Below are 230,686 nucleotides of genomic sequence, written 5' to 3'. Positions count from 1 at the left end.
ACGATACCCCTTTGCGGCCAGCGCGGGGGCCACTTCTGCATAACTGTGAATGTCGTACGGCCAGCCATGCAGCAGGATCACCGGTTGCCCCTCTTTTGGCCCGATATCGACGTAACCGACGTTCAAATCGCCAGCGTTAATCTGTTTAACCTGATTAAAGGCCGACGCGTAATCCTTACCTGTCGCTTCTGCCTGACAGGACATCACGGTGCCAAGTGAAACGGTCAGGGCGACGGCTGAGTATGCGAGTTTATTAAACATGATGTTATCTCCGGGTGAGTTCAGTTGGCGGAGATATATCACCATGCGTTTGTATAAAGGATGTGTGCGGATGCGGCTTTATTGCATACCTGTGTATGTATCACAGACGCAGATACAGTGTGATACAAACCCGGTTAAGGGGTGATTCGGTACCGGACGTAATCGTCGGCTTCACCATAGTGGTCATACAGCTTACGCGCCGGATTGTGCATGCGGGTTACCCAGTAGAGTTTTGACCACCCTTCCCGCTTACCCTCATCGATCAGGGCGTCGATAAGCGCTTTACCCGCCCCTGCGCCACGTTCGGCAGCGTCAACAAATAGATCTTCCAGATAGGGGTAAGTTTGGATATCGAAAATTATGTACGTTAAGGTTAATTTTTTGCCATCACGTCATTAGTATATTCACAAACAGACTCGCCATTATTGACTGTATGCTGGAGATTCAGCTCCGTTAAGTAGCCGTCTGCCAGATACAAAACCCGGTCTGCAGAGGCTATGGTTTCCGGGCGATGGGCTATCAGCAGAACAGGAAGCCCCAGTTGACGTAAGGTCTGGCTTATCCGGATTTCACTCTCAACATCAAGGTGGCTGGTCGCTTCATCCAGTAACAGGAATCCCGGTTTCTTGTACAACGCCCTTGCCAGCAGAATGCGTTGTTTTTGTCCTCCGGAAAGCCCTCCGCCGGTTTCACCAATCAGCGTCTGATACCCCATCGGCATTGCCATAACATCGCTGTCGATAAGTGCCAGTCTTGCGCACTGGATCATTCGTTCATAATTTCGGTCATCACTGAAAAAAATAATGTTATCTGCTACAGAACCTTTGAAAAGATGGTCATCCTGCAGTACGGTACCGATACGCTGACGAACCTGAAAATAATCCGGATGCGTATGCAATATGCCAAATGCCCTGATCCTGCCCTCATCAGGGATGTGGATCCCAAGGATAAGCTTCACCAGTGTCGTTTTCCCGCATCCGGATTTACCTGTAATGGCAACGACTTCTCCGGGATTGAGTGTCAGCGACACCCCGCCGATTATCGGATTTTCCCCTCCCTTGTGGCTGAAGATGATGTGCTCAAGTACTAGAGGAGCATGAGCATATTCATCCATCTCCCTGCGGGATACAGAAGGAATGTGCGAAGCGTTGTTATGCTCACGAAAAGGCTGTTGCTGAAGGCCTTCTGTCGGGGTCAGTACAATATCAGCCAGTCGTTCGTTGTAAACATCGAGCATACGCCAGGAAAAAAACTTATCAGTCAGGCTACTGATACTGGAAGAAAAACGCGTCTGATAGGATAAATAAGCAACCAGCATGCCGACGGTGAAGGTTCCATTCAATACCTCCCCGGCGCCTTTCCACAAAATGATTGCTGATACCACGCTGCCGGTAAGAGTGTGAGCAATGTCATAGCACATCAGCAGACGGCTCTGACGCAACTGCGTATTTCTGCGGGCAACGTTGAGATTCAGCCAGGCGGCCTCACGATGTGCCGTCACACCGTTAATTCTCAGGCTGAGGATCCCGTTGAGTGTTTCAAGAAAATGCCCGGACTCCTTGGCACCTGCATCCCAGGCATCTTCTGCCGACTGTCGAAGGGACGGATACCACAGTGCCCTCAACACACCATAGAAAATGGCTGCAAGTACGGCGATCAATGTCATTTCAGGACTGTACAGCAGCATCATGCAAAGCGCAGTCACCACGAGCAACACATCCAGAATACCTTCCAGCACTTGCGTAGTCAGCGCCTGCTGGATGGTATCTACCGCCTCAAAACGAGCATTAATACTCCCCTTACTGCGTGCATCAAACCAGGCCAGAGGAAGATGGACCAGATGATGGAAAACCCGTGCTGTCCACTGCATGTTAAAATTGACGGACAGTGTAATACTCGCCCACTGGCGGGCCAGTGACAGCAGCATCTGGGTCAGTGACATCAGCAGAAGCGCAATAATAATGACGGTCAACAAACTCTGGTCGGCAGCCACCAGGACTTCATCAATCACCAGCTGGTTGAGAAGCGGGCTTCCCAGTGTCAGGATTTCGAGTGCCACGGCAAAAACGATAATTCGCGACATTGCCGACAACAGACCCGGTGTTTTACCTGTCAGTTGGCGCAGATGGATTTTTTTCCTTTCATCCCGAGCGGTAAAATCACTGGCTGGCATCAGCTCCAGCGCGACGCCGGTGAAATGTTTTCCAGCATCCTGTAGGGAGAGCGTTACTTTTCCCTTTTCCGGATCATGAATAACCAGCCTGCTTCCGCGAACTTTATGTAGCACAACAAAATGATTCATGTTCCAGTGGAGAATACACGGGAGAGAAAGGGATCTTAGGTCCTCAAGCTCCAGCCGAACTGCCCGGCTGGATAATCCGATACCGGCCGCACATTCAGTCAGTCTCTGCAGGGTCATCCCTTGTGAGCTGATACTGAAACGTTCGCGCAGTGTGGGTAAGTCTGTTTGCAGACCATGCCAGCAGGCCATCATGACCAGGCATGCCAGACCACATTCCGCTGACTCTGTCTGTCGGGTGAGAGGAAGCTGTTTTCTCCCGGTCCATTTAAGTGTATCCATCACAGCTTTCCTTTCAGGCTCCAGAGCGGCTCAGTCAGCCACTCCCACAAATTGCGGGTATCCAGGCTGACATCCCCCTCAAGAACCATGCCGGGGCGCAGGGCTTCCTGTTTCCCATAAGCCAGAATAAAAGTATTTTCAGGTTCAACGATGACGCGGTAATGACCTTCATTCTCCTTCCAGGTCACAGGAGATACGGAGAGTAAATCAGAAGATGTCAGCGTTGTATGGCTTATTTCACGGATAGTCCCGTACTGCACACCAAACTTCTGATAGGGGAAGGCAGAGAACCGCAGGGCAACACGCTGCCCCGCCTGAATAAAGCCAGCATTCTGACTGGTAGCATAGAGTTCTATCTGCAAACGGGCATTGTCGGGAATGAGGGTCATGACAGGTTCAGATGCCCTGACAGACTGTCCCTGTCTGACCAGCACGGCAGCAACGGTTCCGGATACCGGTGAAGTCAGCGTGAAATTTTCCTTACCTGCCAGTTCGTCCTGCTGTTGCCTGATCACCTGCAACTGCCTGTCCATTTCAGCCTTCCGGCTTTCACCCTGAACGATGAGATGGTCAAGGTCGTCTTTAGCAGCCTCCATCGCGGTGTGCAGTTGCAGAAGCCCCTGACGCTGATCCTCAACGTTTTGCTGTGACGTTGAAACGTCAATCTGCTTCTGCTGGTATTCGATATCTGATACGTAATGCGTATCAGCAAGTTTCTTATAGCGCTCCATAACAGACACGGCCAGCGCAGCCTGATGCACGGCAAGTGACAGACGCTTTTCTGCACTTTTAACCTGAGGTTTCAGGGAAACTATTCGCTGTTGTATGGCATGCTGCTGCTGACTGTTGTCACGCAATTCCAGGGTCTGTTGAGAAGTCAGCATTGTAAACTGAGTTTGTAGGGAAAGTCTTATAGCAGCGAGTGTACCTGCCCCCTGTTCGTTGAAATGTTCACCGCTGATATGATAAAGAGTCTCACCGGCAATAATGTGTTGACCTTCTGAGGCGGTCAATTTGGTTACGTAGCCAGCATATTGAGGAGTGATTTTTACCAGCCCGGATGAGGGCATAACGATTCCGGAAAGGTGAGCCTTACGTGTATAGCTACCATAAAGAATAAAGAGTATCAGGCACAGAAATATGAATAACGTTGTGAGTGCGCTTACTGATAAACCGAATGACGCAGGTAAAACAATCTCACCATAATCAGAATCTGTTTGATGATTTAAAGCCTCTTCCCTGAAGATATTCATATCCCAAATACCCTTCAAAAATTTAACGACAAAACAAAAGCATTCATGCACGAATGAATTATAATAGGATAAAAAAGCCCTCTGCTTCTTATTCTAACTATTAATAGCAATATTGACACCAAAAAAAGAATGGATTGATCTAAAATGTTATAATACTGTCCATGCATCAGACAAAAAGACAATGAAGTCAATATACATGGGATAATATACTTTTTATTAAAAATTGAGTGGAAAACACCGAAGATACAGCCCCTGTATATAATCTCCTCATAATATGGGACTACGAAGGTGGCTATTATAAATGCTATAAAACTAATATGGGAAGGTCCATAATGATATAAATTATCCCTGTAAAGATAAACATTATACTGAACCAGCAAAATGACAAACAACACAACAATAGAAAATTTTATTGAAGCTAAATCTCTACTTGGGCGTAATTTAAAACCATCCAACTTCCTTAAGTAAAAAATATACAAGAAAAATGCAATTGAAAATTCCGCAATAAACAATAAGAAAAATGACACATCGAGAGTAAGATAGCGGAGGGTTATGGATGGCGATAACGTAATTATTATTGAGATAACAGACGCAATAAAAAGAACAATTACGTTTTTCTTACTATAAATGAATGGATAGACATGCCTAAAGATTATCATGTTCAACCTATTATTAATTCATATTTTATATAAGAATCAACAAATATGGCTATGATATCGTAATCATTTTTTGATATCATGCACTTTAACTTCAGTGAACATTTGTAATGATTCCATTCTGCAACACAACAATTTTTATCGGAGTGTACTTTATTTACTTTTAAACCTATTCATCAAGTTAACGCCCCATCGAGTTACTGCTATTAATACAATCAACGCAATAAGAAACCTTGATATAATCCCTGGCCGTGATACTTCGTCAAACTCAAGAACTTCAGCGTATTTCAAAAGGGTAAATGCGATAATGAAAAAAAATAAGTAAATTAGGAAATTTAAAAATTGTTTCATGCTTAACCCGATACTTGTGATTACATTAACTTTATCAAAAACAATAGCTCATCATGACTACTTCGAATAATCATTAAATATCGAAACACCTAGAATAACATTCAGTTATAATGAGCTTTTAAATTACTATCACACACAACTCAAATTACTTACCAACGGCATTGTCCGGGGCCGTTGTAATTATTACTTTTATCTTTACTACCACGATCTGAAAAACTATCTTTTGTGCACTGGCCAGCTATAGCTCCACCAATTACCCCAGCGGTCATACCCACTGGCCCCCAAGGAGAGCCGGCGATTAGACCACCGATGATTCCTGCGCCGCATGAGTCAACGCCCTTGTAAATAGAGCCATTGTTTCCTTTTGAATTACCAGGTTTAGAGCTGGTGTTACGACTACCGGCACCTTCATAATTACCGCTTCCATTGCCGCCACTTACTAATGCTATCTCATTAAGGCTTAATGCTCTTATATTCGACATAAATCATCTCCATTTAATTTAGTTTTGCATTTTGTGCTAAAAAAATATCTTACATTACTTAATGTAAAGAAAGTGTATTTATGTAAGCAAATGTAAATAAGCTATTGAACTTCGTAAACCGTAGCTCCATTTGGGAGCAGTTCAGCTCCTGCATGGGCAGGCCTATAACACGAAATCGACCTGGAGGTACGGTAATGTTCAGGCATCTTTTCTGACGTCCAGCGCGCAATCACTTCTGCGTCGTAACAGATTTTACAGCCATGGCGCATCGCTTCGTTACGGACGTGCCAGAGTGTTTCGGCTTCTTCGGGCCTGGCTTTTCTTGGCATTACATACTCCTTTATGGATAAATCTGAATAACAAAAGCACGACCAACTGGAATGTGATATTGATGAAATATCAGAACCCAAACAAATGATAACGCTCAAATATGGAGATCACCGGATGACGATACCCACGCTTACGACAGAACGCTTATTACTTAAACCCCTTGTTGCCGCCGATGCCGTCCAGATCCAGCAACGCTATCCGCGCTGGGAGATTGTCCGCTATATGGTGGCTTCAGTCCCCTGGCCCTACCCGGAAAACGGTGCAGAAAATTATGTCAACAACGTTGCACTGCCAGATATGGCCAAAGGGATTGCGTGGTTCTGGACGATTCGCCGTCGCGAAGCGCCTGACGAACTGATGGGGTTGATTTGCCTGTATGACGTGGAGGACAACAATCGGGGCTTCTGGCTCGCGCCGGAATTTCAGGGCCAGGGATATATGCGCGAGGCGAGTATTGCGGCCACGGATTACTGGTTCAATACGCTCAATAAATCGGTGTTGCGCGCGCCGAAAGCGGCGGCCAACAGCCGCTCCCGACGTATTTCAGACAGCAGCGGCATGCGGCTCATCAGGACGGAGAAGAAAGCCTATGTCAGCGGCCTGCTGGATTCGGAGCTGTGGGAAATCACCCGCGACGAGTGGAATGCCCGTCAGGTCAGCTGATAATGCTTATCCGGCATCAGTCTTTCAGGGATGTTCTCTTCATCGTTCATCTGCAACAGATCGCGCTCCATCATGTTGCAGATGGCGTCCAGCGGCAGATCGTTATCTTCCGTCCCAAAAGGATCTTCCAGCTCTTCCGCCAGCGTATCCAGCGAGATAAAAGTGTAGGAAATCAGCGCAGAGACAAAGGGCGTCATGTAATGCAGATCAACTACCAGCGCAAACGGCAGCATGATGCAGAACAGATACACCGTCCGGTGCAGGATCAGCGTATAGGCAAACGGGACTGGCGTATTGGCGATACGCTCACAGCCAGCCAGCACGATGGACATATCATTCAGGCGGTTGTTGAGGCTGTGAAACAGAATGTCTGAAAGGTGCCCGCTACGCCGCCGTACGGCCAGCCACTCCCCCATGATCAGCAGGATACGGTTCGCCGGCGAGTTGGCGTCCATCACTTTGCGTAAATCGTCAGGAGCCAGATAGCGGGACAGCTGATCGGCATTGGTTTCTCTGCGCAGGGTCATACGCAGACAGTTAGCAAACGCGATTTGCAGGCGGACAAACTCTCCAAGATGTTTATCATCCGGCAAGGTGTTTTTTACCTCGCGAAACAGCGAGCGCGCCGCTATCATCAACTGCCCCCAAAGCAGACGCGCCTCAACGTAGCGCGAATAACAGGCGTTATTGCGAAATCCCAGGAAGATGGCGATAGCCACGCCCAGAATGCTGAACGGCGCGACGGTAAACCGGATACCCAGCGAGGTGTACCACGGCAGCATGACAATCACGGCGATGGAAAGCAGGAAGTTAAGCAGCAGTCGGGTATAAATTTTGGGAAGTACCGAACCATGCCAGACAAAAATCAGTTGCAGCCAGTGCTGTTGAGGACGAACAATCATAATCAGCTTCAGAAAAGTAAAGAGCGCGGCTATTAAACGTGATCCCCCTCACGGTTGCAAGCATGTTAATAGTTCATTGCATTTTCTGACCTGTTAAGCCTCAACCGCACGGTGCTGCATGTGCTTTTTAAAAAAAGAACGTATAGTATGTTGTAACTAAACAGGGTCTTTAAAAAACCCGGCCAACGCCGGGCATTATGATTAGCAGAGCGGTTTTACCGCATCGCGCATGCCTTTGCTTAAAATTGCATCCAGATCCAGCGCAACCTGATCTACCAGTCCGTTCACCAGAGTGAGATCCTGTTCCCAGTGCTCGCTCACGCTTAACACTGACGATACCAGTTCACGGGTAGTGACCTGTTTGTCGTGATGTTGCGTCCACAACTGCTGGTAACGTTCAAGCCAGTGCGCATCGTCCTGCACCGGATAGCGCTCACCGTTGCGCTCGGCACGGTAAAATGCAATCAGCGTCGCCAGAGCAAAGGTCAGACGTGCTGGCAGTTTGCCGGTCGCCTTCTGCCCTGCCAGCAGTTGCGGCAGAATGCGGGTGCGGTACTTGGTCATCCCGTTCAGGGCAATCGACAGCAGCTGATGCTTAATGTACGGATTTCGGAAACGCCCCGTTACGGCACTGGCGAAGGAGTGCAGCTCGTCGCGCGGCAGATCCAGGACCGGAATAATCTCCTCATAAATAGCCTTCTCTACGAACGCGCAAATTTCCGCGTCGTTCATGGCTTCCCCTACCGTATCCAGGCCGGCCTGAAAAGCGACCGGAACCAGCGCCGTGTGCGCGCCGTTGAGGATCGCCACCTTACGCTCTTTATACGGTTTGATATCGTCAACAATCAGGACGTTGAGTGGGTATTTATCCAGGCGCAGTTCAGCTGCAAGTGATTTCGGCCCCTGAATAACAAACAGATAGAAATGTTCCGCCGTGTCGAGGAAGCTGTCGTGATAGCCCAGCCCGGCTTCCAGCTCTGCCACCTCATCACGCGGATAGCCGGTAACAATGCGGTCAACCAGCGTCGAACAGAAAGTGTTAGCATCATTCAGCCACGCAATGAATGCCGCCGGCAGCGCCCACTCCTGTGCATAGCGCAGCACCAGTTCACGCAGGGCATCGCCGTTGTAGTCGATGAGTTCGCAAGGAATGATAATCCAGCCTTTATCCGCTGCCCCGTTAAAGTGGGTAAAACGCTCGAACAGCAGACGCGTCAGTTTGGCCGGATAGCTGACAGCTGGCGCATCGTCAAACTTATCCCCCGCGTGATAGCTGATCCCCGCCTCCGTGGTATTGGAGAAGACAAACCGCATGTCCGGGTTATGGGCGAGCTTCAGAAATTCATCGTACTGGCTGTAGACGCTGATTTCACGATTCACGGAACGAATAAGACGCGCATCGCTTACCGCTTCCCCCTGCTCATTCAGACCGCGAATAATCGTGGTATACAGACCATCCTGGGTGCTCAGGGACGGCGGAAAATCGCTCTGGATCGGCCGCACAATCACCACACCGGCATTGAGATTGGTATGCTCGTTTAAGAGGTCGATTTGCCAGTCAACGAACGCGCGCAGGAAGTTACCTTCGCCAAACTGGATGATACGTTCAGGATAGCGCGCACCGGGGAAATCACGACGGTTGAGTGTGTTCACAATGGAGGTCCTTTATGATTAGTCATACAGCCTGATAAGATTGGTGTGATAACTTATCAAAACTTCAGGACCATAACCCCTGTCTGGATCAACTCAGGATGCGATGGTGAAAAATAATCACAGAAATTTATAGAACACCGAGGTCGCCGTCATGTCCCCGTTCGGCATCAGGGCGTAGCGTGGGATCTCCCCCGCCTTTTGCCAGCCTGCTCTCTGGTAAAACGTCTCCGCGCCGCTGCCGGTTGAGGTATCAAGCACCAGTACCGTAAGCGCTTTTTCACGTGCAACCGCCTCCAGGGCTTCCATCAGCGCCATTGCCGCCCCTTTACGGCGCGCCTTCTCATGAACCAGCAGTTTCGCGACATCTGCGCGGTGCGGCTGGTTTTCAGGCTGATCGGTAATCAGCTGGACCGTGCCAACCAGCCCCTGCTCCGCATCAAAACAGCCCAGAACGGTACGCTCGTCGCGCCCGACGCTCTCTGCGACGCCGAGCCAGAAGGTATGGGCTTTCCCGGCAGAAAAAGGCTGTATAAAGCTGACGGAGGCGCCGCCGTTGACACAGTTGACCAGGATATCGTTGAGGGCATCGATGTGGGTGAGGATGTCCTGCCGGGAGAGAGGTTTAATCAGCATGGGAGAGTTCATTTCGCGTCCTTAGGTTGAATCTCTCCACTTTGCTATTAACATTTTTGTAACGCAATAAGCGATGACATAGGATTTCGTTATGTCATTTTTCGCCGTGGTGTTGCCGCTTCATGGCGTACATTTGCGCATCCGCGTGTTTTAGCCATGCCTGCATATCATTGCGGTGATGATCGAACTCGCTCAGCCCCCAGGAGAACTGTAACGACCAGGGATGCAGCTGACGCGCATTATACTTTTCCGTTTGTTCGACGAGGTACTGCATAGCGATCCAGGCGCCGGGTTCATCGGTATCCGCAAACAGCACCGCGAACTCATCGCCCCCGAAACGTACCAGCAGATCGGCCTCGCGGAACGAGGAACGCATCAGGGTGGCCATCGCTTTCAGGGCCTTATCACCCTCCTGATGCCCGAAGCGATCGTTAATGGTTTTGAAATGGTCCAGATCCAGCCAGCCAAGGGTTAACGGTTCTGCCCGACGCTGCGAAACCGACAGTGCAAACTGCGCAAACTGGTTAAACCCGCGACGGTTAAACAGCCCCGTGAGTTCATCGGTTGTGGCCGCGCTAACGGCCGCAAATTCATCCTCTGCCAGCGCGCTGAGATCGGCCAGTACGGCGACATCCGCCGCCGTAAACTCACGCGGTGCGTAATCAATGAGACACAACGATCCCACGCACGCCCCGTCACGTAAACGCAGCGGGAAACCGGCATAAAAGCGCACGCCCGGATCTCCCACCACCTGCGGATTATCCGCAAAGCGTTCGTCCAGCAGCGTGTCACTCACCACCAGCGGCGCGTCACCCAGGATCGTATGACCACAAAACGAGAGATCGCGAGGCTGGGTGGCAGGTACCTGGCCGTCGGCAGACTTCACGATCGCGGCGTGGTCATCCACCAGCGTAATCATCGCCAGCGGCACCCTGAAAAAGCGTGTTGCCAGCCGCGTAAGACGATCAAACGCGGGGTAATTGTCGATCTCAAGCAGACCGGACTCGCGCAGAGCATTCATGCGCTCCGCTTCATTCACGGGAATTTGAGGTGCCTTCATAACGTCTCCTGACGCTGAGCATTAGTAAAAGCGTAGCTTAAACAGAGACATTGTCAGTTCAGGAGGCACGATTTACCTCTATGACCAGCCAATGATGGATTACGTTGACGATATACTGTTGTTGCTGCGCACTCAGCGGCACGCCCTGCGGGATAGCGTGCCACTTAGCCAGACAGCCCCGACAGCAGGTTGCCGTGGCATGCTGGGCGATAAAAACCGGATGGCCGCGCATTGGCGTCTGCTTACCGTCATTCACCGGGTGCGCAGGCGCCAGCCGCGCGGCGACAAAATCAGCAGCATGCTTATCGATAGTCTCCGCGCCCTTATCCCAGCAGTATTGCCGCTCTTTCGTCCCTAAATGAAATCGTGAACGGAACGTGGAGCGAGCCAGGCGCGCGAACAGAGGATCTAACGTGGACATCAGTATACGGACCGTCCAAGGCGTTTGGTCAGCTGTTCCAGCGCCGCCACGCCCGCCAGTGAATTTCCGGTCTCGTCCAGTTCCGGGCTCCAGACGGCAATCGCCATCTCGTGAGGGACAATCGCCACGACCCCACCGCCAACGCCGGATTTTGCCGGCAGCCCCACGCGCCAGGCAAACTCCCCGGCATTCTGATACATCCCGCTGGTTGCCATTAAGGCGTTGATCTGCCGGGCCTGCATCGGGGAGACAACGTCCTCGCCCAGATGCGGGGCATGGCCCTGATGCGCCAGAAACAGAAAAGTCTGCGCCAGTTCGACGCAGTTCATCTTCAGCGCGCAGTAATGAAAATAGTTTTGCAGCACCGTGGCGACGTCATTATGAAAGTTGCCGAAGGACTTCATCAGCCAGGCAATGGCGGCGTTACGTGCAGAGTGTTCAAACTCAGAGCGCGCTACCACCGGATCGTAGGCGATGTCCTGCACGCCGGAAAGCTGCCGCACAATCTGGAGCATCCGCTGGCGCGGCGCGCTCAGCCGGCTTTGCAGCATATCGCACACCACCAGCGCCCCGGCGTTAATAAACGGGTTACGCGGCTTACCCTGTTCGATTTCCAGCTGGAGAAGGGAGTTGAACGGCTGACCGGACGGATCTTTGCCCACCCGCTGCCAGATCTCCTGCTCGTCATACTGGCGCATGGCGGCAACGAGGCTAAGCACTTTTGAGATCGACTGAATCGAAAAGCGCTCAAGCGCGTCTCCCGCCTGAAAACGCTGACCGTCGACAGTACAAATGGCGATACCGAGCTTATTACCGCTGACCGAAGCCAGCGCGGGAATGTAATCGGCAACCTTACCCTGCCCCAGTAACGGACGAACCTGCGCCAGAATCTCGTCCAGCATCTCATTATGGATGACCGCAGCCACACTTTGCTCCTTGCCCTCAGGCTAAAACGGGCAGCGAGTATAACAGACGCTTATACGTCACGTCAGGCAGGGAGACGAAAACGCGAGACGGCCTGCAACAAAAGATCGGACTGCTGATGCAGGCGCTCAGAGGCATTTGACGCTTCGCTAACCAGCACATCTGTCCGACGCGATACCTGATTCAGCGCCTGAAGCTGACGGGTCATCTGATGAATGCTGTCCCCCTGATTCAGGGTAGCCAGCGAAATATCATTCAGCAGGCTGCTCAGATTCGCCACCAGCCCGGTGACCTGTTGCAAATTCTCTTCCAGACGGTTTACCACCTGAGAACCTTCTTCAATGCCCTGTAGCGAGTGGTTAATTAGCGCCTGAATGGTTTGCGTAGAGTGACTGCTTTTTCTGGCCAGCAGCCCCACTTCCCGGGCAACCACCGCAAATCCGCGCCCCTGCTCTCCTGCATGGGCGGCTTCAATGGCAGCATTGAGGGCCAGAATGTTGGTCTGAAACGCCACGCTGTCGATCATCGCGACGATCCCGCGCATCTCTGAGGATCGGTCGACGATCGTCTGCATCGAGCCATTCACCGCTGACATCATTTGCTCCCCCCCAGCGGCAGCCTGTCGGGCTTCATCCGCGCGCGAGCGGGCGAGTTTTGCATAACCCGTGTTCCCCTCAACGTGGGTTTCGAGATCGGCGATGTGTGCGGTCACCTCCTCCAGCTCTTTGGCCTGTCGCGTAGACTGCTGATAAAGCTTCTGATTCCCCTGCGCAAGCGATCCGATATTTTCAACCATGGAGGTAGTGGCCTCGCTGACCTGGGTCACCAGTTGCTGGAGCCCGCGCTGCATGGCGGTAATACTGCCGCTGAGCTGGCTGATTTCACGGTTAAAGCGCACAACGTCAGGCGGCGTGCCTGACAAATCCCCTGCCGCAAGCTGGTTAATATGGATAATCAGACGGCGTAGCGGGGATATCACCCACTTCGCCATTCCGAGCCAGACGGCTATGGCAATGGCCAGTAGCACCAGCGGCGCAAACAGGAACAGCCGTTGCAGACCTGAGAGTTGTTCCATGAGCGACTGACGCCCCTGTATCGTCTGCTTCTCACTCCGTTGCTGATAGCGTGCGAAATTGTCATTAAAATCGGTCTGAAACGCCTGGGCGGGTACGGCGAAAAAGAGGTCGATGCTGTTGGTTTTCACCAGCCCCTCCGCCTGCTCTCGGATGGCGTCGAAAAACAGCTGATAGCTGTTAACCAGCCCGTTGTCTTTCGGCGGATTAAGCGCGAGCCAGGCCTGCCATGCCTGCTGTGACGCCGCCAGGAATTTTTGCGCCTCGTCCATCAGGCTATGCCAGCTTCCTTCCGAGCCGGTCTCTTTATCCTGCATAAAGTACACGCCGGAGCGGTTGAGCAGATCGCTGGCCGCCAGCAGAGAAATACGGGCCTGATCCAGCCTGCTCTGCTGCTGCCAGGCCAGCTGATTGCGCTGTTCGTTACGCTGGGCTTCATTCAGGGAGGCGGTCAGCAGGAAGGAGGAAGAGAGTTGCAGGGCGGAGAAAAGGCCAATGATACAAAAGATGCCGGTCAGCAGGCCAAACTGACGAGGGATAAAGCGCGGCGCAAGACGACTAAAAATTTGCGTTAGGTTCATAATTTTCTTCTGTAACAATACGTTAGACGCGAGCGAGTCTACGAAACGAAAATGACAGAACCATTACGCAAAAATGACAGGAAACGTGAACTGCCGGGTAGCGGCCTGGCCTTACCCGGCAACAAGACTAGACGCGATCCTTCCACACCGTCTGCACATTACAGAACTCATGCAGACCGAAATGAGAAAGCTCTCGCCCGAAGCCGCTCTTCTTCACCCCGCCAAACGCGACGCGCGCATCGCTGGCGCTGTAGCCGTTGATAAACACCCCGCCGCACTCCAGCTCACGCGCGAAGGTTTCAGCCAGCGCATCGTTCGCGGTAAAGACCGTCGCCGATAAGCCAAAATCGCTGTCGTTAGCCAGCTGCAACGCGTGCGCCGCATCGTTCGCGATGGTAATTGCCGCCACCGGACCAAACAGCTCCTGACGAAAGGCCGTCATCTGTGGGGTGACGCCGCCGAGTACGGTTGGGGCATAATAGTTACCGGTCCCGGACATCTTCTCTCCGCCGAGCAGCAGGGTCGCCCCCTCCGCCAGCGTAGCCTGCACCTGCTGATGCAGTTCATCGCGAAGATCAAATCGCGCCATCGGGCCAATATAGTTATCTTCCTCATCCGGTGCGCCCATCTTCAGCGCCTTGACCGCGTCAACAAAGCGTTGGGTAAGGGCGTCCGCCACGCCCGCTTCCACAATAAAGCGTTTTGCCGCCGCACAAACCTGCCCGGTATTCTGATAACGTCCGGCCACCGCCGCGTTGACGGCCAGATCCAGATCGGCATCGTTCAGAACGATAAACGGATCGGAACCGCCCAGCTCCAGCACGCATTTCTTCAGCGCCGCGCCCGCCTGCGCGCCAATTGCCGCACCAGCCCGAACGCTGCCGGTTACGGTCACCGCCGCGATACGACGATCATTAATCGCCTGGCTGACGCCGTCATTCGTCGCGTTCACCCAGCCAAAGACCCCCTCCGGGAAACCGGCATCCGCGAATACCTTCCCGATCAGCTCCGCCGAGCCGAGCACATTAGGCGCATGTTTAAGCAGATAGCTGTTCCCTGCCAGCAGGATCGGCACCGCACCGCGCAGCACCTGCCAGAGCGGGAAGTTCCACGGCATCACCGCCAGAACGGGCCCAAGCGGACGGTACTCAATCACCGCATTTTCGACCTGGGTAGATTCCGGGTGCAGCATCGCCGGGCCGTGTTCAGCGTACCAGTCGCAAAGGCTGGCGGACTTAGCCACCTCCGCACGCGCCTGCATAATGGGCTTGCCCATCTCCCGGGAGATAGTCTGCGCCATCTCTTCCGCACGACTACGCAGCGCCGCACCCAGATCGCGAAGTTTTTGCGCCCGGTGCGCCACGCTTTCGCGTCGCCACTGACGAAAACCGGTATCCGCCTGCGCAATGGCACGCTCAACGTCATGGGACGTTGCCCACGGGTAAGCAGCCAGCGTTTCGCCGGAAGCCGGGTTGACAGAGTGGGCATGGGTAGCAGATGAATAGGTCATGATGTTCTCCACGTAATAACAGTTGATTGATTGTGGCCTACTCTGCTATTTCTTAAAAATGAATAATACTCACCACCTTATTCACAATACGAGAACGGTATGGACTTAACTCAGCTTGAGATGTTTAACGCCGTCGCACTGACCGGTAGCATTACCCAGGCGGCGCAGAAGGTACACCGGGTGCCGTCAAACCTCACCACCCGCATCCGACAGCTAGAAGCGGATCTCGGCGTGGAACTGTTTATTCGCGAGAATCAGCGCCTGCGGCTTTCCCCCGCCGGGCACAATTTTTTGCGCTACAGCAAGCAGATCCTGGCGCTGGTTGACGAAGCGCGAATGGTCGTCGCCGGGGATGAACCGCAGGGATTATTCTCGCTCGGCGCGCTGGAAAGTACCGCCGCCGTACGCATTCCGGAAAGTCTGGCGCGGTTTAACCAGCGCTATCCGCGCATTCAGTTTGCGTTGTCCACCGGACCTTCCGGTACGATGATTGACGGCGTGCTTGAGGGGACGCTCAGCGCCGCCTTTGTCGACGGGCCGCTCTCGCACCCGGAACTGGAAGGGATGCCGGTTTACCGGGAAGAGATGATGCTGGTCACCCCTGCGGGTCACGCGGAAGTATCAAAAGCCACGCAGGTGAGCGGCAGCGACGTGTATGCCTTTCGCGCCAACTGTTCTTACCGGCGTCATCTGGAGAGCTGGTTCCATGCCGACCGCGTCACGCCGGGAAGGATCCATGAGATGGAGTCCTATCACGGGATGCTCGCCTGCGTGATTGCCGGGGCAGGCATTGCGCTGATGCCCCGCTCCATGCTGGAGAGCATGCCGGGCCATCATCAGGTGGCGGCGTGGCCGCTGGCGGAAAACTGGCGCTGGCTCACCACCTGGCTGGTGTGGCGACGCGGGGCGATGACCCGCCAGCTTGAGGCGTTTATCGCGCTGCTGAACGAGCGTCAGCCACCAGCGCCCAGTTGTTAATGATGAACGTAGTCCTGGAGTCGAAGGAAAATTTTTCCCTTCATATACAGCGTGGCCTGCCCGCCAATCAGCACGCGGTCGCCTTTCAGCTCGCAGCGCAGATCCCCGCCGCGCAAGGAGACCTGCCGGGCCGACATCTGCGTTTTACCAAGCTTTTCACTCCAGTACGGGATCAGCATGCTGTGAGCTGATCCCGTCACCGGATCTTCCGGCACCCCTTCCCCCGGGCAGAAGAAGCGGCTGACGAAATCATACTCATCCCCCGGCGCCGTAACGCAGACCATTTTCCCCAGCGGGAGCATAGCCGCGATATCCGGCGTCAGCGCTTCCACCTGCCGCTGGCTGTCGAGCACCACCATGTAGTCACGCCCCACACGCACCTCGTCTGCTGCGTTAATGCCCAGCGCGCTGAACAGCACTGCGGGTGGAGTATCAACAACCTCGGTTGACCACGCCGGGAAATTAAGCGTCAGCCAGTCGCCGCTGCGTTGTACCGTCAGATCGCCGACAAAGCGCGTGGTGAAGGTGATTTCCGTATGCGGATAATCCAGGTATTCGAAAATAACGTGAGAAGCCGCGAGGGTTGCGTGGCCGCAGAGGTTAATTTCATCCTGCGTGGTAAACCAGCGCAGTTCAAACCCGTTATCCGTTCGGACAAAGAACGCCGTCTCTGACTGATTATGCTGCTTCGCCATCTTCAGCAGCGTCTCATCCGGCAGCCACGCTTCCAGCGGACACACCGCCGCCGCATTGCCGCCGAACGCCCTGTCGCTGAAGGCATCTACCAGATAAAAATCAATTTCCTGCATCGTTGGTTCCTCTTAGATTTGTTCAGCGCAGAAATACTGTGCCCTTCAGATACAGTGCCGCCTGCCCGCCCATCCGCACGCGGTCGCCCTTGAGTTCGCAGCGTACGTCGCCACCACGGGCAGAAACCTGGCGGGCAAACATCTGTGTTTTGCCAAGCCGTTCACTCCAGTACGGGATCAGCATGGTGTGCGCGGAGCCGGTGACAGGATCTTCCGGCACGGCCACGCCTGGCGAGAAGAAACGGCTGACAAAGTCGTATTCCCCCTCGTCCCGGGCAGTGACGGCCACTTTATGCTCGCCCGGCGTCATGGCGGAGAAATCCGGATTAAGGGCTTCAACCTGCTCGCGGCTCTCCAGTACCAGCACCCAGGCGCGGCCTTTTCGCGCCTCGACGTAGTGGCTGATACCGAGTGCGGTGAGCATCTCCGGTGGCGGCGTCTGTGCCTGCGTCGGGCAGGCCGGGAAGTCCAGCGTCATCCAGTCACCTTCACGACTGACGGTCAGGCGACCAGAGGCGGTGTCAAAATGAAGGCGTGAGTCCGGATAATCCAGTTCGTGAAAAAGTACATACGCCGCGGCAAGCGTCGCGTGACCACAGAGATTAACCTCGGTGAGCGTGGTGAACCAGCGCAACTCGATCCCCCCTTTGGTACACACAAAAAACGCGGTTTCTGACTGGTTATGCTGTTGTGCCATCCGCAGTAACGTCTCATCCGGTAGCCACGCGTCGAGCGGGCACACCACCGCCGGGTTGCCGCCAAAGGAGGATGCGCTGAACGCATCTACCAGATAAAAATCAATCTCCTGCATCGTGTTACCGCCTGTTTTTGTTGTGTTGTTCTTTATCTTCGATGAAAACAACCCCGTTCGCTACCGCTGCATGAAGGTAAATTTTGTGATTCACATCACATAACGGTTGAGTTTTCGCCGTTTAAGGCTTTAAGATCGTCTCCTCATCTTTCAGGCAACGAATCCCAGATATCCCTATGACAACACACACGGTTTCCCGCAGGGTCGCGTGGCTACGCGTGGTCACGCTCGCCATCGCAGCGTTTATTTTCAACACCACGGAATTTGTTCCGGTTGGGCTGCTGTCCGATATCGCCGCCAGCTTCCATATGGAAACGGCACAGGTTGGCATTATGTTGACCATCTATGCATGGGTGGTGGCGCTGATGTCGCTGCCGTTTATGCTGCTGACCAGCCAGATGGAACGTCGTAAGCTGCTGATTGGGCTGTTTGTGGTGTTCATTGCCAGCCATGTGCTGTCATTTATGGCATGGAACTTTACCGTGCTGGTCATCAGCCGCGTCGGCATCGCGTTTGCCCATGCCGTTTTCTGGTCGATCACCGCGTCCCTCGCCATTCGTCTGGCTCCGGCGGGAAAACGCGCCCAGGCGCTGAGCCTGATTGCCACCGGAACGGCGCTGGCGATGGTGTTAGGCCTGCCGATCGGGCGCATTGTGGGACAATACTTCGGCTGGCGCACCACCTTCTTTGCCATCGGCATGGGGGCGCTGATCACCCTGGTGTGTCTGATCAAACTGCTGCCAAAACTGCCCAGCGAACACTCCGGCTCGCTGAAAAGTCTGCCGCTGCTGATGCGTCGACCGGCGCTGATGAGCATCTATCTGCTGACCGTGATTGTGGTGACCGCCCATTACACGGCCTACAGCTATATTGAGCCGTTTGTTCAGGTTGTGGCGGGCTTTAGCGCTAACTTTGCCACCGTTCTGCTGCTGATCCTGGGCGGCGCGGGGATTATCGGCAGCATCCTGTTCGGGAAGCTGGGCAATAAGCACGCGTCTGCGCTGGTAAGCAGTGCGATTGGTCTGCTGCTGGCATGCCTGCTGTTACTGATGCCTGCGGCAGGCAGCGAGAGTCATCTGGCGATCCTCAGTCTGTTCTGGGGCGTGGCAATCATGATTATTGGTCTGGGAATGCAGGTCAAAGTGCTGGCGCTGGCCCCGGACGCCACGGACGTAGCGATGTCGCTCTTCTCCGGGATTTTTAATCTGGGGATTGGAGCCGGTGCGCTGGTGGGAAATCAGATCAGCCTGCATGTATCGATGTCGGCCATTGGTTATCTCGGGGCGATTCCGGCGCTGATCGCGCTGATCTGGTCGGTGCTTATCTTCCGTAAATGGCCGGTCGCGATGGAAGAACAGTCCAGCCACGGTTGACGTTTGTTATGCCGGGTGGCGGCTTCGCCTTACCCGGCCTACGAAGCATTAATATCCGTGTTCTTCATCACCGCCAAGATAACGGAATCTTTCATCTGTCATTTTGGTCTGACAATCATAGATACCGATTCTCGTTGCCAGAGGAGTGGTTGCAGAAGACGCATCGCTTATTTTGCCGCATTTTTTAGCTTTTTCATTGATCCACATGTTCTGCTCCTTTTTCATCGAAGCTTTGACGGAATCAGGAAGATACTTCCATAGTTCGTTTAACTGGCGATCGCTATCAGAATAATTACGCGCGGCAATATTTAATTTATTATTGAGTTCAGCCTTTTGAAGTTCATCTTTATTCATGGCGAGGGTAGCCATCGCCGCTATTGATTCAGAGATATAATCTTTATTATTATATTCATATGAAACTGAAATATCTTTCCCATTATCCGCCATCGATAACGAGTAGGTAAACTTGTCCCATTGAACGCTATTGTTAAGCACCTTTCCACCATCGTTAATTATACGTCTCAGTCTGTCAGGGTAGGATGCAATGTAACCCATGATTTCAGAAGGCACAGTGAGCGTGACAGTCGCGCTACAGCTCCGCGCCTGCGCTTCGTCATCAGACGATTTTGTTGTGACATTTGCCATTACAATTGCGATTTCATTAGCTTTTGCAATGTAGTCCTTGAGCGGTTTACCGTAGAAATCCGAGGGGTTAGCGAGATAAGCTACCTGTAACTTACTGACTGCATCATCTCTTATTTTTGACTGAGCAGCAGAGATGGCATCATCGCGACCGCATTTGAAATCTGGCGTGGAATCAAACAACCCAGCATAGGCATTTAATGAAAAAAGCAGTGTACTCACTGCGATAAATGAATATTTTGCTCGCATGTCTATAACCCGAAAAGAAATGAATGCTGAACGTTACTTTAAGCGGTAATACACAGCAAGGCAGTGGATTATATTAATGCAGAAAAAATTCGATTTTCAGAATGTATTTATATTCATAAGAATTATATCCATTGCGAGTAGGCCGGGTAAGGCGAAGCCGCCACCCGGCAACGTTCTCAATGATACGTCTTAACAATCTCCAGCACGCCGTTAATAATAAACTGCACGCCCATACAGACCAGCAGGAAGCCCATCAGACGGGAGATAGCCTCAATCCCCCCCTTGCCCACCCAGCGCATAATCGCCCCGGAGCTGCGCAATGATCCCCAGACGATAATGGCGATAAGCGCAAAAATGATGGGCGGCGCAACGGTGATAACCCAGTGCGGAAATGTCGACCCATCACGCACCGTTGAGGCGGAACTGATGATCATCGCAATCGTCCCCGGCCCCGCCGTGCTCGGCATGGCTAACGGCACAAACGCGATGTTGGCGCTCGGTTCGCTTTCAAGCTCCTCCGATTTGCTTTTGGCTTCCGGGGATTCGTGCGCTTTGTGCGCCGGGAACAGCATCCGGAAACCAATAAAGGCCACAATCAGCCCGCCAGCAATACGCAGACCGGGAATCGAAATACCAAAGGTATTCATCACCAGTTGCCCGGCGTAATAAGCCACCATCATTATGGCAAAGACATAGACAGAGGCCATCATCGACTGCTGATTGCGCTCTGCGCTGTTCATGTTCCCCGCCAGCCCCAGAAAAAGCGCCACCGTCGTTAACGGGTTCGCCAGCGGCAGCAACACCACCAGTCCAAGCCCCACTGCTTTAATCAAATCCAACATAATGCACCGCAGTCCTTATCCTTATTCAACATCGCAATTATAGGGGCAAATCCTCGTCCGGAGCCATCCGACAGCGTAACCATAATTGTCTCGCGTAATTCATAACCCCAGATTATCTGTATGATTTAAAAGCGTACAGAATAAGTTCCTGAAGCGTTTTAGCATTTCGTGGCATCGGCCGATTCATTCAGTTGACTTATACTTGCCTGAGCAATAATATCTGCCGTGACTAAACTACTTGCCAGGGCAACCATTGTGAAAAGCACCAGTGACCTCTTTAACGACATAATCCCACTGGGTCGTCTTATTCATATGGTTAACCAGAAAAAAGATCGCCTGCTCAATGACTATCTGTCACCGCTGGATATCACCGCAACACAGTTCAAAGTGCTGTGTTCCATTCGCTGCGAAGTGTGTATCACGCCGGTTGAGCTGAAAAAGGTGCTCTCTGTCGATCTGGGTGCGTTAACCCGCATGCTGGATCGTCTCGTCTGTAAAGGATGGATAGAACGAAGCCCTAACCCGAATGACAAACGTGGCGTACTGGTGAAACTGACCAGCGATGGCGCGGCCATGTGTGAGCAATGTCATCAATTAGTAGGACAAACACTGCACCAGGAACTGACAAAAAACTTATCGGCAGATGAAGTGGCAACGCTTGAGCTCTTACTCAAGAAAATCCTGCCGTAAACAGAAAAAGAGGTATGACGATGTCCAGACGCAATACTGACGCTATCACCATTCATAGCATTTTGGACTGGATCGAAGATAACCTGGAATCTCCACTCTCTCTTGAGAAAGTGTCTGAGCGTTCAGGTTACTCAAAATGGCACCTGCAACGGATGTTTAAAAAAGAGACCGGCCATTCATTAGGACAATATATTCGCAGCCGCAAGCTGACGGAGATTGCCCAAAAACTGAAAGAAAGCAATGAGCCGATCCTCTATCTGGCGGAACGCTACGGATTTGAATCGCAACAGACCCTGACGCGTACGTTCAAGAACTACTTTGACGTGCCGCCTCATAAGTACCGTATTACCAGTATGCCGGGTGAATCCCGTTATCTGTATCCGCTAAAACATTGCAGTTAATCATCGCCTGTTAAGACGTAACCGAGGAAATCATGAAATTTATCGCCTCCGCCGCCCTCACCTTGCTGGTGCTGGTTTCCGGCCAGAGCTTCGCGGAGCAAACCCCCAATGCGGGGCAGCAAAATAATCGTGACACCATGATTATGCCGTCCACGCAAAACCAGTCGCCCTGGGACTTCAATCACATGGGCGCTGGCAGCGACAAATCCGACGAATTAGGCGTGCCGTATTACAACCACGACCTGTAATTCGTTTTTGCCCCGCTAATGCGGGGCTTTTTTCTGCCTTAACCCCGCACCTGCGTTGCCCGACGCACCCGCAAGCCAAAGACGTTGATATACAGCCCGGCCATAATCAGCCCTGCGCCACACAGTTGCAGCACGCTGAGCGTTTCATCCAGCAACAGTGCGGCGCTGGCAAGCCCGACCACCGGTACCAGCAGCGATAACGGCGCCACACGCCAGGTTTCATAGCGTCCGAGCAGCGATCCCCAGATACCATAGCCAATGATTGAGGCGACTAACGCCAGGTAGATCAGCGACAAAATGGTCGTCAGGTCGATCTCCACCAGGCTTTTCAACATCGCCTGCGGACCATCCAGAATAAACGACGCGGCCATAAACGGCACGATTGGGATCAATGCGCTCCAGACCACCAGCGATAAGACCGGCGGACGCGTCTCGTGCTGCATTATCAGTTTGTTAAAGATATTGCCGCACGCCCAGCTCAGCCCCGCCGCCAGGGTGAGCATAAAGCCTAGCAGCGCGACATGCTGACCGTTGAGGCTGCCTTCAATCAGCACCAGCACGCCAAAGACCGCAAGGCTAATGCCCGCCAGCTGCTTGCCCTGCAAGCGTTCGCCGAAGACAAATGCGCCGAGAATGATGGTAAAGAACGCCTGCACCTGAAGCACCAGCGAAGCCAGGCCCGCAGGCATACCGAATTTGATGGCGCAAAAAAGAAACGCAAACTGACCAAAGCTGATGGTAAGGCCGTAGCCCAGCAGCAGCTTAAGGGGAATTTTCGGGCGGGCAACGAACAGCAGCGCCGGGAAGGCCACCAGCAGGAAGCGCAGCCCCGCCAGCATCAGTGGAGGCATGTTGTGCAACCCCATTTTGATGACCACAAAATTGAGTCCCCACACCACGACAACCAGCAACGCTAACAGCCCGTCTTTCCGCGTCATTTTCCGCCCCTGAATTATTAAAATTTTGTAAACACTTCAAGGTAACAGAAAAAATAGCCCCGCGAGAAGATCATTAATTCTGGTACTGGAGAGAAGCACCTGCGGATAAATTGGGTGCTATACAAGCTGCCGATCCCATGATAATCCTGTAATAACACAACAAAAAAAGCATAAGCATTTGTCGGGCAGGAAAATGAAACCATCAATCAGGCGCTCAACCGCAGCGCTGCTGGCATCGTCATTGTTATTAACAATTGGCCGCGGGGCAACGCTGCCCTTTATGACCATATATCTCACACGCGTGTACGATATGAGCGTGGAGAATATTGGCTATGCCCTTACCGTGGCGTTGACCATCGGCGTGGTGTTTAGCCTGGGGTTTGGCATCCTGGCGGATAAGTTCGACAAAAAACGCTATATGCTGATCGCCATCGTGGCCTTTATCGCCGGGTTTGTGGCGATTCCGCTGGTGAATAACGTGACGCTGGTGGTGCTGTTCTTTGCCCTGATTAACTGCGCCTATTCCGTCTTCTCAACGGTGCTGAAAGCATGGTTTGCCGACGTGCTGACCTCCAGCGAAAAGGCGCGCGTTTTCTCACTCAACTACAGTTTCCTGAACATTGGCTGGACGATCGGGCCGCCGATCGGCACCCTGCTGGTGATGTACAGCCTGCAACTGCCGTTCTGGCTGGCCGCCTTCTGCGCCGCACTGCCGCTCGGGTTTATCCATTTCTTTGTGCAGAAAAGCATAGCCTCAGACAGCCCTGAGGAGAAAATGCCGTGGCAGCCCTCGGTGCTGCTGAAAGACCGGGCGCTGTTCTGGTACACGCTCTCCGGCCTGCTGGCGTCGTATGTGGGTGGATCGTTCGCCACCTGCATTTCCCAGTATGTCCTCGCCGCACATGCGGACAGTGATTTCGCAGAAAAGGTGGTGGCCGTTGTGCTGCCCGTCAACGCGGCGGTGGTCGTCACCCTGCAATACGCGCTTGGACGTAAGATCACCGCCAGCAATATCCGTCCGCTAATGACCGCCGCGACGCTTTTTTTCATCCTCGGGCTGGGCGGGTTTATGCTTTCCGGCGAGAACCTGATTTACTGGGGGATCGCGGCGGCGATTTTCACCCTGGGTGAAATTATTTATGCACCGGGTGAATACATGCTGATCGACAATATCGCCCCGCCGGGCATGAAGGCGAGCTATTTCTCCGCCCAGGCGCTGGGCTGGCTCGGCGCGGCGGCGAACCCGATGATCACCGGGCTCATCCTGACCCATCTGCCGCACTGGTCATTATTTATCATTATGATGGCCGCCATCATTGCGGCCTGGCTGATGATATTGCGCGGGATGAGCGTGAAAAGTGAAGATAGCGTGTCGGGTGGCGCTGCGCTTACCCGACCGACAAAACCCTAATCGTAAGCCGGGTAAGGCGAAGCCGTCACCCGGCAAAACCAACACCCTAGTGGTGCAACATCTCCTCCACCACCTGCTCTTTGTACATCTCATTCGGGTAGTAGGTCGGCCAGTTATCCATCTCTTTCAGCAGCGCCTCGTGGGAGGTGTTGCCCATAAAGATATGGAAGTGTGAAGAGGCTTTCGGCCCGATGATATGGTCGCTGAACTGCACAAACTTAGGCGCCTGGCTCGCGTTATCCTTGCACTCAAACAGGTAGCGCACGCCTTTTTTCCCCGACGCATAGGTCAGAATTTTGTAGCCGCTGTAGTCGTAGCGGCAGCTGCTCACCGTTTTGCCGCGGTGGAATTCCATCACGTTGTTTTCAATGCCGATGGCGTCCACGTCCGTCGCGTACCCCTTACGGTAGTAGGCCTTCACCTCGGCAGCGGATTTTTCTCCCTTCTGCGCTTTCTTTTCGAAAACCGGATCCAGCGAACCATCAAGCAGGAACGGATAAACGGACTGCCAGGTCCCGTCCCAGTCAGACAGCTTCCTGTCCCTGACGTCTTTATCCTCAAAGACGCCGTTAGCCGCCTTCTGTTCCGCCTCCGTCATCTGATGACCGTGCGAATGGGCAAAAAGCGAGCCGCTTACCAGCAGCGTTCCCAGAGTAAGCGCAATTTTTGCAAGTTGTGCAGCCACAGCAAAATCCTCATTCCGTTTTATAAGAATGAGGATGTTATATTATAACATTTCAGATCGCAACCAGCCCGCGAACGCCCTCCTGCTCCATGTTCTCCCCGCGCCCCTGCTGGACGATGCTGCCGCGCGACATCACCAGATACCTGTCGGCCAGCTCTGCCGCAAAATCATAAAACTGCTCCACCAGCAGGATGGCCATATCCCCCCGGTTCGCCAGGCTGCGGATCACCTGCCCAATCTCTTTAATCACCGACGGCTGAATACCTTCCGTGGGTTCATCCAGAATCAGTAACCGTGGACGGCTCGCCAGCGCGCGACCTATCGCCAGCTGCTGCTGCTGACCACCGGAAAGATCGCCTCCGCGTCGGTGCTTCATCTCCTTCAGCACCGGGAAAAGCTGCCAAATCTCCTCCGGTACGCTCCTTGCGTTTCCCGCGGAGAAGCGTGACAGCCCCATCAGCAGGTTTTCTTCTACGGTCAGACGCGGAAAAATCTCCCGCCCCTGCGGAACATAGGCCACGCCGGACTGCACCCGCTGGTGCGGTTTACTGAGAGTGATGCTCTTTCCCTGCCAGACCACCTCCCCGCCTTTCACCGGGATCAGCCCCATCAGGCACCTCAGCAGCGTGGTTTTGCCCACCCCGTTGCGCCCCAGTAGGCAGGTAACTTCCCCGACGACCGCCTCAAAGCTCACCCCGCGCAGAATATGACTTCCGCCGTAGTACTGATTCAGTTCGCTAACCTGTAACATCACCTCTCCTTAACGTCCCAGATAGACGTCAATTACCTGTTCATTGGCCTGTACCTCGCGAAGCGAACCTTCCGCCAGTACCCGCCCCTGATGCAGCACCGTGACGTGGTCGGCGATGGTCTCGACGAAACCCATATCGTGCTCAACCACCATCAGCGAATGCTTGCCTGCCAGGGTTCGGAATAGCTCGGCAGTGTATTCCGTCTCTGCGTCGGTCATACCGGCAGCGGGTTCGTCCAGCAGTAACAGATGCGGGTCCTGCACCAGCAGCATGCCGATCTCCAGAAACTGCTTCTGTCCGTGGGAAAGCAGCCCGGCACGGCGATCGCGCTCGCTGCCAAGCCGCAGCAAAACCAGCATCTCATCAATGCGGTCGCGCTGCTCGCCGCTGAGCGTGGCCCGCAGGCTCGCCCAGACGGACCTGTCGGCTTTCATGGCGATTTCGAGGTTTTCCCCTACGGTCAGCGCTTCAAACACGGTCGGCTTCTGGAACTTACGGCCAACGCCCTGACGGGCGATGGCCGCCGGTTCCAGGGCAGTCAGATCGATGGACTGATCGTAAATAGCTTTCCCGCTTTTTGGCCGGGTTTTGCCGGTAATCACGTCCATCAGCGTGGTTTTACCGGCGCCATTAGGGCCAATGATGCAGCGCAATTCTCCGACGCCGATGTTCAGCGAGAGATCGGTCAACGCCTGAAAACCGTCGAAACTGACGTTAATGGCCTCGAGCTGCAACACCGGATCGGTCTGTTCGCGGTAACGGTCGCCCGGTAGCTGGCGGGTAAAGAGTCCTTCAGAGGGCTGCATTAATTCTCTCCCTTACGAAACAGACCGAACACGCCGCGCGGTAAAAACAGCGTCACGGCGATGAAAATCAGCCCCAGAAACAGCTGCCAGTACTCCGGCATCGCCACGGTGAAAAAGCTCTTCGCACCGTTGACCAGCGCCGCGCCAATCACCGGGCCCACCAGAGTGCCGCGTCCACCCAGCGCTACCCAGATGGCCGCTTCAATCGAGTTGGTCGGCGACATTTCACCCGGGTTGATAATGCCCACCTGCGGAACGTACAGCGCTCCCGCCAGGCCACACAGCACGGCGGAAAGCGTCCAGACCAGCAGCTTGAAACCGCGCGGATCGTAGCCGCAGAACGTGAGACGGTTTTCCGCATCGCGCACCGCCGTTAAAATGCGGCCAAATTTACTCTTCGCCAGCGCGTAGCCTGTGCCCAGGGCCAGAAGCAGCAGCACGACCGTTGCGAGAAACAGCGCGATCCGCGTGGTGGTCGCCGTGACGGAAAACCCGAGCAGCGTGGTAAAACCGGTAAAGCCGTTATTGCCGCCAAAGCCGGTTTCGTTGCGAAAGAACAGCAGCATGCCCGCGTAGGTCAGCGCCTGGGTCATGATGGAGAAATAGACCCCTTTGATCTTCGAGCGAAAAGCAAACCAGCCGAAGACCAGCGCCAGCAGGCCGGGGATCGTCACAATTAACACCAGAGCCCAGGCAAAATGCTGCGTTCCCCACCAGAACCAGGGCAGCTCGCTCCACGAGAGAAACGACATAAACGCGGGCAGCCCGTCCCCGGCCGCCTGGCGCATCAGGTACATGCCCATCGCATAGCCGCCCAGGGCGAAGAATATGCCGTGCCCCAGTGAGAGCATACCGGCATAGCCCCAGACCAGATCGAGGGCCACGGCGACAACTGCGTAGCAGAGGATCTTGCCGATGAGCGTCAACATCCACGTAGAAACGGCCAGCGGATGCGTTGCGGGCAACAGCGCGAGAAAAGGCAGCACCAGCAGCGCCGCAACCAGCAGACTGCCGAAGATTTGCGTGGAGCGCGGTGCCCTGCGCGCCAGTGTTAAGGTCAATGGCTGGCTCATCAGTCTGTCACCCTCCCTTTAAGTGCGAATAACCCCTGCGGACGTTTCTGAATAAACAGAATGATCGCCACCAGAATCAGGATTTTGCCCAGCACGGCGCCCATCTGCGGTTCAAGAATTTTATTGAAGATCCCCAGACCAAAGGCCGCCGCGACGCTACCGGCCAGCTGGCCGACGCCGCCGAGCACCACCACCAGGAACGAATCAATGATGTATCCCTGGCCCAGCTCCGGTCCCACGTTCCCCAGTTGGGACAATGCCACGCCGCCCAGCCCGGCAATGCCGGACCCGAGGCCAAACGCCAGCATATCTACCCGTCCGGTGGGGACGCCGCAGCAGGCCGCCATGCTGCGGTTTTGCGTCACCGCCCGCACGTTCAGCCCCAGACGCGTTTTATTCAGAATGAGCCAGGTGAAGAACAGCACCATCAGCACAAACCCGAGCACCACAATGCGGTTCCACGGTAGCGTCAGGTTGGCGAAAACCTGCACCCCGCCGGACAGCCAGGCCGGGTTTGCGACCTCAAGGTTCTGGGCGCCAAAGGTCATGCGCACCAGCTGGATAAGCATCAGGCTGATCCCCCAGGTAGCGAGCAGGGTTTCCAGCGGGCGGCCATACAGATGGCGGATCACCGTGCGCTCCAGCACCATCCCGATACCTGCCGTCAGGCAAAACGCCACCGGCAGCGCCACCACCGGATAAAGCGCCAGCCACTGAGGCATCCACTGCGCCATCACCTGCTGCACCATCCAGGTGGCATACGCCCCGAGCATCAGCATTTCGCCGTGGGCCATGTTAATCACCCCCAGCAGACCATAGGTGATAGCCAGCCCGAGCGCGGCCAGCAAGAGTACCGACCCCAACGACAGGCCCATGAAGGCCTGCCCCAGCAGTTCGCCCCACATCAGCCGGTGCTGAATACGGTCCAGGCTCTCAGCGGCGGCGGCACGTACCCGTGCGTCCGGCTCGGTTTGCGCCCGGGTGAACGGCGTCAGCGTGGCCTGAACGTCCGGATCGTCAGACTGTCCCAACAGTTCAACCGCGTTGAGGCGCGTTTCCGCCTGCGGACTCGCCAGCTGAAGATTTGCCAGCGCCAGCCTCAGCGACTGTCGGGTGACGTCATCCGTTTCGCGGTTAGCCCGCTGTTGCAGAAACCCGAGCATATCCGGCTGGACGTCACGCTGAAGTTGCCGCGCGGCATGACGCCTTTCGGTGACACTGTCACTGACAAGCTGATGCGTCGCCAGCGCCGTGACGGTTAACACGCGCAGCCGGTTGGTCAGCCGCACGGCTTTGGTCGTTCCTTCGGCGCTCTTTGCCGCGCCCAGGGCAACCATTTCGCCGTCGATGCGGGTAAAAGCCTTCTTCTGGCTGTCGGTGTAGAGGTTCTCCTGTTGCAGCGCTTTAAGCAGCGGCAAACGTGCAGGTTCCGGCGTGGCTGCCCAGCGGGTCAGCATGGCGGTCTGCTGGCTGCGGCTAGCGGCAACGAAATCATCGGCATCCGATGCCTGCACCATCCCTGGCAGCAGTCCGGTAAGCCACACAATCGCAATAATTATGCGCATGGCGTTCATGACGTCTCTCCCTGGTGGTGGCTTAGTTGCTGGCGGTTTTCATCGGCTGGTCAGGTTTTTTGTCATTCCCGGCGATAAACGGGCTCCACGGCTGAGCGCGTACCGGCTGTTCGGTTTGCCAGACGACGTTGAACTGGCCGTTGCCTTCGATTTCACCAATCATGACGGGCTTATGCAGGTGGTGGTTGGTGGCATCCATGGTCAGCGTAAAGCCGGATGGCGCGTTGAACGACTGGCCCGCCATTGCCGCGCGCACTTTGTCCACGTCGGTTGTCCCCGCTTTTTCAACCGCCTGCGCCCACATATGCAGGCCGACATAGGTCGCTTCCATCGGATCGTTGGTGACGACGGTATCGGCATTCGGCAGCTTATGGGCTTTCGCGTAGGCTTTGTAGGCCGCGACAAAAGTCTGGTTGGTCGGGTTATCGACGGATTCAAAGTAGTTCCACGCCGCCAGGTTACCCACCAGCGGTTTGGTATCAATGCCGCGCAGTTCTTCCTCGCCCACCGAGAACGCCACCACCGGCACGTCCGTGGCTTTCAGCCCCTGGTTCGCCAGCTCTTTATAGAAAGGCACGTTGGAATCACCGTTGATGGTGGAGACCACCGCCGTTTTACCCCCCGCAGAGAATTTCTTGATACTGGCGACGATGGTCTGGTAATCGCTATGACCAAACGGGGTGTAGACCTCTTCAATATCTTTATCTTCCACGCCTTTCGAGTGCAGGAAGGCGCGCAGGATCTTGTTCGTGGTACGCGGGTAAACGTAGTCCGTTCCCAGCAGGAAGAAGCGTTTCGCGCTGCCGCCGTCCTCGCTCATCAGGTACTCCACCGCCGGGATCGCCTGCTGGTTAGGCGCCGCACCGGTATAAAAGACGTTTGGTGACATCTCTTCACCCTCGTACTGCACCGGATAGAACAGCAAACCGTTCAGCTCTTCAAAAACGGGCAGAACTGATTTACGCGATACGGAGGTCCAGCAGCCAAACACTACGGCGACCTTATCCTGGCTCAGAAGCTGGCGGGCCTTTTCGGCAAACAGCGGCCAGTTGGAGGCCGGGTCAACCACCACCGGCTCCAGCTTTTTCCCGAGCACGCCGCCTTTGGCGTTAATTTCATCGATGGTCATCAGGGCGACATCTTTCAGGGGCGTTTCTGAAATGGCCATCGTGCCGGAGAGTGAGTGCATGATCCCGACTTTAATAGTCTCTGCGGCCTGGACGCCAAAACTGACGCCCATGGCGACCACGGAGGCGGACAAGGCGAACGCTTTTATAAAGGTACGACGGTGCATATTTTCACTCCTGAAAAAGAAAGCTGTGCGAAGACGTCCGTTACCGCCCGGACGCAGAAAAAGTAACGTCAGTTTCAGGAGAGCAAAAAGGGTGCCAGGTTGCAGAGGCAGGATTTAAACGGGTTCGAAGAGAGGATCTACGGGAAACGACTCAGAATGGTACAGCGCTGCACTGTAATAATGCAGCGCTGTGAACGATGTTACCAGACGTCGCTGGCGATTTGCGTCACCAGGCGAACTTTATCCCACTGCTGGGCTTCGCTCAGGCTGTTACCCTCTTCCGTGGAGGCAAATCCGCACTGTGGGCTGAGGCAAATCTGCTCTTTCGCCACGTAGCGCGCGGCCTCTTCCAGACGCGCTTTCACCCCTTCCGGGTTCTCCAGTTCACCGTGCTTGGTGGTGATTAGCCCCAGAACCACCTGCTGTTTACCCGGGCGCACAAAACGCAGTGGCGCAAAGTCGCCGCTACGGTCGTTGTCGTACTCCAGGAAGAACGCGTCGACGTTCACCGTACCGAACAGCACCTCCGCCACCGGCTCATAGCCGCCTTCGGAAATCCAGGTTGAGCGGAAGTTGCCGCGGCAGACGTGTAGCCCGATGGTCAGATCGTCCGGTTTGCCCTCCAGCGCCTTATTCAGCACCCGGGCATAGGTTCGGGCAAGTTCGTCTGCATCATCACCGCGCTCGCGGATCTGCCGGCGCTGGTCTTCTGAACAAAGGTAGGCCCAGACGGTATCATCCAGTTGCAGATAGCGGCAGCCTGCATCGTAAAAGGCCCGAATGGCATCGCGCCAGGTGGTCGCCAGATCGTCAAAGTAATCTTTCAGATCCGGGTATACCGTGGCATCAATATCCTTGCGGCCACCGCGGAAGTGCAGCACGCTCGGGCTCGGAATGGTCATCTTCGGCTGTGCGTTACCGCTGATGCTTTTGAGGTAGCGGAAATCTTCCAGCATAGGATGATCGCCGAAGCCCAGTTTGCCCGTTACGCGCACGCCATGGGCTTTGGTCTGCACCCCGTTGAACTGAATGCCCTGCTGCGAATCATAACGCTCTACGCCCTGTAGCCCGTCAAAGAAGTCAAAGTGCCACCAGGCGCGGCGGAATTCACCGTCCGTTACCACATGCAGACCGCAGGCGCACTGCTGCTCGACAACATGGCGAATGGCCTCGTCCTCAACCGCGCGAAGCTGACCGGCATCGATCTCACCGCTGGCAAATTGCAGACGGGCCTGTTTAACAGAATCCGGGCGTAAAAAACTGCCGACTACATCGGCGCGGTACGGGGCATGGTGTCGCTGCATGGAAATCTCCTCTGTCTGTCGGCGTTAATTGCCCACAGTGATAATTCATCTCTTGAATATTTAGACCTCTGGATGTCTAAACGTCCTGAAAAGATGTCATACCGGCTCTCCGCCGACAAACGAGAAAATTTCATCTGTGTTGAAATAAATTCATGTTCACAGGGCGGGTGATGAAGATCCTGCAAACGCGAACCGCTCATCTTCCCAGCCGGTCATGCCTCCGAGCATAACCTTGACCGGCAGACCCAGACGCGCCAGCTTCAGCGCCGCCCTGTCCGCCCCGTTGCAGTGCGGGCCTGCACAATAGACGACAAACAGCGTGCCCTCTGGCCACGCTTTCATCCGCTCGGCGGTGATCTGGCTCCAGGGTAAATGCAGCGCGCCGGGCAGATGCCGCCGGGCAAAATGTTCAGGTTTTCCGACAACGTGCAGCAGAACAAAGTCCTGCTCACCGCTGGATACCGCGTGATGGACATCGGCGCAGTCCGTCTCGACGCTCAGACGACGCAGAAAATGCCCCACGGCTTCCTGCGGCTCAGCAGCCGGAAATTCAGTAACATAGCTCATGAATCTTCCTCATTTGTGGTGTTTGTGTTAACACTACTCTATCCCTTACTTCAGCCCATGAATGCGTCCGCCTATGCCAGAAAACAGCAAAAAGATGACAAACTTAAGACATCCCTCGCCGCGCGCGGTCGTGCTGGCATATGACGGTTTATGTACCTTTGAGTTTGGCGTGGCGGTAGAGATCTTTGGCTTGCCGCGCCCGGAGATGGGCGAGGACTGGTATCAGTTCGCCGTGGCGAGCGTGGATGACGGCGAGCTCCGGGCAACGGGCGGGATCCGTATTCTGGCCGATGGCGATCTGGGTCTGCTGGAAACGGCGGATCTGGTTGTCGTACCCGGCTGGCGAGGGCTGGACGAACCCGTACCCGACGCGCTCTGTCAGGCGCTCCGTGCGGCGCATGCCCGGGGTTGTCAGCTACTCTCAATCTGCTCTGGCGTTTTCGTTCTGGCAGCCTCAGGCCTGCTTGACGGGCGGAAGGCAACCACCCACTGGCGCTACACGCAAGCTCTGAAAGCACGCTATCCCGCTATCACCGTGGTTGAGGATGTGCTGTACCAGGACGAAGGCGATATTCTCACTTCCGCAGGCAGCGCCGCGGGGATTGATCTGTGCCTGCACGTGGTGCGCCGGAATTACGGTATTGAAGCGGCAAACTGCGTGGCGTGTCGGCTGGTGATCCCGCCCCATCGGGACGGCTCGCAAACCCAGCAGCTTAGCCGACCGGTGGCTCAGTTGCGGGAGAGCCAGCGCCTGGGCCAGCTGTTTGATTATCTTCACCAGCATCTGGCCGTTTCCCATACCGTCGAATCGCTGGCCCTGCGGGTGGGTATGAGTCAGCGCACTTTTCTGCGCCGTTTCCAGGACGCAACCGGAACAACGCCCGCGCGCTGGTTATTAACTGCGCGATTGCAGCGGGCAAAAGATTATCTCGAAAACAGTCGACTCAGCATCGACAATATTGCGGAACAAACCGGATTTGGACAAAGCGCCACGCTGCGCCACCATTTCCGGCAGCAATTTGCGCTTTCGCCCGCGCAATATCGCAAACAATTTTTACAGCCGGTACGATAAACGGGCAAAAAAAAACCGCCATAATCTGGCGGTAAATGCTTGCATGGATAGATTTGTATTTTGGTATCTACGCTCCGGTATTCCATACCGGGATGTGGATCACCTGCAATCTACCACTGTGAGCCTCAACGAAGCATAAACGAATCGATTAACCCGCTTTGGTATTAATTTGCAGATAACGCATCAGCCCCTGCTCTGCACTCTGGCGGGCATCATCATTAATCGCTTCGAGATAAAACGCACGAGAGACCCCATACGGCGCCTGCTCGGATGGGTAAACGGCGAATTGGAAGGTTTTGCCCCTCGCCTTATTGGTACAGCCCAGCTCCCAGCGATCTTCACTTACCTGGGTGCTATTACATTCGACACGTCCGTAATCGCTGGTTAAATACGATCCGACACGGCTTTTTGCTGACTGAATATATTCTGGTTCTTCATTTGAATAGATGCTGGCCGCAGCACCCACCGCAACCACTACGCCCAGAAGTGATAGCACGATTATTTTTTTCATTTATTCGATCCAATCCTTAGCCAGAAAAATCTTATTGTAAATGATTTCCCAATAAATCTAGCTTCTCTTTGCATACCAGAAATGGGAGTTTACAACGGCGATATTGCTTTTAAGAATAGTCTTAAGTGAGTTTTATTGCGACCACAATTTTTGACAGTCTATTTTCTCAAATTTAAACAGTCGAATAATTACTCTATGAAATTATCCCTACGATGACCGTAGCGTATTTTCAGGGGATAAAGGATGTTCAGAAAAGAATTTTCGCTACTGCTGGTGATTAGCGCCCTGTTCTCAGGGCAGATTATGGCGGAGCACAAAGGGCATGAATTTGTGTATGTGAAAAACGCCGACCATCAGCTTCGTCATGAAGCTGACAGCGACGAGTTACGCAGCGCGGCTGAGGAGTCTGCGGAGGGGTTGCGCGAGCACCATGCCTGGCAGAAATCGCGCAAACCGGATACCCACTCTGCGGGTTAGCTGCCTTTACGCTTCGGCAGGGTCTTCATCAAATCGTCAGGGCTGACGGAGGCCACAATGCTTCCCGGAGGCGGCATTTTGAAGATGTGATTCTTCATCTTGCCGATAACGTGCATTTCACACGGACGGCAGTCAAACTTCAGCGTCAGCACTTCATCGCCATTCACCAGCTGCATCGGCGTCGCTTTCCAGCTTTTAATATTGCCTTTCGCCTGTTTCGGACAAAGGTTAAAGGCAAACCGCAGGCAGTGTTTGGTGATCATCACCGGCACATCGCCCTTCTCTTCATGCGCTTCATACGCGGCGTCAATCAGCTGCACGCCGTGACGATGGTAAAACGCACGCGCTTTGTGGTTGTAAACGTTCGCGAGGAACGAGAGATGCGTGTCCGGGTAGACCGGCGCAGGCACCGTTTCGGCCTTACGGCTGCCGCGCGGATAGTTTGCCAGCCGTGCTTCATCCAGCATCTCTGCCGTTTCACGGCGGAACTGGTTCAGCAGGCTGTTCGGCACGAACAGCGCGTCCGGCAGATTCACCTCAATATTGCGCGCGTAATAAATGGTCTGCCCCAGCTTCGCCACGCCATCCTTGAGGTTGCTAAGCGCTTTCTCCGCATTGTTCGCCACCTCGAACAGGCCGTCGAGCGTATGCGTCACGCTGATACCGTCTTCGCAGGTCATGGTCAGGATCAGCTGCTCTTCCCAGCCCCCCAGCGCGATATCCACCGCAATGCGGCGCTCGCTGGAGGTCTTGAGTAAGGCCTGCTGCCAGTTGTGATCCAGGTTACGGTTAAGCGCTGCATTAGGACGGGCTTTGTAGAGATCGGCAGGCATTTCGTTCGGCCAGACGCGATAGCGATTTTCGCCGGTTTTCTCCACCGTATTGGCGCGGAAACCCACTACTTCACGTTTGATCATCACGTTGAGACCATCGCCGTTCGCCAGCGGCTCTGTAACCTGAACGTCAAGATGATCTTTCGCCACTTTCAGCACTTCACCCACCGGTAAACCGATAAACTTCGGTGAATCGAACGCGCCAATATCCCCTTTACGGGCATTCACGAAATAGTCCGTGCTGCCGCGGTGGAAGGTCTTGTCCGTCGACGGAATAAAGAAATGCTCTGTACGACCGGCGGACGCGCGCGCCAGGTCACCGCGATCGTCGATGATGGCATCCAGCATCTGACGATAATGGGCGGTGATATTTTTCACGTAGCTCATGTCCTTGTAGCGCCCTTCAATTTTGAAGGAGCGTACACCGGCATCGATCAGCGCGCCGAGGTTGGCCGTCTGATCGTTATCTTTCATCGACAGCAGGTGTTTTTCGAATGCCACCACGCGGCCCTGATCGTCTTTCAGGGTATAAGGCAGACGGCAGGCCTGAGAGCAGTCGCCCCGGTTAGCGCTGCGCCCCGTCTGGGCGTGAGAGATATTACACTGCCCGGAATACGCCACACACAGCGCACCGTGGATAAAGAATTCAATGGTCGCGTCGGTCGCCTGGTGGATATCGCGGATCTGGTTCAGGTTCAGCTCGCGCGCCAGAACAATCTGCGTAAACCCGACGTCCGAAAGAAACTTCGCCTTCTCAACGGTGCGGATATCGCACTGGGTGCTGGCATGCAGCTCAATCGGCGGGATATCCAGTTCCAGAACGCCCATATCCTGAACGATCAGGGCGTCAACGCCGGTCTGGTAGAGATCGGTAATAAGACGCTGCGCGGGCTCAAGCTCATCATCATGAAGAATGGTGTTCAGGGTCACGAACACCTTCGCCCCGAAACGGTGGGCGAACGGGACCAGCTCGGCAATGTCGCGCAGGCTGTTGCTGGCGTTATGACGGGCACCGAAGCCAGGGCCGCCAATGTAGACGGCATCTGCTCCGTGAAGAATGGCTTCACGGGCAATGGCGGCGTCGCGGGCCGGGCTTAGCAGTTCAAGATGATGGGAGTGCAGGCGCATACTTCGTCGTTATCCGTTATGGTCAAAATGGCGGCTATTGTAGTCAGAAGTCTGTGCCAGTGAAACCGTTTTGCGACGCTTTAGCGGGGATAATGGATCAGAGAGTGAAAATGCACCGTCCGGGCGCTGCTGTTGCGGTACGCGTGCGGTTTATCGCCGGCAAAACGCACGCCGGAATCAGCGTATAGCGTGCGCCAGACACCGTCAATCTGCATGTCCAGCTCACCGCTTATCACCACCACGTGCTCGATCACCCCGGCTTCGTGCGGCGTGGACTCACTCAGCGCGCCGGGCGACAGGGTGATGGAGAAATGGTCGAACTTAAGCTGTTCATCCAAGGGGAAAAGCGGTTTCACCACCATCGCCTGCTGCTGCGGATCGAACACCGCCTGCGGTTCGCTTTCTGGAGTGATAAACGCCGAAAAAGGTACGTTCAGCCCGGTGGCGATTTTCCACAAAGTAGAGACCGTCGGGCTGGACTCATTGCGTTCGATTTGCCCAAGCATCGCTTTCGACACGCCCGTCTCTTCCGCCAGTTTCGACAGGCTCCAGCCCCGCGCCTGACGCAGCGCTTTCAGTGTGGTTGCCAGGTGTTGAGTGATATCCATAGTTCCTCCCGTTGCGGCAAAGCATACCACTTGTACGCTATAGCGCACAGTGATACCTTATCCTGGACGTTATAACGCACAACGGAGTATCCATGCGATCGACTGCCTCTCTCTTTCCTGCCGTGCTGGCCGGTTTTGTTGCCGTTCTGGTGGGCTATGCCAGCTCTGCCGCCATTATCTGGCAGGCGGCTGCTGCGGCTGGCGCCAGTACACAGCAAATTGCCGGATGGATGACCGCGCTGGGGCTCGGGATGGGGATCAGCACGCTGGCATTGTCGTGGTGGTATAAAGCCCCCGTGCTGACCGCCTGGTCGACTCCCGGCGCGGCGCTGCTCGCCACCAGCCTGCAAGGCGTGACGCTGGCGGAAACCATCGGGGTATTTATATTCGCGAATGCGCTGATTCTGCTGTGCGGCGTCACCGGCCTGTTTGCCCGGTTGATGAAACTAATCCCGCACTCGCTTGCCGCCGCTATGCTGACGGGCGTGCTGTTACAGTTTGGCCTGAAGGCATTCAGCAATCTTGAGGGACACATTTTTCTTTGCGGCAGTATGCTGGCCGCCTGGCTGGTGACCAAAGCCGTAGCGCCCCGGTACGCCATTGTCGCCACGCTGCTGGTGGGCGTGTTCGTGGCATGGGCCGGAGGTGACGTTGTCACGAACAGGATGACGTTATCAGTCATCATGCCGGAATTCATTGCCCCTGCGTTCACCTTCACCAGCCTGCTCAGTATCGGCTTACCCTTCTTCCTGGTGACCATGGCGTCGCAGAATGCGCCCGGCTTCGCCACCATGCAGGCATCGGGCTATCCGCTGGCGGTCTCACCGCTGATCGTTGCCACCGGCGGGCTGGCGCTGCTGTTATCCCCCTTCGGCGTTTATTCTATATGCATCGCCGCCATCACTGCCGCCATCTGCCAGAGCCCGGACGCCCATCCGGATGCCAGTAAACGCTGGCTGGCCGCGGCGGCGGCAGGCGGGTTTTATCTGCTGGCGGGGGTGTTCGGCGGGTCGATTTCCGGGCTGATGGCCGCCCTGCCGCTGAGCGGCATCCAGACGCTGGCCGGGCTGGCCCTGCTCGGCACTATCAGCGGGAGTTTGTATCAGGCACTGAACCATGAAGCAGAACGCGACGCGGCGATCGTTACCTTCCTGATGACCGCCAGCGGCGTCACGCTCCTGGGAATTGGCTCCGCCTTCTGGGGGCTGGTGCTGGGAGGGATCTGTTACGCCGTCTTCTCACGCCTTCGCCGCGCGTAGCTGTGACGGCGTAATGCCGGTCATGCTGCGAAAACGGTTACTGAAATGGCTGGCGGAGTTAAATCCACAGGCCAGCGCGATGTCGGTGAGCGGCGTGGTCGTGTGCTGTACCAGCGCTTTGGCCTTCTCCATGCGGCGCTGCATAACGTACTGATGTGGCGCCAGCCCCATCGACTGGCGGAACATCCGCGCAAAGTGATACTCACTGAGTGCGGCCTGGCCCGCCAGTTCCGCCAGGGTTAAGGGTTGTGCAAGGTTTTCCTCGATAAAGGCCAGCACGTTGCGCAGTACAAACGGTGATAACCCGCCGGTCACTACCGGCAGCTTCCACTGTACGCTGGAATAGTGCTGGACCAAATGCGTCAGCAATAAGGTCGACGCGGTGCTCAGGGTGAGCTGATTGGCGTTTTGCTGCCAGTCGCAGCCGAGCAAAAACTGGCGATAAAGGGCGGTGATTTTCGGATCGCTGCCGAAGATTTTTTTCCTCCAGCGTCAGCGATAGCGGTCGTTTATCCCAGATTTTCTCCCCCACGTCCCGCAGGTGTTCATCGGTGCAGTAGAGGTGCACAAACGACAGGTCGTCACGAATATCCCACGTGGATTCGCTCTCTTCCGGCATCAGACAAAAACGGTCCGGCCCGCCGCCATTTTTCCAGCCACCCGGCGTTTTTTGATAGCTTTCATAGCCATCCGCCACGTACAGGCTAAGGGTGTGATGGTTGCTTTTCACCGTGATCGTGTCGTGCTTGTTGTACCACGCCGCCAGTTGAATGCCAGTATTGAGCGCGACGGTTTCCCGCAGCACTGCATTTTGTTGGCGTAACGTTTCAAAGGTGTCGTAAACGAGAGACATGGCCGTAAACAGGTGATTAATCAGACTGTCAGTCTAAGAAGTGTTGCAGCCTGTTACCAGCCATTGTGCGAGAAAAAAGCGCAAGAATTTGCAAGTCCGGCGCAAGGCGATGAAAGCCGGCCCCCCCCCTTCTTTCGCCACACTGTCGTTTTTCGCGGTATGAGAAGAGAGACACCATGAACGCATTACTCTATGGGCTGGTCGTTGTTATCTGGGGCACGACCTGGATCGCCATTTTTTTACAACAGGGGCCGGTTGCAGCGCCGGTCTCCATTTTCTGGCGCTTCGCCGTGGCCAGCGCCACGATGATGATCGTCCTGGTCGCCCTTCGCCGTCTGCGCAGGCTGGCGCTGCGGGATCATCTCTACTGCATGCTTCAGGGCTGCTGCGTTTTCTGTTTCAACTTCTGGTGCTTTTACACCGCCGCCGCCCATATCAATACCGGCCTTGAGTCGGTGATTTTCTCGATGGCCGTGCTGTATAACGCCATCAACAGCTTTATCTTCTTAGGCCAGCGCCCACCCGCACGCTTCTGGACGGCGGCAGCGCTGGGGCTTATCGGGATCATTACCCTTTTCTGGAACGATCTGCTCGCCAGCGGCTGGAGCGCGTCGTTGCTTACGGGCATCGGGCTTTCCGCCCTCGGCACCTACGGCTTCTCGCTGGGGAATATGATCAGCATGCGTCATCAGCGAAACGGGCTGGAAACTATGACCACCAACGCCTGGGCGATGCTGTACGGCACCGTCGTGATGGGCCTTATCGCGCTCTTCAGGGGCGATAGCTTTATGCCGGAATGGACGGTGAGCTATATGGGGGCGCTGCTCTATCTTGCGCTGTTTGGCTCGGTGATTGCCTTCGGCGCCTACTTTACGCTGGTAGGCCGCATTGGTCCCGGTAAAGCCGCGTACAGCACCCTGCTGTTCCCGCTGGTGGCGCTCTCGATTTCAACGGTGTACGAGGGTTACGTGTGGCATCTCAACGGGATCGTCGGCCTGCTGTTGATACTGGGCGGGAATATGGTGATGTTTACGAAGCCAGAAACCTGGTTCCGCCGCCTGCGGACGGCATAAAAAAACGGCCTGCGAAAATGCAGGCCATTTTTTATTAATTTGCTGTCTGATGAACATCAAACATGGTGGCATCCGTCGCCATATCATCCACAACCTGCTTCAGGGTGCCGAAGCCCATTGGCGTATTCTCGTTCGCCAGCTCTTTCCCTTCACCCTTACGAACAACCTTAATCACTGGTTTGTTCGTGGCCGCATCGATTAACTCACCTTCGAAGAACAGATGCGTATCCATGGTACGATGGCCCGTTGCCATCTGCGTACCCGCAACCAGCAGCGCCACAGGCACCACTTCATAGAACTGCAAACCTTCTTTGTCTGAGCTCACACCCGTGATGGCGCCGCGGAAGATCAGGCTATGTTTGCCCGGCGTCGTCACAATCGGCTTACGCTGGCCAATCGCGGTTTTCAGTTTGGTATTGGTATAATTCAACAGCTCATCAAGCGTTTTTTGCCCAAGCTGAGTGGTCGGTTTTGGCGTCGGATAATAGGTTATCGGCGTCCAGATAATGCTGTCGTAATTCGCCTCATTATAGGACGGGTCAACCCAACGCAGGGTTGGCTTCCCGGTTGCAGATTTCATCTCCTGCAAGCCGGAGTAATCTTTTAAAAAGCCTGAATATTGATCGGGGGCTGCGACTTTTGACGCACAGCCGGAAAGGGCCAACAGACCAGAAAGCACTGCAACTTTAAAAAAAGTGTGAGTACGCATGATGGTATTCCATGTTATCTGCAAGTATGCACTTGAAGTTATAACAAAAAACCGGGCGATGTGTTGTGGCAAAAAATGACGAAGACAGCACAAATAGCGAAAAAACTGCCCGAACGAAACCGGGCAGTGAAAAATTACTCCTTAAGGTCCACTTGCCAGAACAGGTGCTTGCCGAAGGGATCGATTTCATAGCCCGTGACCTCTTTACGGACTGGCTCAAAAATCGTCGAGTGGGCAATCATTACCGCCGGCATTTGATCGTGCATCATCTGCTGCGCCTGCTTGTACAGCGCCACGCGTTTTTCGCGATCGGTTATCGATTTAGCTTCGGCAATCAGGTTATCAAACGACTTATAGCACCATTTGGCCGAGTTCGACCCGCCGTTGGCGGACGTACAGGTAAACAGCGGGCCGAAGAAGTTATCCGGATCGCCCGTCGCCGTTGTCCAGCCCATCAGTGCGGCCTGATGCTCCCCGCCCTTCACGCGCTTCAGGTATTCGCCCCATTCGTAGGTCACGATTTTGGTCTGCACGCCCACTTTCGCCCAGTCCGCCTGGATCATCTCCGCCATACGCTTCGCGTTCGGGTTATACGGCCGCTGCACAGGCATGGCCCACAGATCGATGTTTACGCCGTTGGCAAATCCCGCCTCCTTTAGCAGCGCTTTCGCTTTTTCTGGATCGTAATCGTAGTCTTTCAGCTCGCTGTCGGCACTCCAGACGCTAGGCGGCAGCAGGTTTTTCGCCGCCGTGCCGGTGCCGTGGAACACCGCCTCAATGATGGCGGGTTTGTTAATCGCCATCGCCAGCGCCTGGCGCACTTTTACGTTATCCAGCGGTGGCTTTTGCGTGTTAAACGCCAGGAAACCGGTATTCAGACCGGCCTTGCTCATCAGGTTGATGTCTTTGTTAGCCTTCATACGCGGCAGGTCCGCCGGGTTCGGGAACGGCATCACCTGGCACTCATTCTTCTCGACTTTGGCAAAACGCACCGAGGCGTCCGGCGTGATGGTGAACACCAGACGATCCAGCTTCGATTTTCCCTGCCAGTAGTCAGGGAAAGCGGTGAAGAGGATGCGGGAATCCTTCTGATATTGCGCCAGCTTAAACGGCCCGGTGCCAATCGGCTGCATATCGACCTTTTCTGGCGTGCCCGCTTTCAGCATGGCATCGGCATACTCCGCCGACAGAATGGAGGCAAAGTACCACGCCAGATCAGCGACAAACGGCGCTTCCGGATGCGCCAGGGTGAAGCGCACGGTGCGATCGTCAACTTTATCAATGGCGGTAATCAGGCTGCCGAACTCCAGACTTTCGAAGTTGGAATAACTGCCGTTGGAGACGTTATGGTAGGGATGATTCACATCTTTCTGGCGCATAAACGAGAAAATCACGTCGTCCGCGTTGAAGTCGCGCGTCGGCGTGAACAGCTTATTACTGTGGAATTTCACCCCTTTGCGCAGTTGGAATGTGTAGACCTTGCCATCGTCGCTTACCTCCCAGCTTTCCGCCAGGCTCGGCACCAGTTCGGTAGTGCCCGGTTTGAAATCGACCAGACGGTTATAAACCGGTACGGCGCTGGCGTCCACGCTGGTCCCCGACGTATAGAGCTGAGGATTGAAATTTTCCGGCGATCCTTCGGAGCAATACACCAGCGTTTTTGCCGCGACGGTGGAACTGACCGTCAGCGCAGCAAGCGCCAGCGTTATCATTGTGAATGTGCTTTTCATCATTTATTCCTGTCTTTTTAATTCGACGGCTAATTACTTCTTTTGCCATTTCATAAATAACATTAAAGTGATGGCGCAAACACATGAAAAATAAATACAGAAGGAAACACTATGGGCTCAGAACTCTCCAGACAATTAACCCAACGCTTTTTCCGCTATCTCGCCATCACCAGCCAGAGCGACCCGAAAGTCAAAACCCTGCCCTCCACCCCGGGCCAGCACGACATGGCGCGGGAGCTGGCGAAGGAGCTGGAAACGCTGGGGTTAGACGATATTGTGATAGATGAGTTCGCCACCGTTACCGCCGTGAAAAAAGGCAATGTTCCCGGCGCGCCGCGGATTGGTTTTATTACCCATATCGACACCGTCGACGTCGGTTTATCCCCGGATATTCATCCACAAATATTAACGTTTACGGGGGATGATCTCTGCCTGAATAAAGAGAAAGATATTTGGTTGCGCGTAAAAGAGCACCCGGAAATTCTGGCTTATCCTGATGAGGAGATTATTTTCAGCGACGGAACCAGCGTATTAGGCGCAGATAATAAAGCGGCCGTCACCGTGGTCATGACGGTGCTGGAAAACCTCACCGCTGAACATAAGCATGGCGATATTGTGGTGGCGTTTGTACCCGATGAAGAGATTGGCCTGTGCGGCGCGAAAGCGCTGGATTTAAAGCGCTTCGACGTCGATTTTGCCTGGACCATCGACTGCTGCGAGCTGGGGGAGATTGTTTACGAGAACTTTAACGCGGCGGCGGCTGAAATTCGCTTTACCGGCGTCACGGCTCACCCGATGTCCGCCAAAGGGGTGCTGGTCAATCCGCTGCTGATGGCAACGGATTTCATCAGCCATTTCGATCGCCGGCAAACCCCGGAATGCACCGAGGGGCGCGAAGGTTATATCTGGTTTAACGGCATCCAGGCCGGGCAGAACGAAGCGATACTGAAAGCCAATATTCGTGATTTTGACAAAGATGGTTTCGCCGCCCGCAAGCAGCACATTGCCGATGTGGCGGCGCAAATAGCCGCGCAGCATCCCACGGCAAACGTGGAATACCGCATTGAGGATACCTACAGCAATATCAGCAATGCGATTGGCGAAGACCGCCGCGCGATCGACCTGATGTTCGAGGCGATGGAATCGCTCGGCATCACCCCAAAACCGATCCCCATGCGCGGTGGCACGGACGGAGCGGCCCTGTCAGCCAAAGGCCTGCTCACCCCGAACTTCTTCACCGGCGCCCATAACTTCCACTCGAAGTTTGAGTTTTTACCGCTGTCGTCGTTCGAGGCCTCCTGTCGCACTGCCCTGCAACTCTGTCTGCTGGCGGCGCGTTAAGCGGGCTTGCGTGCGAGCATGGTGGCGAAGCGCAGCTTGATACGGTTCCCGTTGGCATCGGTACGGTGGAGTTCCCCTACCTCTTCGTTGTACTTGATCAGCTCCCAGCTTTCGTAGTAGTTGCTCAGTTCACCGGTTTTGAAGGCAAACGGGAAGCCGACTGTGCACGGATAATCCTCCGTATCCATGGCAGCAACGATCAGGTTATAGCCGCCTGGTCTGGTGCAACGCTGCATATTGGCGATAAGACCAGGGATGGTATTCGCTTCGAGGAACATCAACACGACGGTGGAAAGAATAAAGTCGTATTCGCCGTCAAAGGTCAGGTTGTTCAGATCCTTAATCGCCGTTTCCAGATTCGCGATCCCTTCCGCCGCCTTAATGCGCTCGATGTTATCGATGCTCATCGGGTTTTTATCCCACGCCGTCACCTCATAGCCGTTGGCCGCGAGGTAGAGGCTGTTGCGGCCATTTCCGCAACCCAGATCGAGCGTTTTACCGGGCTTAACAATGTCCGCGCTGAGCAGCACCTCTGAGTGCGTGCGGGTCAGCCCATATTTCTCAGTAAAGTAGTTTTCATCGACAGTCATTATTTTTCCTCAGATTGCATAAGCAGTGCCTTATCAGCGCGCACCAGAAGTTTGCCCTGCATCAGCAAGATAAAAGTACGGACCAGCAGCATCGCGATGATGACGTTGGTGAAAATAAACAGGGGAACCGCGAGGGCATGAAAGAACCCTGACGGACTGCTCTGCCCCAGATGTAAACCGGTGGTCGCCAGCGCCGACACCCCGAACGAGAAGCTCCAGAACGACGCGTTGAACGGCTGCGACAGATACCACGGCATCAGACGCAGCATAAACAGGAGTTGCAACAGGCCATAGCCGAAAAGCATTTTGGCGAAGGTGTCCGGTTCGCCGCCGTTGACGCTAAACCAGGCGCTACAGGCCACCAGGGCAGGCGCAAGCTGGATACCGAGCGAGGTACGAAGGGCAGCGGGCAGTTCGCCCGCGCTGCGCAGGCGTTGCAAAATGACCGGCTCCAGGCTCAGCCAGGAAAAGACCCCGGCACCAAGGAACACCAGCCCCGCGTCGTGGAAGCCTAGCGCACCGCAGGCCATCGCGCTGATAAAATTGTTCGCTACCGTCGGCAGATACAGTCCCGGCGTCGTGGCTTCTTCCGGATGCTTGCCGCGCCACAGCCCGGCGCTTTGCCAGGCGGCATACGCAAGCTGGATCACCACGCCCACGCTAAACAACCCCAGCGCCAGCGGGCGATACCACGGCACAAAGCCGATGGCCACCAGCAGCGTTGTGGCAGGAAACAGGCTGACAAAACTGCTCATTACCGGATGCCGCATCTCGGCCAGCACGCTATGTGGAAACCGTACCGCACGGGTAAGAAACGCCACGCTCAGAAGGAACCAGATCGCCACCGCCAGCGCCACCAGGATCTCGCCCGGCCAGCGCGTCACCGGCCAGATGGTGCCGGCGTAACGCCAGGCGAACCCCATGCCTATGGTCCCGAGGACCATACCGAAATACCCGGCGGGCAAGTTAAGAACGCGTTGGTTTTGGTTATGCATTTTTTTTAAAATTTAAAATGTATTTTAAATGCCATTTTAAGGGGTTTCCTGAGCGGACGCCAGCACTTCGAAAAACCAAAACTTTGCTACGTTTATTGAAAGGCTTTTCAGGGATAACACGATGACAAAATATCGGCTTAGCAATGAAACGCGTCTCTGGCGCTGGCAGGACGGCTCAACGCCGTGCACAACGCCTCTCAGACAAATTATTGCCGTGAAGGATTTTAACGATGTGACCAGCGGGACTAAAGGCGGTTGGGTTGAGGATGAACACGCGCTCGCCCAGGATGGGGATTGCTGGGTTTACGATGAAAACAGCGTGGTGTTTGCCGGGGCCAGGATATCCGGTAACGCTCGCCTCACCCAACCCTGCATCGTAAGCCACCGCGCACACGTTGGCGGCAACGGCTGGCTTGACGCGGCAGAGGTGAGTCACGGGGCGGTAATAAGTGACAACGTCACCATTCAGCACTCCACCGTACGCGGGGAATGCCGTATCGCGGGTGACGCGCGGGTGCTGCATAACAGCCTGGTGATTGCAGCCAAAGGGCTGACACCCGACCGTGAGCAGATCCTGCAAATCTATGACAGAGCCACGGTCAGCCAGTCGCGTATTGTGCATCAGGCGCAAATCTACGGCGATGCCATGGTGACCTGGGCCTTTGTTGAGCACCGCGCCGAGGTGTTCGATCGCGCCATTATTGAGGGCAACGCGCTGAATAACGTCTGGGTGTGCGACTGCGCCAAAGTGTACGGCAACGCCCGTCTGCTGGCCGGTCTGGAGGATGATGCCATCCCGACCGTGCGGTACAGTTCACAGGTCGCGGAAAACGCCCTCGTCGAAGGCAACTGCGTCATTAAACACCACGTATTAATAGGCGGCGAGGCGTGGTTACGCGGCGGGCCGATCCTGATTGATGACAAAGTGGTCATTCAGGGGCGGGCGCGTATCAGCGGCGATGTCCTGATTGAGCATCAGGTGGAAATAACGGACGATGCGGTTATCGAGGCGCTGGAGGGTGAAAGCATTCACGTCCGGGGAGCCAAAGTGATCAACGGCGACACGCGGATCACCCGGACGCCGCTGCTGGGGGCGCTATAGCGGGAAGATTCTGGCGTACAGGTTCACGTCATCGTAGCGACCGTTGAGCATTTCCGCTTCCCGCAAACAACCTTCCAGCGTGAAACCGTTGCGCTGCGCCACCCGGTTACTGCTCTGGTTATCCACGCGACACTTGATCACAAAACGGCGGATCTCGCCGCGCTCAACGTAATAGCGCATAAACGCCTGGAGCGCCTGAGAAAGAATACCCTGCCCCTGATGCGCTTCGTCAAGCCAGTAGCCGATATACCCGGCCTTATTCGCAGGCTCGATCGCGTTGAAGGAGAGCACGCCTATCAGCTCGTCATTCATAAAAATCAGGAACATTTTGGCGTAACCGCGCTGGTGCAACATCTGGTTGCTCTGCACGTTGCGGCGCGTGTCCTCTTCGCTGCCGACATGCTGCGCCCAGTCAAAGGCGGTTTGCAGCCAGGTTTTGTTTTTGATTACGAGGTTATGCAGATCGGTGGTATAGCGCTCTTCGACGGCGCGAAGCTCGATTTCCTGGTTAACGGGGATGATTTCTGAAGACATGGTGCCTCTTAATTGCCGGGTGGCGCTAACGCTTACCCGGCCTACAAATGCGTCCAGAGCAGGCCGGGTCGCCACCCGGCACAAACCCATTAGGACTAGCGCATGATCCGGTCGTCAACGTAGTTACGTTTGTCCGGCGCGGGCGGGAAGTACTGATACAGCCAGGTCTCGCTGATGGCATCGCCCTGACAGCGCAGGAACAGGCGCATATCCACCGGCTCGGTGGAGTCAGAGGTTGGATACCAGTCAAACAGAATGCGATACCCGTCGAACGGTTCGACATAGAGTATCTCCACCTGCTTCGCTTCACCGCTGGACAGGGTGATCACCGGCTCAATGCCCTTCGGTGCGGCGGCCTTCAGATCGCCCCCGACGAAGTCAATGGCAAAGCGACGGGCCCACACTTTCGGGTAATTTTCACCCGGCGCCCAGCCCTCCGGGAAGCCGCCCATACCGGTACGGGTGGCGTAGACGTTTGCCAGCGGGGAACGCACCGGCGGCTGCGCGCTCCAGTAGAGACGGTATTTGAAGTCCAGCTCATCACCCGCCTGCACCGGTTTCTCTGGCTGCCAGAAGCAGACCACGTTATCGAGCGTCTCGCCGGTTGTCGGGATCTCCATCAGGGCAATGGAACCTTTCCCCCAGTTGTTGCGCGGCTCGACCCACAGGCTTGGTCGCTTGTTATACCAGCCCATGACGTCCTGGTAATGAGAGAAGTCACGGTCAAGCTGCAACAAACCAAAGCCTTTCGGGTTTTTATCCAGGTAGGCGTTAAATTGCAGCTTTTGCGGGTTGTTCAGCGGCCGGCAGATCCACTCCCCGTTACCGCGCCACATCGCCAGGCGGTCTGAATCGTGGATCTGCGGATGAATGGTGTCGCACATGCGGCGTTCGTTGTTGCCGCAGCTAAACATGCTGGTCATTGGCGCGATGCCGAGCTGCTTGATGTCTTTACGCGCATAGAGATGGTTTTCGACGTCCATGATCACCTGGCTCTTCTCACAGTGGATCACAAACTTATAGGCACCGGTAATGCTCGGGCTGTCCAGCAGCGCATAGACGGTAAAGGTGGTATCACCTGGCTTCACGGTTTCAAACCAGAAGGAGGTGAAATCCGGGAACTCTTCCGGGGTATCGGTAAAGGTATCCACCGCCAGACCGCGCGCGGAGAGGCCGTACTGGTAGGTATCATCCACCGCCCGGAAGTAGCTTGCGCCCAGGAACGAAACGATATCGCGTCGCGCCAGCTCCGGCGCTTTAAAGACGCGGAATCCGGCGAAGCCGAGGTCGCTCTGCCCTTCAAGCTGGCGGGTATCCACGCCCGTATCGCCGTAGCTGAACAGCTCAGGCCGGAAGTGGATCTCACGCGCCTGAGAGGTGGTTTGATCCAGCGAGAACATGCGCACGCGGCGGCGGAATCCCATCCCCATATGGAAGAACTGGGCGTCCAGCTGACGGCCTTCAATGTTATTCCACAGCGACTGCTTCTCATCGTAACGGATGGCGTTGTACGCCTGCGGCGTCATGGTGGCCAGCGTTTCCGGCAGTGGACGCGGCGCACCGCCCCACGGGGTTTTCGCCAGATCGTGCGCCATGGATTGCAGAACAGAGAAGTCAAAGCGACGGCTCTGACCGTCGGCAATGTCGGAGTCAGCAGCATATGCCGCCTGGGAAAACAGAGAAGCAAGGCCAGAAGTGCCGCTCAGGGCAGCCATTGCCAGGGAACCTTTGAGAAAACGTCTGCGATTCATGCCTGAGAAAACGTCCTTATGGTCGTGTGAATGAGTTTCGCGCGCAGCGAAATGACGGCAAGAAAGAACGCACAGCCTAAACAAAAACGGTTAAGAATCCAATTGTTGGCGGGTGATTATCTGAACAAACCGAGAAATATTTTCTGTCGACCAGAACGGCCTGAAAAAGGGTTAAAGTTATGTATAAAAGAGTCCCGGCTGGACATCAACAGCCGGGACCAACGAGGCGGTTATTTTACGCTGACATCGATACCCGGGAAGTACTTATCAGCCAGTTTAGCGATCGTGCCATCGGCACGTACTTTATCAATTGCGGCATCAAGCTGCTTTTTGGTGGCCTCATCCCCCTTACGCAGCCCAAAGCCGATCCCACTGCCGAGGATGGTGTCGTCCGACACCGGTTTGCCGATAAAGCCAAACCCTTTACCCTGCGGCTTACTGAGGAAACCTGCCTGCCCGGCCGCTGACATGACCAGCGAGGCATCGATGCGACCATTCAGCAGATCTCCCCAGGCCATATTCTGATCTTTATAAGACACCACGGTGACACCGTGCTTTTCCCAGTGCTCTTTGGCGTAAGTTTCCTGAATTGAACCCTGAAGAACGCCGATGGTTTTGCCCTTCAGCCCTTCGGGGGTAGCCTCTACCGCAGAACCGGCTTTGCCCACCAGCTGGGAGGGAATGCGATAGATGGGCTGGGTGAAATCAATGCTTTTGCGACGCTGTTCGGTGATGTTCATCGCCGAGTTTATGGCGTCGAACTTTTTCGCCACCAGACCGGGGATCAACGCATCAAACGAGGTTTCAACCCAGCTGCACTTCAGCGCGGCGGCTTTACAGATGGCATTTCCCAGCTCTACGTCAAACCCTTCCAGCTCCCCTGACGCATTGCGGCTTTCAAACGGCGGATATTCCGCTTCCAGCCCGTATCGCAACTCGGTAGCGGCAAACGACGAGAATGAACACAACAGTCCCATGCCGACAACTAACGCGCGTAATTTCATCTCAAATTCCTTAACGTGGTGTAACCCGACAAAGGGCCTGGGCACCTGCCCGTAACGTCGCCTCATCTTTCGCAAAAGAGAGACGGATTAACTTATTGTCCGTGCCATCGGCATAAAACGCCGACAGCGGAATGGTGGCAACCCCGTACTCGACAATCAGCCTTTTCACCATCTCGCTGTCGCGCTCGTCGCTAAAGCCGCTGTAATCCGCCAGCAGGAAGAACGAACCGGCACTTGGTAGCAGCCTGAACGGTGAGTCGGCGAGCAAACTTTGCAGCAGATCGCGCTTGCGCTGATAAAACGCCGCCAGCGACAGCCAGGTTTGCGGATCGGTCATGTGTTCGGCAAACGCGTACTGCATCGGCGTATCGGCCGAGAACATTAAAAATTGATGGACTTTACATATCTCATCCATCAGCTCCGCGGGTGCCACACAATAACCCACGCGCCAGCCGGTGACGTGATAGGTTTTTCCGAAAGAAGAAATAATCACGCTGCGCTCCGCCAGCTGCGGGTGCGTCGCCATTCCGTGGTGCGGTTCGCCATCAAAAACGACGTGCTCGTACACTTCGTCAGACAAAATGATGATGTCGGTGTGGCGCGTCAGCGCTGCCAGCTGGTGCAGATCGGCGGCTGAAAACACCTGTCCGCTCGGGTTGTGCGGCGTATTGACGATGATCATCCGCGTGCGCGGGGTAATAGCCGCCCGTACTTCATCCCAGTTCACGGCAAAATCCGGTACCGTCAGCTTAATGGCGATCGGCGTCGCCCCTTGCAGACGCACAATCGGCGCATAGCTGTCAAAGGAGGGCTCGAAATAGATCACCTCATCCCCAGGATGAACCAGCCCGCTGATGGCTGAGTAAAGCCCTTCGCTGGCGCTGGCGGTCACCAGCACCTCACTCGCCGGGTCATAGCGTGTGCCATAGAGCGTGGCAATTTTGTCCGCAATGCGCTCCCTGAGCGGTTGCAGCCCGGTCATGGAGGCGTACTGGTTATGCCCTGCCTCCATGGCGCGGGTCACGCCGGTGATAAGTTTTGAGTCGCAGGAAAAATTCGGCGCACCCTGAGAAAGGTTGATGGCGTTATGCCGGGCTGAAAGCTGGCCGATAACGGTAAAAATGGTGGTTCCCACATCGGGCAATTTGGATCGTGTCTGCACCGGCGTTTTCAAAGTCATCCTCTGTCCCTTCTCGTGGTGAATGCATAACTATTCAAACAACAACTTCATTGCCGGGACAATCGAATTGTTGTCATAATAGCCATGACAAAAACGCATAGCTAAGGTGAGATATGTCGCGTCGTTCATTTCCGCTCAATGCCGTAGAGACGTTCATCGTGACCGCGCGTCACCTGAATCTTACCCATGCTGCCAGGGAGCTTTGTCTGACGCAGGGGGCGGTAAGCCGCAAAATCGCTTCGCTGGAAAGCTGGTTCGGCTTCCCGCTGTTCGAGCGCCATGCGCGCGGCCTGCGTCTCTCCTCTCAGGGAAGCGCCCTGCTGCCGGAGCTGCAATCTGCGTTTGAGCACCTGCTGAACGTTGCTGAACAGGCGCGAACGCACCAGACCGTTATTCGTCTGAAAGCGCCTACCTGCGCGATGCGCTGGCTGGTGCCGCGGCTGCTACAGGTGGAGCGCGAACAGCCGGAACTCCAGATTGCGCTGACCACCACCACCGATCATAACGTCAATTTCAAAACCGAATCCTGTGACGCGGCGATTGTGTTTGGGACACACATGAGCGCCGGCGATCTGCTGTTCGAAGAGGCCTTAACCCCGGTGATGAGCCCGGTACGGGCCGGTTCTGCGCTGGAAACTCTCACCTTCCTTCACCCCACGCGGGACAAAACGGACTGGACGCTGTGGCTGGCGAAACAGCCGGGTCCGCCGCCAGCTATGCTCAAAAATCAACACTTCGAAACCATGGATCTGGCCATTACCGCCGCCATTCAGGGGCTGGGCATCGCCATCGCGGATGAAACGCTGGTGGAGGAGGACGTGCGCGCCGGACGGCTGATGCGGCCTTTTGACACAAGCATAAAGACGGGGGCGAGCTACCGGCTGGTATTACGCGACGCACCCGGCCCGGAAAACGGGCTGGATGCGTTTCGCGCCTGTCTGCTCAGTCGAGGCTGACGTGGTGTTTCATCACCCGTTTGAAGAGGCTCATACGGGCACGCATGAAGCGGTTTTCAAGCCGAAAACCTGCATGTTTATTCACACCGATACGTAACAGCACGTCCCGCCCTTTCCGGCAGGCGGGCCAGCGCGTGGGCCCTGCCAGACTATCGCGTGCCCCCGCATCCCGGGCGAAGCTCACCCAGTAGTCCGCCACCTGAGCGGCGAAGGCCAGATCGCGTTCATTTACATACTGCCGCGAGGGTTCCACCTGTCCAAGGGTATCGAACACGTAGGGCACTTCGTTGCCGTGCCAGGCGCCGTTGATGTACGTCGCGTGCTCCGCTTCGGCCACATAATCAAACCAGTATCGCCAGCACAGGCCGCCCGCCCGCTGCTGCGCCTGCATCACCACGTATCCCATAGTGGTGAAGGCCATGTCGCGGCATACCTGCCTGCCAAGTTCCTCATCGCCCTTCACGCCAGGATAAAGCAGCTTAATCAGCCCCAGGCCAAAGCGCCGCTCGCGGCGAAGCTTCTGGATCTGCCCGGCCAGATCGACCCCGAACACCGACATCACGCTGGCTTCGTCGCTGTTTGACCCAATCATCACCGGTACAGGATGCTGGCGGGCCGCGAAGAAAACGTCGAGCATGGCCTCAGGCAAAACGCAATCCCCCACGATGGGCGCAGGGGCGATATTCAGCGGCGAGGTCAGCGGCCAGAACGCCTCAGGCGGGATCGCGCGAAGCTGTTCCGCGGTGGCATTTTGCAGGCCGAAATGGGCGGCAATCGCTTCGCCTTTATGCATGGCCTGCTCGCGTGGCGTGTCCGGCAGCGTGTACCCGCTTTGCACAATGGCTTTATGGAACAGTCCTCGCGCAAGCGGGGAGGCCATCAGCGACAGCACGCTGCGCGCGCCGGCCGACTCGCCAAATACGGTGATGTTCTCAGGATCGCCGCCGAACGCGGCGATGTTATCGCGCACCCATTCCAGGGCCTGGATCTGATCGAGCAGCGCAAAGTTATGCACCACGCGCTCTTCTTCCCCCTCCAGCGCCGGATGGGCAAAAAAGCCGAGGTGTCCGAGACGGTAATTGATCGTCACCACCACCGTGCCGCGCTTCGCCAGCGCCCTGCCGTTATACGGAGGCAGCCCGCCAGCGCCGAGGGTAAATCCTCCGCCGTGCAGCCAGACCATCACCGGAAGCGGATCGGCGCGTGCGACTGGCGACCAGACGTTAAGGTACAGGCAGTCTTCAGAGAACTGGCCGGGATCGCCGCCACCCAGCTCCTGACAGCTTTCGCTGCTCTGCCAGCTGGAGGCGGAGAACGCCGTCGCCGGACGTACGCCATCCCAGCGCGCGGGAGGACGCGGGGAGCGCCACCGCCACTGGCCTACGGGCGGTGCCGCATAGGGAATGCCGCACCACACGTGAGTATCGCCTTCAGTAAAACCAATCAGTGCGCCCTGGCGCGTTTCAACCACAGGGGCGGAGGGATTTTCCATACCAACCTTCTTTTTCCATCACACCCTTGCAGAGTAACGGTTTCAGAGCAAACCGCAACGCTGTTTGCTGCGCGCTTCCGCCTCCTCGTAAAGCGAAAACTCGTCGTACACCGCACAGCCGAGCGCGGCTTCGAAGGCATTGCGGCTGGCATTGCCGTGGCTGCGCGCCTGCGTTTCATTGCCAAGATTCGACTGGAAGATCCCCGCCGCACTGACGGGCAGAAAATCCTCGTAGGTGATGGGCTGTGCCACAACCCAGCCCCGTTCGATCAGCGGCTGCGGATCGTCGCCGGGACGAAATGCGTGGCGATGCGCCTCACCTGTCGGGGTCAGACGGTAGCGGAAATAAGCCAGCCGCTGACGGCGCAGGAACATTTCGCTGTCCGGGAAGGCGCTGAAGATCTCGCGCAGGTGAAGCTGGTGGGTCAGGTTGTCTTTGCCGGTCCCGGCCTGATTTAACAGACTGTCGTACAGCTCGCGCCCTTTCGGCGTAAGGGCCACGCCGCGCTGCTCAATCTCACCGAAACGCGCGGTATGGGTGCCCTTGTGTTCTCCCGCGAAAAGCACCGGCTCCTCCAGCGCCTTAAAGCTGGTCTGGCGCAGGAGGATCGGCACCTCGCGGCGCGGCGGGCCTTCAATCAGAATTTTCGGCTCAATGCCGTACTTCGGCATTAGCTCCTGCACCCGGTCGATATCCAGCGTGCGCGGCGTGAGATGGTTTATATGACACCCCGGGAAACAGACCACGTCGGCAATCAGGCGATGTTCGTTGCTCAGCGCCAGATAGGTTTCCTGATCGACCGTCGCATGGCGATGCCAGCGGAAGGTTTCCAGGGCTTCCTGCACAAATTCGCGCGCCTGTGCCTCAGTAAAGTGTCCCTGCGCATCATGCAGGTCGATCAGTTCCAGGCAGCGCGGCGTAAAGATGTTGCGCCGGGAGAGGATCTCCGCCGCCCTTTCGCGCAGCGCAACGTTTTCAATCAGCTCCAGGCGCAGCAACGAGGTAAAAATGCGAAACGGATTACGGCAGAGCGCTGCATCGTCTGTCGGACGAAACGCCGTCGAGTGGACGGGCACGCCCGCCTGGGAGAGATCGTAATAGCTGACCGGATACATGCCCATAATGGCGAAGATCCGGCGCAGGGTGGAAAGCTCCTGCGCGGTGCCAACGCGGATCGCACCGTGACGTTCAACATTCAGGCGCGCCAGTTCGTCTGCGTTTGCCAGTTGTTCATGTAAAAGTGGGTTATTTTCCAGAACCACCAGGTTAACGTCCGCCACCAGTTCCAGCAAGGTGCCGTACTGCGGAACTTCCTGCTGGTACATCGCCGACATAGCCTGCGAAAAGTGTTCCCGAATATCATCAGCCGTGATGGTGTTCGCCATGATGTCATGCCTCCAGTGAATACTACCTGGAGTGTAGAGAAGCCCGTTCCTTTCGTTGGGAAGAATTTACGAATTGTGATCCAGGCAGACCAGTGGTCAAAGCGTGGGCATTTTCGAAAAACGGTTGTAACTCAAATAGATCAAATGTTAAAAATATTTTGCTATCAGGTTATCAAATTCAAACATCTTAACTTGTCACCCGCGTCGCTCTGTTTTTAACATCGCCTATGGAAAAAAATGGTCTGTTCAGTCAGCGCATACGCTTGCGCCATTTGCATACTTTTGTGGCCGTCGCTCAACAGGGAACGCTGGGGCGAGCGGCTGAAACCCTTAACCTCAGTCAGCCTGCACTATCCAAAACGCTGAACGAACTGGAACAGCTTACCGGAACCCGCCTGTTCGATCGCGGCCGTCTGGGCGCTCAGCTTACTCTCGTGGGTGAACAGTTCCTGACGCATGCCGTTAAAGTTCTCGATGCCCTCAATACCGCCGGTCAGGCGCTCAACCGCAAAGAGGAGTCGGCCAGCGACATCGTGCGCGTGGGCGCGCTGCCAACGGCGGCGCTGGGTATACTGCCTGCGGCGATCGGCCAGTTCCACCGTCAGCAAAAGCACGCCACGCTTCAGGTCGCGACCATGAATAATACCATGCTGCTGGCGGGCCTGAAGTCAGGCGAGCTGGATCTGGGCATTGGGCGGATGTCCGATCCGGAACTGATGAGCGGCCTGAATTACGAGCTGCTGTTCCTGGAATCGCTGAAGCTGGTCGTGCGTCCGAATCATCCCCTGTTGCAGGACACCGTGACCCTGAGCCGCGTGATGGAGTGGCCGGTGGTAGTCTCACCAAAAGGAACCGTTCCGCGTCAGAATGCGGAGGCGTTGCTGCAAATGCAGGGCTGCACGCTGCCTTCCGGGTGTATTGAAACGCTTTCGGCGTCGCTGTCGCGCCAGCTTACGGTGGATTACGACTACGTGTGGTTTGTGCCGTCCGGCGCGGTGAAGGACGATCTGCGACGCGGCGTGCTTACGGCGCTGCCGGTAACATCGCCCGGCGCGGGAGAACCGATTGGGATCCTGACGCGGGTAGATGCCCCGCTCTCTGAAGGCGCGCAAACGCTGTTAAGCGCCATTCGTAAATCAATGCCTCTCTGACCCTAAATGCAGAACCCGCCGCGAAGGCGGGTCTGTCTTACTCAGAACGTTTCCCAGTTATCACCTGAGACGGCCGCCGCCGGGGTTAAAGGCGCGGATTTCGCTGCGGTTGCAGGGGCTGTAGTCCGTCCAGCCCCTGCCCCGATGAGACGAAACGCGCCAACAGCCTCCGTCAGACGTGCGCCCTGCTCTTCCAGCGAGGCCGCCGCCGCAGAAGCTTCTTCCACCAGCGAGGCATTCTGCTGCGTCACCTTGTCCATCTCGGAAATCGCCTGGCTCACCTGAACAATGCCGCGGCTCTGCTCATCGGACGCCGCTGCAATCTCCAGCATAATATCGGTGACGCGTTTAACCGCCTCGACGATCTCATTCATGGTATTGCCCGCCGCAACCACTTCCCCGGAACCCTGATCGATAAGCGACACAGATTCATTAATCAGGCTTTCAATCTCTTTCGCCGCATTCGCGCTGCGGCTTGCCAGGGTGCGGACTTCACTCGCCACGACCGCAAAGCCGCGTCCCTGTTCACCCGCACGCGCCGCCTCGACCGCCGCGTTGAGCGCCAGAATATTGGTCTGGAACGCGATACTGTTAATCACGGCGGTAATTTCAGAGATCTTCTTCGAGCTGGTGGAAATATTACCCATGGTTTTCACCACGCCGGAGACCATCTGCCCCCCGCGGCTGGCCTTACCGGAGGCATCTTCTGCCAGTTTACTCGCATGATGCGCGTTATCGGCGTTCTGTTTCACCGTCGCGGTGAGCTGCTCCATGCTGGCCGCCGTCTGTTCAATCGCCGCCGCCTGCTGCTCGGTACGGGAAGAGAGATCGGTGTTACCCGCGGAGATCTCGCTGGTTCCACGATAGATCTCCTCCGCCCCTTGCCGCACGGTGCCCACGGTTGTCACCAGCGCGTGCTGCATCGTTTGCAGATCGCGCGTCAGGCGGCCAATTTCGCTGCGTCCGGTCGGTTCGTCCGGCATGGTCAAATCGCCTTTTGCGATATTTTCGATACGCGTAGCGGCTCGCTGGAGCGGGTTTATCACCGTACGGCGCAGCACCACAAAGGTGATCACCGCCAGCGCCAGCGCCAGGCCAAACGCGCCGAACATAAACATCAGCCCCAGCCGGGTGCGGGTGTGAGCCTGTGCCGTCAGCGCGTTGGCGCGTTCGGTGCGGATTTTTATCGCCTTCAGCAGCACCGCGTTATAGGCATCGTCCAGCGGACGCGCGGTCTCATTTTCGTGGTTAATAATGGCTTCAAACATGCCATTTTTGGCATATTTCAGCATCGGCTGCATACCGGCGATGTAGGCGTCATAGCGGGCTTTCAGATCGCCATCCAGCGCTTCATCAGCCGGGGTGCGAACGGTGCGCTTCATATAGGCGGCAAATCCATCCTGCGACTGCCTGATGCGGGTCTCAGCCTCAGCGATGTTTTGTTTCATCGCTTCCATCTCCGCGATACGGCTCGCCGCCCCCGCGTGGATCATGTTGATACGGGCGGTACGTAAATGGTTGGAACTGTTTGACAGACCGGTGCGCACCTGGATTTCTGCCGTGACATCCTGCTGATCGTTATCGGCCTGGAGCAGGAAATAGCCTGCCAGACCCGAGCTCAATGCAAACAGGAGAATAATGCCACCGAGAATGGAGGAAAACAGCGGAACCAGCCGGATGTGATGCAAGAAACTCAGCTTAGGCTGCGCCTGCATCGATGTTGTGTTGTCCATGACCGTCGACTCTCTTATAGGTAAGATGCGTAATAACACGCCTGTAAAAGAGTCATCGGCACGCCAGGGAATTAAATTACGTCTAAAAGCGCCGGACAGGTCACACTTTAGAGAAGATCAGGGAAGAAATGCCAGCGGAAAAAACCGCTGGCAGAATAATCAGTTGTCGCCGAAATGGATAACAGTGCGAATGGATTTTCCTTCGTGCATCAGATCGAAGGCTTCGTTGATCTGCTCCAGCGGCAGGCGGTGCGTAATGAACGGATCAAGCTGAATTTTACCGACCATCGCATCTTCAACCATGCCCGGCAGCTGAGTACGGCCTTTCACGCCGCCAAATGCTGACCCGCGCCATACGCGCCCTGTCACCAGCTGGAAGGGACGGGTTTTGATCTCCTGACCCGCGCCGGCCACACCGATAATGATGCTCTCGCCCCAGCCTTTGTGGCAGCACTCCAGCGCTGAGCGCATTACGTTGACGTTGCCGATACATTCGAAGCTAAAGTCCACGCCGCCGTCGGTCAGCTCAACGATCACGTCCTGAACCGGTTTGTCGTAGTCTTTCGGGTTGATAAAGTCGGTCGCCCCCATCTCACCTGCGAGCTTAAATTTCTCCGGGTTGGTATCCACAGCAATGATACGCCCAGCTTTCGCCTGTACCGCGCCCTGGATAACCGCCAGACCGATCCCGCCCAGGCCGAACACCGCCACGGTGTCCCCCTCTTTCACTTTCGCCGTGTTATGCACCGCGCCGATACCGGTGGTGACACCGCAGCCGAGCAGACAGACTTTATCCAGCGGGGCCTGCGGATTCACTTTCGCCAGTGAGATCTCGGCGCACACCGTGTATTCGCTGAAGGTGCTGGTACCCATGTAGTGATAAATGGGCTCGCCGTTATAGGAGAAACGGGTGGTGCCGTCCGGCATAAGTCCTTTGCCCTGCGTGGCGCGCACGGCCTGGCAGAGGTTAGTTTTGCCGGATTTGCAGAACTTACACTCGCCGCACTCTGCGGTGTAGAGCGGGATCACATGGTCGCCGGGCTTCAGGCTGGTGACGCCTTCACCCACTTCCACCACCACACCGCCCCCTTCGTGGCCGAGCACCGCCGGGAATACGCCTTCCGGATCGTCACCAGACAGGGTAAACGCATCGGTATGGCAAACGCCGGTGTGGGTAATTTTGATCAGCACTTCGCCTTTCTTCGGCGGAGCAACATCAATTTCAACGATTTTCAGCGGCTGGCCTGGGCCGAACGCGACAGCTGCGCGAGATTTCATGATGTCTTTCCCTTGTTGTGAGGTGTGTGGGTTTATTTTAGATAAGAGCGCAGTAAATGGCCGACTTCCGCCATCCGCACTGCCCGCTGATCCGGGGTGGTCTCCCCCGTCACCAGCTCATCTTTGAGGTGAATTTCGACCATTTCCCCCATCAGACCATTGGCAGCGCCGCGCACGGCGGCAATTTGCTGCAAAATGGCGAGACAGGGATCGCCCGATTCCAGGGCGCGTTCAAGGGCATCAACCTGGCCCCGAATGCGGCGGACGCGGGTCAGAATACGTTTTTTATCTTCGGGTGAATGCGGCATACGCCCTCCTGATACTATAGGGGGGTATTGTATCTGTTAATACGATTTTATGTAAACATGAAGTTTAGTGTGGGTTTTAAGTAGAGCCGTAGGTAATGTGAAAAATCAGCGTCTGGAGTTAATATTGGTGACTCGTTGATATACCAGAAGTGGGCAATCAGGTGCGTCATGAGCGAAAAGTAGATTGGATAAATCCATGGCAGACATGCACTGTCCCTTTAAAATTAACGTGTTGGTTGTTCTTGTTATTAAGTGTAATGCAAGTGTGGTACAGATGAAGTCATACAACGTCATTCTCCCTTAAAAATCCTACTTTTAAAGACTTGTGCAAGCACACTACCCCCCACTAAAGAATGTAGGTGTCATAAGAATACGAAAAAGAATAGACTAATACATGTTGGATATATTTATCTTTGATAACATTTAGCCTGTAGTAAACAAAATAAGTCGGATACAGCATGTTCGGACAGAAAACATTGCTGAAACTGGTTCGGATCCGGTTTATCTAATAGAATTTCTATACACTTTGATAAATATTACTATCACAATTGGGTTTTACAAATTGAATTCGGATCACAACGCTTCATCATTAAGGAATGACTAAGTATGAAAAGAATTGTTCTCGCCTCTTTGGTTGTAGCTTTTTCGTTATCTGCTAACGCAAATCAATTAAGCATTGATGACCAAATTAATAATGCTTGCGCTAAGGCCTTAAGCGGTGACAAAGAACCTTTGGGTGACTTCCCGCCAGATAGTTATGCTGCAACAGTCAGTCCGAAAGTTAAAGATGCTTACAACGAAGTTTTAAAATCTCGGTCCTCTATTGTAAACGATCAGAGTTTACAGAATGCAACCAGTTGCGCCAACCTTGTTAGAGATAAACTGAAATCAAAAGGTGAGTACACAGAAGAAAAATAATTGCCAGGGTGGAGAAACAGCATTTTTTGTGGAACTGAACGCTTTCTCTATCAGAGTTCGTTCTTAAGAAAATATCGACAAGATAGTTCCGCAGCTGTGTTTTCCACCTCTCGCTGGTCCCTCAATACCCTAACATCCCGTTGCCTGAAGGCACCCTCCGTAATGACAGCGCCCGCCTAAACAGCACAGACGAGGCTGACGATATTTACACTTTCGTCTCGTCGTGATCAACCCTATTTAGCTCAAAATGTTAAAAATCCGCACTTATATGGCACAATGTGAACAGAAATAACATTCTCGTCACCTAACATACTCGCTACAAACAAAATGGTGGTGTTAATGATTGTACTAAAGAGCTTTTTATTCTTCGTTGGCGCAGCAGCCGCTTGCGCACTTATTGTACTGTGTCTTTGGGTTGATATGCGGTTTGTCGGCCATGATATTCCGGAATTATCACTGACCGAAATTATGCAGGAAACGGTATTAGCGACTATTGTCTTTCTCCATTTTCGTCTGGCGAAAATGGACGAATCCATGCGTTACTGTAATATTCTGGTGGGCGGATTTTTCCTGACAATGCTAATTCGTGAACTGGACGCGCTTTTTGATCTCATTTCTCATGGGAGTTGGGTGTGGTTCGCGCTGATTACCGCTCTGCTGGCGTTAATTCGCCCCGTTATGCATTTTCGCGCTACCCTGGAACAGCTGGCAAAATATACCCAATCCCCCTGGTACGGCATTCTGTTGAGCGGCCTGCTGGCTGTACTGGTCTTCTCCCGCCTCTTTGGAATGCAGGTGCTGTGGCACGACATCCTGGAGCATGGCTATATGCGTGTCGTGAAAAACGCCGTGGAGGAAGGTTCGGAATCATTCGGCTATATGCTGTGCCTGGCCGCATCCCTTGGCTATTACGTTACCTTTCACACTCACGCACGGCAGAAACAGTCTCTTCGCGCTGCGTAGAGAAAGATGGCGAGGGAAATATTTATCAACGACATTTTTTGGACGTTATGGTGGTCATGTAAGAAAGACATGTCCTAAAAAGGGGCAATCTGCCGTCGAATTCAGCGAATTCTCGCTCACTGCTGCAATCAGCGTCTATTCTTAGACTACCAACAAAAGGAGGCTGGAATGTCTGATTTCGACACTGATAAAAATGCACAGTACGCTGGCGATAAAGCCAAAAACAAACTTGATGAATTATCCGGCTCTGCGCAGCAGCAGTTTGGTGAATTCGTTGATTCCCCTAAACACCAGGTGAAAGGTGCAGCGAAAAAATATGCTGCCCAGGCCAGTGATGCCGTCTCGGATGTCACTGAAGCCGTCAGAAACAATCCCTTAACGGGCTTAATCGCTGCGGGTGCGGTAGGTATCGTTCTGGGACTTCTGCTGGGACGTAAATAATTTCAGGCCCTTCGGGGCCTTTCCTTTTCCCCTCTTTCCTGCTCTTTCCCCCCCTATTGTTGATAGTTTTCCTGACAAAAACACGATCCATGTGAAAAGTTGTACAATTTTAATGTACAGATTTGATCGAATAGTATAAATTCAATGCCACTGATGTTACAAAATTGTTTGTTAACGGTGGAAAATTATGCGTCGCAACCATGCTCCCTCTACAGCAGAAAGCGCTATCACCTTGTATTTTAACAAGGATAACGTCCCTACACAGCAGGAAACCCTTGGTGCCATCGTCAGTGAGATCATCAAAGAAAATGTACAACTGAGCAGAATGACAATCTGTACAAAGCTGTTGCGCAGAATTGAAGAGTCAACGTCTGACGTTGAGAAAGCGCACTATAACGGTCTGATAGCCCTCTTCTTCGAGCGTTAACCTGAACACTGTTTTTTTAACTTACTAAGTTAGTCATGCTGAGTGAGAATAGAGCTCCTGAATGCGATGACTAACCCCATGCTACAGCCTGCTGCGTGTAGCAGAGTGAGATTGAAGCTATGCATAGAACTAAATTTGAACGACTTAAGGATGACCTTATCGGTGAGGCCGTATTATCCATACTGAAAGAGAACGGACCTATTACCTTTGTGTCTCTTGCTAATCGCCTGCGGGCGATGGCTAACGTTGAATCAAATGATGAACGTAAAAATGCATTGATTGCCGCTGAAGATGAAGTGCGCCAGCGTGTAACCGGCGTCTCGCACGACCGGGGAAGAGTGATGGGCGATTATGAAATTGGGCGCATGCGCTCTCTCTTTACTCACAACACGCTTCTGACCCCAGACAAGAAACACTAATTTTAACCGAAACGGTGACCACCATGAGTAAATCGATTATGCAGCAGACGTATAATTTTGAAGCCCTGCACGATAAAGAACTGGCGGAACATTTTCTTAATGCTGGAAAGCATCTCAGTGGTGAGGTTGAAGTGTTGGGCTCGGCAATACGCTGTATTATGCTGACCGGTGACAATCTCTCAAATAAAGAGATTATCCTGCAACTGATTCACGCCCTCGAAATTACCGAGGAGCCCGAAGCCTGCGATGTCATTCGAAACACGCTTGAAATTGTTGTCGGTTTTACGCGCGATGATATCTGATAACAGATTATTGCCCTGGTGAGTGACTGTTTTTGCTGGTGGTCGAAGAGTTAAGTCTGTCGTACCACCAGTATAGTGAAGCCATTAACTAAATAGCCGTACCATTCGATCCAGCTCATCTTCTTTAACCGCCCGGGAAAGATAATATCCCTGGAAGCGCTTAACCCCTAATGCGACAAGTTTTTCAAATTTTTCTTCGCTATCGACGCCTTCCGCAACGCATTCCCTTCCCGTCATGTCGCTGTATATCTGTATCGCTTTAATAATGCTATTGTCATTGTCGTTAGCAACAAAGTGCTCAACTATATCACGGTCAAGCTTCAGTCCATCAACATTAATCTGTCGGATGGGTAACATAGCGTAATTTCTGGAAAAGCAATCATCCAGAAACAGCCGGCATCCCTCGGCGCGTAAACGCTGGAGAGTGACAGGAATATTTGGATCCTTTGTTACATCAATGGTTTCAGCTAATTCGAAGACAAGTTTCCCGGCCCACTGCGGTTTCAGTAACATTTCAACGGCTTTTTTCGCCATTCCCGGCAGCGCGTTCCCGGCAGCCAGTTGAGGAGGAATATTAACCGAAAAATAATATTTTCCATTGTATCTGTTGATACCTGATACGGCCGCGTGAATGACTAACGCCGTCAGCTTGAGCCAAATTTCGCCATTTTTTATCCCATCCAGAAATTGGCCTGGTTTCAGGACCTGACCGTTTTTATGCCAGCGCAGCAGAATTTCAAAGCCCACTCCTTTTTTATCGCCATCGGTAATAATTTGATAAGCCGCAAAGATTTCCCGCTTATGTAACGCCTGCAATATATTTATTTCTGCTTCCGAAAACCCCTGCGTTTTGTTCTTTACTGCACAGACCTCATCCCTTAAGACACGTGCATCGCTAAACCACACTCTGATAAGATATAATTTACCCAACCCCACTTTACGATGAGTATAGATGGTTTTATCTGACAAACCTAACCTCGCTGACTGCTCTTTTATCGAAATACCCCGATAAAAATTCAGCAATACGGTTAACTCACGTTTTGTTAAACCATGCAGGCTTTCCTTACCTTCCTTCTCAGGTCCTTCACGCAATAAACGTGACGAATCGGCATGCACATCAGAAATACTCTCTACACAATTCATTACCTCTGAAATATTCGCCACCCTGATCCTCGACAACGATTTGGTATTATTAACGAGACTTTTCAGCGTGGCATAAAGCCATCTCTCTGGTATTGCACCATACAGGGTCACGCTACAAATAACCGGCAGTGCATTCAGAACCGAGACCAACCGTTTCAGGCTTTCAAGAAAGGCAGCGACGTCGCGACCAGGAAAAACAGAAACTTCAGGCTGTTGATTTTGCATCATTTTTTGCACATCACCTGAGCAAACTTCATCCTCTTCAAAATGGAGCCGCGTGGCGTTTACGCCACGAGACTTCAGAAGCAGGCTATACCCCTCGAAGGTGAAACCGCAGGCTGAAATAACGAATCGTTGCTTGTAGCAAGTACCTTGCATAAAAGGTAAGTTTTGAGACATAACCTGCTCCTGAGAATGTAAATATCATTCCCAAATGTGATTAAAGCCAATATTCTTTGTCGCATTGAATAATTTTACCGCACCCCATTTGGTTAATAAACCGTTATCAATGTTATGCACGGGAACATCTTTGCGTTAATCAACCCACTCATCCATATGCAGCATAAATATTACTTTCTTTTCATATAACGACAGTAAATATGCACTTCACAAGGTATAATGAAAATTCCGAAAAAGAAGACCAGACACTTCATCTTATCGGCCCAGACAAAAAGAGAAAATGCTATGGATAATCACATTTCATCCAGGGCTTTGCTACATCGAAGGGATGTTATTAAAAACAACCCGCGATTTGGTGAAGCTATAACAGAGCACTACAGAATTAATGATGCCATTTATAAAAAACAACCCTTGTTCTACAAAACGATGCTTCAGGAATCACGCTTCAACATAATACTGTCAATGTGTTGTTTTGTTTTTGGTAATCAGGCTGAGTCAGTTTCAGAGATAAAGGCACTGTGTACCCGCTATAATATCGCCAGTCCTAACAGTGTTATCGCGATCATCACCATACTTAAGACCACCGGGCGAATTAAGACCTGGCGCTGTACCGAAGATCGCCGAAAAACAAAAATCGCGCCAACGGAAAAAGGACTGGATGAGCTGAAACGCTATATGTCCGGGGCGTTTACGCCTGTTAGCATTCTTTTTCCGACATTCAATATAAATGCTAACCTTCTGGACAATGATATTCTGAGGCACAATTTTTTCCGGCGCGCCGCAGAGTACCTTTTCCGCGGATTAACATTCAGGAAAGTGCTTCCGGAGGTGGGTTTATTTATTGATAAGGATGGTGGCCGAATGATTATGCTCTATCTCTATTTGCAGGCCATCAAAAACAAAACAGCACATGGTGCCATAATAGCGTATTCAGCCAGCACGCTGGCAAAAGAATTTTTCGTTTCGCGTATTCATGTTAAACGGATTATCAAATCGGCGCAGGAGGCAGGTTATCTTAAAGATCGCGGCGATGGCCGGATGTCAATTTACCCGGCCTTTATCGAGCTGGTCGAAAATTATGCCGGATTATATTTTGCGTATGTCACACATTACATCAACGTGGTACCAAAAGAACGACGCCATGCTGTCAACATGACGCCTACACTCTGATCTGACGGGCGTTCGGTTTGCTGAACGCCTTTTTTATCGCTCGCGCAGCGCCTCTTTTGCCTTATTCAATGGTTTCAGCAGATAATCAATGACGGATTTACTGCCGGTTTTGATATCAACCGTGGCTATCATGCCCGGGAACACCGGGAATTCCTTGCCCTGCCTGTTGGTCAGATGGTTACTGTCAGTACGAATATAAACGCGATAATAATAAACATCCCGTTTCACCTCGTCCTGAAGGGTATCCGGGGAAATCATCGTCACCTCCCCTTCCAGCCCGCCGTAGATCGAGTAGTCATAGGCGGTGATTTTCACCAGCGCTTTTTGCCCGGGATGGATAAACGCGACATCGCGCGGCGAGATTTTCGCTTCTATCACCATCTGGTCATCAAGCGGTACCAGGCTCATCAGTTTGCCGTTCGGCGGGATCACCCCGCCCACCGTCGTCACGTCAATGTCCTTCACGATGCCACGCACCGGTGCATTAAACGTTAAGCGGGTGAGTGAATCTTCGCGCCCTTTCATGACCGAACGCTGCGCTTCCATTTCTGCGTTCGCTTTCGCCAGTTCTTCGCGGGCGCGAACGTAGTACTGGTTTTTCATCTCGGTGATTTTGCTCTCCAGCTCATTTTTTTGACGTTCAAGGCGTAAGACTTCGACCTTACTGGCTGCCCCCTGCGTCACCAGCGGGCGCGTTAATGCCAGTTCACGCTGCACGAGATCCGCTCCCTGGCGTAAACCCGCCAGCCCTTTTTCCAGGCTTTCGCGACGTGACTGATAAAGCGCCGTTTCCTGTTTGACCAACTCAACGTCGTCATCCAGCTCTGCCGGGAATGTCAGCGCGGTGTCGTTCACCTCAGCATTCAGACGCGCGGCCGTCGCCATCGCAGCGTTTAATCGAGACTCGCTCTCCAGCACGCTGGACTCGGTTTTCGTCCGGTCCAGTTGGGCAAGCTGTTGACCACGCTCGACGATATCGCCTTCGCGCACCATCAGACTGTGGATAATCCCCCCTTCCAGGGACTGGATCACCTGCTCGTGGGAGGACGGGATCACCTTGCCGCTGCCCGTCGTGACCTCATCCAGCTGGAACAGGCTGGCCCAGGTAATAAAGACCACCAGCAGGGCAAACAGCGACCATGCCACCAGCGACGAACGCGGCAGGCGGGGCTCCTTCAGCCGGCTGTTAAAGCGGGAGAAATCATTCATGCCACGCCCTCCGTTTTCAGTTTAACCGTGCGCTGCGGCGCCTGCTGCGGGGCCATTCCGTGCTGGCGTAAAATGGCATCACGAGGGCCATCCATCACCACTTTGCCGTTTTCCAGGACGATGATGCGGTCAACCAGGTCCAGAATCGGCAGACGATGCGTCGCCACCACCAGCGTCCGGCGCTTACCGAGCCACTGGTGCAGATGCTGGATAAACTGCTTCTCGCTGACCTCATCCAGCCAGGCGGTGGGTTCATCCAGCAGCAGAATATTCGGCGAGGTGATCAGCGCGCGCGCCAGCAGCAGCGCCTGACGTTGCCCGCCGGAAAGCCCCGTTCCGCCCTCATTGATGATGGTGTTCAGCCCCATTTTCTGCTTGCGCACAAACTCCAGCGCGCCGCTGTTGACCAGCGCATGATGGATTTCCTCGTCTGTCGCCAGCGGATTACCCATCAGGATGTTGTCGCGTACGGAGCCGAAGAACAGCCGCGCCTGCTGGCTGAGCAACTGCATGTCGCGGCGCACGTCGGCCGGGTCAAGATGATTGAGAGCAATATCGTCCAGCAAAATGCTGCCCTGCTGTGGCTCCTGCATTCCCGCCAGCAGATGCAGCAAGGTGCTTTTCCCCGAACCATTCCGCCCGAGCACCGCCACGCGCTCCCCTGCGCGAATGCGCAGTTTGCTGATATTCAGCACGGTAAGCTTCTCTTCTTCATCGTAATAAAACCCGACGTCGTCCAGCCGATAATCACCGCGCAGATGGGCTTTATGCACTTTTTTGCCGTGCTGGGGATCGTCAATCGGGCGCTGCATCAGGTCATCCAGTCCCTTGCGGGCCACCTTTGCCGACTGCCAGCGGGAGAGCACGCCGGAAATCTGCGACAGGGGCGCGATGGTGCGGGACGCCAGAATCGAGGTCCCCACCAGCGCACCGGTGGTCATGTCGCCGCTGATAACCAGATAACACCCCACCAGCAGCACCACGGCGTAGACGATAGACTGCACCTCCTGGGTCCAGGTCAGCAGCAGCCCCGTCAGCCAGCGCTGCTTCATGCCGACGCTCGCGGCAACGTCATTGGTGTTATTCCACTGGTTCTGGAACCTCTGCTCGGCGCGCATTAGCTTGATGTCCTCAAGCCCCTGCACCGCTTCCACCAGCGTGGCGTTACGAATCGCCGATTCACGCATCCCTTCGCTGGAGAGTTTTCCCAGCGGGCGCTGCACCAGCAGGCCGGGAATGAGCAGCAGCGGTACGGCCAGCAGCACCACCAGCACCAGCGGGCCGCCAATCATCCACAGAATGAAGACGAACAGCAGGAAGAACGGCAGATCGGAGATAGCGGCAATGGTGGTGGAAGTGATCAGCTCCCGCACCGACTCCAGCTCGCGGATCTGGGCGATAAACGACCCGGTCGATTTCGACCGTGCGCCGTTTTTAATCCTCAGGGCGTGGGCAAACACGCGCTCGGAAATACGCAGGTCGGCGCGTTTCCCTACCACGTCCGAAATATGCACCCGCAGCATGCGCATGATGAATTCAAACACGATGGCGATCATCACACCGCCAAACAGCACCCACAGCGTGGCCTCCGACTGGGACGGCACCACCCTGTCATATACCTGCATGGAAAAGACCATGCCGGAGAGCGCCAGCACGTTGGCGACCAGCGCCACCAGCATTATGTCGCTGTAACGACGCCAGTCTTTCAGCGCCAGCTGCCAGAACCAGTTTTTCTCATAGGGTTTGATGTAATCATCCACGCGCGCATCCGGCGTGGACTCCAGGGGACGCAGCACCATCAGCCCCTTTAACCGCGAACCGAGTTCGTCGCGCGTCAGCGTCGTCTCCAGGCCCCCGTCGCCGCTAAACTGCACGCTGACGTTCCCTTCGTTGTCCATACGGTTGATGACCGCAATTTGCCCGCCGGTGAACTCCGCCAGCAGCGGTAAACGCCACGGATCGAGCGCTACGGCTCCCGCCGCCACCCAACGCATCCCCAGCCCAAGCTGGCGCGCCATCTCCTCCAGCACCAGCTGGCGTGGAGACTGGCTTTCATGGTTAATCGTGACCCGAACATGCTCCGCCGAAAAATCCAGCCGATAATATTTCGCGATGATGAGCATGCCCTGCAACCAGGGTTCGTACTGCGGATGTGTCTTCATAATGCTACGTCCTGTTCAGGGCGATGATTTCGCACTGAAATGATACCTTTCCGGGATGATTAGAAATCGAACACTGTCTAAACGAGCCCGCAAAATAATCTTGTGAAATATAGGGTTATGGCTATTCGTGTAAAGAAACGCAAAAGGCCGCGAGGAGCGCTCCCCGCGGCGTTGTTTTACGCAATTAACAGTTGATGATTGGCCAACAGCGTCGCCAGATCCGTCTGCACGCCGTTCAGCGTCACCAGCGTGGTGGGCGTGAACTGACCGCCCGTCCCGTCCAGGTCAACCTGGATCTCGGTGTTGCTGCCGTTTTGCACAACGCGGATGTAGTCGGCGATGTTGCCCGCGCTGCTGTCCAGCGTCGCCACGCCGTTCACGTAGCTCGCCGAGCCGGTGCCGGTATAGCCGCTGTCGGAAAGCAGGTCGCGCAGATCGATACGGTCCGTATCCGCCGTCCCTTCCCAGGTGCCGACGGTAAAGCCGTTCACCACATCGCTACCGTTGCCGCCCGTCGCGTCAGACGCGTTGATCAGCTTATAGAGCAACGTATCGTGACCGCCGCTGCCGATGTTGAAGGTGTCGTTCCCGCCCCGGCCTTCGAACTGGTTATCACCGCTGTTGCCGGTGATCACGTCGTCATAGTCGGAGCCGTTAATCCCTTCAATATTCAACAACCGCGTGGTACCGAATCCGGTGTCCTGCGCCGTTGAGAGGCGCAAATCAACGGTTATCCCAGAGGTGGCATTACGATAATCCACCACGTCCATGCCGCCGGTATTGCTCCAGGTGTCGTAGTCGGAATGGGTATTCCAGCCGCCGGAGCCGTTATAGGTATAGGTCCCATCCTCTGCGATAAAGGTGTCGTTATACCCGGTACCGGTGATGGTTCCGCTGTGGCCGCCGGTGGCCGCTTCGGCGGTGAGAACATAACCCTCTTTGCCGTTGCCCGCGTCCAGGCCGGTCCAGGTGACGTTATCCGAGACGCCGTTGGTGATCTTCACGATCTCCGCCGAGTAGGTTTCGTTCGGATCCAGCCCGTAGAAACTCACCAGCGCAGAGGTATCGTTCGAGCCAATGCCGGACTGAGCGTTGATGATCTGCGAGGCCACCAGCACGCCCGCAGCGTTATACAGATTGACCGTATTGCCGTAGTACGCGTTGATGCCTTCGCTATCGACAATGTGCAGATGCATCGCGGTACCGTCAGCGATCTCCGCATTGTTCTGCACCAGCACCACCTTACCGTTCTGCTGAGACACCAGCAGATCCTGCGCACCGTCCCAGTTGTAGTCCACCGCGGCGACACCGGTGACGTTGGCCAGCCCAGAAGCCAGCTGGCTTGAAGTCCAGGTTGAGCCGTAGCCGTTGTTGGTGAACAGGGTCGCCGTCTGTGAGCTGCCGTAGGTGCTGAGCTTGATGATGTCCATCTGCCCGTCACCGTTCCAGTCTACCGCCACCGACAGATAGCCCGCCGTGGCGTTAGAGGCTTCCACCGCGCTTTTGGTCGTGGAAAGCTGCCCGGTACCGTCGTTGTAGTAAATCACCCCGCCGTTGTTGTTGTAGCTGCTGCCGAGGTACAGATCCATGTAGCCATCGCCGTTAAAGTCCGCCCACGTCATGGAGGCCGCCGTGGTGGTATTCGAGGCGTTGGCCACAAACACGTTGGTCAGGTTCTGGCCAATGGAAAGCGTACCGTTCCCGTTGTTGTTAATCACGGTGAGCGAGTACGCCCCGCTGCGGTTGGTGTGCTGCACGATGTCCACGGTACCGTCGTTGTTCAGGTCGACGCCGGAGATTTCACGCCCGGAATCGAACTGGCCGTAGAATCCACCTTCCCCGCCGGTGCCGTCCGGCGACAGAACGCCGTTGGTATTCACCAGGTAGGTCAGGGAGTCCATACCGGCATCGCCGTACGCCAGATCAAGATAGCCATCGCCGGTTTTGTCGTAGGCAATTACGCCGCCGTACCAGATGGTGGTTCCCATCGCCAGCTGGCTGGCGGTGTAGCTGCTGCCATCGTAGGTCCACATCACCTGCGTAGAGCCCGCGTAGGTGTTCTCCGTCGCAAAGATATCCTGCGTGCCGTTACGGTCAAAGTCAGCTGCCGTCTGGCTCACCACATAGTAGCTACGGGTGTTAGTTAACGTATTCCCGGCATAGGTTGAATCATCGCTGCTGGAATAAGACTGTCCATTAGCGATGATATTCCACAGCCCGCTGCTGTTCATGCCGAGAGTCATGGTTGAGTTGTTGCTGTTCCCCGCAGTGGTCGCCCAGTCGGTATTCACCGAGGTGGTATCGATCACCAGGCTACCGGTTGCCGTACCGGTGGTGTTACCGTTGCCCGCGCTACTCTTCACCTGCGCGGTTACGTCGTAACTCGCCACACTCAGGGCATCGCTGTCCGGGATCTGTAGATACCAGGTATTGTGATCCGGGTCGACGACCACCGCACCGCCGGTCTGGGAGGTGTAGGTTTTCCCGTTCACCGTCACCACCAGATATTCACCGTTCACCAGGTCTGCGGAGACCGTACCGCTGACAATCGGCGTGGTATCCGAGGTGGTCTGGGCAGTAATCGCCGCGGTGGTGGTCGGGATGCTGGTATCGACGTTCAGCACAAAGCCATCCGATTCCGTGTAGTTACCGGCTTTGTCGGTGACGCGCAGAATGTAGGTGTGATTCCCGTCGAGCAGGCCGTTGTCCTGATAGGACCAGCTTGCGCTGCCGTTCATCGTGACCTGACCCAGCAAGATCCCGTCCCGGTAAAGCTGCACGATTTCGCCATCTTCCGGAGCGCGGTTAAGCGTACCGTTGATCAGCGGCGAGGTATCGTCCGTCGCGACTGATGCGCCGTACGTGCCTGTACGTTCACCTTCCCCGTCGGTATAGCTGACCACCGTTCCCACCGTGTCAGGCGGCGTGGTATCAACCGTTACCACCTGCGAAGAGGTTGAGCCGACGTTGCCCGCCTGGTCGATGATCTGCACCTGGTAGGTGTAATCCCCATCTGCCAGATCGCGGGTATCCGTATAGCTCCAGCGCTGGTTAGTGACGGTAGTGTCAATCCAGGTATTACCGCCGTCGAGGCTGATCTGTACGCGCTCGTCGCTGGCCAGCGCGCTGCCCAACGAGCCGTTGATCGTCAGCGAGGTGTCCATGGTGATGAAATCACTCCCGGACTGCCCGGTATCTTCGCTGATGCTGTCAATGGTGATGCCGTACTGCGGCGCCTGGGTATCCACCGTCACGTCCTGCGTGGTGGTGGCCCCAACGTTGCCCGCCTGATCGACAACCCGCACCTGATAGCGGTAGTCGCCGTCGGCCAGGGTGCGGGTGTCGTTATAACTCCACCGGGTGCCGCTTACCGTGGCGTAAACCCAGGTGGTGCCGCCATCCATGCTCACCTGCACATACTCACCCGCCCCGAGTTCGGCCCCGAGCGTCCCGTTGAGCGTGTACGAGGTCGAACTGGTCAGGAAGTCGTTATTGTCGAAGCCGGTATCGACGGTGATGTTATCCACGGTCACCGTAATCGCCGCATCCGGCGCGACCGTATCGACCGTCACCTGCTGATGAGCGCTGGCACCCACGTTGCCCGCCGCATCCACTACGCGAACGTAGTAGTCATAGGTCTGGTTACCCAGCGTGCGGCCGTCCACGTAGTACCAGCTGTTGCCAGTGACGATCACGTTCTGCCAGGTGACCCCGCCGTCGATGCTGATCTGGGCATATTCGCCGTCGGCCAGCGTTGCGCCGAGCGAGCCGTGCAGCGTCAGGGAGGTGTCATTGGTGATAAAGTCGCTGCTGCTCAGGCCGGTATCGTCGCTGATGCTGTCGATAGCGATCGTTTTGCTGGCGTCCGGCGCGACGGTATCAATGGTCACCACCTGGCTGGTAGTGGCGCTGATATTCCCCGCGTCGTCAATCACCCGCAGCTGATAGTTGTAGTCTCCGTCGGCCAGCGTGCGGCCGTCAACGTAGGTCCAGCTCAGGCCGCTGACGCTCACGTCAGTCCAGGTTGCGCCACCGTCGAGGCTGATCTGAGCGTGGTCACCGCTGCCCAGGGCCGCGCCGAGCGTCCCTTTCAGGCTGATCTGGTTGTCGCTGGTAATAAAGTCGCTGTCGGACAGGCCGGTATCCTGCGAGACGGAATCCACGGTAATAGTCGCCGCCGCAGGCTTCGTCAGATCGATTACCACGTCCTGGCTGTCCGTTGCCCCAACGTTGCCTGCATTGTCGATCACGCGCACCTGGTACTGGTACGTACCGTCGGTCAGGGTACGGCCATCGGTGTAGCGCCAGGTGGTGCCGGTGACGGTCAGGTCAATCCAGGTAGTACCGCCGTCAAGGCTGATCTGCGCTTTCTCGTTATTGCCGAGCTGCGCGGTCAGGGAACCATTCACCACCACCTGGCTGTCGTTGGTGATGAAGTCATTCGCGCTGAGGCCGGTATCGTTTTGCAGGGAATCAATGCTGATCCCCATCGACGGTGCGGTGAGATCCACGGTAACGGTATGGTTATCGCTGGCGCTGTTGCCGATGGCGTTGCTCACCTGCGCGTTAATCACGTACGAACCGCCGTCCGCCAGCGCGGTCACGTCTGCGCTGCCGACCGTATAGCTCCAGGTGCCGTCATTTTGAACGGTAGCCGTGTAGGTTTTACCGTTAAGCGTAATGGTCACCGTCTGGCCCGTTGGCGCATCGGTGGTGCCGCTGATAACCAGCGGCGTGCCGTGCTCGGCGGCGTTGACGATATCATCCTGCGCAAAGGTGTTAATGGCGATGGTCGGCACGTCGCCGTTCAGCGTCACGTCGTGCGTTGCGCTGCCCGGGTTACCTGCCTTATCGCTCACCGTAGCCGTAATGGTGTAATCCCCGTCGCTCAGTCCGAGGAAGTCGCGTCCCGGCACGAAGACGGACCAGGAGCCATTCGCCGCCACGGTCGCCTGATAGCTGTGGCCGTTGAAGGAGACGGTCACCGTCTGGCCCTGCTCCGCGGTGGTGGTCCCGCTGATGGTCTGTCCCGCCAGCTGCTCGGCGTTGTTGACGATATCGTCATCGGCCACGGTGCTGATGGTCACGGCTGGCGCGACGGTATCGACCGTTAAGGTATGCGTCGTCTGGCCGTTATTACCCGCCTTGTCGTTCACCGACGCGGTGACCGTCAGCGCGCCTTCGCTCAGGTTGGCAAGATCGGCGGCCGGGACGTCGAGCGTCCAGGTGCCGTCGTTTGCCACAAGCGCAGTGTAGGTTTTCCCGCCCAGCGTGACGGTCACCGTCTGGCCTGCTTCCGCGCTGGAAGAGCCGTGTACGGTGAGCGGCTGTTGGGCTTCCGCCGCATTCAGCACATCGTCGCCCGACAACGTGTTCACGCTAATCACCGGCGCGGTGGTGTCCACGCTGATGGTGTGCGTCGCCGAGGCGCTGTTCCCGGCGCTGTCCTGCGCCGAAACAGAAACCTGGTAGCTCGCGCCGTCGGCAAGGGTGCCCACGTCGGCGGCCGGTACGGTGGTTGTCCAGGAGCCATCGCTCTGGATAGTGGCCGTATAGCTCTTACCATTCAGGGTGATAGTGACCTGCGTGCCGTTAGCAAACTGCGCGCTGGAGCCGTTGATGACCAGCGACGCCCCCGCTTCTGCCGCATTGATCACGTCATCACCGCTGAGGGTGTTGACGGTCAGCGCGACCGATGCGGTATTTACCACCACGTCATGGGTCTGGGTGCTGCTGTTGCCCGCGCTGTCGGTGATTGTCGCGCTGAGGGTCACGGTGCCGTCGGTCAGGGCAGAAATGTCGCTGGCAGGAACGCCCACGCTCCATTTGCCACTGGCGTCAACGGTGGTGGTGTACTGGTTCGAACCTATCGTGATGACCAGCTTATCGCCGACGCTGGCGCCGGTTGCGGTGCCGCTGATGACCTGCGCCTGCCCGTGCTCAACGCTGTTGATGACGTCATCGCCCGCCACGACGTTAAAGCTGACGGTCGGCGGCGTAGTATCGAGCGTAATCGCTTTGCCCGCGCTGCCCGGGTTACCCGCGGCGTCACTCACGCTCACCTGCACGGTGTAGCCGTTATCCGCCAGAGTGGACAGATCGGCGGCCGGCACGTTAATGCTCCAGACGCCGCCCTGCTGAACCTGTGCGGTATAGCTGTTTCCACCGAGGTTAACGGTTACCGTCTGACCGACTTCAGCCGTGGTGGTGCCGGAAATGGCCACGCCCGCAGCCGCTTCGCTGCCGTTGATCACGTTGTCGCCGGCTACCGTGTCAATGGTCACGGTTGGCGCCGTGGCATCGACGCTGTACTCCCGGCCCGCAGACGCGCTGTTGCCGTTCACATTGGTAACGCTCACCTGCACGCTGGCGTCGCCGTCTTTCAGACCCGCAAGATCCGAGGAAGGCACGGTGGCCGTCCAGTTGCCGTCGGCATCGACTTTGGCGGTGTAAGACTTGCCGCCAAAGGTGATGGTCACGGTCTGGTTCTCTTCCACATTGGAGGTGCTGCCGGAAAGCACCAGATCCGCGCCTTTCTCCGCCGCGTTAATCACGTCGTCGGTGGCGATGGCATCAATGCTGATCGCCACGGCTGCCAGATCGACGGTGACGTCGTGGCTGATAGAGACCGGATTGCCCGCCGCGCTCTGGCCTGCAACGGTCACGGTAACCGTGCCCGCAGCCAGGGCCCCGACGTCTGCTGCCGGGATCGCCGCGCTCCAGGTACCGTCTGCCAGCACGGAGGCCGCATAGGTTTTGCCATTGACGGTCACGGTGAGCGTAGTGCCTGCCGCCAGTCCGTCGCTGGAGCCGGTGACAATCAGGTTCTGTCCATGCTCGATGCTGTTAATCACATCGTCGCCCGCGACGGTATCCACGCGCAGGCCCGGCAGGCTGGCGTCGATAGTGATATCGCGCTCGCCCGTTCCCGTATTGCCATGGTCATTAGTGACGGTTGCTGACACCGTTAAATCGCCATTGCCCAGCGCGGTCAGGACGGATTCCGGCACGTTAACGGACCAGGTCAGATCGCTCTGCACCGTCGCGGTATAGGTGTTGCCGCCGATGTTCACCGTCACGGTGTTACCGATGTCCGCGTTCGCCACCTTACCGGTAATGGTCTGGCCTGCGGCCACTTCCGCCGCGTTGATGACGTTGTCCCCCGCCACGGTGTTGATGGTGACGGTTGGCAGCGCGGTATCGACAAGCAGGTTCGCCGTAGTGCTGATGCTGTTGCCCACGCCGTTGGTGGCCGTCGCGCTCAGGGTGTAGCTGGCTTCACCGAGGCCTGACAGATCCGCAGCCGGAACCGTCAGGCTCCAGGTGCCGTCTGCCGCAGTCGTCGCCGTGTAGTTTTTACCGTTCAGGGTCACGGTGACCACGGTGCCTTCCGCCAGGTTGGCGCTGGTGCCGCTGACGCTCAGATCCTGGCCTTTTTCAACGGCGTTCAGGACGTTGTCATCGCTGATGGCGTTGAAGCTGACCGACGGCAGACCGGTATCGACGGTCACATTATGCGTGCCGCTGCCGGTATTGCCCGCCGCGTCGGTGACTGACGCAGTGACGGTCACGCTGCCGTCGCTGAGGCCTGAAATCACATTCGCCGGAACGCCCACGCTCCAGTTACCCGCCGCATCCAGCACGGTGGTGTACGACTGGCCGCCGATGGTGACGGTGACGGTGTCGCCCGCCGCCGCGCCGGTGGCGGAGCCGCTGATAATCTGCGCCTGATTGTGTTCAGCCACGTTAATCACATCGTCACCTGCAACGGTGTGGATGGTCACCGCAGGTACGGTGACGTCCACCGTCAGGGTGTGGTCAACCGACGCCGGGTTACCCGCCTTGTCGCTGACTGAGGCGGTGACCGTCACGCTGCCGTCGGTTAATCCTGCCAGATCCGCCGCCGGAACGTTCAGCGTCCAGCTGCCGTTCGCGCTGACGGTTGTGGTGTAATCTTTGCCGTTCAGCGATACGGTCAGCGTCTGGCCTGCTTCGGCGGTACTGGTGCCGGAGATTGCCAGGTCTGACTGAGCTTCCGTGGCGTTCAGGATATCGTCGGTGGCAATCGTGTTGATGGTCACGGACGGCGCGGTAGCATCCACGCTGTACTCACGGCCCGCCGAGGCGCTGTTGCCGTTCACGTTGGTGACGCTCACCTGCACGCTGGCGTCGCCATCCTTCAGGCCAGCCAGATCCGCTGACGGCACGGTGTAAGTCCAGTTGCCGCTGTCGTCCACGGTGGTGGTGTAGATCCTGCCGTTCAGACTGATGGTCACGGTCTGCCCGGCTTCCACGTTGGTGGTCACACCGGACAGCACCAGATCCGCGCCCTTCTCCGCCGCGTTAATCACGTCGTCGGTGGCAAGCGCATTGATGCTGATGGCAACGGTAGTCAGATCCACGGTCACGTCGTGGCTGATGGTGATCGGATTACCCGCCGCGCTGTCACCGGTAACGCTGATTTTCACGGTGCCTTCCGGCCACGCGCTCACGTCGGCGGACGGGATCGCCGCGCTCCAGGTGCCGTCTGCCAGTACCGTTGCCGCGTAATCTTTACCGTTGACGGTAACCGTCAGCGCCGTGCCCGGCGCCAGCCCGTCGCTGGAGCCTGAAACAATCAGGTTCTGCGCGTGCTCGATGGTGTTGACCACGTCGTCACCCGCCACGGTATTCACGCGCAGGCCCGGCAGGTTAGCGTCGATAGCGATCTCGCGTTCGCCGGTGCCGGTGTTGCCGTGGCCGTTGGTGACGGTCGCCGTCACGCTCAGGCTGCCGTTGCCGAGTGCGGTCAGCACGTCAGACGGCACGTTGACGGACCAGGACAGATTATTCTGCACCGTTGCGGTGTAGCTGTGGCCGCCGATAGTCACGGTCACGGTGTTGCCCGCTTCGGCATTCGCCACGGTGCCGCTCAGTGTCTGGCCTGCCGCCACTTCCGCCGCGTTGATGACGTTGTCCCCCGCCACGGTGTTGATGGTAACGGTTGGCAGCGCGGTGTCGACAAGCAGGTTCGCAGAACTGCTCACGCTGTTGCCAACGCCGTTGGTGGCCGTCGCGTTCAGGGTGTAACTGGCCTGACCGAGACCGGCCAGATCCGCAGCCGGAACCGTCAGGCTCCAGGTGCCGTCTGCCGCAGTTGTCGCCGTGTAGTTTTTACCGTTCAGGGTCACGGTGACCACGGTGCCTTCCGCCAGGTTGGCGCTGGTGCCGCTGACGCTCAGATCCTGGCCTTTTTCAACGGCGTTCAGGACGTTGTCATCGCTGATGGCGTTGAAGCTGACCGACGGCAGACCGGTATCGACGGTCACATTATGCGTGCCGCTGCCGGTATTGCCCGCCGCGTCGGTGACTGACGCAGTGACGGTCACGCTGCCGTCGCTGAGGCCGGAAATGACGCTGGCCGGAACGCCCACGCTCCAGTTACCCGCCGCATCCAGCACGGTGGTGTACGACTGGCCGCCGATGGTAACGGTGACCTTATCGCCCGCCGCCGCGCCGGTGGCGGAGCCGCTGATAATCTGCGCCTGATTGTGTTCAGCCACGTTAATCACGTCGTCGCCTGCCACGGTGTGGATGGTCACTGCCGGAACGGTGACGTCCACCGTCAGGTTGTGGTCCACCGACGCCGGGTTACCCGCCTTGTCGCTGACGGCCGCGGTCACGGTGACGCTGCCGTCGGTTAATCCTGCAAGGTCAGCTGCCGGCACGTTCAGCGTCCAGCTGCCGTTCGCGCTGACGGTTGTGGTGTAATCTTTGCCGTTCAGCGATACGGTCACCGTCTGGCCTGCTTCGGCGGTGCTGGTGCCAGAGATTGCCAGGTCGGACTGCGCTTCTGAGGCGTTCAGGATATCGTCGGTGGCAATCATGTTGATGGTCACGGACGGCGCGGTAGCATCCACGCTGTACTCGCGTCCCGCAGACGCGCTGTTGCCGTTCACGTTGGTGACGCTGACCTGCACGCTGGCGTCGCCGTCTTTCAGACCGGTCAGATCCGCAGACGGCACCGTGGCGGTCCATTTACCCTCAGCGTCCACCGTGGCGGTGTAGTTCTTGCCGCCGAAGGTGATGGTGACGATCTGGTTTTCTTCGACGTTCGAGGTGGTGCCGGAGAGCACCAGATCCGCACCCCTCTCGGCGGCGTTGATCACGTCATCGGAAGCGATGGCGTCAATGCTGATGGCGACGTTTGCCAGATCCACCGTCACATCATGGTTGATAGTCACCGGATTGCCCGCGCTGCTCTGGCCTTCAACGTTCACGGTGACCGTGCCTGCGGCAAGGGCACTCACGTCCGCAGAAGGGATCGCCGCGCTCCAGGTGCCGTCTGCCAGCACGGTGGCCGGATAGGTTTTACCGTTTACGGTGACGGTCAGCGCCGTACCCGCCGTCAGGCCGTCGCTTGAACCCGTGATAATCAGATTCTGCCCGTGTTCGATGCTGTTAATCACGTCATCGCCCGCTACGGTGTCCACGCGCAGGCCCGGCAGATTCGCGTCGATAGTGATATCGCGCTCGCCGCTGCCGCTGTTGCCCACGCCGTTCGTGACGCTGGCGGTCACAGTCAGATCGCCATTGCCCAGCGCGGTGAGCACAGATTCCGGTACGCTGACGGACCAGGTGAGATTGTCCTGTACCGTTGCGGTGTAGCTGTGGCCGCCAACAGACACAGTCACGGTGTTGCCCGCTTCGGCATTCACCACTGTGCCGCTAATGGTCTGGCCGGTTGCCAGCTCCGCTGCGTTGATCACGTCGTCGCCCGCCACGGTGTTGATGATGACGCCAGGCAGCACGGATTCCACGTTCACGGTGTGCGAGGTGCTGGAGCTGTTGCCGACGCTGTCCGTCGCGGAGGCCGACACGGTGTAAAGCGCTTCACCCAGTTGCCCCACCTCGCTCGCCGGAACGGTTGTGGTCCATTGGCCATTGGTGTCCACCGTGGCGCTGTACGCTTTGCCGTTGAGCATCACGGTGACCACCGCGCCCGCTGCCAGCCCGGAAGCCGTACCTGTGATGGTCAGATCCTGCGTTTTCTCGCTGCTGTTGATCACATCGTCACCGGACACGGTGTCAATGGTCAGCACCGGCGCGGTGAGGTTGACTTCAACCTCGTGCGTTGTGCTGTTGCTGTTTCCGGCTTTATCGGTCAGCGCCGCGGTGATGGTGTAATCCCCGGCGGCCAGGGCACTCACGTCCGCCGCAGGCACGCCCACGCTCCACCTGCCGGAAGTGTCCAGGGTCGCGGTGTAATCTTTGTTATTGATGGTGACGGTCACCACGTCGCCCGCCGCCGCACCGGTCACGGAACCGGTGACAATCAGCGCCTGCGCATGCTCGGCGCTGTTGATCACGTCGTCGTCGGAAACGGTGTTAATGGTCAGCTGTGGCACCGTGGTATCCACCAGCACATCGCGGTCCGCCGAGGCCGGGTTACCCGCCTTATCCGCGACGGCTGCCGTGATGGTGTAATCGCCGTCGGTAATCGCGCCGATATCCGCAGAGGGTACGGTGACGCTCCAGCTGCCGTTCGCCTGTACGGTGGTGGTGTAGTCCACGCCGTTCAGCGTCACGGTCACGGTCTGGCCCGCTTCGGCGTTGGAGACACCGTTAACGACCAGATCCTGCTGCGCTTCGGCCGCGTTGATGATGTTGTTGTCGCTGACGATCTCGATGGACACCGTCGGCGCGGTGGCGTCCACGCTGTATTCGCGGCCCGCCGAGGCGCTGTTGCCGTTCACGTTGGTGACGCTTACCTGCACGCTGGCGTCGCCGTCTTTCAGTCCGCCCAAATCGGCAGACGGTACGGTCGCCGTCCAGTTGCCGCTGGCATCCACCGTCGCGGTGTACAACTTGCCGCCGAAGGTGATGGTAACGGTCTGGTTTTCTTCCACGTTGGTGGTCGAGCCAGACAGCACCAGGTCCGCGCCTTTCTCAGCCGCGTTGATTACGTCGTCAGAAGCAATCGGATTAATGCTGATGGCGACTGCCGCCAGATCCACTTTCACGTCGTGGCTGATGGAAACCGGGTTACCCGCCGCGCTCTGGCCGTCAACGGTCACGGTGATCGTGCCTGCGCTCAGCGCGCCGACGTCCGCCGCCGGAATAGCCGCCGTCCAGGTGCCGTCCGCCAGCACGGTTGCCGCGTAGATTTTGCCGTTGACGGTGACCGTCAGCGCCGATCCGCTCGCCAGCCCGTCGCTGGAGCCGGTGATAATCAGGTTTTGACCATGTTCGATGCTGTTGATCACATCGTCGCCTGCTACGGTATCCACGCGCAGGCCCGGCAGGCTGGCATCAATCGTGATGTCGCGTTCGCCGGTGCCGGTGTTGCCGTGGCCATTGGTCACGCTCGCAGTTACGGTGAGATCGCCGTTACCGATAGCGGTTAAGACGTCAGACGCCACGTTAACCGACCAGCTCAGGTCGTCCTGAACCGTCGCGGTATAGGTGTTGCCCCCGATACCGATCGTGACAGTGTCACCGCTCGCCGCGCCGCTCACTTTCCCGCTCAGGGTTTGTCCGGAAGCCACTTCCGCCGCGTTAATCACGTCGTCGGTGGCAACCGCATTAATGGTGACCTGCGGCAGCGCGCTGTCGACCAGCACGCTATGGCTGGTATTCGCGCTATTACCCGCGGTATCGGTCACGCTGGCCGTCACGCTGTAGCTCGCTTCGCCCAGTACCGAGACGTTTGCCGCCGGAAGGGTGACGCTCCAGTTACCGCTGGCATCGGTGGTGGCGGCGTAACTGATACCGTTCAGGGTTACGGTGATGCGGGTCCCGTCCGGCTGGTTGCTGGTGCCGGAGATCAACAGGTCCTGGCCTTTTTCGGTCGCGTTGATCACGTCGTCAACCGCCAGGGTATTGATGGTAATCACTGGCGCGGTCAGGGAGACGTCAAACGCGTGCGTCGCGCTGGTGCTGTTGCCCGCTTTATCGGTGAGTGTCGCGGAGATCGTCTGATCGCCGTTAGCCAGCGCGCCCACGTCCGTCGCCGGAACGCCCACGCTCCAGTTGCCGGACGCATCCAGCATCGCGGTGTAGTCTTTGCCGTTCAGGGTCAGGGTAATCACATCGCCCGCCTGCGCGCCCGTCACCTTGCCGGTGACAATCAGCGCCTGGCCGTGCTCGGCAATATTAACAATGTCGTCGCCCGCCACAATGTTGAAGGTAATCTGCGGCACGGTAGTGTCGACCAGCACGGACGCCCCCGCGCTGGCCGGGTTGCCCGCTTTATCGGACACGGTCACCGTGACCGCCGCGCTGCCGTCGGCGATCCCCGCCAGATCCGCCGCCGGAACGTCCAGCGTCCAGCTGCCGTTCGCCTGCACCTGGGCGGTGTACTGATTGCCGTTGAAGGTCACGGTGACCGTCTGGCCTGCTTCGGCAGTAGATGTTCCGCTCAGGGTCAGATCCTGCGCCGCCTCTGCCGCATTCAGCATATTGTCGCCGCTGATGGTGTTGATGGTGACCGCTGGCGCGGCGGTATCGACGCTGAATGCCTGCGAGGAAGAGGCTGCGTTGCCGTTCACGTTGGTGACGCTGACCTGTACGCTGGCGTCGCCGTCCTTCAGGCCGCTCAGATCGGCAGCCGGTACGGTGCAGGTCCAGTCGCCGTTGGCATCGACCGTCGTGGTCCAGGTTTTACCCGCAAAGATAATGGTAACGGTCTGGCCCGCTTCAACGTTCGAGGAGGAGCCGGACAGCACCAGATCCTGGCCTTTTTCTGCCGCGTTAAGCACGTTGTCGTCCGTCACGCTGTTGATGCTTATCGCCACCGGGGCGAGATCGACATCCACAACGGTACCGATATTCACCGGGTTGCCGGAGGTATCCTGCGCGCTGGCGCTGATGGTGAGCGACCCGTCCGCCCACCGGGAGACGTCGGCGGCCGGAACCGCAGCCTGCCAGCTGCCATCCGCCAGTACCGAGGCGGAATAACTCTTGCCGTTGATGGTCACGGTGACGGTGCTACCCGCCGCCAGGTCGGTGCTGGTGCCGGCGATAACCAGGTTCTGCGCGTGTTCAATAACGTTAATGACGTCGTCACCGGCGACGGTATCAATGCGCAGGCCGGGCAGCTGGGCGTCAATGGTGACATCCAGGGAAGACGATCCGGTATTGCCGTGCGCGTTCGTCACGCTGGCCGATACGGTCAGGTCGCCGTTACCGAGCGCGGTTAACTGACTCTGGGTTAACGGCAGGCTCCAGGTGAGATCGTCCTGTACGGTGGCCGTGTATGTCTGCCCGCCGAGGATAATCGTGACGGTATCGCCCGATGCCGCGTTAGAAACCTTTCCGGTCAGGGTTTGCCCTGCGGCCACTTCCGCCGCGTTGACGATATTGTCGCCCGCGAAGTTGTTGAGGGTAACAACCGGCAGCGAGCTGTCCACCAGTACATCGTGCGTGGCAGCGGCGCTGTTGCCCACATTATCGGTGACGCTCGCCGTCACGGTGTAATTGGCTTCACCCAGCGCGCTCACCGCAGAGGCGGGGACGGTAACGCTCCAGTTGCCGCTGGCGTCGGTGGTGGCGGTGTAGTTGATACCGTTCAGATTAACGGTGATGGTGGTTCCTTCCGGCTGGTTGCTGGTGCCGGAAAGCAGCAGATCTTCGCCCTTCTCTGCCGCATTGATCACGTCATCCGCGGCCAGCGTGTTAATACCGATAACGGGCGTCACAGTATTGACCACCACATCCACTGAACTGCTGCCGGTGTTGCCGGATTGGTCGGTCACGGAGACGTTAATGGTCCAGGTGCCGTCCGTCAGCCCCTGAACGACGGACGCAGGCAGGCCGAGGCTCCAGTTGCCTGCCGCATCCACCACGGTGGTGTAGTCCACGTTATTGATGGTGATGATGACCAAATCACCCGCCGCCGCGCCGGTGACGGAGCCGCTCAGGATCTGCGCCTGAGCATGGGCCAGCTGGTTAACGGTGTTGGTGTCGGTGACGAAATCGTTGATGGTCACCTGCGGCACGGTGGCATCCACCAGCCCAACGCGGTCCGCGCTGCTGCTGTTGCCCGCCACGTCGCTGACGGTGGCCGTCACGGTGACATTGCCATCGCTCAGCGCGCTAACGTCGGCGGCAGGCACGTTCAGCTGCCAGCGACCGTCCGCCTGGACCGTGGTCTGGTAAGATTTACCATTCAGCGTCACGGTGACCGTCTGGCCCGCTTCAGCGGTTGTGCTGCCGCTGAGCATCAGATCCTGCTGCGCTTCTGCCGCATTAATGATGTTGTCGTCGGTCAGGTTATCAAGCGTAATGGCTGGCGGCTGCGTATCGACGATCACCACGCGTGAAGCGTCCGCGCTGTTGCCGTTGACGTTAGTCACGCTGACGCTCACCTGCGCCCGCCCGTCGATCAGCGTTTCCATCGCGCTCGCCGGAACGGTCAGGCGCCAGGAGCCGTCCTGCTGCACCTGTGCGGTAAAGGTTTGATCCGCGAATTTCACCACCACGGTCTGCCCGGCCTCCACGCCTTGCGTCTGACCGGAAAGCGTGACATCCGCGCCTTTTTCCGCCGCGTTCAGCATATCGTCAGTGGTTACGGTATCGATGGTGACGGCCACCGCGTTCAGGTCAAGCTCGATCGGGTGTTCAGCCGCCACGGTGTTGCCCCAGGCATCTTCCGCGCTGACGCTGACGGTCATGCCTCCCGCCGTCCATGCCTGAAGGTCCGCCGCAGGCACGCCAATCTGCCAGCTGCCGCTGGCGTTAACCGTGGTGACGTATTCGACATTATTGATGGTAACGGTGATCTGTGTGCCTTCAGCCAGATGAGTGCTGGAGCCGGTGACGGCCAGATCCTGCTGCTGCTCGATGGCGTTAATCACGTCATCGCCAGAGATCGTGTTCACGCGCAGGCCCGGCAGTTCGGCGTTGATGTTGATATCACGTTCGCCGGTGCCGGTATTGCCGTGCGCATTGGTGACAGAGGCGCTGAAGGTTAAATCGCCGTCGCCAAACGCCTGGAGGTCGGCCGATGGGATCGTCACGCTCCATTTCAGGTCGCTGCCAACCGTCGCGGTGTAGCTCTTGCCGCCCACGGTGACAGAGACGGTATCGCCCGCCGCCGCGCCGGTGACGCGTCCGCTGAGGGTTTGGTCAACCGCCGCTTCGGCGTTATTGACCAGGTTATCCCCGGCAAAGGTGTTGACGATCACCTGCGGCAGCGCGGTATCGACCAGCAGATTCGCCTCGGCGGAGCCGCTGTTACCCACGCTGTCGGTGCCGCTGACGCTGACGGTGTACAGGGTATTCGCCAGATCCAGCACGTCGGAAACCGGCACCTGAACGGACCAGCGACCGTTCTCAAGGGTGGCCTGATAGTTAACGTTGTTCAGCGTCACGGTGACGGTGCTGCCGTTCGGCAGATTACTGGTCCCGCTCAGGCTCAGGGGCTGCATGGCCTCCTGCGCATTCAGGACGTTATCCTGACTGATGGGGTCAAAGGTAAATTCCGGCGGGTTGCCGCTGAGCGTAATGCCGTGCGTCGCGCTGCCGGTGTTGCCCGCCGCATCGGTCACGGCGACCGAAATGCTGTGGCTACCTTCCCCCAGCGCGCCAATGACGGAGGCAGGCACGCCGACGCTCCAGCTGCCGTCCGCCTGGACGACACCGGTAAAGGTCTTGCCGCCAACGGTCACGGTGACAACGTCGCCCGCTGCCGCGCCGTTCGCCTGGCCGGAAATAATCTGCGCCTGCCCCTGCTCGCTGGTGTTCAGAATGTCGTCGCCCGCGACGGTGTTGATGGTGACCACCGGCGCTGCGGTATCGACCGTGAAATCGGCGGTGACGGAGGACCCGTTACCCGCTTTGTCGCTGACGTTTACCGTCAGGGTGTGCTCGCCGTTAGCCAGCGCCTGTACTTCACTGGCCGGAAGCGTAACGGACCAGGTGCCGTCGCTGCCCACGGTCGCCGTGTGATTTTTGCCGTTCAGCGTGACCGTCACAATCTGGCCCGCTTCCGCATCGGTTTTCCCGGTCAGCGTCAGCGGCTGATTATGTTCAGCCGCGTTGATGATGTTGTCCTGGGCGATCGTGTCGACAGAGATCACTGGCGAGGCGGTATCGACGCCAATCGTCTGGCTGCCGGACACGGTGTTGCCCGCCGCGTCTTTACCGCTGACGTTGACCGTCCAGGTGCCATCGCCCAGCGCCTGCGCGTCGGCAGCAGGCACCTTCACGCTCCATGCGCCGTTTGCCCCCACTTCTGCGGAATAGGTTTTGCCGTTGAGCGTGACGGTAAGCGCCGTTCCCTGCGCCAGGTTTTTGCTGGTGCCGGACAGCGTAAAGCCAGCGGACTGCTCGCTGGCGTTGATCACGTTATCGCCCGCCGTGGTGGCGAGCGTCACGCTGGCATCCGCTGTAGAAACGGTTACGGTGATACTGCCCGCAGAGGTCGTTTTACTGCCGTCGATCTGTACGACAGACCAGGTATGCTCCCCGTCGGCCTGGGTCGGGAGTGTTACCGTCCAGGTGCCGTCCTTCGCGACCATGGTGCTGGCGATAGTGCTGCCGCTGCCGTCTTTAACCTGAATGGTCGCGCCCGGCTGCCCGGTACCGCTGAAGGTGGGGGTGTTGTCATCCGTGACCGCTTTTGCACTCAGCACGCCCTGCTTGTCACCCGCGTTGTCCGTCAGCAAAAATGTCGGCGTGGCGCTTTCGACTTCTTTTGTATTATCAATAACTTTGGTTTTGGTTTCGCCATCGCCGCCGTGAGCCAGCAGTGCGCCGATCGCACCGCCCCCTAACGCCGCACCGGCAATCCAGCCCCACGGCGCATCGCTTAAGACGCTTCCCTGCTCCAGGAAAGGTTCAATGCTGCTAATGGGTGCAGCCTGGGCGGTTAATTCGGTGGCGGCAACGCCTGATGCTTCCCCGGCATCGGCAAATGAAATATGCGTCAGCTCCTGGTTATCGTTAAATACCAGTTCGGAATGATTATGGGTTTCCGTGTCTTCGACAAAATAATTATTGCAGCGGATCACGCTGCCATCTTTCATATAAATGAGGAGGTCATTCCCCTGGCGGACATAACGCACCACGTCCTGAGCTGAACCCTGAATTTCAATCACGCTCGGCGATGAAATAGAGACCGAGAGATTCCCTTCACCGGTTAATTTCGTCTTCTCTGCCGTTTTGCGAATGATGACATCAACAACTTTTGCGGTACTCATATTCTTCTCCTTGCAGGTGCGCGTATTCCTGTGGATATGTCCACCAGAGGGATGTAGCTATCCTTGGGAAAAATCACCCATTATTGTCTGACTTATTTCGCGCAGAAAGGCGCGCCTTTTTTTAACTTAAATCAGGTAATTTCGCGGCAGCGTTTTTCTCTATTCCGATAAGCGGCAAGAGATTATCCACCGCAGAGGCGTAATTAATCGCCGCACTCCAGCCATCGTATTCAGCCATTATTTTCGCTGGGGTGGCAGACCAGACATCCTGCTCCACGCTGAGCAGATCGTTAATGCTGCGCTTGCTCAGGGTATATTCATTTTTGTAGACATCGCGGGCGCGCAACGCATTTTCCAGCTGACGCTTCCCGGCTTCCATTCGTCCACGCGCCCCGGTCCAGTCGGCCTGTGCGACGGAGGCTTTTTGCAGGACATCAAAACGGGCCTGATCGACCTGGGACGATGCCATTGCCCTTGCGCCCTCGGCCTGACGGACGCGCGCCGAGACCGCGCCGCCCTGATAAAGCGGTGCGTCAATATTGAGCTGGATCTGATCATCCCAGTACGCGCGATTATCAGACTCATAGCGGGTGCGGCCCCCTTTCAGGCTTAAGGTCGGCCAGTGCTGAGACCTGGCGGTTTCTACGCCGTATTGGGCTGAACGCTCCATGTTCTGCGCGGCCATCACCGTTGGGATCAGTGAATAATCAATTCGATTGAGAGAATCCGGCTCCACGGCCAGACCTCCCGGAACCGGTGAATAGCGTTCAGCCTGTATGCCAGTTAATACCGCCAGCCGCGCGCGGGCGCTGTTCAGAGACGCATTATACTGCTCTACCGTCGCCTGCATCCCGGCGATACGGGTGCGGGTCTGAAGCTCATCAGAGGTGGAGCTTACGCCAGCATCGGCGCGGAGTTTTGCCAGTTGCTCAACGTTTTTAAGCGCCTGCACGTTCTCTTTTGCCGCCTGCAACAGATCGCTGTAGCGTTTTACTTCCACATAGCTGAGGGCCGTTTTTTCCGCGACGGCAGACATCGTGCTCATCAGCTGGTAGCGATAGCTGTCACGCTGAGCTGAAGACTGGCTGATGCTGTTATTGGTCTTGCCAAAATCGTACACCAGCTGCGTCAGGCTCAGGCCCCAGGCTGCGGAATTTCGCAACGAGCCGCTTGAATCGGTGGTCTGGCTGTGACCCGTACTCCCGTTCAGGGCTATTTGTGGCATCCAGCCACTGCGCGCTTCGTCTATTTGTGCCTGGCCGATCCCCAGTTGCGCTGCCTGCTGGCTCACCGAGGGGTCGCGATCGAGAGCGAAAAGAATACTTTCTTTCATCGTCATTGCCGCAACGGGAGATATCCCCGTCTGGCCGTTATTTGCATTAGCCGCAGTCACCACCAGCGAAATTAAGGTCAGGGAGACAGATAATCTGAGCAACCTGTTATTGCATTTCATCTTCATAATATCCCCCGACTCCAGGTGATAGCCAAATAAATACCCAGGAAGAGGTACAAATAATTCTTCAGAAATCCTCACCTCTTCTCGATTAATTTGGGTAATAGTTCCCCAAGCCCATTTCAATTGAGATGAGAGCCGTTCAATCTCTTTTTTTCTTTTAAGAATTTACTTAAATATTTATTGATTCGCAGCATAACAAAATGTGATATGAGCAACCACACCCGCAATGTTAATGCGGTGTTACAAATAAGAAAAAAGATGGGGTTTCTGGACAAAACGTTATAAAAGGCCTTTCAGATGAAACAAATAAACCCCCTGTAATATAAAGAAAATTCTAAAATGCCCCGGTGTACATTTTTGCGTTAATTTCACCCCGAATCAGACACAAAGATTTTCAAAGAAATGTCAACTTAAGTAATACACCGAATAAAATTGAATTATTTTACTTTAAAAACAAAAACTCATAGATATATGCACTAATTTATAATTACAAATTAGTTAAACATTCTGGTTAGGGCCAATAATCCGGCAGCTTAAGCCAAATTTTCAAGTAAAACATAGCGATAACAACATACCTAAAAGATACATACATGTTTTTGATGACTGATTAATGCGATATCAATAATCACTTCATTAAACTGTTTTTGGATAACATCCCGCACCTGTCGCGATTCCCTTTCCTGCAAAATGCTGTAAACTGCGATTTATTGCGACATTTTGCAGGATACTGCCCCATGCATAAAACCGCCAGACAGAAATATGTGCTTGATATCATTACTGAGCAAGGCCAGGCCAGCATTACCGAGCTGGCAGAGCGATTGCAGGTTTCGGCGGACACCATCCGTCGCGATCTGACCGACCTGGAAAAACAGGGACTGGCACAAAAAAACCATGGCGGCGCCATCGCGCTGAATCTCTCGACGATGACCCGAGTAAGCAGGAATAGCTTGCTCCCTGAAATTAAGCAGCGGCTGGGTAAACAGGTTGCGCAATGCGTGCCTGCGGGCTCGACGCTTTTTCTGGACGCCGGAAGCACACTGCTGGCCGTTGCCTCTTTCCTTCAGGGGCCGCTGACCATCATCACCCCTTCTCTTGATATCGCCCAGCAGGTTAGCGATCGGGAAGATATAGACCTGATCCTGCTCGGTGGAAAGTGGGATCAGAAACAACGCCTGTTTGCCGGAAGCGCCACCCTTTCCCTGCTCTCTCGCTACCGGGCGGATATTGCCATCCTTGGCGCATGCGCCATCCATGCCGAACTCGGATTGAGCGCCAGTCAGGAGGCGGATGCCGAAGTGAAGCGTGCCATGCTGGCCGCAAGCCAGGCGCACTGGGTAGTCGCCGACCATCTAAAACTCAACCAGTGCGAACCGTATCTGGTGTCAGGGTTATCCGAGATTCATCAACTGTTTTTAGATCGTCCCTGGGCAGAGCTCGGGGACCATAGCGCCTTGCAGGTTACCGTTGGCGCGCATTAACGTGGAGAAGGTCATGAATAAAGTGAAGACAATGAATATTGCGCTGATCGGGTATGGTTTTGTAGGTAAGACGTTCCATGCCCCGCTGATCCAGTCCGTCGAAGGCCTGAAGCTGGCGGTGGTCTCATCCCGGGATGAAGAGAAAGTGAAACGCGACCTGCCGGACGTCCTCGTTGTCGCCACGCCGGAAGAGGCCATTCAGCACCCGGATATCGACCTGGTGGTTATCGCCTCCCCTAACGCGACCCATGCGCCGCTGGCCACCCTGGCGCTCAATGCCGGCAAGCATGTGGTAGTGGATAAGCCGTTTACGCTGGATATGCAGGAAGCGCGAGATCTGATTGCGCTTGCGCAAGAAAAACAGCGCCTGCTCTCGGTCTTCCATAACCGCCGCTGGGATAGCGATTTTCTCGGCATTAAGCAGGTGATTGAGCAAGGCCGTATCGGTAAGGTGAAACATTTTGAGTCGCATATCGATCGTTTCCGTCCGGAGGTTCGCGTGCGCTGGAGAGAGCAAAACGTGCCCGGCAGCGGCCTGTGGTTCGACTTAGGCCCGCATATGATTGACCAGACGCTACAGCTTTTTGGTCTGCCGCAGTCGGTACAGGGCAACATCGCCACCCTGCGTGACGGCGCGGAGATTAACGACTGGGCGCACGTGGTGCTGAATTATCCGGAACACAAAGTGGTCCTCCATTGCAGCATGCTGGTGGCGGGTGGCGTTGCCCGCTTTACCGTCCACGGCGATAAGGCCAGCGTGGTGAAAGCACACATCGATCAGCAGGAAGCCCAGCTGCTGGCAGGCGTCGTTCCGGGTAGCGAAAGCTGGGGTGAAGACAGCGACGCTATGGTGCTGTTTAATGCCCAGGGTGAAGCCAGCGCTATCCCTGCGCCAAAAGGCGACCAGCGGCAGTACTATATAAACGTGCGCGATGCCCTGAACGGCAAGATTGACAACCCGGTCCATCCGGTGGAAGCCCTGGCGGTGATGGCGGTGCTGGAAGCGGCGGTAAAATCTTCGGAAACGGGTTCAACTCTGGAACTTGACTTAACGGCGCAGGAGCGCGCGCAACTGCAATAAGCCGCAAAAAAATGCCCTGCGGGTTAGCAGGGCATTATCGGTTACTGACGCTTTTTCGGCATCATGCGCAGCAGCGTGTTGTCCTTCCAGAAGTAGTGATGCATCAGCGCGGCAAAGGCGTGCAAACCAATCACGAAATACCCCAGATTCGCCAGCGTTACGTGCCACTCCTTTAGGGTATCCACCAGGTCAAAATTCCCCTCCGCCGCATGCGGCATCGTCAGGCCAAACGCAAACCAGTCATTTCCCCGGTTATACATCATCACCATACCGATCAGCGGCAGCGCAATGAACAGCAGGTAGATTACCAGATGCCCGAGATGGGACAGCCCGGTGATCATCGCTTTTGGTTTCGGTTGAATAGGCGGAGCCGGGAATTTGAGGCGGATAAGCAGGCGCGCCACCATCAGCACCAGGATGCTGATCCCGCAGGAAACGTGGATCATATTAATAAGCGGACGATCGGTTCTTGGGAACCACCCTCTGAACTCCATGGCGCAATAGGCCATAATGACTAACAGAAAAACCAACCAGTGAATGCTGATTTGCAGACCCGTATATTTTGTGCGCATGTTGTTTCCCGATAAAGAATCATTATCGCGCCAACATAACCACCTTTCCTGAAAATGTGAACCCCCTCGCATGGAGGGGGCTCCTGATTACGACTGCAAATAGACCACCTGCGTCTGCAAATACTCATTCAGACCGTGTTTGCCATCCGCCCCGCCGATACCGGATTTACGCCAGCCTGCATGGAAGCCCTGCATCGCTTCAAAGTTTTCACGGTTAATGTAGGTCTCGCCGAACTTAAGCCCCTTAATGGCTTTCATCGCGACGTTCAGGTCCTGCGTATAAACAGACGAGGTTAAACCGTAGTCGCTGTCGTTGGCCATGTTCAGCGCCTCTTCCAGGGTGTCGAATGCCACCACTGGCAGCACCGGGCCAAAGGTCTCTTCGTGCATGATGGCCATATCCTGACGTACGTCCAGCAGCAGCGTTGGGGGATAAAAATACCCTTTGCCTTCTGCCGCTTTACCGCCAAGGACCACTTTAGCCCCCTCCTGCACCGCGCGCGCCACCTTCTGCTCCACGCGCTCCAGCGCGGCGGCGTTGATCAGCGGCCCCATGGCAATATCCGTTCGCTCAGCCGGATTGCCAAACTGGACGGCTTTCATTGCCTCGCCCAGACGATTAACAAAGCGGTCGTAGATCCCCTTCTGGACATAGACACGTTCCGCACAGTTACACACCTGCCCGGTATTGATGACGCGTGAATCCACAATGGACTTCACGGCCAGCTCGAGGTCGGCATCGTCCATCACGATGGCCGGGGCTTTACCGCCCAGCTCCAGCCCCACTTTGGTGATGTTTTTCGCCGCCGCAGCCATGATCTTCTCGCCTGCCCCGACGCTGCCGGTCATGCTGACCATCGCCACTTTCGGGTTCCCGGCCAGCTCCTGTCCGACGGTTTCACCCCGGCCCAGCACAAGGTTAAAGACGCCTTTCGGCAGGCCAATCTCATCGACGATTTTGGCAAACGCAATGGCGTTGTTTGGGGTAAATTCGCTCGGCTTGATAACGATGGTGTTACCGGTGAGCAGCGCGGGAGCGAGCTTACGGGCAATCAGGAAGAAGGGGAAGTTCCACGGCAGAATGCCGGTGGTGACGCCCAGGGCACGCTTAAACACCAGAATATTTTCGCCCGGACGGTCACTCTGAATGATTTCCCCTTCATAGCGGCGCGCCCACTCGGCCATATAGTCGATATAGTCAGCGGTAAAGTTCACTTCCACTTCCGCCAGCTGCTGGATCTTGCCGCCTTCGGCCACAATCAGCGCGCTGATTTCACTGACGCGCTCGCGGATCCCGGCGGAAATTTTGCGTAGCCAGCTGGCGCGTTCAATAGCAGGCAGCGCCTCCCAGCCAGCCTGCGCGCGATCTGCCGCGTCAATGGCCTTGCGGGTGTCCTCGGCGCTGCCGTCGGGGATACGGGAAATGACCTCTTCGGTGGCCGGATTGATCACGTCAATCCATGCATCACCCTGCCAGGCAACAAACTGTCCATCAATATACATAGGATGTTGTACGGGTACTGTCATAACCTGCTCCTGTAATCACACTGTTTTTAACAAGTAAACTTAATGTTAAAAACTATAATTACCGGGGCAATTGCCTACTCTATGAGTCTGTTTTTGTGAGATATCTCATAAAAGAAACGGGTCAGCCCGTTTCCAAAATCACAAATCGGCAACACAGGATGCCCGTTTGCGTAAAAGATGGCGCAAACGGGCAGAGCATTACAGCAGAGAACGGCTCACCAGCGCGTCGGTGAGAATGACGTCGTTTCGCAAGATCTGCCACGCGGCGTCCACGTCGGCAGGGATATCGACATGGGCAATGAAATCACGTCCCGCCGGACCGTAGCCGTTGATGTCATCCCTGAGTCGCGGAAATTCACCCAGCACCAGCGACAAGTAGCGCTCTACCGGCCATAACCCCTCGACCGGGCCGCTAAACACCAGACCGTCGTCGCTGTTTTGCAGCACGGGCGTCAGGCCGGGATGACTCACCCATGCGGGCGATGCGGCCTCGTCGCGGCAAACGCGGGCAAACGTAGCCATTGTGCGACGCTGCATTGTCGGGTCCTGCACCACCAGCACCCGGGCGGCGTTCAGTCCGGATTGTTTCATCAACGCCCGGCTGAAGCGGGCGTTTTCGCCACAGTTGGTCGACTGATCCTCAACGTGAAGATGCTCGGCCGGAATGTTCCAGAATTCACGGGCGATGTCGGCCAGAATAGCCGCCTCAGCCCGCCCGGTGGTGGGTATCCTGTTATAGCGGGGGTGTTTCGCAATCGCGGCGTAGAGGAAGGTCGTCGAGTGACCGATCCCGCCGCTGATGATCAGAGGTATACCCTGTTCAGCCGCGATTTTACAGGCAGCATCAATCGCGGGGATCACCGCGTTACCCGCCAGAATCACCAGATCAACGGGCTGGTTGTCCTGATAGTCGTCCTGAGCAAGCCACGCCCCAACGGTATTCACGGCGTCGAGGGTTGTGCCAGGCAGACAGGGGAAAAGTGCCATTGTCATCGTTACCTCCTTACAACATACAGAGCCTTCGATTATCCCCCTTTCTGCGCGTCATGCTATGGCATGAATGCTGAAAAAACGGGCCGGAACGTTCTCAAAAAGCACTCACATTTGATTAACATGAGAAAATCGTATTCACTTAAATTATGATTTGCGTCAGCCTTAGAATCATTAGCCCGCTCACAATTCAACTTTTAGAAAGGTAAACCACGCTATGCGCCTGCCCCAACGCGACCCTTATGCTCCTCGCGAGTGGCAGCCACACGAGAAACCCGCCCTCCTGGGTTCCCCTTCCACCCCGGAGCATCCGACGTCGAAACGAATCGCCTATGGCGTGGTCGGCCTGCTGGTGTGTCTGACCGGGGCGCTGGGTAACGCGGTCGTCACCGCCAATCTGCAAAACCTGCAAGGCACCTTTGGCGCCTGGTCGACTGAAATCGCCTGGTTGCCTGCCGTCTATGTCATGACCAACGTCTCCATCAACCTGCTGCTGGTAAAGTTTCGCCAGCAGTACGGTTTGCGCGCCTTTACGGAAGGCTTCCTGGTGTTGTATGTGCTGGTCACCTTTTTCCACCTGTTTGTGAACGATCTCAGCTCGGCGCTGATGGTACGGGCGGCTCACGGGATGGTCGCCGCCGCGCTCAGCTCGCTCGGCATTTATTACCAGATACAGGCCTGGCCCGCGAAGCACCGACTGAAGGCGCTGACCATCGGCATAACCGGGTCGTCGCTGGCGATCCCGCTGGCGCGGCTGTTCTCCACCGAGCTGTTACAGCTTGATGAGTGGCGCGGGCTGTACTTCTTCGAGCTGGGTCTGGCCCTGATCTCCCTGGCCTGCGTGATGGCGCTCAAGCTGCCGCCGGGCGATCGACGCAAGGTCTTCGAGAAGAAAGATTTCATCACCTTCTTTTTGCTTGCGCCCGGCATGGCGCTGCTGTGCGCGGTTCTGTCGTTAGGGCGTCTGGACTGGTGGTTTGAAGCGCCGTGGATCGGCTGGGCGCTGGCTCTCTCGCTGGTGCTGATTGTCTCCGCGATCGTGTTTGAACATAACCGCAACAACCCGCTGCTCAATACCCGTTGGCTCTCCAGCGGCAGCATCGTACGCCTGGGGCTGATCATGCTGCTGATCCGCATCGTACTGGCGGAGCAGAACACGGGCGTCATCGGCTGGCTGCAATATGTAGGCTTACAGAATGAACAGATGACCCATCTGGCGTGGGCTATTTTCGCCGGGATCGTCTGCGGTATCGTCACCAGCTGTCTGACGATTAAGCCCACTAAACTGGCCTGGCCGATTATCACCTCGCTGGCGCTGATGATCGTTGCCTCGCTGCTGGACAGCCAGTCCAACAACCTGACCCGGCCGGATCAGCTTATATTCAGCCAGTTCCTGCTGGGCTTCGGCAGCGCGTTCTTCCTGGCGCCTGCGATGCTGGCCGCCATTGGCGGGGTGATCGCCGATCCGCGCAATCTGGTCAGCTTTTCCGTGATGTTTGGTATGAGTCAGAACCTTGGGGGCCTGCTGGGGTCCGCCATCCTCGGCACCTTCCAGACCTGGCGCGAGAAGTACCATTCCAGCCTGCTGGCTGACCAGCTCACTACCCTTAACCCGCTGGTGAACGAACGCATTCAGCTTTACACCCAGATGTACAAAAGCCTGATTGGCGATAGTTCCCTGCTGGGAACCCAGGCCATTACCCAGCTTCAGACGGTGACGGCGCTTGAGGCAAACATTCTGGCTTACAACGATACTTATCTCCTGACGGCGAGCATTGCCACTGCCACGCTGGTCTGGATTTTATGGCGCTTGCTACGCCTGCGCATCACCGCCCGTATGGCCCTTAAGAACGCCACTGGCAACAAGTAATGACTATTTTTCAGGAGAAGTTATGAGTCAGCAGGATGCCGCCAAAGAGCAGGCCAACACCCGCAAAAATGTGCGCGTCGTTTCCATTTTCACCGCCGCGGCTATCGGCATTGTCGGGGTACTGGTGATCCTTTATGCCTGGCAGCTGCCCCCGTTCACGCGTCATGCCCAGTTTACCGATAACGCCTACGTGCGCGGCCAGACCACGTTCATCAGTCCCCAGGTAAACGGCTACATTACCGAGGTCCATGTTCAGGATTTCGCGCAGGTTAAAAAAGGCGAGCTGCTGTTGCAGATAGATGACCGCATCTATCGCCAGCGCGTCCATCAGGCCGAGGCGCAGCTGGCAATGAAAATTGCAGCCCTGAATAACAACCTGCAACAGCGCAAAAGCGCGGAAGCGGTGATTGCCAAAAACGAGGCGGCGCTGAAAAACGCCCGTGCCCAAAGTCTGAAAACCCAGGCGGATTTGAAACGCGTGAAAGAGCTGACCGCGGACGGCTCCCTCTCCATTCGCGAGCGCGATTCGGCGCTGGCCAGTGCCGCCCAGGGGAGCGCCGATATCGACCAGGCGAAAGCAACGCTTGAGATGTCGCGTCAGGATTTACAAACGGTCATCGTCAATCGCGGTTCGCTGGAAGCGGACGTTGAGAATGCGAAAGCCGCGCTGGAGCTGGCGCAGATCGATCTGCAAAACACCCGGATTGTCGCGCCGCGTGACGGTCAGCTCGGGCAGATTGCGGTGCGTCTGGGGGCGTACGTCACCGCCGGGACGCACCTTACCACGCTGGTCCCGCCGCAGCACTGGGTGATCGCCAATATCAAAGAGACGCAGCTGGCGAATTTACGCGTCGGACAGCCAGTGAAATTCACCGTCGATGCCTTAAACGATAAAGCCTATCAGGGGCGCGTGGAGAGCATATCCCCGGCCACAGGGGTCGAGTTCAGCGCTATCACGCCGGATAACGCCACGGGCAACTTTGTTAAAATCGCCCAGCGCATCCCGGTACGTATTGAGGTACTCGGTGAGCCGGAGGCGTACCGGCTGCTGCGTCCTGGCATGTCGGTGCAGGTGACCATCGACACGCGGGAGGCGAAACAATGACCCTTCGCCCGATAGCCGGCCTGCTGATAATGGCTTTCCTGGCGGGATGCCAGTCGGTAGACGTTGAGCCCGCCAAATCGTCCCTGCACATACCGGCCCAGTGGCGCGCGACGTCGGGGCCAGCCAGCCCGACAGAGCAGCTCTGGTGGCGAAATTTTCACGACAGCAATCTGAATCGCTATGTGGATCAGGCGCTGAAGAATAACAGCGACGTGCTGATTGCCCGCGAGCGGATTAACGAGTACCAGGCCCGGGTGTACGCCGCCGATGGCAGCCTGTTCCCGTCGCTTGACGCGGGCATGACCGGGACGCGCGCGCGCTCGCAGTCCGCCGCCACGGGGCTTCCGGTATACGGTACGTTGTACAAAGGCAGCCTGACCGCCAGCTACGACGTGGATATCTGGGGCGTAAACCGCAGCACCTCCCGTGCCGCTGAAGCGTCGCTGGAGGCACAAAAGGCGGCGGCTGCGGCGGCTGATCTTACCGTCGCATCCTCGGTGGCCTCCGGGTACGTCACCCTGCTGTCGCTGGACGAACAGCTTCGCGTTACCCGGTCCACGCTGAAGTCGCGTGAAGAGGCGTTCAACCTCGCCAAGCGACAGTTTGAGACGGGATACAGCTCTCGCCTTGAGCTGATGCAATCGGATTCTGAGCTGCGCGCCACCCGCGCCCAGGTTCCACTGCTTCAGCACCAGATTGCGCAGCAGGAAAATGCGCTTAGCCTGCTGCTGGGCAGCAACCCGGGTGACGTTGCGCGCGGTGAAAGCTTTGATGCCCTGACGCCGCTGAAACTGCCCTCCCAGCTGCCGTCGACGCTACTGAACCGACGCCCGGATATCGTCCAGGCTGAACGTCAGCTGATTGCGGCGGACGCGACGCTGGCGGCATCGCGCGCCAGCCTGCTGCCGTCGATCAACCTCACGGCCACGGGATCGGTGCAGGATCGCACGCTGTCGGGATTGCTGGATAACCCGCTACAGCTCTGGAGCGTGGGCGGCAGTATTCTTGCGCCGCTGCTTAACCGTCAGGCGCTGAATGCGCAGGTAGATATCTCTCAGTCCCAGCGGAATCAGGCGCTGTATAGCTACGAAAAAACCGTGCGTAACGCGTTTGCTGAGGTGAATGACAGCCTTGATGCCATCACCCGCTATCAGGAACAGCTTACCGAGCTGCTGGCACAGCAGACGGTCGCGCAGGAGACGCTGAGGATTGCGCAAAACCGCTACCGCAACGGATACTCTTCTTATCTGGATGAGCTCGATGCGCAGCGCACGCTGTTCTCGGTGCAGACCAGCGTGGTACAGGTGAAAAACAACCTGCTGCTGGCGCAAATTGATTTGTATAAAGCGCTGGGCGGCGGCTGGAGCAGTGCCTGAAGACATGCCGGGTGGCGGCTACGCCTTACCCGGCCTACGTGCTCTACATGCTCTCCCGTAGGCCCGGTAAGCGCAGCGCCACCGGGCAACGGTTTTAACCGGAGAAACGATAAAAAGCCGGGTGGCGGCTACGCCTTACCCGGCCTACATGTTCTACATATTCTCCCGTAGGCCCGGTAAGCGCAGCGCCACCGGGCAACGGTTTTAGCCGGAAATCTGCTCCATCGCCTGCAAGATACGCTTATCCGAAATGGGATACGGCGTTCCCAGCTGCTGAGCGAAGAAGCTGACGCGCAGCTCCTCGATCATCCAGCGGATCTCCCGCACGTCGTCGTCATCGCGACGCGCCGGCGGCAGTTTGTTGAGCCACTGCTGCCACGCCTGCTGCACGTTTTCGACTTTCAGCATCTGCGCACGATCGCGATGCGGATCGACCGCCATTTTCTCCAGACGCTTCTCTATCGCCTGCAAATAACGCAGCGTATCGCCCAGACGCTTAAAGCCATTGCCGGTGACAAAGCCGCGATACACCAGCCCCGCCATCTGCGCCTTGACGTCCGACAGCCCCAGGGCCATGGTCATATCCACCCGCCCCTTCAGGCGCTTGTTGATATTGAACACGGCGGTAAGGATCTGCTCAACCTGTTTGGCAATCTCCACCACGGTGTCGTTCAGCTCCGCGCGCACCTTTTCATGAAGCTGAGCAAAGCCCTCTTCCGTCCAGACCGGACCGCCGGCCTCGTGGATCAGCTTATCCACACCGCAGGAGATGCAGTCGTCGATCAGGTCCAGCACCTTACCGTACGGGTTAAAGTAGAGTCCCAGCTTGGCTTTGTTCGGCAGCTTCTCGTGCAGATACTTAATCGGCGACGGGATGTTAAGCAGAAGCAGTCGACGCAGCCCGCGCCACATCATCTGCTGTTGCTCCTGCGGATTGTCAAAGAGCTTAATCGCCACGCTGTCGCGCTCATCCACCAGCGCGGGCCAGGCTTTCACCTTGTAGTTCCCGCGCTTCTGCTCGTAGCTTTCCGGGAGCTGACCAAAGCTCCAGATGTGCAGCCCGCTCTGCTCAATGCCGTCATCGGCCACCGCAGAGAGCGTCTCCTGGACTTTACCTTTCAGCGCCTCTTTCAGCTCCGTCAGAGAACGGCCTTCGAGCAGCTTTTTGTTTTTATCGTCCACCACGCGGAATGTGATTTTCAGGTGATCGGGCACCTGATCCCAGTTCCAGTCGTCGCGGTCGATGGTGGTTCCGGTCATGCGGCGGAACTCACGCTCCAGGGCGTCCAGCAGCGGCAGCTCCAGCGGTGTGACGCGGCCTAAAAACGCTTCGGCGTAGTTCGGCGCCGGCACAAAGTTACGCCGAACCGGTTTAGGCAGGGATTTGATTAACGCAATGACCAGCTCGCGGCGCAGGCCGGGGATCTGCCACTCAAACCCGCTCTCTTCCACCTGGTTTAACAGCGGCAGCGGAATGTGCACCGTCACACCATCGGCATCCGCGCCCGGCTCAAACTGATAGGTCAGACGCAGCTTGAGGTTGCCCTTATGCCAGAAGTTCGGATAATCGAGCTTGCTGACCGACTCCGCGCCCTCTTTGATCAGCATGCTCTTTTCGAAGTTGAGCAGGTCCGGGGCCTCTTTGCTGGCTTTCTTCCACCAGCTGTCGAAATGGCGCGCCGAGATCACATCGTGACTGATGCGCTGATCGTAAAACTCAAACAGCGTCTCGTCGTCCACCAGAATGTCGCGACGGCGGGACTTGTGCTCAAGCTCTTCCACCTCGGTGCGCAGCTTCAGGTTTTCGCGGAAGAACGCATGACGCGTCTGCCAGTCGCCTTCCACCAGCGCGTGGCGGATAAACAGCTCGCGACTCAACGCCGGATCGATCTGGCTGTAGTTAACCTTACGCGCGGCCACCACCGGGAGGCCGTAGACGGTGACTTTTTCCGTCGCCATCACCGCGCCCTGCCCACGCTCCCAGTGCGGCTCGCTGTATGAGCGTTTCAGCAGGTGCTGCGCCACCGGCTCAACCCACTCCGGATCGATACGCGCGGCGATACGCCCCCACAGACGGCTGGTTTCCACCAGCTCGGCGACCATGGTCCACTTCGGCGGCTTCTTAAACAAACCGGAGCCCGGGAAGATGGAGAAACGCGCGTTGCGTGCGCCGGTATATTCCTGCTTATCCGCATCCTTCATCCCGATATGAGACAGCAGGCCGGTCAACAGGGCGATATGGATTTCGCGGTACTCCGCCGGTTCACTGTTCACCGGTATACCCAGCTCTTTCACCACCTGGCGCAGCTGGGTGTAGATATCCTGCCACTCGCGTACGCGCAGATAATTGAGGAAATCCACCCGGCACTGACGGCGGAACTGGTTCGAGGAGAGCGCTTTTTGCTGCTCGCCAAGGTAGTTCCACAGGTTCACAAAGGCGAGGAAATCGGACTCTTTATCGTGGAAGCGACGGTGTTTTTCGTCCGACGCCTGCTGCTTGTCCATCGGACGCTCGCGCGGATCCTGAATGGAGAGCGCCGAGGTAATGATCATCGCCTCGCGCACGCAGCCGTGTTTTTGCGCCTCCAGCACCATGCGCGCCAGACGCGGGTCGACCGGCAACTGGCTAAGCTGGCGGCCCAATGGCGTTAGCTTGTAGGCCGTCGCCTGTTCGTCGGTGGTGATGGCCCCCAGCTCTTCCAGCAGCCGCACCCCGTCCTGAATATTGCGCTTATCCGGCGCTTCCACAAACGGGAAGGCGGCGATATCGCCCAGCCCCAGCGCGGTCATTTGCAGGATAACGGATGCCAGGTTGGTCCGCAGGATCTCCGGATCGGTAAACTCCGGGCGCGACAGGAAATCGTCTTCCGAATAGAGACGAATACAGATCCCTTCCGACACGCGGCCGCAGCGGCCCTTACGCTGATTAGCCGACGCCTGCGAAACCGGCTCAATCGGCAGGCGCTGAACTTTGGTGCGGTAGCTGTAGCGGCTGATGCGCGCCGTACCCGGGTCGATCACGTATTTAATGCCCGGTACGGTCAGCGAAGTTTCGGCCACGTTGGTCGCCAGCACGATGCGGCGCCCGCTGTGCGGCTGGAACACGCGGTTCTGCTCGCTGTTCGACAGGCGCGCGTACAGCGGCAGGATCTCAGTATGGCGCAGATCGCGCTTGCTGAGCGCATCGGCGGTATCGCGGATCTCGCGCTCGCCGCTCATGAAGATCAGAATGTCGCCAGAACTCTCGTTGCCCAGCTCGTCGACGGCATCAAAGATGGCCTGAAGCTGGTCGCGCTCGGTATCGTCCGCCTCTTCCACAATCGGGCGATAGCGCACTTCCACCGGATACGTGCGTCCTGACACCTCAATAATCGGCGCATTGTTGAAATGTTTTGAGAAGCGCTCCGGGTCGATGGTCGCGGAGGTGATGATGATTTTCAGATCCGGACGCCGGGGCAGCAGCTCTTTCAGGTAGCCGAGCAGGAAGTCGATGTTCAGGCTGCGCTCGTGCGCTTCATCGATGATGATGGTGTCGTACTGCATCAGCAGACGATCCTGCTGGATTTCCGCCAGCAGGATACCGTCGGTCATCAGCTTAACCATGGTGTTATCGCTGACGTGGTCGCTGAATCGCACCTTGTAGCCGATGCAGCCGCCCGGCTCCGTTTGCAGCTCTTCCGCAATACGGTTCGCCACGGTGCGCGCCGCCAGACGACGCGGCTGGGTGTGACCGATCAGCCCTTTCACCCCGCGGCCCAGCTCCATGCAGATTTTCGGCAGCTGAGTGGTTTTACCTGAACCGGTTTCCCCCGCGACGATCACCACCTGGTGGTCGCGTACGGCCTCAAGAATGTCCTGTTTCTTCTGGCTGACGGGCAGATTTTCCGGATAGGTAATCTCCGGACGTGCGGCTTCACGCAGCACAACTTTCCCTGCCGCCTGTTCAATCTCGTTGGCCATCTCCTGGTAAATGGCCTGTTGTGCATCAGGATTTTTAACCTTCTTAACGCCGTGCAGACGGCGCGCAAACCGCTGTTTATCGCGCAGCATCAGCGAATCAAGCTTTTGCATCAGCATCGGGAAGGTCAATTTTTGGTGTTCTGTCATAGCGTTAACGGGCAGTGCACTGCCGGATAAAATCTCTTTTTAATGATTGGTATAGAGTACCACATCAGCGCTTTTCGCGCCTTATTCAAAAAATTCGAACATAGGCTTCGATATATTGCGCTATCCCTGTGGCAGGATTGTGAATAAAGTGTCAACAAGCAACGGGGCAACCCCCTCAATCAAATACAAAACAGGAATTTCCCATGAGCAAAGTATTAGTGTTGAAATCCAGTATTCTGGCAGGGTATTCACAGTCTGGTCAGCTGTCTGACTATTTCGTTGAACAGTGGCGTGAACAGCACAGCGCGGATGAAATCACCGTGCGTGACCTGGCGGCAAACCCAATTCCTGTGCTGGACGGCGAGCTGGTTGGCGCGCTGCGTCCGAGCGATGCGCCTCTTACCCCGCGTCAGCAGGAAGCCCTGGCGCTCTCCGACGAGCTGATTGCTGAGTTGCAGGCGCACGACGTTATCGTGATCAACGCCCCAATGTACAACTTCAACATTCCTACCCAGCTGAAGAACTACTTCGACCTGGTGGCGCGCGCTGGCGTAACCTTCCGTTACACCGAGAACGGCCCGGAAGGTCTGGTGAAAGGCAAGCGTGCGGTTGTACTGACCAGCCGCGGCGGTATTCACAAAGATACCCCTACCGACCTGGTCGCACCGTACCTGACGCTGTTCCTGGGCTTCATCGGCATTACCGACGTGAACTTCGTGTTCGCTGAAGGTATCGCTTACGGCCCGGAAGTGGCCACCAAAGCGCAGACCGACGCGAAAGCCGCTATCGACAGCCTGGTCGCTGCCTAAGTTTTCCCCCTCTCACCGCCCGGTGGGAGGGTTTTTCTTTTCCCCCGTATTTCGTTATCATCCGCACCCACTCTCCAGCCCGGCGGCCTGATGTCTGTCATTATCGATACGTTTATTGCACCACCCTGTCACGACAACATTGAGATCCTCTGGCAGGACGAGCATCTGCTGCTGATCAATAAACCTTCCGGTCTGCTCAGCCTGTCGGGGAAAAATCCGCAAAACCTCGATTCCGTCCACCACCGTCTTGTTCAAACTTTTCCCGGCTGCACGCTGGTGCATCGTCTTGATTTTGGCACTTCGGGTCTGATGGTCATTGCGCGTAACAAAGCGATCAACGCCGCGCTTTGCCACCAGTTCAGTCAGCGCGCCGTGAACAAGGTTTACACCGCCCTGCTGTGCGGACATGTGGAACAGGACGAAGGGACCGTGGATGCGCCGATTGCCAAAGATCCGGCGCTGTTTCCGCTGATGACGATCTGTGCCCGCACCGGTAAGCCCGCTCGCTCCCGCTATCGGGTGGTGGAACGTATTTACCAGGATACGACAATGCCGCTGACGCGGGTTGAGCTTACCCCGGAGACCGGGCGCACCCACCAGCTGCGCATTCACTGCCAGCAGTTAGGCCACCCTATTCTGGGGTGCGATCTGTATGGTGGTCTGGAATGGCCGGGGGCGGAAGAAACGCCCCGGCTGATGCTGCATGCAAGCGCTCTGAATTTTATTCATCCGCTGAGCGGCGAGACGATGAACGCCCGTCACGCCGCGCCGTTCTGAGCGGGGATTACCACATTAAATCGTCAGGGATTTTGAAGTCTGCGTACGGATCGTCTTCGTCCTGCTCTTCCTGACTCAGGGCGCTGTTTAGCACAATGCTGTCCGCATCGCGCTGGGCAATTTTATCCGCCACTACCGCCGGGATAATCGCGTAATCACAGTCGCCATTCGCGTTAATCACCAGTCGGGCAATCGCCAGACGGCCGTTGATCAGCTGGGTTTGCGTCTGCTTATCGACCTCGATTTTTTTGATAAGGTTGCCGTCGGTAAAGTTAAAGGTAATGTTGCCCTTCGCCACGGTGATGCGGTTCATCTCAATCAGCTGCTTCACCTGCGCCCTGAACTCTTTTGCCAGCACCGCCTGTTTTTGCTGTTCGCTCAGCTGTTTATCACGCTCCAGCTGGGCTTTCTTGTTCTCTTCAACAGCCTCTCTCGCCTCGCGAGCCTGGACGCGGGATTTTTTCGCCGTGCGCTGGACCTTCGCCATCTTTTTACTGCTGACTAAGCCCGCTTTCAGCATCTGCTCTTGTAGGGTGAGTTTTGTCATGTTCGTTTAAACCGGTTGGAAATGTCGGGGGATTATACCTGAATCGCGCAGTTCATGAAGAACCCTCATGTTGCAGTGAAATTAAGTCACTTCCCCTGCGCCAGTGGCTCAGGCATAAATTATGCATTGATAACGTTCCGGCAACATGAACTTAGGATGCATAACCAAATGAGTCAGGCTTTCACATTTACCCTTAAGCGCAGTTGCTTTGATGAAAATTATAACCCGTCAGAAAACACGCGTACCACCACCAACTTCGCCAACCTGGCGCGTGGCGAGAAGCGTCAGGAGAACCTGCGCAATACGCTGGTGATGATCAACAACCGCTTTAACGCGCTGGCGAGCTGGGATAACCCGAAAGCTGACCGCTATGCCGTCGAGCTGGAGATTATTTCTGTCGATATGAATATCGGCGGCGATTTTACTTTCCCGGCCATCGAAATTCTGCAAACGACGATCGTGGATAAAAAAACCCACGAGCGCATCGAAGGCATCGTCGGAAATAACTTCTCATCGTATGTTCGTGACTATGATTTCAGCGTCCTGCTGCTGGAGCATAATAAAGACCGGGCCCGTTTCTCTCTCCCCGAGAATTTTGGCGAGCTGCACGGCAATATCTTTAAAAGCTTCGTTCATTCTGCGGAATATCAGGCGAACTTTAAAAAAGCGCCGGTGATCTGCCTGAGCGTCTCCAGCAAAGACACCTATCGTCGTACCGGTAACCACCACCCGGTGCTGGGCTATGAGTACCAGCCGGACGGCGAGTCGCTAACGGAACAGTACTTCGCGAAGATGGGCCTGAAGGTTCGCTATTTCATGCCGGAAAACAGCGTCGCGCCATTCGCCTTCTTCTTCACCGGCGATTTACTGCGTGATTACACCAATCTGGAACTGATCGGCACCATCAGCACCATGGAGACGTTCCAGAAGATCTATCGACCAGAAATTTACAATGCCAATTCCGCTGCGGGACAGTGCTATCAGCCCGACCTGAATCAGCAGGATCACTCATTAACCAAAATCGTCTATGACCGTGAAGAGCGCAGCCGGCTGGCCATTGAACAGGGTAAATATACCGAAGAGCGGTTTATCAAACCCTATAAAACCCTTCTTGAGCAGTGGTCTCAACACTTCACGCTTTAATACGGATAAAAGGTTCTTTTATGAAAACATTGCTCCCGACATCAACGGCTGGCAGCCTGCCGAAACCCACCTGGCTTGCGCAGCCGGAAACGCTCTGGTCGCCGTGGAAACTCCAGGACGAGGAATTACTGGCAGGGAAACAGGATGCGCTGCGTTTGTCTCTGGATGAACAGATTCGCGCCGGGATTGATATCGTCAGCGACGGGGAACAAACCCGCCAGCATTTTGTCACCACCTTTATTGAACATCTCAGCGGCGTGGATTTTGAGAACCGTCAGACGGTACGCATCCGTAACCGTTACGATGCGAGCGTGCCGACCGTGGTAGACGCGGTGGCGCGCCAGAAGCCGGTGTTTGTTGACGACGCGAAATACCTGCGCCAGCTGACTGACAAGCCGATCAAGTGGGCGCTGCCCGGCCCGATGACCATGATCGACACGCTATACGATGCCCACTATAAAAGCCGCGAAAAGCTGGCCTGGGAGTTCGCTAAAATTCTCAATCAGGAGGCCCGCGAGCTGGAAGCGGCCGGCGTCGACATTATTCAGTTCGACGAACCTGCCTTTAACGTCTTTTTCGACGAGGTGAATGACTGGGGTATCGCCGCGCTGGAGCGCGCCATTGAAGGGCTGAAATGCGAAACCGCGGTACATATCTGTTACGGGTACGGCATCAAAGCCAATACGGACTGGAAAAAGACGCTCGGCTCCGAGTGGCGCCAGTATGAAGAGGCATTTCCAAAGTTACAGACCTCGAAGATCGATATCATCTCGCTGGAGTGCCACAACTCGCGCGTGCCGATGGATCTGCTGGAGCTTATCCGCGGTAAAAAAGTGATGGTCGGGGCAATTGACGTCGCCACCCAGACCATCGAAACGCCGGAAGAGGTGGCCGATACGCTGCGCAAGGCGTTGCAGTTTGTTGATGCAGACAAGCTCTATCCGTCCACCAACTGCGGTATGGCCCCCCTTTCCCGCCAGGTCGCCAACGGTAAGCTGAAGGCGTTAAGCGCCGGGGCTGACATTATCCGTCGCGAGCTTGCCCGCTAACCTTCAGGTTTGCCAGTACAGTGGCGTACCGAATCGCTCAATATAGTAATCAATCACCGCCCTGACGTTCAGGGGCGGATGACGCGCGTTCGGGTAAATCGCCGCAATCGTCAGTGGCTCCGTATTAATTGAACACTCCATTTCCGGCAGCAGCGCCACCAGCTCACCGCTTTTGAGCCGTTCGCTCACCATCCAGTCCGGGAAAAGCACAACGCCCATGCCGCCCAGCGCCGCAATCAGGAGCGTTTCCGCGTTATTGGAAGTCATCAGCGGTACAATGGGATAGTGAACCCACGCCTCGCCCGGCTGCCGGATCAGCCAGCGGTTAGGCCCGGACGAACCGCGGTAAACCAGACAGTGGTGACGGCTGAGATCGTCCGGCCCCTCGGGCGCGCCATGTTTTTGCAGATAGTCCGGCGAGGCCGCCAGATGGTAGAACTGCTGCCCGAACACCCGGGCGTGAAACGAGGAGTCCGTCAGCGCGCCGATGCGGAAGATAACGTCCGCGGCGTCACGGTGCGGATCGATAAAATCGTCGGTGAGGGTCAGTTCAATGGAGAGACGAGGGTAACGCGCCAGAAGCCCCGGCAGGCCCGGCGCGATGTGCCTCTGTCCGAAAAAGACCGGGCCATTGATACGCAGCGTGCCCGACGGCTCGCGGGCGCGTTCATCCAGCTCGCGTCGCGCGTCCTCCATATTCCCGGCCATCGCCCGGGCATAGCGCACAAAAAGATGCCCGCTCTCTGTGGGCATAATCGCCCGCGTGTTGCGGTAGAAAAGCTGTTGCCCGAGGGCGTCCTCAAGCTGGTGGATCACGCGTGAGACCTGCGACGCAGAAATCCCTTCCCGCCTCGCCACCACGGAAAAATTCTGCGTTTCATAAACGTCGATGAAGATCAGCAGCGCGCGAATGCTGATATGTCCGGCATCCATCATTAATGCATTTCCTGCAAAGGTGTTTCCTGCATTATGGCATTTTTCTCAATGATGTTCAGACGTAATCTTCTCCGCCTGGAAAAAGGTGAAAAAGCGTTATGCACATTATTTTAATTTTACTGGTGATTGCCGGCGGCATGGGGCTGTCCGTGGAAGCCGGGCTGCTGGGGCCGCTGGGCGCAGAGGTGGGCGACCTGTGGGCGGCGTTCAGCATATTCAGCGTGGGAACGGGGCTGACGTTTCTGCTGATGCTGTTTTTCAGCCCCCGCAACAGTCCCTCATTTTTTGCGCAGCCTTCATGGCACCTGTTGGGCGGCGTGCTCGGCCCGGTTTACGTCATCATTCTCACCATTGCCACGCCTGCGATCGGCATTGCCATGACGATGATCGGCATTCTGGCAGGCCAGGTTTTTAAAAGCCTGATTATCGACCACTATGGCCTGCTGGGTACGCCGCACCGCAGGATCGATACAAAACGCATTATTGCGCTGGGATTTATCATCGCCGCGCTCATTCTCGTGGCGCAGGGGTAACGTTATGACAGTGATTATGATTATTCTGGCGGTGATTGGCGGCGCAACGCTGAGCATTCAGGCTGCTATTAACGGGCAATTAGGCAGCAGCGTGGGGGGATTTAAAAGCGCGTTTCTGACGTTTTCCGTCGGCGCGCTGGTGACCGCCCTGCTGATCTTCTTTTTTGAGCCGAAACAGGCGGTCAGCCTGATGGATGTGCCCAAATGGCAGCTTCTGGGGGCCCTGTGCGGCGTGCCCTATATCGTGATTATGGTGCTCGCCGTGCAGCGCATCGGGACCGCCGTTGCCACGGTAGCGGTTATCCTGGGCCAGCTGGCCATGAGCATGCTGATTGATAACTTTGGCTGGCTGAACAATGAAGCCATTCCGTTTTCAGTGAGCCGTTTCGGGGCCGTCGTCTGCCTGAGTATTGCGCTCTTCTTCATCTACTCAAGCAGTAAACCTCAGCCCGAAGAGGATTAACCGCCCTCTTTGCGGGTAAAGAACAGCGTCACCGTGGCGACGGTGACGCCAAATTTCTTCATCTCGGTTTTATTAAACAGACGGGTGCTGTCCTGCAAATACATCCAGTCATCAAAGTGCAGCAGCCAGGTTTTGCCGTCCGCCTTCACGTTCATGCTGTAGCGCCAGTTAAGGGCATTGCCCGCCGCCTGGCCTGTCGCGCCACCTTCTATGTCACCCGCCGTGCCTTCATAGCGATTCTGCCCAACGCGGCGGATATGCCAGACGCGCTGCTGCTTCTCGCCGTCATCGTAGACAAAATGTTCATTCAGGGTCAGCGTATCGCCGATAACATCCCCGGCGATCTCGACGTGAAAACGACGGATCTGCTTACCGCTGCGATCCTGCACCATCCCCCACGCCTCGGTTTTCCCCTGGAAGTAAGTAAAAATATCAAGCCGTGGCTGCTGCTGACGATACTCTGTCACCTCGGTGCTACATCCGGCCACCAGCATCGTCAGGGCAAGCGCCATTAACAGGAAACGTTTCATTGTGGTCCTCCGATTAACTGCTGACGCAGTTCAGGATACTCGCTCAGCCAGGCTTCACTCTGCGGCTCCTGCTGCAAAATGCCCTGCGCCTGCCACTGGTCGCGGGTCGCCTCAACCAGGTCGTCACCATCGATGTCCCGGGCATAGGTGATAATCAGCGCATTATCGCCGTCTAACCCTGTATAGCTGCCGTCGTGCGTCAGAAGCTGAGAGGTATAAACGGTAAACGGCCCCCAGACGCTCGCCGATCAGGTAGGCCACCGGCCCGCCCAGGGTCGCCAGTACCGTCAGCAACCAGCCCGGCAAGGTGGTCGTGCGGGTCAGTTGCGTCCAGACGGTGGCAAACATTAGCCACAGCGCCACCATCCATAGCGGCATCAGGGACGCGCCCGTGAACGCAATCAGCCCCGTCAGCGCCCAGAGCGCGTCCAGTAGAGGTCAAACCCGATGGCCAACAGAAATACCTGCCCGTAGCGCTTCATACGCGTTCCGCAGTCAGCTGCACCACGCTGATGGTGCGGGCATTAAACCCGGCTTCACAGTAGCCGAGGTAGTACAGCCACATCCGGCGGAAACGGTCATCAAACCCGAGCTTTTCAATCTCCTGCCAGGCGTGAACGAACCGCTGACGCCAGTGCGCCAGCGTGCGGGCGTAGTCCGGCCCCATATCGAAGAGGTTACGCACCACAAAATCGGTATGGCGGGTCATGAGTTCATTCATGGCGGTGATGCTGGGCAAAAAGCCGCCGGGGAAGATGTAGCGCTGAATAAAATCGACGCTTTTGCTGTAGTCGCGATAGCGTTGATCCTGAATGGTGATGGCCTGAATCGCCATCCGCCCGCCTGGACGCAGACGCGCCTGGCAGGTGCGGAAAAATGTTGGCAGGTAGCGTTGACCGACGGCCTCAATCATCTCAACCGACACCAGCTTGTCGTAGACCCCGGACAGATCGCGGTAGTCGCAGAGCAGCACCTCAACACGATCCTGCAACCCTGCCCGGGCGATGCGCGCGGTGGCCCAGTGGTACTGCTCCTGCGACAGCGTGGTGGTGGTCACCCGGCAGCCGTAATGACGGGCGGCATATTCCGCCATCGCCCCCCAGCCGGTGCCAATCTCCAGCAGATGATCGTTTGCCGTGAGCGCCAGCTGGTCACACAGCCTCGCCATTTTCGCCTGCTGAGCCGCGGTCAGATCCTGCTCGTCCCCGCTAAACAGCGCGCTGGAGTACAGGAGATGTTCATCAAGGAAATGGGCGTAAAAGGCGTTGCCCAGATCGTAATGGGCGGCAATATTTTCCCGCGCCTGCGCGCGGGAGTTGCGCCGCATCCAGTGCCGCAGCCGCTCCACCGGTTTCCCGAGCAGGCGAAACCCTTTTTCCAGCTTTCCGAGGATTTGGCTATTGCGCGCAATCAGCTCCAGCAGCGGCGTCAGGTGGGGCGTCTCCCAGTCGCCATCCATCCACGCCTGTGCCGCGGCGAGGCTGCCCCCGGTTAAAATGCGCCAGTAGACGCCCGGAGCAAGTACCTGCACCTCAGCGTGAAGCGCGGCGGAAGCGTCGCCGAACTGGAACGTCTGCGCACCTTCACGCAGCGTCAGCGAGCCACCGTGCAGGCCATTCAGCAGGCGGAAGAGCAACCATCGCGCGACGCGGACGTTGCGCGGGATATCGGGTTCAAGCGCAAAGACGGGATTGGTCATGAGCGTTCACTCCTGCTGAGGGGATGGTTATGCAGCGGTACGCGCTTCAGCCACAGCCTGAGCGCCTGCCAGTAAATGGCGAAAACGGTTTTGAGGGTCATCAACGGGATCCGCGCCAGCAGCGAACGCAGCGCCGTGCGCGTCAGCGGGACCCGGCGCAGCGTCAGGGTGGCATCAAACACCTTCGTCTCCTGATGGTTTTCGATATGCATGCGCAGCGTGCTGTCCGGGCTGTTGAAGCGCCAGTGGTAGATCATATCCATCGGATTAAAGGGCGAGACGTGAAACGCTTTCTCCGTCGGCGGGGCGTCCCGCCCCGCTACCGCGTAGTAATGTCGTTCATTCCACGGCGTGTTACGGACTTCGGCGAGAACCCAGCGCAGGGTGTCTTCCCCGTCATAGCAGTAGTAAAAATTGACCGGGTTGAAATGAAAACCGAAATAGCGCAGCTGAGTCAGAAGCATGACCCGCCCCGCCGGACGTTCGCCGGTCAGATTTTCCAGACGCTCAAGGACACGCGCTTTGAGCGGCGTGCCCAGCGGGTAATCCGCATCATAAAATGCCGCGGGCGCAACGCGGTTACGACGCACGCCGACAGAGGGCAGCGCGTCCAGCTCATCCAGATCGAGCCAGGCCATAAACACGCTGTAGGTAAAGTGGTGCGCTTTCGGCGCAAGCCGACGATGGCGCAATGTACCGTGGTAAAGGCAGCTGTTCATCTCAGTTGCCCTCCCCGGTCGCGATAGCGTTGACCACGTCCAGCGCACTGCGCACGCCATCTTCGTGGAAGCCGTTGTACCAGTACGCGCCGCAGAACCAGCTCCGCTGGCGACCGTTTATTTCGCCTCGCCGGGCCTGAGCTTGCCAGCTTTGCGGGTTAAAAAGCGGATGCTCATAGACAAAGCGGCGCAGCACAAACCGTTCCTCCACCGGCGTTTCCGGGTTGAGGGTGACGCAAAACAGCGGGCTACCCGGCGGCAGTCCCTGCAAGATATTCATGTTGTAGGTGACGCAGGCGCTGGCCTGATCCTGCTCGCTGAGGCGGTAGTTCCAGCTCGCCCACGCGCGTTCGCGCACCGGCAGCCAGCGCGGATCGCGGTGAAGCACCACCTCGTTACGCTGCCAGCCGATATCCCCCAGCACCTCGCGTTCAGCCTGCGTTGGGCTGGCGAGCATCGCCAGCGCCTGAGCGGAGTGGCAGGCGAAGATCACCTGATCAAAAGTATCTGTTACGCCCTCACGCGCAATATCAACCCCACGATCGTGGCGAATAACCTGCTGCACCGGCGCGTTAAGGTGCAGCGTCAGGCGATCGCCGAGCGTATCCAGCATCGCGCGGATATACTCCCTGGAGCCGCCTGGCACCACGTACCACTGTGGACGATGGGTAATGTCCAGCAGACCGTGGTTTTCAAAAAAGCGTAAAAAGAGCGGCAGCGGAAAGCGTTTCATCTCCTGTAGCGACGACGACCAGATAGCCGCCCCCATTGGCAGGATGTAGTGGCGCGCAAAAAAGGGCGTAAAACGGTGCTGGCGCAGGAACGTTTCCAGCGTGGCGGAACCATCGACTTCGCCCCGGAGCGTCTGTTTCGCCAGCCGGTTAAAGCGCACGATCTCCTTCAGCAGCGTCCAGAAAGCCGGGTTGAGCAGATTACGTCGCTGGGCGAACAACGACGTCAGCGTGTGCCCGTTGTACTCCAGCCCGCTCTGCGGGTTGTGCACCGAAAAGCTCATCTGCGTTTTTTGCCCGCAGATGCCCAGTTCGCTGAGCAACCCCATGAAGCGCGGATAGGTGCGGTCGTTGTAGACGATAAAACCGGTATCGATGGCAAAGCTGCCCTGCGGCGTGTCGACATCCACCGTTGCGGTATGGCCGCCCGGCGTGGCCTGCGCCTCAAACAGCGTGACCTGGTGATGTCCGGCGAGCCGCCAGGCACAGGTTAACCCGGCGATACCGCTGCCGATAATTGCGATTTTCATGGTCGCACCATCCTGCGCAGCAGTGCGCGCTGAAGTACATCGGGCAGGCCGGAAAGCAGGCGCAACGCCAGGCTGAACCCGGCGGGAAACGCGATGTGATCCTTCCCTTTTGCCAGACCGCTACGAATGGCGTGGACGGCGTCCCCCACGCTGACCCGGCCCGGCATCGGGAAATCGTTTTTGCGGGTCAGCGGCGTGTCGACAAAACCGGGTGAAACGACCGTGACGGCAATCCCTTTCGGTTCCCAGTCGAGGCGCAGTGTGTCGGCAAACCAGGTTAACGCCGCTTTAGAGGCGCCATACGCTTCGGCTCGCGGGAAGTGAAGCCAGTGCGCCATCGAACTGACCAGCACCACGCGGTTGCCGGATACCAGCTGCGGCTGCAACGCCGCAAGGCAGTTTACCGGCCCGATGAAATTGGTGGTCATGACCCGCGCCACCAGCTCGGCATCCACCTCGCCGCGGTCGAGATACTCGCAGGTTCCGGCGCAGAGAATCACCGTGTCGGCAGTACAGTCCGCCAGCACCTGGCGACAGGCGTCCCTGTCTGTCATATCGAACAGGCGCACCGTAATGTTGGGGCTGTACTGATGCACGGCTGCCAGACGTTGCGCATCGCGCCCGCAGGCAATCACCCGGTAACCATCGTCGGCAAAAGATTTCGCCAGCCCCGCCCCGATGCCCGAGCTTGCGCCGGTGATCAGAACCGTTTTCATGATTTCACTCTTCGCTTCACGCCGCGCACGGCCCAACCGAGTATCGGGAGATGTTCGTAAATCATCTCTCCGGCATCGTAGTAATCCCGCTGGCGAACAATGCGATCGTCGCGCATGTCTACCACGGAGCAGCCCGGCAGTTGGCGCATTGCCCCCCCGGCGATACGCGGGTGCGACCAGTGCATCATCCAGGTGACAACAAAGCGATCGCTCTGCTGCAACGGTGCATCGACGGTAAAGCGACAGTGTTGAACGTTAGCCAGCAGATGGGTGAAATAGCGCTGAATCGCGAACACCCCGCTGTGTTCGCCAAAGGGATCGATAAGCGTGGCATCGGCGCGATAAATCCCCGCCAGCGCCGAAGGTGGCTGGGTATCCAGCGTGGCGTAGTAATCAACGAACCGACTGATGACGGACGGCAACGTGCTCATGGGTCACATCCTGGGTGTAAACAACGTAGCGGAATCGCATAATTTAAACTTACACAATTAACTTTATTTGTCCAAGTTTGCGCAGGTATATTTTTTATTCTTATTATTTTTCAGTTACATGGAATATCACCACGCACAACCATTTTGTGAAAAATATGAATTTCGCCGCCAGGCTGCCGTTTTTTTAGGGATAACCTTAAGGCAAAGGTGCCATTTATCTTCCAGACTTATCCTTTTAATTCATAAGGATGTCACGCGATGAAACATTTACTGATGACGCTCTTTTCCAGCCCGGAATCCTTGTTGCAGGTCATGAGTCACCAGGAAATTATCGAAGCCGTAGAGGATGGCGACCGCATCATCATCGATCAGGATGGAAACGCCTCGGTTAACTACAAAAGCCACGAAGTACGGCAGGACTTTCTGCGCCATGTCAACGCGCTGAAGAGGGCCTGAAATGGGAACGGCAATATTCATGGTATTGATGGTATGCGGGTACTGGTACACCAGCCGCGACCTCTCAACACGGTTTAAAATCAAGCGATCCTTTGGCTGGGACGTCTATTTTCTTGTTGCACTGTATGGCTGTATTTTTGTTCTTCAGGGGGTGATCGCCACCGGCCTGCTGTGGCTGCTGTTGTTCGCCCTCTCCGCCGCCGATAACACGTTCCATTTCACGTCAGCAAAATATGCCGACTGGCAAATTGATTTTATGAACTGGAGCTTCCTGGGGATTCAGGCCCCGGTGGTGGTGATGCTGACCTTCGCGATCCTGTTTTGTCTCTACCGATCGAACTGGGCCGGAAGCGCGCGGCTGGACGGTGAGGGCCGGAAAAAATTGTACAAGCGGCTGGCGCAGTCGAGCGGGATTGAACAACTGCTCTATCAGTGCATGGAGGAAGGTGAACTGGCGCACGTCACGCTGAAATCGCGGCGGATCTATATTGGCATGATCCATACCGCCACGCTGGAGTATGAAAAAACGGCCAATATCGTGCTTATTCCGATGCTGAGCGGCTACCGTGACGGGAAGAACATGCAGCTCTGTATCGAACATAACTACAGCAAATGGTATGCCGAGCATGACATTACGCTCGATTCGGAGCCCAAAAGTGCCATGGATTTTCGCAAAGTGATCATGCTGGATCAGATCGAGAGTATTTCGCTGTTCGATCCGGCAAGCGCCAGCGCGCTGGCGATGCGTGAATAAAAAAAATGGCGCCTTATCGTAATAAGGCGCCAGGATTAACCAGGATGAACGCTAAACTTATGGCGTGACAATATTGAACCAGAAGTCAAATGTGTCCATGTAGCTCAGCATCTCTTCCAGCTTCGCTCTGTCTCCGCTCACCTTGACGTCACCCTTGTCCATCGCCTGCTTGAGCGTCTCTTTCTTAAGGATGATGTCGTTCAGCGTGGTGCGGTCCAGGGTGATGGTTGCGTCAGCATCCTTCGCCTGCGCGTTGGCGGTATGGTTCAGCACGCCGTTTTCCAGCTCCAGCTTGTATTTGCCGCCATCCTTACCGAGATCGATGTTAAAGACCGCTTTCGCATTACCGGCCCGCACCCCGTTGATGTGCACGCCCAGGTAGTCGAAGAACATTTCCGGGGTCATCGCCCGCACGGTATCCGGGCTGGCGGTGTTCGGCGTCGGCAGCTTCTTCACGCCATTACGCAGTTCCTGCGCGCCGGTCAGGTAGAAGTTACGCCAGGTGCCCGCTTCCGCCTGGTAACCTAACTGCTCCAGCGCGTCGGCTTCCAGATTACGTGCCGTAGCGTTCTGCGGATCGGCGAAGACAATTTTGCTGGTCACCTGCGCCACCCAGCGGTAGTTGCCCTGCTGATAGTCAGCTTTGGCTTTCTGCATGATGGCATCGGCCCCTCCCATGTATTCCACAAACTTCTTCGCAGCCTGTTCAGGCGGCAGTTCGTCGAGGGTAGCCGGGTTGCCGTCGAACCATCCGAGATAAAACACGTAGGTGGCTTTGACGTCGTGGCTGACGGAACCGTAATAGCCGCGGCTCGCCCACTGTTTTTCCAGCGATTCCGGCAGTGTAAATTCGGCGGCGATCTCGTCGCGGGTCAGCCCCTTGTTTGCCATACGCAGGGTCTGGTCGTTGATGTAGCGATACATATCGCGCTGGCCTTTCATCAGCTTGACGATATTCTCGTTGCCCCAGGTCGGCCAGTGGTGCTGCGCAATAATCACTTCCGCGTCCGCGCCCCAGCGCTCAATGGCGGCGTTGATGTACTTAGACCAGGCCAGCGGATCGCGGATTTTCGCGCCGCGCAGGGAGTAGGTGTTGTGCAGGGTATGAGTCACGTCCTCTGCGGCTTCGATCATTTTCTTCTCTTTGACATACCACAGCATTTCAGACGGGGCTTCTGAGCCCGGCGCCATCATAAAGTCGTAGGTCAGCCCGTCAATCACCTCTTGCTGACCGGTATGGGTAATGTAGTTGGTCGGCGGGATCAGGGTCACCGTACCCGCAGAGGTGGTGGTGCCAAGACCCGCCCCCACCTGGCCTTTTGCATCCGGCTTCAGCAGGTTGCCGTACATATAGCTCGCACGGCGGCTCATCGCATTCCCGGCCATAATGTTTTCGGAAACCGCTTCTTTCATAAAGCCTTCCGGGGCGTAGATCTTCACTTTGCCGGACTTCACGTCGGCTTCGTCAACCACACCGCGCAGGCCGCCGTAGTGGTCGACGTGACTGTGGGTGATCACCACAGCGACGACCGGTTTCTTGCCGCGGTTTGCATAGTAGAGATCCAGCGCTTCTTTCGCCGGTTCAGCGCTTAACAGCGGGTCGATAACGGTGATGCCCTTCTCGCCTTCAATGATGGTCATGTTGGAGAGATCGAGATTGCGGATCTGATACACGCCGTCGGTGACCTTAAACAGCCCGCCAATGTTGATCAGCTGTGACTGACGCCACAGGCTCGGGTTTACCGTATCCGGGGCTTTTTCACCCTCTTTCACGAAATCATATTTCGCCGGGTTCCAGATAACGTTCCCCTGCTCGCCTTTAATCATGTTTTGTGGCAGCGGGGCGATAAAACCTTTATGGGCGTTCTCAAAGTCGGTTTTATCGGCAAACGGTAATTTTTTATACAGGGCGTTATTTGCCTGCCGGGTTGTGGCAGTGGCATCCTGCGGCTGCACTTCCGCAAACGCGGAAAGCGACAGCGACGTCAACACACCGGCAAGCGCCAGATGTTTAGCAATTAGGGTTAATTTCATTGAATGGCCTCGTAGATTAATTGCGCCGCCTGGATATTTACTGTTGGCGGATAATTTTAATGCGAACTCATTGACGACCATTCTAATCAGAATACTTTCTCATCATAGTCCCATATGGGACTGGTTATTTATCGGTTCGTAATCCGGGGGCTATTGCTGCTATACTCGCTACCACGGCAGACGTTGCGGAGAGAGGCTTAGCGTGAATTTTCAGGATATCCATACCTATTATCAGCAACTCAATATTGGGCAATTCTTTCCGCACATGCTTTGTAAAGGCGAGGCCTTAACCGTTGCCGCAAATAAAAAATTCACCGTCGAGCCTGGCTATATCTATTTTTGCACTGAAGGGTCGCTGACAATATTAATGCCTGATGATGGCCTAAATATTGGCAATACTATCGAGTATATGCCGATAGGGTTAATGGAAAGGTATTGTCCACTGGCGAAGTATGAATATCGCAGCAGTGCGAAGGTGAAGCTGGTGAGAATAGCCTGGGCCGACTTCGACCAGCTATTTTTCGGAGGCGGGTGTGAGCGCATGCAGGCGCTGGCCACCATACTGACCTACATGTCCATTTTCACCATCGACCTGCACAATGAACGCAGGCAGGTCACCAGCTACCAGACCATCAAACCGATGCTGTACCGCTATCTCTATCGGCAGGAGACCCACACGGGAGAGAATGAGGGCCTGGCGCTGTTTATCATTAAGCGCACTAACCTGTCACGCACGCATGTCTTTCGCGTGCTGGCAGATCTCAAAGCCGGGGGCTATATCACCATGAAGCGCGGAAAGCTGGTGTCGATTGACCGGCCCCTGCCGGAAGCGTATTAAGCTCATCTTCACGCCTTGAGCAACACGCGGGAACGAACGGCCTTATTTATCCCGGCCAGCCGACTTGGGCCGTAAATTCTCATCGAAGACCAGCCGTTTGCGGCCGGGCTCTTCTTCCCGCAGCGGCTCCACCTGATGCAGCGTTTGCTTACAGCGATCCACCAGTACCTGATACTCCCGCGTGCCCTGCTTTTTCCACTCTATTTCCTGCGCGCTTAACTCACGAATCGCTTTCGCCGGACTGCCAAGAATTAAGTGATTCGCAGGCATCTCCGCTTTGGCCTTCACAAACGCCGCCGCCCCGACGATGCTGTTTTCGCCGATCGTCGCCCCGTCCATCACGACCGCATTCATCCCCACCAGCGCATTACGGCGGATAATGCAGCCGTGCAGGATCGCGCTGTGGCCGATATGCCCGTCCTCTTCCACCACCGTGTCCTGCTCCGGAAAACCGTGCATCACGCAGTTATCCTGGATGTTCGCGCCGTCTTTCACCACGATCCGGCCAAAATCACCGCGCAGGCTGGCGTTAGGGCCCACGTAAACACCTTTTCCGAGGATCACGTCGCCAATCAGCACCGCGGTCGGGTGAACATAGCTCTCTTCAGGCACGACCGGCGTCAGACCATCAATTTGATAAACAGGCATACCCTCTCCTTATGTGATATTCAGACCACCAAAACGCTGGTGATAAAGCGTGCCGGGAGCGGGCAGCTCGCCCACGGAGGTTTCCCCCTTCTCACTGACAAACGCCAGGGCTCCCGCCGCCACGCGCTGGTAGATGTTAATACACAGCTGTCGCGCGCTCTGTCCCGCCCAGTGCGCAGGAAGTAACTCCTCCGGCAACAGCGGATCTTTCAGCACCACGCGACGATAAAAATGAATGAGTAACAGCTGGATCTGGAAGCAGCGTTCCGGAGTCAAATCCTCAGGCGGCGCCTCTTTCAGCAGCGGCAGCAGCGGACGGAACGAGTTGATAAACGTTTCGTACATCGCATTTTGTTCGGTCAGCTGCCAGCACTCTTCCACGCGGGATCGTAGCGCCGCGCGTGACAAGGCCAGCGGCGAATGGGCTTCAAAGAAAATGACGTTTTCCGCCACGCCCGCGTCATGCAGCAGAGACTGCACGTCCGCCAGGTTCTGCGACGGCGAGGCCATCAGGCTCGGCGCCAGCGTGCCGAACCCTTGCCAGATGAGCTGTTTTTTCACGTCCGCGAGCGTGGTTTTATCCAGCCCCTCGGAAAGCAGCAGCAGCCATTTACCATCCCACGCCGGCAGTTCCGCACGGTAGATTTTATTTTCCGCGCGGCGGGTCAAACGCAGCCCCTTGTCGCTGAGACGGTAAAAGCTGCGGCGGCCAATGCGGGACACGTCCAGCCAGCCCTCTTTGTTGAGGCGAAACAGCGCGGTGCGCACAAAGCGCTCCCCGAAACCCATCCCTTCCAGCAGGGCCGCCAGGCTGCCGAGCCAGATCTCTCCGCCGCGATGGGAAAGCGCATCGCCATACAGCGAGGAGATAAGCGACGTTCCGCTGACGGGAACAGAGCTGACTGCGTGCTGGATAAAGGCATCAAGTTTATTCATGTGATTCATTCTGTTGTTATTTTTTTCCTGGATGAATCATAGCATACGAATCTGGGGTGTACCCTCACCCTAACCCTCTCCCAAAGGGAGAGGGAACTTAATACACCCTCTCCATTTGGGAGAGGGCTGGGGTGAGGGAAATTCAACCGTTGGCTGCCACTTTACGCAAATCAAACACCCGGCTGGCTTTACCCTCGGAGCGCGGTATACTGCCGCAGTTCACGATCATCACGTCGGTCGAGATCCCCACCATCGATTTAATCCGATGACGCAGCTGATGGCAGACCTGACAGCGCTGTTCATGGGTCAGCGTTAAGCTGCTCTGTTTCAGCTCGACCTTCACCGAAAGTGAATCAAGATGCCCGCGGCGGTTCACCTCCAGCTGATAGTGCGGCGAAAGGTGTTCGAACTTAACGATCTCCTCTTCCAGCTGTGACGGGAAGACGTTAACCCCGCGAATGATGAGCATGTCGTCGCTGCGCCCGCTGATGCGATCCATCCGGCGCATGGTGCGTGCGGTGCCCGGCAGCAGGCGCGTCAGGTCGCGGGTGCGGTAGCGGATCACCGGCAGCGCCTCTTTGGTCAGCGTGGTGAACAGCAGCTCGCCCTGCTCGCCGTCGGCCAGCGGCGTGCCGTCATTCGGGTTGACGATCTCCGGGAAGAAGTGATCTTCCCAGATGGTCGGGCCGTCGGCGGTTTCAAGACACTCCATCGCCACGCCCGGCCCCATCACCTCGGAGAGACCATAGATATCCAGCGCGGTAATGCCCAGCCGTTTTTCAATTTCGCGGCGCATCGCCTGCGTCCACGGCTCGGCGCCAAACACGCCGACGCGCAGGGAACAGGCGCTGGCATCGCCGCCCATCTGACGCTCCAGCTCTTCAATGAGGTTCAGGCAGTAAGACGGCGTCACCATGATCATATCCGGCTGGAAATCGCGGATCAGCTGCGCCTGCTTCTCCGTCTGGCCGCCGGACATCGGGATCACCGTCGCTCCCAGACGCTCGGCACCGTAGTGCGCCCCCAGCCCGCCGGTGAAGAGCCCGTAACCGTAGGCGACGTGAATTTTATCCTTCGCGCTGCCCCCGGCGGCGCGCAGGGAACGGGCGACGATATTGGCCCAGTTGTCGATATCATTCTGGGTATACCCCACCACGGTCGGCTTTCCGGTGGTGCCCGACGAAGCGTGGATGCGCACAACTTGCTCCATCGGCACCGCAAAGGTATCAAACGGGTAGTTGTCGCGCAGATCCTGCTTGGTGGTGCACGGGAATTTTTGCAGGTCCGCCAGCTCGGTGAAATCGTCAGGGTGAACGCCCGCGGCATCAAACTTGCGTTTGTACATCGGAACGTTGTTGTAGGCGTGGTGCAGCGTCCACTTCAGGCGCGCGGTCTGCAACGCCTGCAATTCATCAATGGACGCGGTTTCGATCGGATCAAGCTTTGTTGTATTTATCATCGCAGGGTACTCACATTATTGTTCGCTCAAACACGCTCAAGGATCATGGCAATGCCCTGACCCACACCGATGCACATCGTACACAGCGCGTAGCGCCCGCCGCGTCGGTGCAATTCATTGCTTGCGGCCAGCGCCAGTCTGGCACCGCTCATTCCCAGCGGATGACCTAACGCGATCGCCCCGCCGTTCGGGTTGACATGCTCGGCGTCATCCGGCAAGCCCAGCTGACGCAGCACGCCCAGCGCCTGTGCGGCGAAGGCTTCATTAAGCTCAATGACGTCCATATCGGTGATACTGAGTCCGGCACGCTCCAGCACCTTGCGGGTGGCAGGCACCGGGCCTAATCCCATCAGGCGCGGCTCGACGCCCGCTGTCGCCATGGCCACAATGCGGGTGCGCGGGGTTAACCCCTGGGCAAGCGCCATCGGCTCGCTGGCGATAATCAGCGCCGCCGCCCCGTCGTTGACGCCAGAGGCGTTCCCCGCCGTCACCACACCGTTCTTACGGAACGGGGCTTTCAGCGCGGCAAGCTGTTCCAGGGTGGTTTCGGCGCGCGGATGCTCGTCCACGCTCACTTCCGTTACCGCACCTTTTTTGCCCGCCACCTGTACCGGGATAATCTCCTGCGCCAGAACGCCATTCTGCTGCGCCCGCGCGGTGCGCTGCTGGCTGCGCAGGGCAAATGCGTCCTGATCGGCACGGCTTATATTTAACAATTCCGCTACATTCTCTGCCGTTTCCGGCATGCTGTCAGTTCCGTATTGCTGATGCATGAGCGGATTCACAAATCGCCAGCCGATGGTGGTGTCGAAGATCTCCGCCTGACGCTGAAACGCCGCCGTGGCTTTGCCCATCACGAACGGCGCACGGGACATGGATTCGACGCCACCTGCGATCAGCAGATCGCCATCCCCGGCCCTGATGGCGCGCGCCGCAAAGCCAAGGGCATCCAGACCGGAGCCGCACAGGCGGTTAATGGTGGTGCCGGATACCGTCTGCGGCAGCCCGGCCAGCAGCGCCGACATGCGCGCCACGTTGCGGTTATCCTCTCCGGCCTGATTCGCGCAGCCGAAGATCACGTCATCTATGCGCTCCAGATCGAGCTGCGGGTAACGCGCCAGCAGCGCACGCAGCGGCACGGCCCCTAAGTCATCGGCGCGCACGCTGGATAATCCTCCGCCGTAGCGACCAACCGGGGTACGCACCCCCTCACAAATAAATGCGTCACGCATCAGGCTTCTCCTGTCACACTGCCGCCGGTGCGGTGCGATTTCCCGCGAAAAAGAGCGACGGTTTTCTGGTGTTGGTTCTGAATTTCAATGTCGTAGACGCCGGTCAGTTTGCCCTGATGCTTCACCCGCGCGGTGGCGGTGAGCTTATCTCCGGCAAAGCCCGGACGCAGAAAATCGATGGCGCAGCCTGAGGCCACCGCCGCCAGCCCCTGACTGTTGCAGGCGTAGGCAAAGGCGGTATCGGCCAGCGAGAACAGCTGTCCGCCGTGGCAGGTTTTATGCCCGTTGAGCATCTGCGGGGTGATGGTCATGGTCACCACCGCGTAGCCCTCGCCCATGTCGATAATGTCCATCCCCATCGCCTGCGCGCAGGCGTCCCGTTCGTACATCGCGCGGGCGTTATGCCAGGCGTTATGACTCATAGCTACTCTCCAGAAGCGCACGCTGGCGCAGCAGTGAACAGGGGCGATAGCGTTCCTCGCCGTAGTGACGTTGCAGGTTTTCCAGCAGCGTTAACAGACGCTGCCAGCCAAGGCGTTCGCCCCAGGCGATGGGCCCGCAGGGATAGTTAACCCCTAAGCGCATGGCGGTATCGATGTCTTGCTCGCTGGCGACCCCTTTTTGCAGGGCGTCCAGCGCTTCGTTGGCAATCATCGCTACCGTGCGCCAGACCAGCAGGCCGGGGTAATCGGCAATCTGTACCACCCGTTTCTCCTGGTGCTGCAACCAGTAAATGGCTTTCTGCGTGGCGGCGTGCGGGTTGCCCGGTGCGGTGGCTATCACGGCCACATCCCGCTCGATGCGGTCGACCACCACCACCGGGCAGCCGTGGCGCAGCGCCAGCGATTGCGCGGTTTCACCCTGCGTTTCGATCAGCAACAGATCGTCAATTTCCGTGACACCGTCACTTCTTCGCTGTGCGCGCATCGGGCTGAAGCTGTCGCTGACCGGGGCGAGCCAGCTGACGGCGGGTTTCTCCTCCAGCCAGCGGTAAACGCCCTGCCCGCTTTTCTTACCCAGACGCCCCGCCAGCACCAGCTCCTGCTGCACCAGCGACGGCAGAAAACGACGCTCCTGCCAGAAGGCGTTAAACACGGAGCAGGTCACGGCAAAGTTGACGTCCTGACCTATCATGTCCGTCAGCTCAAGCGGCCCCATCGGGAAGCCTCCGCCGTCTCGCAGGGCGGCGTCGATCACCTCGGGCGTTGCCACCTGCTCTTCCAGCGCGCGCCAGGCTTCCGAGTAGAACGGGCGCGCCACGCGGTTGACGATAAACCCCGGCGTGGACTGGCAGCGTACCGGCTGCTTTCCCCAGCTCAGCGCCAGCTCGCACAGTGCATCGGCCACTTCGGGAGAGGTCGCCAGCCCGCTGACCACTTCCACCAGCTTCATCACCGGGGCAGGATTGAAGAAGTGCAGCCCGGCGACGCGTTCAGGGTGGTTTATCTCCGCTGCAATCGCGGTAACGGAAATGGACGAGGTATTGCTGGCAAGCAGCGTCTGCGGCGGGCAGATCTCTGCCAGCTGGGTAAACAGCGCTTTTTTTACCTCAAGCCGCTCGGAGGCCGCCTCGATCACCAGATCGGCTTTCGCCAGAGCACTGATAGTCGTCACCGGCGTCAGGCGGGCGAGGATCTGTTCCCCGGCGTCGGCAGAGAGTTTTCCGCGCGCAACGCGAGAGGAGAGCCGCTGACGAATGCCGTCGATGGCGCGGGAAATCGCCGCTGCATCAATGTCGTACACCAGAACCGGATGACCGTGGCTGGCTGCCACTTCGGCAATCCCGGCGCCCATGGTGCCGCTGCCAATGACGGCGACCGTATGGATATTCACCATCTTATTTCCCCGTAAAGTTCGGCGCGCGTTTTGCCAGGAACGCGCTGACGCCTTCCCGGTAGTCGTCGCTGCGTCCGGCCAGACGTTGATAGTCGCGCTCCAGATCAAGCTGGGCGTCGAGGGTATTGGTTTCGGCGGCGTTAATCGCCTGCTTGATCAAGCCCAGGCCAAAGGTCGGCTGCGAGGCAAAATGCAGCGCCATCTGCTGTGCGGTGGCGGAGAGCTGGTCGTCGTCCACCACCTGCCAGATCATTCCCCAGGCCTGTGCCTGCTCGGCGCTGAGCTTATCGCCCAGCAATGCCAGCCCCATGGCGCGGGCGCGTCCGGTCACGCGCGGCAGCAGCCAGGTTCCGCCGCAGTCCGGTACCAGCCCGAGCTTGCTGAAGGCCATCACAAAGCTGGCTGAACGGGCCGCAATCACCATGTCACAGCCGAGGGCCAGCGTGGCACCCGCCCCCGCCGCCACGCCGTTAACCGCGCAAATCACCGGCTTCGGCAGTTTTGCCAGGCGGCGCACCAGCGGGTTGTAAAAAGTCTCAACGGACATGCCCAGATCGGGCGCGGGGCCGTTCGGGTCGACGTTACGGTCGTTAAGATCCTGCCCGGCGCAGAAACCGCGTCCTGCCCCGGTGATCAGCAGGCAGCGGATGGCGTCATCGCGCTCGGCCTGCTTCAGGCATTCGGAAAGCTGCTGGTGCATGACGTCGTTAAAGCTGTTCAGGCGCTCCGGGCGGTTCAGCGTAATGGTCATTACGCCCTGCTCAACATGGCTCAGAATAGATTCCACAATTAGCGTCCTTTAAAGTCTGGGGTGCGTTTTTGTAAAAAGGCGTTGATACCTTCCCGGCGATCGTCGGTGGCCGCGAGCAGCGCAAACAGCTGACGCTCCTGCGCCAGCCCGGCCTGAAGCGGGACTTCCTGCGACTGGCGAAGCGCCTGCTTCGCCGCCTGTAGCGCCAGCGGCGAGTGGCGCGCCATCAGCGCCGCCTGCTTCAGGGCGTACTCCAGCGTCAGCGAGGCCGGGTAGACGTCGCTGGCCAGCCCGGCGCTGTGCGCCTGAACCGCCGTGATGCTTTCGCCCGTCAGCACCATTTTGCTGGCCAACGATTTGCCCACGCTGCGGATCAGCCGCTGGGTGCCCCCTGCGCCCGGCATGATCCCGAGGGTGATTTCCGGCAGGCCAAAACGGGCGTTATCACCGGCAATCACCACATCGCAGAGCAGCGCCAGCTCACAGCCTGCCCCCAGCGCGAAGCCGTTCACGGCGGCAATCAGCGGTTTGGTGAAGGCGTTGATCCGCGCCCACAGCTGCGGACGGATATCGTTCAGGGTGGCGGGCAGGTCTTTCTCCGCCATTTCGTTGAGATCGGCCCCGGCGGCAAAGCAGCGTTCGTTGCCGTACACCACGCAGACGGCGATCTCAGCATCCGCGGCGGCGGCCTCAAGCTGCTCCGCGATTTGCAGGAGCAGCGCATTGTTGAGCGCGTTGCGCGCCGCCGGACGGTTAAGCGTCAGCTGCAACACGCGGCCATGACGGGTGACAATCAGTTCGCTCATGCCATCCCCTTCGCATCAAAATCGACGATAACATCGGCGGTTAACGGCAGCGCCTGACAGCTCAGCACATAGCCTGCGGCCAGCTCGTCCGGCTCCAGGCTGTAGTTGGTCGCCATATCGACTTTTCCGCGCAGCACTTTGCATTTGCAGGTGGCGCATACGCCGCCCTTGCAGGCGTAAGGCAGATCCGCCCCCTGACGCAGGGCCGCGTCAAGAATGCTCTCGTCGTCCGCCGTCAGGGTGATCTCCCTGTCGCGCCCGTCCTGACGGACGGTGACCTTCTGCCCGTCGGCCTGCACGCTGGCTGTCCGTTTAACGGCGGTACCCGGCGTGTTAAAGCGCTCAAGATGGATCGCTGTTTCCGGCATACCCAGCGCTTGCAGCGCCGCTTCGGCCTCATCCATCATCGCCGACGGGCCGCAGATGAAGGCTTCATCGTACTGACGGAAATTCACCAGCGTTTTTGCCAGCGCCTGGAGCTTTTCCCCGTCAATGCGGCCATGGAGCAGATCGCTGTCGAGCGTCTCCTGGCTGAAGATGGCGATCAGCTGCAAACGCTGCGGGTATTTATCTTTCAGGTCCGCCAGCGCCCGGCGGAACATCATGCTCTGGCTGCTGCGGTTGCCGTAAATCAGGGTGAAGTGGCTGTGGGCTTCAGTGGCCAGCGTAGCGGACAAAATCGCCAGCATCGGGGTGATCCCGGACCCGGCGGCAATCGCCAGATAGTGGCCTTCGCGTTCGGCCTGCGGCTGGTAGCCAAAATGCCCCTGGGGCACCATTACCTCCAGCGCCATGCCCGGTTTGATCTCGTCCCGGGCATAGCGGGAAAAACGTCCGCCCTCGATGGCTTTGACCGCCACGCTGATCTCACCGCACGCGGTGCTCCGGCAGATGGAGTAGCAGCGGCGCAGTTCATCCCCGCCAGGACTGGCTTTCAGGGTCAGATGCTGACCGGGACGGAAGCGGTACGCCTCCTGTAACGCCTGCGGCACCGCGAAGGTAATGGTCACCGCGTCGCGGGTTTCGGGTTCTACTTTTGCCACTGTTAATGAATGAAACGTTGTCATGGCAGCCTCAAATACATTTGAAATAGTCGAAGGGCTCACGGCAGGTATTGCAGCGGTAGAGCGCTTTGCAGGCCGTAGAACCAAATTCACTGATAAGCGAGGTATCGGTGCTCGCACAGCGCGGGCAACTCACCTCCGCGGGAACGTGGGCATGGCAGCTATGGCCGACAGGCGGGCTGATGCCATATTCACGCAGGCGCCTGCGGGCATCGTCGGTCATCCAGTCGGTGGTCCAGGCGGGTTCCAGTTGCAGCACAATATGTACCGGACTAAAGCCGTTTCCGGTCAGGGTTTCGCGGATCGCCCCCAGCAGATGCTCCGTTGCCGGACAGCCCGAATAGGTTGGCGTGAAGCCGATGACCCAGCCTTCCCCCTGCGCCTTCACGCTGCGCACCATGCCTAAGTCGGTGATGTTCAGCACCGGCACTTCCGGGTCGGGGATCTGGCTTAACAGCGCCCAAATCTGCGGGATTTGTGCAGGCGCGATGTCGACGAGGCGTTGCATGGCGTCCTCCTTTACCACTGCTGGCCGGGGTAAACGCGCTGGAGATACTGCATCTCTGCCAGCATCGGCCCGAGGTGTTCAGTATGTAGCCCCTTCTTGCCGCCCGTGCGATACGCCACCTCTTCGGGCACGCGGAGGGTGGCTTCCGCCAGGCCAGCAAACACTTCGCGCTCCCACGGGTCCCGCAGGTCGCGCGGATCAACCGCCACGCCGTCATCAATTAGCGCCAGCTCGACGTCGTCGGCGTCGAACAGTTCAGCCGTAAAGCGCCACAGGCTATCCACCGCCTGCTGCATTTTTTGTGCAGAGGTTTCTGTTCCGTCCCCCAGCCGCACCAGCCAGCCGCGGCTAAAGCGCAGGTGATAGCGCGCCTCCTTAATGGCTTTTGCCGCGATGGCGGCAAGCTGACTGTCGCTGCTGTGGATCAGCCGCTCGTAGAGCGCCACGTTCCACGCATCCATCAGATACTGACGGGCAATGGTGTCGGCGAAGCTGCCGTTTGGCTGTTCCACCAGCAGTAAATTGCGGAACTGACGCTCATCGCGGCCATAGGCCAGGGTGTCTTCATCGCCCTTACCCTCCCGTTCAGCGGCGTAGGTCAGGAAATTGCGCGCCTGCCCGAGCAGATCAAGGCCGATATTGGCGAGCGCCAGGTCAATTTCCAGCTCCGGCGCGTGGCCGCACCAGGCGCCCAGACGCTGTGAGAGCACCAGACCGTTGTCGCCCAGACGCAGGGCATAAGCAGATACGTTGTTCATCCCCAACCTCACATATGCTCGATGCCATCAGGGATGGTGTAAAACGTCGGATGGCGGTAGACCTTGCTTTCCGCCGGATCGAAAAACTCCCCGCTCTCTTCCGGCTGGGAAGCGACGATTTCACTCGCCTTCACCACCCAGATGGAACAGCCTTCGCTGCGGCGGGTATAGGCATCGCGCGCGTTTTCCAGCGCCATGCGGTCGTCGGCAGCGTGAAGGCTGCCCACATGCCGGTGCGACAGCCCCTGCTTCGAACGGACAAAAACTTCGTATAACGGCCAGTAAACATTGCTCATGGTTGATTCCTCTTATGCGGCCTGGCGGGCGCGTTGTTTTTCCGCGTGGGCCAGAGCGGCTTCACGCACCCATGCGCCGTCGTCCCAGGCTTTACGTTTTGCGGCCAGACGTTCGTGGTTGCAGATCCCGCGCCCGTTGATCACCTCGTCAAATTCCTGCCAGTCGATTTCGCCGAAGCGGTAGTGGCCGCTCGCTTCATCGAAACGCAGGTCGGGGTCCGGCACGGTCATACCGAGCATCTCCACCTGAGGCACCGTGTTGTCCACGAAGCGCTGGCGAAGCTCATCGTTGCCAAAACGTTTGATCTTCCAGGCCAGACTGCGGGCGCTGTTTGGGGAGTTGTCGTCGTTGGGTCCAAACATCATCAGCGCGGGCCACCAGAAACGGTTGATGGCGTCCTGCAACATCTGCCGCTGGGCTTCGCTGCCCTGCGCCAGCGCCATACAGGCCTCAAAACCCTGACGCTGGTGGAAGCTTTCTTCTTTACAGATTTTCACCATCGCCCGGGCATACGGACCGTAAGACGTACGGCACAGCGCCACCTGGTTCACAATGGCCGCCCCGTCCACCAGCCAGCCAATGACGCCGATATCGGCCCAGCTCAGGGTCGGATAGTTGAAGATGGAGGAGTATTTCATCTTGCCGTCGAGCATCTTTTGATAGATGTCCTCCCGGGCGCAGCCCAGCGTTTCCGCCGCGCTGTAGAGGTACAGGCCGTGTCCGGCTTCGTCCTGCACCTTCGCCAGCAGAATGGCTTTCCGGAGCAGCGTCGGCGCGCGGGTGATCCAGTTCCCTTCCGGCAGCATGCCGACAATCTCAGAATGGGCGTGCTGTCCAATCTGGCGGATCAGCGTCTTGCGGTAGGCATCCGGCATCCAGTCCTGCGGCTCGATGGCCGTCTCCTGTGCGATGCGTTGCTCAAAGCGTTGTTCTTGCGTCACATAACCACCCTTGTGATTCGTTAAATCACCACAAATAGCAAAATGGTGAATCATTTGGTTTCTTAAAAGTTACACAAAGGTTAAATATAACCCCAAGAAGCGTTTGTTTATTTTGTGACGACGCTCGCAAGCCTTTTCATGAAAGGCCGATGACGCAAGGCTTCTGGGTGGTCAGGTTAAGCAATACAGATCACAGCGTTAACAATTCATTAAAACTCAGCTTGATTTTTATGATTCGCGATCAAACTATTTATAGTGAAATTACGAAACGTCTGGAGAGAAGAAATGCAGCAGTTAGCCAGCTTCTTGTCCGGCACCTGGCAATCAGGCCGGGGCCGCGAGCGCACCATCACCCACGCCATCAGCGGGGAAACGCTATTTGAAGTCACCAGCGAAGGGCTGGATATGGCGGCCGCGCGCCGTTACGCCATTGAACACGGCGGGGAAGCGCTCCGCGCAATGAGCTTTATCGAGCGCGCCGCCATGCTGAAGACGGTGGCCAAACATCTGCTGAGCCAGAAGGATCGGTTTTATGCCCTGTCAGCCCAGACCGGCGCGACGAAGGCCGACAGCTGGGTGGATATTGAAGGCGGTATCGGCACCCTCTTCACCTACGCAAGCCTCGGCAGCCGTGAGCTGCCGGACGATACCCTGTGGCCGGAGGATGAACTGATCCCGCTGTCGAAGGAAGGCGGCTTTGCGGCACGTCACGTGTTAACGTCGAAATCCGGCGTGGCGGTGCATATCAACGCGTTCAACTTCCCGTGCTGGGGGATGCTGGAAAAGCTCGCGCCCACCTGGCTTGCCGGGATGCCCGCCATCATCAAGCCCGCCACCGCCACCGCGCAGGTGACTCAGGCGATGGTGAAAGCGATCGTCGAGAGCGGACTGGTGCCGGACGGCGCCATCAGCCTAATCTGTGGTGGCGCGGGCGATCTGCTTAACCAGCTTGACAGCCAGGACGTGGTGACGTTTACCGGGTCGGCCAGCACCGGGCAGAGCCTGCGCGTCCACCCGAATATCGTCGCGCATTCCATTCCGTTTACCATGGAAGCAGATTCTCTTAACTGCTGCGTGCTGGGTGAGGACGTGACGCCGGAACACCCGGAGTTTGCACTGTTTATTCGCGAAGTGGTGCGCGAGATGACTGCCAAAGCCGGGCAAAAATGTACCGCCATCCGCCGCATCATCGTGCCGGAAGCGCAGATTGACGCCGTCAGCCAGGCGCTGATTGCGCGGCTGGAGAAAGTAGTCGTCGGCGATCCGGCCCAGGAAGGGGTGAAGATGGGGGCCCTCGTCAACGGTGAGCAACGTGCTGACGTGCAGGAAAAAGTCGATCATCTGCTTGCCGCGGGCTGCCAGATCCGTCTGGGTGGTAAAGCTGATTTGCAGGCGGCTGGCGCATTCTTCCCGCCCACCCTGCTGTTCTGCCCGCAGCCGGACGAAACCCCGGCCGTTCACGCCACCGAAGTCTTTGGCCCCGTCGCAACCCTGATGCCCTGCCGTAACACCGAACACGCCATGCAGCTGGCGCGGGCGGGCGGCGGCAGCCTGGCGGGAACGCTGGTTACGGCAGATACCCGCGTGGCGCGGCAGTTTATTGCCGGGGCAGCGCGCGCCCACGGACGTATTCAGATCCTCAACCAGGAATCCTCGAAAGAATCCACCGGCCACGGTTCACCGCTGCCACAACTGGTGCACGGTGGTCCGGGACGTGCGGGCGGCGGCGAAGAGCTGGGCGGCCTGCGCGCGGTGAAGCACTATCTTCAGCGCACGGCCATTCAGGGCAGCCCGTCCATGCTCGCCGCGATCGGTAAACAGTGGGTCCGTGGCGCGGAGGTGCAGGAAGATCGCGTTCATCCCTTCCGTAAATACTTCGAGGAGTTACAGCCGGGCGACAGCCTGCTGACCCCGCGTCGTACCCTGACGGAAGCGGATATCGTGAATTTTGCCTGCCTGAGCGGGGATCATTTCTACGCCCATATGGACAAAATTGGCGCGGCGGAGTCGATTTTTGGTGAGCGCGTGGTACACGGTTATTTCCTGATTTCCGCCGCAGCGGGGCTGTTTGTCGATGCCGGGGTTGGGCCGGTTATTGCCAACTACGGTATGGAAAACCTGCGCTTTATCGAGCCGGTCAAGCCGGGCGATACCATTCAGGTGCGCCTGACCTGTAAACGTAAAACGCTGAAGAAACAGCGCACTGCCGAGGAAAAACCCACCGGCGTGGTGGAATGGGCGGTGGAGATCTTCAACCAGCACCAGCAGGCCGTGGCGCTCTACTCCATCCTGACGCTGGTGGCGCGCCAGCAGGGTGACTTTTAATCAAAGCAATGGCATTAACCTTGCGGTCTCGAGTGTTTGAGCGCATCACAATCAGCGGAAGGTAAAACAGGGACTGGTTGGCTTTGATTAATCGAACCATCCAGTCTGCCTGGTTTGGATAAGTTACAACCGGAAACACTAAGCAAATTGACCATGTAGTTAGCATGGTTATTATTTAGCTCCGGGAATATTCCCGCATTAAATTACATGGATGATTAACAAACTATGGCAATTCCTGTTTACCTTTTCTTAACTGACGATGGTGGGTCAAAAATTACAGGCTCGGTGGATGTTCGTTACCGTGAGGGAAGCATTGAAGTCACTGGCTTTACACACAATCTTCGCCTCCCAACCGATCCATTGACCGGGAAAATTACCAGTAAACGTAACCATGCCCCAGTCGTATTTCAAAAAGAAATCGATTCCTCCTCCCCTTACCTGATGAAAGCCGTTGCGACTGGCCAAACCCTTAAAACGGCTGAGTTCAGGTGGTATCGCATTAATGACGCCGGACAGGAAGTAGAATATTACAATATGCGTCTCGATAATATTCGCGTCGTTTCCGTCACGCCATTGATGCATGACATTAAAGACCCGATGAAAGAAAAACATAATCATCTTGAAGTCGTGGAGCTACGCTATGATAAAATAACATGGACATATTGCGATGGTAATATACAGTTTGCAGACTGTTGGGCTGAGCGTTAAATATGCGCACTCCTTCCTATTCAACACCCTATAATATTGCATCCTTTGCACCACCTGGCGTGGACGTGGTTAGCCACATGGTAATAGCGCGATTCCATGGTGGACCCTCATTAATGACCTACATATGGTTTTATCAAATGGTCAGAAACCATGGTCCCTGGGATTACAAACAAGGCCGTGCAGAGTATGCTAATTTTGGCAATTTTCATTACGGTGCCGTTGGTGCGGCAGCAGGCATTCCTGAGGGAATTTTGCTCCGGGGGGCAGGTACTGCACAGATTCTCGCCGGGACAAGCGATCCTGCCGAATTTGCAAAATTCCAGAACAATAATAATTACGGTGATGACCCAGTCGATCAGTTATGGATAAGGGCAGGAATAGATTATGCGCGACGTTCGGGTTTTTAACTGGCGAACTGGAGTCATTATCTTTATTTTTCTTATATTCATTGCATACCCTTTCCGCGATCTGTTTACCGTGTATGAAAACTTGCAGGAAAAAATCAAGGTTAACGATCGTTTAACTCTTTACATCACCCAGGTTGAGACGGGCTCACTATCTAAAAACAGGTATCATATTTATCTCGTTGATGCGAAAAAAAGCCCGGAAGACTTCATGTCTAACATTAAAGATATCAATCCCGTCATGATCACCGATGACGATAAAGCTTCTGTGGCAATTAAAAATGGAGACATTTATCTTCGCGTTCGCGGTACGGTTTATTCGTTCACGACGGCAGGTTTTGATGTCCGCATGCATCTCGATAGCTCGCCTTACTGAAGCACACTTTATCTGTCACGGGGGTGTGATTTACCCCCGCTCTTTTTTTAACCTGGCAAGACTGACAAACAACCTGGCAGATGCAGGCAAACGCTTTTCGTGCGCGCCTGTCAGGATAAGGCTGACACAACACAATAAACACAACAAGATGAGGTCTGCGATGGGAAGCAATTCTTCTTTTTCTGCCCGTAGAACGGCACTGGCCATGGCCGTTGCGCTCTGTTGCGCCTGGCAATCCCCTGTTTACGCTCACGGCAGCGAGGCGCATATGGTCCCGATGGACAAAACGCTTCAGGCGTTTGGCGCGGACGTGCAGTGGGATGATTACGCCCAGATGTTCACCATCGTCAAAGACGGTGCCTTTGTGAAGGTCAAACCCGGCGCAAATACCGCCATCGTTAACGGCAAACCGCTGACGCTCCAGGTGCCCGTGGTGATGAAGAACAATAAGGCGTTTATCCCGGAGACCTTTATCAACGATGTCTTTCAGTCCGGTCTTGATCAGACATTCCAGGTTGAAAAAGGCCCCCACCCGTTAAACGCGCTGACGGCTGATGAAATCAACCAGGCCGTAGCCATTGTGAAAGCCTCTGCGGATTTTAAACCCAATACCCGCTTTACCCAGATTGCGCTGGCGGAGCCAGAAAAGGCCAAAGTCTGGGACTTTGTGCTTAACGGCACGGCGGTGGATGCGCCCCGCCAGGCCAATATCATCATGCTTGATGGTAAACACATCATCGAAAGCCGGGTGGATCTGAAGGACAAAAAGATCCTCCGCTGGGAGCCGATCAAAGACGCGCACGGCATGGTGCTGCTGGATGACTTCAATACCGTGCAGCAGATCATCAATGAAAGCCCGGAGTTTGCCGCCGTGCTGAAAAAGCGCGGCATTACCGACCCGAAGAAAGTGATCACCACTCCGCTTACCGTCGGCTTTTTTGACGGCAAGGATGGGCTGAAACAGGAAGACCGCCTGCTGAAAGTGATCAGCTATCTCGACGTGGGCGACGGTAACTACTGGGCGCACCCGATCGAAAACCTGGTTGCGGTGGTGGATCTCGAGCAGAAGAAAATCCAGAAGATTGAGGAAGGCCCGGTCGTGCCGGTTCCGCTCACGCCGCGCCCTTATGATGGCCGCGACCGCGTTGAAACGGTGAAAAAACCGCTGGAAATTATCGAGCCGGAAGGCAAGAACTACACCATCACCGGGGATAGGGTGCACTGGCAGAACTGGGATTTTCATCTGAGCCTGGACTCACGCGTCGGCCCGATAATCTCCACCGTGACCTATAACGACAACGGCAAAAAGCGACAGGTGATGTATCAGGGATCGCTCGGCGGCATGATTGTGCCGTACGGCGACCCGGATATCGGCTGGTACTTTAAAGCCTATCTGGACTCCGGCGATTACGGCATGGGTACCCTGACCTCCCCGCTGGTGCGCGGCAAGGATGTTCCGTCTAACGCCGTGATGCTCAACGAAACCATCCCGGATTACACCGGCGCGCCAATGGAGATCCCCAGGGCGATCGCCATTTTCGAGCGTTACGCCGGGCCGGAATATAAGCATCAGGAATTAGGTAAACCCAACGTCAGCACCGAACGCCGCGAGCTGGTGGTGCGCTGGGTCAGCACCGTGGGTAACTACGATTACATCTTCGACTGGGTATTCCACGAAAACGGCACTATCGGCATTGATGCAGGGGCTACGGGCATTGAAGCGGTGAAAGGCGTGCAGACGAAAACCATGCATGATGCCACCGCGAAGGATGACACCCGATACGGAACGCTGATCGACCATAATATTGTCGGTACCACCCACCAGCACATCTACAACTTCCGTCTGGATATGGACGTGGACGGCATCAACAATAAGCTGGTGGCCATGGATCCGGACGTCAAACCGAACACCGCTGGCGGACCGCGCACCAGCACCATGCAGGTTAATCAGTATGATATTGATACCGAACAGCAGGCGGCGCAGAAGTTTGACCCGGGCACCATCCGCCTGCTGAGCAATACCAGCAAAGAGAACCGCATGGGCAACCCGGTCTCGTATCAGATCATCCCTTACGCGGGCGGCACACACCCGGTAGCGTCCGGCGCGAAGTTTGCCCCGGACGAGTGGATTTATCACCGCCTGAGCTTTATGGATAAACAGCTGTGGGTGACGCGTTACCATCCCGACGAGATGTACCCGGAGGGAAAATACCCGAACCGTTCCACGCACGATACCGGCCTCGGCCAGTACAGCAAAGATAACGAATCGCTGAACGACCAAGATAACGTCATCTGGATGACCACCGGCACCACCCATGTCGCCCGCGCCGAGGAGTGGCCGATAATGCCGACGGAATGGGTGCACACGTTACTCAAGCCGTGGAATTTCTTTGACGAGACGCCAACGCTCGGCAAGAAAAAAGAGCAGAAATAACCCACCGACCGGGCGTAATGCCCGGTTTTTCATCCGCTTACTTGCTGAATTACTCTCCCCGATTATAGTTATTGTTACCTCGCTTAATCCTTTTGCATTTCTTGACACACTTTCACCAGGATTCGAAGTCCCCACAAACAACGTCACAGTTTACTGAGAGGTTTTAGGATGAGAATCAATGAGATCGTCAGGAGTCTCGCGCTGGCGGGATGTTTTATTTCTGCCAGTTCCGCCTGGGCCGCAGAAGCACCTAAGGATGCCACCGCAGCAACGCAACAGGCCAACAACGCACTCTTCAACCAGCTTCCTTTCTCCGATAACACCGATTTTACCAACGCCCACAAAGGGTTTATTGCCCCGCTGCCTCAGGACATTATCAAAGGTGAGCAAGGCAACACCGTCTGGGATCCGCAGCAGTACGCTTTTATCAAAGAAGGCGATAAGGCGCCCGACTCGGTTAACCCGAGCTTATGGCGTCAGTCCCAGCTGATTAACATCAGCGGTCTGTTTGAAGTGACCGAAGGCGTCTACCAGATCCGTAACCTCGACCTGTCAAACATGACCATTATTGAAGGTAAAGAAGGCATTACCGTGGTCGACCCGCTGGTGTCGGCGGAAACGGCCAAAGTCGGGATGGATCTTTACTATAAAAATCGCGGTAATAAGCCTGTGGTCGCCGTTATTTACACCCACAGCCACGTTGACCACTATGGCGGCGTGCGCGGCGTGGTGGATGAAGCAGATGTGAAGTCCGGTAAGGTGAAAATCTACGCGCCCGCCGGATTTATGGAGGCCGCCGTCGCGGAGAATATCATGGCGGGTAACGTCATGAGCCGCCGCGCCAGCTATATGTACGGCAACCTGCTGAAGCCGGATGCGAAGGGCCAGGTCGGCGCGGGTCTCGGCACCACCACCTCCGCCGGGACGGTGACCCTGATCGCCCCGACCAATATCATCGAGAAAGATGGTCAGAAAGAGGTGATCGACGGCCTGACCTATGATTTTATGCTCGCGCCGGGATCGGAAGCGCCTTCTGAGATGCTCTGGTATATCGAAGAGAAAAAGCTGATCGAGTCAGCGGAAGATGTCACCCATACCCTGCACAACACCTACTCCCTGCGCGGCGCGAAAATTCGTGAGCCGTTGCCATGGTCGAAATACATCAACCAGGCGATTGTACGCTGGGGTGATAAAGCCGAAATCATTATGGCGCAGCACCACTGGCCGACATGGGGCAACGACAACGTGGTTAACCTGCTGAAAAGCCAGCGCGACCTGTATCGCTACATCAACGACCAGACCCTGCGCATGGCGAACGAAGGGCTGACCCGTGACGAGATTGCCGCCAACTTCAAACTGCCAAACTCCCTGGCCAATACCTGGGCAAACCGTGGCTATTACGGTTCTGTCAGCCATGACGTTAAAGCGACCTACGTGCTCTATTTAGGCTGGTTTGACGGCAACCCGGCGACCCTGGACGAACTGCCGCCTGAAGAAGCCGCGAAGAAATTTGTGGACTACATGGGCGGTGCGGATGCCATCCTGAGCAAAGCGAAAACCGACTTTGACCAGGGGAACTACCGCTGGGTGGCTCAGGTGGTCAGTAAAGTGGTCTTTGCCGATCCAAATAATCAGGCCGCGCGAAACCTGGAAGCGGATGCGCTGGAGCAGCTGGGTTATCAGGCTGAATCAGGCCCGTGGCGTAACTTCTACCTGACCGGCGCCCAGGAGCTGCGTAACGGCGTGGTGAAAGGACCGACCCCGAACACCGCCAGCCCGGATACCGTGCGCGCGATGACGCCAGAAATGTTCTTTGACTATCTGGCGGTGCACATTAACGGTGAAAAAGCGGCGGATGCAAAATCGGTGTTTAACATCGACCTCGGCAGCGACGGCGGTAAATACAAGCTGGAGCTGGAAAATGGCGTGCTGAACCACACGGCGAACGCCGAAGCGAAAGACGCTGACGCGACCGTGACCCTCAACCGCGATAGGCTGAATAAAATCATCCTGAAAGAAGTGACGCTTAAACAGGCGCAGGATAACGGCGATATCAAAGTGACCGGCGATGCCGCAAAACTTGATGCCATGCTCGGTTACATGGATAAATTTGAATTCTGGTTTAACATTGTGACCCCGTAAAGGCAGCACTCGCGGGCGGACGTTCCGCCCGCTCAAGGAAAATTCTCTTCAATGGAAAAAAGACATCCAGCCACACCCGAACCCGCGATATGGCCTACCCGTAAATCAATGGTTGTTCACGGGCTGGCCGTGAACCTGCCGTGGCTCGCCTTTGTGAATGCCAGCTTTGCCCTTATGGTCCTGCTGCGCAATTCGCTGTTCGGCCATATCGATGCCCTCCTGCACATCAGCCCCCCTCTGCGGCAGATGATTGACGCCTCCATGCTGGGCGTGGTGATCCTTTCCGTAGCGCTGGTGATCATGGCCTGGCGCCACATCCGCGGCGTCAGCGCCGTTTTGTTTATGTGCAGCCTGCTGTGGTCGATAAGTTGTTACTGGTTTATCAACGTGTTACAGCTTCCTCATCCCTGGCCTATATTCGTTACCCTGCTGATGGCCGGTATGACCGCGCTCTATTTTCACCCGGTTGCACTGCTCTGCTTCACCGTTCCGCTATGGGTAAGCCTGCCCGTTGCCAGCATGCTGCTGAATCAGGAAATTAATTATCGCTTTGCCGGGCTGTGGGTGGTGTTCACGTTCATTCTCGTGTGCGGGCGCTATATCCTGTTGAGCTGGTTTGAAGAGGCGTGGCGTCGCAACCAGCAGAATCAGCGTTTAATTTCACGGCTGGATGCGCTGGCCCATCAGGATCCGCTGACGAAAACGGCCAACCGCCGGGCGATGGAGCTGGTGCTGGAAAATGCCGTAGAGCAAGGCAAACGCTTCGCGGTGCTGATGCTGGATGTCGATTACTTCAAACTGTATAACGACACCTACGGTCACCAGGCCGGAGATGCGTGTCTCGCGCGGGTGGCAGAGGTGCTGAACACCTCGGTGCGCACGCCAGAGGATGTGGTTTCGCGCTACGGTGGCGAGGAGTTTGTGGTGATCCTCTTTGACTGCGAAGAAAGCGTTGCTGAGAAAGTCGCCGCGCGGATCCAGGCTGGCCTGCGCAACGCAGCCATTCCGCACAGCGCGTCGAAGGTTAGTGAATGTGTGACGGCGAGTATGGGCATTGCAGGCTATACCGCAGGGCTGGCCGGCCCGGAAATCATCGCCCGCGCCGATGCGGCGCTGTACAGGGCGAAGGAGGCCGGGCGGAATCGGTGGTCGCTGTAAGTTACGCCGGGTGGCGCTGCGCTTACCCGGCCTACAAAACCAACCTTTTTCCTCCATCCCGTAGGCCGGGTAAGGCGTAGCCGCCACCCGGCGTTTTTTTAATACCGCACACACACCGACTTGGTTTCACACCAGCCGTCCAGCCAGTCGGGGCCGAAATCGCGCCCGGTGCCGGACTGCTTCATGCCGCCGAACGGCAGGTTGGCGTCTATCAGCGTGTGGCTGTTCACCCACACTGTTCCGGCCTGTAACCTGTCGGTATACGCAAGCGCTTTACTGATGTTCTGCGTCCAGACGCTGGCCGTTAAGCCATATTCAGTGTCGTTCGCCAGCTGAAGCGCCTCTTCCCCATCGGCCACACGAACCAGGTTCACCACCGGCCCGAAGACCTCTTCACGCGTCAGTCGCAGATGATTATCCGGGTTGACCACCAGCGTTGGCGAAACGTAATAGCCTTTGCCGTCTGGCCCCCGGTTCCCGGCGATCAGCTCCGCATTGTGCGCCTTCGCCTCATCCAGGAACGCCTGAACCTTATCGCAGTGGGCGCGCGACACCAGCGGGTTGATAAACGCCTCCGGCGACATGCCCGGCCCGACGCTGAGGGATTTCACGGCCTGTTCAAACCCGCTGACCAGCGTGTCGAACAGCGGAGCCTCAATATAAATGCGCGAGCTGGCCGCGCAGACCTGCCCCTGGTTCAGGAAGCTGCCGGTCATCAGCCCTTCAATCACCCACGCCGGGTCGGCATCTTTCAGCACGATGGCCGGGTTTTTGCCGCCCAGCTCCAGCGTCACGCCCGTTAGCGTGTCCGCCGCCGCGCGGGCAATCTGCTTGCCCGTCGCCGTCGAACCGGTAAAGCTCACTTTGGCAATGCGCGGGTGCGAGGTCAGCGCCGCGCCACAGACGGCGCCACTGCCGGTCACCACGTTGAACACACCCTCCGGGATCCCCGCCTCGCTCGCCAGTTCCGCCACCCGTAACAGGGTGAGCGGCGTGGTTTCCGACGGTTTGATCACGATGGAGCAACCTGCCGCCAGCGCGGGCATCACTTTCCACATGCCAATCATCAGCGGGAAGTTCCACGGCACAATCCCCGCCACGACTCCCACCGGCTCTTTACGCGTCCACGCCTGATAACGCGCGCCCTGCGGCAGTGGAATCGAGAGATCGAGAGTTTTACCGGCAATTTTGGTGGTCAGCCCTGCCGTGTAGCGCATCCAGTTCAGGGTGCAGCCCACCTCGAAGGCGCGGGAAATGTTAATCGATTTCCCCTGCTCCAGGGTTTCGAGCTGTGCCAGCTCTTCGCCATGCTGTTCCACCAGATCCGCAAACCGCAGCAGGATACGTTCCCGCTCTGCCGGCAGCCGTCCGGCCCAGCTTCGGGCGACAAAGGCGCGCCAGCCAGACATCACCGCACGATCGACATCATCGACGCTGGCATCGGCGGTAGAGGCAATAACCTCTCCGGTCGCCGGGTTGTAGACGTTCAGACGCTTTTCGCTATCGGATGCCGCCTGACGCCCTTCGATCCACAGGCCGTGCTGGCGATCTAAAAACTGCTGCACGCCCGGCAGGATGGCGACATGTGATTCGGACATAGAATACTCCTTCGTTATGCTTCGCAGGGTGTGTATGCAGTCTAAGAGGGGATTCGCATTCCTGCTTTTGTCTGTGTGACATTCGCTTTGCCAGCTGTGACAGGGTCCGCAAATCGTGATAATTCCCGCTTATATCGCTGTAACCGTTGAGTGTTCTTTCCTATAGTCAGCCTCGTAGCCCTGACAAAATGCAACATAAATGCAACAATGCGAAAACAGTGACGGTGCAGCGAGAACATCAATGGCGTGTGCAAGCGAACAGGACAATTTTCAGCAGTGGCTGGCGCAAATTAACCAGGTTTGTGGGCGCTTTGCGGCACGTCCGTTAGAGGGGGCGTTTCTCGGCGAGCTGGAAACCAGCTACACCCAAAGTCTGAAGCTGAGCACGGTGACCGCCGCAGGCGTTAACCTGTTTCGCACCCGTCAGGAGATCAGAAACGGCAACGACGCCTGGTTCTACACCGTGTTTCAGCTGGAAGGCAGCGCCGGAATCGAACAGGACGACCAGCGCGCGATGCTGAAAGCCGGGGATATCACGCTGATTGACGCCTCCCGCCCGTGCTCCATTTACTGGCAGGAGCGTTCCCGCCAGATTTCGCTCCTGCTCCCGCGACAAATCATTGAGCAACACGCGCGTTTTCAGGAAGTGAGGTGCGCGCTGCCCCTTTCCCGCAGTCTGCCTACCGTACAGCTGAGCTACCGTCTGCTACAGGAGAGCATGGGCAATGCCGATCTCAGCGCCAGTGAAAGCGAAGCGGCGCTTGAGGCGATGGTGTGTCTGCTGCGTCCGGCCTTCCAGCAGCGTGACGAGGTGCTGCCGCGCAAGGAGCGTCAGTTCCGCCACGTTCTGTCCCTGATTGATGATCATATTCAGTCGGAGGCGTTAAGACCGGAGTGGATAGCCTCAGAGAGCGGCATGTCCGTGCGTAGCTTGTACCGCATGTTTGCCGGGAAAGGGCTGGTGGTAGCGCAGTATATTAAGAACCGTCGCCTCGATTTATGCGCTCAGGCGCTGCGTTCCATCAGCGATGACGAAAAGCTGGCGGGGATTGGCTACAGCTGGGGTTTCACCGACCATAGCCATTTTTCCACCGCCTTTAAGCAGCGTTTCGGGGTTTCGCCGGGCGAATACCGCAGGCGTTATCGCTAGCTATTTTTTCAGCCACTTGCCGTTAATTCCCTTCACGTACTCACCCGGCTGCGCGCGGGCCACCAGCTTTTGTCCCGCCATTTTCGCCACCTCGTCGACGGGCAAATTATTACTGTCAGCCAGCTGCTGGTAACTTTCCGTGCGTGCGGCGTTGATACGGTTCACCAGCGCCAGGGTTTCAGCGTCGTGCTGAACGGGCGCAAGATAGCCGCTCAGGGTTTCCCCTACGCGCCCCTGGGCACGCGCATCGTTGAGCGTAAGCGTGGCGGCGTGAACTTTCATCCCCAGCGCCAGTAACATCAGAGCAAATCGTTTCATGACATCCTCAGAACAGATCGCTGCGGGATTTCAGCAGGGCTTCAACGTCTTTATCCACCTTGATATGGATTTCATGCTCGATTTTCACGTTCATGTTGATGGTGATCGGCTCTTTGGGCGCCGCCACTTCAATGCGCGGCGTGCAGCCTGACAGCAGCGCGACGACGGCCACGGTGAGTACACCAGCCCTCTTTTTCATTGTTGTTCCTCACTTTCCTTGCCTGTCGAACCGCGGAGAAGGGGTATCGCCGCATGTTGCTCAAACCATGTTTGCAGATTGTCCCCAAAGCGCAGGCTGCGCCAGAGGGTAAAAATGTTCTCTTCATGGGTGTAATTCAGATTTACGAAACTGCTTTTACCTTCGACGCGGCTGGTGCCTTTAATGGCCGCCTGCATGGTTAACACACCCAGATTATCCACATTGAGTTTTGTCCACGACTGCGAAATTTCCATATAGCGGAGCCAGTTGATCGCCGCCCCTGCAACCATATTGTCTTTCACAATGGCATCCGCCGTGTCCTGGTCGATGCGCAGCGTCATCGGCCCCGGGTTGGTCAGCCAGCCATCTTTAATGATCCATTTTTCATTGTCCAGCCAGAACGGCAGCGCGCCGCTCACCGGGCCGGACATGGCAAACTGCTTCGGATTCACCGCGCTTATGAGTTCGCTGGAGGATATATTATCCACGCGCAGTAAAGCCGGATCGTGCTGCGGCATTCTCAACTGCTGCATGGTTATTTTCCCGCCGAGCGCTTCCACCTTCACGTTGGTGAGCAGGAGCGGGTTCGCTTCGGTCCAGGGATAATCGCCCTGGAGATCCGCGGTGATATTTCGGGCTGTGACCAGGTTTTTCACCTCGTCGATTCGTAACGTTACCGGCCCGCGCGTGCCCAGCGACCAGGTACCCTGGCTTAAGCGGAACGGAAGAACAAAATCCACGCCGTTGATCTCGTTATCCGGCATCCACGCGCTGCCCGCTTTCAGCACCCCGTGCCCCCCGGCCTCAAACCCCTGATCGGGGGCCGCGGAGAAAGCCACCTGCGCGTACATTTCGCCGCCGCGCAGGGTCATTTTCCAGTCTGGCGGGATCAGCGGCTGAAACACCGTAAGAGACTGTTTTGGCCACCAGGCCTGACCGCGAAGGCGTTCGCCGTCCCAGCGTCCATTCACCTGGACCGGGCCGATGTCGTCCGCATGCAGGTTCCCTTTAAACTGGAACACCGTCGGGTCTGTCCCGTCAACACTGAAGGTCAAAACGGACGGCGGCAGCACGCTTCCGCCTGAAAAGCTTGTTTGCCCGGCGTTAAGCGCGAGCGCGCCGCTAAAGGTGGGGTTATCCGGGTCCCGCGACCAGCGCACCGGGTGATCCAGCACCAGGCGCGGCTTGCTGACCAGCATCGTACCGTACTGCAATTTGTCGAACCCCGTGGAAAGATCGGTCAGTTCGATAACGTTGTCGCGCCACTCCCCGGTTCCCCGGACATCCCAGCGCGCGTTCATTGGCGTGAAATTCCCTTTACCCCAGTAGCGCCACTGCCACAAACCGTTGTCCGGTAAAAAGTCGTTAGCCTGGCCGTCCAGATGCAGCTCAAAATCGCCCATCTCGTTTTCATGCGCCCGCAGAATGGCTTGCAGGCGGCCGTCCACGCCCTTCTGCGTGAGCTTCACGCCCGCCAGCGGCCAGCGGATCTCATCGATATCCAGCGAGTCGATGATGCGCCCGCGCGAGCGCAATAAAGCGCCGGGTTCAAACGTAAGCTGCGGATCGTAAAGGCTGCCGGTCAGCATCGCCGGGAGCCTGGCATACAGGATCAGATCGTTTTGCTTGGCTTCCCCGCTCAGGTGCAGCGGCATAGCGCTGTTATCCATACTGAGCGAGCCGGGACCGATATTCAGCACCGCGTTGCCCTTACCCGCATCCCCTTGGGTCAGCACGTTGAGCCGCCCCGTGAAGGTGGCTTTCTCCAGCCCCTGCTGCCAGTTATCCACTTTCAGCCCGACGCGTCCGCTCATTGGCACGCCGGAGGCTAACCAGTTCCAGCGTCCGTCGCTGATGGTCAGCTGCTGAGCGGTGATCTGCCACGGTAAATCGAGCAGCGGCTCGGGGTTGTCCCGCGCCATGACCACCAGCTGGCCCTGATTGTCCTCCCAGTCCAGATCGGCATCGACCAGCGAGGATAACTGTGGCACGTTAAAGGTCGCGACCGTATGCCCTTTCACCGGCACGCCGTCCGGCACCAGCGGCAGGGTAAATTCACCAACCAGCTTCACGGGCTGCGGCTGATCCGGCAGTTGCACATCGAACTGGCTGATGGAGAGGGTCTGGCCGCGCAACTGCCCCTTAATGCTCACCTGCTTGCCGTTATAGGTGATGTCCTGGCGGGCTGGCGTGAGTGAGGCTTGCAGCTCACCCTCCCACTGCTGCCAGGGAGAAAGGGTAAAGCGGTGGATGGTCAGCCAGGTGTTGGGCAGGATGGCCTGCCACTGCGCCAGCGTTTTCGGCGCCACCGTTGAGGGCGCCGATTGCGGTAATTTGCTCAGGCAGACAGAGTTAAGTGTAAGTGCGCCAATATCCAGATCCCAGCGGCTGGGATGTGACAGGGTCACGTTTTCCACGCGGGCAATTTCACACTCTTCTACCAGATAGCGGAGATCGGGGATGATCAGGGCGTGGCGCGTGAGCCGTGGGCTTTTTTCAAATGCGATGCGCGTTCCAACGGGAAGCCAGATCCCGGCAAGCGTGGGTACCCACTGGGCGAGCGTCATCAGCAGCGTCAGCGGCACAAGAAATAGCAGCAGTAATAGCGCGATTGCGGCTTTGTATTTACCCTTCATGGGCAGTTAATATCCTGATTTTGCGAAAAAAATAAGCCGTTCTTGCCGCTCATTGTCGCATGTTTAGCCAGTCAGTTGAAGGTAATGCCATTTTTAAGAGTAGATGCTCTACAATAATTCATAGAACTTATTGATTTCAATGAATTTTGAAAAATTGTAAGATAATTTTAAACATGTTAACGTGGTTCCAAAATCACTGGAGAAAGTCTTATGAAACTCGCGGTATATAGCACAAAGCAGTACGACAAAAAGTATCTGCAACATGTTAACGAGACGTACGGTTTCGATCTTGAATTTTTCGACTTTCTGCTGACTGAAAAGACGGCTAAAACCGCCCACGGCTGCGAAGGCGTGTGTATCTTCGTTAACGACGACGGTAGCCGACCGGTGCTGGAAGAGTTAAAAAAACAGGGCGTGAAATACATTGCCCTGCGCTGCGCGGGCTTTAACAACGTCGATCTCGATGCCGCCAAAGAGCTGGGTCTGAAGGTCGTTCGCGTCCCGGCCTATTCTCCGGAAGCCGTGGCAGAACATGCGGTCGGGATGATGATGTCGCTCAACCGTCGTATTCACCGTGCCTATCAGCGAACCCGTGATGCTAACTTCTCTCTGGAAGGGCTGACCGGCTTTACCATGTACGGTAAAACCGCAGGCGTGATCGGTACCGGCAAAATTGGCGTGGCCGCCCTTCGCATCCTGAAAGGATTTGGCATGCGCCTGCTGGCGTTTGATCCGTACCCAAGCGCCGCTGCGCTGGAGCTGGGCGTGGAGTATGTCGATTTGAAAACGCTCTTCTCGCAGTCTGACGTTATCTCCCTGCACTGTCCGCTGACCCCGGAGAACTATCATCTGCTTAACCAGTCGGCGTTCGACCAGATGAAAGACGGCGTGATGATCATCAATACCAGCCGCGGCGGGCTGATCGACTCTCAGGCGGCTATCGAAGCGTTGAAAACGCAAAAAATCGGCGCGTTGGGTATGGATGTGTATGAGAACGAACGCGATCTGTTCTTTGAGGATAAATCTAATGACGTGATCCAGGACGACGTGTTCCGTCGCCTGTCTGCCTGTCACAACGTGTTGTTCACCGGACACCAGGCGTTCCTGACCGCCGAAGCGCTGATCAGCATTTCGGAAACCACGCTGGGGAATTTGCGTCAACTCGAAAAGGGAGAAGCGTGCCCGAACGCGATAGTGTAAGCCTGGTAACCCGGGTGGCGGCTACGCCCTGCCCGGCCTGTGGATTGCGTTAATTGTAGGCCCGGTAAGCGCAGCGTCACCGGGCTTTTTGGCTTCAATCCTGCCACGCGCAGGATAGTCTTAGCTGACGTTTGCCGTTCTGATTTATCCAGTGTCCCGAAACAGGTAATAATTTCGCTTAAACAAGTTTGATTTTTACCTCATACCCCTCGAGGCCTGTCATGGCTTCACGAGCGATAAACTCAATTTCAGACACTTCCTGCCCTGTTTTTTTACGTAACTCTGAAATTTTTTTGGTTATAAGCGCTGAAATTTCTTCTTCTGCCTTTTGCGTCAGTGCGTCAACGTTCATGTTTACCTCTTGCAACCGTTTACTGTTTCCATTCTCCAGCAGGCGACAGCTAACGATTAACTGCCTTTCACCATAACTGTATGTAAAGAGTAGACTATCTGTGTAACGTATGCTGCCGTCGCATTTAAATATGCATTTAGATTGCATTATTTAAACAAGGTGTTATTGTCCCAAAGCCTTAGAGCACAAAAAAGACAAATATAAGAAAAGCTTTGACTCACACTCGCCCCGCATCAGGGGCATTTTTTTGGCTGTCTGTAAGCAAAAAACCCGCCAGAAGCGGGTTTTTGTGTTATTTGAGAAAATTATTTAAAGACTTCTGCGACGGCCTGGAAGTTAGGTCCATGCTCGCGGGCAGCGATAATGACGTAGTATTTCCCGCCCTTCTCGTCTGCCAGTTTTGAGAGTTTTTGATGAAGATCTGAAGGTGAAGAAATTTGTCCACCTGAAGCCCCTACAGATACATTACCAAGGTATTCAAGCTTGAAGTGGTGCGCTTCATCCTTGGAAATCATATCTGCCGCAGACGCGCCGAAGCTTGCTACTGTTAAAGCCAATACACTCCCTAATAGTGCTTTTTTCATATCATTCCTCCTGTTGATGAATCTATATATTTAACATTAGCAGCAAATATGTAAATGATCCGTATCAATATTGTAGAAGGATTGAGCATCACGACCAGCCATCACTGACCTGAACAGCGGGTACAGCAGGTTCATCTACTATACTGACCTGTGCAGTCGCCATTTATCTGCCGGTTGCGCCTGAAGCAATTGAAACTTACCTGTACCATGACCATCAGGAGAACAATATGCACACGAGTAAAACCCTGAAAAGGCTGCTAGCCGTATCAGCAGTTGCAGCAATGTTCAGCACCGTTGGCGTACAAGCCCAGACAACCAGCGCCGCGCAAACTCAAACTGCGGACCAGGCTCAACCGGACGCCAGACTCAGCTCCGGCGACGAGAAAGCATTGAAGGACATGGCGCAGGCCAATATCAACGAAGTTGCCGCCGCCAGGCTCGCCCTCGACAAGGCCCAAACCAGTGAAGTGAAAACATTCGCCCAGAAAATGGTCGACGATCACGGCGCCGCGCTGACCAAAGTCCAGACCGTTGCCCAGAAAAAGGGCGTGGAGCTGCCGACCGAACCAGACGCCGCGCATAAAGCCCTGAACTCAAGGCTGGAAAACCAGCGCGGTGACGCTTTTGACAAAATGTATATGGAATATGCTGGCGTGAAGGACCACGAGAAGGTGCTGTCGAAGCTTAAGAGCGACGCCAGTAAAATCGACGATCCGGATGTGAAGGCTCTGGCCAACGAGCACACTCCGGTCGTTGAGCAGCATCTGAAGTCCGCCGAGCAGATGTCAACGCGTGCTGGCGCATCAGCCGATAAATAACGCGTCGGTAAAACGACTACTGCAAAATAAAGTGGGGCCCGCAGGCCCCACGCTTATTTCCCCTTCCTGCTGAATTATTCCGGCAAGGCGTAGACCACCACCTGATCGCCCACCTGATCCTTCAGGATCGTATTCCCGCCTGCCACGAAGGCCACATACTGGCGACCTTTATATTCATAGACGGACGGGTTCGCTACCGCCGGAGCTTCGGCCTGATCGGACCACAGCTCTTCACCGCTCTCTACCGAGTAGGCACGCACTTTGGCATCCATTGAAGCACCGATGAAGATCACGCCGCCCGCCGTCACTGCCGGACCACCAATGGTAGGCGAACCCCAGCTTTCCGGCATGAAGAAGCCATACTGCTGGGAGGAGCCAACCGGACGACGCCATTTCACATCGCCCGTGTGCATGTCCAGCGCCACGATTTCACCAAACGGCGGTTGCCAGCACGGCATGCCAAGCCAGTTGCTCGCCACCAGCAGACGCATACCGTACGGGGCGCCTTCCTGTGGGGCAAAGCCGCTTTCGTTGCCGGAGTCTTTGTCTGCGTTATCGTAATCCTCACGGCTGTACAGCTTCACGTACTGGACGATATGCGAGGTGTTGACGATGGCGATCTGTTTTTGCGGATCGAACGCCACCCCGCCCCACTGGACGCCGCCGGCGCTATCGGGATAGGTGAGCGTGCCTTCGCCTTTGGTGGTCGGCGGGGTATACATTCCTTCATAGGTCAGGTTATCCCACAGGCGGGAGCACTGGCCGCCACCGACGATATCCGCCAGCTTCCAGATTTCCGGTTTTTTCGACTGGTCGAGCAGCGGCGCGGGTTTGGTCGGGAATGGCTGCGTGGGCGAGAGAACTTCACCCTGAACCGACCCATCACCCTGCGGAACCGGACGTTCTTCGATTGGCCATACGTCCTCCCCCGTCAGGCGGTTAACCACAAACAGGAAACCCTGCTTGGTGGCCTGCACCAGCGCCGGGATCTGCTTGCCGTCTACGGTGATGTCCATCAGCGTCGGGGCGGAGTTGATATCGTAATCCCAGACGTCGTGGTGTACCCACTGACGGGACCAGACCACTTTACCGGTGTTGATGTCCAGGGCGGTGGTCGAGGTGCCAAGCGGAATAGCGTCCACGCGGTTGCCGCCCCAATAGTTGGGAGACGGCGATGAGACCGGGAGATAGACCAGCCCGTTGGCCTCATCGGCGGACATGTGCGTCCAGACGTTGGCGGTACCGGTACGCTTGCGGATCTCTGCCGGGATCGCCTCAAAGGTCCACTCAAGCTTACCGGTCTGGGCGTTGACTGAAAAGACGGTGCCCGGAGGGGCTTCGGCATAGGCCCAGTCTTTCCCGGCCCAGCCCACCAGCAGATGGTTGCCGACAACGGTTGGCGGTTGCAGGACAGAGAGCGGATACTTCGCGTTAACGGTGTTCCACTGGTTCAGATCCAGCACGCCGTTGTCCGCAAAGCCGCTGCACGGTTTGCCTGAATCGGCGTCCAGCGCAAAAAGCTTGCCGTCAACGGTGCCCATATAGACCATCTTCTGGCATGCCTCACCCGTCACCGGATTTTTGGCCTGCCAGTAGGAAACGCCGCGGTTTTTCAGCACCGGCTGGGTCAGCGCCTTGCGCGACGATTTGGTGTCATAGTGCCACTTCTCTTTACCCGTCCCCGGATCCAGCGCAATCAGGCGATCGAATGGCGTGCCGATATAGAGCGTATCGTTGGCGAAAATGGGCGTTGCGGACCAGACGGTAGCTGGCGTATCGCCTTTACCATCCGAGACGTCGCCGGTATGGAACTCCCAGACTTTCGTTAATTTCCCGACGTTATCCGCCGTAATTTGGGTCAGGGGACTGTATTTCTGCGCGTTAAGCTGGCCGTGGAAGCTGTCCCAGGTGGCGGTGCCGGGCACCAGCGGCGTCGCTGGCTGGCTGGCCGAGGCGACTCTCTTTCCATCACCGCTGCCGGTTGAGGCATCGTCGGTGGTTTTTGTGGTTCCGGGCGCCTGCTGATCGGCCGCATCAATGTTCAGTGATTCCTGTGTCCCCTGCGAGGCTTCAGCGGCCTTATCCTGCGCCTGTAGCGCGAGCGGAGCGACCAGCAGCGCCAGCGCCGTCATGCTGACTTTTATGAAGGGATAATGCTTATCGTTGTGCACGGGCGGCTCCTCAGCTTCTGACGGGATGGTTGTAACGAGCGGAATGGCTGCTCAGCATAATCAGACCAATCAGGCCGACCACCATGACTGCCGTTATGATGTACTGGTGCAGCAGCGCGGCGGCGAAAGCAATACCCGCCAACACCACCAGGGTGACAATAATCAGAAAAACGCGCGCCACGCGACGCGATGCCGCACGTAACATAAAGGTCAGGATCGCCAGCACTACGTTGGCAATGATCACGCCCAGTGCGCCAATGGTGCCAGTGACGCCGGTAAGCGGCGTCCACCAGGCGTATAGCGCTACCGCGAAGGCTATTATCGCGGTCAGCAGCAGCAAAATGCTGCCGACCCGCGAGGATTGAGAATGCAACATACCAGGAAACCCCCTCTAAAATGCAAAATTGACCATTATTAAGGCGTTTTCGTGAATATATACCCCTGCTGCCCGTCGCTATTAAGGGAACGCGACGTGTGGAGCGGCGGCATATTTCACTAAACGTAACTGAGTATAGAAGAGGATTTTCTTATGGGGCGTTTAATAGCAGGCATACGACGTCCTTAACCCCTTCGCCACCATAAAGAGAGCGTTATGTTACAAGACGGTTCGAAAGCTACGAGCGGGTTACGCGATTGTCTACATTCTGTTTTTTAATTTCAGGCATAACGGGATAATTTCACGCCCAATAAAATAATTAAATAAGCCCCCCTTCAATATGATGGCGCCTTATGGTACTTAATAAAACAGGGTGTTTATTCTTTAATTAACAGACGTGCAGGCAGGGAAAGTCAGTCGTTATTTGTTCGTTAATTTAACAAATCCCTTTCTTAATTAACCGCCTGTTAAAGCATCGTCAAAGAATAACGATAGTTATTGCAGGCATACACATAAGGTTTTCGGTATGCAACATCAAACCCCTCCCACCCGTGACGTAATGGCGCAGCGACGACTACAGACAGATAAAAACTAAATAAGTCGTCGTCCCTCTAACAACGCGGTAAAATATGATGAATAAAGCCACAACTCTCTCAGCTAATATTACAACACGCTCTAACTGGCACTGGCAGGATAATATCTGGACGCTGGGCCTTTATGGTACAGCCGTCGGAGCGGGAACACTGTTCCTTCCCGTGGAAATCGGCACCCGTGGTCCGGTTATTTTTCTGGTTATGCTCCTGCTGGGGCTGCCGTTATCCCTGATCCCCCATTTACTCCTTTGTCGTGTGTATATGCGTGAAGAGAAGACTGAAAACGGCACGTTGCCGATCTTCGGCTCTTTCTTCAGCGGAAGGGGTGAAAAGCTGATCACCCTGTTCTATTGTGTGACCTTCTTCCCGGTAACCCTGGTTTACGGGGTGGCGCTGATTAATGCGCTGAGTAATTTAATGGTGGAGCATCTGCATATTACCGCCATCAGCCGTGGGCCATTGTCGTTTATCGTGGTTGCTGCGCTGTATGTGGTGCTTAGCAAGGGCCGGGACAGAGTCGTGGCCATTATGAGCGCGCTGGCGCTGCCGTTCGCGGCATCTGTACTGCTGATCGCCGTATCACTTATCCCGGGATGGCATCTGTCTAACCTGACCGATACGGCCGCTGAAATGAACGCCACGCCGCTGCCGGTAACGCTGAAAAATATCTGGCTGACGCTGCCGCTTATTACCTTCTCGTTTTGCTGTGCGCCTATGGTCTCCCCGCTGAGCTCTTACTACCGGGAGAGGAAAGCGGAGGGTGAGAAAAAGGCACTGTTCGTGATCCGTATCGCCTACTTAGCTATCTTCGCCAGTATCCTCTTTTTCGTGCTGAGCTGCGTGCTGGGGATCCCCCATGACAACTTTGTGCGAGCGAAGGCGGAAAACCTGAATGTGCTGTCGGTGATGAAAGGAAACGGTGATTTCAGCCTGATTTACCACATTGCCCCGCTCATCGCTATCATCGGTATGACGAAATCCTTCCTCGGCGTAGGTCTGTCGGTCGCACAAACGTTTGGTCAGCTGGCTGCCAGCGTATCCGGCAAAAAGGCCAACGCCAGCAAGCGGCTGGCCTCTCTGGCGCTGTTCCTGCTGACCTATGGCATTGTTTATGCCAATCCGGATGTGCTCAGCCTGATTGAAATGTTCTGCGGACCACTGATCGCGGTGATCCTGTTCCTTATCCCGGCGTACCTCATATACACCCGCCCCTCGCTGGCAGAGCTTCGCGGCGTGACGGTGTTTTTGGTTGTTCTGGGCGGGCTGGCAACGCTGTCTGCATTGCTCTGGACAATGCTTTAGTCTGAACGCCGTTTGACTGTACCCATATGGGTCTTCCCCGATCATGGTGGGAAGGCTCAGAACGCCATATTCAGCTTTCCGTAGTGGAACATCACCCCCAGTTTAAAGCGCTCCCGGTTTCGGTATCCCCTGGCTTTTATCCTCAGCAGCCTGATCTTGCTGTTAAGTGCCTCCGCATTTCCGTTTGAGACACTGTGTCGCATCGCATTCAGGATCCCGTACAGCCTTTTTCCTATCGTTTTCGCGGCATTTTTCATCATGGGAACGTCACTGTTAGCCGCCAGCGCCAACCATCTCTGCCAGTCACTCCGTCTTTCCTCGCTCCATGGCCTGTTCCAGATATCCTTTGCCAGCTCTTTCAGCGCCCAGCACTGGCTCGTCAGCTTCATCTGTGCACGCAGCCACATCAGCTTTTCCTGCCGGGATTCGGTCATCCACTTATCGCTGTACTGCCACAGGAAGCGGGTTCCTTTTGCCTGGTGTCGGCTTTCAACAGGGAGGTGCGGATGTTCATTCTGACGGGTTTTATCAACTACCTCGCCCAGTTGCTTCGCCACATGGAAGCGGTCAAAGGCGATTTTCTCAACCGCACTGGGTAAGTGGATACGCGCTGCTCTTATATAGCCCGCGTTCATGTCCATTGAGAGCGTTTTGATAGCCAGCAACTGCCCATCAGTGAGCGTGCGAAGATAGCCGGCAAGACTCTCTGTGCCGCGATCATCCGTTAAGGCCAGCGCCCGACCATCGCGATCGGAGATCACCGTTATGTAACGATGTCCTTTTTTAAAGGCGACCTCATCCACATTCATATGACGGGCGGATAATGGCTTTTTTATCCGGGCAAGACCTCGCTTAACTGCCCGGGTCATAATGCCGTCAACCGCATTCCAACTGAGCTTAAGTTGCTTCCTGACAGCATCAACGGTGCTGATTTTCAGCCATGAGAGAACGAACGATTCGAATAGCAACGTATACCGGCTTCCGGGGCCAGCCCACGGAACAGGCAACGTCAGGCAGCCATGCTCCGGACACATAATTCGTGGAACATCGGCTTCAACAATAGTGGTGAACTGGCAGGTATCAAGATGGCGCCATTTACGATGACGGTGATCGTGAACAGAACAGGATTTACCGCAGGTCGGACAGGCTAGCCGGGTGTTTTCAGCGATCTCAATAGTGACAGTAACAGAACCGGCATTTTCATCGAGAGAAAGGGACTTTACCTGCCACGGATCGGACAGGTTGAGAATATGAGCGTAGAGGGACTTTTCGTCCATGGCGGTGACCTCTGGCGATTAAATACACCATTATCATGCCTTCAGCCACCACAACAAGGGAAGACCCACCCATATACAGTAGTATTTTACGTTCAGGCTGAATCACATGCGTAATATCCATAAGGTAAACAATCATGTTTGTGGAACTGGTTTATGACAAGCGAAACGTACAGGGGCTGGAGGGAGCCAGGGAAATCATTCTGGCCGAACTGACAAAACGCGTGCACCGGATTTTTCCTGATGCCAGCGTGACGGTTAAGCCAATGCAAGCGAACGGCCTGAACAGCGACGCCAGCAAAAGCGACCGTGAAAAGCTCAACCGCATGCTTGAGGAGATGTTCGAAGAGTCGGACATGTGGTTAATACAAGAGTAACCGGGCGCAAAGCCCGGTTCTGGCTTCGGGAGACAAAGAGCATACAACGTTAACTTTACGTAATTTCTTCCGCTATCGCGACGTACCGATTTACGCCTCCATGGTTCCCACAGCATAATCCCACCGATCCGATTGTAAGACATATCCAGCGCGCGCCACATTTTCTTCCTGCCCTGTACTTTCAGTCTGACTGACTGGGGGTTTCTGTGTGTGGCCTTTTATGAAGAATCCGGTTTGGGGTTATTCGAGATAGCCCGCTGAAATGGAAACGTGAGCAAGCTCATCCGCTATGAACGAGGAACGGACGATCTAAGGGGTGTTCATTTCCTGGCCATTCGTTTGCCAAGAGCAAAGCAGACTATTGGCAGGGGAAGCGTCACTACCAGCAGCATCCATAGCAAAGTATATACTGTGTCCACCCCGTCATTTTGCAGATTGGTATACAGCTTTACCGGTATACCCTGCGGGAAATAAGCAAAGATCATCACGATCCCGAACTCGCCTACCGCGCGAACCCAGGCGAGTGTTACGGCAGAAGCCAGACCAGGCAATGCCAGGGGTAATGTAAGAAAACGAAAGCGGTTCCAGGGAGAAGCTCCCAACGTTTGTCCCGCTTCAAGAATATTTTTGGGAACAGTGGCAAACGCCGAACGCGACACCACGATAAAATAAGGCAAAGCGCCGTAAACCTGAGCCAGCACAAACGCCGCCGGATTATTTACCAGCGTAGCTCCCAACAGTGAAAGCCAGCGGCCAATCACGCCATAAGGCCCGAAAGCCGAAACCAGCAAGATCCCCATTGCCAGCGGTGGCGTCAGCAGAGGGATCATCACCAGCAGTTCACCGATCAATCGTTTTCGACCCGTGGCTTGTGACAGCCACCATGCCACCGGCATGCCGATAAGAATGATAATTCCGAGTGCCAGCACACCCAGTCCCATAGAGACGGCAATGGCGCTGTCGTCGCGCCAGGCCAGCTTCAGATGATGCCAGGGCGTGACGCTAATCAGCGTGATAAAGGGGATACTTAACAGCAGGATAGCGGGCAGGGATAACCACCCCGCCACCCAGCCCGGTTTTCTTAGCGGGCGTATAAGCTGTCTCCTTTAGGTTCGGCGTAGCCAAACGCTTTGAACAATTTCTGCCCCTCGGCGCTTTGCATGAACGATACGAACTTTTGTCCCTGTTCTACACCATTCGGCGCGTTTTTCAGCACCGCCGCATAGAACACCATTGGTTGAGTGTGCAGAATTTGATCCTGGCCTTTGCTGTCTTTAATGGTAAAACTGACGGTGTCATACCACTGTTTCGTCATCGCCGGGTTGCTGAGGTTTATTTCATCCGGCAGCGCGACATACGGCAAATGCGCTGAGCGAACTTCACTCTCGTATCCCGCTGCTGCATCCACCTGACCGCTTTCCAGACGCGCCAGCAGCCCTCCTTCCTGATGAGTCTGCTGTGGGTTTTGCAGCGAGCCTAAAATTTTATCGGTGATGCCCGGCATGTTGTAATACTTTTCCGCCAGCATCAGGCTAAACACAATATTCTGGCCTTTTGGGTCGACATAAGGATCGGTGCGGCCAAATAAGACATCTTTCTGCGTCAGCAGAGTCAGCCACGAGCCGTCTTTCTTTCTGTTGGCCTGTTCAAACTGCGCTGCATGTTTACCCTCAGGACTGTAAGCGACCACCATGCTGGTACTGGCGACAGGGACCGCCTCATCTATCAGCCCGGCGTCTTTGAGAATTTGCATCGGCCCCGGGGTGATGGAGACAAACACATCGGCCTCAATTTTGTGGCTTGCAAGCAGGCGTGCCATCCCGTATGCACCCTGGCCCTGCCCCTGATAGCCGTCGTTATTTGCTCTGGAAAAAGCCGGACCTAACCCCTGGTCCATTACTTTGCCCATGGAACCGGCATAAGTCACCCTGATATCCTTTGCCAGCGCCATGGATGGCATTTGCAGCAGCGCAACCGCCACCAGCACAACCTGCATTCGTTTCCTGGCCATAAGCACCCTCTCGTTATGTATTCTTTTATATATCGAATTTTCCAGAAAAATCACCGCAATGACAACCTCCTCAAGCGCGCCGTTGATGCAAGGTTGAATTAAAGGAAATCGGTCTGGGTGGTGCATGGTCAACTTAGTCAGATGTTGTTATCCAAATGTGGGCAATTGTTCATGAAACATGCTGCGTAAACTCCTCGTGGCTTTGCGTAGAAGAATCTTGAACTCATTGTCATCAATGTCTTTTGCACAGTTGTAGCCCAACTCGCTATATAGATAGATACATATTGATTAAATAACTTGAGGAGTTGTGTATTGCTCAGGATTACCCTCGAGTCTGAGGGCGTCCTGTTCATTGAATATTTACGCTTTTGCGTCTGGCTGTTATACTGCATATCCAACATACGTCTTCTTTAACTGGCCCAATGTTTCCGGCACCTGGCTCGTCACCCGTTCAAACCGGCACATTATTCGTTACCAGGATGGCAATGGCATGGCGGCCATCGCCGTGTCGTTGCCGCTGGTGGGGCCGAAGCGCATTTCGGAACAGGTGATGGCCAGGATAGCGATAAGCTGATTAGATCAGAATGTGTAACTCATGCTTACCGAGACGCTACGCGGTTCGCCATAGACGGCAGAGTCATCAAGGTATGAGTAGTATTCGCGGTCGAACAGGTTACGAACGTTTGCCTGCACCGCCAGCTGTTTCGTCAGCTGATACTGCGCGAACAAGTCGACGAGCGGATAGCTGCCCTGATAGAGGCGCTGCGTCTCGCCGTCCGGACCGGTGACATCTTTGTACACCTGATTCTGCCAGTTCACGCCGCCGCCTACGGTCAGATCCGGAAGCGTCGGGACGCGGTAACGGCTGAACAGCTTAAGCTGCGTCTGCGGCGCAAAGCTGTTGAAGCGGCCATCTGAATCACGGGCAACATAGCGGGTCGCGCTGAAGGTAAGCTGTAGATTGTCGGTAACGGCACCGTTCACCTCAAATTCCGCCCCTTTGCTCACTGCGCCTTTGGTTGCCCGATAAGCTTGTTCGCTGGATCCATTAACGAATACCCCGCTGATTTCCTCCCCCGCGTTCTCCTGTTCTATGCGGAATACGGCAACGTTGGTGGTCAGTCGACCGTCCATCCAGTCTGCCTTCAGGCCGGTTTCATAATTTTTACCGGTGACGGGAGAGAGCCATGCACCCTCTTTCGTGCGTTTGGTTTGCGGGGCAAAAATTGAGGTATAGCTGGCGTAAGCGGAAAGGCTGTCGTTGATGTCATACACCAGCCCGCCGTAAGGGGTGGTGTTGTATTTACGCATATCGCCGCTGCTGCCATCTGAGCTGTACTGGGTATAACGTGCGCCAACGATTAGCGACAACGGATCCGCCAGCGACAGGCGTGCCGCCGTATACGCCGATTTTTGCCGCACGATATCATCCGCATTTTGATACCAGTCGCCCCACTCCGGCTCGACCACGCTGCCGTCCCAGCTGTTGTTGAAGATGCCAATCTGAGCACTGTCCATTGGCCCGTCTTTGCTGAAGGTAGCATTGTGCTGTCGGCTATAGTTGGCTCCGGCCATCAGCTGATGTTGACGCCCGAGAAGTTCAAAAGGCCCGCTGGCGTAGGCATCAAAGGCGTCCAGAGTGCGCTTGCCGCGATCCTTACTACCCCAGCCTGATGCGCCTTCTCCGGTGGTGACGTCCGGATTGCCCATCACATAAAGCAGGGTATCATTGAACGTTTGCTCGCCGTGGGTTCCATTGAAACGCACCGACCAGCCGTTATCCCAGTTGTGGGTGAGGTTAGCAAAAACTTTACGCGACTCAACGGAGTATCCCGTCCAGTCTGCCGAGGTATTGACGTTGCGATCGTAATGGGTACGGCTGCCGTTACTGTACAGGCTGGGTAATCCGCCCCAGGTCGGGTTGGCTGTGTTTGTTTGCTGATAGTCCCAGCCCAGCGAGGCCGTCGTGTGTTCCGTTACATCGCCTTCAATGACGCCATAGAGAAATTTCTTGCGCTTGCCATATCTGTCAAGCCAGCTGTCCTGATCCTGATAACCTGCCACGACGCGCCCACGCAGGCTGCCGTCGGAATTGAGGGGCGCGGAGATGTCGCCCACATAACGCTGTTTGTTCCAGCTTCCGTAACTTGCGCTGACGTTGCCCCTGAAGGTTTTACTGTCGGCACGTTTACGCACCATGTTCACCGTTGCTCCCGGATCGCCAGCGCCGGTCATCAGGCCGTTTGCGCCACGCACAATCTCTATACGATCATAAATGGCAGTATCTTCCTGCGCATCGCCAAAGTTCCACGCGTCGCCCATTGATGTGGGGATCTCATCGTAGGCGAAATTGGTGATTTCAAAGCCGCGGGAAAAGTAGCTGGAACGCTCGCTATCAACCTGCTGCGACGAAACGCCGGTGGCATTGGTAAGTACCTGGTCAATGGTTTGCAGGTCTTGATCCTGCATACGCTGGCGCGTCACGACGCTGACTGACTGGGGGATATCGCGCGGGGTCAGCAGCATTTTGGTGCCTGAACGCGTGGTTTTTACCGCATAATCCTGCTGCGAGTCGGCGCTCCCGTTCCCGTCACCGTAGACAACCATCTCTTGTTCTTGCGTATTTTCATCCGCCTGTGCCGGGTGCATGACGGCGGACATTGCCAGCGCAAGCAGTGAAAGTGAGAAGGAAGCAGGAATTAATCCTGCGGGCGCTTTCGCGCGATTAGCCCTGCCTTTAAAAATCATCATGTTACCTGTCTGTTGTTGTCGTTATGTGCAAATCATTCATACAAATAAGAATGGAAATGATAATTATTTGCTTTATTATGCACAGGTAATTTTGTAAGTTAAATGTAAATAAATGTATATTTATCAAAATCAGCGCGGCACGCGCATGACAGGAACAAAAAATGAACACATTCCATTGGCTAAAAGGAAAGACATGGGGCTTAAGCATTCTTACCGCGGCGTTAACCCTGAGCGCAACGGCGTCAGCAGCCCTCCCGGATTCGGCTGAACTCAAGCAGCGCGAACTCGCGGACGGTCTGTATGAGATGGTTTACTCCCCAACGGCAAACGCGTTGTAGATTGCGAGCGCGCAGAGTTTCAAAAACGTCAACGGCGGGGTGCTCTATAAACTGGATCCCACAACGCTTGCCACGCAAGGTGAAACCCACACCGACCTGAAAAACTTCGGCATGGCAGCGGACGATAATGGCAAGGTCTACTACACCACCAACACCCTTGATGGCGGGGTATCGAAAGTGGACGTGCAAAGCGGCAAGGTGCTACAGCGCCTGATGTTTGAAGGCAAAGACAAGGATGGCGACCCGGTTGGTGCGCGTGAAATCCTCTTCCACAAGGGACAACTGTTTATCGGCGGCGTTGCCGACCCTGGGTTTATCTCCGTGGTTGATGCCAACACTATGACGCTAAAAGCCCGAATCGAAAATGCCGGGAAATGGGTGACGGGGATTATTTATTCGCCGCTGACAGACCGCCTTTATGCCGCCAATGGCGGCGGTGAAATTCTGGTGATTAACCCGGAGACGTATAAAATCGAACAGCGCTGGACGCCGGGAGATAAAAAAGCGTATTTGTTCCTGAATATGGCAGAAGATCCGGCCACCGGGCGCCTGTTCGTGACTGATGATTCAAAAGCCAAAACCACACTGGTATTTGATGAGCGCAGCGGGAAAGTTATCAAGCGTCTTAAAGGCGATGCGCTGGGAATAAAGTTTAACGCTGAGCGCAACGAAATTTTCATCACTCAGCGCGAATCCAGGAAGGTGTTGCAGCTTGACGCCGGGAGCTATGCTGTGAAAAACAGCTGGACGTTCACCAGCCATCCCAACAGTCTTCTGGTAACACCGGACGGTAAAACGTTATACGTAACCGTGAAGCAGGACTTCAATGACGACAACACGACGAAAGGCCCGGATAGTGTGGTTCGTATTTCATTAAATTAAACAATATACAGCCATCCTGTGAGGGATGGCTGACTTATAAACGTGGACGCTGAAGCAGTATATTTAGTCCGGCCAACGGATAAAGCCGGGTTAAAGCGCCAGATGTTCTAAAGTCGCGGGGATCCTTACTGGGTAAAAGTAAAGGTGTAGCTACGTGAAGCTGGCCCCTATCCTCCTGCAAATTTCGCAGAATTAAGGATTCATTTTGGGAAAGAAAAAACCGGGCCTCGCGCCCGGTTCTGTTCCCACACTAAAAAAGCCTTACGCACTCAATCCGCGATTCTCCAGCATCGGTTCAATCTTCGGATCGTGCCCGCGCCAGTTCCGGTAAAGTTCAGCTAAATCAGTGCTGTTGCCGCGGGACAAAATCGCCTCGCGGAATTTCTGTCCGTTTTCGCGCGTCAAACCGCCCTGCTCGACAAACCACTGATATCCATCGTCCGCCAGCATCTGCGTCCAGAGATAGGCGTAATACCCTGCCGCGTAGCCGCCGCCGAAGATATGGGCGAAATAGCTGCTGCGATAGCGCGGCGGTACGGCTGGAAGATCCAACCCCTCTTTTTTCAACGCGGCGGCTTCAAAGGCTTCCACGTCTTCAACGGGCTCCTGAATGCCGTGCCAGTTCATATCCAGCAGCGCGGCGCTCAATAGCTCCGTCATGTCATAACCCTTATTAAACTGGGTCGCATTGAGCATTTTTTCCCGCAGCGCATCCGGCATCGGTTCGCCGGTTTGATAGTGACGAGCAAAGTGCGCAAACACCTGCGGATGGCTGGCCCAGTGTTCATTGATTTGCGAAGGAAATTCAACGAAATCACGTGGCGTGTTGGTGCCTGAAAGCGTGGCATAGCGCTGGCTGGCAAACAGGCCATGCAGGGTATGGCCAAACTCGTGGAACAGGGTAATCACATCATCCCAGGAGATCAGCGCGGTCTGCCCGTTCGCCGGTTTTTGATAGTTGCAGACGTTATAAATCACCGGACGCGCGGCAAACTCATAAGACTGCTCAACAAAATTCCCCATCCACGCGCCGCCCGCTTTGGAATCACGCGCGAAAAAGTCGCCGTAGAACAGCGCCATGCCTTCACCCGTGTGGTCGAAAATCTCCCACACGCGAACATCCGGGTGGTAAACCGGAATATCAAAACGCTCGACAAAGCGGATACCGAACAGCTGCGTGGCGGTCCAGAATACGCCATCTTCCAGCACGGTATTGAGTGCGAAATAGGGTTTGATCTGCGACTCATCCAGCGCGTATTTCGCTGAGCGCACGCGTTCGGCATAAAACGCCCAGTCCCAGGCCTGTACCGTAAAACCACCCTGCTCGTCGTCGATGACCTTCTGAATATCCGCCTGCTCCAGCGCGGCCCTGCCGCGTGCCGCAGGAACTATCCCGCGCATGAATTCGAGCGCGGCTTCCGGCGTTTTCGCCATCTGATCGGCAATGCTCCAGCTCGCATAGTTGTCAAAGCCGAGCAGCTGCGCCTGTCTTGCCCGCAACGCGGTAAGCCGACGGATCAGCTCGCGCGTATCGTTTTCGTCGCCTTTCTGAGTGCGTTCCCAGCCCGCGCTGAACAACTTTTTACGGGTCTCGCGCAACGACAGCGCCGCCAGCGCGGGCTGTTGCGTGGTATTCAAAAGCGGGATCAGCCAGCGATCCGTCAGCCCTTTTTCTGCGGCAGCGTGAGCCGCGGCAGCCACCTCCTCCGCACTGAGCCCGTCAAGCTGGTGAACATTGTCCACCACCAGCCCTCCCGCCTTGTTCGCCGCCAGCAGGCGCTGGTTGAACTGGCTGGTCAGGGTGGCGGCTTCGGTATTCAGGGCTTTCAGCTCGGCTTTTTCATCGGCATTCAGACGCGCGCCAGCAAGAACAAAGTGCTGATACATCTCCTCCGTCAGTCGTCGGGATTCGGCATCCAGCGCCTCGCGATCCTGCCAGACGGCTTCCACGCGGGCGAAAAGCGTATCGTTTAGCCAGATATCGTTCGCCAGCCCGGCCAGTTCGGTGGAGAACTGCTCGTCCAGTGCCTGAAGATCATCGTTGGTGTGTGCGGACGTCATGGCGAAGAACACGCTGCTCACGCGCGACAGCATGGCCCCGCTCTTTTCCAGCGCCAGCACGGTATTGTCGAAGTCCGGCGCGGCGCGCTGCGCGATAATCGCGTCAATGTCTGCACGCTTCAGGCGCATTGCTTCATCAAATGCCGGACGATAATGGCTGTCGTTAATCGCATCAAAACGTGGCGCCTGATAAGGCAACAGGCTAATTTCAAAAAAAGGATTGTTGACCGACATCGTTTACTCCTGAGCACGGTATTTCTCCCCAGAGTAGGCCAGCCTGCGCCGGCCTGCAATGGCGTCATACAAATGTTGCCTTAACGACGTGCCGGAGAGCGTGCTATGTTAGTACAACACAAAAAGCGTTGAGGAACAGTGAGATGATTATTTTAGTTACCGGGGCGACAGCGGGTTTTGGTGAAAGCATCACGCGTCGCTTCGTCGCCAACGGACACAAAGTGATTGCAACAGGGCGTCGTCAGGAGCGTTTGCAGGAGCTAAAAGACGAGCTGGGTGACAGCATTCTGACCGCGCAGCTGGACGTCCGCAACCGCGCCGCCATCGAAGAGATGATTGCCAACCTGCCTGCCGAATGGCGTGAAATTGACGTGCTGGTCAATAACGCCGGCCTGGCGCTGGGCATGGAGCCTGCCCACAAAGCCAGCGTGGAAGACTGGGAAAACATGATCGACACCAACAACAAAGGGCTGGTGTACATGACCCGCGCCGTGCTGCCGGGCATGGTTGAACGTAACCGTGGCCATATCATTAACATCGGTTCCACCGCCGGAAGCTGGCCTTACGCGGGCGGCAACGTCTATGGCGCGACCAAAGCCTTTGTCCGCCAGTTCAGCCTGAACCTGCGCACCGACCTGCACGGAACCGCGATCCGCGTGACCGATGTTGAACCGGGTCTGGTAGGCGGAACCGAATTCTCCAACGTGCGTTTCAAAGGCGACGACGCGAAAGCGGATAAAACCTATGAAAACGCGAATGCGCTGACGCCGGAAGATATCACCGAAACCGTCTGGTGGGTCGCGAATCTGCCGAAGCATGTCAACATCAATACGGTTGAGATGATGCCCGTCAGCCAGACCTATGCCGGACTAAGCGTGCATCGCGGTTAATTTACCCTGCCCGGCCTGCGGGCCGGGTATGTGATGGCAGGGAAAAGAATGGTAGTATGTTCAGGTTAACTCTCTGAGAAATCACAACCCATGGCCGCTGAATCGCAACTTAATCCTACCCAGCCCGTTAATCAGCAAATATATCGCATCTTACGCCGTGATATTGTTCGCTGCCTGATCCCACCGGGAACGCCACTCTCAGAAAAAGAGGTTTCGGTACGTTTTGACGTTTCCCGTCAGCCCGTACGTGAGGCGTTTATTAAGCTCGCAGAAAACGGCCTTATTCAGATCCGCCCTCAGCGCGGCAGCTATGTAAATAAAATTTCGCTTTCGCAGGTACGGAATGGCTGTTTTGTTCGCCAGGCCATCGAGTGCGCCGTGGTGCGTCGCGCCGCGTCGCTCATCAACGATAACCAGTGCTACCTGCTGGAGCAAAACCTGCATCAGCAACGAATCGCCATCGACCGCAAACAGTTAAACGACTTTTTCCAGCTGGACGACGAGTTCCACCAGAAACTGGCGCAGATCGCCGAGTGCCAGCTCGCGTGGGATACCGTCGAAAACATCAAAGCTACCATCGACCGCGTGCGCTCCATGAGCCTCGACCATGTTTCTCCGCCAGAGATGTTGCTGCGCCAGCATCATGATATTTTCAGCGCGCTGGAAAAACGCGACGTGGAAGCCGTAGATAAAGCGATGACGCTTCACCTTCAGGAAATTAGTGAGTCAGTTCAGTTAATTCGCCAAGAAAACCGCGAGTGGTTCAGCGAAGAATAAAACCTCGCCGCCCCCTTTCGGTTGCGGCGAAGTAATTAGCGGACCACTAATACCGGAATAGTGGCGTAGCGCAGAATAGTTTCAGCATTTGAACCCAGCAGATGGGTTGTAATGCTCGGATTTTTTGATCCGATAACAATGACATCATATTTCCCCTCTTTGCTGAGCTTGATGATTTCATCGCGTACGTTGCCGAAGCGAACTTCACAGTCAATATTGTCCGGGGACATATCAAAGAGCCGTTTCAGCGCCTTCATCTTCTTATCAGACTCGGCGGTCATATACTCTTCGAACTTCTTAATATCGGCATTGAACCCCCGCAGTAACGAACGGCTGCTGTTAGGGAGAATGTTGACCAGGGTGATCGTCGCGCCTTCCGCCTTCGCGAGGTTGACCGCGTGGCGTACCGCTTTATCGCTCAAATCCATTTCAAACACGTCAACAGGCATCAAAATTTTCTTATACATAAGCCTGACTCCTTTTCCGATGAAGGGTTATTTTCTGCCTCCAGAATGACATTGTGGATATAAACAAAGCCTAAACACTTGCACCCGGAAACTATCAATTAAGGAAAATAACTGTCGGCTTTGTAAAGTGGTGTCCTGAACCGTCAACGCCTGCATGAAATAAGAAAAAAGTGTGAGCTTGATCAAAAGCAAATAATTTCGTTAAAGAGAGGCGTATTAATAGTGCCCCGTGAACGGCAGCCGTTGAATTAGCGCCGTAACGGATAAGTACGAGAGGAGAAAATACCATGATGACATACGACCGTAACCGAAATGCAATCACCACTGGCAGCCGCGTCATGATTAGCGGCACAGGCCAGTTCGGCGTGATTAAAGCGATCCACAGCGACGGCCTTAATGCCGAGCAGGTGCGCCGTGGTAAAACGGTTGAAGTCGAAGGATGCGAAGGTAAGTTCGAACCGATTGAGCTGATTCGCCTGGGGATGCACTAAGCTGCGCCCCGACATGCCGCCGCGGACGGCGGCATGTCATCGCGTTAAAGCCGGGAGGCGTACTCAGCAACCGTGGCCTTCGCGCCTTTTTGCAGCAACGTTTGATAGGCCTGCATGACCGCAGCCACAAACACCGCGTCCTTCGGCAGCTCGTTACCGAAAATAGCCTCAATGCCCAACAGCGCGCTAACGCGGCTTTCGCCTTCAGCGCTACCGTTTACCGCCGCCTGAATCACCGCCAGCTGCGGATCGCTCACCTCAATCGCGTTACCCTGCTCATCCACACCGCCGACATAACGCATCCAGCCCGCAACACCGAGGGCCAGCAGCGGGAAGGGTTTCTGGTGGACAAGGTGCCAGCGAACGGAATCGAGCATCCGCTGCGGCAATTTCTGGCTACCGTCCATGGCGATTTGCCAGGTGCGGTGGCGCAGGGCCGGATTGCTGTAACGTGCGATCAGCAGGTCGGCATAGTGAGCTAAATCCACCCCCTTCACTTTCAGCGTCGGCGCCTGCTCTTTCAGCATTAGCGCATGCGCGGCTGCGCGATAATGTTCATCTTCCATGCAGTCGTTAATGTGCTGATAACCGGCCAGGTAGCCGAGATAGGCCAGGAACGAGTGGCTGCCGTTAAGCATACGCAGCTTCATCTCTTCAAACGGAATGACATCAGAAACCAGTTCCGCACCGGCCTTTTCCCACTGTGGACGTCCGGCGACGAAATTATCTTCTACCACCCACTGGCGGAACGGCTCGCAGGCGACACCTGCCGGATCGCGTACGCCGGTCAGCTGTTCAATTTTATCCAGCGTTTCAGCCGTGACGGCGGGCACAATACGGTCCACCATGGTTGACGGGAAGGTGACGTTCGCTTCAATCCAGTCGGCCAGTTCGCCGTCAACAGCGCGCGCGTAGGCGCAGGTGACATTGCGCATCACGTGGCCGTTTTCCGGCATGTTATCGCATGACATCACGCTGAATGCTGGCAGCCCCGCCGCCTTACGCCGCGCCAGCGCTTCAACCACTACGCCTGGCGCAGATTTCGGCTGATGGGGGTTTTGCAGGTCGGCAACGATTAACGGATGATCGAACATCAGTTGTCCGGTTGCCGGGGAGTGGCAATACCCTTTCTCGGTGATGGTCAGGGAAACAATGGCGACCTGCGGATCGCACAGCGCCGCCAGCACGGTTTCAAGGCCGTCGACCTGCGCATGCAGCGCATTTTTGACGACGCCGACCACGCGCGCCGTCCACGCATCGGCAGACATCTCTGCTACGGTATAAAGATTATCCTGTGCCTTCAGATCGGCGATCTGCTGTTCGCCGCCAATCAGGTTAACTTCGCAGTAACCCCAGTCGCTGCCCTGTTCTGCGGCGAGTATATCGGTGTACACCGCCTGGTGCGCACGGTGAAACGCGCCAAACCCTAAATGAACAATGCGTGCCTTGAGGCTGTCGCGATCGTACTGAGGACGCGTTGCCTTCGCCTGTAATAAACGGTTTTCCATGATTGAGACTCGTTAATTATGAACGCTGAGATCCGCAGCCGCTCTGGTGACAGTGCGGCTGCGCCGGTTGACTAAACCAACTAGAATGGCAGTGTCATTACTTTATCCTGTCGATCACAATACTGGTTATGCTGCCATGAACATTGATTTACATTAACTTTCGGCCAAGTGGTGTGATATAAAAATCAAGTTGTGTGACATCTGGCAAAAGATATAAACCAGATCATACAGGGGTGCGCACCGTCTGCTCGCCGGACCGGACCGTCGGCTCACGCCACAACCTGTCGTAGGAATAGCCTGTTAAATCTTCCACGACCCGGCGAGCTTCGGCGGATACGCGTTGGGGAGAGCCGTTGGCTTTCAGGCGATCCAGCTCATCCACAAAGATTTTGTGCGTACGCTTGTTCAGGTTAAATGTCAGAGCCTGCCACAGGGCCAGGATAAGCAAGGCAGCAGTGCCGATGAACATCAGCATTGCGATGGTGTGGATGGCTTCGGTTGGCTGCGTCTGGCTCCCTTTTACAAATCCGCCGCTTTGTAACAGGAGACCCACAATAAAGGTGGCAATAGCGACCGTGGTTTTTCGGGAGAATGTCATTACCGCGGCAAACAGTCCCTCACGACGCTGACGGCTGACCATTTCATCGATATCTGGAATGAACGTGAACACGTTCCACGGTGTAAACTCAAGGACGCAGCGCCCCACCTGATACACCCCGGCCAGAATGACCAGCGTCGCGACGGTATTCAGCGCAGGGATCTGGTACACGGCAAAGAAGCCCCCCAAACAGAGCAACATCAGTGAATAGGCAAATACATATAGCTTTGATGGCCCATATCTGATGATCCCTATACCCGCAATTAACGTGACGGGCAGCCCCACAATACTCATCGACAGCAGCGTGCCTGCCAGTGAGGAAGAGACATTCAGACAGTAGACGCAGAAAAATACAAATACCGTGTTGTAGACATCTTTGCCGGTAAACGACAGCAGATAGATGGCGAGATGTTTCCTGAAGGCCCGGATTTTCAGGGTGGAACCATACTCCTTAAAAAGTCGTCCAAAGGCAGCCAGCTTCTCTCCTGCTGTTTGTGGGCGTGTGTTTTTTTCCAACCCGGAGAGCATTTCCGGCGTCAACTCGCGTTCCCAGGTCACTTTCCACGAGATGAATACACATACCATAAACAGTACAGCAAAAATAACGCCGTTTATGAGGTAGGCATGGGCGCTGTTTTCCCCGAAATAGCCGATCAGTAATCCGGGAATAAATGTCGCCAGAAACGTCCCGGACGCTGAAAGAAACATGCGACAGGTAGAGAGTTTGGTCCGCTGGTTAAAGTCTTTTGTCATTTCTGACGGTAACGTTTCCCACGGGATCAGTACCATTGCAGCAATAATTTCAAATGCTAGATAGACGGCGAGATAAAAACCGTATGTCATGCCATCAAGCCACAGCAATGCATAGACCAGCATCAACGGTGCACCGATCAGCAAAAAGAAACGTCGGCGACCAAATTTTTTACCAAAATAGTTTTTGTAAAAATGGTCAGTGAAACTTCCCATAAACAAACTAACGATAGCATCGACAATGCGCGCTATAGCAACAATAGACGCCGCTTCAACCGGTGACAACCCAACAAATGTCGTATAGAAGAATAATAACCAGGCGCCGATAACGGTAAAGGCACCGCCGCCCATAATATCCGTTAGTCCGTAGCCGATACTAACCGGAATAGTAATTTTTTTTGCAGTACGAGACATGTTCCATCCCCACTCAGTGAGTAGAATTTAGAATCTGAAATAGTTTTCAGCATTATCATGGCAAATATTTTTAACCATCTTCGTTAGGATGGTGTTATTATCCGGAACTTCACCACGCTCCACCCAGCCACCAATGATATTGCACAAAATACGACGGAAATAATCGTGGCGAGTATACGAAACCAGACTACGGGAATCGGTTAACATACCGACAAAATTCATTAATAGCCCCTGATCCGCAAGGCTATGTAGCTGGTTTTCCATTCCGCGTTGAGTGTCGTTAAACCACCATCCGGAGCCAAACTGTATCGGCGATTTAACGCCCAATTCCGCAGTCTGAAAATTAGCGATAGTCGTCGCGACAATATCGTTATAGCTGGCGTTGAGGTTATATAGAATGGTTTTGGGCAAAGCTTCAGCCTGCGCCATTGCATCCAGGAGTTGGTTGAGATTGGCCGCAAGATTCGACTGATCGGTCAGCGAGTCAAAACCAGTATTACTACCCAAAGAACGGTACATGCGGGAATTATTATTGCGAATCGCACCGAAGTGTATCTGCATTGCCCAGTTATGCTGCCTGTAATTATGCGCCAGCATAATAAAAATGGCACTGTCAAGAATCGCATTATTACGGGCGTCCAGATTTTCACCCCGGCGCTTTCGGGCAAACACGGATTCAACCTGACTTTCATCTGCTGACTGAAAATGGATCTCCACGGGTCCGTGATCGGAAATTCGGCACCCGATTTCGTGGAACCAGGCAATACGCTGGCTCATTCCCTTAACAAAATCGCTGAATGTCTGGATTTTAGATCCTGTCGTCTCACCTAATCGATCGATAAAGTCGGCAAACTGTTCCGCGTTTTGCGCAAAAACATCGTCCGGACGAAAGGTCGGTAATACCTTAACGTTGAACGTCGCGTCATCACGCAATAATTGATGGTAGCGTAAATCATCAAGCGGAGCATCTGTCGTACAAATAACTTCTACCCTGGAGCGTTTAATGAGTTCCCTCGGCGTAAAATCAGGCTGCTGCAATAGCAGATTACAGCGCTCCATTATTTCACGCCAGTTATGCCTGCCCAGCGGTTCGTCACAGTTAAAATAGTGGTGAAGTTCTAAATGAGTCCAGTGATAGAGCGGATTTCCATAGCTCGCTTCGACCGTTTCAGCCCATGCCGCAAATTTATCCTCCGCCGGGGCATCGCCCGTAATGTATTTTTCGTCAATACCGTTGGCGCGCATGGCGCGCCATTTATAATGATCGCCAGCCAGCCAGAGTTCGGTAATATTATCGAGATTTTTATTCTCGAAGATATCTTTCGCGTCCAGGTGACAGTGATAATCAATAATTGGCAGCGCTTTCGCGACGTTACGATAAAGTTCAACACCTCTCGCATTGCCAATCATAAAGTTATCGTTAATAAAACTCATGACAGGGCTCCATATTTCCGCTGCTTCGCTGCGGTATCGCTCTGGCGCAGGGGTTCAGCTGCATCTTCCACCAGGCTCAAATCGCGGTCGCGCACTTCTGGCATCAGCAAAGCGGAGACCAGCCCAATCAGCGAGTACGCCACCAGCATCGCCACAATCGGCCACCAGGACCCGGTCATATTGCAGAAGATCCCCGCCAGCACCGGACCAAAGCCTACCGCCACGAGACCGCCCGCCTCTTTGGAGATCGCCATGCGGGTAAAGCGGTTTCGCGAACCAAACATCTCCGCCATGGTGATGTTTTCCAGCGCAAACAGCCCGAGCACCGCAAAGTTATGAATAACGATGATAGAGAGCATAATCACGCCCGGCGCGTAACTCTTATCGACGATAATCGACAGCATCGGGTAAGCCAGAATAATGGCTGAAATGTTAAGGATGATATATGGCAGACGGCGCCCCACTTTATCGGACAGCCAGCCCAGCAGCGGGATGGAGACGAAGCCAAGAATCGAGCTGATCATCAGCGCATCGGTTGGGATCGCCTTATCAAATAACAGCGTCTGTACCAAGTACCCGGCAAGGAAGGTCTGGATAAGCCCAGAGTTACCGGCCTGACCAAAGCGCAGCCCCGTCGCCAGCCAGAACGATTTGCTCTTAAACATCGCGCCGACCGAGGTATCCTGCGCAGCAACCGGCGCAACGGCTTCGGCATCGTTTACCTTCTCAAACACCGGGCTCTCTTTAAGGTTCATACGCAGCCAGATGGCGAAGATCATCACCACCACGCTGGCGAGGAACGGCACGCGCCAGCCCCAGGCAATAAGTTCTTCACGATCGAGGGCAAAGAACATCACGGCCCAGATCGCCGTGGCGCTCAGCGTCCCGCAGTTGGTGCCCATGGCCACCAGCGAGGAGATGATGCCGCGTTTACCCTTCGGGGCGTATTCGGCCAGCATGGTGCCTGCGCCGGAGATTTCAGCCCCCGCGCCCAGCCCCTGAATAATACGCAGCGTCACCAGCAGCACCGGTGCGAAAATCCCGATCTGCGCGTAGGTTGGCAGGACGCCGATTAAGGTGGTGCAGATCCCCATCATGGTGATGGTGATAAACAGCACTTTTTTACGGCCAATTCTGTCGCCCATTCTGCCGAAGATAAATGCCCCGACAATACGCGCGATGTAGCCTGCGCCGTAGGTGCCCATCGCCAGGATCAGCGCCATGGCCGCGGACTGCTCAGGGAAGAAAATTTCATGAAACACCAGCGCGGCGCCAAGGGAGTAGAGCTGGAAATCCATAAACTCCAGGGCGGTGCCCAGCCAGCCAGATACGGCGGCTTTCACCAGATCTGACGTACTTCTTTGAGGTTGTGCTTGAGTCATAATGGCTATCTCTGCAAGGTAAGATGCGTACCACTGAGAGCCTGTCTTCGCAGGCTCTTAACCGCGTGAATTATTATTGGTCGAACGTGAGCAAGACTTTGCAGCACTGCCGCTGGTCTTTTTCAAACAGTTCGATGGCGTCTGTAACGTGGTGATAGTCAAATGTATGGGTGACCAGTTTTTCAGGGTCGATCAGCCCTTTTTCCAGCCAGTCAATGACCACCGGGAATTTGTTGGCATTCAGGCGCGAAGAGAAGATCGACAGCTCTTTGCCGGTGATCCCCTGCTGTACAATCTGGCTCGGGTCGCTGGAGAAGCCCATCAGCACGATGCGCGCCGCCGGAGACGCCAGCGTAATCGCTTCCTGTAAAATGGACGGATGACAGGCAGCATCGATGATTAACGTCGGCTTGATGCCTTTTTCATCCAGCGCGGCCTGTAAAGAATGCTCGCCGTTGTTGAAGACCCAGTCTGCGCCGCTGCGTTGCGCCATCTCCAGCCGCTCATCAATGCGATCCACCACGATGACCTGCTTCACCTTGTAAACGCCCTTCAGCGCCTGCACGGTGACCAGCCCCATCGGGCCTGCGCCGTAAATCAGCGCCACATCCTGTTCGGTGGGTTTCGCCTGCCCCGTCACGTTGGCGGCAATGGTGAATGGCTCAACCATCACCGCGTGGTGGTCAGGGATCGCATCCGGAATGCGCCAGGCATTTTTCGCCGGCACCACGGCGTATTCGCTGAAGCCGCCGTCACGGTGGACGCCCAGCACCACCAGCGAAGTACAAACGTTCGGTTTTCCAACGGAACACGGGTAGCAGTGCCCGCAGCTGATCACCGGATCAACCGAAACGCGCTGGCCCAGTCGGGTGCCCTCCACGCCTTCGCCAACCGCGTCTATTTCGCCAAAGAACTCGTGACCGATTACCCGCGGGTATTTCGCAAACGGGTTATGCCCGCGATAGATATGGCTGTCTGAACCGCAAATACCGGCGAGCTTAATTTTGACGCGGACGTCGCCTGCGCCCGGCAACGGGAGAGGACGCTCTTCAATCACCAGCACATCCGGCTGTTGGATCACTACGCTTTTCATCATTCGCTCCTCGTTTACCAGTTCCAGAGGGTGCCGTCTTCCAGACGAGCCACCGGCAGATAAGCCGGATCGTACGGGTATTTCGCCGCCAGCTTCTCATCAAACTCAATGCCCAGCCCTGGCTTGTCGCCCGGGTGCATATAGCCGTTATCGAAGCGCCAGCTGTGCGGGAACACTTCCAGCATCTGCTCCGAATACCCCATATACTCTTGCACGCCAAAGTTCGGTACCCACAGGTCAAAATGCAGCGCCGCGGCGTGGCAAATCGGCGACAGATCCGACGGGCCGTGTGAGCCGGTACGCACCTGATAAAGTGAGGCAAAGTCCGCAATGCGACGCATCCCGGTGATGCCGCCCGCATGGGTTATGGTGGCGCGGATATAGTCAATGAGCTGCTCTTCAATCAGCTGCTTGCAGTCCCAGATGCTGTTGAACACTTCCCCCACCGCAATTGGCGTGACGGTGTGCTGGCGGATCAGGCGGAAACACTCCTGGTTTTCAGCGGGAGTCGGATCTTCCATCCAGAACAGACGGTACTCTTCAATGCTTTTGCCGAATCGCGCCGCTTCGATGGGCGTCAGACGGTGGTGCATGTCGTGAAGGAGATGTTCATTGAAGCCGAACTGACTGCGCACTGCGTCGAACAGTTTCGGCGTGAAGTCGAGGTATTTTTCAGTGGACCATAGCTGCTCTTCCGGCCAGGCGCCCTTGGTCGCTGGCTCATACGCCAGCCCTTTTCCTTTTGCCATGCCGTAGGTGGTTTTCATTCCCGGCACGCCGCACTGCACGCGAATTGCCTTGAAGCCCATCTCTTTATGACGGGCATAATCTTCCAGCACGTCGTCAATGGTGTGCCCGGTGGTGTGACAATAAACCATCACCCCTTCCCGGGAGGCTCCGCCCAGAAGCTGATAGAGCGGCATGTTCGCGGCTTTCGCCTTAATGTCCCACAGCGCCATATCCACGGCAGAAATCGCTGACATGGTGACCGGACCACGACGCCAGTAAGCGCCTTTATAGAAGAACTGCCAGATATCTTCGATGCGGTGCGCATCGCGGCCAATCAACTGAGGGCACAGGTGATCTTTCAGGTAGGAGGCAACGGAAAGTTCACGTCCGTTCAGCGTGGCATCACCCAGGCCGACAATGCCCTCATCGGTGGTGATTTTAAGGGTGACAAAGTTACGCCCCGGGCAGGTGACAAATACTTCAGCCCCGACAATCTTCATAATCCATTTCCTTACATCGCTCGTTGTGATGCAGGAAATTTACGCAACTACACTACTACCATACAAGTATAATGATCGTAAAATCAGCGGGCGATCACACTATAAGGACGCTTATGCGCGTCCCCAACCGGCCACGATGATCAACATGCCGCACAGGGCAATCAGCGCGCCTGCCCAGTCATACAGGCTTAGCCTGACGCCATCGACAACGCGCAGCCACAGCAGCGCGGTACAGACGTACACTCCGCCGTAGGCCGCATATACCCTCCCGCTGGCGGCCGGATGCAGGGTGAGCAGCCAGACAAAAAGGGCCAGGGACACACCCGCCGGGATCAGCAGCAGCGCGGAAGCGCCCCGCTTTAGCCAGAGCCACGGCAAAAAGCATCCGATGATTTCGCACAGCGCGGTCGCGAAAAAAAGCAGCGTCGTTTTGAACATTTTTCTCGTTTCGTGAGGATTGATTTAGACATCATACGCGATAATGTTCACATCGTTCCCATACCTGCCGCGCGGGTATGACACCCTTTGGGATTGGTGTAGAATCCAACGGGGTAATCCGATTGTCTGCACCCGTTTAAAGGAAACGCTATGACTACATTAAGCAAACGCCTTTGTCTGACAGCCGTACTGGCGCTGTCATCGTTCGCCTTCGCCGCAACGGCATCAGCCGAAACCAGCAAACTCATCATTGAGTCTGGTGACAGCGCGCAAAGCCGTCAGAACGCCGCCATGGACAAAGAACAATGGAATGACACCCGCAGCCTGCGTCAGAAAGTGAATAAGCGCGTGGAAAAAGAGTGGGATAAAGAAGACGTCGCGTTTGATGCCCGCGACAAATGCCAGCAAAGTGCCAACGTCAACGCCTATTGGGAGCCTAACACCCTGCGCTGTCTGGATCGTCGCACTGGCCGCACGGTAGCACCGTAATGTCGACGCCGTGTGACGTTAAGCTCCGTCCGCTGGAGCGCGAAGATTTACGCTTTGTTCACCAGCTCGACAACAATGCCAGCGTGATGCGCTACTGGTTTGAAGAGCCTTATGAGGCGTTTGTCGAGCTGTCCGATCTCTACGACAAGCATATCCACGATCAGAGTGAACGCCGGTTTGTGGTGGAGTGCGAAGGTGAGAAAGCCGGGCTGGTTGAACTGGTTGAGATCAACCACGTTCACCGTCGAGCGGAATTTCAGATCATTATTTCACCGGAGCACCAGGGGAAAGGTCTTGCGTCGCGGGCGGCAAAGCTGGCGATGGATTACGGGTTTAACGTCCTGAATCTCTACAAGCTTTACCTTATCGTCGACAAAGAGAACGAAAAAGCGATTCATATCTACCGTAAGCTGGGCTTTATGGTGGAAGGTGAACTGATCCATGAGTTCTTTATTAACGGCGAATACCGTAACACCATCCGCATGTGCATTTTCCAGCATCAGCATCTGGCCGGGCATAAGTCCTCCTCCGCCAGCCTGCTTAAACCCACCGCGCAGTAACCTGCGCGGTTTTATTCTCAATAATATTCAATGCTGTTTTTGATGGTGTACTTGTGCTCAACGGCAGGTTTGACGCTGTCATCGGTGATCACCAGCTCACAGCTCACCGGGTTATTGTGGCGATCGTAATCACAGCTCTGCTTTACATTGCCCATCGGTTTATCGTTCAACAGGCTTACCGCCGTATAATCCATGCGCTTGCGCAGATCTTTCGACGGCACCGACTTGACCGATAAACGCTTGTCGCCGGAAACTGTAGTTTTACCCAGCGGGTAGCCGTCGGCGTCATACTGGTACTTCACTTCCATCTCTTTGCTGTGCGCGGCAACCACAAACCCGTTATCGTCGGTGTCCCACGTCAGGCCGGCAGACGGCAGTTCCGCCAGCTGACATTTTCCCTGCAACTTTACCTTCTGCTGCTGGGTTTCCGCATCGACGTAGTAGTTAGCATCCAGCACCAGCGCAACGCCCGTATTAGCGTCGAGATCGTGCAGTTCAAGCGTATCGAAACACCCTTCCGTTGACATCGTGCCGGTCACACGTTTAGAGACTTCACCCTTATCGTTGAACAGCGTCTGGGTAAAATCCTTCACCGGCCCGCGCAGAGGATCAAAGTCAAACTCGTTCGAAAAACTCGCCATCTCCGGCGTAAATGACAGCGGCGCGGTGTTGTTGTCGCATCCCACCAGTACCGTTGCCAGTAGCGTTATCGCTGCGTATTTGTTCACATCATTTACCGTTCAAAGAGAGATACAATCATATTAGCAAATACAGCAACTTACATAACAGCACTTCATTTGACTCTTTGCGCTGTATAAATCCGTCGTTTGCATTGACGAGACCTGCCAAAGTGGCTACTTTGGGCGCGGAAGATTCCACACTATTATAAAATTAGATTCTTAAATTTTCGGGTTAACATCATGATTTACGACTGTTTTTTATACTATGACGAAGATATGTTGCTCGACATCAGATTACATACTCTCGCTGATGTCGTTGACCGTTTTGTCATTGTAGAAGCAACACACTCTTTTACGGGCATACCGAGAGAATTGCATTTCGATATTACAAAGTTTGCCAAATTCAAAGACAAAATCATTTAAGTGCCTTTTGACGCGCAGCCTATTTTAAACCGTGCGGATAATAACCAGGTTGATGCCTGGGCAAATGAAGCAGCGCTTCGCAACTCCATTATGAACGGGTTAAAAGACGCGGCAGACGACGATCTGATTCTGGTGTCAGACGTTGACGAAATCTTCTCTCCCGACACGGTCAGGGCCATTAATCCGCGCGCGCTCTGCACGACTATTCATCAAAACGTGTTCAACTATCAGTTTAATCTCCAGGTTCACAACACGGATGGTACGCCGAGAAAATGTACCTTGCCCCGCGCGACGTCCTATTACAACCTTAAGCATTTCTTCCACGGTGAGCCTGAATCTTTCAGAAACTGGAAGCGTGCGCGCAAAGATAAAAACTGGTCATGGTTTAAATGGAACTGGCTAAAAATCAATAATAAAATTGTGAAAGATGGCGGCTGGCATTTCTCATGGGTAATGACTCCAGAAAGAATTTCCGAAAAAATGTCTACCATTTCTCATACCGAATACGATCTGCCGGAATTTAATAACCCGGAACATATTATGAAGGTTATTACCAACGCCGAAGATATCTGGGGACGAGACCGAAAACTGGTCAGGCAAGAGGTATCAAAACGCACCCTGCCTTCTTATCTGGTAGACAATCAGCACCATTACTCGCAATTTATTTTATGACGCAGGCAGGGCTCCAGGACAATTCAGAAAGACAGGTCCAAAAACAAAAGCTTACCCTAACCCTGCTATGCTTACAGTCCACACAGTGAAAAGGAGCTACAGATGAAACGGTTACCCTGGATTACCGCCCTGCTGTTAATGAGTGCTTCACCCGCTCTTCTTGCGGCCCCGGACTCCTGCGAGCGCGTGAAAAGCGACATTCAGCAGAAGATTATCAACAACGGCGTACCGGAGTCTGGCTTTACCCTGAACATCGTCCCGAACGATCAGGCCGATCAGCCGGATGCGCAGGTCGTTGGGCATTGTGCCAACGATACTTTCAAAATTTTGTACACCCGCACCAGTAGCGGCAACTACCCGGTGAGCGGCGCAGGTACGCAAGAGAATGCGCCCGCTGAGCCGCAATGATTTTCCCACTCAATTCCCCTGATTTGACGAGGATTAATATTTAATACCTCTAAATAAGTAACACTCCCCCCATCATTAGCCCGGTTGTAGTCACGGGTGAAAATAATTATTAACAATGATGGGGTGAGTTATGTCCGAAGTTGAACATCACGGCGGTATAAGCCGTCGAACTCTGGTTAAATCTACTGCCATAGGATCTCTGGCGCTTGCCGCCGGTGGGATCGCATTACCTTTTGGTCTGAAAAGCGCCGCCGCCGCTGTGCAGTCCGCTATTCAGCCCGCAGAAGACAAAGTTGTCTGGGGCGCCTGCTCGGTAAACTGCGGTAGCCGCTGCGCGCTACGTCTGCACGTTCGCGATGACGAAGTCTACTGGGTTGAAACGGATAATACCGGCGAGGATATTTACGGCAACCATCAGGTTCGCGCCTGCCTGCGAGGCCGTTCAATTCGCCGTCGCATTAATCACCCAGACCGTCTGAACTATCCGATGAAACGCGTGGGCAAACGCGGAGAAGGCAAGTTTGAGCGTATCACCTGGGAAGAAGCGCTGGACACCATCGCCGCGAGCCTGAAAAGCGTGGTCGAAAAATACGGCAACGAAGCGGTCTACATTAACTACTCCTCCGGAATTGTAGGCGGCAACATCACCCGCTCCTCCCCTTATGCCTCGCTGGTCGCGCGCCTGATGAACTGCTACGGCGGCTTCCTCAGCCACTACGGCACCTACAGCACCGCGCAGATCGCCTGCGCAATGCCCTACACCTACGGCAGCAACGACGGCAACAGCACATCGGATATCGAAAACACCAAACTGGTCGTGATGTTCGGCAATAATCCGGCGGAAACGCGCATGAGCGGCGGCGGGATCACTTACTACCTTGAGCAGGCGCGCGAACGGTCAAACGCGCGGATGATCGTTATCGATCCGCGTTATACCGACACTGCCGCAGGGCGTGAAGACGAGTGGGTCCCGATTCGTCCGGGCACCGATGCCGCGCTGGTGGCAGGTATTGCGTGGGTGCTGATTAATGAAAATCTGGTCGATCAACCTTTCCTCGATAAATACTGCGTGGGTTATGACGAAAAAACCCTGCCGGAAGGCGCACCGGCTAATGGTCATTACAAAGCCTATATTCTCGGCCAGGGTGATGACAAAACCGCGAAAACCCCTGAGTGGGCGTCTCGCATAACGGGCATCCCTGCCGATCGCATCATTAAGCTGGCCCGTGAAATCGGTTCGGCGAAACCGGCCTACATTTGCCAGGGCTGGGGCCCACAGCGTCAGGCTAACGGGGAGCAAACGTCCCGCGCCATCGCCATGCTGCCGATCCTGACCGGCAACGTCGGCATTAACGGCGGCAACAGCGGCGCGCGCGAATCGACTACACCATCACCATCGAACGCATGCCGCTGCCGGAAAATCCGGTGAAAACGCAAATCTCCTGCTTCAGCTGGACGGATGCCATTGCCCGTGGACCGGAGATGACCGCCCTGCGCGACGGCGTACGCGGCAAAGATAAGCTCGATGTGCCGATCAAGTTCATCTGGAACTACGCGGGTAATACCATCATCAACCAGCACTCCGATATCAACAAAACTCACGACATTTTGCAGGATGAGAGCAAGTGCGAAACGATCGTCGTCATCGACAACTTTATGACCTCGTCCGCGAAGTATGCCGATATTGTTCTGCCGGACCTGATGACCGTCGAGCAGGAAGATATCATCCCCAACGATTACGCCGGCAACATGGGATACCTGATTTTTCTCCAGCCGGTTACCGCCCCGAAGTTCGAGCGCAAGCCCATCTACTGGATCATGAGTGAAGTGGCGAAACGCCTCGGACCGGATATCCATCAGAAATTCACTGAAGGCCGTACGCAGGAGCAGTGGCTGCGCTACCTGTACGCCAAAATGGTCGCCAAAGATCCGCTGCTGCCGTCCTACGACGCGCTGAAAAAAATGGGTATTTATAAGCGCAAAGATCCTAACGGACATTTCGTGGCCTATAAAAAATTCCGTGACGATCCGGATGCCAATCCGCTGAAAACCCCGTCGGGCAAAATCGAGATCTACTCCAGCAAGCTGGCGGATATTGCGGCAACCTGGGAACTGCAAAAAGACGAGACCATCACCCCGCTGCCGGTCTATACCTCAACCTTTGAAGGCTGGGACGCGCCCGAGCGCAGCAAGTTCCCGCTGCAACTGTTCGGTTTCCACTTTAAAGCCCGTACCCACTCCAGCTACGGCAACGTGGATGTGCTCCAGGCCGCCTGTCGCCAGGAGGTGTGGCTTAACCCTGTGGATGCGGAGCAACGTGGAATCAAAAACGGGGATATGGTGCGCGTCTTCAACGACCGCGGCGAAGTGCGTATTGCCGCGAAAGTCACCCCGCGCATCATGCCCGGCGTAAGCGCGATGGGCCAGGGCGCCTGGCATGACGCCAACATGAATGGCGATCGTGTCGATCACGGCTCCTGCATCAATACCCTGACCACGCACCGCCCGTCACCGCTGGCGAAGGGCAACCCGCAGCACACGAACCTGGTGCAGATCGAGAAGGCATAAGGATTAACCGATGACTACCCAGTATGGATTTTTTATTGATTCCAGCCGCTGCACCGGGTGCAAAACCTGCGAGCTGGCCTGCAAGGATTACAAAGACCTGACCCCGGACGTCAGCTTCCGGCGTATTTATGAATATGCGGGCGGCGACTGGCAGGAGGTCAACGGCGTCTGGCATCAGAATGTCTTCGCCTATTACCTGTCGATTGCCTGCAACCACTGCGAAGATCCGGCCTGCACCAAGGTCTGCCCGAGCGGGGCAATGCACAAGCGCGACGACGGTTTTGTGGTGGTGGACGAGGATGTCTGCATCGGCTGTCGCTACTGCCACATGGCCTGCCCGTACGGCGCGCCGCAGTACAATGCCGCCAAAGGCCACATGACCAAGTGCGACGGCTGCCACAGCCGCGTGGCGGACGGCAAAAAGCCCATCTGCGTCGAATCCTGCCCGCTGCGCGCGCTGGACTTTGGCCCGATTGAAGAGCTGCGCAAAAAACACGGTCAGCTTGCTGCCGTCGCGCCGCTGCCGTCTGCGCACTTCACGAAGCCGAGTATTGTGATTAAACCTAACGCCAACAGCCGTCCGATGGGTGACACCACCGGCTACCTGGCAAACCCGAAGGAGGTGTGAGATGGGAAGTGGATGGCATGAATGGCCGCTGGTGATCTTCACCGTTTTCGGGCAGTGCGTGGCCGGCGCGTTAATCGTGATGGGCTTCGTCTGGCTTAAGGAAAATGATGACAAGGCCAGAATGCGCATCGTGCGCAGCCTGTTTTTTCTCTGGCTGGTAATGGGTATTGGGTTTATGGCCTCGGTACTGCATCTTGGCTCCCCGCTGCGTGCCTTCAACTCGCTTAACCGCGTGGGCGCGTCAGCGCTGAGTAATGAGATCGCGGCGGGTTCGATCTTCTTTGCCGTGGGCGGTTTCTGGTGGCTGGTGTCGGTTATCGGTAAAATGCCCCCAGCTTTGGGCAAAATCTGGCTGGTTGTCAGCCAGATCCTGGGCATCGTTTTTGTCTGGGCGATGACCCGGGTCTATCAGATTGAGACTGTCCCGACCTGGTATACGGGTTACACCACGCTGAGCTTCTTCCTGACGATGGTTCTGGCTGGTCCTCTGCTGGCCGCGCTGCTGCTGCGCGTTGCAAACGTGACATTCAAAAGTACTCTTGCCGCGTCAGTCAGCGCACTGGCACTTATCGTCTGCGTGGCGGTCGTCGTGTTGCAAAGCAATACGCTGGGGACAATACAGAGTTCCATCCAGCAGGCTAACGCCCTGCTTCCGGATTATGGTTCGCTTCAGGTATGGCGCATCGCGTTGCTGGCGGCGGGTTTAGGCTGCTGGATCTGCCCGCTGATTCGTCGTCAGGAGCCAAAAACGCTCGGCCTGTTTGCAGGTGTCGCGCTGGTGGCGCTGGGTGAACTGATTGGCCGTGGGCTATTTTATGGTCTGCATATGACCGCAGGGTTAGCAATTGCAGGTTAACACAGGTGCGCGGGGCTACCCGCGCGCAAGTAAGGAAAGTTGTAATGAATGACGTCTCACACCGCGAATCGTTCGCGTTCAGCGCCCGGGTACTGGGCGCGCTGTTTTATTTCGCTCCAGACAGCGAGCAGACCGCGCCGCTGGTGAGTGCCCTGACCGCAGGTGACTGGGTTCAGGACTGGCCGCTGGCGGAGGAAAATCTGCTGCCTGTCGCCAGTATGTTTAAGACCCCATCGGATGAAGCGTTGAAAGACGCCTGGCAGCGTCTGTTTATTGGCCCGTATGCCCTGCCCGCCCCCCCGTGGGGCTCGGTCTGGCTTGATCGCGAGTCCGTGCTGTTTGGCGATTCGACCCTCGCGTTGCGTCAGTGGATGCGTGAAAACCATATCGCCTTTGAGATGCAGCAGAATGAGCCCGAAGATCATTTCGGAACGTTGCTGATGCTGGCGGCATGGCTTGCCGAGAACGGTCGCGAAACAGAACGCGACCAGCTTCTTGCCTGGCATCTGCTGCCATGGAGCACGCGTTTCCTTAGCGTATTCGTTGAAAACGCGGCCCATCCGTTCTACACCGCGCTGGGTAAACTTGCCCAGCTGACGCTGGCGGAATGGCAGTCCACTTTGCTGATCCCGATTGTCGAAAAAACGCTGTACCGATAACAGCACCTGGCTTGTCCACCCGTTGTGCAGGCCAGGCTCGCACATTTTTGCTGCAACACAACGTCACAACTGCTATACTGTATATAATTACAGTATACGGGGGTGCACAATGGCTGTTGAAACAAAATTTGTTGTCGTAAGAAAAGGTGAAGAAAAAATGACATTTGCCAGTAAGAAAGAGGCTGACGCTCACGACAAGCTGCTCGATATGGCAGAAGCGTTTACCGACTGGCTGTTGCAAAGCGGAATGCAGATGGATGAAACGCAGGCGGAGAACCTTGGTCTTTATCTCGCCGAGCAGAAAGAGTCCGTGCAGCATATCCTGCGTACCAGCAAGCTTCCCGAGCTCAATGCTGAAACGGATAAAACAGCATCAGATGCGGACAGCAGCAAAAAAATCCGGGCCGTCAAAGCCGCCTGATCGTCAGAGCGTCTAATCACCTGTCCTTCCGCCGCGGGCCGGAAACGGCTCGCGGCTTTATTAAGGTCGGCTGAACCTTATATTCATCAACCGTAACCCTGAAAATACGTCCTGTTATCTTGATTTGTCCGCCTCAACGTTTACGCTGATATTCAGCCTTTTTGCTTCCATGGTTATCATTGTTTTGGCCAGGTCCTTATCGCCCCCGTGCACTTTATCTATCAGATCCTGTACAAGGGTCATCATCAGGAAGTTTTTATTTGCAGGATAGAAATCTGTCGTAGTGATCCCGTTATCCTTCAGGCGCTGATGCGCCACCGTCTCTGTATCTGCGATTATTTCAGCTACTTTCTCATGCATGATCTCGATCTGCTCGAAAACAATGCGGTTAATCATTTCAATCTGTTCTGGCGTAAAATTCGGTTCCATTATTTCCCCTCGTCAGGCGTATGTTAAAAACACGTGAATCACACGTTGAGCGCCTCTGAATGGTGCGGTAAATTATCACACAACTCTTGTAACTCGTTGATCAGCCTGGCCACATGGAAACCGTCACAGACAGAATGATGGACCTGAACGGCGAAAGGCAACAAGACCTTTCCATCCTGGTTATAGTATTTTCCAAACGTGAACATGGGCGCAAAAAAATTCCGCATGTTAGCGACGTTGACGTTGAAACTGCTAAAGCTGACCCACGGAATATCCGATATGAAGAATATATTCTCCCGGGACTCTTCTTTAGGCCAGTAAGCAAGGATATTGCCATAGCGGGCAACATCTTCTGCATAAACGCGCTGAAAATGGTGAATATTTCCATCGTAATGACTCCATAACGATGAAAATGTCTCCGTTTCTTTATGGAAAAGGGTATAGCTTGGATGAACCTCATTCCATATTACAAGTTCATCATCCTTCATGGCCATACGGAATTCCGGATGCCGGTTTACGACGTCAGAAATAAGGGAAATAATCGCAGGATAAAATTTCCAGCCAACCTCTTTGATATGCTTTAGCAGCACGGTAATGTCCAGCTGAACCGTTTGGTTAAATGTAGATTGAGCAAAGCCCTGAAATACTTCAAAGTGTTCCTTTCTTGCCCAACGTGATAAGTCAACTACCGTATATTCTGGCATTATTTTTGTCATTTCAGAGCCTTAGTTGAGCTGCGCTATATAAAATAGTAGCGTATCACAAACGTAGGGGCTGTATAGACCGTAGCGAAGAGGCACCCTAAATTTTCAGCGTATCAATCACCGCTCTCAGCGCCGGGGATACGTTGCGGTGTGGATAATAGAGGTACAGTCCGTCCATCCGCAGGCTGTAGCGCTGTAAGACGCGTATAAGCGTGCCACGCTCCAGATCGTCAGCCACCAGCTCAACCGGGACATAGGCCAGCCCGAGTCCCAGCCGGGCCGCTTCGGCCTCCATGTAGCTTTCGGAAAAGGCCCATTGCCCCTCCGGGCGGTGAGTAACATGCTTCCCGTCCTGAACAAGCTCCCATTGATAGTGGTTACCGTCGGCAAACTGGTAGGCAATGCAGGGATGAGCATCCAGATCGGCGGGCGTCTGCGGGAAACCATAGCGCCGAAAATGCGCCGGAGCGGCAACCACAGCCATCTCCATATCGGGCGTGATGCGCACGGCAATCATTCCTTGTCCCACCTCCGGCCCAAGCCGGACGCCCGCGTCGAATCGCTCGGCAATGATATCCACGAACCGGCTCTCATTCATCAATTCCAGACGGATATCCGGGTAACGCTGTTTGAAGATAGCGAGCTTTGGCAGCAGGCATTTTTCGATGGCGTGCTGGCTGGCATTAATGCGCACCGTGCCGGATGGCGTCTGGCGGTAATGCGCCAGTCTGGTCAGCCCGGTATCGAGCGCATCAAAGGCTGAACCAGCGGTCTGGTAAAGTTGCTCCCCGGCGTGGGTCAGCGACAGTTTGCGCGTTGTACGCACCAGAAGCCGAACGCCCAGCCGCTCTTCCAGCTCGCGAACCGATCGACTGATCCCGGATTGTGCCAGCCCGAGCCGTTGCGCGGCTGCCGTGAAGCTTCCCTCCCGCACCACCTGGATAAACAGATACAGCTCATTGTAGTTTTCCCGCTTCGCCATCATGCCTCATCAATTCATAACAATATGATATTAATTCTAGCAGCCTTTGGCCTCTAATCAGCACTATTTCTGCTAACTATAATGACCGCATTACAACAACACACGGTACCTCTTATGCAAACATTCACCCAAAAACTGTCCGTTGCGCTGCTGCTATGCGCATCATTAAGTGGAGTGACAACAATGAGTTATGCAGAAACACGAAATCCTGCCGCCCCCGTTTCGATGGTGACAACCTGGGATAAGACCTTCGTCGAGAGCAATAAAGTCGACCACCGCAAGGTGACGTTCGAGAACCGATACGGGATCACCCTGGTCGGCGATCTGTACATTCCCAGGAACAGCGGCGACCAGAAGCTGGCGGCGATTGCCGTCAGTGGACCGTTCGGTGCGGTAAAAGAACAATCCAGTGGTCTTTACGCCCAGACTCTGGCTGAACAGGGGTTCGTGACCCTGGCCTTCGACCCATCCTACACGGGTGAAAGCGGCGGCCAGCCGCGTAACGTTGCCTCCCCTGACATCAACACCGAAGACTTTAGCGCCGCAGTGGATTTCCTCGGATTACAGAAAGAAGTCGACCGTAACCGTATCGGCATTCTCGGGATCTGCGGCTGGGGTGGTATGGCGCTGAACGCGGCATCCATGGATACCCGCGTGAAGGCGGCCGCCACCAGCGTAATGTACGATATGAGCCGCGCGATGGGTCACGGCGTGGGCGACGGGAAAGATCGTTATTCAGCGGCCGATCGCCGGGCCGTGTTGCAGTATCTGAACGCGCAACGCTGGAAAGATGCTGAAAGCGGCACCTTCGCCCATGGCGGCCACGATATTTATGTCGATGAAAACGGTAAGGTAACGGCGGCCGGGCGTATTCTGCCGGAAGCATTGCCCGCCGATCCGCATCCGGTACTGAAAGAATTCTATGATTACTACCGTATGCCGCGCGGCTTCCATGCCCGTTCCGTAAACTCCACCGGCGCATGGACCGCGACCATGCCGTTGTCCTTTATGAATATGCCGCTGCTGAGCTATGCCGGGGAGATCACCATCCCAACGCTGATTGTGACCGGTGAAAACGCGCACTCACGTTATTTTGCGGAAGATGCGTTTAAAGCTGTCGGCAGCAAACAGAAAGAACTGGTGATTGTTCCCGGTGCGAATCACGTTGATCTCTACGATAACGTCGCAGGGAAAATCCCGTTCGCGCAGTTCGGGCAGTTTTTCAAAACCAGTCTGGATTAATTCTCTTAGCCCCCGGCAATCAGGGGGCTTATCTTCTCTTCGCCGTGAATTACACCTATGTCCACACTGAATCAAACCTCATCCCGTGATGCTGAGCGTGCACACTGGGGCGGTATTTTTGCCATGACCCTGTGCGTTTTTGTCCTCATTGCCTCGGAATTTATGCCCGTCAGTCTGCTCACGCCCCTCGCCAGAGATTTAGGGGTGACAGAGGGGACGGCTGGCCAGGGGATCGCCCTCTCTGGTGCGCTGGCTGTCCTGACCAGCCTTTTTCTTTCCCGGCTTGCCGGGAATATGAATCGCAAACATCTTCTTTCAGGCATGACCGTCCTGATGGCGCTGTCAGGGATCATTATCGCCTTCGCCCCGAATGCTCTGATGTATATGGCAGGCCGGGCGTTGATCGGCATCGCCATTGGCGGTTTCTGGTCGATGTCTGCTGCCACCGCCATTCGGCTGGTGCCTCAGCATCAGGTCTCTCGTGCGCTGGCAATTTTCAACGGCGGCAACGCGCTGGCGACGGTGGTCGCCGCCCCGCTGGGCAGTTATCTCGGCTCGACCATTGGCTGGCGCGGCGCGTTTCTGTGCCTGGTTCCCGTGGCGATTGTGGCGTTCATCTGGCAATATTTTAGCCTGCCCAACATGGGCGGGAACCAGGGTCCGTCGCCACGTAAAAGCCTATTTCGCCTGCTCCACCAGCCTGCGGTTTCGATGGGTCTGATGGCGTGCGGCCTGTTCTTCATGGGACAGTTTGCGTTATTTACCTATGTGCGCCCCTTCCTCGAAACCGTCACCCACGTCAGTCCTTCCGCCTTATCGCTGATCCTGCTCACTATCGGTATCGCAGGTTTCATCGGCACGCTGATCGTCGCGCTGGCCCTGAATGCCGCGTTTTACCTCACCTTAATGGCCATACCGCTGCTTATGACGCTGATTGCAGGGGTATTAATGCTCACCGGTGACAGCCTGTGGATCGTGGCCCTGCTGTTAGGTTTCTGGGGAATGCTGGCAACTGCGGCCCCCACCGGCTGGTGGACGTGGATAGCCCGTACGTTACCGGAAGATGCCGAGGCTGGCGGCGGGCTAATGGTCGCGGTGATCCAACTCTCTATTGCGCTTGGCTCAACGGCGGGTGGCGTGGTGTTTGATACCTTTGGCTGGCAGAGCACCTTCGCTTTAAGCAGCATATTACTCCTGAGTGCAGGGGTGTTGACTTTTACGACGTCGCGCCATCGGAAATAAGGCATTATATTAACAGGGTTGTTTTATTTAATTACAAAACCTCGCTCACCTCCCGTAGAAATAATAATTAAGCAATATCCTGGTCAGCCAGCGACATCGCTTTGTTAGCTTGAGCATTCAGGCAAAGCTCAAACCGGAGGTATTCTTTGCTGATTAAATTAAAGAAAGAACGAACGCATCAGGAGGATCGTCGTCTTGCCCTCTGGCTGGCGACCTCCGCGGGACTGCTGAATGCCATTGCGCTGGGCGCGTTCGGTTTTTTTCCCTCGCATATGACGGGCAATACCTCGCAGCTATCCAGCGAAGTTTCCTCCACCGATCTCAGCGATATTCTTTTCTTTGGCGCCATTATTCTTTCGTTTGTCTCAGGCGCCATCGCTGCGCGGATTATTGTTATCTGGGGGATTATCCATAACGTCAGGCTGGTATTCAGCCAGGTTCTGTTTGTTGAAGGGCTATTACTGGCCGGGGTATCCCTGTACGAAATGTATTTTCACTCCTTCGCCACGAATCAGGAGATTATTATTTTCCTGTGCGGGTTGATGGGAATTCATAATTCTACCTCTACTCAACTATCCGGCGGTCGGGTGAGATCCACGCACATCACCGGCACGCTGACCGATGCGGGCATTTCGCTGGCCTCCGTTATGGTCGCCATGCTGCGCCGGGATTACTCCAAAGATACGGCCGCACAAAAGAGTCAGCTCAAAACCCATTTAACTACCCTTTTCTCCTTTATCAGCGGCGGGATCGCGGGGCTGATCCTGTTCAGAGAGTTTGGATTCCACGCGATGCTGGCGCTGGGCCTGTTGCTGGTAATCGTCGCCGCCTTCTCTATCGTCCGCATCTCGTGGCGCGTACGCAAGGTGCGCGCCGCGCTCAGTCGACAGGTATAATCAGCACGTCTTATGTGACGTTGTCACGTAAGGCGTGCTTCTTTAAGACTATTCTGCCTGCCCACTGACAGCCCTTATGCCATAAGGCTTCACTCAGGTTGTCACTAATTTCATAGGGTTACTGATTTACCCCCTTCGCTGGAACCCTTCCGTTTCGCTTGCTATAGGTGAAGTACCCCTGCCGAAACATGGCATAACAACAGGCAACCGGTGGTTGCTATAACGCATGCGCACAGGGAGACACACCGCAATGCACCCATTACTTAAACGTTCGCTGCTTTTTGTCGGCGCGATTATCGTGGTTCTCGCTCTCCTCACCTGGGGAATTGGACTGGAGACGATTAAGGCGCGCCAGGTTGACCTGATTTACCTCGGGCAACAGCACCTGATTCTGGTCTTTTCATCCATGTTCTTTGCCCTGCTGGTGGGTATTCCAAGCGGTATTCTGCTGAGCCGTCCGGCCGCGCGTGGTATCGCCGAATATGTGATGCAAATCTTTAACGTGGGCAACACCCTGCCGCCGCTGGCCGTTCTGGCACTGGCGATGGTGGTGATTGGCATCGGTGATAAACCGGCCATTATCGCCCTCTTTCTGGCCTCTCTGCTGCCGATTGTGCGTAACACCTATGCCGGGCTGTGCTCTGTTCCCGCGTCGTTGCTGGAAGCGGCAAATGGTATCGGCATGACCAAATGGCAGCGCCTGCGTCAGGTTGAGATCCCTAACGCGTGGCCGGTGATGCTTTCCGGTATTCGCATTGCCACTGCGATTAACGTCGGTACCGCACCGCTGGCATTCCTGATTGGCGCCAGCAGCTACGGCGAGCTGATTTTCCCGGGGATCTATCTGAATGATTTCCCGACGCTGATCCTGGGCGCGGCGGCCACCGCTCTATTCGCCCTGATTCTGGATACGCTGCTGGCGGCACTGGGCCGATTACTGAGCCCGCATCTCGCGCGATAATTATAACAAGGAGCTTCTATGAGACTGTTTTCCGGGCTGACGGCGCTATGCGCCGCCGCGCTCTTCACCAGCCAGGCGCTCGCCGCGCCGCTGATCCTGGCCACCAAGAGCTTTACCGAGCAGCACATTCTCTCGGCCATGACCGTGCAGTATCTGCAAAAGAAAGGGTTTCAGGTACAGCCTCAGACCAATATTGCAACGGTGATTTCGCGTAACGCGATGATCAACAAGCAGATTGATATGACCTGGGAGTATACCGGCACCTCGCTGATCATCTTCAACCACATCAACAAACGCATGTCGCCGCAGGAATCGTACGAGACGGTGAAACGCCTCGATGCGAAGCACGGTCTGGTGTGGCTTAAACCTGCCGATATGAACAATACCTATGCCTTTGCCATGCAGCGCAAGCGCGCCGAGGCTGAACATATCAATACCATGTCTGAGATGGTGGCAAAGATTGAGCAGATCCGTAAAACCGATCCGGATAACAACTGGCTGCTGGGCCTTGACCTGGAATTTGCCGGGCGCAGCGACGGGATGAAACCGTTGCAGGCAGCCTACAACATGGAGCTGGACCGCCCGCAGATCCGCCAGATGGATCCGGGCCTGGTCTATAACGCGGTGCGCGACGGGTTTGTCGATGCGGGGTTGATCTACACCACCGACGGGCGCGTAAAGGGCTTCGATCTTAAAGTGCTGGAAGATGATAAAGGCTTCTTCCCGAGTTATGCCGTGACGCCAGTTGTTCGGAAAGACACGCTGGAGGCTAATCCGGGGCTGGAGGAGGCGCTGAACACCCTTTCAGCCCAGCTCAATAACGACGTTATCACCGAACTGAATAAGAAGGTGGATATCGACCATCAGTCACCGCAGCAGGTCGCCCGTGATTTCCTGCGTAGCAAACAGTTGCTGTAGGAGGCGCTATGGAGACGATTCACTATATTCTCGACAACTGGGACTATCTCTTAACCCTGACGCTGCAACACCTGTGGCTGGTGGCGCTCGCCGTGGGCCTGGCGATTATTATTGGCGTGCCGCTGGGCATTTTAATTGTCCGCCATAAATGGCTGGCAACGCCGGTGCTGGGGATTGCCACCATTGTGCTCACCATCCCGTCAATTGCGCTTTTCGGCCTGATGATCCCGCTCTTTTCGCTGATCGGTCAGGGCATTGGCGCCCTGCCCGCGATTACGGCGGTGTTCCTCTATTCGCTGCTGCCGATTGTGCGTAACACCCACACGGCGCTCGACAGCCTGCCGCCGGGCCTGCGTGAAGCGGGACGCGGCATCGGCATGACCTTCTGGCAGCGTCTGCGCTGGGTGGAAATCCCGATGGCGTTGCCGGTGATTTTTGGCGGCATCCGCACCGCCGTGGTGATGAACATCGGCGTCATGGCGATTGCCGCCGTGATCGGTGCGGGCGGGCTGGGCCTGCTGCTGCTTAACGGTATTGGCGGGAGTGATATTCGTATGTTGATTGCGGGCGCACTGATGATTTGTCTTTTAGCGATTGTGCTCGACTGGTTGCTGCACCGTTTGCAGGTGGTACTGACTCCGAAGGGGATTCGATAATGATAAAACTGGAAAACCTCACCAAACAATTTTCACAGAAACACGGCCAGACGTTTAAGGCCGTCGACAACGTCAACCTGAACGTGCCTGAAGGGGAAATGTGCGTGCTGCTCGGCCCGTCCGGCTGCGGGAAAACCACTACCCTGAAGATGATCAACCGTCTCATTACGCCAAGCAGCGGGACGATCCTGATTAACGGCGAAGACACCAGCGGAATGGACACTGTGACCCTGCGTCGCAACATTGGCTACGTGATCCAGCAAATTGGCCTGTTCCCGAACATGACCATCGAAGAGAACATTACCGTCGTGCCGCGCATGCTGGGCTGGGACAAAGCGCGCTGTAAATCCCGTGCCGAGGAGCTGATGGATATGGTGGCAATGGATCCGCATAAATTCCTTCACCGCTATCCGCGCGAAATGTCCGGCGGTCAGCAGCAGCGTATCGGCGTCATCCGCGCGCTGGCAGCGGATCCTCCGGTCCTGCTGATGGATGAACCGTTCGGCGCGGTCGACCCGATTAACCGTGAGGTGATCCAGAACCAGTTCCTGGAGATGCAGCGCAAGCTGAAAAAGACCGTGATGCTGGTGAGCCACGATATTGACGAAGCGCTGAAGCTGGGCGACCGTATTGCCGTCTTCCGTCAGGGACGTATCGTGCAGTGTGCCAGCCCGGACGAGCTGCTGGCGAAACCCGCGAATGAGTTTGTTGGCTCGTTTGTTGGTCAGGACCGGACGTTGAAACGCCTGCTGCTGGTATCGGCGGGCGACGTCACCGACCAGCAGCCGACGATTACGGTACGCGAATCGACGCCGTTGCCGGAGGCCTTCGCCACCATGGATGACAACGATATTCGCGCCATTACCGTGGTTGATGAGCACGGCAAACCGCTCGGCTTTGTGAAGCGCCGCGAAGCGCGTAACGCCAGCGGCAGCTGCGGGGATATTCTGCATCCGTTCCGCATGACCGGTAAGGCCGAGGATAACCTGCGCGTGGTGCTTTCTCGCCTGTATGAGAGCAACACCAGCTGGATGCCGATTGTGGACGAGGACGGACGCTATAACGGCGAAATATCCCAGGATTATATTGCGGAGTATTTGAGCTCAGGGCGTACGCGCCGGGCGTTGAATATTCATAGCGAGAGTTAAGCATTCAGGCCGGGTACTGCCCGGCCTTTTTCCGCACGCATACCTTTTGCTAACCTCCCGATTTACCGCCACAATATTGTATCGTCCCCGTTAAATCACGACTTCATGCAACGTCTTCACGCTTACCCCGACATCCGCGCGATGTTTCGTCGTCTCCTGATTGCTACCGTCACCGGCGTGCTGGCGGCGCTGGCCGTTGCGGTGTTCCGCCACAGCATGTATCTGCTGGAGTGGCTATTTCTCAGCAACGAAAGCGGAAGTCTGGTGAACGCCGCAGCCGCGTTATCACCCTGGCGGCGGGCGCTGACGCCTGCGCTGGGTGGTCTGGCCGCGGGAATGCTACTGTGGGGATGGCAGCGCATGACGGCACAACGTCCCCACGCCCCCACCGATTATATGGAAGCGCTTGAGACGGGTGACGGCCAGTTTGATTACGGCGCCAGCCTGGTGAAATCCCTCGCGTCGTTGCTGGTGGTCGCCAGCGGCAGCGCCATCGGCCGTGAAGGCGCCATGATCCTGCTCGCCGCCCTCGCCGCCTCCTTTTTTGCACAACGTTGTACGCCGAAATCCGAATGGAAACTGTGGATCGCCTGCGGTGCCGCCGCCGGGATGGCCAGCGCCTATCATGCGCCGCTGGCGGGCAGCCTGTTTATCGCAGAGATCCTGTTTGGCACGCTGATGCTGGCCTCCCTCGGCCCGGTGGTGATTGCTGCTGTAGTGGCCCTGCTGACCACGCGCCTGTTAAGTCCCGGCGCGAATACGCTATATGATGTCCATCTCAGCGAGATGCTTACGGCGGTGGATTATTTCCTGATCGTTGGCGTGGGTCTGCTGGCTGGCGTTTGCGGCCCGCTGCTGATGTGGCTGATGGCGGCCAGCCACAGGCTGTTTCTGCGTCTCAAACTTTCACCGCCGTGGCAGCTGGCGCTGGGTGGTCTGATCGTCGGGCTGCTGTCGCTGCTAACGCCGAAGGTATGGGGGAATGGCTATAGCGTGGTTCAGGCGTTTTTGCAGTCGCCGCCGCTGCTGTCGGTGATTGCTGGCGTCTTTATTTGCAAGCTGCTGGCGGTGCTGGCAAGCAGCGGGTCCGGCGCGCCGGGAGGCGTGTTCACGCCAACCTTGTTTGTCGGTATGGCAACGGGAATGCTGTTTGCGCAGATCTTTGCGCTGTGGTTTCCTGGCTCTGAGACGGCGATCCTGCTCGGGCTGGCGGGTATGGCGACGCTGCTCGCCGCCACAACGCATGCGCCAATCATGTCGGCCTTGATGGTATGTGAGATGACCGGGCAGTATTTTTTACTTCCCGGTTTGCTGGTTGCCTGTGTTGTGGCGTCGGTATTGTCGAGAACGCTACGCCACGACTCGATCTACGGCCAGCATACCGCCGAAAGCCGAGAGATCGATGTAGTGCGCTAATTCGCGCTGCTCGGCGCGGGGCAGATAAGGCAGTTCGCCCACCAGCGGGCCAGGCAGCTTTTTGCTCAGCACATCGATGATTTCAGCGTAGTGCGCAAGGCCCGGGTTAATACGGTTCGCCACCCAACCAATCAGCGGCAGGCCGTCATTAGCGATAGCCTGCGCCGTCAGCAAGGCATGGTTGATGCACCCTTCCTGAATGCCCACGACCATAATCACCGGCAACTGCTCCTGCACCACCCATTCGGAAAGGGGACGTAAATCGTTCATCAGGCTGCGCCAGCCGCCGGTCCCTTCAACGACAACGTGGTCAACCTTTTCACTCAGATTTGCCAGGCCATCAGAAAGCAGGCTGTAGTTGATAAGCCCACTGTGAGCGACGCTGCTTTCCTCTTCGCTTAAGGCGATAGGATTAACGGCATCATAAGGCAGTTCCAGAGACGAGACGCTTTGCAGAACCAGGGCATCCTTATTGCGCAGCCCTTCTGGCGTCTCTTTACTGCCTTTTGCAACCGGCTTGTATCCTGCAACGCGTTTACCGCTTGCCGCCAGGGCCTGAAGTAACGCGCGGGATACGACTGTCTTCCCGACAGACGTATCCGTACCAGTAATAAAGAAACGCTTAAGCATGACTCATTCCACCTCTTGGGTATGCCTCAAAATATAAACCAGGTAAATAATTCAGTGGGGAAAGTCTACGGGATGCGTGCGCTACCGGGCTTGAGATAGCGCAATTTTTCGTACATCTCTGGAAAAGAGTTAGCCCTGTAGCAAACGAATCAGTAACGAGCCGTTGTACATCGCATCTTTTACCAGCGCGGCGCCGGCCATCGTACCCTGGTTGGAAAATTGCGTACTTTCGACCACGATGTTTTTACTGTACGCGGGAAGCGCCTGCTGATTGATGCAGGCGGAAATCGCCGGAAAGAGGATATCCGCCGCCTGGCTGAGCGGGGAGCCGATCAGTATTTTTTGCGGGTTAAACAGGTTCACCATAATGGCCAGAATGCGCCCGACATTATTGCCCACGCCGGTAATAATGTCCTTCGCCAGCAGATCGCCCTGCCTTGCCGCAGCGCACAGTGCCTCGACGCTTAACGGTTGACCGTGCAGCGTGGAGCTCATCGACTGGCTGAGCCGCACCTGCGCCAGCTCCAGCACGCTTTCGACGCTGGCAATCGTCTCCAGACAGCCATGGTTACCGCAGTAGCAGCGTTTTCCGTACGGATCGACCTGCGTATGGCCGATCTCCACCAGGCTACTGCTGCCAGCATGCAACAGACGCCCGTCGGTGATCACACCTGCGCCAACGTTATGATCAATCACCACCTGAATTACGTCGCGCGCGCCCCGGGAGGCACCAAACAATGCCTCCGCCATCGTCCAGGCGCTGATATCATGCTGAATGTAGACCGGCACACCGGTGTGGTTTTCCAGCACGTCGCCCAGCGGCATCTCTTTGACGTTTTCATAAAACGGCATGCGGTGCACAATGCCATTTTCGGTATCAATAATTCCCGGCAGGGTGATCGCAATCGCCGTTAAACGTTCAAGACGCTGCTGGTGACGAATAAAGAACTGGTCGATGTGGGTCAGAATGGCATCGAGAAGTGGTTGCTCTGCATTAAGCGGGAGTTCCAGCCGGTCCTCCACCACCAGCTTGCTGCTGAGGTCGCGCAGCGCGAGGAAGATTTCCCCGCGGCTAATCCGCAGCGACAGGTAGTGCCAGGCTTCCGTTTCCACCACCAGCCCTACCGCCGGACGGCCACGGCTGCCCGGCTCCTGAATTTCTGTTTCCTGAACCAGATGGGCTTCCAGCATTTCGCGGACAATCTTGGTAATACTGGCGGGTGCCAGTTGTGCCAGGCGCGAAAGATCGATACGCGAAACCGGACCAAGCTGATCAATCAGGCGATAAACGGCACCCGCGTTGGTCTGCTTGATCTGATCGATATGCCCTGGCTGACTATCAGCAACCACCTCGTACTCCCTTATTTTCGAGCTTCGAAATAAACTGAGGGCTATGGTGAAGCACTTCAATGGCTGACGTCAAATTTTTACTTAGCCATGTGATTTACTGCACATTTTCGCCCACTTTTCCCTATAAATAATGCCCGCGAGAAGCGGTAATTAATTGTTCTTTGAAACGCTGTGCCGCATGGCTCTGTTCATGATGTTTAGACCACACCAGCCACATCTCTGAGACTGCATCCTGCTCGGCTATCTTCACCCAGCGCATTTCCGCCAGTTGTACCCGTTTAAATGAGGCCGGGAGAATCGACACGCCAAGCCCTGCGGCAACGAGACCAATGATCGTCATGGCTTCCCCCACCTCCTGCGCGATAGTCGGGACAAGGCCATATCGCCGCATCAGACCAAGAATATCGTCATACAACCCGGTACCCACCTGTGGGTCAAAAAAGACAAACGGCTCTTTCGCCAGTTCAGCCAGCGAGACGCTGTGCTGCGCGGCGAGCGGATGATCCCGGGGGATCATCGCCATCAGCGGTTCGCGGAGGATCACCTGCCACGCCAGGGTATCAGGCAACTGCGTGTTACGCATCAGCCCCAGGTCGAGCGATCCTTCGTTAAGCGGCGATATCTGCTCCCGGGTATTTATTTCGCGCGTCTGAATATGCACATCCGGAAAGTTACGGCGAAACGAGGATAGCGTTTGTGAAACAGCGCTGATAAAGGGGGCCGATGAGGTAAACCCGATGCGCAGCTCCCCCGTCTCCCCAAGATAAAGCCGTTCCGCTCTGGCGGCGGCGTCCTCCACCATACTCAGGATCTGCCGGCTATCGGCGAGAAACTGTTTTCCCGCCGCCGTCAGGCTCACGCTGCGGTTGGTTCGCGCCAGCAGACGCGCCCCGACCTGCTGCTCCAGGATCTGGATCTGCTGGCTTAGCGGTGGCTGAGAGATATTCAGCCTTGCCGCCGCACGACCAAAATGCAGCTCTTCGGCGACGGCGACAAAATAGCGCAGATGGCGCAGCTCGATATTCATATTTTTAAAGTATCATTTGAGATTATTAATATATTAGACAGAATATTTACATTTTCCTACCCTAATCTTGTGGTCATACCCGTCACCAGAAACCACGGGGATGTTTAAGCAAGGATTATGTGTGAGCCGTACAACGACCGTTGATATCGCGCCGGCCAGCGACATCGATGATTTACCCGCAGCACCGCAGCCGGTTCAGTTTATTAAACGTGGTACCCCCCAGTTTATGCGCGTCACGCTGGCGCTCTTCTCAGCGGGTCTCGCCACTTTTGCCCTGCTCTACTGCGTTCAGCCGATCCTGCCGGTCCTGTCGCATGAATTTGGCGTGTCGCCAGCCAGCAGCAGTATTTCGCTCTCCATTTCAACCGGGATGCTGGCGATCGGTCTGCTGTTCACCGGGCCACTTTCGGATGCCATCGGACGTAAGCAGGTCATGGTAACGGCGTTAATGCTGGCCTCCGTGTGTACCTTGCTGTCCACCATGATGACCAGCTGGCACGGCATTCTGGTCATGCGCGCGCTGATTGGGTTATCCCTCAGCGGCGTGGCGGCGGTCGGGATGACCTATCTCAGCGAGGAGATCCACCCGAGCTTCGTGGCCTTCTCCATGGGGCTGTACATTAGCGGGAACTCTATCGGCGGGATGAGCGGACGCCTGCTCAGCGGTGTGTTTACTGATTTCTTTAACTGGCGCATTGCGCTGGCCGTTATCGGCTGCTTCGCCCTCGCTTCGGCGCTGATGTTCTGGAAAATCCTGCCGGAATCGCGCCATTTCCGCCCGACCTCCCTGCGTCCGAAAACGTTATTTATCAACTTTCGTCTGCACTGGCGCGATCAAGGGCTGCCCCGTTTGTTCCTGACCGGTTTCCTGCTGATGGGCTCGTTCGTGACGCTGTTTAATTACATCGGCTATCGTCTGATGCTTTCACCGTGGCATCTTAGTCAGGCATTGGTGGGTTTGCTCTCTGTGGCATATCTCACCGGGACATGGAGTTCGCCAAAAGCGGGCGCCATGACCGCGCGCTTCGGTCGTGGTCCGGTGATGCTGGTTTCCACCGCCGTGATGCTGTTCGGACTGCTGATGACGCTTTTCTCTTCCCTGTGGCTGATTTTTGCCGGAATGCTGCTCTTCTCTGCGGGCTTCTTTGCCGCGCATTCCGTTGCCAGCAGCTGGATTGGCCCACGCGCGCGCCGCGCCAAAGGTCAGGCTTCGTCACTGTATCTGTTCAGTTACTATCTCGGTTCCAGCATAGCCGGTACGCTCGGCGGGGTGTTCTGGCATAACTACGGCTGGAACGGCGTGGGCGGATTTATCGCGCTGATGTTGTGCGCGGCGCTGCTGGTGGGCGCGAGCCTGCATAAACGACTGCATTAACATTCAGCCCTCTTCGTGTTTAAATCGAGCCGATGCTAATTTTTGTCATCGGCTGATTCAGACACGAGGACTTCATGAAAAACAATAACTATCAACAACTCACCCGCACCTTCCAGCGCCTCTCCCGCTTCTCGCACCTCTCCTCCATCGCCAGCTGGGACATGTTCACCATGATGCCGCCAGGCGGCAGCGCCGCGCGCGGTGAAGCGCTGGCGGAGATGAGCGTCCTGCAACATCAGATCCTGACCGATAAAAAAATGGGTGAATGGCTGGCGGCGGCGGCAGACGAAGATCTGAATGACGTTGAGCAAGCCAACCTGCGTGAAATGACACGCCACTACCAGCAGGCCACTTTACTGCCGGAATCGCTGGTGGAGGCCAAATCGCTGGCGGGCAGCAGGTGTGAACACGCGTGGCGCACTCAGCGTCCGGCCAACGACTGGCAGGGCTTTTCAGCCAACCTGAAAGAGGTGGTGAAACTCAGTCGTGAAGAAGCCCGCCTGCGCGCTGAGGCTAAAGGCTGCACGCCTTACGACGCGCTGCTGGATATCTTTGAACCCGACATGACCAGCGCTCGCCTGGATGTGCTGTTCGGCGATCTGAAGTCCTGGCTGCCGGAGCTGCTGGCAAAGGTTGTGGAAAAACAGGCTCAACGATCGTTCGTTCCGCCACAGGGTCCCTTCCCGACCGCCACGCAGCGCGAGCTGGGCCTGGAAGCGATGAAAATGCTTGGCTTCGATTTTAACGGCGGTCGTCTGGACGTTAGCGCCCACCCGTTCTGCGGCGGCGTGCCGGAAGATGTGCGTATCACCACGCGTTACGATGAAGATGAACTGCTCAGCGCGCTTTTCGGCGTGATCCACGAAACCGGACATGCCCGCTACGAGCAAAACCTTCCGCGAGCGTGGGCCGGCCAGCCCGTTGCGCTGGCGCGCTCTACGGCGATCCATGAATCCCAGAGCTTGTTCTTTGAAATGCAGCTGGGCCGCAGCGACGCTTTCCTGAAGCATCTGCTTCCGGCGGTTCATGCCCGTTTCGGTAGCCAGGCGGCATTCAGCGAAGAGAATTTTATTGCCTGGAACCAGCGCGTGAAGCCGGGCTACATCCGCGTTGATGCGGATGAAGTGAGCTATCCGGCGCATGTAGTGCTGCGCTATGAGATCGAGCGTGCGTTAATCAACGGCGAAATTGAAGTCGATGATATTCCCGCGTTATGGGATGAGAAAATGCAGGCCTGGCTTGGGTTATCCACCAAAGATAACTACCGCAACGGCTGTATGCAGGATATCCACTGGACCGACGGCGGTTTTGGCTACTTCCCGTCTTACACGCTGGGGGCAATGTATGCGGCACAGCTGTTCCATGCCGCCAAAACTGCGCTGCCCGGGTTGCAGGCATCCATTGCCGGGGGCGATTTCTCGGCGCTGTTTGACTGGCTGCGTCAGAATATCTGGCAGCACGGCAGCCGTTTCAGCACGTCGCAGCTCATCACCCAGGCTACAGGTGAAGATCTGAATATCCGCTACTTCCGCGAACACCTGACGTCCCGCTACCTGTAACCGAACGCGCCGGGGGGCCGCCCCGGCGTTGTACATATGGTTACACGCCGATACCAATCACTCACGGAAACCCCGAATTTACAGGGATATAGTTATTTCAACGGCCCCGCAGTGGGGTTAAATGAAAAACCAAATTCGAGGGTATGAAAATGAAAAAAGTATTAGCTCTGGTTGTTGCCGCTGCTATGGGTCTGTCTTCCGCTGCATTCGCGGCTGAAACTACCGCCACCGCAGCGCCTGCGGCATCCACCGCTGCTCCGGCCAAAACGGTTCACCATAAAAAACATCACAAAGCGGCTAAACCAGCGGCAGAACAGAAAGCGCAGGCCGCGAAAAAGCACCATAAAAAAGCGGCAAAACCTGCGGTAGAGCAGAAAGCCCAGGCGGCTAAAAAGCATCACAAAAAAGCAGCAAAACACGAAGCGGCTAAACCTGCTGCACAGCCAGCAGCGTAAGAGTACAAGCTTAACCGTGCCCTTCGGGGCACGTTGGTAAACCGGCGCTGAACGGGTTTGCGGTCAGCGCCGTTTTTTTATCCGGAGGGCGTATGCTGCGGCGCTATCGGTTTGAGTTCATTCTTATCCTGCTAATTTTATGCGCGCTCATCGCCAGCCACTTTTATCTTTCCTGAATGTAGCACGCTGATTTTACTCCCACTTTCTCGCCGTCGCGTCTATAGTATTTTCATAGGGTTCACTTTTAATAATCATAATTACCCCCACCAGAGTGTGATATGCGTAAATCTGTTGTGTTGTTACTGGGAACGTTTAGCCTTTTTGCTGGCTTTTCACATGCGGATGATGGCGACGATGACGCCATTAGCGCCAAAGAGGTAAAGACGCTGTTTTTTGGTCATGACGATCGTACGCGTGTCACCGATCCTACCGAATCGCCCTGGGATGCCATCGGGCAACTGGAAACCGCCAGCGGCAATTTATGTACCGCAACCCTCATTACGCCACGCCTTGCGCTGACGGCGGGTCATTGCCTGTTAATGCCGCCTGAAGGCAAACCGGATAAAGCGATCGCCCTGCGCTTTGTGTCGCAAAAAGGAATATGGCGCTACGAAATTCACGGTATTGAGGGGCGAGTGGATCCGTCGCTTGGCAAACGCCTGAAACCGGATGGCGATGGCTGGATTGTGCCGCCCGGGGCGGCCTCCTGGGATTTCGGGCTGATCGTTTTACGTTATCCGCCGTCCGGGATCACCCCGCTGCCGCTCTTTGATGGCGATAAGGCCGCGCTCACCGCCGCCCTGAAAGCCGCCGATCGAAAAGTGACGCAATCAGGTTATCCTGTTGATCACCTCGATTCGCTGTACACCCATACGGACTGCGTGGTGACGGGTTGGGCGCAAAACAGCGTACTGTCGCATCAGTGCGATACGCTACCGGGTGATAGCGGATCGCCCCTGATGTTAAAAACCGATAACGGCTGGCAGCTGATTGGCGTTCAGAGTTCTGCGCCAGCGGCGAAAGACCGCTGGCGCGCCGATAACCGGGCGTTGTCGGTGACCGGTTTTCGCGACCGGCTGGAAGCCCTGGCGCAGCAGTAGGTCACTCAGGCCAGTTTAATCATGATCATGCCGGCGAGCAGTAATACCAGCCCTATCCAGCCTTTATTGTTTAAACGCTGCCCGAACATAATCCAGCCTGCCGCCAGGGTGGCGGCAATACCGAAGCCCCCCCCCACAGCGCATAGGCTACGGACAGATCGATGCCTTTCACCGCCTGTGACAGGGCGCTAAACGCCCCCCAGAACCGCGGCAATCGATAACAGGCCGTAGGCTTTACGACGAAAACCGTCGGAGAACTTCAGAAAGACGTTGGCAATAATTTCCAGAACGATGGCGAAAGCCAGCCAGGCCGCGTGGATCCATTCAAACTGCTGCATGGGTCTGCTCCTTCTGCTGTTTTGCCGGTTTGCGTGTACCCGATTTAATCAGCACGATACCTGCGACCAGGGTCGTCAGCCCGGCAATTTTCATTGTCGTCAGGGTTTCATCAAATAACATGACGCTAAACAGCGTAATCAATAAAATACCAATACCTTCCCACAATGCGTATGCCACGCCCAGCGCGATTTTTTTAACCGCAAAAGAGAGGAAAATATAGGAAAGCGTAATCATGACCAGCATCAAAATAAAACCGGTGCTGCCATCACTCACGCTTGCCCATTTCATCGACAAGGTGCCGGTAATTTCAGCGACGATCGCCAGAGCTAATAAAATCCAGTAAAACATGTTTTTTCTCCTGCTTGAGAATATAATCCATCGAGGCTCGCTGCGGACAGCAAACCAAAAAATTGGGAATTAAATCAGTTAGCTAAGCGCATAGCGCCAGCTCAGGCAGAAGACGTGACTATAGCGCGGAACGCCAGTGTTGCTCACCAGAAAGCAGGCAGAGGGAGGTTGAAAACAGAGCAGAGTTGTTTGAAAAATACGTCCTGAACAAATTGTCCATAAAATTACAATTATCCGCGGTGTTGCTTCTCGTCTTTGCGGATGAAAATTGTCCTCGGTAGTTGAACACGCCTGATTTGTATCATAAGCCAGGAATTTACTCAAAGCCTTTTCATTTCTTTACCCAGTCTGTTTGATTTTGGTTAGTTTTTTTAATCCGCTTTCCCCTCTATTATAAATAAAAAACTGTTCAGGAACGTCCATGGCCAAACCTATTATCACCCTCAACGGGCTTAAGATCGTCATCATGCTGGGCATGCTGGTGATCATTCTGACCGGCGTTCGTTTTGCGGCCGATATCATCGTGCCTTTTATCCTGGCGCTTTTTATCGCGGTGATCCTCAATCCGCTAGTGCAGCGAATGGTGCGGCTACGCATCCCGCGTGTGCTGGCGATAAGCCTGCTTATCAGTATTATTATCGTTGCGATGGTGCTGTTAGTCGCCTATCTGGGAACCTCCCTGAACGAGCTGGCGCGGACGCTACCGACATACCGCTCTTCCCTGGCGACCCCGCTGCTGCAAATTGAACCCTGGCTGCAACGCGCGGGTATCGAAGTCTCGGTTGAGGAACTGCTTAAATATATCGATCCGAATGCCGCCATGACGATTGTCACCAGCCTGCTGGCACAACTCTCCAACGCCATGACCTCGATTTTCCTGCTGTTCCTGACGGTTGTGTTTATGCTGCTGGAAGTTCCACAGCTGCCTGCAAAGCTCCAGCACATCATGGTGCGTCCGGTAGAGGGAATGGGCGCCATTCAGCGCGCGCTCGACAGCGTTTCACGCTATCTGGTGCTGAAAACGGCCATCAGCCTGGTGACGGGATTAGTGGTCTGGGGGATGCTCGCCGCGCTGGATGTGCGTTTTGCCTTTGTCTGGGGGCTGCTGGCCTTTGCGCTCAACTATATTCCTAACATCGGCTCCGTGCTGGCGGCGATCCCCCCTATCCTTCAGGTGCTGGTTTTCAGCGGTTTGTATGATGCCCTGATTCTGCTGGCAGGCTATCTGGTGATTAACCTTGTCTTCGGGAACATTCTCGAACCACGGATCATGGGACGCGGGCTGGGGCTTTCAACCCTTGTTGTATTCCTGTCCCTGATTTTCTGGGGCTGGCTGCTCGGGCCTGTCGGCATGCTGCTCTCCGTTCCGCTGACAATTATTGTCAAAATTGGCCTGGAGCAGACCGCCGGTGGACAAAGTATCGCTGTACTGCTGAGCGACATGAGCCATAAGGCCGATTAATTGTCCATCGACAGCATGGGCTTACCCGTTCTTCCCGCTTCGCGATAGTTGCCCACTGCCCGCTGCCATTCCGACAGCGGGTAGAGGGTGACATCGCTGCACTGGCTGGCGCGCAGTTTAGGCCAGATGCGCCGAAACTCCGCCTGCCACGCCTCAGCGCTCAGCGCGTCCAGATAGTTACGAATGTGAAACCACGCCACGCGCGGCAACGGCCGCTGCTGCCGGAAGGTCTGCCCGGAGAGTAGCCCGTAGCAGACAAAGGTGCCGGTTTCGGGCATCACGCTCAGGATCGTCTCCGCCAGACTGCCGCCCGTGGCGTCGTACACCACCTCCGCTTGCGCGGCGGCAGCGTTGACGGCGGTCGTATCATGTTGCGCAATCGGGACGATCCCCATTTCAGCCAGACGTTGAGCGTGCACGGGCGAGCGATGGATCCCGTAAACCGCCTCTGCGCCCGCCTGGCGTGCCCATTGCCCGAGCAGAACGGCGCAGTCAGAACCGGCAGCGGTGAGCAGCACCGTTTTCCCGACCGGAGGATAGCGGTCCAGCATCATCTGTGCGGCAAGCGGGTTGATATACGCCCGCGCGGCAAGTAGCGAGTCGACGTCGTCCGGGACGGGAACCGCATACGCCGCCGGGCAGTCGACATAGCGCTGCCAGGTTCCCTGCCCCCGTAACGGCAGGACCCGCTTGCCCAGCAGCGCCGGATAAGCGGCGGGCGTTTCGGTCACTATTCCGACCCCTTCATAACCGGCTATCGCAGGCAGCGGCGTGCGATGGCGATATGCTCCGGTGATGGGGATGAGATCGGAGGCGTTCACCGGGGAAAAAAGCATGCGCACACGTATCTCTCCCGGCTGTCGCGGCGACAATGGTGTAGTTTCCGCTTGCAGTACCGATTCAGGCTCACCAAACCGGCGATACCAGAGGGCCAGATTAAGCATTGCGATCGCGCCATCCCATTTCCGGTGCGACATGTTTCAGGATGGACTCGATCACATGTGCGTTGTATTCCACGCCCAGCTGATTCGGCACGGTAAGTAACAGCGTATCCGCTTCCGCGATCGCTTCATCCTTTTTCAACTGTTCAATCAGCTTGTCTGGCTCTGCGGCATAGCTGCGTCCGAAAATGGCCCGCGTTTTCTCATCCAGATAGCCCACGCTGTCGCTTTCATTGCGGCTTGAACCGAAATACATCCGGTCGCGATCGTCCATCAGGGCAAAAATACTGCGGCTGACCGAAACGCGTGGCTGACGGGTATGCCCTGCCTCAGCCCAGGCCTGTCGGTAGGCACGGATCTGTTTTGACTGCTGAATATGGAACGGCTCGCCGGTTTCATCATCTTTCAGCGTTGAGCTTTGCAGGTTCATCCCCAGTGTTGCCGCCCATACTGCCGTTGCATTAGAGCCAGCCCCCCACCAGATACGATCGCGTAAGCCTTCTGAATGCGGCTCCAGACGCAATAATCCCGGCGGGTTTGGGAACATCGGCTGTGGGTTAGGCTTTGCAAACCCTTCACCGCGTAATACATCAAGCAGTACCTCAGTGTGGCGGCGCGCCATATCAGATTCGTTTTCCCCTTCCTGCGGCACGTAACCAAAATAACGCCAGCCATCAATCACCTGCTCCGGGGAACCCCGGCTGATACCAAGCTGTAATCGCCCGCCGGAGATGAGATCTGCCGCGCCAGCATCTTCCGCCATATACAGCGGATTTTCATACCGCATGTCGATCACGCCCGTCCCGATTTCAATGCGTTTGGTTTTCGCGCCTATTGCAGCCAGCAAGGGGAATGGCGAACTGAGCTGGCGGGCAAAGTGATGCACACGGAAATAAGCCCCGTCCGCGCCCAGCTCTTCGGCGGCGACCGCCAGATCGATGGACTGTAGCAGCGTGTCAGCCGCGGTTCGCGTGCCGGACTGGGGTGACGGCGTCCAGTGACCAAACGACAAAAATCCGATCTTTTTCATAGTGGAGTATCCTGATAAAGCATTGCGTTATCCCTACTCTACGCATTAACGGATGAGAATAAATGGTGATTATTTAACGGAATGCTTCAAATAAACTGACAGAGACCATCAAGTTTCAATTTATTCTACTCTGGTTATCTGTTTGATTTAGCGCTATTACTGTAAGCCATTTCCCGCCAGGCAGAACAGATAATGAAAAGACGCTATGTCATTGCAGATGTTTTTACGAATACGCCGTTTCTCGGCAACCCAGTCGCCGTTGTCCTTGATGCTGAAGGTATGAGCAGTGAACAGATGCAGCAGGTTGCCGTTGAATTTGGCTACAGCGAAACGACGTTTGTGCTGCCGCCAGAAAATCTCTCGAGTACGGCACGCGTGCGGATATTCACCCCCTCGCGCGAAATACCTTTCGCCGGGCACCCTAACGTCGGAACTGCCTTTGTGTTGGCGCATCACGCCATAGAAAACGGGCAGACATTATCCGACACCTTGCACTTCGAAGAAATCGCGGGGATGGTGCCGGTGCGGCTGTTAAAACAGAACGGCACAGTGACGGGAGCTGAGCTGTTAGCTCCTGAGGCGCTTTCCTGCCATTCTGAAGTCAGCGCGGAACAGGTTGCAGCCTGCCTTTCCTTAAACCCGGATGATATACGCAGGGACGTGCATAATCCTGTTGTTGCCTCGGTGGGCCTGCCCTTTTTGATCGTAGAGCTGGTCTCCCGCGATGCGCTTCGTCGATGCGTGCCCAACTTACAAGGTTTCCGCGCGATTCTGCCGCTTGACGGCGCAGTCTCTGTCTATACGTATACCTTAGACAGGGCTTCAGATGAGTCCTGCGATCTTCAGGCACGTATGTTTACTCCTCGAATGACGGAAGATCCGGCAACAGGCAGTGCAGCCGCAGCAGCCACGGCGTTGCTGGCCCTGCGTCGTGATCAAACCACACTTTCACTGAAGATTAGCCAGGGCGTTGATATGGGGCGTACAAGCGTGTTGTTTTCGGAATACGATGCATCGTCAGGAAGGGCTGTGGTTCGGGTCGGTGGTGAATGTGTCATTACGCTTGAGGGAACATTTACGCTTTGAGGCAGAGACGCGTTCCCCTTCCGTTCTCTTATGGGATATATTGGCACTAAGATTTTTTAACAGGTAACATCAGCAATGGCTCTGATCCCCAAAAACTACGCACGGCTGGAAAGCGGCTACCGTGAAAAAGCGCTAAAAATCTACCCCTGGGTTTGTGGACGCTGCTCGCGTGAGTTTGTTTATTCAAATCTTCGTGAACTCACGGTTCACCATATCGACCACGATCACACCAATAACCCGGAAGATGGCAGTAACTGGGAGCTGTTGTGCCTGTTTTGTCACGATCACGAACACTCAAAGTACACCGAAGCGGATCAGTATGGCACCACCGTTGTCGCGGGTGAGGATGCGCAAAAAGACGTGGGTGTCGCCACGTTTAACCCCTTTGCCGATCTCAAGGCGATGATGAACAAGAAGAAGTAATATCGACGGCTTCACTGCCCATACCTGTCGTATGGGCAGTCAGAAAGCCACATATGTTGTATTCCAGTCACAGGTTGAACAATGACACGGCTTTAATATCTGCCTCAGGGTTCACGCGTTTTACTGCCTCTAAAAACGCAGCGAAGTTTTGATTAAACACCGTCAGATTATTATAAAATTGCACCTGTTTTTCACGGGTTCCCTCAAGATAACTCACAGACCAGATCCGCCTGTTATTTATCACTATCGAGCCTGGTTTAATTTTTATGATAGTCGCCAGCTCAATTTTACGGGTGCTGCTCTTTATAACCTCGTATAAATACTGCTCATCATAAAAGTAGGTTTTACCTGACGAGCCGCCAAACCAGACAGGATGGGTTGAGATTTTTTTCATTCCCCGGCTATCGGCAACGATGCGCGTTGGATGCCGAATACGCCTGACGAAAAAGCGTATCAGCATAATCAGTGCCACAAAAGACAGCACCACAAAAAGAACGTTAATGCTCTCCCGCATATTTCGTTACCTGACATGCATAGTTATAAGTGAAGAAGTATACCCAAATAGTCTGGTCGTGATAATTACCCTTCTACGCCCGTACGCCATGATGCCTTGTTACCCTTGATCTTTGCTATCGATATACAATACTGTATATAAATACAGTATTAATTGACGGTGATCATCATGCAGTTTTTCACGCCATCAGAGCGACGCCGGAGCGTGGCCCTTCCCCTATTCAATGACCCTGTTCCTTACGTTCTGAATGAACGTATAAGCGCGCCCACGAAGGCTCGCGGCGTAGTGACCTGTATCGCGACATCTGCGAGCTGACCATGTTTGCACTGTGTGATGTGAACGCTTTCTATGCTTCCTGTGAAACGGTTTTTCGCCCGGACCTGAAGGGACGACCGGTGGTCGTGTTGTCCAATAACGATGGGTGCGTCATCTCTCGCTCCGCTGAAGCCAAACCCTTTGTGAAAATGGGTGAACCGTACTTCAAACAGAAAGATCTCTTCAGGCATCATGGCGTGGTTTGTTTCAGCAGTAATTATGAACTTTACGCGGATATGTCCAACCGGGTAATGAACACGCTTGAAGAGATGTCGCCTCGTAGCGAAATATACTCAATTGATGAGATCTTTTGCGATCTTACCGGCGTGCGTAATTGTCGCGATCTTTCCGATTTTGGGCATGAAATGAGAGCGACCGTACTGCAACGCACCCATCTGACCGTCGGGGTGGGCATCGCACCCACAAAGACGCTGGCGAAACTGGCAAATCACGCGGCGAAACGCTGGCAGCGCCAGACGGGAGGCGTTGTTGATTTATCCAATGTGGATCGTCAGAGAAAGCTGATGGCGGCGCTACCCGTCGAAGACGTTTGGGGGGTAGGACGTCGCATAGCGAAGAAGCTTGAGATGATGGGGATTAAGACCGTCCTGCAACTGGCAGACACCGATATCCGGTTCATAAGAAAACATTTCAATGTCGTGCTGGAGAGAACGGTGCGTGAATTACGGGGCGAATCGTGTCTTGAACTGGAAGAGTTTGCCCCGGTAAAGCAAGAAATCGTCTGTTCGCGCTCGTTTGGCGAACGCCTCACCGAATATGACGATGTACGCCAGGCCATCTGTAGTTATGCCGCCCGGGCAGCAGAAAAACTTCGCAATGAGCATCAGCATTGCCGCTTTATCTCCGTATTTGTTAAAACCTCGCCCTTCGCGCTTAACGAGCCATATTATGGCAATAGCGCGTCGGTAAAACTGCTCACCCCAACCCAGGATAGCCGGGATATTATCGGCGCATCAGTTCGTTGTCTGGATGCGGTCTGGAAGAACGGCCATCGGTACCAGAAAGCCGGAGTGATGCTGGGAGATTTTTATAGCCAGGGCGTCGCGCAACTTAATCTGTTTGACGACAACGCACCCAGGAAAAACAGCCAAAAGTTAATGGATGTATTAGACCATCTGAATGCTGAAAATGGCCGTGGCACGCTTTACTTCGCGGGACAGGGTATACAGCAGCCGTGGCAGATGAAACGGGAAATGCTTTCACCCCGCTACACCACCCGCTTTGCGGATCTCCTCACTGTTAAGTGATATTAACAATTGCTGCTAAGTTGTAATTTTCCCCTTGCCGGACCGGACAAATCGGTTATCGTGCCAGGCAACTTTCGCAGCAATAAAAGACAGTGGGATGCGCTATGGCGATTTTTGATGGTCACAATGACCTGTTGCTTAATTTATGGCTTCACCATCGCCAGGATCCGGTAACGGCCTTCTTCTCCGGCATTGAGAACGGACACCTCGATTATCCACGCATGCAGCAAGGCGGATTTTCCGGCGGGCTGTTCGCGCTGTTCGTGCCGCCGCAGGAGTATATCGCCCGCATGGCGCCACAATACGCCAGCGAGCCGTGGCAGCCGGTCGACATTCTCTGGCAGCAGTTGACGATCCTTAAGCAGCTTGTCGCCCACTCCGATGGCCGGGCACGATTGTGCCTGAGCGCGGCGGATATCGAACGCTGCCGTCAGGATAAAGTGCTGGCGATGGTGGCGCATATTGAGGGCGCGGGCGGTTTTGACGGCGAGGGAGGCGATCTACAGGCTTTTTATGCCGCCGGGGTGCGCAGCATTGGGCCTTTCTGGAACATTGCTAACCGTTTTGGCACCGGCGTTAACGGGGCGTTTCCCGGCAGCCCGGACAGCGGCCCAGGGCTTACCGCTGAGGGTATCGCCCTCATTAAGCACGCTAACGCCCTGAACATGCTGATTGACGTTTCGCATATGAATGAAAAAGCGTTCTGGGATACCGCTCGTCATTCCTCTTCACCGCTGGTCGCCACCCATTCCAACGCCCATACGCTGTGCCCGCAACCGCGCAATCTGACCGATCGGCAGCTACTGGCTATCCGCGACAGCGGCGGCGTGGCAGGCGTCAATTTCGGCAACGCGTTTTTGCGCGCCGACGGTAAACGCGATAGCGATACCCCGCTGAGCACAATCGTTCGTCATATCGACTATCTTATTAACATCATGGGTGACGATCATGTCGCGCTGGGCTCCGATTTTGACGGCATTACGTTGCCTGATGACTTACACGATGTGAGTGGTTTACCGCGGCTAATCAGCGCGTTGCGTGACAGCGGCTATGATCAATTTGTGCTGAATAAGCTGCTGTGGGGCAACTGGCAAAAGGTATTGCAAAATGTTTGGCAACAATAAGTTACGTTGTAAACATTAAGTTAATTCCTTACATCTTTCGGGTTGAGCTTTGCCCTCCTGTGACGCATTATTTGATGACCATCACAAAACTGGCACAAACAATGGCGTTAGTGCTGCATTTTTAAAGAGGAAAAAACGATGTGGAAGAAACCTGCTTTTATTGATTTACGTCTTGGCCTGGAAGTGACCCTGTACATTTCCAACCGCTAATCGCTCTGCCCGCCATCCGTGCGGGCATTTTTGTTTGACTACCTGGCCCATCTTCATGTTTATAAAAGTCCTCGGTTCCGCCGCTGGCGGTGGTTTCCCCCAGTGGAACTGTAACTGCGCCAACTGTCAGGGTTTGCGCGACGGTACCCTTCAGGCGACCCCTCGCACCCAGTCGTCGATCATCGTCAGCGATAACGGCAAAGAGTGGGTGCTGTGTAACGCCTCCCCCGATATCAGCCAGCAGATTGCCCATACGCCAGAACTGAATAAGAAAGAGGTTCTGCGCGGCACGCATATTGGCGGCATTATTCTCACCGATAGCCAGATTGACCACACCACCGGGCTGCTCAGCCTGCGCGAGGGGTGCCCGCATCAGGTATGGTGTACGCCGGAGGTGCATGAAGATCTTTCCAGCGGATTCCCGATTTTTACCATGCTCCGGCACTGGAACGGTGGCCTGATTCACCACCCGATCGCGCCGCTCACCGCCTTTAGCGTGGAAGCCTGCCCTGATTTGCAGTTTACCGCTGTCCCCATCGCCAGTAACGCGCCGCCCTATTCGCCGTGGCGCGACCACCCGCTGCCGGGGCATAACGTGGCGCTGTTTATCGAAAACCGCCGCAACGGTCAGACGCTGTTCTACGCACCGGGTCTCGGTGAACCCGATGACGCCATCCTGCCGTGGCTTAAAAAAGCGGACTGTCTGCTGATTGACGGCACCGTCTGGCAGGACGATGAACTCCAGGCCACCGGCGTCGGGCGCAATACCGGCCGCGACATGGGGCATCTGGCGCTCGGCGATGAACACGGCATGATGGCGCTGCTGGCCTCGCTGCCGGCAAAGCGCAAGATTCTGATCCACATTAATAACACCAACCCGATCCTTAACGAGCAGTCGCCGCAGCGTCACGCCCTTGCGCAGCAGGGAATAGAAGTGAGCTGGGACGGGATGAACATCACGCTTCAGGACTAACTATGCACATTCGCGAAACGCTCTCGCCGCAAGAGTTTGAGCACGCCCTTCGGGCGAAAGGCGCCTACTATCATATTCACCATCCGTACCATATCGCGATGCATAACGGCGAGGCCAGCCGCGAGCAGATCCAGGGCTGGGTGGCGAACCGGTTTTACTACCAGACGACGATCCCGCTGAAAGACGCGGCAATTATGGCGAACTGCCCGGATCCGCACACGCGTCGCAAATGGGTGCAGCGGATCCTCGATCACGACGGTAGCAACGGTCATGACGGCGGTATCGAAGCCTGGCTACAGCTGGGCGAAGCCGTGGGGCTCAGCCGCGAGGACTTAATCAGCGAACGCCACGTGCTGCCCGGCGTCCGTTTCGCCGTCGACGCTTACGTTAACTTCGCCCGCCGCGCCAACTGGCAGGAGGCGGCATGCAGCTCGCTCACCGAACTGTTCGCCCCGCAAATCCATCAGTCGCGTCTCGACAGCTGGCCACAGCACTACCCGTGGATCAAAGAGGAAGGCTATTTTTATTTCCGCAGCCGCCTCAGCCAGGCCAGCCGCGACGTTGAACACGGTCTGGAGCTGGCGAAGCGTTACTGCGATAGCGCGGAAAAGCAGAATCGAATGCTGGAGATCCTTCAGTTCAAACTCGATATCCTGTGGTCGATGCTCGACGCGATGACCATGGCCTACGCGCTACAGCGTCCGCCTTATCACACGGTCACCGACAAAGCGGCCTGGCACACAACCCGACTGGTATAAGCATGCAAAAAAACTCCATCGTCGCCTTTCGTCGCGGCTATCGCCTGCAATGGGAAGCCGCTCAGGACAGCCATGTCATCCTCTATCCGGAAGGCATGGCTAAACTCAATGAGACCGCGGCCGCGATCCTCGAACTGGTCGATGGCCAACGCGACGCGGCGGCCATCATTGCCATACTCAACGAACGGTTCCCGGAAGCCGGCGGCGTGGATGACGACGTCGTAGAATTCCTGCAAATCGCTTATCAACAGAAGTGGATTATTTTCCGTGAGCCAGAATAAACCCGCCGTCAATCCACCGCTGTGGCTGCTGGCGGAGCTGACCTATCGCTGTCCGCTACAGTGTCCTTACTGCTCTAACCCGCTGGACTTCGCCCGGCAGGATCAGGAGCTGACCACCGAACAGTGGATTGAGGTTTTCCGCCAGGCGCGGGCGATGGGCAGCGTGCAGATAGGTTTTTCCGGCGGCGAACCGTTGACGCGTAAAGATCTGCCGGAGCTGATCCGCGCCGCCCGCGATCTCGGTTTTTATACCAACCTGATCACCTCGGGAATTGGCCTGACGGAAAGCAAACTCGACGCGTTCAGCGAGGCCGGTCTGGACCATATCCAGATTAGCTTCCAGGCCAGCGATGAAGTGCTCAACGCTGCGCTGGCGGGGAATAAAAAAGCCTTCCAGCAGAAGCTGGCGATGGCCAAAGCGGTCAAAGCCCGTGATTACCCGATGGTGCTGAATTTCGTCCTGCACCGGCATAATATCGATCAGATCGATAAAATCATCGAGCTGTGCATCGAACTGGACGCCGACGATGTCGAACTTGCCACCTGCCAGTTCTACGGTTGGGCGTTCCTTAATCGTCAGGGGCTTCTGCCGACGCGGGAACAGATTGCCCGCGCGGAACGCGTGGTTGCCGAATATCGGCAAAAAATGGCCGCCAGCGGCAATCTGACCAACCTGCTGTTCGTCACCCCCGATTATTACGAAGAGCGGCCAAAAGGCTGTATGGGCGGCTGGGGGTCGATTTTCCTCAGCGTGACCCCGGAAGGCACGGCGCTGCCCTGCCACAGCGCGCGCCAGCTGCCGGTGGATTTCCCGTCGGTGCTTGAGCAGAGCCTAGAATCCATCTGGTATGACTCTTTCGGCTTCAACCGCTATCGCGGGTTTGACTGGATGCCAGAGCCGTGCCGCTCCTGCGATGAAAAGGAGAAGGACTTCGGCGGCTGCCGCTGCCAGGCCTTTATGCTCACCGGGAATGCTGATAACGCCGATCCGGTGTGCAGCAAATCGCCGCATCATCATAAAATCCTCGAGGCGCGCCGCGAAGCAGCCTGTAGTGATATGAAGATCGGTCAGCTTCAGTTCCGCAACCGTACCCGTTCTCAGCTTATCTATAAAACCCGGGAACTGTAACGATAATGACCACCCGCATCGTGGAACTGGCAGGCGGTTTGCGCGCAACGCTGGTGCATCAGCCGCAGGCGACACGCGCGGCGGCGCTGGCGCGCGTGAGTGCCGGAAGCCATCACGAGCCACCGCGCTTCGCCGGTCTGGCGCATTTGCTTGAGCACCTGCTGTTCCGCGGTAGCCAGCGCTATCAGGGCGATGATCGACTCATGGCCTGGGTCCAGCGCCAGGGCGGCAGCGTCAATGCCACCACGCTGGCTCGCCATAGCGCTTTTTTCTTCGACGTTGCCGCCGATAACCTGTCCGACGGCGTCGCGCGGCTGCGGGATATGTTGCTGGCGCCGCTGCTTTCACCGCATGACATACAGCGCGAAGTGGCGGTCATTGATGCGGAAAACCGGCTCATCCAGCAACATGATTCCGCCAGGCGCGAAGCGGCGGCGCGCCACGCGATGGAAGAACCCGCGGTTTTTCGCCGTTTTCAGGTGGGTAGCAAGGAGTCTCTCGGGCAGGACCCGGTATCGCTGCAAACCGCGTTGCGCGACTTTCATCGTCGCTATTATGTAGCCGGGCACCTGCAATTGTGGCTGCAAGGGCCGCAAACGCTGGATGTCCTGGCCGAGCTTGCCCATACGTTTGCGTCAGGTTTTGCGTCAGGAGGCATGCCTGAAACCGCTCCCCCGTTGCGTCTTAGCGCTGAAGCAGATTATCAGCTGGCGGTGACGGAGCGACCCGCACTGTGGCGTTGTCCGTTAATCCGAAAAAGTGACAACGTCACTTTATTTCGGGAGTTTTTACTGGACGACGCCCCCGGAAGCCTGATTGCCGGGCTACGGGCGCGCGGGCTGGCAGAAGAGGTAGCCCTGAACTGGCTTTATCAGGATGACGATTACGGCTGGCTGGCGCTAACGGTTGATAGCGAACGGCCCGAGGACATTGACCCGCATATTACCCACTGGCTACGGGCGCTACAGCAAACGACGGATGAGCAGCAGCGGCATTATTATCGGCTGGCACAGCAGCGTTTCAGCGCCCTGCCGACGCTGGAGCAGCTGCGCCAGCGGGCATTTGGTTTTGCACCCGGCGCGGCGCCCGTGGGTTTTTACGCCTTTTGTGCCAACTTACGGGCGGCGCCCACCTCGTATCTGGCCTGCAAAAAAATGGAAACCGCTGAAATTATTGCCAGCCAGGGCTTTGCCCTGCCGCTTAGCCATTGGCGTCGCCAGCCGGTTGCAGATGATAGCCCCATCGCGTTTTCCTTCTACCCGCAGACTGCCAGGTATGCTGCGCCAGCCCCGACGTCAGAAGCCGCTCCGCTGCTGCATTTGTCGGCGCAGACACAACCGCCGACGCTGATCCTGCGCAGGCCTTTTTATTCGCGTGTGGAACGCGCACACGGGGTGGCGATGGGCAAACAGTTACGCCCTCTCCTTGCTGAACTGCGCCATATCGACGGCAGCGCCGAGTGGCAAACGGTTGACGGTAGCTGGCAGCTCACCCTGCGGCTTCCTGACGCCATGGTGACGGCGGAACCCATCATCGGGGCGATAATCGATCGCCTCTCCCACCCCGCTCCGGCTACTACGTCAGTGCCAGAAGGCATTGCCATCCGTGAGCTGCTTCAGCAATTGCCTGAACGTCTGGCATCGGATCCGCCGCGGGACGGCTGGCTGGCGGCGTTAGTTGGCGGCAGCGCCGGGCACGCGCACGGGTTAGCCCGGCAGCTTGGCCTGCTCCGGACGCCGGTTAACGCTACGCCGTTGCCGTTAAGCGGTTGTCCCGGCGGGATCGAACACATTCCGCACGCCAGCGCGGATTCGGCGCTGCTGGTGTTTATTCCCCTGCCGCCGGGCGCGTCGCTCGCCGCGCTGCGGCTGCTGGCGTTATGCTGCGAACCGCAATTTTTCCAGCGCCTGCGCGTGGAACAGCAGATTGGCTACGTGGTCAGCTGTCGTTATCAGCGTATTGCCGATCGCGATGGCCTGCTGCTGGCGTTACAGTCGCCTGACCGTTCTCCCGTGAACCTGTTGGGTTGCTGCAAACGATTTTTGCGTGAGCTGACGCCGTGCGATGAGGCAGCGTTCAGCGTGTTGCGACAGCAGCTGGCGACGCAGATCCGCTCACCGATGGATGCCAGCGCCACGGCAGTGGCCGCCCTGCGCCAGCGCTATGGTTTGCCGGTGTTAACACCGCAGGCTATTGATGCCCTGCAACCTGACGAGATAATCGCGCTATGGCGCGAGATGACTCGCCGACGCTGGCGGGTGCTTTTCACGGGCTGACCGGAACCGCCGCTTTCTTCCTGTGCGTAGTTTTTAGTCAAAAAAAAGCCCCGTACTATGACGGGGCCGGGCTGCTTATTTCGCTGTTATTTATCCAGCGCGTAGGCAATCACGTAGTCACCACGATCCGGCGACTGACGTGCACCGCCGGCAGAGATCAGAATGTACTGTTTGCCGGTTTTCGGTGATACATAGCTGACAGGTCCGCCCTGGCTACCCACCGGGAGACGCGCTTTCCACACTTCTTCCCCCGTAGAGGAATCAAAGGCGCGCAGGTAGTAATCCTGGGTTCCCGCAATGAAGACCAGACCGCCCTGCGTGGCCAGCGTACCGCCCAGCGTCGGCATACCGACAGGCATTGGCATGCGCATTTTTACCCCAAACGGACCGGTATCCTGAACGGTACCGACCGGCACCTGCCAGACGATTTTCTGCGTTTTCAGGTCAATCGCGGAGAGAGAGCCAAACGGTGGTTTCTGGCACGGAATGCCCAGCGGTGACATGAAACGGTTTTTGTTGACCGAATACGGCGTTCCTTTCATCGGAACGGCGCCCATCCCGGCGTTCACGGCTTCACCGCCCGTGTTTGCCACCGCGCTCTGCGGATCTTGTTTAATCAGCTGGACCCACAGACCCAGACGCATGTCGTTGACGAAGATGTACTGGTTGTTCGGATCCGTGGACAGACTACCCCAGTTCATTCCCCCCAGCGAGCCCGGGAAGCTCAGGGAAATATCGGTTCCCGGCATCGTGTACAGACCGTCATAACGCATTGATTTGAAGCTGATACGACAGGCCAGCTGGTCAAACGGCGTCGCCCCCCACATATCCGATTCTTTCAGGGTTTCCGCGCCAATCTGCGGCATTCCCACAGAGCGCGGCTGCGTTGCCGGGTACTGTTCACGTGGAATATCCGCTGGTTTTACCGGAACCTCTTTCACTTCAGTGAGCGGTTTACCCGTCAGGCGATCAAGAACGTAAATTTGCCCCGCTTTGGTGCCCACCACCACCGCGGGCTTGTTGCCCTCTTTCGTCGGGAAATCAACCAGGCTCGGCTGCATCGGGATATCGAAATCCCAGAGGTCGTTATGCACGGTCTGGTATACCCACTTCTCTTTCCCGGTAGTCGCATCCAGCGCGAGGATTGAGGTGGCGTATTTGTGATCTTCCGGAATACGGTCAGCGCCCCACAGGTCGACAGAGGAACTTCCCATCGGGATAAACACGGTATTCATCGACGCATCCCAGGACATAGGGGCCCAGGAGTTTGCAGAGCTACGTTTGTAGTGTTCGCCCGGCTTCAGAACATAGTTCGGATCCGGATTACGCGGGTCGAACGCCCAGCGCAGCTGGCCGGTGATCACGTCATAACCACGTATAACGCCTCCCGGCATATCGGTGCTGACGTTATCCGCAACGCGACCGCCAACGACAACCGTCGTACCCGCCAGCGTCGGGGCCGACGTCAGCACGTAGGTGGGATCTGACGCGTCGCCCATCCCTTCATGCAGGTTAACGCTGCCGTTAGTGCCGAAGTCCGGGCAGAATTTGCCGTTATCGGCGTCTAACGCGATCAGCTTACCGTCGATGGTATTCATCAGGATACGGCGCTGGCATGCAGCGCCCGGTGCGACCTGCGCTGGCAGAACCGGCGTGGAGCCGGCTACCGTTGGCTGCGCCAGCGGTTTGGTGGCATCAAAGTACGCCAGGCCACGGCAGCGCATCCAGATTGCAGACTTGGCGTTGATTTCCGCTTTCCAGATCTCTTTCCCGCTATCGGCATCCACGGCGATCACGTTGTTATGCGGCGTACAGAGGAAGACACGATCGCCAACCTGTAGCGGCGTTTGCTGATCTTCTGCGCCATTGCCGTCCGGACTTTCCGGTACGTCACCGGTATGGTAGGTCCAGACCGGTTTCAGGTTTTTCACGTTGTCACGGGTTATCTGGTCCAGCGCCACAAAGCGACTACCGCCAGCCGTATTACCGTAGTGATCCCAGTTCTGCTGTTTCGCATCATCTTTTACCGGCACCAGCGGGCGTTTTTCACCGCTAAACGGCACGGTCGGATGGGGTTGAAACATCTGAACAAAGGTGACGCCCATGGCGATAATAAGGACCGCGCAGACCCCCACGGCTCCTTTTGCGCAGGACGGTTTTCCTTCACGTTTACGCAATGCAGGCCAGGTGGCGGCTGCCAGCACCATCAGCCCGGCGGGTACCATTAAACGGGAAACCAGCGGCCAGAAGTCGAGCCCGGCATCGAAAAATGCCCAAATCAGGGTGCCAAGAAACACCAGGGCAAACAGCCCCACGGCAGAGGACTTGCGGCGGAAGAACTGAATCGCAGAGAGCAGAGTGATAACCCCGGCGATGAGAAAATACCAACTCCCACCCAGGGAAACCAGTTTAAAACCGCCGATGGCAAAAAAGAGCCCCGTTACAAGAAGTATCACACCCACCAGCAGGCACCACGGGCCTAACCAGCCGGATGGGCGGGGATTATTGTCTGACATAAAAATGAATCTCCTGATTACTTTATAACAGCAGGGTTTTATTGACTGCCACGATGCTAAAACCCTGCATAACATCAATTGTTCGTGTGCGAATCATAAATTAAAATTATAATGTAGACAAAATGTATTCTGTCGGAAGAAAAGAAAACTCACTAAAGTGCAGGAACATAACAAAATAAAAAAATGGGATATCACTCTGTAATTCGCCAATACCAGAATATTTGACCAGTCAGTTCCGGCTTATGCGATGAATATCAGGTTTGCCGACAAGACAGCCCGGATAACGTAAGATTTTTGCATGATGAGAATTAACTTATTGCCTATTAATTAAGCTTCACAAACACGATCAGCTCGCGGATTTCACGATATACGTCACTACACCAAAGATATCGAGCGTATCGTCGCTGCCGACAATAATCGGTGAATAGGCGCTGTTCATGGGGTTGAGTTGAATATTGGGACGCAACTGGAGGCGCTTCACGGTAAATTCGCCCTCTACCGCCGCAATCACGATATCGCCATGCTCAGGCTTGCGGGAACTGTCTACCACCAGCAAATCACCGTTATTAATCCCCCCTTCTATCATCGAGTCACCGGCGGCTTTGACAAAGTAAGTGGAGCTGGGATGGGCGACTAATAACTCGTTTAAATCGATACGCCGCTCTACATAATCCGCTGCCGGGCTGGGGAAGCCGCACTGTACTAAGTCGCTGAAAAGTGGAATAGCAACGATTTCACGTAACTCTGCGGGTCTGAAAAAGATCATGATAAACACCTCCATACTGTTTTTATATACAGTAGTTTTAACTGAGGTATCGATCAAGCCATGTCAGCGTAAGCGGCTGGCTACGCCTTAACCGCTTCGCTTATAACCCCCTATAGCAATGAAGATTATTTGCTTTGTAAATTTTTACGTATGGGCAAGCTTAACGCGTCATAAAACATCACTATCAAATCACTTACTAATGACTTCTAAATACACAAAAGACAACTTAGCATCACTGCATAATCACTATCCGTTGACTTTCTATTTAGACTGGCGCATATTTTACAGCACAAATTAACAAGACAATTTTTGGAGGACGTTTTCTATGCCCGCCCGTGATTATCCCGATAAGCGTGTTGCTCGCGGTGTCGCAAAGGAGGCCGAACTCAGGATGTTAAGCGCGCGCATCGATCCTGCGCTGATGGAGTACATCCGCATTACTGCGTATGAAACACGGAAAAGTAAGCAGGAAATCGTGGCGGAAGCATTAGCGCTTCACCGCCAAAGAAGTCAGATTGGATCATAAACAGCAAAAGCCCGAAAAATTCTCCGGGCTTTTGCTGCCATCGGGATTACCCCACCAGCGAATTTAACGTCTCCAGCGCCTCAGGCGGCAATACCAGATCGGCTGCCGCCAGGTTTTCACGCAGATGCGCCACCGACGAGGTTCCCGGGATCAAGAGGATATTTGGCGAGCGTTGCAGCAGCCATGCCAGCGCCACCTGCATCGGCGTCGCGCCCAGTGAATCCGCCACCGCCTGTAGTCCGGAAGATTGCAGTGGCGTGAAACCTCCCAGCGGGAAGAACGGCACCCAGGCAATCCCCTGCTGCGCCAGCGAATCGACCAGCGCATCGTCACCGCGATTCACAACGTTGTACATGTTCTGTACACACACCACGGAAACCATCTTCTGCGCTTCAGCGACCTGCGAAGCGGTGACGTTGCTCAGCCCAATATGGCGAACCAGCCCCTGCTGTTGTAGCTCCGCAAGAGTGCTCAGCGGCGCGGCAATCGAACCTTCCGCCGGTCCGTGGGTGCTAAACATGATCCGCAGGTTAACCACGTCCAGCACATCCCGCTTCAGGTTACGCAGGTTGTCATGCACCGCCTGCGTCAGCTCCTGCGCGGAAAACGCCGGCAGCCAGGAGGCATCCTCGCCGCGTCGGGCTCCGATCTTGGTCACAATCGTAAGGTCGTCCCGGTACGGATGAAGCGCCTCGCAGATAAGCTGGTTGGTCACATGAGGTCCGTAAAAATCGCTGGTATCAATGTGATTCACACCCGACGCCACCGCTTCACGCAGCACCGCCAGCGCCGCATTTTTGTCTTTTGGCGGACCAAAAACGCCAGGCCCGGCAAGCTGCATCGCGCCATAGCCAAATCGTTTAACCGTACGCGTTCCGAGCGTGAACGTTCCGCTTTTATCTATGCTGCTCATGCTGACCTTCCTCATAAAAAATGATCCGGATTTACAACAGGTTCCGCAACGAAACCATTAGTTAAGCAATAGTAAAATTAAAGTTTAAATTCGCTACGACGATAGTATTGATGTAACCCTGCCTCTTCTCTTACGGATGACCGCCATGCTGAAAAATCTGCACGTGATTACCGGTATTATCTTTGCCCTAACCATATTCTGTCTGTTGCAAGTTGTCACGGGAGGGTTGTTCTACTCTGCCGTTAACAACGATCGTCACAACTTTCAGAACTCCGGGTTACTCAATGCCCAACAGGAGAGCCTGAGCGACAGCGTGAACACGCTGGTGAAAACGCGCGTTACCGTCACCCGCGTGGCGATCCGCTACCTGAAAAACCAGCGCGATCCGGCCTCTCTCGCAGCAATCAACACGCTGTTGGGCACCGCGAACGGTTCGCTGACCAAAGCCGAAAACTATTACAAAAACTGGCAGGCGATTTCGCAGGTGAAGGGCCAGAATGCCGCGCTCACCGAAGAGATGCAGAAAGCCTGGAAGCAAATGCACGAGGTGATGCGCTTGTCCATTGAGTATCTGCGCGCCGATAACTATCAGGCCTATGGCGACCTGGACGCCCAGCAGGCGCAGGATGAGATGGAGGCGGTCTATACCCGCTGGCGCGCTGAAAACAACGTGCTGCTGAAAGCCGCCGCCGAAGAGAATCAGAGCAGCTTTACCCAGATGCAGTGGACGCTGGCGGCGATCTTCCTGACTGTGATCGCCGTGCTGGTGGTGATCTGGCAGGGTTTACAGCACCTGCTCCTGAAACCGCTCAACGCCATCATGAACCATATTCGCACCATCGCGAGCGGCGATCTGACGCAAAATGTCGCGATTACCGGGCGCAACGAGATGGGCCAGCTGGCTGCTGGTCTGCACGAGATGCAGCAGTCGCTGGTGAGCACCGTCAGCGCCGTGCGCGGCAGCACCGATTCGATCTACACGGGCGCAGGAGAAATTGCCGCCGGGAGTAACGACCTTTCCGCGCGAACCGAGCAGCAGGCAGCCTCGCTGGAAGAGACCGCCGCCAGCATGGAAGAGCTGACTGCCACGGTGAAACAGAACTCGGATAACGCCCGTCAGGCGACGCTGCTGGCGAAGAATGCGTCTGAAACCGCCGCACGCGGCGGTCAGGTGGTGGATAACGTGGTGCGTACCATGAATGACATTGCCGACAGTTCTCAGCAAATTGCGCATATTACCGGCGTTATCGATAGCATTGCCTTCCAGACCAACATTCTGGCGCTCAACGCGGCGGTTGAAGCCGCCCGTGCCGGGGAACAAGGTCGCGGCTTTGCGGTCGTGGCAGGTGAAGTACGGACGCTGGCCAGCCGCAGCGCGCAGGCGGCAAAAGAGATCAAAGGGCTTATCGAGAACTCTGTCAGCCGGGTGAATACCGGCTCGGAACAGGTGAGCGAGGCGGGTGCGACCATGAAAGAGATCGTCGCGGCCGTGACGCGCGTGACCGATATTATGGCTGAGATTTCCTCGGCGTCTGACGAGCAGAGCCGCGGTATAGAGCAGGTCAGCCTGGCGGTCTCGCAGATGGACAGCGTCACGCAGCAAAACGCCGCGCTGGTACAGGAGTCGGCAACGGCGGCGGCAGCGCTGGAAGATCAGTCTGAACAGCTGCGTCAGGCCGTGGCGGCATTCCGGCTGAACGCTCAGGCATCGCTGGCGGCTCGCCCTAAAAACGTGAAAACGCCCGTACTGCTGCGCCCGTCAGCGGCAGGCGCGAATACAGCTGACGCGAACTGGGAAACCTTCTGAGTGACAGGCGGGCATCTCGCCCGCCCTCCTGATTAGCGGCTGCGCTTGGCGTGGCGCTCCCAGTTATCTCGCTTCGCATCCTCTGACTTACGCAACGAGACATAGCATGCTCCGCTGCCGCCGTGATGCGGCTGCGCTTCGCAAAAGGCCTGTACTTCGTCGAACTCGGTCAGCCAGCGCGCAAGATAGCTGCGCACCACGTTAGGATGCGACTGCTGTTCACGCCCTTTACCATGCACGATGATCAGGTTGCGTAGCCCGTCACGTCCGGCCTGGCGAATAAAGGAATAGACCAGCTGGCGGCATTGCTCCGCAGGCTGGCGTAACAGCGTTAAGCTGGCCTGACGGGAATATTTGCCGGAACGCAGCTTATCAAATACCCCCTGCTGTACCCCTTCGCGCTGGTACATGAGCGGCTCGGCAAGGGGCAACAGTTCCAGAAACCCCAGCGTCAGAAAGTTATCGAGCTGCTCAGTATCTATTTCCTGACGCGCCCGCGTGTTGCGGCTCTGCTGCCAGTGAATATCCGCGCAGCGTTTGAGCGGCTGGACATCCTCCATGGCGTCAAGAAAAAGTGATTTGTCGTCAGGGTTCATGGAAATCCTCCGGCTACATCTGAGTGATGTACTATACCTGCGCCCGTTGCGGGTCTCAATCATCCAGGCACGGGTTCAAATAATGGCTTAAGGAACAGATAATCGCAGACGCAATAAATTTAATCTAACCTTAACTTAAATTTCAGCCGTAATTAATTAAATAATTTACGTTAAAAAATCGTGAAATCAATCACTCAACGTCCTTCTCTTTTAAGAAAAAGCTGTTATAACTTAATAAACCTGCCCAATGGATAATGCATGTAGGATCCGCGAAAGGACGCACGACTGTGTGTACTGTGGAGTCTGTCTGATGTCGGGCAGACTCTATTTTTTTATTGTTGTTATTTTGATTAAATTAATTTCCTGGCTTCCCTTCGAAACTGCGTGATTAATGATTCGGCAAGCGGTGTCTGGCGAGAATCACGACGCTGAATTAAATAATATGCTGCTTTAGGCAGGGTTTCGACAACCGGCAGCATTATCAGACGGTGCGCCAGAAGCGGATCGCAGCCCAGCTCCTGCGGTAAAATGCTGATGAAATCGCTTTGTGCGACGAGGCTAATACAGGAGGAAAAGGTCTCACAGACAACGCCAATTCGCGGTATTTGAGAGCGGTGGTTAAAAGTATCCTGCAACTGTTTATAATAACTTCCCCGGGGCGTAGGCATCGTCCAGTTATATTGCAGAAGCTCATTAATTGAGGTCGCCCCTGTCGCCGGATGCCCTGCCCGACAAAATACGGCAAAAGGCTTTTCGAACAGCTTTTCAAACGTAAATTCGTGATCGTACGGCCCCTGATAATAGGTATTGATGGTAAAGTCCAGCTCACCCTGACGTAATTCATTAATCATCGACACCAGCTGGCCTTCCATAATCCGGACGTTGACCTGAGGATGCTGCGCATGAAAACGCGTAATAACGGCTGGCATCAGGCTGCGTGAAATACTGGCCCCCATCCCAATATTGATCTGCCCGGCAAGTTCGCCCTGCCGCTGGCGGATGTCATCCTGCGCTGCACGCAGCTCTTCCAGAATCAAATTAGCGCGGTGATAAAACCCTTCCCCGCACTCGGTCAGCGCGACGCCTTTACTCCGGCGCACAAATAGCTGGGCCGCCATACCCTCCTCCAGCTCTTTAATGGATTTGGTCAGCGCGGGCTGCGAAAGATTAAGCGTCCGGCTGGCGCCGCGAATGCTGCCCTGACGCGCCACTTCGACAAACGCCCTGATTTGATGAAATTTAATCTGAAATGACATAACGCGACCGATAACCGTTGTTTATCAGAGTAAAGAAACTGTCATCTACTTTAATGGAAACGGATGTGCGAGGGTAATTCCTGAACGGTTAAAACTGTGAAAAAACGATTAGTGATAAGTAAAAACTATCACAGCGTGAAGCAGTTCACATATTTTAATGATGACAGGAAAAGATATGAACGCACTGGCGCAGTACATTCAGACATTAGCTCCACAACTGAGCGCATGGCGTCGCGATTTCCACCATTTTGCGGAATCCGGCTGGGTAGAGTTTCGAACAGCTGCGAAAGTCGCGGAAATCCTCGACTCGCTGGGCTACGAACTGGCGATGGGTCGCGACGTGGTCGATGCCGAAAGCCGTATGGGACTGCCCGATGATGCCACCCTTTCGCGAGAGTTTGCCCGCGCCCGGGCGCAGGGTGCGCCGGAGAAATGGCTGGCGCCGTTTGAGGGCGGATTTACCGGCATTGTGGCGACCCTGAATACCGGACGTCCGGGCCCGACGCTGGCGTTTCGGGTAGACATGGATGCACTTGATTTAAGCGAAGCGCTTGACGAAAGTCATCGCCCCTTCCGCGACGGGTTTGCCTCCTGCAACCCGGGCATGATGCACGCCTGTGGCCACGACGGGCATACCACCATTGGTCTGGGGCTTGCGCAGGTGCTTAAGCAGCATGAAGCGCAGCTCAACGGCACCATCAAACTGATCTTCCAGCCTGCCGAAGAGGGTACGCGCGGCGCGCGGGCTATGGTCGCCGCAGGCGCGCTGGACGGCGTGGACTACTTTACCGCCATTCATATCGGGACCGGCGTGCCGAAAGGGACGGTGATCTGCGGCAGCGATAACTTCATGGCGACCACCAAATTTGACGTGCGCTTTACCGGGGTCGCCGCACACGCTGGCGGTAAACCAGAAGAGGGCCGTAACGCCCTGCTCGCGGCTGCCCAGGCCGCCATCGCGCTGCATGGCATCGCACCACACAGCGAAGGCGCGTCCCGGGTTAACGTCGGGGTCATGCAGGCGGGCAGCGGACGCAACGTGGTTCCGGCTGATGCGTTGCTTAAGGTTGAAACCCGCGGCGAAAGCGAGGCTATTAATCAGTATGTCTTTGAGCGCGCACAGGCGGTAATTACCGGCGCGGCGGCGCTCTACGGCGTAACAGCCGGGGTAAACCTGATGGGGGCGGCGACCTCCAGCGCCCCTTCCCCGGCCTGGGTCGATTATCTGCGCGAACAGGCAAGCCAGGTGCCCGGCGTGACTCATGCCATTGATAAGGTCAAAGCGCCTGCGGGCTCCGAAGATGCCACGCTAATGATGGCCCGCGTACAGCAGAACGGCGGCATGGCCTCGTATATGGTCTTCGGCACCGAGCTGAGCGCCGGACATCACAACGAAAAATTCGATTTTGATGAGCAGGTGATGAACGTTGCCATCGAAACGCTGGCGCGAACTGCGCTTAATTTCCCGTGGACGCGAGGTGTGTAATGCAGGAGAACTACGCTTTTATCGCCGATGCCATCGACACGCGATGTCAGACGTTTACCGATATTGCCGACGACATCTGGGATCATCCCGAAACGCGCTTCGAAGAGTTCTGGTCCGCCGAACGGCTCGCCAGTGCGCTGGAAGCCGAGGGCTTTGCCCTGACGCGGGAAGCCGGAGGCATTCCCAATGCCTTTATTGCCAGCTACGGCAGCGGCAAGCCCGTTATCGCCCTTCTGGGCGAATACGATGCCCTGGCCGGGCTAAGCCAGCAGGCGCACTGCGCGACGGCGCAATCCGCCACCCCGGGGGCGAACGGCCACGGCTGCGGGCATAACCTGTTAGGCACTGCTGCCTTCGCCGGGGCGGTGGCGGTGAAAAGCTGGCTGGAACAACACGGCGGCAGCGGAACGGTACGATTTTACGGCTGCCCCGGCGAGGAAGGCGGCTCCGGTAAAACCTTTATGGTACGTGAAGGGCTGTTTAACGACGTGGACGCTGCCGTGACATGGCACCCGGAGGCCTTTGCCGGGATGTTTAACGTCAGCACACTGGCCAATATTCAGGCCGCCTGGCGGTTTAAGGGGATCGCCGCTCATGCCGCAAACTCCCCACATCTGGGGCGCAGCGCGCTGGATGCCGTGACGCTGATGACCACCGGTACAAACTTCCTCAACGAACACATCATTGAAAAAGCGCGCGTTCATTACGCCATCACCGATACCGGCGGGATTTCGCCCAACGTGGTACAGGCCCAGGCCGAGGTGCTGTACCTGATCCGCGCCCCGGAGATGGCCGATGCGCAGCAGATCTACGCGCGCATCGAGAAAATCGCCCAGGGTGCGGCGATGATGACCGAAACCACCGTCGAGTGCCGCTTTGATAAAGCCTGCTCCAGCTATCTGCCGAACCGTACGCTCGAAGCGGCGATGTACCGCGCATTGCAGCATTATGGCACGCCGGCCTGGACGGAAGAGGAACGCGAATTTGCCCGTGAAATCCGCGCCACGCTCACGGCAAACGACCTGCAAAACAGCCTGAAAAACATTGCCGCAACGGGGGCCGAAGAGGGAAAAGCGTTTGCCCGACGCCATCAGGAGACGCTGCTGGTGGATGAAGTTGCCCCTTACGCCATCACCGATAACGTGCTGGCAGGCTCCACCGATGTGGGGGATGTCAGCTGGAAGATGCCTGTCGCACAGTGCTTTAGCCCCTGTTTTACCGTCGGCACCCCACTGCATACCTGGCAATTAGTGGCGCAGGGGCGTACCTCAATTGCCCATAAAGGCATGTTGCTGGCCGGAAAAGTGATGGGCGCGACCGCGCTGCATCTGCTTCAGGATGCCGACCTGTTGCGAAAATGCCGGGAAGAGTTCGAACAACACATAACAGAAAAACCGTACGAGTGTCCGATCCCGCAGGGCGTGACACCGTCACCTTTAAAATAAAAAAACACAACACAACAACACAACAACAGTCCCGAGGAACGCCCATGAGTATGTCTTCCATACCTTCGCATTCCCCATCCGGTAAGCTCTATGGCTGGGTTGAAAGGATCGGCAATAAAGTGCCGCACCCTTTCCTGCTTTTTATCTATTTAATTGTCATCCTGATGGTCGCGACGGCCGTGCTGTCCGCCTTTGATGTGAGCGTGCGCAGCCCGGCCGACGGCAGCATGGTGGCAGTGAAAAACCTGCTCAGCGTTGAAGGGTTGCACTGGTTTTTGCCGAACGTGATTAAAAACTTCAGCGGTTTTGCGCCGCTGGGCGCCATCCTGGCGCTGGTGTTAGGCGCGGGACTGGCCGAACGCGTGGGTCTGCTGCCCGCGCTGATGGTGAAAATGGCCTCGCACGTCAGCGCGCGTTATGCCAGCTATATGGTGCTGTTTATTGCCTTCTTCAGCCATATCTCGTCCGACGCGGCGCTGGTGATCATGCCGCCGATGGGGGCGCTGATTTTCCTCGCCGTTGGCCGTCATCCTGTTGCGGGTCTGCTGTCGGCGATTGCGGGCGTCGGCTGTGGGTTTACCGCTAACCTGCTTATCGTGACCACCGATGTGCTGCTCTCCGGCATCAGCACAGAGGCAGCCAGCACCATCGATGCGACTATGCACGTCAGCGTGATCGACAACTGGTACTTTATGGCCAGTTCGGTGATTGTCCTGACGATTGTCGGGGGTCTGATTACCGATAAGATCATTGAGCCGCGCCTGGGTAAATGGGAAGGCCGGAGCGATGAAAAGCTGGAGACGCTGAGCAAAGAGCAGCAGTTCGGCCTGCGCGTAGCCGGGATCGTCTCGCTGGCGTTCATTGCGGTGGTGGCGCTGATGGTGGTGCCGGAGAATGGCGTGCTGCGCGATCCGATCAAACACACCGTCTTGCCCTCGCCGTTTATTCAGGGCATTGTGCCGCTGATAATTCTCTTCTTCTTCGTCGTTTCGCTCGCGTTCGGCATCGCCACCGGCAAAATCCGCCGTCAGGGAGATCTGCCGCACCTGATGATCGAGCCGATGAAGGAGATGGCGGGTTTTATCGTGATGGTGTTCCCGCTGGCGCAGTTTGTCGCCATGTTTAACTGGAGCAACATGGGCAAGTTTATGGCCGTGAGCCTGACGGACGCGCTGGAGGCGGCGGGGTTGAGCGGTGTTCCGGCGTTTGTCGGCCTGGCGCTGCTGTCGTCCCTGCTGTGCATGTTTATTGCCAGCGGGTCGGCCATCTGGTCGATTCTGGCGCCCATCTTTGTCCCCATGTTTATGATGCTCGGCTTCCATCCTGCGTTCGCCCAGATCCTGTTCCGTGTCGCCGATTCCTCGGTGATCCCGCTGGCGCCCGTGTCACCCTTCGTTCCGCTGTTTTTAGGCTTCCTGCAACGCTACAGACCGGAGGCTAAGCTGGGTACCTATTATTCGCTGGTTCTGCCCTATCCGCTTATCTTCTTAGGGGTATGGCTGGTGATGCTGGTGGCGTGGTATCTTGTCGGCCTGCCGATTGGACCGGGTGTTTACCCGAGGCTGAACTAAGGAGTACTGATGCTGAGATTACTCGAAGATAAGATTGCGACGCCGCTGGGGCCGCTGTGGGTTATCGCGGATGAAGCGTTCAATCTACGCGCGGTTGAATGGGAAGAGCACAGCGACCGGATGGTTGAGCTGCTCAACATCCATTATCGCGCCGAGGGTTACGAGCGTATTACTGCCCGTAATCCTGGCGGGCTGAGCGATAAACTGACGGCCTACTTCGAGGGCGATCTCAGCATTATTAATACCCTGCCAACCGCCACGGCGGGCACCCCTTTCCAGCGCGAGGTGTGGCAGGCGCTGCGTAATATTCCCTGCGGGCAGGTGATGCACTACGGTCAGCTGGCAGAACAGCTTGGCCGTGCCGGCGCGGCGCGCGCGGTCGGTGCGGCAAATGGCTCTAACCCCGTCAGCATTGTGGTGCCTTGCCATCGCGTGATCGGGCGCAACGGCACCCTCACCGGCTATGCCGGGGGCGTACAGCGCAAAGAGTGGCTGCTGCGTCACGAAGGGTATTTCCTGCTGTAATTCCCAGGCTTTTTGTGCTTAATTTTCTTCCTGTTAGGCTGATAATCCTTAATCATTCTGTGGAATTTCAAGGAGATGGCAACACGCTGCCGTCTCTTGTCTTTATTGGGGGTTTGCCAGACTTACGTCCTTACCAAAAAGATGTTAAAATTGACCAATATCAATTAAGGCTTGAGCAAACCTATGATCCCGGAAAAGCGAATTATACGACGCATTCAGTCTGGCGGTTGTGCTATCCATTGCCAGGATTGCAGCATCAGCCAGCTCTGTATCCCGTTTACTCTGAATGAGCACGAACTCGATCAGCTTGACAATATCATCGAGCGCAAAAAGCCTATTCAGAAAGGGCAGACGCTGTTTAAGGCGGGAGACGAACTGAAATCGCTCTATGCTATCCGTTCTGGCACTATCAAAAGCTACACCATTACCGAACAGGGCGACGAGCAGATCACCGGCTTCCATCTGGCAGGCGATTTAGTCGGCTTTGACGCCATCGGCAGTGGCCATCACCCGAGCTTTGCTCAGGCGCTGGAAACCTCTATGGTCTGCGAAATTCCGTTTGAGACGCTGGACGATCTGTCCGGTAAGATGCCGAACCTGCGTCAGCAGATGATGCGTCTGATGAGCGGTGAGATTAAAGGCGATCAGGATATGATCCTGCTGCTTTCCAAAAAGAATGCCGAAGAGCGTCTGGCCGCCTTTATCTATAACCTCTCCCGCCGTTTCGCGGAGCGTGGCTTCTCCCCGCGTGAATTCCGTCTGACCATGACGCGCGGTGATATTGGCAACTATCTGGGCCTGACCGTGGAAACCATCAGCCGTCTGCTGGGTCGCTTCCAGAAGAGCGGAATGCTGGCGGTTAAAGGTAAGTACATCACCATCGAAAACGGTGAAGCGCTGGCCATTCTGGCGGGTCACTCACGTAACGTGGCATAACTCTCCCGGATATCTTATGCCAGGTCGATAAATTTTCATGATTATTGATCTGGCAAAAACTTCCCCCCTGTTTCATTCAAGATATATAGGTTACTCTTTTACTTACAGACTGTGGTGACAGTAGTAAGGAGACCTGTATGGCAAAGTATCAAAACATGCTGGTGGCTATCGATCCTAATCAGGACGATCAGCCGGCATTACGACGTGCTGTGTATTTACATCAACGGATTGGTGGCAAAATTAAAGCCTTTTTGCCGATTTATGACTTCTCATACGAGATGACCACCCTTCTGTCGCCTGACGAGCGCACCGCTATGCGTCAGGGAGTGATCAGCCAGCGTACCGCGTGGATCCGCGAGCAGGCGAAATATTACCTGGAAGCGGGCGTACCGATTGATATCAAAGTGGTCTGGCACAACCGACCTTTCGAAGCCATTATTCAGGAAGTGGTGGCCGGTGGGCATGACCTGCTGCTGAAAATGGCGCACCAGCATGACAAACTGGAATCTGTGATTTTCACTCCAACCGACTGGCACCTGCTGCGCAAATGCCCTTGCCCGGTATGGATGGTGAAAGATCAGCCATGGCCTGAGGGCGGGAAAGCCGTCGTGGCGGTGAATCTGGCCAGCGAAGAGGATTATCACAATTCGCTGAACGAGAAGCTGGTGAAGGAAACCATCCAGCTTGCCGACCAGGTTAACCACACCGAAGTCCATCTGGTGGGTGCCTATCCGGTTACGCCAATCAATATCGCCATCGAGTTGCCTGAATTTGACCCGAGCGTGTATAACGACGCGATTCGCGGTCAGCATCTGCTGGCCATGAAAGCGCTGCGCCAGAAATTCAGTATCGATGAGAATATGACGCACGTAGAAAAAGGGTTACCGGAAGAGGTTATTCCGGATCTGGCGGAGCATTTGCAGGCCGGGATTGTGGTGCTGGGCACCATTGGCCGGACCGGTATCTCTGCCGCGTTCCTGGGAAATACCGCCGAGCAGGTGATCGACCACCTGCGCTGCGACCTTCTGGTCATCAAACCGGATCAGTATCAAACGCCGGTTGAACTGGACGATGAGGAAGACGATTGACCCCAAAATGAAAGCCCG

The 230,686-nt window shown here is 56.0% G+C and carries 201 protein-coding genes and 8 pseudogenes (1 of these 209 running past the window's edge); 94 read left to right on the top strand and 115 right to left on the bottom strand.

The annotated features are described in order from the left end of the window. From KTH07_RS08810 to KTH07_RS08785, 6 genes and pseudogenes are all read right to left on the bottom strand, one after another. Positions 1-261, bottom strand: partial view of an alpha/beta fold hydrolase gene (locus KTH07_RS08810; RefSeq protein WP_032634395.1) — the beginning only. Its footprint begins 735 nt before the window's first position; only the first 261 of its 996 coding nucleotides appear in the window; its start codon is at positions 259-261; the stop codon falls past the left edge of the window. Between the two features lie 134 nt (positions 262-395). Next, positions 396-596 (bottom strand): annotated as a pseudogene (locus KTH07_RS08805) (GNAT family N-acetyltransferase); the annotation flags it as partial. Between the two features lie 38 nt (positions 597-634). Then, entirely contained in the window at positions 635-2,842 is a 2,208-nt protein-coding gene (locus KTH07_RS08800; protein ID WP_017382355.1) for a peptidase domain-containing ABC transporter, read from the bottom strand. Further along, positions 2,842-4,095 (bottom strand): HlyD family secretion protein, encoded by a 1,254-nt coding sequence (locus KTH07_RS08795; protein ID WP_032624257.1) that lies wholly within the window; start codon positions 4,093-4,095, stop codon positions 2,842-2,844. The genes KTH07_RS08800 and KTH07_RS08795 overlap by 1 nt, the downstream gene beginning before the upstream one ends. Positions 4,096-4,109: 14 nt before the next feature. After that, positions 4,110-4,754 carry a CPBP family intramembrane glutamic endopeptidase gene (locus KTH07_RS08790; protein ID WP_032103015.1) on the bottom strand — a complete coding sequence of 215 codons (645 nt, stop codon included), beginning with the start codon at positions 4,752-4,754 and terminating at the stop codon, positions 4,110-4,112. A 497-nt stretch (positions 4,755-5,251) separates the two neighbouring features. Continuing rightward, positions 5,252-5,584 (bottom strand): hypothetical protein, encoded by a 333-nt coding sequence (locus KTH07_RS08785; RefSeq protein WP_217310926.1) that lies wholly within the window; start codon positions 5,582-5,584, stop codon positions 5,252-5,254. A 444-nt stretch (positions 5,585-6,028) separates the two neighbouring features. On the opposite strand from KTH07_RS08785, the gene KTH07_RS08780 reads away from it, so the two are divergent. Continuing rightward, entirely contained in the window at positions 6,029-6,577 is a 549-nt protein-coding gene (locus KTH07_RS08780) for a GNAT family N-acetyltransferase (RefSeq protein ID WP_032619665.1), read from the top strand. Here the strand turns inward: KTH07_RS08780 and KTH07_RS08775 are convergent. The 8 genes from KTH07_RS08775 to sad all read right to left on the bottom strand — a co-directional run bounded on the left by KTH07_RS08775 (position 6,565) and on the right by sad (position 15,334). Continuing rightward, positions 6,565-7,479 (bottom strand): bestrophin family protein, encoded by a 915-nt coding sequence (locus KTH07_RS08775; RefSeq protein WP_003857155.1) that lies wholly within the window; start codon positions 7,477-7,479, stop codon positions 6,565-6,567. The genes KTH07_RS08780 and KTH07_RS08775 overlap by 13 nt on opposite strands. A 201-nt stretch (positions 7,480-7,680) precedes the next feature. Continuing rightward, on the bottom strand, positions 7,681-9,132 hold the full coding sequence (locus KTH07_RS08770; RefSeq protein WP_032619667.1) for a tagaturonate reductase: 1,452 nt from the start codon (positions 9,130-9,132) through the stop codon (positions 7,681-7,683). Positions 9,133-9,249: 117 nt separating this feature from the next. Then, complete coding sequence (locus tag KTH07_RS08765) at positions 9,250-9,777, bottom strand: GNAT family N-acetyltransferase (protein ID WP_032619668.1); 528 nt, start codon at positions 9,775-9,777, stop codon at positions 9,250-9,252. Between the two features lie 82 nt (positions 9,778-9,859). After that, the gene (locus KTH07_RS08760; protein ID WP_032619669.1) at positions 9,860-10,825 is read right to left on the bottom strand and encodes a sensor domain-containing diguanylate cyclase; all 966 of its coding nucleotides are present in this window, start codon (positions 10,823-10,825) and stop codon (positions 9,860-9,862) included. 58 nt (positions 10,826-10,883) lie between these two features. After that, entirely contained in the window at positions 10,884-11,246 is a 363-nt protein-coding gene (locus KTH07_RS08755) for a DUF4186 domain-containing protein (RefSeq protein WP_003857163.1), read from the bottom strand. Then, on the bottom strand, positions 11,246-12,148 hold the full coding sequence (gene glsB, locus KTH07_RS08750) for a glutaminase B (RefSeq protein ID WP_176601575.1): 903 nt from the start codon (positions 12,146-12,148) through the stop codon (positions 11,246-11,248). The genes KTH07_RS08755 and glsB overlap by 1 nt, the downstream gene beginning before the upstream one ends. An 86-nt stretch (positions 12,149-12,234) precedes the next feature. Continuing rightward, positions 12,235-13,824, bottom strand: coding sequence for a methyl-accepting chemotaxis protein (locus KTH07_RS08745; RefSeq protein WP_217310924.1), 1,590 nt, complete (start codon positions 13,822-13,824; stop codon positions 12,235-12,237). A 127-nt stretch (positions 13,825-13,951) separates the two neighbouring features. Further along, positions 13,952-15,334 carry a succinate-semialdehyde dehydrogenase gene (gene sad / locus KTH07_RS08740; RefSeq protein WP_023303728.1) on the bottom strand — a complete coding sequence of 461 codons (1,383 nt, stop codon included), beginning with the start codon at positions 15,332-15,334 and terminating at the stop codon, positions 13,952-13,954. 99 nt (positions 15,335-15,433) lie between these two features. Here sad and KTH07_RS08735 point away from each other — a divergent pair, with 99 nt between their 5' ends. Beyond that, positions 15,434-16,312, top strand: coding sequence for a LysR family transcriptional regulator (locus KTH07_RS08735; protein WP_017382364.1), 879 nt, complete (start codon positions 15,434-15,436; stop codon positions 16,310-16,312). On the opposite strand, the gene KTH07_RS08730 is transcribed toward KTH07_RS08735, so the two are convergent. Next, on the bottom strand, positions 16,309-17,121 hold the full coding sequence (locus KTH07_RS08730) for a PhzF family phenazine biosynthesis protein (protein ID WP_032619672.1): 813 nt from the start codon (positions 17,119-17,121) through the stop codon (positions 16,309-16,311). The genes KTH07_RS08735 and KTH07_RS08730 overlap by 4 nt on opposite strands. A gap of 22 nt (positions 17,122-17,143) precedes the next feature. After that, positions 17,144-17,932: a PhzF family phenazine biosynthesis protein gene (locus KTH07_RS08725; protein WP_017693433.1), complete on the bottom strand. Its 789-nt coding sequence runs from the start codon at positions 17,930-17,932 to the stop codon at positions 17,144-17,146. A gap of 176 nt (positions 17,933-18,108) precedes the next feature. Here KTH07_RS08725 and KTH07_RS08720 point away from each other — a divergent pair, with 176 nt between their 5' ends. Next, positions 18,109-19,305 carry a sugar transporter gene (locus KTH07_RS08720; protein ID WP_023296611.1) on the top strand — a complete coding sequence of 399 codons (1,197 nt, stop codon included), beginning with the start codon at positions 18,109-18,111 and terminating at the stop codon, positions 19,303-19,305. A 48-nt stretch (positions 19,306-19,353) separates the two neighbouring features. On the opposite strand, the gene KTH07_RS08715 is transcribed toward KTH07_RS08720, so the two are convergent. Continuing rightward, positions 19,354-20,196, bottom strand: a complete 843-nt coding sequence (locus KTH07_RS08715) for a lysozyme inhibitor LprI family protein (RefSeq protein WP_015570536.1) — start codon at positions 20,194-20,196, stop codon at positions 19,354-19,356. Positions 20,197-20,372: 176 nt separating this feature from the next. After that, on the bottom strand, positions 20,373-21,038 hold the full coding sequence (locus KTH07_RS08710) for a MarC family NAAT transporter (RefSeq protein WP_003857180.1): 666 nt from the start codon (positions 21,036-21,038) through the stop codon (positions 20,373-20,375). A gap of 255 nt (positions 21,039-21,293) precedes the next feature. Here KTH07_RS08710 and marR point away from each other — a divergent pair, with 255 nt between their 5' ends. Genes marR through marB form a run of 3 tightly spaced genes read left to right on the top strand, consistent with a single transcriptional unit; the run spans position 21,294 to position 22,377 of the window. Next, positions 21,294-21,728 (top strand): multiple antibiotic resistance transcriptional regulator MarR, encoded by a 435-nt coding sequence (gene marR, locus KTH07_RS08705; RefSeq protein ID WP_017383983.1) that lies wholly within the window; start codon positions 21,294-21,296, stop codon positions 21,726-21,728. Between the two features lie 20 nt (positions 21,729-21,748). Further along, complete coding sequence (gene marA, locus KTH07_RS08700) at positions 21,749-22,129, top strand: MDR efflux pump AcrAB transcriptional activator MarA (RefSeq protein ID WP_001303241.1); 381 nt, start codon at positions 21,749-21,751, stop codon at positions 22,127-22,129. Between the two features lie 32 nt (positions 22,130-22,161). Continuing rightward, positions 22,162-22,377 carry a multiple antibiotic resistance protein MarB gene (marB, locus tag KTH07_RS08695; protein ID WP_015570538.1) on the top strand — a complete coding sequence of 72 codons (216 nt, stop codon included), beginning with the start codon at positions 22,162-22,164 and terminating at the stop codon, positions 22,375-22,377. 38 nt (positions 22,378-22,415) lie between these two features. On the opposite strand, the gene eamA is transcribed toward marB, so the two are convergent. Next, positions 22,416-23,315, bottom strand: coding sequence for an O-acetylserine/cysteine exporter (eamA, locus tag KTH07_RS08690; protein ID WP_017383984.1), 900 nt, complete (start codon positions 23,313-23,315; stop codon positions 22,416-22,418). Positions 23,316-23,508: 193 nt separating this feature from the next. On the opposite strand from eamA, the gene ydeE reads away from it, so the two are divergent. After that, the gene (gene ydeE, locus KTH07_RS08685) at positions 23,509-24,726 is read left to right on the top strand and encodes an efflux MFS transporter YdeE (protein ID WP_032619675.1); all 1,218 of its coding nucleotides are present in this window, start codon (positions 23,509-23,511) and stop codon (positions 24,724-24,726) included. Between the two features lie 46 nt (positions 24,727-24,772). Here the strand turns inward: ydeE and zinT are convergent, their stop codons facing one another. The 8 genes from zinT to KTH07_RS08645 all read right to left on the bottom strand — a co-directional run bounded on the left by zinT (position 24,773) and on the right by KTH07_RS08645 (position 32,781). Continuing rightward, the gene (gene zinT / locus KTH07_RS08680) at positions 24,773-25,411 is read right to left on the bottom strand and encodes a metal-binding protein ZinT (RefSeq protein ID WP_017693437.1); all 639 of its coding nucleotides are present in this window, start codon (positions 25,409-25,411) and stop codon (positions 24,773-24,775) included. 52 nt (positions 25,412-25,463) lie between these two features. Next, the gene (gene urtE, locus KTH07_RS08675; protein WP_032619679.1) at positions 25,464-26,162 is read right to left on the bottom strand and encodes an urea ABC transporter ATP-binding subunit UrtE; all 699 of its coding nucleotides are present in this window, start codon (positions 26,160-26,162) and stop codon (positions 25,464-25,466) included. A gap of 9 nt (positions 26,163-26,171) precedes the next feature. Continuing rightward, on the bottom strand, positions 26,172-26,969 hold the full coding sequence (gene urtD / locus KTH07_RS08670; RefSeq protein WP_032619681.1) for an urea ABC transporter ATP-binding protein UrtD: 798 nt from the start codon (positions 26,967-26,969) through the stop codon (positions 26,172-26,174). Then, entirely contained in the window at positions 26,969-28,042 is a 1,074-nt protein-coding gene (urtC, locus tag KTH07_RS08665) for an urea ABC transporter permease subunit UrtC (protein ID WP_015570542.1), read from the bottom strand. Before urtC ends, urtD begins: the two co-directional genes overlap by 1 nt. Continuing rightward, entirely contained in the window at positions 28,042-29,616 is a 1,575-nt protein-coding gene (urtB, locus tag KTH07_RS08660) for an urea ABC transporter permease subunit UrtB (RefSeq protein ID WP_032619684.1), read from the bottom strand. Before urtB ends, urtC begins: the two co-directional genes overlap by 1 nt. A 22-nt stretch (positions 29,617-29,638) precedes the next feature. Beyond that, the gene (gene urtA, locus KTH07_RS08655; RefSeq protein ID WP_015570544.1) at positions 29,639-30,910 is read right to left on the bottom strand and encodes an urea ABC transporter substrate-binding protein; all 1,272 of its coding nucleotides are present in this window, start codon (positions 30,908-30,910) and stop codon (positions 29,639-29,641) included. Between the two features lie 200 nt (positions 30,911-31,110). Next, a complete protein-coding gene (locus tag KTH07_RS08650) occupies positions 31,111-32,214 on the bottom strand; it encodes a cobalamin-independent methionine synthase II family protein (RefSeq protein WP_015570545.1) in 1,104 nt (367 codons plus the stop codon). Positions 32,215-32,370: 156 nt separating this feature from the next. Continuing rightward, a complete protein-coding gene (locus KTH07_RS08645; RefSeq protein ID WP_015570546.1) occupies positions 32,371-32,781 on the bottom strand; it encodes a rhodanese-like domain-containing protein in 411 nt (136 codons plus the stop codon). A 73-nt stretch (positions 32,782-32,854) separates the two neighbouring features. Between KTH07_RS08645 and ftrA the strand changes: the two genes are divergently transcribed. Next, positions 32,855-33,853, top strand: coding sequence for a transcriptional regulator FtrA (ftrA, locus tag KTH07_RS08640; protein WP_023303721.1), 999 nt, complete (start codon positions 32,855-32,857; stop codon positions 33,851-33,853). A gap of 148 nt (positions 33,854-34,001) precedes the next feature. On the opposite strand, the gene KTH07_RS08635 is transcribed toward ftrA, so the two are convergent. Next, positions 34,002-34,364, bottom strand: a complete 363-nt coding sequence (locus tag KTH07_RS08635) for a hypothetical protein (protein WP_015570547.1) — start codon at positions 34,362-34,364, stop codon at positions 34,002-34,004. A gap of 243 nt (positions 34,365-34,607) precedes the next feature. Between KTH07_RS08635 and KTH07_RS08630 the strand changes: the two genes are divergently transcribed. Next, the gene (locus tag KTH07_RS08630) at positions 34,608-34,841 is read left to right on the top strand and encodes a DUF2554 family protein (RefSeq protein WP_015570548.1); all 234 of its coding nucleotides are present in this window, start codon (positions 34,608-34,610) and stop codon (positions 34,839-34,841) included. Here KTH07_RS08630 and KTH07_RS08625 read toward each other — a convergent pair. Continuing rightward, positions 34,838-36,802 (bottom strand): U32 family peptidase, encoded by a 1,965-nt coding sequence (locus KTH07_RS08625; RefSeq protein ID WP_015570549.1) that lies wholly within the window; start codon positions 36,800-36,802, stop codon positions 34,838-34,840. The two genes, KTH07_RS08630 and KTH07_RS08625, sit on opposite strands and share 4 nt — an antisense overlap. 80 nt (positions 36,803-36,882) lie before the next feature. Further along, positions 36,883-37,410: an XRE family transcriptional regulator gene (locus tag KTH07_RS08620; RefSeq protein ID WP_217310920.1), complete on the bottom strand. Its 528-nt coding sequence runs from the start codon at positions 37,408-37,410 to the stop codon at positions 36,883-36,885. A 92-nt stretch (positions 37,411-37,502) separates the two neighbouring features. On the opposite strand from KTH07_RS08620, the gene KTH07_RS08615 reads away from it, so the two are divergent. Then, the gene (locus tag KTH07_RS08615) at positions 37,503-38,669 is read left to right on the top strand and encodes a benzoate/H(+) symporter BenE family transporter (RefSeq protein WP_023303720.1); all 1,167 of its coding nucleotides are present in this window, start codon (positions 37,503-37,505) and stop codon (positions 38,667-38,669) included. On the opposite strand, the pseudogene KTH07_RS08610 reads toward KTH07_RS08615, so the two are convergent. Beyond that, positions 38,649-39,522 (bottom strand): annotated as a pseudogene (locus KTH07_RS08610) (helix-turn-helix domain-containing protein). The gene KTH07_RS08615 and the pseudogene KTH07_RS08610 overlap by 21 nt on opposite strands. A gap of 176 nt (positions 39,523-39,698) precedes the next feature. Here KTH07_RS08610 and KTH07_RS08605 point away from each other — a divergent pair. After that, complete coding sequence (locus tag KTH07_RS08605) at positions 39,699-40,595, top strand: DMT family transporter (RefSeq protein ID WP_032619689.1); 897 nt, start codon at positions 39,699-39,701, stop codon at positions 40,593-40,595. 34 nt (positions 40,596-40,629) lie between these two features. Here KTH07_RS08605 and KTH07_RS08600 read toward each other — a convergent pair whose 3' ends face one another. Both KTH07_RS08600 and KTH07_RS08595 read right to left on the bottom strand, forming a co-directional pair. Next, a complete protein-coding gene (locus tag KTH07_RS08600) occupies positions 40,630-41,304 on the bottom strand; it encodes a DUF3313 domain-containing protein (RefSeq protein ID WP_003857221.1) in 675 nt (224 codons plus the stop codon). A gap of 134 nt (positions 41,305-41,438) precedes the next feature. Further along, on the bottom strand, positions 41,439-43,034 hold the full coding sequence (locus KTH07_RS08595; protein WP_032619690.1) for an ABC transporter substrate-binding protein: 1,596 nt from the start codon (positions 43,032-43,034) through the stop codon (positions 41,439-41,441). Between the two features lie 111 nt (positions 43,035-43,145). Here KTH07_RS08595 and pepT point away from each other — a divergent pair, with 111 nt between their 5' ends. Further along, positions 43,146-44,375: a peptidase T gene (gene pepT, locus KTH07_RS08590; RefSeq protein ID WP_045331862.1), complete on the top strand. Its 1,230-nt coding sequence runs from the start codon at positions 43,146-43,148 to the stop codon at positions 44,373-44,375. On the opposite strand, the gene tehB is transcribed toward pepT, so the two are convergent. Both tehB and tehA read right to left on the bottom strand, forming a co-directional pair. After that, positions 44,372-44,965: a tellurite resistance methyltransferase TehB gene (gene tehB / locus KTH07_RS08585; protein WP_032619692.1), complete on the bottom strand. Its 594-nt coding sequence runs from the start codon at positions 44,963-44,965 to the stop codon at positions 44,372-44,374. The two genes, pepT and tehB, sit on opposite strands and share 4 nt — an antisense overlap. Then, on the bottom strand, positions 44,965-45,960 hold the full coding sequence (gene tehA, locus KTH07_RS08580) for a dicarboxylate transporter/tellurite-resistance protein TehA (protein WP_217310917.1): 996 nt from the start codon (positions 45,958-45,960) through the stop codon (positions 44,965-44,967). The genes tehB and tehA overlap by 1 nt, the downstream gene beginning before the upstream one ends. A 121-nt stretch (positions 45,961-46,081) precedes the next feature. Between tehA and ydcK the strand changes: the two genes are divergently transcribed. Continuing rightward, positions 46,082-47,062 (top strand): YdcK family protein, encoded by a 981-nt coding sequence (gene ydcK, locus KTH07_RS08575; RefSeq protein ID WP_032619694.1) that lies wholly within the window; start codon positions 46,082-46,084, stop codon positions 47,060-47,062. On the opposite strand, the gene rimL is transcribed toward ydcK, so the two are convergent. From rimL to KTH07_RS08555, 4 genes are all read right to left on the bottom strand, one after another. After that, a complete protein-coding gene (gene rimL / locus KTH07_RS08570) occupies positions 47,057-47,596 on the bottom strand; it encodes a 50S ribosomal protein L7/L12-serine acetyltransferase (RefSeq protein WP_017384000.1) in 540 nt (179 codons plus the stop codon). The genes ydcK and rimL overlap by 6 nt on opposite strands. A 95-nt stretch (positions 47,597-47,691) precedes the next feature. After that, the gene (locus KTH07_RS08565) at positions 47,692-49,347 is read right to left on the bottom strand and encodes a glucan biosynthesis protein D (protein WP_032619695.1); all 1,656 of its coding nucleotides are present in this window, start codon (positions 49,345-49,347) and stop codon (positions 47,692-47,694) included. Positions 49,348-49,577: 230 nt separating this feature from the next. Next, positions 49,578-50,351 carry an ABC transporter substrate-binding protein gene (locus tag KTH07_RS08560; RefSeq protein ID WP_003857237.1) on the bottom strand — a complete coding sequence of 258 codons (774 nt, stop codon included), beginning with the start codon at positions 50,349-50,351 and terminating at the stop codon, positions 49,578-49,580. A gap of 10 nt (positions 50,352-50,361) precedes the next feature. Continuing rightward, complete coding sequence (locus tag KTH07_RS08555) at positions 50,362-51,531, bottom strand: pyridoxal phosphate-dependent aminotransferase (protein WP_032619696.1); 1,170 nt, start codon at positions 51,529-51,531, stop codon at positions 50,362-50,364. 113 nt (positions 51,532-51,644) lie between these two features. Between KTH07_RS08555 and KTH07_RS08550 the strand changes: the two genes are divergently transcribed. Further along, positions 51,645-52,487 carry a LysR family transcriptional regulator gene (locus KTH07_RS08550; protein WP_015570561.1) on the top strand — a complete coding sequence of 281 codons (843 nt, stop codon included), beginning with the start codon at positions 51,645-51,647 and terminating at the stop codon, positions 52,485-52,487. Here KTH07_RS08550 and KTH07_RS08545 read toward each other — a convergent pair. Then, a complete protein-coding gene (locus KTH07_RS08545; protein ID WP_032634400.1) occupies positions 52,474-53,979 on the bottom strand; it encodes a carboxylesterase/lipase family protein in 1,506 nt (501 codons plus the stop codon). The genes KTH07_RS08550 and KTH07_RS08545 overlap by 14 nt on opposite strands. A 42-nt stretch (positions 53,980-54,021) precedes the next feature. After that, a complete protein-coding gene (locus tag KTH07_RS08540; protein WP_032619697.1) occupies positions 54,022-55,365 on the bottom strand; it encodes a VOC family protein in 1,344 nt (447 codons plus the stop codon). Positions 55,366-55,592: 227 nt separating this feature from the next. Here KTH07_RS08540 and KTH07_RS08535 point away from each other — a divergent pair, with 227 nt between their 5' ends. After that, positions 55,593-56,516, top strand: a complete 924-nt coding sequence (locus KTH07_RS08535) for a LysR substrate-binding domain-containing protein (RefSeq protein ID WP_015570563.1) — start codon at positions 55,593-55,595, stop codon at positions 56,514-56,516. Between the two features lie 41 nt (positions 56,517-56,557). Here KTH07_RS08535 and KTH07_RS08530 read toward each other — a convergent pair whose 3' ends face one another. From KTH07_RS08530 to KTH07_RS08520, 3 genes are all read right to left on the bottom strand, one after another. Continuing rightward, the gene (locus KTH07_RS08530) at positions 56,558-58,249 is read right to left on the bottom strand and encodes a methyl-accepting chemotaxis protein (protein ID WP_023296590.1); all 1,692 of its coding nucleotides are present in this window, start codon (positions 58,247-58,249) and stop codon (positions 56,558-56,560) included. Positions 58,250-58,408: 159 nt separating this feature from the next. Further along, positions 58,409-59,527 carry an S-(hydroxymethyl)glutathione dehydrogenase/class III alcohol dehydrogenase gene (locus tag KTH07_RS08525; RefSeq protein WP_017693450.1) on the bottom strand — a complete coding sequence of 373 codons (1,119 nt, stop codon included), beginning with the start codon at positions 59,525-59,527 and terminating at the stop codon, positions 58,409-58,411. A gap of 32 nt (positions 59,528-59,559) precedes the next feature. Then, positions 59,560-59,835 (bottom strand): metal/formaldehyde-sensitive transcriptional repressor, encoded by a 276-nt coding sequence (locus KTH07_RS08520; protein WP_003857256.1) that lies wholly within the window; start codon positions 59,833-59,835, stop codon positions 59,560-59,562. Positions 59,836-60,441: 606 nt separating this feature from the next. On the opposite strand from KTH07_RS08520, the gene KTH07_RS08515 reads away from it, so the two are divergent. From KTH07_RS08515 to KTH07_RS08490, 6 genes are all read left to right on the top strand, one after another. After that, entirely contained in the window at positions 60,442-60,753 is a 312-nt protein-coding gene (locus tag KTH07_RS08515) for a hypothetical protein (protein WP_023303710.1), read from the top strand. A 339-nt stretch (positions 60,754-61,092) separates the two neighbouring features. Continuing rightward, entirely contained in the window at positions 61,093-61,716 is a 624-nt protein-coding gene (locus tag KTH07_RS08510) for a hypothetical protein (RefSeq protein ID WP_017384009.1), read from the top strand. Between the two features lie 168 nt (positions 61,717-61,884). Next, positions 61,885-62,157, top strand: a complete 273-nt coding sequence (locus KTH07_RS08505) for a YqjD family protein (RefSeq protein WP_003857263.1) — start codon at positions 61,885-61,887, stop codon at positions 62,155-62,157. A 187-nt stretch (positions 62,158-62,344) separates the two neighbouring features. Further along, the gene (gene ycgZ, locus KTH07_RS08500) at positions 62,345-62,584 is read left to right on the top strand and encodes a regulatory protein YcgZ (protein ID WP_003857265.1); all 240 of its coding nucleotides are present in this window, start codon (positions 62,345-62,347) and stop codon (positions 62,582-62,584) included. Between the two features lie 119 nt (positions 62,585-62,703). Continuing rightward, positions 62,704-63,003 (top strand): hypothetical protein, encoded by a 300-nt coding sequence (locus KTH07_RS08495; RefSeq protein WP_017693452.1) that lies wholly within the window; start codon positions 62,704-62,706, stop codon positions 63,001-63,003. A 23-nt stretch (positions 63,004-63,026) separates the two neighbouring features. After that, positions 63,027-63,305, top strand: coding sequence for a biofilm development regulator YmgB/AriR family protein (locus KTH07_RS08490; protein WP_063161899.1), 279 nt, complete (start codon positions 63,027-63,029; stop codon positions 63,303-63,305). Between the two features lie 84 nt (positions 63,306-63,389). Here the strand turns inward: KTH07_RS08490 and KTH07_RS08485 are convergent, their stop codons facing one another. Then, positions 63,390-64,847 carry an EAL domain-containing protein gene (locus tag KTH07_RS08485; RefSeq protein ID WP_023303708.1) on the bottom strand — a complete coding sequence of 486 codons (1,458 nt, stop codon included), beginning with the start codon at positions 64,845-64,847 and terminating at the stop codon, positions 63,390-63,392. A gap of 285 nt (positions 64,848-65,132) precedes the next feature. On the opposite strand from KTH07_RS08485, the gene KTH07_RS08480 reads away from it, so the two are divergent. Beyond that, positions 65,133-66,017 (top strand): hypothetical protein, encoded by an 885-nt coding sequence (locus KTH07_RS08480; protein WP_023303707.1) that lies wholly within the window; start codon positions 65,133-65,135, stop codon positions 66,015-66,017. A 33-nt stretch (positions 66,018-66,050) separates the two neighbouring features. Here the strand turns inward: KTH07_RS08480 and KTH07_RS08475 are convergent, their stop codons facing one another. From KTH07_RS08475 to KTH07_RS08460, 4 genes are all read right to left on the bottom strand, one after another. Then, complete coding sequence (locus KTH07_RS08475; RefSeq protein ID WP_032619700.1) at positions 66,051-67,226, bottom strand: HlyD family type I secretion periplasmic adaptor subunit; 1,176 nt, start codon at positions 67,224-67,226, stop codon at positions 66,051-66,053. Continuing rightward, positions 67,223-69,388 carry a type I secretion system permease/ATPase gene (locus KTH07_RS08470; protein ID WP_063161898.1) on the bottom strand — a complete coding sequence of 722 codons (2,166 nt, stop codon included), beginning with the start codon at positions 69,386-69,388 and terminating at the stop codon, positions 67,223-67,225. Before KTH07_RS08470 ends, KTH07_RS08475 begins: the two co-directional genes overlap by 4 nt. A gap of 176 nt (positions 69,389-69,564) precedes the next feature. Further along, a complete protein-coding gene (locus KTH07_RS08465; protein WP_075606858.1) occupies positions 69,565-87,570 on the bottom strand; it encodes an Ig-like domain-containing protein in 18,006 nt (6,001 codons plus the stop codon). Positions 87,571-87,691: 121 nt separating this feature from the next. Continuing rightward, positions 87,692-89,029, bottom strand: coding sequence for a TolC family outer membrane protein (locus tag KTH07_RS08460; RefSeq protein ID WP_217310915.1), 1,338 nt, complete (start codon positions 89,027-89,029; stop codon positions 87,692-87,694). A gap of 731 nt (positions 89,030-89,760) precedes the next feature. Here KTH07_RS08460 and KTH07_RS08455 point away from each other — a divergent pair. Further along, complete coding sequence (locus tag KTH07_RS08455; RefSeq protein WP_015570569.1) at positions 89,761-90,504, top strand: DeoR/GlpR family DNA-binding transcription regulator; 744 nt, start codon at positions 89,761-89,763, stop codon at positions 90,502-90,504. Between the two features lie 13 nt (positions 90,505-90,517). Then, positions 90,518-91,585, top strand: coding sequence for an oxidoreductase (locus KTH07_RS08450; protein ID WP_032619707.1), 1,068 nt, complete (start codon positions 90,518-90,520; stop codon positions 91,583-91,585). A gap of 41 nt (positions 91,586-91,626) precedes the next feature. On the opposite strand, the gene cybB is transcribed toward KTH07_RS08450, so the two are convergent. From cybB to KTH07_RS08435, 3 genes are all read right to left on the bottom strand, one after another. Beyond that, on the bottom strand, positions 91,627-92,157 hold the full coding sequence (gene cybB / locus KTH07_RS08445; protein ID WP_015570570.1) for a cytochrome b561: 531 nt from the start codon (positions 92,155-92,157) through the stop codon (positions 91,627-91,629). Positions 92,158-92,244: 87 nt separating this feature from the next. Continuing rightward, on the bottom strand, positions 92,245-93,684 hold the full coding sequence (gene aldA, locus KTH07_RS08440) for an aldehyde dehydrogenase (RefSeq protein WP_032619709.1): 1,440 nt from the start codon (positions 93,682-93,684) through the stop codon (positions 92,245-92,247). Positions 93,685-93,882: 198 nt separating this feature from the next. After that, positions 93,883-94,677 carry a YdcF family protein gene (locus KTH07_RS08435; protein WP_023303699.1) on the bottom strand — a complete coding sequence of 265 codons (795 nt, stop codon included), beginning with the start codon at positions 94,675-94,677 and terminating at the stop codon, positions 93,883-93,885. Positions 94,678-94,891: 214 nt separating this feature from the next. Here KTH07_RS08435 and KTH07_RS08430 point away from each other — a divergent pair, with 214 nt between their 5' ends. From KTH07_RS08430 to KTH07_RS08420, 3 genes are read left to right on the top strand one after another with little or no spacing between them, the layout of a single operon-like run. After that, positions 94,892-96,544, top strand: a complete 1,653-nt coding sequence (locus tag KTH07_RS08430; protein ID WP_023303698.1) for an MFS transporter — start codon at positions 94,892-94,894, stop codon at positions 96,542-96,544. 22 nt (positions 96,545-96,566) lie between these two features. Then, positions 96,567-97,649, top strand: coding sequence for an HlyD family secretion protein (locus KTH07_RS08425; protein WP_017693458.1), 1,083 nt, complete (start codon positions 96,567-96,569; stop codon positions 97,647-97,649). After that, the gene (locus tag KTH07_RS08420; RefSeq protein WP_063161897.1) at positions 97,646-99,025 is read left to right on the top strand and encodes an efflux transporter outer membrane subunit; all 1,380 of its coding nucleotides are present in this window, start codon (positions 97,646-97,648) and stop codon (positions 99,023-99,025) included. The genes KTH07_RS08425 and KTH07_RS08420 overlap by 4 nt, the downstream gene beginning before the upstream one ends. A gap of 204 nt (positions 99,026-99,229) precedes the next feature. On the opposite strand, the gene hrpA is transcribed toward KTH07_RS08420, so the two are convergent. Further along, positions 99,230-103,132, bottom strand: coding sequence for an ATP-dependent RNA helicase HrpA (gene hrpA / locus KTH07_RS08415; protein WP_032619711.1), 3,903 nt, complete (start codon positions 103,130-103,132; stop codon positions 99,230-99,232). A 203-nt stretch (positions 103,133-103,335) separates the two neighbouring features. Between hrpA and azoR the strand changes: the two genes are divergently transcribed. Further along, positions 103,336-103,941, top strand: a complete 606-nt coding sequence (gene azoR / locus KTH07_RS08410) for an FMN-dependent NADH-azoreductase (protein ID WP_015570577.1) — start codon at positions 103,336-103,338, stop codon at positions 103,939-103,941. A 90-nt stretch (positions 103,942-104,031) separates the two neighbouring features. Then, positions 104,032-104,718 (top strand): RluA family pseudouridine synthase, encoded by a 687-nt coding sequence (locus KTH07_RS08405; protein WP_017693463.1) that lies wholly within the window; start codon positions 104,032-104,034, stop codon positions 104,716-104,718. Between the two features lie 7 nt (positions 104,719-104,725). On the opposite strand, the gene KTH07_RS08400 is transcribed toward KTH07_RS08405, so the two are convergent. Next, complete coding sequence (locus KTH07_RS08400; RefSeq protein WP_017384500.1) at positions 104,726-105,265, bottom strand: DUF2058 domain-containing protein; 540 nt, start codon at positions 105,263-105,265, stop codon at positions 104,726-104,728. A 168-nt stretch (positions 105,266-105,433) separates the two neighbouring features. Here KTH07_RS08400 and KTH07_RS08395 point away from each other — a divergent pair, with 168 nt between their 5' ends. Beyond that, complete coding sequence (locus KTH07_RS08395) at positions 105,434-106,408, top strand: DUF1852 domain-containing protein (RefSeq protein ID WP_023296571.1); 975 nt, start codon at positions 105,434-105,436, stop codon at positions 106,406-106,408. A 20-nt stretch (positions 106,409-106,428) separates the two neighbouring features. After that, positions 106,429-107,457 (top strand): methionine synthase, encoded by a 1,029-nt coding sequence (locus KTH07_RS08390; protein WP_003857302.1) that lies wholly within the window; start codon positions 106,429-106,431, stop codon positions 107,455-107,457. Positions 107,458-107,460: 3 nt separating this feature from the next. On the opposite strand, the gene KTH07_RS08385 is transcribed toward KTH07_RS08390, so the two are convergent. Then, positions 107,461-108,393, bottom strand: coding sequence for a LysR family transcriptional regulator (locus KTH07_RS08385; protein ID WP_023303693.1), 933 nt, complete (start codon positions 108,391-108,393; stop codon positions 107,461-107,463). A 98-nt stretch (positions 108,394-108,491) separates the two neighbouring features. Between KTH07_RS08385 and KTH07_RS08380 the strand changes: the two genes are divergently transcribed. Beyond that, the gene (locus tag KTH07_RS08380) at positions 108,492-108,926 is read left to right on the top strand and encodes a DMT family transporter (RefSeq protein WP_003857304.1); all 435 of its coding nucleotides are present in this window, start codon (positions 108,492-108,494) and stop codon (positions 108,924-108,926) included. A gap of 4 nt (positions 108,927-108,930) precedes the next feature. After that, a complete protein-coding gene (locus KTH07_RS08375) occupies positions 108,931-109,389 on the top strand; it encodes a DMT family transporter (RefSeq protein ID WP_063161896.1) in 459 nt (152 codons plus the stop codon). On the opposite strand, the gene KTH07_RS08370 is transcribed toward KTH07_RS08375, so the two are convergent. The 8 genes and pseudogenes from KTH07_RS08370 to KTH07_RS08340 all read right to left on the bottom strand — a co-directional run bounded on the left by KTH07_RS08370 (position 109,386) and on the right by KTH07_RS08340 (position 114,745). Then, complete coding sequence (locus KTH07_RS08370) at positions 109,386-109,919, bottom strand: DUF3833 domain-containing protein (protein WP_023303692.1); 534 nt, start codon at positions 109,917-109,919, stop codon at positions 109,386-109,388. The genes KTH07_RS08375 and KTH07_RS08370 overlap by 4 nt on opposite strands. 23 nt (positions 109,920-109,942) lie before the next feature. Then, positions 109,943-110,155: pseudogene (locus KTH07_RS23600) on the bottom strand (hypothetical protein); the annotation flags it as partial. Next, a pseudogene (locus KTH07_RS08365) lies at positions 110,145-110,354 on the bottom strand (DUF2878 family protein); the annotation flags it as partial. The pseudogenes KTH07_RS08365 and KTH07_RS23600, both read right to left, overlap by 11 nt. A gap of 43 nt (positions 110,355-110,397) precedes the next feature. After that, the gene (locus KTH07_RS08360; protein WP_023303691.1) at positions 110,398-111,618 is read right to left on the bottom strand and encodes a cyclopropane-fatty-acyl-phospholipid synthase family protein; all 1,221 of its coding nucleotides are present in this window, start codon (positions 111,616-111,618) and stop codon (positions 110,398-110,400) included. Continuing rightward, entirely contained in the window at positions 111,615-112,337 is a 723-nt protein-coding gene (locus KTH07_RS08355; RefSeq protein WP_023296566.1) for a DUF1365 domain-containing protein, read from the bottom strand. Before KTH07_RS08355 ends, KTH07_RS08360 begins: the two co-directional genes overlap by 4 nt. A gap of 1 nt (position 112,338) precedes the next feature. Continuing rightward, positions 112,339-113,598, bottom strand: a complete 1,260-nt coding sequence (locus tag KTH07_RS08350; protein ID WP_023303690.1) for an NAD(P)/FAD-dependent oxidoreductase — start codon at positions 113,596-113,598, stop codon at positions 112,339-112,341. Further along, positions 113,595-114,314 carry an SDR family NAD(P)-dependent oxidoreductase gene (locus tag KTH07_RS08345; RefSeq protein WP_023303689.1) on the bottom strand — a complete coding sequence of 240 codons (720 nt, stop codon included), beginning with the start codon at positions 114,312-114,314 and terminating at the stop codon, positions 113,595-113,597. Before KTH07_RS08345 ends, KTH07_RS08350 begins: the two co-directional genes overlap by 4 nt. Next, positions 114,311-114,745 (bottom strand): nuclear transport factor 2 family protein, encoded by a 435-nt coding sequence (locus KTH07_RS08340; RefSeq protein WP_023303688.1) that lies wholly within the window; start codon positions 114,743-114,745, stop codon positions 114,311-114,313. Before KTH07_RS08340 ends, KTH07_RS08345 begins: the two co-directional genes overlap by 4 nt. Positions 114,746-115,003: 258 nt before the next feature. Here KTH07_RS08340 and KTH07_RS08335 point away from each other — a divergent pair, with 258 nt between their 5' ends. Beyond that, entirely contained in the window at positions 115,004-115,201 is a 198-nt protein-coding gene (locus tag KTH07_RS08335) for a hypothetical protein (protein WP_003857318.1), read from the top strand. Between the two features lies 1 nt (position 115,202). Then, a complete protein-coding gene (locus KTH07_RS08330; protein ID WP_022651152.1) occupies positions 115,203-115,955 on the top strand; it encodes a hypothetical protein in 753 nt (250 codons plus the stop codon). 57 nt (positions 115,956-116,012) lie between these two features. Here the strand turns inward: KTH07_RS08330 and KTH07_RS08325 are convergent, their stop codons facing one another. Next, complete coding sequence (locus tag KTH07_RS08325; RefSeq protein ID WP_032619718.1) at positions 116,013-117,989, bottom strand: alkyl/aryl-sulfatase; 1,977 nt, start codon at positions 117,987-117,989, stop codon at positions 116,013-116,015. A gap of 202 nt (positions 117,990-118,191) precedes the next feature. Here KTH07_RS08325 and KTH07_RS08320 point away from each other — a divergent pair, with 202 nt between their 5' ends. Then, on the top strand, positions 118,192-118,827 hold the full coding sequence (locus KTH07_RS08320) for a helix-turn-helix domain-containing protein (protein WP_023303685.1): 636 nt from the start codon (positions 118,192-118,194) through the stop codon (positions 118,825-118,827). A gap of 42 nt (positions 118,828-118,869) precedes the next feature. Here the strand turns inward: KTH07_RS08320 and paaY are convergent, their stop codons facing one another. From paaY to paaA, 13 genes are all read right to left on the bottom strand, one after another. Beyond that, entirely contained in the window at positions 118,870-119,475 is a 606-nt protein-coding gene (paaY, locus tag KTH07_RS08315) for a phenylacetic acid degradation protein PaaY (RefSeq protein WP_006810541.1), read from the bottom strand. Between the two features lie 9 nt (positions 119,476-119,484). After that, positions 119,485-120,420, bottom strand: coding sequence for a phenylacetic acid degradation operon negative regulatory protein PaaX (paaX, locus tag KTH07_RS08310; protein WP_032103751.1), 936 nt, complete (start codon positions 120,418-120,420; stop codon positions 119,485-119,487). 133 nt (positions 120,421-120,553) lie between these two features. Beyond that, entirely contained in the window at positions 120,554-121,870 is a 1,317-nt protein-coding gene (gene paaK, locus KTH07_RS08305; RefSeq protein ID WP_023303684.1) for a phenylacetate--CoA ligase PaaK, read from the bottom strand. A gap of 26 nt (positions 121,871-121,896) precedes the next feature. Then, positions 121,897-123,102 carry a 3-oxoadipyl-CoA thiolase gene (gene pcaF, locus KTH07_RS08300; protein ID WP_032103752.1) on the bottom strand — a complete coding sequence of 402 codons (1,206 nt, stop codon included), beginning with the start codon at positions 123,100-123,102 and terminating at the stop codon, positions 121,897-121,899. Then, positions 123,102-123,524, bottom strand: coding sequence for a hydroxyphenylacetyl-CoA thioesterase PaaI (gene paaI, locus KTH07_RS08295; RefSeq protein WP_017693477.1), 423 nt, complete (start codon positions 123,522-123,524; stop codon positions 123,102-123,104). Before paaI ends, pcaF begins: the two co-directional genes overlap by 1 nt. After that, positions 123,514-124,938, bottom strand: a complete 1,425-nt coding sequence (paaH, locus tag KTH07_RS08290; protein ID WP_017693478.1) for a 3-hydroxyacyl-CoA dehydrogenase PaaH — start codon at positions 124,936-124,938, stop codon at positions 123,514-123,516. Before paaH ends, paaI begins: the two co-directional genes overlap by 11 nt. A gap of 1 nt (position 124,939) precedes the next feature. Further along, positions 124,940-125,728: a 2-(1,2-epoxy-1,2-dihydrophenyl)acetyl-CoA isomerase PaaG gene (paaG, locus tag KTH07_RS08285; RefSeq protein WP_026094304.1), complete on the bottom strand. Its 789-nt coding sequence runs from the start codon at positions 125,726-125,728 to the stop codon at positions 124,940-124,942. Next, positions 125,728-126,495 carry a 2,3-dehydroadipyl-CoA hydratase PaaF gene (gene paaF, locus KTH07_RS08280; RefSeq protein WP_023303680.1) on the bottom strand — a complete coding sequence of 256 codons (768 nt, stop codon included), beginning with the start codon at positions 126,493-126,495 and terminating at the stop codon, positions 125,728-125,730. Before paaF ends, paaG begins: the two co-directional genes overlap by 1 nt. Further along, the gene (gene paaE / locus KTH07_RS08275) at positions 126,492-127,562 is read right to left on the bottom strand and encodes a 1,2-phenylacetyl-CoA epoxidase subunit PaaE (RefSeq protein WP_017384514.1); all 1,071 of its coding nucleotides are present in this window, start codon (positions 127,560-127,562) and stop codon (positions 126,492-126,494) included. Before paaE ends, paaF begins: the two co-directional genes overlap by 4 nt. A gap of 7 nt (positions 127,563-127,569) precedes the next feature. Then, positions 127,570-128,067, bottom strand: a complete 498-nt coding sequence (paaD, locus tag KTH07_RS08270) for a 1,2-phenylacetyl-CoA epoxidase subunit PaaD (RefSeq protein ID WP_017384515.1) — start codon at positions 128,065-128,067, stop codon at positions 127,570-127,572. 11 nt (positions 128,068-128,078) lie between these two features. Beyond that, positions 128,079-128,825, bottom strand: a complete 747-nt coding sequence (gene paaC, locus KTH07_RS08265) for a 1,2-phenylacetyl-CoA epoxidase subunit PaaC (RefSeq protein WP_015570597.1) — start codon at positions 128,823-128,825, stop codon at positions 128,079-128,081. Positions 128,826-128,833: 8 nt separating this feature from the next. Next, positions 128,834-129,121: a 1,2-phenylacetyl-CoA epoxidase subunit PaaB gene (gene paaB, locus KTH07_RS08260; RefSeq protein WP_003857353.1), complete on the bottom strand. Its 288-nt coding sequence runs from the start codon at positions 129,119-129,121 to the stop codon at positions 128,834-128,836. A gap of 12 nt (positions 129,122-129,133) precedes the next feature. Continuing rightward, on the bottom strand, positions 129,134-130,063 hold the full coding sequence (gene paaA / locus KTH07_RS08255) for a 1,2-phenylacetyl-CoA epoxidase subunit PaaA (protein ID WP_032619724.1): 930 nt from the start codon (positions 130,061-130,063) through the stop codon (positions 129,134-129,136). A 285-nt stretch (positions 130,064-130,348) separates the two neighbouring features. Between paaA and paaZ the strand changes: the two genes are divergently transcribed. The 7 genes from paaZ to KTH07_RS08220 all read left to right on the top strand — a co-directional run bounded on the left by paaZ (position 130,349) and on the right by KTH07_RS08220 (position 139,610). After that, on the top strand, positions 130,349-132,388 hold the full coding sequence (gene paaZ, locus KTH07_RS08250) for a phenylacetic acid degradation bifunctional protein PaaZ (RefSeq protein WP_075606857.1): 2,040 nt from the start codon (positions 130,349-130,351) through the stop codon (positions 132,386-132,388). A 225-nt stretch (positions 132,389-132,613) separates the two neighbouring features. Then, positions 132,614-133,096 carry an Hcp family type VI secretion system effector gene (locus tag KTH07_RS08245; protein WP_023303677.1) on the top strand — a complete coding sequence of 161 codons (483 nt, stop codon included), beginning with the start codon at positions 132,614-132,616 and terminating at the stop codon, positions 133,094-133,096. A 113-nt stretch (positions 133,097-133,209) separates the two neighbouring features. Then, positions 133,210-133,503 carry a polymorphic toxin type 44 domain-containing protein gene (locus KTH07_RS08240; protein ID WP_223825170.1) on the top strand — a complete coding sequence of 98 codons (294 nt, stop codon included), beginning with the start codon at positions 133,210-133,212 and terminating at the stop codon, positions 133,501-133,503. Further along, on the top strand, positions 133,481-133,876 hold the full coding sequence (locus tag KTH07_RS08235) for a hypothetical protein (RefSeq protein WP_023303676.1): 396 nt from the start codon (positions 133,481-133,483) through the stop codon (positions 133,874-133,876). The genes KTH07_RS08240 and KTH07_RS08235 overlap by 23 nt, the downstream gene beginning before the upstream one ends. Positions 133,877-134,036: 160 nt before the next feature. Further along, positions 134,037-136,310 (top strand): primary-amine oxidase, encoded by a 2,274-nt coding sequence (gene tynA, locus KTH07_RS08230; RefSeq protein WP_217310913.1) that lies wholly within the window; start codon positions 134,037-134,039, stop codon positions 136,308-136,310. A 168-nt stretch (positions 136,311-136,478) separates the two neighbouring features. Beyond that, complete coding sequence (locus KTH07_RS08225) at positions 136,479-138,452, top strand: alkyl/aryl-sulfatase (protein WP_217310912.1); 1,974 nt, start codon at positions 136,479-136,481, stop codon at positions 138,450-138,452. Between the two features lie 51 nt (positions 138,453-138,503). Beyond that, the gene (locus tag KTH07_RS08220; RefSeq protein ID WP_023296554.1) at positions 138,504-139,610 is read left to right on the top strand and encodes a GGDEF domain-containing protein; all 1,107 of its coding nucleotides are present in this window, start codon (positions 138,504-138,506) and stop codon (positions 139,608-139,610) included. Between the two features lie 98 nt (positions 139,611-139,708). Here KTH07_RS08220 and KTH07_RS08215 read toward each other — a convergent pair whose 3' ends face one another. Further along, complete coding sequence (locus KTH07_RS08215; RefSeq protein ID WP_017384522.1) at positions 139,709-141,208, bottom strand: aldehyde dehydrogenase family protein; 1,500 nt, start codon at positions 141,206-141,208, stop codon at positions 139,709-139,711. A gap of 241 nt (positions 141,209-141,449) precedes the next feature. Between KTH07_RS08215 and feaR the strand changes: the two genes are divergently transcribed. Beyond that, positions 141,450-142,358, top strand: a complete 909-nt coding sequence (gene feaR / locus KTH07_RS08210; RefSeq protein ID WP_017694062.1) for a transcriptional regulator FeaR — start codon at positions 141,450-141,452, stop codon at positions 142,356-142,358. Here the strand turns inward: feaR and KTH07_RS08205 are convergent, their stop codons facing one another. Genes KTH07_RS08205 through KTH07_RS08195 form a run of 3 tightly spaced genes read right to left on the bottom strand, consistent with a single transcriptional unit; the run spans position 142,359 to position 145,511 of the window. Beyond that, positions 142,359-142,676 carry a YdbL family protein gene (locus KTH07_RS08205; protein ID WP_032619732.1) on the bottom strand — a complete coding sequence of 106 codons (318 nt, stop codon included), beginning with the start codon at positions 142,674-142,676 and terminating at the stop codon, positions 142,359-142,361. A gap of 7 nt (positions 142,677-142,683) precedes the next feature. Beyond that, positions 142,684-142,875, bottom strand: coding sequence for a YnbE family lipoprotein (locus tag KTH07_RS08200; protein ID WP_003857369.1), 192 nt, complete (start codon positions 142,873-142,875; stop codon positions 142,684-142,686). Next, positions 142,872-145,511, bottom strand: coding sequence for a YdbH family protein (locus tag KTH07_RS08195; protein WP_023303674.1), 2,640 nt, complete (start codon positions 145,509-145,511; stop codon positions 142,872-142,874). Before KTH07_RS08195 ends, KTH07_RS08200 begins: the two co-directional genes overlap by 4 nt. 210 nt (positions 145,512-145,721) lie before the next feature. Between KTH07_RS08195 and KTH07_RS08190 the strand changes: the two genes are divergently transcribed. Further along, positions 145,722-146,711, top strand: coding sequence for a 2-hydroxyacid dehydrogenase (locus KTH07_RS08190; RefSeq protein WP_017384525.1), 990 nt, complete (start codon positions 145,722-145,724; stop codon positions 146,709-146,711). 178 nt (positions 146,712-146,889) lie between these two features. Here the strand turns inward: KTH07_RS08190 and KTH07_RS08185 are convergent, their stop codons facing one another. Both KTH07_RS08185 and KTH07_RS08180 read right to left on the bottom strand, forming a co-directional pair. Beyond that, complete coding sequence (locus KTH07_RS08185) at positions 146,890-147,063, bottom strand: GnsA/GnsB family addiction module toxin (RefSeq protein WP_032619737.1); 174 nt, start codon at positions 147,061-147,063, stop codon at positions 146,890-146,892. Positions 147,064-147,368: 305 nt separating this feature from the next. Further along, positions 147,369-147,647, bottom strand: a complete 279-nt coding sequence (locus tag KTH07_RS08180; RefSeq protein ID WP_003857380.1) for a DUF1471 domain-containing protein — start codon at positions 147,645-147,647, stop codon at positions 147,369-147,371. Positions 147,648-147,874: 227 nt separating this feature from the next. Between KTH07_RS08180 and KTH07_RS08175 the strand changes: the two genes are divergently transcribed. Further along, positions 147,875-148,465 (top strand): DUF4142 domain-containing protein, encoded by a 591-nt coding sequence (locus KTH07_RS08175; protein WP_032619739.1) that lies wholly within the window; start codon positions 147,875-147,877, stop codon positions 148,463-148,465. 74 nt (positions 148,466-148,539) lie between these two features. On the opposite strand, the gene KTH07_RS08170 is transcribed toward KTH07_RS08175, so the two are convergent. Continuing rightward, complete coding sequence (locus tag KTH07_RS08170; protein WP_032619741.1) at positions 148,540-150,636, bottom strand: pyrroloquinoline quinone-dependent dehydrogenase; 2,097 nt, start codon at positions 150,634-150,636, stop codon at positions 148,540-148,542. Between the two features lie 10 nt (positions 150,637-150,646). Next, entirely contained in the window at positions 150,647-151,012 is a 366-nt protein-coding gene (locus KTH07_RS08165) for a hypothetical protein (RefSeq protein ID WP_023303671.1), read from the bottom strand. A 632-nt stretch (positions 151,013-151,644) separates the two neighbouring features. Between KTH07_RS08165 and KTH07_RS08160 the strand changes: the two genes are divergently transcribed. Further along, the gene (locus KTH07_RS08160; protein WP_080496803.1) at positions 151,645-152,907 is read left to right on the top strand and encodes an amino acid permease; all 1,263 of its coding nucleotides are present in this window, start codon (positions 151,645-151,647) and stop codon (positions 152,905-152,907) included. A 56-nt stretch (positions 152,908-152,963) separates the two neighbouring features. On the opposite strand, the gene KTH07_RS08155 is transcribed toward KTH07_RS08160, so the two are convergent. Further along, positions 152,964-154,184 carry an ISL3-like element ISKox3 family transposase gene (locus tag KTH07_RS08155; RefSeq protein WP_000343760.1) on the bottom strand — a complete coding sequence of 407 codons (1,221 nt, stop codon included), beginning with the start codon at positions 154,182-154,184 and terminating at the stop codon, positions 152,964-152,966. Between the two features lie 134 nt (positions 154,185-154,318). On the opposite strand from KTH07_RS08155, the gene KTH07_RS08150 reads away from it, so the two are divergent. Then, positions 154,319-154,558, top strand: coding sequence for a DinI family protein (locus tag KTH07_RS08150; protein ID WP_003857390.1), 240 nt, complete (start codon positions 154,319-154,321; stop codon positions 154,556-154,558). Between the two features lie 320 nt (positions 154,559-154,878). On the opposite strand, the gene KTH07_RS08145 is transcribed toward KTH07_RS08150, so the two are convergent. Next, positions 154,879-155,625 (bottom strand): molybdenum ABC transporter permease, encoded by a 747-nt coding sequence (locus tag KTH07_RS08145; protein ID WP_023303668.1) that lies wholly within the window; start codon positions 155,623-155,625, stop codon positions 154,879-154,881. A 14-nt stretch (positions 155,626-155,639) separates the two neighbouring features. Continuing rightward, entirely contained in the window at positions 155,640-156,554 is a 915-nt protein-coding gene (locus tag KTH07_RS08140) for an extracellular solute-binding protein (RefSeq protein ID WP_032104051.1), read from the bottom strand. Between the two features lie 367 nt (positions 156,555-156,921). Here KTH07_RS08140 and KTH07_RS08135 point away from each other — a divergent pair, with 367 nt between their 5' ends. Beyond that, on the top strand, positions 156,922-157,143 hold the full coding sequence (locus tag KTH07_RS08135) for a hypothetical protein (protein WP_063161895.1): 222 nt from the start codon (positions 156,922-156,924) through the stop codon (positions 157,141-157,143). 5 nt (positions 157,144-157,148) lie between these two features. Here the strand turns inward: KTH07_RS08135 and fhuE are convergent, their stop codons facing one another. After that, on the bottom strand, positions 157,149-159,317 hold the full coding sequence (fhuE, locus tag KTH07_RS08130) for a ferric-rhodotorulic acid/ferric-coprogen receptor FhuE (RefSeq protein ID WP_032619747.1): 2,169 nt from the start codon (positions 159,315-159,317) through the stop codon (positions 157,149-157,151). Between the two features lie 164 nt (positions 159,318-159,481). On the opposite strand from fhuE, the pseudogene KTH07_RS08125 reads away from it, so the two are divergent. Next, positions 159,482-160,540 (top strand): annotated as a pseudogene (locus tag KTH07_RS08125) (YncE family protein). A gap of 261 nt (positions 160,541-160,801) precedes the next feature. Here KTH07_RS08125 and dcp read toward each other — a convergent pair. Beyond that, positions 160,802-162,835: a peptidyl-dipeptidase Dcp gene (gene dcp, locus KTH07_RS08120; RefSeq protein WP_045616244.1), complete on the bottom strand. Its 2,034-nt coding sequence runs from the start codon at positions 162,833-162,835 to the stop codon at positions 160,802-160,804. 143 nt (positions 162,836-162,978) lie between these two features. Between dcp and ydfG the strand changes: the two genes are divergently transcribed. Both ydfG and KTH07_RS08110 read left to right on the top strand, forming a co-directional pair. After that, complete coding sequence (ydfG, locus tag KTH07_RS08115; protein ID WP_015570609.1) at positions 162,979-163,725, top strand: bifunctional NADP-dependent 3-hydroxy acid dehydrogenase/3-hydroxypropionate dehydrogenase YdfG; 747 nt, start codon at positions 162,979-162,981, stop codon at positions 163,723-163,725. 90 nt (positions 163,726-163,815) lie between these two features. Next, complete coding sequence (locus KTH07_RS08110; protein WP_217310907.1) at positions 163,816-164,502, top strand: GntR family transcriptional regulator; 687 nt, start codon at positions 163,816-163,818, stop codon at positions 164,500-164,502. Positions 164,503-164,537: 35 nt separating this feature from the next. Here the strand turns inward: KTH07_RS08110 and KTH07_RS08105 are convergent, their stop codons facing one another. Further along, positions 164,538-164,969, bottom strand: coding sequence for a universal stress protein (locus KTH07_RS08105; protein ID WP_015570611.1), 432 nt, complete (start codon positions 164,967-164,969; stop codon positions 164,538-164,540). Between the two features lie 287 nt (positions 164,970-165,256). On the opposite strand from KTH07_RS08105, the gene ydfZ reads away from it, so the two are divergent. Next, on the top strand, positions 165,257-165,460 hold the full coding sequence (gene ydfZ, locus KTH07_RS08100; protein WP_003857405.1) for a putative selenium delivery protein YdfZ: 204 nt from the start codon (positions 165,257-165,259) through the stop codon (positions 165,458-165,460). 44 nt (positions 165,461-165,504) lie between these two features. Here ydfZ and KTH07_RS08095 read toward each other — a convergent pair whose 3' ends face one another. The 7 genes from KTH07_RS08095 to KTH07_RS08065 all read right to left on the bottom strand — a co-directional run bounded on the left by KTH07_RS08095 (position 165,505) and on the right by KTH07_RS08065 (position 174,306). Further along, on the bottom strand, positions 165,505-166,968 hold the full coding sequence (locus KTH07_RS08095; RefSeq protein ID WP_032619752.1) for a mannitol dehydrogenase family protein: 1,464 nt from the start codon (positions 166,966-166,968) through the stop codon (positions 165,505-165,507). 223 nt (positions 166,969-167,191) lie between these two features. After that, the gene (locus KTH07_RS08090) at positions 167,192-168,730 is read right to left on the bottom strand and encodes an MFS transporter (RefSeq protein WP_032619754.1); all 1,539 of its coding nucleotides are present in this window, start codon (positions 168,728-168,730) and stop codon (positions 167,192-167,194) included. 27 nt (positions 168,731-168,757) lie between these two features. Further along, positions 168,758-170,164, bottom strand: a complete 1,407-nt coding sequence (gene uxaC, locus KTH07_RS08085; protein ID WP_032619756.1) for a glucuronate isomerase — start codon at positions 170,162-170,164, stop codon at positions 168,758-168,760. Then, complete coding sequence (locus tag KTH07_RS08080; RefSeq protein WP_017694076.1) at positions 170,161-171,546, bottom strand: MFS transporter; 1,386 nt, start codon at positions 171,544-171,546, stop codon at positions 170,161-170,163. Before KTH07_RS08080 ends, uxaC begins: the two co-directional genes overlap by 4 nt. Before the next feature lie 73 nt (positions 171,547-171,619). Further along, positions 171,620-172,639 (bottom strand): Zn-dependent oxidoreductase, encoded by a 1,020-nt coding sequence (locus tag KTH07_RS08075; RefSeq protein WP_023296536.1) that lies wholly within the window; start codon positions 172,637-172,639, stop codon positions 171,620-171,622. A gap of 14 nt (positions 172,640-172,653) precedes the next feature. Then, positions 172,654-173,868 carry a D-mannonate dehydratase ManD gene (gene manD, locus KTH07_RS08070; protein ID WP_017384541.1) on the bottom strand — a complete coding sequence of 405 codons (1,215 nt, stop codon included), beginning with the start codon at positions 173,866-173,868 and terminating at the stop codon, positions 172,654-172,656. Between the two features lie 111 nt (positions 173,869-173,979). Then, on the bottom strand, positions 173,980-174,306 hold the full coding sequence (locus KTH07_RS08065) for a YnfA family protein (RefSeq protein WP_003857412.1): 327 nt from the start codon (positions 174,304-174,306) through the stop codon (positions 173,980-173,982). Positions 174,307-174,456: 150 nt separating this feature from the next. On the opposite strand from KTH07_RS08065, the gene KTH07_RS08060 reads away from it, so the two are divergent. Next, positions 174,457-174,795, top strand: coding sequence for a DUF1283 family protein (locus KTH07_RS08060; RefSeq protein WP_006808856.1), 339 nt, complete (start codon positions 174,457-174,459; stop codon positions 174,793-174,795). After that, on the top strand, positions 174,795-175,355 hold the full coding sequence (gene speG, locus KTH07_RS08055; RefSeq protein WP_003857416.1) for a spermidine N1-acetyltransferase: 561 nt from the start codon (positions 174,795-174,797) through the stop codon (positions 175,353-175,355). Before KTH07_RS08060 ends, speG begins: the two co-directional genes overlap by 1 nt. Before the next feature lie 17 nt (positions 175,356-175,372). On the opposite strand, the gene KTH07_RS08050 is transcribed toward speG, so the two are convergent. Next, positions 175,373-176,083, bottom strand: a complete 711-nt coding sequence (locus tag KTH07_RS08050) for a YnfC family lipoprotein (RefSeq protein ID WP_017384542.1) — start codon at positions 176,081-176,083, stop codon at positions 175,373-175,375. A gap of 192 nt (positions 176,084-176,275) precedes the next feature. On the opposite strand from KTH07_RS08050, the pseudogene KTH07_RS08045 reads away from it, so the two are divergent. From KTH07_RS08045 to KTH07_RS08015, 7 genes and pseudogenes are all read left to right on the top strand, one after another. Beyond that, positions 176,276-177,130: pseudogene (locus KTH07_RS08045) on the top strand (benzoate transporter). 102 nt (positions 177,131-177,232) lie between these two features. Further along, positions 177,233-177,538: a DUF1161 domain-containing protein gene (locus KTH07_RS08040; protein WP_003857424.1), complete on the top strand. Its 306-nt coding sequence runs from the start codon at positions 177,233-177,235 to the stop codon at positions 177,536-177,538. 130 nt (positions 177,539-177,668) lie between these two features. Beyond that, positions 177,669-180,106 (top strand): annotated as a pseudogene (ynfE, locus tag KTH07_RS08035) (selenate/tellurate reductase subunit YnfE). A 10-nt stretch (positions 180,107-180,116) separates the two neighbouring features. Continuing rightward, the gene (locus tag KTH07_RS08030) at positions 180,117-180,734 is read left to right on the top strand and encodes a DMSO/selenate family reductase complex B subunit (protein ID WP_214580935.1); all 618 of its coding nucleotides are present in this window, start codon (positions 180,117-180,119) and stop codon (positions 180,732-180,734) included. A gap of 1 nt (position 180,735) precedes the next feature. Continuing rightward, complete coding sequence (locus KTH07_RS08025; protein WP_023303656.1) at positions 180,736-181,590, top strand: dimethyl sulfoxide reductase anchor subunit family protein; 855 nt, start codon at positions 180,736-180,738, stop codon at positions 181,588-181,590. A gap of 44 nt (positions 181,591-181,634) precedes the next feature. Further along, positions 181,635-182,249, top strand: a complete 615-nt coding sequence (dmsD, locus tag KTH07_RS08020) for a Tat proofreading chaperone DmsD (protein ID WP_017384547.1) — start codon at positions 181,635-181,637, stop codon at positions 182,247-182,249. A gap of 109 nt (positions 182,250-182,358) precedes the next feature. Then, positions 182,359-182,670, top strand: a complete 312-nt coding sequence (locus KTH07_RS08015) for a YebG family protein (protein ID WP_017384548.1) — start codon at positions 182,359-182,361, stop codon at positions 182,668-182,670. 114 nt (positions 182,671-182,784) lie between these two features. Here KTH07_RS08015 and KTH07_RS08010 read toward each other — a convergent pair whose 3' ends face one another. The 3 genes from KTH07_RS08010 to KTH07_RS08000 all read right to left on the bottom strand — a co-directional run bounded on the left by KTH07_RS08010 (position 182,785) and on the right by KTH07_RS08000 (position 184,785). Further along, positions 182,785-183,099, bottom strand: coding sequence for a hypothetical protein (locus KTH07_RS08010; RefSeq protein WP_017694081.1), 315 nt, complete (start codon positions 183,097-183,099; stop codon positions 182,785-182,787). 38 nt (positions 183,100-183,137) lie between these two features. Continuing rightward, on the bottom strand, positions 183,138-183,815 hold the full coding sequence (gene catA / locus KTH07_RS08005; protein WP_015570622.1) for a type A chloramphenicol O-acetyltransferase: 678 nt from the start codon (positions 183,813-183,815) through the stop codon (positions 183,138-183,140). Between the two features lie 85 nt (positions 183,816-183,900). After that, the gene (locus KTH07_RS08000; RefSeq protein ID WP_032619761.1) at positions 183,901-184,785 is read right to left on the bottom strand and encodes a LysR family transcriptional regulator; all 885 of its coding nucleotides are present in this window, start codon (positions 184,783-184,785) and stop codon (positions 183,901-183,903) included. 114 nt (positions 184,786-184,899) lie between these two features. Here KTH07_RS08000 and KTH07_RS07995 point away from each other — a divergent pair, with 114 nt between their 5' ends. The 8 genes from KTH07_RS07995 (at position 184,900) to clcB (ending at position 193,264) form a co-directional block, all read left to right on the top strand. Continuing rightward, entirely contained in the window at positions 184,900-186,027 is a 1,128-nt protein-coding gene (locus KTH07_RS07995) for an alpha/beta hydrolase (protein ID WP_032619763.1), read from the top strand. 57 nt (positions 186,028-186,084) lie between these two features. Next, positions 186,085-187,269, top strand: a complete 1,185-nt coding sequence (locus KTH07_RS07990; RefSeq protein ID WP_023303653.1) for an MFS transporter — start codon at positions 186,085-186,087, stop codon at positions 187,267-187,269. Positions 187,270-187,415: 146 nt separating this feature from the next. Continuing rightward, positions 187,416-188,165: a YoaK family protein gene (locus KTH07_RS07985; protein ID WP_017384553.1), complete on the top strand. Its 750-nt coding sequence runs from the start codon at positions 187,416-187,418 to the stop codon at positions 188,163-188,165. 250 nt (positions 188,166-188,415) lie between these two features. After that, complete coding sequence (gene osmY, locus KTH07_RS07980; RefSeq protein WP_003857442.1) at positions 188,416-189,126, top strand: osmoprotectant ABC transporter permease OsmY; 711 nt, start codon at positions 188,416-188,418, stop codon at positions 189,124-189,126. 18 nt (positions 189,127-189,144) lie between these two features. Then, positions 189,145-190,044, top strand: a complete 900-nt coding sequence (gene osmX, locus KTH07_RS07975) for an osmoprotectant ABC transporter substrate-binding protein OsmX (protein ID WP_017694085.1) — start codon at positions 189,145-189,147, stop codon at positions 190,042-190,044. Positions 190,045-190,052: 8 nt separating this feature from the next. After that, complete coding sequence (osmW, locus tag KTH07_RS07970; RefSeq protein WP_006808875.1) at positions 190,053-190,700, top strand: osmoprotectant ABC transporter permease OsmW; 648 nt, start codon at positions 190,053-190,055, stop codon at positions 190,698-190,700. Next, positions 190,700-191,848, top strand: coding sequence for an osmoprotectant ABC transporter ATP-binding protein OsmV (gene osmV, locus KTH07_RS07965; protein ID WP_003857446.1), 1,149 nt, complete (start codon positions 190,700-190,702; stop codon positions 191,846-191,848). Before osmW ends, osmV begins: the two co-directional genes overlap by 1 nt. 105 nt (positions 191,849-191,953) lie before the next feature. Next, positions 191,954-193,264 carry a voltage-gated ClC-type chloride channel ClcB gene (gene clcB / locus KTH07_RS07960; protein WP_023296525.1) on the top strand — a complete coding sequence of 437 codons (1,311 nt, stop codon included), beginning with the start codon at positions 191,954-191,956 and terminating at the stop codon, positions 193,262-193,264. Here clcB and bioD read toward each other — a convergent pair. The 3 genes from bioD to KTH07_RS07945 all read right to left on the bottom strand — a co-directional run bounded on the left by bioD (position 193,199) and on the right by KTH07_RS07945 (position 196,271). After that, positions 193,199-193,894, bottom strand: coding sequence for a dethiobiotin synthase (bioD, locus tag KTH07_RS07955; RefSeq protein ID WP_015570628.1), 696 nt, complete (start codon positions 193,892-193,894; stop codon positions 193,199-193,201). The genes clcB and bioD overlap by 66 nt on opposite strands. Before the next feature lie 129 nt (positions 193,895-194,023). Continuing rightward, positions 194,024-195,244, bottom strand: a complete 1,221-nt coding sequence (gene mlc / locus KTH07_RS07950) for a sugar metabolism global transcriptional regulator Mlc (protein WP_003857451.1) — start codon at positions 195,242-195,244, stop codon at positions 194,024-194,026. 121 nt (positions 195,245-195,365) lie between these two features. Further along, positions 195,366-196,271, bottom strand: a complete 906-nt coding sequence (locus KTH07_RS07945; RefSeq protein ID WP_015570629.1) for a LysR family transcriptional regulator — start codon at positions 196,269-196,271, stop codon at positions 195,366-195,368. Positions 196,272-196,392: 121 nt separating this feature from the next. Between KTH07_RS07945 and KTH07_RS07940 the strand changes: the two genes are divergently transcribed. The 5 genes from KTH07_RS07940 to KTH07_RS07925 all read left to right on the top strand — a co-directional run bounded on the left by KTH07_RS07940 (position 196,393) and on the right by KTH07_RS07925 (position 200,760). Continuing rightward, positions 196,393-197,646 (top strand): MFS transporter, encoded by a 1,254-nt coding sequence (locus KTH07_RS07940; RefSeq protein ID WP_017384556.1) that lies wholly within the window; start codon positions 196,393-196,395, stop codon positions 197,644-197,646. 74 nt (positions 197,647-197,720) lie between these two features. After that, positions 197,721-199,205: a carboxypeptidase M32 gene (locus KTH07_RS07935; protein WP_032619769.1), complete on the top strand. Its 1,485-nt coding sequence runs from the start codon at positions 197,721-197,723 to the stop codon at positions 199,203-199,205. A 149-nt stretch (positions 199,206-199,354) separates the two neighbouring features. Next, positions 199,355-199,660, top strand: coding sequence for an acid resistance repetitive basic protein Asr (asr, locus tag KTH07_RS07930; protein WP_003857459.1), 306 nt, complete (start codon positions 199,355-199,357; stop codon positions 199,658-199,660). A gap of 92 nt (positions 199,661-199,752) precedes the next feature. Then, positions 199,753-199,836 carry a hypothetical protein gene (locus KTH07_RS23595; protein ID WP_057979992.1) on the top strand — a complete coding sequence of 28 codons (84 nt, stop codon included), beginning with the start codon at positions 199,753-199,755 and terminating at the stop codon, positions 199,834-199,836. Positions 199,837-199,938: 102 nt separating this feature from the next. Beyond that, on the top strand, positions 199,939-200,760 hold the full coding sequence (locus tag KTH07_RS07925; RefSeq protein WP_003857461.1) for a serine protease: 822 nt from the start codon (positions 199,939-199,941) through the stop codon (positions 200,758-200,760). Positions 200,761-200,765: 5 nt separating this feature from the next. On the opposite strand, the pseudogene mdtI reads toward KTH07_RS07925, so the two are convergent. Together mdtI and mdtJ are read right to left on the bottom strand one after the other, a co-directional pair. Then, positions 200,766-201,098, bottom strand: a pseudogene (gene mdtI / locus KTH07_RS07920) (multidrug/spermidine efflux SMR transporter subunit MdtI). Next, positions 201,085-201,447: a multidrug/spermidine efflux SMR transporter subunit MdtJ gene (mdtJ, locus tag KTH07_RS07915; protein WP_015570633.1), complete on the bottom strand. Its 363-nt coding sequence runs from the start codon at positions 201,445-201,447 to the stop codon at positions 201,085-201,087. The pseudogene mdtI and the gene mdtJ overlap by 14 nt, the downstream one beginning before the upstream one ends. Before the next feature lie 421 nt (positions 201,448-201,868). Between mdtJ and KTH07_RS07910 the strand changes: the two genes are divergently transcribed. Continuing rightward, a complete protein-coding gene (locus KTH07_RS07910) occupies positions 201,869-202,909 on the top strand; it encodes an AI-2E family transporter (protein ID WP_003857467.1) in 1,041 nt (346 codons plus the stop codon). Here KTH07_RS07910 and KTH07_RS07905 read toward each other — a convergent pair. Next, positions 202,906-203,853 carry a zinc-dependent alcohol dehydrogenase family protein gene (locus KTH07_RS07905; RefSeq protein ID WP_017384558.1) on the bottom strand — a complete coding sequence of 316 codons (948 nt, stop codon included), beginning with the start codon at positions 203,851-203,853 and terminating at the stop codon, positions 202,906-202,908. The two genes, KTH07_RS07910 and KTH07_RS07905, sit on opposite strands and share 4 nt — an antisense overlap. After that, the gene (locus KTH07_RS07900; protein ID WP_032619771.1) at positions 203,846-204,880 is read right to left on the bottom strand and encodes an LLM class flavin-dependent oxidoreductase; all 1,035 of its coding nucleotides are present in this window, start codon (positions 204,878-204,880) and stop codon (positions 203,846-203,848) included. The genes KTH07_RS07905 and KTH07_RS07900 overlap by 8 nt, the downstream gene beginning before the upstream one ends. 192 nt (positions 204,881-205,072) lie before the next feature. Here KTH07_RS07900 and KTH07_RS07895 point away from each other — a divergent pair, with 192 nt between their 5' ends. Both KTH07_RS07895 and yajD read left to right on the top strand, forming a co-directional pair. Then, positions 205,073-205,966: a PhzF family phenazine biosynthesis protein gene (locus KTH07_RS07895; protein ID WP_032619773.1), complete on the top strand. Its 894-nt coding sequence runs from the start codon at positions 205,073-205,075 to the stop codon at positions 205,964-205,966. A 75-nt stretch (positions 205,967-206,041) separates the two neighbouring features. Then, positions 206,042-206,389: an HNH nuclease YajD gene (gene yajD / locus KTH07_RS07890; protein ID WP_006808895.1), complete on the top strand. Its 348-nt coding sequence runs from the start codon at positions 206,042-206,044 to the stop codon at positions 206,387-206,389. Positions 206,390-206,456: 67 nt separating this feature from the next. Here yajD and KTH07_RS07885 read toward each other — a convergent pair whose 3' ends face one another. Then, positions 206,457-206,903: a hypothetical protein gene (locus KTH07_RS07885; RefSeq protein WP_023303649.1), complete on the bottom strand. Its 447-nt coding sequence runs from the start codon at positions 206,901-206,903 to the stop codon at positions 206,457-206,459. Between the two features lie 317 nt (positions 206,904-207,220). Here KTH07_RS07885 and KTH07_RS07880 point away from each other — a divergent pair, with 317 nt between their 5' ends. The 8 genes from KTH07_RS07880 to pqqF all read left to right on the top strand — a co-directional run bounded on the left by KTH07_RS07880 (position 207,221) and on the right by pqqF (position 215,237). Beyond that, positions 207,221-208,486 carry a Y-family DNA polymerase gene (locus tag KTH07_RS07880; protein WP_023303648.1) on the top strand — a complete coding sequence of 422 codons (1,266 nt, stop codon included), beginning with the start codon at positions 207,221-207,223 and terminating at the stop codon, positions 208,484-208,486. A gap of 104 nt (positions 208,487-208,590) precedes the next feature. Then, on the top strand, positions 208,591-209,610 hold the full coding sequence (locus tag KTH07_RS07875; protein WP_023303647.1) for a dipeptidase: 1,020 nt from the start codon (positions 208,591-208,593) through the stop codon (positions 209,608-209,610). Between the two features lie 138 nt (positions 209,611-209,748). Continuing rightward, positions 209,749-209,820, top strand: coding sequence for a pyrroloquinoline quinone precursor peptide PqqA (gene pqqA / locus KTH07_RS07870; protein ID WP_002905689.1), 72 nt, complete (start codon positions 209,749-209,751; stop codon positions 209,818-209,820). A 55-nt stretch (positions 209,821-209,875) separates the two neighbouring features. Beyond that, positions 209,876-210,793, top strand: coding sequence for a pyrroloquinoline quinone biosynthesis protein PqqB (gene pqqB / locus KTH07_RS07865; protein ID WP_023303646.1), 918 nt, complete (start codon positions 209,876-209,878; stop codon positions 210,791-210,793). 2 nt (positions 210,794-210,795) lie between these two features. Beyond that, positions 210,796-211,551, top strand: a complete 756-nt coding sequence (pqqC, locus tag KTH07_RS07860; protein ID WP_003857506.1) for a pyrroloquinoline-quinone synthase PqqC — start codon at positions 210,796-210,798, stop codon at positions 211,549-211,551. A 2-nt stretch (positions 211,552-211,553) separates the two neighbouring features. Beyond that, entirely contained in the window at positions 211,554-211,832 is a 279-nt protein-coding gene (pqqD, locus tag KTH07_RS07855) for a pyrroloquinoline quinone biosynthesis peptide chaperone PqqD (RefSeq protein ID WP_003857508.1), read from the top strand. Next, positions 211,819-212,961, top strand: coding sequence for a pyrroloquinoline quinone biosynthesis protein PqqE (pqqE, locus tag KTH07_RS07850; RefSeq protein ID WP_022651046.1), 1,143 nt, complete (start codon positions 211,819-211,821; stop codon positions 212,959-212,961). Before pqqD ends, pqqE begins: the two co-directional genes overlap by 14 nt. Positions 212,962-212,966: 5 nt before the next feature. Then, positions 212,967-215,237, top strand: a complete 2,271-nt coding sequence (gene pqqF, locus KTH07_RS07845; protein ID WP_023303645.1) for a pyrroloquinoline quinone biosynthesis protein PqqF — start codon at positions 212,967-212,969, stop codon at positions 215,235-215,237. 86 nt (positions 215,238-215,323) lie between these two features. Here the strand turns inward: pqqF and KTH07_RS07840 are convergent, their stop codons facing one another. Together KTH07_RS07840 and KTH07_RS07835 are read right to left on the bottom strand one after the other, a co-directional pair. Beyond that, positions 215,324-217,753: a glucose/quinate/shikimate family membrane-bound PQQ-dependent dehydrogenase gene (locus KTH07_RS07840; RefSeq protein ID WP_017384566.1), complete on the bottom strand. Its 2,430-nt coding sequence runs from the start codon at positions 217,751-217,753 to the stop codon at positions 215,324-215,326. A gap of 346 nt (positions 217,754-218,099) precedes the next feature. Further along, on the bottom strand, positions 218,100-218,519 hold the full coding sequence (locus KTH07_RS07835) for a translesion error-prone DNA polymerase V autoproteolytic subunit (RefSeq protein WP_003857514.1): 420 nt from the start codon (positions 218,517-218,519) through the stop codon (positions 218,100-218,102). 325 nt (positions 218,520-218,844) lie between these two features. Here KTH07_RS07835 and KTH07_RS07830 point away from each other — a divergent pair, with 325 nt between their 5' ends. Next, positions 218,845-219,045 carry a hypothetical protein gene (locus KTH07_RS07830; protein WP_003857516.1) on the top strand — a complete coding sequence of 67 codons (201 nt, stop codon included), beginning with the start codon at positions 218,845-218,847 and terminating at the stop codon, positions 219,043-219,045. A 46-nt stretch (positions 219,046-219,091) separates the two neighbouring features. On the opposite strand, the gene KTH07_RS07825 is transcribed toward KTH07_RS07830, so the two are convergent. Then, positions 219,092-219,958, bottom strand: coding sequence for an aldo/keto reductase family oxidoreductase (locus KTH07_RS07825; protein WP_023296516.1), 867 nt, complete (start codon positions 219,956-219,958; stop codon positions 219,092-219,094). A gap of 145 nt (positions 219,959-220,103) precedes the next feature. Between KTH07_RS07825 and KTH07_RS07820 the strand changes: the two genes are divergently transcribed. Further along, entirely contained in the window at positions 220,104-221,765 is a 1,662-nt protein-coding gene (locus KTH07_RS07820) for a methyl-accepting chemotaxis protein (protein ID WP_032619777.1), read from the top strand. Between the two features lie 32 nt (positions 221,766-221,797). Here the strand turns inward: KTH07_RS07820 and smrA are convergent, their stop codons facing one another. Then, positions 221,798-222,361 carry a DNA endonuclease SmrA gene (smrA, locus tag KTH07_RS07815; protein ID WP_015570640.1) on the bottom strand — a complete coding sequence of 188 codons (564 nt, stop codon included), beginning with the start codon at positions 222,359-222,361 and terminating at the stop codon, positions 221,798-221,800. A 350-nt stretch (positions 222,362-222,711) separates the two neighbouring features. After that, entirely contained in the window at positions 222,712-223,617 is a 906-nt protein-coding gene (locus KTH07_RS07810) for a LysR family transcriptional regulator (RefSeq protein WP_003857524.1), read from the bottom strand. Between the two features lie 175 nt (positions 223,618-223,792). On the opposite strand from KTH07_RS07810, the gene KTH07_RS07805 reads away from it, so the two are divergent. The 6 genes from KTH07_RS07805 (at position 223,793) to uspE (ending at position 230,668) form a co-directional block, all read left to right on the top strand. Continuing rightward, positions 223,793-225,103 (top strand): M20 family metallo-hydrolase, encoded by a 1,311-nt coding sequence (locus KTH07_RS07805; protein ID WP_017694098.1) that lies wholly within the window; start codon positions 223,793-223,795, stop codon positions 225,101-225,103. Next, entirely contained in the window at positions 225,103-226,548 is a 1,446-nt protein-coding gene (locus KTH07_RS07800) for a M20 family metallopeptidase (protein ID WP_017694099.1), read from the top strand. Before KTH07_RS07805 ends, KTH07_RS07800 begins: the two co-directional genes overlap by 1 nt. Positions 226,549-226,592: 44 nt before the next feature. Continuing rightward, a complete protein-coding gene (gene abgT, locus KTH07_RS07795) occupies positions 226,593-228,119 on the top strand; it encodes a p-aminobenzoyl-glutamate transporter (RefSeq protein ID WP_017694100.1) in 1,527 nt (508 codons plus the stop codon). Positions 228,120-228,128: 9 nt separating this feature from the next. After that, positions 228,129-228,644: a methylated-DNA--[protein]-cysteine S-methyltransferase gene (ogt, locus tag KTH07_RS07790; protein ID WP_015570643.1), complete on the top strand. Its 516-nt coding sequence runs from the start codon at positions 228,129-228,131 to the stop codon at positions 228,642-228,644. 183 nt (positions 228,645-228,827) lie between these two features. Beyond that, positions 228,828-229,580, top strand: a complete 753-nt coding sequence (gene fnr, locus KTH07_RS07785; protein ID WP_000611906.1) for a fumarate/nitrate reduction transcriptional regulator Fnr — start codon at positions 228,828-228,830, stop codon at positions 229,578-229,580. Between the two features lie 137 nt (positions 229,581-229,717). Beyond that, positions 229,718-230,668: a universal stress protein UspE gene (gene uspE, locus KTH07_RS07780; RefSeq protein ID WP_006808916.1), complete on the top strand. Its 951-nt coding sequence runs from the start codon at positions 229,718-229,720 to the stop codon at positions 230,666-230,668. The last annotated feature ends 18 nt before the right edge of the window (positions 230,669-230,686 follow it).

The sequence above is a fragment of the Enterobacter cloacae complex sp. ECL72 genome, assembly GCF_019056635.1.
GTDB lineage: Bacteria > Pseudomonadota > Gammaproteobacteria > Enterobacterales > Enterobacteriaceae > Enterobacter > Enterobacter hormaechei_C.
Note: the sequence above shows the minus strand (reverse complement) of the source record. Positions and strands in the feature narration are given on the sequence as shown.

Excerpts from the sequence above, each read along its gene's own strand:
- urtA (WP_015570544.1), bottom strand. The coding sequence starts at position 30,910 with ATGCACCGTCGTACCTTTATAAAAGCGTTCGCCTTGTCCGCCTCCGTG.
- KTH07_RS08465 (WP_075606858.1), bottom strand. The coding sequence starts at position 87,570 with ATGAGTACCGCAAAAGTTGTTGATGTCATCATTCGCAAAACGGCAGAG.
- KTH07_RS08400 (WP_017384500.1), bottom strand. The coding sequence starts at position 105,265 with ATGACAAAACTCACCCTACAAGAGCAGATGCTGAAAGCGGGCTTAGTC.
- KTH07_RS08475 (WP_032619700.1), bottom strand. The coding sequence starts at position 67,226 with ATGAATGATTTCTCCCGCTTTAACAGCCGGCTGAAGGAGCCCCGCCTG.
- KTH07_RS08780 (WP_032619665.1), top strand. The coding sequence starts at position 6,029 with ATGACGATACCCACGCTTACGACAGAACGCTTATTACTTAAACCCCTT.
- KTH07_RS08090 (WP_032619754.1), bottom strand. The coding sequence starts at position 168,730 with ATGTCTCGTACTGCAAAAAAAATTACTATTCCGGTTAGTATCGGCTAC.
- KTH07_RS08595 (WP_032619690.1), bottom strand. The coding sequence starts at position 43,034 with ATGAAAAGCACATTCACAATGATAACGCTGGCGCTTGCTGCGCTGACG.
- tehB (WP_032619692.1), bottom strand. The coding sequence starts at position 44,965 with ATGACTGTCGATGAAAACTACTTTACTGAGAAATATGGGCTGACCCGC.
- KTH07_RS07910 (WP_003857467.1), top strand. The coding sequence starts at position 201,869 with ATGGCCAAACCTATTATCACCCTCAACGGGCTTAAGATCGTCATCATG.
- KTH07_RS08455 (WP_015570569.1), top strand. The coding sequence starts at position 89,761 with ATGCATAAAACCGCCAGACAGAAATATGTGCTTGATATCATTACTGAG.
- paaZ (WP_075606857.1), top strand. The coding sequence starts at position 130,349 with ATGCAGCAGTTAGCCAGCTTCTTGTCCGGCACCTGGCAATCAGGCCGG.
- ftrA (WP_023303721.1), top strand. The coding sequence starts at position 32,855 with ATGCCAGAAAACAGCAAAAAGATGACAAACTTAAGACATCCCTCGCCG.
- KTH07_RS07820 (WP_032619777.1), top strand. The coding sequence starts at position 220,104 with ATGCTGAAAAATCTGCACGTGATTACCGGTATTATCTTTGCCCTAACC.
- paaY (WP_006810541.1), bottom strand. The coding sequence starts at position 119,475 with ATGCCTGTTTATCAAATTGATGGTCTGACGCCGGTCGTGCCTGAAGAG.
- KTH07_RS08725 (WP_017693433.1), bottom strand. The coding sequence starts at position 17,932 with ATGCAGGAGATTGATTTTTATCTGGTAGATGCGTTCAGCGCATCCTCC.
- KTH07_RS08360 (WP_023303691.1), bottom strand. The coding sequence starts at position 111,618 with ATGACCAATCCCGTCTTTGCGCTTGAACCCGATATCCCGCGCAACGTC.
- KTH07_RS08615 (WP_023303720.1), top strand. The coding sequence starts at position 37,503 with ATGCGATCGACTGCCTCTCTCTTTCCTGCCGTGCTGGCCGGTTTTGTT.
- KTH07_RS07830 (WP_003857516.1), top strand. The coding sequence starts at position 218,845 with ATGCCCGCCCGTGATTATCCCGATAAGCGTGTTGCTCGCGGTGTCGCA.
- KTH07_RS08715 (WP_015570536.1), bottom strand. The coding sequence starts at position 20,196 with ATGCGAGCAAAATATTCATTTATCGCAGTGAGTACACTGCTTTTTTCA.
- KTH07_RS08075 (WP_023296536.1), bottom strand. The coding sequence starts at position 172,639 with ATGAAAAGCGTAGTGATCCAACAGCCGGATGTGCTGGTGATTGAAGAG.
- dcp (WP_045616244.1), bottom strand. The coding sequence starts at position 162,835 with ATGTCGGTCAACAATCCTTTTTTTGAAATTAGCCTGTTGCCTTATCAG.
- KTH07_RS08185 (WP_032619737.1), bottom strand. The coding sequence starts at position 147,063 with ATGAACGTTGACGCACTGACGCAAAAGGCAGAAGAAGAAATTTCAGCG.
- KTH07_RS08370 (WP_023303692.1), bottom strand. The coding sequence starts at position 109,919 with ATGAAACGTTTCCTGTTAATGGCGCTTGCCCTGACGATGCTGGTGGCC.
- KTH07_RS08195 (WP_023303674.1), bottom strand. The coding sequence starts at position 145,511 with ATGAAGGGTAAATACAAAGCCGCAATCGCGCTATTACTGCTGCTATTT.
- ydcK (WP_032619694.1), top strand. The coding sequence starts at position 46,082 with ATGACAAAATATCGGCTTAGCAATGAAACGCGTCTCTGGCGCTGGCAG.
- marA (WP_001303241.1), top strand. The coding sequence starts at position 21,749 with ATGTCCAGACGCAATACTGACGCTATCACCATTCATAGCATTTTGGAC.
- KTH07_RS07875 (WP_023303647.1), top strand. The coding sequence starts at position 208,591 with ATGGCGATTTTTGATGGTCACAATGACCTGTTGCTTAATTTATGGCTT.
- urtD (WP_032619681.1), bottom strand. The coding sequence starts at position 26,969 with ATGCAGCCCTCTGAAGGACTCTTTACCCGCCAGCTACCGGGCGACCGT.
- KTH07_RS07905 (WP_017384558.1), bottom strand. The coding sequence starts at position 203,853 with ATGCTTAATCTGGCCCTCTGGTATCGCCGGTTTGGTGAGCCTGAATCG.
- KTH07_RS08550 (WP_015570561.1), top strand. The coding sequence starts at position 51,645 with ATGTCGCGTCGTTCATTTCCGCTCAATGCCGTAGAGACGTTCATCGTG.
- KTH07_RS08425 (WP_017693458.1), top strand. The coding sequence starts at position 96,567 with ATGAGTCAGCAGGATGCCGCCAAAGAGCAGGCCAACACCCGCAAAAAT.
- KTH07_RS07800 (WP_017694099.1), top strand. The coding sequence starts at position 225,103 with ATGCAGGAGAACTACGCTTTTATCGCCGATGCCATCGACACGCGATGT.
- ydfZ (WP_003857405.1), top strand. The coding sequence starts at position 165,257 with ATGATGACATACGACCGTAACCGAAATGCAATCACCACTGGCAGCCGC.
- uspE (WP_006808916.1), top strand. The coding sequence starts at position 229,718 with ATGGCAAAGTATCAAAACATGCTGGTGGCTATCGATCCTAATCAGGAC.
- KTH07_RS08105 (WP_015570611.1), bottom strand. The coding sequence starts at position 164,969 with ATGTATAAGAAAATTTTGATGCCTGTTGACGTGTTTGAAATGGATTTG.
- eamA (WP_017383984.1), bottom strand. The coding sequence starts at position 23,315 with ATGACGCGGAAAGACGGGCTGTTAGCGTTGCTGGTTGTCGTGGTGTGG.
- KTH07_RS07945 (WP_015570629.1), bottom strand. The coding sequence starts at position 196,271 with ATGAATATCGAGCTGCGCCATCTGCGCTATTTTGTCGCCGTCGCCGAA.
- ydfG (WP_015570609.1), top strand. The coding sequence starts at position 162,979 with ATGATTATTTTAGTTACCGGGGCGACAGCGGGTTTTGGTGAAAGCATC.
- KTH07_RS08735 (WP_017382364.1), top strand. The coding sequence starts at position 15,434 with ATGGACTTAACTCAGCTTGAGATGTTTAACGCCGTCGCACTGACCGGT.
- KTH07_RS08635 (WP_015570547.1), bottom strand. The coding sequence starts at position 34,364 with ATGAAAAAAATAATCGTGCTATCACTTCTGGGCGTAGTGGTTGCGGTG.
- KTH07_RS08375 (WP_063161896.1), top strand. The coding sequence starts at position 108,931 with ATGACAGTGATTATGATTATTCTGGCGGTGATTGGCGGCGCAACGCTG.
- KTH07_RS08470 (WP_063161898.1), bottom strand. The coding sequence starts at position 69,388 with ATGAAGACACATCCGCAGTACGAACCCTGGTTGCAGGGCATGCTCATC.
- KTH07_RS08380 (WP_003857304.1), top strand. The coding sequence starts at position 108,492 with ATGCACATTATTTTAATTTTACTGGTGATTGCCGGCGGCATGGGGCTG.
- KTH07_RS07990 (WP_023303653.1), top strand. The coding sequence starts at position 186,085 with ATGTCCACACTGAATCAAACCTCATCCCGTGATGCTGAGCGTGCACAC.
- KTH07_RS08795 (WP_032624257.1), bottom strand. The coding sequence starts at position 4,095 with ATGAATATCTTCAGGGAAGAGGCTTTAAATCATCAAACAGATTCTGAT.
- ogt (WP_015570643.1), top strand. The coding sequence starts at position 228,129 with ATGCTGAGATTACTCGAAGATAAGATTGCGACGCCGCTGGGGCCGCTG.
- smrA (WP_015570640.1), bottom strand. The coding sequence starts at position 222,361 with ATGAACCCTGACGACAAATCACTTTTTCTTGACGCCATGGAGGATGTC.
- paaE (WP_017384514.1), bottom strand. The coding sequence starts at position 127,562 with ATGACAACGTTTCATTCATTAACAGTGGCAAAAGTAGAACCCGAAACC.
- KTH07_RS08200 (WP_003857369.1), bottom strand. The coding sequence starts at position 142,875 with ATGAAAAAGAGGGCTGGTGTACTCACCGTGGCCGTCGTCGCGCTGCTG.
- osmX (WP_017694085.1), top strand. The coding sequence starts at position 189,145 with ATGAGACTGTTTTCCGGGCTGACGGCGCTATGCGCCGCCGCGCTCTTC.
- urtC (WP_015570542.1), bottom strand. The coding sequence starts at position 28,042 with ATGAGCCAGCCATTGACCTTAACACTGGCGCGCAGGGCACCGCGCTCC.
- KTH07_RS08345 (WP_023303689.1), bottom strand. The coding sequence starts at position 114,314 with ATGAAAACGGTTCTGATCACCGGCGCAAGCTCGGGCATCGGGGCGGGG.
- KTH07_RS08245 (WP_023303677.1), top strand. The coding sequence starts at position 132,614 with ATGGCAATTCCTGTTTACCTTTTCTTAACTGACGATGGTGGGTCAAAA.
- manD (WP_017384541.1), bottom strand. The coding sequence starts at position 173,868 with ATGAAGATTGTCGGGGCTGAAGTATTTGTCACCTGCCCGGGGCGTAAC.
- KTH07_RS08140 (WP_032104051.1), bottom strand. The coding sequence starts at position 156,554 with ATGCAGGTTGTGCTGGTGGCGGTTGCGCTGCTGCAAATGCCATCCATG.
- KTH07_RS07825 (WP_023296516.1), bottom strand. The coding sequence starts at position 219,958 with ATGAGCAGCATAGATAAAAGCGGAACGTTCACGCTCGGAACGCGTACG.
- KTH07_RS08540 (WP_032619697.1), bottom strand. The coding sequence starts at position 55,365 with ATGGCGAACACCATCACGGCTGATGATATTCGGGAACACTTTTCGCAG.
- catA (WP_015570622.1), bottom strand. The coding sequence starts at position 183,815 with ATGACAAAAATAATGCCAGAATATACGGTAGTTGACTTATCACGTTGG.
- speG (WP_003857416.1), top strand. The coding sequence starts at position 174,795 with ATGTCGACGCCGTGTGACGTTAAGCTCCGTCCGCTGGAGCGCGAAGAT.
- KTH07_RS07840 (WP_017384566.1), bottom strand. The coding sequence starts at position 217,753 with ATGTCAGACAATAATCCCCGCCCATCCGGCTGGTTAGGCCCGTGGTGC.
- paaX (WP_032103751.1), bottom strand. The coding sequence starts at position 120,420 with ATGAATCACATGAATAAACTTGATGCCTTTATCCAGCACGCAGTCAGC.
- KTH07_RS08065 (WP_003857412.1), bottom strand. The coding sequence starts at position 174,306 with ATGTTCAAAACGACGCTGCTTTTTTTCGCGACCGCGCTGTGCGAAATC.
- KTH07_RS08790 (WP_032103015.1), bottom strand. The coding sequence starts at position 4,754 with ATGATAATCTTTAGGCATGTCTATCCATTCATTTATAGTAAGAAAAAC.
- KTH07_RS08650 (WP_015570545.1), bottom strand. The coding sequence starts at position 32,214 with ATGCAGCGACACCATGCCCCGTACCGCGCCGATGTAGTCGGCAGTTTT.
- KTH07_RS08235 (WP_023303676.1), top strand. The coding sequence starts at position 133,481 with ATGCGCGACGTTCGGGTTTTTAACTGGCGAACTGGAGTCATTATCTTT.
- KTH07_RS08060 (WP_006808856.1), top strand. The coding sequence starts at position 174,457 with ATGACTACATTAAGCAAACGCCTTTGTCTGACAGCCGTACTGGCGCTG.
- KTH07_RS08560 (WP_003857237.1), bottom strand. The coding sequence starts at position 50,351 with ATGAAATTACGCGCGTTAGTTGTCGGCATGGGACTGTTGTGTTCATTC.
- KTH07_RS08015 (WP_017384548.1), top strand. The coding sequence starts at position 182,359 with ATGGCTGTTGAAACAAAATTTGTTGTCGTAAGAAAAGGTGAAGAAAAA.
- KTH07_RS08485 (WP_023303708.1), bottom strand. The coding sequence starts at position 64,847 with ATGTCTCAAAACTTACCTTTTATGCAAGGTACTTGCTACAAGCAACGA.
- KTH07_RS08095 (WP_032619752.1), bottom strand. The coding sequence starts at position 166,968 with ATGGAAAACCGTTTATTACAGGCGAAGGCAACGCGTCCTCAGTACGAT.
- KTH07_RS08225 (WP_217310912.1), top strand. The coding sequence starts at position 136,479 with ATGAGAATCAATGAGATCGTCAGGAGTCTCGCGCTGGCGGGATGTTTT.
- fhuE (WP_032619747.1), bottom strand. The coding sequence starts at position 159,317 with ATGATTTTTAAAGGCAGGGCTAATCGCGCGAAAGCGCCCGCAGGATTA.
- KTH07_RS08435 (WP_023303699.1), bottom strand. The coding sequence starts at position 94,677 with ATGACAATGGCACTTTTCCCCTGTCTGCCTGGCACAACCCTCGACGCC.
- dmsD (WP_017384547.1), top strand. The coding sequence starts at position 181,635 with ATGAATGACGTCTCACACCGCGAATCGTTCGCGTTCAGCGCCCGGGTA.
- uxaC (WP_032619756.1), bottom strand. The coding sequence starts at position 170,164 with ATGAGTTTTATTAACGATAACTTTATGATTGGCAATGCGAGAGGTGTT.
- KTH07_RS08525 (WP_017693450.1), bottom strand. The coding sequence starts at position 59,527 with ATGAAATCTCGCGCAGCTGTCGCGTTCGGCCCAGGCCAGCCGCTGAAA.
- KTH07_RS08760 (WP_032619669.1), bottom strand. The coding sequence starts at position 10,825 with ATGAAGGCACCTCAAATTCCCGTGAATGAAGCGGAGCGCATGAATGCT.
- osmY (WP_003857442.1), top strand. The coding sequence starts at position 188,416 with ATGCACCCATTACTTAAACGTTCGCTGCTTTTTGTCGGCGCGATTATC.
- KTH07_RS08530 (WP_023296590.1), bottom strand. The coding sequence starts at position 58,249 with ATGGACAACACAACATCGATGCAGGCGCAGCCTAAGCTGAGTTTCTTG.
- KTH07_RS08800 (WP_017382355.1), bottom strand. The coding sequence starts at position 2,842 with ATGGATACACTTAAATGGACCGGGAGAAAACAGCTTCCTCTCACCCGA.
- pepT (WP_045331862.1), top strand. The coding sequence starts at position 43,146 with ATGGGCTCAGAACTCTCCAGACAATTAACCCAACGCTTTTTCCGCTAT.
- KTH07_RS08335 (WP_003857318.1), top strand. The coding sequence starts at position 115,004 with ATGAAACATTTACTGATGACGCTCTTTTCCAGCCCGGAATCCTTGTTG.
- KTH07_RS08490 (WP_063161899.1), top strand. The coding sequence starts at position 63,027 with ATGAGTAAATCGATTATGCAGCAGACGTATAATTTTGAAGCCCTGCAC.
- osmV (WP_003857446.1), top strand. The coding sequence starts at position 190,700 with ATGATAAAACTGGAAAACCTCACCAAACAATTTTCACAGAAACACGGC.
- KTH07_RS08030 (WP_214580935.1), top strand. The coding sequence starts at position 180,117 with ATGACTACCCAGTATGGATTTTTTATTGATTCCAGCCGCTGCACCGGG.
- clcB (WP_023296525.1), top strand. The coding sequence starts at position 191,954 with ATGCAACGTCTTCACGCTTACCCCGACATCCGCGCGATGTTTCGTCGT.
- KTH07_RS07995 (WP_032619763.1), top strand. The coding sequence starts at position 184,900 with ATGCAAACATTCACCCAAAAACTGTCCGTTGCGCTGCTGCTATGCGCA.
- ydeE (WP_032619675.1), top strand. The coding sequence starts at position 23,509 with ATGAAACCATCAATCAGGCGCTCAACCGCAGCGCTGCTGGCATCGTCA.
- pqqC (WP_003857506.1), top strand. The coding sequence starts at position 210,796 with ATGCACATTCGCGAAACGCTCTCGCCGCAAGAGTTTGAGCACGCCCTT.
- KTH07_RS07935 (WP_032619769.1), top strand. The coding sequence starts at position 197,721 with ATGAAAAACAATAACTATCAACAACTCACCCGCACCTTCCAGCGCCTC.
- KTH07_RS08510 (WP_017384009.1), top strand. The coding sequence starts at position 61,093 with ATGATTGTACTAAAGAGCTTTTTATTCTTCGTTGGCGCAGCAGCCGCT.
- KTH07_RS08205 (WP_032619732.1), bottom strand. The coding sequence starts at position 142,676 with ATGAAACGATTTGCTCTGATGTTACTGGCGCTGGGGATGAAAGTTCAC.
- KTH07_RS08040 (WP_003857424.1), top strand. The coding sequence starts at position 177,233 with ATGAAACGGTTACCCTGGATTACCGCCCTGCTGTTAATGAGTGCTTCA.
- marB (WP_015570538.1), top strand. The coding sequence starts at position 22,162 with ATGAAATTTATCGCCTCCGCCGCCCTCACCTTGCTGGTGCTGGTTTCC.
- KTH07_RS08420 (WP_063161897.1), top strand. The coding sequence starts at position 97,646 with ATGACCCTTCGCCCGATAGCCGGCCTGCTGATAATGGCTTTCCTGGCG.
- pqqB (WP_023303646.1), top strand. The coding sequence starts at position 209,876 with ATGTTTATAAAAGTCCTCGGTTCCGCCGCTGGCGGTGGTTTCCCCCAG.
- KTH07_RS07810 (WP_003857524.1), bottom strand. The coding sequence starts at position 223,617 with ATGTCATTTCAGATTAAATTTCATCAAATCAGGGCGTTTGTCGAAGTG.
- paaI (WP_017693477.1), bottom strand. The coding sequence starts at position 123,524 with ATGAGTCATAACGCCTGGCATAACGCCCGCGCGATGTACGAACGGGAC.
- hrpA (WP_032619711.1), bottom strand. The coding sequence starts at position 103,132 with ATGACAGAACACCAAAAATTGACCTTCCCGATGCTGATGCAAAAGCTT.
- bioD (WP_015570628.1), bottom strand. The coding sequence starts at position 193,894 with ATGCTTAAGCGTTTCTTTATTACTGGTACGGATACGTCTGTCGGGAAG.
- KTH07_RS08180 (WP_003857380.1), bottom strand. The coding sequence starts at position 147,647 with ATGAAAAAAGCACTATTAGGGAGTGTATTGGCTTTAACAGTAGCAAGC.
- KTH07_RS08165 (WP_023303671.1), bottom strand. The coding sequence starts at position 151,012 with ATGTTGCATTCTCAATCCTCGCGGGTCGGCAGCATTTTGCTGCTGCTG.
- yajD (WP_006808895.1), top strand. The coding sequence starts at position 206,042 with ATGGCTCTGATCCCCAAAAACTACGCACGGCTGGAAAGCGGCTACCGT.
- urtE (WP_032619679.1), bottom strand. The coding sequence starts at position 26,162 with ATGTTACAGGTTAGCGAACTGAATCAGTACTACGGCGGAAGTCATATT.
- KTH07_RS07895 (WP_032619773.1), top strand. The coding sequence starts at position 205,073 with ATGAAAAGACGCTATGTCATTGCAGATGTTTTTACGAATACGCCGTTT.
- pcaF (WP_032103752.1), bottom strand. The coding sequence starts at position 123,102 with ATGCGTGACGCATTTATTTGTGAGGGGGTGCGTACCCCGGTTGGTCGC.
- KTH07_RS08405 (WP_017693463.1), top strand. The coding sequence starts at position 104,032 with ATGTCTGTCATTATCGATACGTTTATTGCACCACCCTGTCACGACAAC.
- KTH07_RS07925 (WP_003857461.1), top strand. The coding sequence starts at position 199,939 with ATGCGTAAATCTGTTGTGTTGTTACTGGGAACGTTTAGCCTTTTTGCT.
- KTH07_RS08350 (WP_023303690.1), bottom strand. The coding sequence starts at position 113,598 with ATGAAAATCGCAATTATCGGCAGCGGTATCGCCGGGTTAACCTGTGCC.
- paaC (WP_015570597.1), bottom strand. The coding sequence starts at position 128,825 with ATGAACAACGTATCTGCTTATGCCCTGCGTCTGGGCGACAACGGTCTG.
- KTH07_RS08495 (WP_017693452.1), top strand. The coding sequence starts at position 62,704 with ATGCATAGAACTAAATTTGAACGACTTAAGGATGACCTTATCGGTGAG.
- KTH07_RS08080 (WP_017694076.1), bottom strand. The coding sequence starts at position 171,546 with ATGACTCAAGCACAACCTCAAAGAAGTACGTCAGATCTGGTGAAAGCC.
- KTH07_RS08605 (WP_032619689.1), top strand. The coding sequence starts at position 39,699 with ATGAACGCATTACTCTATGGGCTGGTCGTTGTTATCTGGGGCACGACC.
- KTH07_RS08505 (WP_003857263.1), top strand. The coding sequence starts at position 61,885 with ATGTCTGATTTCGACACTGATAAAAATGCACAGTACGCTGGCGATAAA.
- KTH07_RS08755 (WP_003857163.1), bottom strand. The coding sequence starts at position 11,246 with ATGTCCACGTTAGATCCTCTGTTCGCGCGCCTGGCTCGCTCCACGTTC.
- abgT (WP_017694100.1), top strand. The coding sequence starts at position 226,593 with ATGAGTATGTCTTCCATACCTTCGCATTCCCCATCCGGTAAGCTCTAT.
- KTH07_RS08150 (WP_003857390.1), top strand. The coding sequence starts at position 154,319 with ATGTTTGTGGAACTGGTTTATGACAAGCGAAACGTACAGGGGCTGGAG.
- KTH07_RS08160 (WP_080496803.1), top strand. The coding sequence starts at position 151,645 with ATGAATAAAGCCACAACTCTCTCAGCTAATATTACAACACGCTCTAAC.
- tehA (WP_217310917.1), bottom strand. The coding sequence starts at position 45,960 with ATGCATAACCAAAACCAACGCGTTCTTAACTTGCCCGCCGGGTATTTC.
- KTH07_RS08745 (WP_217310924.1), bottom strand. The coding sequence starts at position 13,824 with ATGAACCTAACGCAAATTTTTAGTCGTCTTGCGCCGCGCTTTATCCCT.
- KTH07_RS07835 (WP_003857514.1), bottom strand. The coding sequence starts at position 218,519 with ATGATCTTTTTCAGACCCGCAGAGTTACGTGAAATCGTTGCTATTCCA.
- KTH07_RS08625 (WP_015570549.1), bottom strand. The coding sequence starts at position 36,802 with ATGCGCCTGCACTCCCATCATCTTGAACTGCTAAGCCCGGCCCGCGAC.
- KTH07_RS08450 (WP_032619707.1), top strand. The coding sequence starts at position 90,518 with ATGAATAAAGTGAAGACAATGAATATTGCGCTGATCGGGTATGGTTTT.
- KTH07_RS08385 (WP_023303693.1), bottom strand. The coding sequence starts at position 108,393 with ATGATGGATGCCGGACATATCAGCATTCGCGCGCTGCTGATCTTCATC.
- KTH07_RS07805 (WP_017694098.1), top strand. The coding sequence starts at position 223,793 with ATGAACGCACTGGCGCAGTACATTCAGACATTAGCTCCACAACTGAGC.
- KTH07_RS08535 (WP_015570563.1), top strand. The coding sequence starts at position 55,593 with ATGGAAAAAAATGGTCTGTTCAGTCAGCGCATACGCTTGCGCCATTTG.
- aldA (WP_032619709.1), bottom strand. The coding sequence starts at position 93,684 with ATGACAGTACCCGTACAACATCCTATGTATATTGATGGACAGTTTGTT.
- KTH07_RS08515 (WP_023303710.1), top strand. The coding sequence starts at position 60,442 with ATGAAAAGAATTGTTCTCGCCTCTTTGGTTGTAGCTTTTTCGTTATCT.
- KTH07_RS08355 (WP_023296566.1), bottom strand. The coding sequence starts at position 112,337 with ATGAACAGCTGCCTTTACCACGGTACATTGCGCCATCGTCGGCTTGCG.
- KTH07_RS08240 (WP_223825170.1), top strand. The coding sequence starts at position 133,210 with ATGACCTACATATGGTTTTATCAAATGGTCAGAAACCATGGTCCCTGG.
- paaK (WP_023303684.1), bottom strand. The coding sequence starts at position 121,870 with ATGATAAATACAACAAAGCTTGATCCGATCGAAACCGCGTCCATTGAT.
- KTH07_RS08775 (WP_003857155.1), bottom strand. The coding sequence starts at position 7,479 with ATGATTGTTCGTCCTCAACAGCACTGGCTGCAACTGATTTTTGTCTGG.
- KTH07_RS07900 (WP_032619771.1), bottom strand. The coding sequence starts at position 204,880 with ATGAAAAAGATCGGATTTTTGTCGTTTGGTCACTGGACGCCGTCACCC.
- urtB (WP_032619684.1), bottom strand. The coding sequence starts at position 29,616 with ATGAACGCCATGCGCATAATTATTGCGATTGTGTGGCTTACCGGACTG.
- KTH07_RS08190 (WP_017384525.1), top strand. The coding sequence starts at position 145,722 with ATGAAACTCGCGGTATATAGCACAAAGCAGTACGACAAAAAGTATCTG.
- KTH07_RS08545 (WP_032634400.1), bottom strand. The coding sequence starts at position 53,979 with ATGGAAAATCCCTCCGCCCCTGTGGTTGAAACGCGCCAGGGCGCACTG.
- KTH07_RS08785 (WP_217310926.1), bottom strand. The coding sequence starts at position 5,584 with ATGTCGAATATAAGAGCATTAAGCCTTAATGAGATAGCATTAGTAAGT.
- KTH07_RS23595 (WP_057979992.1), top strand. The coding sequence starts at position 199,753 with ATGCTGCGGCGCTATCGGTTTGAGTTCATTCTTATCCTGCTAATTTTA.
- KTH07_RS08645 (WP_015570546.1), bottom strand. The coding sequence starts at position 32,781 with ATGAGCTATGTTACTGAATTTCCGGCTGCTGAGCCGCAGGAAGCCGTG.
- sad (WP_023303728.1), bottom strand. The coding sequence starts at position 15,334 with ATGACCTATTCATCTGCTACCCATGCCCACTCTGTCAACCCGGCTTCC.
- KTH07_RS08025 (WP_023303656.1), top strand. The coding sequence starts at position 180,736 with ATGGGAAGTGGATGGCATGAATGGCCGCTGGTGATCTTCACCGTTTTC.
- feaR (WP_017694062.1), top strand. The coding sequence starts at position 141,450 with ATGGCGTGTGCAAGCGAACAGGACAATTTTCAGCAGTGGCTGGCGCAA.
- KTH07_RS08710 (WP_003857180.1), bottom strand. The coding sequence starts at position 21,038 with ATGTTGGATTTGATTAAAGCAGTGGGGCTTGGACTGGTGGTGTTGCTG.
- paaF (WP_023303680.1), bottom strand. The coding sequence starts at position 126,495 with ATGAGCGAACTGATTGTCACCCGTCATGGCCGCGTGTTGCAGCTGACG.
- KTH07_RS08000 (WP_032619761.1), bottom strand. The coding sequence starts at position 184,785 with ATGGCGAAGCGGGAAAACTACAATGAGCTGTATCTGTTTATCCAGGTG.
- KTH07_RS08630 (WP_015570548.1), top strand. The coding sequence starts at position 34,608 with ATGTTCAGAAAAGAATTTTCGCTACTGCTGGTGATTAGCGCCCTGTTC.
- pqqD (WP_003857508.1), top strand. The coding sequence starts at position 211,554 with ATGCAAAAAAACTCCATCGTCGCCTTTCGTCGCGGCTATCGCCTGCAA.
- KTH07_RS08620 (WP_217310920.1), bottom strand. The coding sequence starts at position 37,410 with ATGGATATCACTCAACACCTGGCAACCACACTGAAAGCGCTGCGTCAG.
- osmW (WP_006808875.1), top strand. The coding sequence starts at position 190,053 with ATGGAGACGATTCACTATATTCTCGACAACTGGGACTATCTCTTAACC.
- KTH07_RS08480 (WP_023303707.1), top strand. The coding sequence starts at position 65,133 with ATGGATAATCACATTTCATCCAGGGCTTTGCTACATCGAAGGGATGTT.
- cybB (WP_015570570.1), bottom strand. The coding sequence starts at position 92,157 with ATGCGCACAAAATATACGGGTCTGCAAATCAGCATTCACTGGTTGGTT.
- KTH07_RS08390 (WP_003857302.1), top strand. The coding sequence starts at position 106,429 with ATGAAAACATTGCTCCCGACATCAACGGCTGGCAGCCTGCCGAAACCC.
- KTH07_RS08110 (WP_217310907.1), top strand. The coding sequence starts at position 163,816 with ATGGCCGCTGAATCGCAACTTAATCCTACCCAGCCCGTTAATCAGCAA.
- glsB (WP_176601575.1), bottom strand. The coding sequence starts at position 12,148 with ATGCTGGACGAGATTCTGGCGCAGGTTCGTCCGTTACTGGGGCAGGGT.
- KTH07_RS08765 (WP_032619668.1), bottom strand. The coding sequence starts at position 9,777 with ATGAACTCTCCCATGCTGATTAAACCTCTCTCCCGGCAGGACATCCTC.
- KTH07_RS08330 (WP_022651152.1), top strand. The coding sequence starts at position 115,203 with ATGGGAACGGCAATATTCATGGTATTGATGGTATGCGGGTACTGGTAC.
- KTH07_RS08340 (WP_023303688.1), bottom strand. The coding sequence starts at position 114,745 with ATGAGCACGTTGCCGTCCGTCATCAGTCGGTTCGTTGATTACTACGCC.
- KTH07_RS08220 (WP_023296554.1), top strand. The coding sequence starts at position 138,504 with ATGGAAAAAAGACATCCAGCCACACCCGAACCCGCGATATGGCCTACC.
- KTH07_RS08010 (WP_017694081.1), bottom strand. The coding sequence starts at position 183,099 with ATGGAACCGAATTTTACGCCAGAACAGATTGAAATGATTAACCGCATT.
- pqqF (WP_023303645.1), top strand. The coding sequence starts at position 212,967 with ATGACCACCCGCATCGTGGAACTGGCAGGCGGTTTGCGCGCAACGCTG.
- KTH07_RS08520 (WP_003857256.1), bottom strand. The coding sequence starts at position 59,835 with ATGCCGCATTCACCCGAAGATAAAAAACGTATTCTGACCCGCGTCCGC.
- mdtJ (WP_015570633.1), bottom strand. The coding sequence starts at position 201,447 with ATGTTTTACTGGATTTTATTAGCTCTGGCGATCGTCGCTGAAATTACC.
- paaB (WP_003857353.1), bottom strand. The coding sequence starts at position 129,121 with ATGAGCAATGTTTACTGGCCGTTATACGAAGTTTTTGTCCGTTCGAAG.
- KTH07_RS07880 (WP_023303648.1), top strand. The coding sequence starts at position 207,221 with ATGTTTGCACTGTGTGATGTGAACGCTTTCTATGCTTCCTGTGAAACG.
- KTH07_RS08600 (WP_003857221.1), bottom strand. The coding sequence starts at position 41,304 with ATGCGTACTCACACTTTTTTTAAAGTTGCAGTGCTTTCTGGTCTGTTG.
- KTH07_RS08730 (WP_032619672.1), bottom strand. The coding sequence starts at position 17,121 with ATGCAGGAAATTGATTTTTATCTGGTAGATGCCTTCAGCGACAGGGCG.
- fnr (WP_000611906.1), top strand. The coding sequence starts at position 228,828 with ATGATCCCGGAAAAGCGAATTATACGACGCATTCAGTCTGGCGGTTGT.
- KTH07_RS08155 (WP_000343760.1), bottom strand. The coding sequence starts at position 154,184 with ATGGACGAAAAGTCCCTCTACGCTCATATTCTCAACCTGTCCGATCCG.
- KTH07_RS08430 (WP_023303698.1), top strand. The coding sequence starts at position 94,892 with ATGCGCCTGCCCCAACGCGACCCTTATGCTCCTCGCGAGTGGCAGCCA.
- KTH07_RS08460 (WP_217310915.1), bottom strand. The coding sequence starts at position 89,029 with ATGAAGATGAAATGCAATAACAGGTTGCTCAGATTATCTGTCTCCCTG.
- rimL (WP_017384000.1), bottom strand. The coding sequence starts at position 47,596 with ATGTCTTCAGAAATCATCCCCGTTAACCAGGAAATCGAGCTTCGCGCC.
- azoR (WP_015570577.1), top strand. The coding sequence starts at position 103,336 with ATGAGCAAAGTATTAGTGTTGAAATCCAGTATTCTGGCAGGGTATTCA.
- KTH07_RS08175 (WP_032619739.1), top strand. The coding sequence starts at position 147,875 with ATGCACACGAGTAAAACCCTGAAAAGGCTGCTAGCCGTATCAGCAGTT.
- paaH (WP_017693478.1), bottom strand. The coding sequence starts at position 124,938 with ATGGTGAATATCCATACGGTCGCCGTCATTGGCAGCGGCACCATGGGC.
- asr (WP_003857459.1), top strand. The coding sequence starts at position 199,355 with ATGAAAAAAGTATTAGCTCTGGTTGTTGCCGCTGCTATGGGTCTGTCT.
- KTH07_RS08565 (WP_032619695.1), bottom strand. The coding sequence starts at position 49,347 with ATGAATCGCAGACGTTTTCTCAAAGGTTCCCTGGCAATGGCTGCCCTG.
- ycgZ (WP_003857265.1), top strand. The coding sequence starts at position 62,345 with ATGCGTCGCAACCATGCTCCCTCTACAGCAGAAAGCGCTATCACCTTG.
- tynA (WP_217310913.1), top strand. The coding sequence starts at position 134,037 with ATGGGAAGCAATTCTTCTTTTTCTGCCCGTAGAACGGCACTGGCCATG.
- paaD (WP_017384515.1), bottom strand. The coding sequence starts at position 128,067 with ATGCAACGCCTCGTCGACATCGCGCCTGCACAAATCCCGCAGATTTGG.
- KTH07_RS07885 (WP_023303649.1), bottom strand. The coding sequence starts at position 206,903 with ATGCGGGAGAGCATTAACGTTCTTTTTGTGGTGCTGTCTTTTGTGGCA.
- KTH07_RS08720 (WP_023296611.1), top strand. The coding sequence starts at position 18,109 with ATGACAACACACACGGTTTCCCGCAGGGTCGCGTGGCTACGCGTGGTC.
- KTH07_RS08215 (WP_017384522.1), bottom strand. The coding sequence starts at position 141,208 with ATGTCCGAATCACATGTCGCCATCCTGCCGGGCGTGCAGCAGTTTTTA.
- KTH07_RS08555 (WP_032619696.1), bottom strand. The coding sequence starts at position 51,531 with ATGACTTTGAAAACGCCGGTGCAGACACGATCCAAATTGCCCGATGTG.
- KTH07_RS08395 (WP_023296571.1), top strand. The coding sequence starts at position 105,434 with ATGAGTCAGGCTTTCACATTTACCCTTAAGCGCAGTTGCTTTGATGAA.
- KTH07_RS08325 (WP_032619718.1), bottom strand. The coding sequence starts at position 117,989 with ATGAAATTAACCCTAATTGCTAAACATCTGGCGCTTGCCGGTGTGTTG.